This is a genomic window from Bradyrhizobium sp. UNPA324 (assembly GCF_006658635.1).
Classification (GTDB): domain Bacteria; phylum Pseudomonadota; class Alphaproteobacteria; order Rhizobiales; family Xanthobacteraceae; genus Bradyrhizobium; species Bradyrhizobium nanningense.
Genome location: NZ_LFJD01000004.1, coordinates 1,876,952 through 2,107,637, shown reverse-complemented (window position 1 = coordinate 2,107,637; position 230,686 = coordinate 1,876,952). Strand labels below are relative to the sequence as shown.

Genomic DNA, 230,686 nt, shown 5'->3' with positions numbered 1-230,686 from the left:
GATTCGGCTTTCCGGCAGGGCATGTCGACTGGAAGACCATGAAGCTGCGCGACCTCCTAGGTCAGGATAGTCTGGGCAATGATGCCGCGATCGAGCCCACTGTGGCGGCGCTCGACGTGACCGGACTTGCGCTCGACAGCCGCGTGGTCAAGCCGGGTGATCTCTTCTTTGCGCTCGCGGGCAGCAAGACCGACGGTGCGCGCTTCATCGATGCGGCCATTGCCGCGGGCGCTGTGGCCATCGTCGGCGACCATGCCCCTGATGGCAGCAAGGTGCCGTTCGTCGCGGTTGCCAATCCGCGCCGAGCGCTCGCGCTGGCTGCCGCAACCTTCTTCCCCGCCCAGCCGGCGACCATCGCCGCCGTGACCGGAACCAGCGGCAAGACCTCGGTTGCCGCGTTCACGCGTCAGATCTGGGAGCAGCTCGGCCATGCCTCCGCCAGCATCGGCACCATAGGCCTCGTCTTGCCCAAGCGCACGGTCTACGGCTCGCTGACGACGCCGGATCCGATCGCGCTGCACCGGCAGATCGATGAGATCGCGCGTGAGGGCGTCACGCATCTTGCCTTCGAGGCGTCCTCGCACGGGCTCGATCAGTACCGGCTCGACGGCGTGCGTATCTCCGCTGGCGGCTTCACCAATCTGTCGCGCGACCACATGGATTATCATCCGACCGTCGCGCATTACCTTGCCGCGAAACTCCGCCTGTTCCGGGAGTTGGTGGCGCCTGATGGAGCGGCGGTGATCTCGGCCGATCATGATTGCTCGGCGGAGGCGATCGATGCTGCGAAGGCGCGCGGCTTGCGCGTCATGGCGGTCGGCCGCAACGGCGACGGGGCAGGCGAGGGCATCCGTCTCATCGAGGCCGTGGTCGAGGGCTTCTCGCAAAGATTGACGCTCGAACACGGCGGCAAGCGTTACGCCGTCAGGCTGCCGCTGGTCGGCGAATTCCAGATCGAGAACGCGCTGGTGTCGGCGGGGCTTGCGATCGGGACTGGCAGCGATGCAGCCAATGTGTTCGCAAGCCTAGAGCATCTCGAAGGCGCCAAGGGACGATTAGAGCGCGTCGGCGAGCGCAACGGCGCGCCGATCTTCGTCGATTATGCGCACAAGCCCGATGCGCTCGCCAAGGCGCTGCAGGCGCTGCGGCCCTATGCGAAGCGCAGGCTGGTGGTCGTGTTCGGCGCCGGCGGCGACCGCGATGCCGGCAAGCGTCCGATCATGGGCGAGATCGCGGCCGAGAACGCCGACGGAATCATCATCACCGACGACAATCCGCGCAGCGAGAAGCCGGAAGCGATCCGCGCCGCGATCCTCGCTACCGCCAAGGGCGCCCGCGAGATCAGCGACCGTGCTGCTGCGATCCGTGCCGCGATCGAGGAATTGCAGGCGGGCGATGCGCTGCTCATCGCCGGCAAGGGCCACGAGACCGGGCAGATCGTCGGCGGAGAGGTTTTGCCCTTCAGTGATCACGAGGCGGTCGCCGCCGCATTAGCGTCGAGGGTTGCATGAGCGCGCCGATATGGACGGTTGCCGAAGTGGCGCGTGCGCTGGGCGCGGACGGATCGTTCCCGGACACCCCAATCGATTTCGTCACCCAGGACAGCCGCCTGGTGAAACCAGGCAGTCTGTTCGTGGCGCTGAGCGGCACGCCGAGCGGCGGCTTCGTCTCGGCCTTCGCCAGCGCGCGCGACGGCTGGGAGTTCGCGGACAAGGCCGAAGCTTCGGGCGCGGTCGCGATGATCGTGCCGCACGAGATCGCGGGCATCCGCATTCCGCAGATCGTCGTCGAGGATACGCTGATCGACGGCCTCTGGGGCCTCGCACGCGCCGCGCGCGCGCGTTTCGACGGGCCGGTGATCGGGCTGACCGGCAGCGCGGGCAAGACCAGCACCAAGGAATTTCTGGCGGCCTATCCGAACGCCTATGCGAGCCCCTCGAGCTTCAACAATTTCTGGGGCGTGCCGCTGACGCTGTGCAATGCGCGGCCCGACGCCAGCCTCTGGGTCGTCGAGATGGGCATGAACCAGAAAGGCGAGATCGCGCGGCTCAGCGAATTGACGCGGCCGACGATCGCGCTCGTCGTCAACGTCCAGCCCGTGCATCTGGAAAAGCTCGGCTCGCTCGAAGCTATCAGGCACGAGAAGGTGTCGATCGCGCTCGGCCTGCCCGAGGACGGGGTGCTGGTGCTGCCCGCCGGGCTCAAGGCCTCGGAATGGAAAGGCAAGGTCGTGCGCTTCGGCGAGCATGCCGAGGTGCATGAGGTCGCGCACGCACCGCATGGCGAGAGCTGGCAGATCGTGGCCATGATCGGCAAGAAGGAGATCGCCTTCAGCCTGACGCCGGGTGCGCCGCATCGCGTGCAGAACGCGCTGGCTGCGCTCGCCGCGATCCGTGCGGCGGGTCTCGATCCGGCGACGCTCGCGATCAAGCTCGATCGGGTCGGCATCATGACCGGCCGCGGCGTCGAGCAGGCGATCGGCGGGATCACCGTCATCGACGACAGTTTCAACGGCAATCCGGCCAGCGTTGCTGCCGCGCTGCAAAGCCTGCAGGCGCGCCACATGACCGGAGGCCGACGCATTGCGGTGCTCGGCGACATGCTGGAGCTCGGCGATGATGCGCCGGACTACCACACCGCCCTTGCCAAGCATCTCGACGGGATCGACGGGATCTACTGCGTCGGCCCTCTGATGCGCCACCTCCACGATGTGCTGCCATCAGGCAAGGGCCTCGGCTGGCATGACGATCCCGCCACGCTGAAGCCGGGCGAGGTCGCAAATCTGCTGCAGGCAGGCGATGTCGTGGTTGTCAAGGGCAGCAAGAAGATGTTCTGGGTCAACAAGTTTGTGCCGGGCCTGGTGGCCGCCTTGCAGGCAAAGGCGTAAACTGCTTGGAAGGCGCCGTTCCCGAATCCCACCCTTTGCGGCGCGAAGCCGTCCGGTTTCCCCGAGGTCGCGCGACCATGATGAAGACCAGCGAATGCGCGTGAGGCACGTTACGGCCGGTATCGAGGCCAAGATCGTGCGTGCAAAGGCGCCATAGGACCGTCTGAATGTTTTACTGGCTGATCGAGCTCTCCAACACATTTCCGGGCTTCGGTGCCGTTCGCACCTTCCTGAACGTCTTCCGCTACATCACCTTCCGCACCGGCGGCGCGGTGGTCACCGGTGCGCTGTTCGTGTTCCTGTTCGGGCCCTGGATCATCGATCACTTGCGCATCCGCCAGGGCAAGGGTCAGCCGATCCGGACCGACGGTCCGCAATCGCATCTTGCCAAGAAGGGCACGCCCACCATGGGCGGGCTGATGATCCTGTCCGGCCTCACCGTGGGCACCGTGCTTTGGGCCAATCCGCTCAACCCCTATGTCTGGATCGTGCTGGCGGTGACGCTGGGCTTCGGCTTCGTCGGCTTCTATGACGATTACCTCAAGGTGACCAAGCAGACCACGACCGGGTTCGGCAGCAAGCTGCGCCTCTTGATCGAGGCGGCGATCGCGCTGGTGGCCTGCTACGCCCTGGTGCGGCTGAACCGCGATCCGGCCTCGACCGCGCTGACGATACCCTTCCTCAAGGACACCGTGCTGCATTTCGGCTGGTTCTTCGTCATCTTCGGCGCCTTCGTCATCGTCGGCTCCGGCAACGCGGTGAACCTCACCGACGGTCTCGATGGCCTCGCCATCGTTCCCGTGATGATCGCGACCGCGAGCTTTGCGATGATCGCCTATCTCGCCGGCAACGCGGTGTTCGCCGAATATCTCCAGATCAAATATGTCGCCGGCACCGGCGAGCTCGCGGTGCTCTGCGGCGCGCTCTTGGGCGCCGGCCTCGGCTTCCTCTGGTTCAACGCGCCGCCGGCCTCGATCTTCATGGGCGACACCGGCTCGCTCGCGCTCGGCGGCATGCTGGGCGCGATCGCGGTCGCGGTGAAGCACGAGATCGTGCTTGCGGTGATCGGCGGCCTGTTCGTGCTGGAGGCGGTCTCCGTCATCGTGCAGGTGGTGTCGTTCAAGCTGACCGGCAAACGCATCTTCCGCATGGCGCCGATCCATCATCATTTCGAGCAGCTCGGCTGGACCGAGCCGCAGATCGTGATCCGCTTCTGGATCATCTCGGTGATGCTGGCGCTCGCCGGCCTCTCCACGCTGAAGCTGCGGTGATCGCTCGATGATCCCCGTCACCTCCTTTGCCGGCAAGACCGTCGCGGTGTTCGGCCTCGGCGGCTCGGGGCTCGCCTCCTGCCACGCGCTGGAGGCCGGCGGCGCCGAGGTGATCGCGGCCGACGACAATGCCGAGAACGTCGCCAAGGCCGCGCAGGCCGGCTTCGTCACCGCCGATCTACGCAACGTCTCCTGGGCAAACTTCGCAAGCCTCGTGCTCGCGCCCGGCGTCCCGCTCACCCATCCGGTCCCGCACTGGAGCGTGCTGAAGGCGCGCGAGGCAGGCGTCGAGGTGATCGGCGACATCGAGCTGTTCTGCCGCGAGCGGCGGCGTCACGCTCCGAACGCGCCGTTCGTCGCCATCACCGGCACCAACGGCAAGTCGACGACGACGGCGCTGATCGCGCATCTGACCAAGGTCGCCGGCTACGACACCCAGATGGGCGGCAATATCGGCACCGCGATCCTGTCGCTGGAGCCGCCGCGCATGGGCCGCGTCCACGTCATCGAGATGTCGTCTTATCAGATCGATCTCACGCCCTCGCTCGATCCCTCCGTCGGCATCCTGCTCAATGTCAGCGAGGACCATATCGATCGTCACGGCACCCTCGCGCACTACGCTGCGGTGAAGGAGCGCCTCGTTGCGGGCGTGCAAGACGGCGGCACCGCGATCGTCGGCGTCGACGACGGCTTTTGCCGCGACATCGCCGACCGGCTCGATCGCGCCGGCAAGAACGTTGTGCGCATCTCGGTCAGGAACCCGCTGGCCTCAGGCATCCATGTCGAGCACGGCACCATCGTGCGCACTGCGGGCGGCGCCCGCAGCGAGGTCGCCGCGCTCGGCGGTATCGGCTCGCTGCGCGGCCAGCACAACGCGCAGAACGCGGCCTGTGCCGCCGCCGCCGCGCTCGCGATGGGCATCAGCCTTGAGGTGCTGCAGAACGGCCTGCGCAGCTTTCCGGGCCTCGCCCATCGCATGGAGCAGGTCGGCCGCCGCGGCAACGTGCTGTTCGTCAACGATTCCAAGGGCACCAACGCCGACGCCACCGCGCATGCGCTGTCGTCGTTCGCCGACATCTTCTGGATCGCCGGCGGCAAGCCCAAGGCAGGCGGCATCACCAGCTTGACCTCCTTCTTCCCGCGTATCCGCAAAGCTTATCTGATCGGCGAGGCCGCGCAGGAATTTTCCGGCACGCTCGGCTCGGTCGCGCACGAGATCAGCCAGACGCTGGACGTTGCCGTCGAGCATGCGGCACGCGATGCGGATGCCGCGGGCCTCACTGATGCCGTCGTGCTGCTGTCGCCGGCCTGCGCCTCCTTCGACCAGTACCGCAACTTCGAGATCCGCGGCACCAAGTTCCGCGAACTGGTGCAGGCGCTGCCGGGCGTGAATCCGGTGGTGTGAGGATGTCGCGGCGACGCTGGATCGGACTTGTCGCTACTCTTGCAGTTCCGGTCGGTTTCCTCTGTGTTGTCCTCATTGATAGCGTCATGCACGAATTCGGCGCGTGCCGCGTCGTTCGCCAGCGTGCATTTGCCTCCCCAAGCGGCGGTCAGCTGGTTGTCGTGGTCTGGAAGTCGTGCGGAGCGACGGTGCCCGACAGCACGCAAGCCAGCATCGTGGCGCGCGGACGGACATTCTCGCCCGAGAGCACGCCGACCTTCATCAGTGTACGCGGGCATCTTGATCCCGTGGTTGCCTGGAGCAGTGAGCGGGCAATCAGGATCGGTTTCATTCCCGGGCCAGATAAGATCTACAAGCGCGATCAGCGCGCGGGGGATGTCACAATCAACTACGAGTGAGCGTATGGCCGCGCGCCGACGGTGCAAAGCGCACTTCGCTCCCCCACAATCTCCGCTGTCGTCGTTCGGCTCGACCGGGCGACCCAGTATTCCAGAGACCATGCTTGAGCCGAGGGGCCTCGGCGTACTGGATGCCCCGGTCAAGCCGGGGCATGACAGCGTGTTTTGTGGTGGCCGCGGAGATCATTCCAAACATCCACGATTCATTAACCCTGCAGTAACCAACCTCGGCGACCAATGGACGGACCTCTGTCCGAAAGCGGCCGCCCATGCTCTCCCGTGAAGAACGCACCCCCTTTTCCGAGTGGTGGTGGACCGTCGACAAGCCGCTGATGGGCGCAATCCTGGCCTTGATGCTGACCGGCGTGATCCTGTCGCTGGCGGCGAGCCCACCGGTTGCGACCCGCATCGGGCTCGACCCGTTCCATTTCTTCAGCCGTCACGTGATGTTCCTTCTCCCGTCCTGCCTGGTGCTGCTCGGGGTGTCCTTCTTGTCGCCGCGGTCGATCCGCCGCTCGGCGCTGATCATCTTCGCGGCCAGCATCATCCTGATCGTGCTGACCCTTGCGATCGGCCCCGAGGTGAAGGGCTCGCGGCGTTGGATCACGCTCGTCGGCGTCAACATCCAGGCCTCCGAGATCGCCAAGCCGTCCTTCGTCGTCATCGCCGCCTGGCTGTTCGCGGAATCGACCAAGCGGCCGGAGATGCCTGCGACCTCGATGGCGCTGGTGCTGCTATTGATGCTGGTTTCACTGCTGGTGATGGAACCGGACTTCGGCCAGACCATGCTGATCCTGATGGTGTGGGGCTCGCTGTTCTTCATCGCGGGCATGCGCATGATCTGGGTGTTTGGCCTTGCGGGCGCTGCCGCGGCCGGCCTGTTCAGCGCCTATCTGTTCGTTCCGCACGTGGCGGGACGCATCAAGCGCTTCATGAACCCGGCCTCCGGCGACACCTTCCAGGTCGATACCGCCATGGAGGCCTTCTACAATGGCGGCTGGTTTGGGCTCGGACCGGGCGAGGGCATCGCCAAGCGCAGCCTGCCGGACAGTCACACCGACTTCGTGTTCGCGGTCGCCGCCGAAGAGTTCGGCATCATCCTGTGCCTCGCCATGCTGGCGCTATTCGCCTTCGTCGTGATCCGCACGCTGTCGCGCGCCTATGCCAATGAGGACATGTTCTCGCGCTTCGCCGCGTCCGGCCTTGCGATCCTGTTCGGCGTGCAGGCCGCGATCAACATGTCGGTCAACCTCCAGCTCATCCCTGCCAAGGGCATGACGCTGCCGTTCATCTCCTATGGCGGCTCCTCCATCGTGTCGCTCGCCTATGGCGTCGGCATGATGCTGGCGCTGACGCGGCTGCGCCCGCGCACCGAGGTCGAAGCTAGCGGCCACGCCGAGGCGATGCGGAGTTACGCGTAGCCGCACGTGTCCCGGACAAGCGAAGCGCAGATCCGGGACCCAGAATGCAGCAACCAATGGGCCCCGGTTCAGCAGCGCACCACGCTGCGAAGGGCAGCGCGCTGCGCTGCGCCCGGGGCACGAACACCTTGGTTGTCGCACTCGCAATGACGAAAAACTCCCTGTAAAACTCCCCCCACCATGGACTCTTCCCCCCTGATTCTTCTCGCCGCGGGCGGCACCGGCGGCCATCTGTTTCCGGCCGAGGCGCTCGGTGTCGAATTGATCCGGCGCGGCTATCGCGTCCGCCTCGTCACGGACGAACGCGCGCTGCGTTATAGCGGGCTGTTCAGCAAGGACATGATCGACGTCGTCAGGAGCGAGACCGCGCGCGGCCGCAATCCGCTTCAGCTCGCCTATGCCGGGCTCACGCTCGCCGCCGGCACGCTCTCCGCCTACGCGCTGATCAAGCGCCTGAAGCCCGTCGCCGTCGTCGGTTTCGGCGGTTATCCGACGCTGCCGCCGCTGGTCGCGGCAAAATTCGCCGGCGTGCCCGGAATCATCCACGACGCCAATGCGGTGCTCGGCCGCGCCAACCGGTTCCTGTCCGCCCACGTCCGCGCCATCGCGACGTCCTTGCCCGGCGTGCTCGATCGCGATCCCGCGCTGTCGGGCAAGACCACGACCGTCGGCACGCCGATGCGGCCGGCGATCCTCGCGGCCGCCGCGGTGAAATATGCCGCGCCCGAGGTGAACGGCCCGCTGCGCCTGCTCGTCGTCGGCGGCAGCCAGGGCGCGCGCATCATGGCCGACATCGTGCCCGGCGCGATCGAGCGGCTCGAGCCTGCGTTATGGAGCCGGCTCGTCCTCACCCAGCAGGTGCGCGACGAGGACATGAGCCGCGTGCGCGCAGTCTACGACAAGCTCAAGATCAAGGCCGAGCTCGCGCCGTTCTTCACCGATCTGCCGGCGCGGCTCGCTTCAAATCACCTTGTGGTATCGCGCTCCGGCGCCGGCACGGTGGCCGAGCTCGCGGCGATCGGCCGGCCCTCGATCCTGGTGCCGTTGCCCGGCTCGATCGACCAGGACCAGTTCGCCAATGCCGGCGTGCTGGTCAAGGTCGATGGCGCGGTCCGCATCCCGCAGGCCGAGTTCAGCTCCGACCGATTGGCGTCCGAAATCTCCGGCTTCGCCGCCGAGCCCGCGCGCCTCGCCGCCATGGCCGAAGCGGCCCGCGGCGCGGGCCGTCTCGATGCGGCCGAGCGGATGGCCGATCTGGTGATCAAAGTCGCGGGAATCTGACGCCAAACCGACCAAATTTCCTACTTTTGCCGTCATGGCCGGGCTTGTCCCGGCCATCCACGTCTTGCAAGAAGTGGTAGGGATTCGTGGATGCCCGGGACAAGCCCGGGCATGATGACGGAACCATAGGATAAAGCATGAGACTGCCGCGCGAGATCGGACCCATCCACTTCGTCGGGATCGGCGGGATCGGCATGAGCGGCATCGCCGAGGTGCTGGTCAATCTCGGCTATGCGGTGCAGGGCTCGGACGCCTCCGACAATTACAATCTCGACCGTCTGCGCAAGAAGGGCGCGAAGGTCTCGGTTGGCCACAAGGCGGAGAACGTCGACGGTGCCGAGGTCGTCGTCGTCTCCACCGCAATCAAGCGCGACAATCCGGAACTGATGGCGGCGCGCGAACGGCGCATTCCCGTGGTGCGTCGCGCCGAGATGCTGGCCGAGCTGATGCGGTTGAAGAGCTGCGTCGCCATCGCCGGCACCCATGGCAAGACCACCACGACCACGATGGTTGCAACGCTGCTCGACGCCGGCGGCCTCGATCCCACCGTCATCAACGGCGGCATCATCAATGCCTACGGCTCCAACGCGCGGCTCGGGGCCGGCGACTGGATGGTGGTGGAGGCCGACGAGAGCGACGGCACGTTCCTGAAGCTGCCGACCGATGTCGCGATCGTCACCAATGTCGACCCCGAGCATCTCGATCACTTCAAGACCTTCGACGCCGTGCAGGACGCCTTCCGCCATTTCGTCGAGAACCTGCCGTTCTACGGTTTTGCCGTGATGTGCATCGATCATCCCGTGGTGCAGAGCCTCGTCGGCAAGATCGAGGATCGCCGCATCATCACCTATGGCGAGAATCCGCAGGCCGATGTGCGGTTCGTCGATCTGACCCCGATGGGCGGCGGCTCCAAGTTCAAGGTCGCGTTCCGCGATCGCAAGACAGGCAGCGTGCACGAGATCGCCGATCTCATGCTGCCGATGCCGGGGCGCCACAACGCCTCGAACGCGACGGCCGCGATTGCGGTCGCGCGCGAGCTCGGCGTCTCGGACGAAGCGATCCGCACCGCGATCGCCGGCTTTGGCGGCGTCAAGCGCCGCTTCACCAAGACCGGCGAGTGGAACGGCGTCACCGTGATCGACGATTACGGCCATCATCCGGTCGAAATCGCGGCGGTGCTGAAGGCGGCGCGGGAATCCACCAACGGCAAGATCGTCGCCGTGGTGCAGCCGCATCGCTACACGCGCCTGCAATCGCTGTTCGAGGAATTCTGCACCTGCTTCAACGATGCGGACGCGGTTGTTGTCGCCGACGTCTATGCCGCCGGCGAAGCGCCGATCGACGGCATCGACCGCGATCATTTCGTTGCAGGCCTCCGCGCCCACGGGCATCGCGAGGTGGTGCCGCTGCCGGCGGCTACGGAGCTCGCGGGCATCGTCAAGGGGCTCGCGAAGTCCGGCGATCTCGTCGTGTGCCTTGGCGCGGGCAACATCACGCAATGGGCGTATGCCTTGCCCAGCGAATTGAAGGCGCTGGGGTAGGGTGGTGAGCTTCCCCGACATCACGCCCACTCTCAAAGCCGCAATGCCAAACTTGCGCGGCCGGCTGCTGGCCAACCAGTCTCTCGCCGAGCTCACGTGGTTTCGCGTCGGCGGTCCGGCGCAGGTGCTGTTCACGCCGGCGGATGAGGACGACCTCGCTTACTTCCTCGCGCATCTTGCATCCGACGTTCCCGTCTATGTCGTCGGCGTCGGCTCCAACCTCATCGTGCGCGATGGCGGCATCGCGGGCGTGGTGATCCGCCTGGCGCCGCGCGCCTTCGGCGAGGCTAGCGCGAGCGGTGATGTCGTCACCGCCGGCGCTGCGGCGCTCGACAAGCGCGTGGCGGAAGTGGCGGCCGCCGCCAATATCGGCGGGCTCGAATTCTATTTCGGCATTCCCGGCACGATCGGCGGTGCGCTGCGGATGAATGCGGGCGCCAATGGCGGCGAGACCAAGGACGTGCTGATCGAGGCGCGGGGCGTCGGGCGTGACGGCACCAAGCACGTGTTCTCCAATGCCGACATGAAGTTCGTCTACCGCAATAGCGGCGCTGATCCTTCCATCATCTTCACCTCCGCGCGCTTCCGCGGTGAGATCAGGGACGCGGAGGCGATCCGCGCGCGCATGGCCGAGGTGCAAAGCCATCGCGAGACCGCGCAGCCGATCCGCGAGAAGACCGGCGGCTCGACCTTCAAGAATCCGCCCGGCCATTCTGCCTGGAAGCTGGTCGATGCCGCCGGCTGCCGGGGCCTGCGCGTCGGTGGTGCACAGGTCTCGGAGATGCACTGCAATTTCCTGATCAACACGGGCGATGCAACCGCGCACGACATCGAGGCGCTGGGCGAGACCGTGCGCGAACGGGTGAAGGCAAATTCCGGAATTGAGCTACACTGGGAAATCAAGCGGATCGGGATTCCGATTTAACAGTCATTCCGGGGCGCGCGAAGCGCGAACCCGGAATCTCGAGATTCCGGGTCTGGTGCTTGCGCACCATCCCGGAATGACGAAATGCGAGGAAACATGCGCATCACCATCCTCTTCGGCGGCTCCAACCGGGAGCGTCTTGTCTCGGTCGCCTCGGCCCAGGCGCTGCATCAGGCGCTGCCCGAGGCTGATCTCTGGTGGTGGGACATCGAGGACAAGGTGCATGTGGTCCAGTCCAAGCAATTGCTCGAGCACGCCCGCCCCTTCGAGGACGAGTTCAAGCCGGGCACGCGTGGCATTCCGCTGGAGCAGGCGCTCGACCAGGCCAAGGTTGAGAGCCGGGTGCTGGTGCTCGGCCTGCACGGCGGGCGTGCCGAGAACGGCGAATTGCAGGTGATGTGCGAGGCGCGCGGCGTGCCCTTCACCGGCTCGGGCTCGGCTTCCTCGCATCTCGCCTTCGACAAGTTCGCGGCCAAGCGCTTTGCCGCACTCGGCGGTGTGACGCCGCCGGCAAACATTGCGCTCGATGACATCGACGAAGCTTTTGCCGAATACGGAAGGCTGATCGCAAAGCCAGCGCGCGACGGATCGAGCTACGGCCTGATCTTCGTTAACGCCAAGCAGGATCTCGTCGCCGTCCGCAATGCGGCGAAGCACGAAGAGTATGTCATCGAGCCCTATATCGCCGGCATCGAGGCGACCTGCGGTGTGCTGGAGCGCACCGATGGTTCGATCATTGCGCTGCCGCCGATCGAGATCATTCCGGGCGAGGGCAGTTTCGACTACGCCGCAAAATATCTTTTGAAGTCGACCCAGGAGATCTGCCCCGGGCGCTTCGCACCCGAGATCACCGCCGCGCTGAAGGCGCAGGCGATGCTGGCGCATCGCGCTATGTCGTGCACCGGGTATTCCCGGTCGGACTTCATCGTCTCGGACAAGGGCCTCGTCTATCTCGAGACCAACACGCTGCCCGGGCTGACCAAGTCCTCGCTCTACCCCAAGGCGCTGAAAGCCGAGGGCATCGCATTCGTCGACTTCCTGCGCGGCCTGGTGGAGCTCGCCAGGCGGGGCGTGCGGAAATAATTAGGACTGGTTAACGGCCGGATGGCCGAAACGGGCCGGTTTGGGCTCCAAAACCGGTAAAATGCCGGACATCGCGGCATAAATGCCTCACATAGCGGGGCAAAATGCGCCGGACGTTAACGAACTTTACCTTTTGTTTACCAGGACGTCCGAAGGTTAACGCTGGCGGCGCATATGGCGCTTTGGCTGCCGGCGCGTGAGCTGTCGCGGGTGATGTCACCTCCAGCGAACGCTTTGAAGGGGAGAGGTTTTCTTCTGCTGAAGACCAGCACCCGGCCCGGCATGTCCAAGACGTCATGTTCGCCAGGATCCGCGCGATGTCGCGGGCAAACTGTTGACGAGCTCGTGCAATGGATGGAGCAGGAAGCCTCACCCGGTCGCTTTTCAGATCGCTGAGGCCCCAAGCTGACCTGAAGGCGGCCGCGATCGGAGCGGTCGTGCTTCTGCGCGAGTGGCTGCAGGACAAGCACGCCGAGGCGCGCGCCGCCGCCAAGGACAAGAGCAAGACGAGGGCCAGGGCCAAGGCCGTCGTCGAGCGCGAGCCGCCGCCGCGCGTGGTCGCACTGGTCGAGCGCTATTTGCCGCGCCGGGTCGGGATCAGCATGACCGTGCTGCTGCTGATCGGCAGCTGCGGCTTCGGCATCGTCAAGGGCGGCCATCTCCAGGACTTCGTCACCGCGGTCAGCGATGCCCGCAACGCGCTGGCCAATTCCGCCGGCTTCCGCATCACCGCCGTCGTGATCAACGGCCGCAAGCAGCTGACCCAGGACGAGATCCTGGCGATCGGCGGCGTCAGCGGCCGCTCTTCGCTGCTGTTCCTCGACGCCGATGCGGTGCGCGACAAGCTCAAGGCCAATCCCTGGATCGCGGATGCGACCGTGCTGAAGCTCTATCCGGGCCAGCTCATGATCGAGCTCACCGAGCGCAAGGCGTTCGCGCTGTGGCAGGAGGCCGGCCGGCTTTCGGTGATCGCCGATGACGGCGCCGTGCTCGAGCCCTACGTCTCGCGGCGCTTCCTGTCGTTGCCGCTGGTGGTCGGCAAGGGCGCCGAGACGCAGGCCCGCGACTTCCTCGCACTGCTGGCGCGCTATCCGCAGGTCAATGCGGTGACGAAAGCTGCGATCTTCGTCGGCGAGCGGCGCTGGAATCTGAGGCTCAAGGACGGCCTCGACATCCGCCTGCCCGAGCAGGACGTCGGCAACGCGCTTGCGATGCTGTCCAAGCTCGACAAGGAGGACAGGCTGTTCTCCCGCGACATCGTCGCCGTCGACATGCGCCTGCCCGATCGGCTGGTGGTGCAGCTGTCCGAGGACGCCGCCAAGGCGCGCGAGGATCTGTTCAAGGACAAGAAGAAAAAGAAGGCCGGGGATTCCGCATGACCGGTCTTGATCGCACCCAGACGCCGAAGACACGTCCGATGCCGCACAAGCGCGGTGGCCTCGTCGCCTGCCTCGACATCGGCACCAGCAAGATCGCCTGCATGATCGCACGGCTGAAGCCGTCGCCGCCGAGCGAGGCGCTGCGCGGCCGCACCCATGCGGTGGAATTGATCGGCTACAGCCAGATCCAGTCGCGCGGCATGAAGGCCGGCGCGGTGATCGATCTCGGTGAATGCGAGCAGGCGGTGCGTCAGGCCGTCGCGCTCGCGGAGAAGATGGCCAAGGTGCGGGTCGAGTCCGTGCTGCTGTCGGTGTCCGGCGGCCGGCTCTCCGGCCAGCTGGTCGAGGCCGCCGCCGACATCCGTGGTGGCGCCGTGACGCAGGCCGATGTCAGCCGCGTCACCTCCACCGGCATGCGTCACGCCACCGGCGAAGGCCGCACCGTGCTGCACGCGCTGCCGGTCGGCTACACGCTCGACGGGGTCAAGGGCATCCGCGATCCCCGCGGCATGGTTGCCCATCAATTCGGCGTCGACATGAATGTCGTCACCTGCGACGCCACCGTGGCGCGGAACCTGATGCTGGCGGTGGAGCGCTGCCACATCAATGTCGAAGCCATGGCGGCGAGCCCTTATGTCGCCGGATTGTCGGTGCTGACCGACGACGAGGCCGATCTGGGCGCAGCCGTCGTCGAGATGGGCGCCGGCACCACCACGATTGCCGTTTATTCAGGCGGCCGTTTCGTGCATGCGGCGGGTTTTGCGGTCGGCGGGCAACACATCACGATGGATCTGGCGCGCGGACTCTCCGCGACCATTGCCGATGCCGAGCGAATCAAGACGTTATACGGGACCGTCATCACCGGCGGATCGGACTCGCGTGAGCTGATGTCTGTGCCGACGGCCGGTGACGAGCAGGATCTGCCGCAGATCGTCTCCCGCGCCACCATCGCCAACATCGTCAAGCACCGTGCCGAGGAAGTCTTCGAAATGGTTCGGGACAAGCTGAAGGATTCGCCCTTCGCCTCAGAGCCCAACGGCCGCGTCGTGCTCTCGGGCGGGGCCTCGCAGCTCACCGGCCTCGTCGAACTCGGAACCCAGATTCTCGGCCGGCCCGTGCGGGTCGGACGTCCGCTCGGCTTCGGCCGGCTGCCCAACGAGGCGAAGAACGCCGCGTTTGCGGTGCCGGCCGGACTCCTCGTCTACCCGCAATATGTTCACCTCGAACATGTCGAACCGCGGCATACGCGGCAGCAGGTCAAGACAGGGACCGGCGGTTATTTCGGAAAGGTCGGACGATGGCTACGCGAGGGCTTCTGATGATTCATTTCCGCAATTCCCGACTTTCACCAACTCCCGCGGCCGCCGGCCGGGGCGAACCCACACGCGCGTGATCGAGAGGCAACCATGACCATCAGCATCAATGTTCCTGATATTCACGAACTGAAGCCCCGGATCACCGTGTTCGGCGTCGGCGGCGCCGGCGGCAACGCCGTCAACAACATGATCACGGCCGGCCTTCAGGGCGTCGACTTCGTGGTCGCCAACACCGACGCGCAGGCGCTGACGATGTCGAAGGCGCAGCGCATCGTGCAGATGGGCACTGCGGTCACCCAGGGCCTCGGCGCCGGTTCGCAGCCGAACGTCGGCGCCGCGGCGGCGGAAGAGGTGATCGACGAGCTGCGCGACCATCTCTCGGGCGCCAACATGGTGTTCGTCACCGCCGGCATGGGCGGCGGCACCGGCACCGGTGCTGCTCCCGTGATCGCCAAGACCGCGCGCGACATGGGCATCCTCACCGTCGGCGTCGTCACTAAGCCGTTCCACTTCGAGGGCGGCCGCCGCATGCGCACCGCCGAGGCCGGTATCAACGAGCTGCACAAGGTCGTGGATACGCTCCTGATCATCCCGAACCAGAACCTGTTCCGGGTCGCCAACGAGAAGACCACCTTCGCCGACGCCTTCGCGATGGCCGACCAGGTGCTCTATTCGGGCGTCGCCTGCATCACCGACCTGATGGTCAAGGAAGGCCTGATCAACCTCGACTTCGCCGACGTCCGCGCCGTCATGCGCGAGATGGGCAAGGCGATGATGGGCACCGGCGAAGCCTCCGGCGACAAGCGCGCGCTGACTGCCGCGGAAGCCGCGATCGCCAACCCGCTGATCGACGATTCTTCGATGAAGGGTGCCAAGGGCCTCCTCATCTCCATCACCGGCGGCAAGGACCTCACTTTGTTCGAGGTCGACGAAGCCGCGACCCGCATCCGCGAGGAAGTCGACCAGGACGCCAACATCATCGTCGGCGCGACCTTCGACGAAGCGCTCGACGGCCTGATCCGCGTCTCCGTCGTCGCCACCGGCATCGAGCAGGCCGCGATCGCACGCAACAGCCAGGCGACCTCCGCCCCCGTCGCGAACGCGGCGCCGCAGGCACAACAGGCGCCCGCAGCTCCGGCCGCAGCCGCCGAGAGCCGTCTCGCCGATCTGACCGCGCGGCTCCGTGAAGACAATCGGCGGATGGCCGAGCGCGCCCAGAAGCTGGAAACGCAGATCCCGGCCGCAAGCCAGGCACCGGTCGCTGCCGCGCCGATGGCGCCCCGTCCGAACGTCGAGCGCGCCGCGCTTGCCGCCATCGCGGCTGCCGTTGCGGACGTTCCGCAGGCGCCGGCGCCGATGCAGACCTACGGCGACGTCACCGTGCGCCCGATCGCGCAAAAGCCGACGCTGTTCCCGGAGCCCGACATGACCCCGGTCGCGATGCAGGAGCCGATGACGCCGGATACCTTCATCCCGCCGCAGGCCGAGCGTGCGCCGGTCCGCGCACCGCGGATGCCCCGTATCGACGAGCTGCCGATGCCGGCCCAGGCCGAGCTTCGCCAGGCTCGTGGCGAGGTCGAGGAGGAGGCGCCGCAGAAGAGCCGCCTGTCGCTGCTCCAGCGCCTCGCCAATGTCGGCCTCGGCCGTCGTGACGAGGAAAGCGAGCCGCCGGTCGCAGCCCGCACCGCAGGTCCCGCGATGCCGCCGCTGCCCGAGCGCCGGCCGCAGAAGACCGTGGCGCAGCAGATCGCATCGAGCGAGCCAGTATCCGAGTATGCCCGCCGTCCCGCCCCGCAGGGATTGGACATGCACGGCCGTCCCGCCCCTGTTGCGCCGGCGCCACAGGGCGACGACCATCTTGATATCCCGGCCTTCCTGCGGCGGCAGGCGACCTGAGGATTGTTACAATAAGGCAGACGAAAAAAGGTCCCGGCAACAAGCTTGCCGGGACCTTTCCTTTTGTCCCGTGCATACCCGGATTGCGCAGTCAAGCAACTGATTTTAAATCATTAATTGCGCGTTCGGGTGTTCGGTAGAATTGCCGGCAGCGGCCCAAAACCTCCGTGCAATTTGGTTAAGCCTTGGCGCGAATACGGCGGGTTTGGGGTAACAATCGGTAAAAAAGCGTGAGTTGGCGCTGTTTGGGGCAGTGACTATGGTTTGCCGTGACTTGGGGATACGGATTCGCAGGGGTGTCGGCACTGGCCGGCCAAGCGGGTCTCGTATAAGTCGCAGTGGGTCGTAGTGGGGCGGTTCCTGATGAAATTTAGCCGGCAAACAACGCTTCGTGCGCAAGCCTCCGTGGCAGGCGTGGGCGTTCATTCCGGTCTTCCCGTCACTCTCACACTTGGGCCTGCGCCCGTCGATGCCGGCTTTGTTTTTATCCGGACGGGCCTCGAGGGAAGTGATCGTGAAGTTCAGGCGACCGCCGAGCAGGTGATCGCGACCGACCTCGCCACCGTCCTCGGCGATCGCAGCGGTCCGCTGGTATCCACCGCCGAGCACGTGCTTGCTGCACTGCGGGGCATGGGTGTCGATAACGCCATCATCGAGATCGACGGTCCGGAAGTGCCGATTATGGACGGCAGCGCCGCGGCCTTCATCGCGGCGATCGACCAGGCCGGCATCGTGACCCAGCCGGCACAGCGCCGCTTCATTCAGGTTTTGAAGCCGGTCTCGGTCAAGATCGGCGACTCCTTCGGCGAGATCAGGCCCTACGCCAACGGGTTCTGCGTCGAGGTCGAGATCGACTTCACCAATCCCGTCATCGGCCAGCAGGCTTACGCTTTCGACCTCAGCCCGGAACGTTTCCGCCGCGAAGTTGGACGGGCCCGCACCTTCGGTCTGATGTCCGACGTCGCGCGGCTCTGGAGCGCGGGTTATGCTCTCGGCGCCTCCTTCGACAACACCGTCGTATTCGACGACGAGCGGCTGCTGAACACCGAGGGTCTGCGTTACGCCGATGAATGCGCCCGCCACAAGGTGCTGGACGTGATCGGCGACCTCTCGCTGGCCGGCCTGCCGCTGCTTGGCGCCTACCGCTCGGTGCGTGGCGGCCACAAGCTCAACCACACTGTCCTGACCGCGATGCTGGCCGACCGGACCGCCTGGCGGGTGGTCGAGGGCGAGGCAGTCCGCCGGACCACGCGTCCCGTCGGCGAAGTCGGTCGCGGTATCGTCGGCGGCCGGGTCGCTGCGGCCTACGGGCCGGACGTGTCCTGAACAGAGTTGTCGCCGCTGGCCTCTGGCAGCGGCGGACCCCCGGGAAACTCCTGGTAACCATGATCGGCTAGGATTGCGGCAAGTTCGCCTTAATCCGGGCGAAATGCCTGCCTATCCGGTTGGTTAAAGATCGCTTTTCGGATCCATCGGCGTGGTCGCATGGCAGGCACCACCACGGCACCATTTCGCGCCCATGACGAGGTTCATGGGCTGGCGGGCACCGCTCACAGGGCGTCAGGGCTTAAACTCATGTCGGCACAGCGTATGACGCGCGGATATTTCTCGGTCTCTTTGCGAGCCCGTGGGCTGCTTCAGGCCGTCACCTTCATCCTGCTCGCGATGCCGCTGGCCGGCTGCGGCACCGGCTCGCTCTGGGACAAGTTCACCGCCAAGGACGACACCTTCGTCGAAGAGCCCGCCGACAAGATCTACAATGAGGGCCTGTACCTCATGAACGAGAAGAAGGACATGAAGGCGGCGAACAAGAAGTTCGAAGAGGTCGACCGCCAGCATCCTTATTCCGACTGGGCCCGTAAATCGCTGCTGATGTCCGCTTATGCGTCCTACCAGGGCGGCGACTATGACGGCTGCATTGGCGCGGCCACCCGCTACGTCACGCTGCATCCCGGCAGCCCGGATGCGGCCTATGCGCAATATCTGATCGCGGCCTCCCATTACGACCAGATCCCGGACGTCAGCCGCGACCAGGCCCGCACCGAGAAGGCGATCGCCGCGCTGGAAGAGGTGGTGCGCAAATATCCGAACTCGGAATATGCGACCTCGGCCAAGGCCAAGATCGAGGGCGCGCGCGACCAGCTCGCCGGCAAGGAAATGAATACCGGCCGCTACTACGCGCAGAAGCGCGACTACACGGCGGCGATCAACCGCTACAAGACCGTCGTCACGCAGTACCAGACCACCCGCCATGTCGAGGAGGCGTTGTACCGGCTGACCGAAGCCTATATGGCGATCGGCATCGTCGGCGAGGCGCAGACCGCGGCGGCCGTGCTTGGCCACAATTTTCCTGACAGCCGCTGGTACAAGGACGCCTATAATCTAGTAAAATCCGGCGGTCTCGAGCCGAGCGAGAATCAGGGGTCCTGGATCAGCAAGACCTTCAAGAAGATGGGCCTCGGCTAGGAAATTTGGTTCCATGCTGGCGCGTCTATCGATCCGCGACATCGTCCTGATCGAACGGCTCGATATCGAATTCGCGACGGGCCTTGCGGTTTTGACCGGCGAGACCGGTGCGGGCAAATCCATCCTGCTCGATGCCTTTGCGCTGGCGCTCGGCGGCCGCGGCGATGCCGGCCTCGTGCGTCACGGCGCGGAGCAGGGCCAGGTCACCGCCGTGTTCGATGTCCCCAAGAATCACCCTTCGGCGAAGATCCTCGCCGAGAACGGCCTCGATGACACGAGCGTTGAAGAATCTTGCGAGATGATCTTGCGCCGCGTGCAGCTGGCCGACGGTCGCACCCGCGCCTTCATCAACGACCAGTCGATCAGCGTGCAGACGCTGAAGGCGGTCGGCGCCGCCCTGGTCGAAATCCACGGCCAGCATGACGAGCGCGCGCTGGTCGATGCCGCCACCCATCGCCGCCTGCTCGACGCCTTCGCCGGCCTGGAGAAGGACGTCGCCGCGGTCGAAACGCTCTGGGACGCACGCCGGACCGCGAGCGCCGCGCTGGAGGAGCATCGCGCCAGCATGGAGCGCGCCGCGCGCGAGGCCGACTATCTGCGCCACGCCTCCGGCGAGCTGAAGCAGCTCGCGCCCAAGGAGGGCGAGGAGACCTCACTCGCCCATCGCCGCACCACCATGATGCAGGGCGAGAAGATCGCCTCCGATCTGCGCGAGGCGCAGGAGGCGGTCGGCGGCAATCATTCGCCGGTCGGGGCCCTCTCGGCGGCGGTGCGCCGGCTGGAGCGCCGCGGCGTCAATTCGCCGGCACTGGTCGAGCCTGCCGTGAAGGCGATCGACGCCGCGATCAACGCGCTGGAGGAGGCCGACCAGCATCTCCAGGCCGCGCTGGCCGCCACCGATTTCGATCCGGCCGAGCTCGAACGCATCGAGGAACGGCTGTTCGCATTGCGCGCCGCCTCGCGCAAATATTCGACGCCGGTCGACGGGCTCGCCGCGCTGGCCGCCAAATATGCCGCCGACGTCGTGCTGATTGACGCCGGTGCCTCGCGCCTGAAGAAGCTGGAGCAGGCTGCCATCGAAGCCGACGCGCACTATGCCGCCGCCGCCAAGAAGCTGTCGCTGGCGCGGCAGAAGTCGGCGGAGAGACTCAACAAGGCCGTCAACGCCGAGCTCGCGCCGCTCAAGCTCGAACGCGCCAAGTTCATGACCCAGGTCGAGACCGACGAGGCCGCACCGGGGCCGCAGGGCTTCGACCGCGTCGAGTTCTGGGTCCAGACCAATCCGGGCACCAAGCCAGGTCCGCTGATGAAGGTCGCCTCCGGCGGCGAGCTGTCGCGCTTCCTGCTCGCGCTCAAGGTCGTGCTGTCCGACCGCGGCTCGGCGCCGACCCTGGTGTTCGACGAGATCGACACCGGCGTGGGCGGAGCGGTCGCCGACGCCATCGGCGGGCGCCTGGCGCGGCTCGCCGGCAAGGTCCAGGTGATGGCCGTGACCCACGCCCCGCAGGTCGCCGCCCGCGCCGACCTGCATTTGCTGATCTCCAAGGACGCCCTCGACAAGGGCAAGCGCGTCGCCACCCGCGTCAATGCGCTGGCCGCCGACCACCGCCGCGAGGAGATCGCCCGCATGCTGGCCGGCGCCGAGATCACGGCCGAGGCGAGGGCGGCTGCGGAACGGCTGCTCAAGGCGGCGAGTTAGACTTCGTGTCCCGGACGCGCGCAGCGCGAGCCGGGACCCAGAATGCCCAGCCACATAGGCCCCCGGCTCTGTAGCGCACCGACCGGCCGATGCTTCGCATCGCCGGGAGCGTTGCGCTGCGTCCGGGGCACGAGATTTCCACACGCCTTTACCCCGCCGCCCGCTCTGTCGTATCCAAGCACCATGGCCAGAGCAGCAAAATCCAAAGCAACACCGCTTCGCGACGTCGCCGATCTCACCAAGGCCCAGGCCAAGGTCGAGCATATGCGGCTCGCGCTCGAGATCGAGGGGCACAACGAGCGCTATTATCAGGAGGACGCACCCACCGTCACGGACGCCGAGTACGACGCGCTGCGCCAGCGCTTCAACGCCATCGAGAAACGCTTTCCGGAATTTGTCACGGCGGATTCGCCCTCGCAGAAAGTCGGCGCAGCGCCGTCAGGCCGCTTCAAGAAGGTGCGGCATTCCGTTCCCATGCTCTCGCTCGACAACGCCTTTGCCGAAGAGGACGTGCGCGACTTCGTCGGCCGCATCGTGCGCTTCCTGAAGCTCGACGATGACAAGGTCGATTTCTCCGCCGAGCCGAAGATCGACGGCCTCTCGATGTCGTTGCGCTATGAAGGCGGCGAGCTCGTCACTGCGGCGACGCGCGGCGATGGCGCGGTGGGCGAGGACGTCACCGCCAACATCCGCACGCTCGAAGACGTGCCGCAGAAGCTGAAGGGCCGCAACGTCCCCGACATCTGCGAGGTGCGGGGCGAGGTCTACATGACCAAGAAGGCGTTCCTCGCGCTCAACGAGCGGCAGAAGGCCGAAGGCGGCACCATCTTCGCTAATCCGCGCAACTCGGCCGCGGGCTCGCTCCGGCAGAAGGATCCGACCATCACGGCCTCGCGGCCCCTGGGCTTCTTCGCCTATGCCTGGGGCGAGATGAGCGCGATGCCGGAGGATACGCAGAGCGGCATGATCGGCTGGTTTGAGCGCTGCGGCTTCAAGACCAACCCGCTGACCAAGCTCTGTCACTCGGTCGAGGAACTGCTCGCCTTCCATCATGCGATCGAGGAGCAGCGTGCAAGGCTCGACTATGACATCGACGGCGTCGTCTACAAGGTCGACCGCATCGGCTGGCAGGAGCGTCTCGGCTTCGTCTCGCGCACGCCACGCTGGGGCATCGCCCACAAATTCCCGGCCGAGCGCGCCATGACGGTGCTGCGCGACATCGAGATCCAGGTCGGCCGCACCGGCTCGTTCACGCCGGTCGGCAAGCTCGAGCCGGTCGGCGTCGGCGGTGTGATCGTGCAGAACGTCACGCTGCACAACGAGGACTACATCAAAGGCATCGGCAACAAGGGCGAGGTGCTGCGCGAGGGGCGCGACATCAGGGTCGGCGACACCGTCGTGATCCAGCGCGCCGGTGACGTGATCCCGCAGGTGGTCGACGTCGTGCTCGACAAACGGCCCAGAGGCGCCAAGGAATTCCACTTCCCGAAGAAGTGCCCGTGTCCGCTGCACACCGACGTCGTGCGCGAGGAGACGGCAGCGGGCGAGGAGGGCTCGCGTGCCCGCTGCACTGGCGAGTTCGCCTGCCCCTATCAGAAGATCGAGCATCTCAAGCTGTTCGTCTCGCGCCGTGCTTTCGACATCGACGGGCTCGGCGAGAAGCAGCTCCAGTATTTCTTCGACGAAGGATGGGTCAGGGAGCCCGCCGACATCTTCACGCTGGAGAAGCGCAATGCCAAGCTCAAGCTCGAGGAGATTGAGGGCTATGGCGCGACCTCGGTGCGCAACCTGTTCGGTGCCATCGAGAGCCGGCGTAAAATCGCGCTGGAGCGCTTCGTCTATGCGCTCGGCATGCGCCATGTCGGCGAGACCACGGCGCTGGCGCTGGCGCGCGGCTACGGCTCCTGGGATGCCTTCCACGACGCCTGCCTCAAGGTCGCCAAGGGCGACGAGGAGGCGATGGCCGACATGGACGCGCTCGACCAGATCGGTGACACCGTGATCAAGAGCATCGCCGATTATTTCGGCGAGAGCCACAATCGCGGCATCGTCGAGCGGCTGACCAAGGAGGTCGAAATTGTCGACGCCGAGAAGCCGAAGAGCAATTCGCCCGTCGCCGGCAAGACCGTGGTGTTCACGGGATCGCTGGAGAAGATGACGCGCGACGAGGCCAAGGCCACGGCAGAGCGTTTGGGGGCGAAGGTGTCCGGCTCGGTGTCGAAGAAGACCGATCTCGTCGTCGCCGGCCCCGGCGCGGGCTCGAAGCTCGCGGAGGCCAACAAGCACGGCGTCAAAGTGCTGACCGAGGACGAGTGGCTGAAGCTGATCGGGGAGTGAACTCTCTCCCCGTCATTGCGAGGAGCCCTTGCGACGAGGCAATCCAGAGTGCCGCCTCGGTGGCAGCCTGGATTGCTTCGCTGCGCTCGCAATGACGGGGAGGGAGCGTCGCCTCCCTACATCATCCCGCTCTCTTCCTCCTCGGCCTGCCCGATCAGCGCCTCGCTCACGACGACTTCGCGGCGGGGGACGACGAAGATCATCATGCAGGCACAGAGCAGCGAGATGGCGACGACGGCCGAGGTCAGCGGCAGCGTCGTGGCCGAGTGGCCGCCGAGATAGGCCCCGAATTGCGACATCAGCGCGCCGATCCCCTGTTGCAGAAAGCCCATGGCGCCCGATGCGGCGCCGGCGGCTTCGGGGCGGATGCTGATGGCACCGGCCGCGGAATTCGCCATCACGAAGGCATTGCCCACCATCACGATCATCTGCGTCCCGAACAGCCAGGCGGGCGCCTCGTTCCAGCCGGTGAAGCTCCACAGCAGGTTCAACAGGCTGCCGGCGAGCTGCAGCGCGAGCCCGAACGAGATCAGCTTCTCCAGGGAATGCCGCGGCGCAAAGCGCACGCAGAGCAGGTTGCCGACCAGATAGGCGAAGCCCGTTGTGGCGAACCAGGCGCCGTACTCGGCGCTGCTCCGGCCCATCTGCGTCACCACGATGTAAGGGCCGCCGCCCGCGAAGGTGAAGATGATCTGCGAGGCCAGCACCTGGCACATCACATAGCCGACGAAGGCGCGGTTCGTGATCAGGATGCCGACGTCGCGGCGAAAACCGCTGCCGGCGGCGCGGCTGCGGCGCGTTTCGGGCAGCGCCACCGCGATGCCGACGGCGACAAAGATCGCGGCGACGGCGATGGCGTAGAAGATCGCGCGCCAGCCGAACGCGGTTTCGATCAAGCCGCCGGTGAGCGGTGAAACCATCTGGCCGATCATCAGCGCCGCGACCACGAGGCTGATCATCGAGGCGACGCGGTCGCGCTCATAGATGTCGCGGATGATGGCACGGCTCACCACCATGCCGGCGGCGCCGCCCAGGGCTTGAAAGAAGCGGGCCGCGATCAGCTGCGGCAGGGTTTCGGCAAAGATGCAAGCGATGCTGGCCGCGACCATCAGCGCCAGCCCTCCGAGCAGCACCGGGCGACGCCCGAACCGGTCGGACAGCGGTCCCATGATCAGCTGCGACAATGCGATTCCGACCATGTAAAGCGACACCGTCATCTGCGCGATCGAGATGTCGCTGCCGAAAGTCGTCGCCAGCACCGGCAGCGCCGGAACCAGGATGTAGAGCGAGATCGGCGCAATCCCGGTCATCACGACCAGCAACAGCAGCACCCCGCGCGAGGTCGCAAGGTTGGTTGCCGCTTTCGGCGGCTTGCTGATCATGCCGTGCATGCGGGCCCATCTCGTTGCAATTCGAATCCGACTGTAGCTTGCTCGCGCAAGACCGATATCGGCGTTTCGGAATGCGGCTATACGGATTCCGGGATGGTTGTTTTGGCGGCGCGCGGAGCTGCTATGCTACGAGGCGCGGAGGGCCGGGATGTTGTGCGCTCGCCCCCTCATCCTCGGTGTCATTCCCCGTGAAGGCGGGGAATCCAGTATTCCAGAGGCCGCCCTGATTGAATCGAGAAGCCGCGCCGTACTGGACGCCCCGCCTTCGCGGGGCATGACAGTGAGTTCGAGGGAAGAGCCTTGCGTTAATCGCGTAGCTGTATGCGCTACGTCAGCTCCGCCGTGGCCTGATCGAGCCAGGCCCGGGTCGCCTCGTCGAGCGCCGGCCCGACCTCGGCTCGAACGCGCGCATGATAGGCATTGAGCCAGTCGAGCTCGTCGCGGCTCAGCATCGCGACATCGACCAGCCGGCGGTCGATCGGTGCGAGCGTCAGCGTCTCGAACGCATTCATCGGCTTCTCGGCGCCCTTGATGTCGGCGGCGACGACCAGTTCGAGGTTCTCGATGCGGATGCCGAAACCGTCGGTCTTGTAGTAACCGGGCTCGTTGGAGAGGATCATGCCGCGCTTCAGCGGCGTGGTGCCGAGCTTCGAAATTCGCGCCGGCCCTTCGTGCACCGAGAGATAGCTGCCGACGCCGTGGCCGGTGCCGTGCTCGAAGTCGACGCCGGCGGCCCAGAGATATTGCCGTGCCAGCGTGTCGAGCTGCGCGCCCGTGGTGCCGTCGGGGAAGACCGCGCGCGCGATCGCGATGTGGCCGCGCAACACGCGCGTGAAGCGGTCGCGCATCTCCTCGGTCGGCTCGCCCACGGCCATGGTACGCGTGACGTCGGTGGTGCCGTCTTCGTACTGCGCGCCGGAATCGATCAGTAGGAGGTCGCCGGGCGCGATGCGCCGGTTGCTCTTGCGCGTGACGCGGTAGTGCACGATGGCGCCGTTCGGGCCGGTGCCGGAGATGGTCGGAAACGACACGTCCTTCAGCGCGCCGGTGTCGCGGCGAAACGTCTCCAGCGCCTCGACCGCGTCGATCTCGGTGAGCTTGCCGCTTGTAGCCTCGCGATCGATGAAGGCGAGGAAGCGCGCCAGCGCTAGGGCGTCGCGCCGATGCGCCGTCTGCGTCCCCTTGATCTCGGTCGCGTTCTTGACCGCTTTGAGCAGTGCAATCGGGTCGCTGCCGCGCACCGGCTTGCCGCCGGCGCCTGCGATCAGCCGGCTGAGCGCGTCGGCCGCGGTGGCACTATCCAGTGCGATCGACCCGCCGCCCTTGGCGAGCGCCATCAGCGTCGGCGCCATCGCGTCGGGCTCGCGCACGTCGGCGGACTGCTCGAGATGGTCGCGCGTGAGGTTGGAGAGCTTGCGGTTATCGATGAAGATGGTCGGCCGTCCGTCTTTCGGCACCAGCGCATAGGACAGCGGCAGCGGCGTATGGGCGACGTCGGCGCCGCGGATGTTGAAGGTCCAGGCGACCGCGTGGCTGTCGGACAGCACCAGCGCATCGACGCCGAGCTTGCCGAGCTCGCTTCTGATCTGCGTCAGCTTCTCGGCTTCCGTGACGCCGGCATGCTGGAGTCCGTGCACGGCGACGGGGGCGAGCGGCGGCTGCGGGCGGTCCTGCCAGATCGCATCGATCGGATTGCTGTCGAGCGCGACCAGCTCGGCGCCGGCCTTGGCGCAGGCGGCGGACAGGCGCTCGGCTGCCGCAAAAGTGTGCAGCCACGGGTCGAATCCGAGGCGGTCACCGGCTTTCAAATGCGCCGACATCCAGCTCTCCGGCGGCGGGTCGATCAGCGATTCCACGGTCCAGGCCTTTGCATCGACCTGCTTGGCGGCCTGAAGCGTGTAGCGGCCGTCGACGAACAATGCGGCCTCCTGCATCAGAACCACCGCGAGTCCCGCCGAGCCCGTGAAACCGGTCAGCCAGGCCAGCCTTTCTTCCGACGGCGGCACATATTCGTTCTGCTGCTGATCGGCGCGCGGAACGACGAAGCCGGCGAGCTTGCGACGGGCGAGTTCTTCGCGAAGTGCGGCCAGCCGTGCGGTCAATGCGACGCCGGCCTCCGGCTCCTCGAATGTCTGGAAGTGTGCTTCGAACATGGTGGATCACTTTAGGATCATGGGGGCGAGTCCGCAATCTGGACGCATTTGCGTCGCATCTGGCATGGACTGTGCTTGAATGGTTCCATTCGAATTGAGTGGAGTAAAGGATGCGGCAGCCGCGCTTCGTCCGGATGACAGCGAAATTCGAGCAGGTGGTTCATCTCAACGACGAGGGGACACACGATGCCAGCGTTCACGTTTGAGAAGATTTCGCCGCCGGCGCGCCGAGCGCCGACTGCGGCGGCACCGAAGAAGCCGCGCAGCGTCATCAGCCAGATGATCGACCGACTCGCGGACCGCCGCGCCAGGCGCGCCGTGCAGGACGAGCGGGCGATGCGGCGGGACGAGAAGCCGGCGGAGTAGCGGCGGTGTTTGTTCACCTCGCCCCGCTTGCGGGGAGAGGTCGCATTGCTTTGGCGCGCAATTGCGCGCCTGAGCAATCCGGGTGAGGGGGACTCTCCGCGAGTCCAGTTCTCACCGTCCCCGTGGAGACTCCCCCTCTCCCCGCAGGCGGGGCGAGGGAGCGCACCGACGCCGCGGACGCACTCACCCCACCTTCCGCAACAACAGGCTGCTCCACCCCTCGATCCGCAGATGCTTCAGCGGCACGAGGCCGCGCGCGCGATAGGCGGCGATCACGGCGGGCGCCTGGTGCGTCAGCAGGCCGGAGAGGATGACGCGTCCGCCGGGCGCGAGATGCCGTGCCATCGGGCCCGCCAATTGCCTGAGCGGGTTGGCAAGGATGTTGGCCAGCACCAGGTCGAACGGACCGGCCTGTCCAAAATCCGGCGCGGCGAAGCCGGTCGCGCGGATCGCCCGCACATAATTGCCAGCTTCGTTCAGCGAGGCGTTCTCGGCCGCCACCCGCACCGAGGGCGGATCGATGTCGGAGGCGAGCACGTGGCGATGCAGCGCCTTCGCCGCGGCGATCGCGAGCACGCCGGTTCCGGTGCCGAGGTCGAGCACGCGGCCCGGCCGCGCGCTCTTCAGGACATGGTCAAGCAGAAGTAAACAGCCACGCGTGGTGCCGTGATGTCCGGTGCCGAAGGCGAGGGCCGCTTCGATCTCGATCGCGAGCTTGTTCGGCGCCACGCGGTCGCGATCATGGCTGCCGTGCACGACGAAGCGCCCGGCCGGGACCGGGACGAGATCTTCCAGGCTGGCCTTGACCCAGTCCTTGGCCTCGATCGTGTCGAAGGCGAGCGTCGCGGCGATCTCATTTCCGGCTGAAATTGCAATGAGTTCGCGCAGCCATGCCTGATCGGGCGCCGCGGCGAAATGCAGCGTGACGTCCCATTGTCCGTCCGGCCGCTCGAAGGCGGCGACCGCGGCATCGCCCTCGAAAAACACCTCGGTGAGCACGTCGACGACGCGCCTGGCGTCGGCCTCGCTGCCGATCGAAAAGCTGGCGCGATGGGTTGGAGCAGGCTGCATTCAGGCTTCCGTTGAGTTGAATTTTTGGAACTTTTGTCGGCAATTTTCCCCGCAAGTTGCGGTTCCCGGATTAACCTGGCCGAAGGTTGTGCCCCGTACATTTTCGGATGTCGAATTAAGCCAACACAGCTTGGAATTGAAACGGAGGCGAGTCTTGAAAAGCATGATTCTGAAGTTCTGGTCGGATGAGTCCGGTGCGACGGCGATCGAATACGGTCTGATTGCCGCGGGTATCGCCCTGGCGATCATCACCGTGGTGAACAGCCTGGGCTCGACCCTGAACGACAAGTTCACGTCGATTAGCACCTCCTTGCAGTAATTTCCGCCCCCATTTCCCAACGGGGGCTGGTTTTTCTCCGAGGCTATTCCTGATCACCGCCCGCGAGGGGAATTCCCCCTTGGCGGGCGAGGTCATTTTGGCGGGCCTCTTTGATATTCACAGGTTGTCCGCTCCTTTACCGGGACGCTATCCGCCCACTTATCCCGCAATTGTCCCCGCGATTTTCCACTGACTTTCCCCGATTGTCTCGAAGTTCTGATCCTTGCGTCCTCGGCCTGTCCACAGACGGTTCAATAGTCTGTCCACAAGAGATCCACAGGCCTATCCACGGCTTCCGAACAGCGACCGGTGATCCCTCAGGATCGCCTGCGCCGCATTGTGGCCGGGCGCACCGGTGACGCCGCCGCCGGGATGGGCGCCTGAGCCGCAATGGTAGAGACCCTTCAGCGGCCCGCGATAATCGGCATGGCCCAGCATCGGCCGTGCCGAGAACAGCTGGTTCAAGGTCAGCGCGCCGTGGAAGATGTCGCCGCCGACGAGGCCGAATTGCCGTTCAAGGTCGAGCGGGGATAGGATCTGGCGGCCCAGCACGCTCGCCCAAAACCCCGGCGCGTACTTGTCCACCGTCGCGATCATGAGATCGGCCACCTCGTCGCGATGATCGTCCCACGACTTTCCTTCGGGCAGCGTTGGCGCGACGTGCTGGCAGAACAGGCTCGCGACGTGCTGTCCCGCGGGCGCCAGCGTGTCGTCGAGTGTGGAGGGGATCAGCATCTCGACGACGGGCGAACGGCTCCAGCCTTCCGCCCGCGCATCGAGATAGGCGCGGTCCATGTAGGGAAGGCTCGGCGCCAGGATGATGCCGGATGAGAGATGATCGCCCTCGCCCGGCAGCGCCGTGAAGGAGGGTAGGCGGTCCAGCGCCACGTTCATACGGAAGGTGCCGGAGCCGTTCTTCCAGTGCCGGATGCGGGCGAGGAAGTCCGCAGGGAGCGCCTCGGCTGCGATCAGGTGCGTGTAGAGCAGCTTTGGATTGACATTGGCCGCGACATATTTCGCGCGGATCGCCGAGCCGTTCTCCAGCAGGATTCCGACCGCGCGGTCGCGCTCGACGATGATCTCGCGGACGCCCGCGTCGGTGTCGATCACGGCGCCGCGGTCGCGTGCGGCGCGCGCCATCGCCTGCGTGATCGCGCCCATGCCGCCGATGGCATGGCCCCAGACACCCTTCTTGCCGTTCACCTCGCCGAAGGCGTGATGCAGCATCACATAGGCCGAGCCGGCGGCGTAGGGGCTGGCATAGTTGCCGACGATGGCATCAAAGCCGAACAGCGCCTTGACCAGATCATGCTCGAAACGCTCATCCAGCATCTCGCCGGCCGAGCGGGTGAAGAGATCGAGCAGGCTGCGGCTCTGTTCAAGGGTGAGACCGCGCAGGATGTTGGCGGTCTTCCAGGCGTTGACGCCTTCGCGGATGGCCGCCGTGCCGAAACCGTCGACGAGGTTCGGCGGCGCGCGCAGCACGAACTGCCTGAGCACGTCGGCGATGTCTTCCAGCTCGCGTGAAAACCCGTCGAGCGCACCTGCGTCATGCGCGCTCAGCCGCGCGACGGACGCCTTGGTCCGTCCCTCGCCGGTGAGGAGATAGCTGCCGTCCGGCGCGGGCAGAAAATTCTGGGCGCGCCGTTCGACGATGCGCAGGCCCTGCTCGGCGAGCTTGAGGTCGCGGATCACCTGCGGATTGAGCAGGCTTACCGTGTAGGCCGCCACCGAATTGCGGAATCCCGGGTGAAACTCCTCCGTGACCGCGGCTCCGCCGACCACCTTGCGGCGCTCGACCACGCGCACGCGCAAGCCGGCCATCGCGAGATAGGCCGCGCAGGTGAGGCCGTTATGGCCAGCGCCGATGATGACGACGTCGGTTTCGCTCATGAGGCTTTCAAGTTGTTCCACCGTCATTCCGGAATGGTCCGAAGGACCAGACCCGGAATCTCGAGGTTCCGGGTTCGATGCTTCGCATCGCCCCGGAACGACCCTCTAATATCAAGCAATCCTCGCTGCAACATCACGCGCCCCTTTATTGCCCGCTCAGGCGCCTTGTGCTCCATTGCGCGCGTCCGGCGCCCGCCGGGTTTTGAGCCGGAGCTTCCATGGATTCGATCGTGCAACCCGCCGCCACGGAGCAGCCGTCCGCCTCGCGCGACCGGCTGGTGCTGACGGTCTACACCGCTGCGATCTTCGTCAGCGCGCTGCTGTTGTTCTCGGTGCAGCCGCTGTTCACGAAGATGGTGCTGCCGCGGCTCGGTGGCTCGCCGGCAGTGTGGTCGGTGGCGATGGTGTTCTTCCAGTCGCTGCTGCTGGCGGGCTATGCCTATGCGCATCTGCTGATGCAGGTCAAAAACCGCACCGTTCCGGTGGCCGTGCATCTGGTGCTGCTGATGGCGGCCTTCGCTACGCTGCCGCTCGGCATCGCCTCGGCCTATGGCGAGCCGCCGGCGTCCGGTTATGCGTTCTGGCTGCTCGGGCTGTTCGTGGTCTCGATCGGCCTGCCGTTCTTTGCGCTCGCCGCCAACAATCCGCTGTTGCAGGCCTGGTTCGTCCGCACCGGCCATCCCGCCGGACACGATCCCTATTTCCTCTATGCCTCCTCCAACATCGGCAGCTTCCTCGCGCTGCTGTCCTATCCGTTCCTGCTGGAGCCGGTGTTCACGCTGCACACGCAGAACCGGCTCTGGACCGCAGGCTATGGCCTATTGATCCTCTTGATCGCGGTCTGCGGCGTGCTGCTGCTGCGCTCGCCGACGCTGCCGGTGGTCGATGCGCGCATCGAGGACGTCAATGCGCCGGCGCCAGCTTTCCTGACGCGGCTGCGCTGGATCTTCCTCGCCGCGGTGCCCTCGGGTCTGCTGATTGCGGTGACCGCGCATATCTCGACCGACGTCGCGGCAGCGCCGCTGCTGTGGGTGCTGCCGCTCTCGCTGTACTTGCTCACCTGGGTCGTCGTGTTCCAGTCGCGGCCGCTGCTGCCGCACAAATGGATGCTGATGCTGCAGCCGGTCGCGATCGCAGGGGTCATTGTCCTGCTCGCCTTCGGCGGCGAACAGAATCTGCTGTTGACCCTCGGCGGCCATCAATTGTGCTTCTTCGTCATCGCCATGGCCTGCCACGGCGAACTAGCGCGGACCCGGCCGGCCGCCAAATATCTCACCGGCTTCTATGTCGCGCTGTCGTTCGGCGGCATGGTCGGCGGGCTCTTTGCCGGCCTGGTCGCCCCGTTCACTTTCTCGTGGATCGCCGAATATCCGATCCTGATCGCGCTCGCGGCATTGTGCCGGCCGGCTGCGAACGAGCGGCTTGCCGGCATCGTCAAATGGTATTGGCTCGCACTCGCCGCGCTCGCGGTGGCGCTGGTTGTGCCCTCCATCACCACGGGCGGCCTCTCGACCTGGTTCGAGGATCACCGCGTCTGGGTCGCGGGCAGCGTCGGCGTGCTCGCCGCGCTGCTTGCGCTGGCGCTCAATGCCGGACGCTGGAAGATCTTTGCCACCGTCGTGCTCGCGCTGGCGTTGATCCGCATCTATCCCGCCGACGAGGGCCGCGTCACGACGGTGCGCAGCTTCTTCGGCGTGCATAAGATCGTGGTGACGCCCGGCGGCTACTTCCATGTGCTGATGCACGGCACCACCATTCACGGCGCCGAACGCTTCCGCAACAATGACGGCACACAGGTCGCCGGCCGGCCCGAGCCGATCACCTATTATCACAAGGACGGCGGCATCGGTCAGGCCGTCAGCGCGATCCGCGAACGCAAGGGCACTCCGCTCAAGGTCGCCGCGATCGGCGTCGGATCGGGCACGCTCGCCTGCGCTGCTGACCCCGGCGAGGACTGGAAATTCTTCGAGATCGACCAGTCGATGGTGGATGCCGCGCGTGATCCCAAAAATTTCCGCTACATCTCGAGCTGCATGCCGGATATGAAGCCCGTGATCGGCGATGCGCGGCTGACCTTCGCCAAGGAGGCCGGCGGCGCCTACGATCTGATCATCGTCGATGCCTATTCATCCGATGCGATCCCGATCCATCTCGCCACCGAAGAGGCGATGAAGATCTACAAGGACAAGCTCGCGCCGCACGGCGCCGTGGTGATGCACGTCTCCAACCGGCATCTCGATCTCGAGACCGTCGTGGTCGGCATTGCGGACGCCAACGATCTCAAGAGCTGGGTCTTCAACGAGGATTCCGGGCGAGATGGTGACTACATCTTCTCGACCGACGTCGTCATCTCCGCGCGGGAGGAGGCCGACATCGGCAGGCTCGCCGCCTCCAAATCGTGGGAGCAGACCGAAGCCGACGACAGGGTGCGGGTCTGGACCGACGACTATTCCAACATCCTGGGCGCGCTGTACCGGCGGCTGCGGGACGGGGAGTAGGCGCTGCGAATTGTTCTCGTGCCCCGGACGCTGCGCAGCACGAAGTGATGCGCTGCAGAGCCGGGGCCATCGCGCGGCTTGCTGGGTCCCGGCTCTGCGGAGCAGCCGTTGCACGCTGCACCGCGTCCGGGACACGAGACTGAGGCTACGGCTCGACCGGCGTCCCCGCCGGCAACGCAATCCCCTTTTCGCCGGCGACGTCACGCAACAGGTCGGGTCTGTCGGAAATGATCCCGTCGGCGCCGAGCTCGATCATGCGCGCCATGTCGTCGCGCTTGTTGACCGTCCACACCACAACGCGCAATCCGAGTCCGTGGGCCTCCGCGACGAGCGCCGCGGTCACATCGCCGAAATAGGGCGACCAGATCGCGCCGCCCGCCGCTTTGATCGTCCGCGGCAGCGAGCCGCCGTGATTGGCCGGGCTGAACCCGGCCGTCCAGTTCGTCGCCTTGTCCAGCGCCACCGTCTGGCCCGTGCCGCGTTGGAGCGTCAGGTACACCGTCGGCATCTTCGGTGCCTGCTGCTGGACCAGTTGCAAGGTCCGCCAGTCGAAGGACTGGATCATGACCCTGTCGGAAAACGCTTCGGACTCGATCAGTCCCAGCAGCTTCGTGACAAAGGCCTGCGGATCGAGCGTTTCGTCCTGATGGTTCGGGTCGATCTTGGTCTCGATGTTGAAGCGCACACGCGAGTTGCCGGACTTCCTTACCAGCGCGAACAGCTCGCTCAGGGTCGGAATCCGCGTCCCCGGCACGGCACGCTGGTCGGGGAATTGCTTCGCGTAAGCACTGTCCGGCCGGATCTGGCCGACGTCGTAGGTTCTGACCTCGTCCAGCCGCAGCTTGACGAAAGGGGTGCCGGGCGGAGTGATGTAAGCGCCGTCGGCATTGCGCGCGAGATCAGGATTGAGCCCGCGCTCATGCGAGACGACGATCTCGCCGTCCGCGGTCACGCCGACGTCGAGCTCCAGCGTGTCCACGCCCATCGACAGCGCGTTGGCGAAGGCAGGCAGGGTGTTTTCTGGCAACAGCGCCCGCCCACCGCGATGCGCCTCGAGATCGAAGGCCATATCAATAGCCATGGCTTGTCCTGCGGTGAGAACCGAGAGCACGGTCAGGATCGTTGCGGCACGTGACGGCATCAGGGTTCTCAGCCCGAGTGAAAAGCAGAGCTTATGAAATCTTTGCGCGTTTCGTCCAGTCTCGCGGTTGACGGCAGCCGTGGAAGGCGGAAACTGCCCCTCAAAAAGCAACGGTTCAGGGGGGCACGCACATGCGGCTTGTCTTCATCGGAGCGATGGCGGTTTTCATGATCGGACAGGCGGCAGCCAGGGACGCGCTCTCGGGCGCGAGTCTCTACGAAGATGTGGTGCGCTATGCCTCCTTCGGTCTGCACCGCTTCGGCTCTGCGGGCGATCGCGCGACCGCCGACTGGATCGCCGGCGAGCTGAAGCAGGCGAGTTTCGACGTCAGCTTCCAGCCTGTCGTGCTCGGCCGCCAATATGTCGTCGAGCAGGCCAGCGCCGAAGCTGGCGGCACGGTTGTCGAGGCGACGCCATTCTGGTGGCCGCCGGAGGACAGAGCTAGCTTCCATCTCAACGCGCCGCTCGCGCGGGATGGTGATGTCACCGGCAAGATTCTCTGGTTGGAGCTGCCGTTCGACCGGGGTGCCTATCTGGGGCCGATCCATCGTGCGGCCATCACGGCAGCGGCAGCGAAGAAGCCCGCGGCCATCCTGCTGATGATCGGAAATCCCGCCGACGACCGCTTCGCCTACAACGTCACGCAGGAGGATGCGCCCTGGCCGGTGCCGGTCATCGTGGTCGGAGCGAAGTCGCGGCCGGCGTTCGAGCGCGCACTCGCTGCGGGCACGTCTGTCACCTTCGACGTCAAGGGCCGTTACGAACGCGATGTCGCCGGCCGCAACGTCATCGCCGAGACGGGCACGGGCCGCGGGCCGACCATCGTCGTCTCGACGCCAATGACGGGCTGGTACACCTGCGTCTGCGAGCGCGGTCCGGGCATCGCCAACTTCCTTGCTCTTGCGCGCACCGTTGCTGCGGAAAAATGGCCGGCGCATTTCGTCTTCATCGCCACCGCCGGCCACGAGATCGGCCATGGCGGCATGGAGCTGTTCCTGAAGCACGGCGCGCCGGCGCCGAACGACACGCTGGCGTGGATTCACTTCGGCTCGTCGAACGCGTGCTACGCCTTCGCGGACGGCGCCCGCACCGATCGGCCCGAGGAAGAACGCTATCTCGTGCTCAGCAAATCCGCGGTTGCGCTGACCAACGAGGCCTTTGCCGGGGTCGCGGCGAAACGTCTGGTGACGGAGAAGCAGGCGGTCGGCGAATTGCGCGACGTGCACGCGGCGGGCTATGCCAATTTCCTTGGCATGGCGGGCCGCCATCGCACTTTCCACACGCCCTCGGACGAACTCTCAGTGACCGGACCCGAGATCCTGGAGCCGGTCGCGCGCGCCTTCGTCGATGCTGTGCGAAAGATCGTGGAGCGCGACAATGCCGCGTTCAGATAGCGCATGATCCGGAAACGATCATGCTCAGATAACAGCGTCAGTTCTGGTAATAATAGTCTCGCGGCTGATAAACCTGCCGCGGCTGCGGCTGATAATAGGTGCCCTGCTGGCCGTAGCCATGGTCGTAATAGGGCCGCGGCTGCTGCTGATAGACCTGCGCGTCATAGAGCGGGCGGGTGGCGGAACGCGGCGCCGGATAGCGCGCGCCGGTGTCGCTGCCGTCGGCGGGATAGATGTAATTGTCATCCTGCGGCATGTAGCGGCGGGCGGGCTGCGCCGGCGGCGTCAGGTTCACGGGATCACCCGTTGTGGCATATTGCTCTTCGGCGGGCTGTTGCGGAGCGCGGGCCACCGCAGCGTTGCCGCGGCCACGCGGATTGCGCGCCAGCGCCACCTGCGCTGAGCCGGTCAGCGTCACCGTGGTGTTGAGCACGCCCTGCTGCTGCACCAGCGCATAGAGTGTCGATGCGTTCTGACGCGACAGCCGCACGCAGCCATGCGACGCTGGCGAGCCCAGACGGCCGACTGAGTCGGTACCGTGGATGGCATGGCCGATCTTGGTGAAGAAGATCGCGTGCGGCATCGGCGCGTCGTCGAATTCCTTGGAGTAGTGATCCTCTTCCATCCGGAAGGCGCGGAAGGCACCGTTCGGCGTCTCGCGCGAGGGGATGCCTGTCGATACCGGCCAGTGATAGCGAGCCACGCCATCGACCGCGACGGTCATCTGCTGATTGTCCTTGTCGACGGTGATCTCGACCTTGGCCTGCGCGCTGCCCGCGCTCAAAAGCATCAGGGATGTGAAAGCAATGAAAAATGAACGCATCTGGAAACGCATTTGGATCCTGGCCTCCGGCCTCGTCACGCTAGCCGCCGCGGCTCTCCGTCCCCGGCATGCAATATGCCTTTAATCCGGCTTTCGTTCCAGCGGCCTGCCAAGCTAACCTTTCTGCCATCGTTAACGCGATGCGGGGCGTAAGCAAGGCCGCTTTGTGCCGCGCCGCGCGCGACGGCGCTGACATTTCCGCGAGCAAGGCGTGTGTTCACAACGCCGACAATTCGTCATAAAGGCGCAACCACCCGGCTGCCCCGGGCGTTGACGATGGCCTGCTTCGACAGGCGGCTTTCGCCGCCATTCACCCTTCGTAATCTCCTTGGGACCGAAGATGAACAAAGCCCGTCTCACCACCGCGCCATTGCCGGCCAGTTTGCCCGCCCGCCTGCTATTCGCAGCTGCCGCCTTCCTGCTCGCGCTGCTGTCACTGCCGCAAGCCAGCCACGCCCAGGGCATCGTGCGTGGCGCCCAGGAAGGCTCCTATGAGGGCAACCGGATCGGCGGTCCCGTGGGCGGTGCAGTCGGAGGCGTCGTCGGTGCCGGTGTCGGCGGCGCCGTTGGTGCAGTCGAGGGGGTGCTCGGCATTCCCCACCGTCATTACCGCCACCGCTGTCGCGGGTATTACGACGGGTATCACCACTTCCACTGCTACAGGTGAGTCCACCGCCGTCATTCCGGGCTCGTGCTTCGCACGGCCCGGAATGACAGTTGGAGTCAATTCTTCAGCCGATACCCGGTGCGGAAGATCCACCAGATCACGACCAGGCAGATCACCAGGAATGCAATCGTCATGCCGATGCTGACGGCGACGCTGACGTCGGCGATTTCGTAAAAGCTCCAGCGGAAGCCTGAGATCAGATAGACCACCGGGTTGAGCAGCGCCACCGTGCGCCAGGTGGGCGGCAGCATGTCGATGGAATAGAAGCTGCCGCCGAGGAAGGTCAGCGGCGTCACCACCAGCATCGGGATCATCTGCAGCTTCTCGAAGCCGTCGGCCCAGATGCCGATGATGAAGCCGAACAGGCTGAACGTCACCGCCGTCAGCACCAGGAAGGCCAGCATCCAGATGGGATGATGGATGTGCAGCGGCACGAACAGGCCGGCTGTCGCCAGGATGATCAGGCCCAGAATGATCGACTTGGTCGCGGCGGCGCCGACATAGCCGAGCACGATCTCGAAGTAGGAAATCGGCGCCGACAGGATCTCGTAGATCGTGCCGGTGAATTTCGGGAAGTAGATGCCGAACGAGGCGTTGGCGATGCTCTGCGTCAGCACCGAGAGCATGATCAGGCCCGGCACGATGAAGGTGCCGTAGCTGACGCCCTCGACCTGGCTGATGCGCGAGCCGATCGCGGCGCCGAAGACCACGAAATAGAGCGAAGTCGAGACCACCGGCGAGACGATGCTTTGCAGCAGCGTGCGCCAGGTGCGCGCCATTTCGAACAGGTAGATGGCGCGGATGGCGCGATGGTTCATGACGTCCTCACGAGGTCGACGAAGATGTCCTCGAGCGACGATTGCGTCGTGTCGAGATCGTTGAAGCGGATGCCGGCGGTGCGGAGGTCGCCGAGCAGGCTGGTGATGCCGGTGCGCTCGCCCTTTGTGTCGTAGTCGTAGACCAGTGTCGCGCCGTTATCGCAGAGCTCGAGCTCGTAATGATGAAGGTTTTCCGGCAGCGCGGCGATCTTGCCCTGCAGATGCAAGGTCAGCCGCTTCTTGCCGAGCTTCTGCATCAAGGTCGTCTTGTCCTCGACCAGCACGATCTCGCCCTTGTTGATGACGCCGATGCGGTCGGCCATCTCCTCGGCTTCCTCGATGTAATGGGTGGTGAGGATGATGGTGACGCCGGATTGCTGAAGCGTGCGCACCACCTCCCACATGCCCTTGCGCAGCTCGACGTCGACGCCGGCGGTGGGCTCGTCCAGGAACAGGATCTGCGGTTCGTGCGACAGCGCTTTGGCGATCATCACGCGGCGCTTCATGCCGCCGGAGAGCGTGATGATCTTGTTGTCCTTCTTGTCCCACAGCGAGAGGTCCTTCAGCACTTTCTCGATGTGCGCAGGATTCTTCGGCTTGCCGAACAGGCCGCGGGAGAAGCTCACGGTTGCCCACACGCTCTCGAAGGCGTCGGTGTGCAATTCCTGCGGCACCAGGCCGATCAGCGAACGCGCCTTGCGGTACGAGGTCTGGATGTCCTCGCCGCCGACGAGGACGCGGCCCTCGCTCGGGTTGGCGATGCCGCAGATGATGGAGATCAGTGTCGTCTTGCCGGCGCCGTTCGGCCCGAGCAGCGCGAAGATCTCGCCGCGCTTGATGTCGAGATTGACGTTCTTGAGCGCCTTGAAGCCGGACCCATAGGTCTTCGACAGATTGGCGACGGAGATGATGGAGGACATGATGGCCGCAAGGCTGAGGGGGCAAACGCCGGGGGGAGGGGGCCGGACCGGTCCCGAAAGGGAGGTCAGCGGAGCCCTGAAATAGGAACGCACTTGCCTGCCCGCAATTCCCCGGAGAAAAATGGTCTCAAAACAGGCCCTTCGGGGGCAGGTTTCAGGCAAGTGTTGCGCGATGGTCACGGGCTGTGGCTAAGATTGCCGTTCACGCGGCTCTTTGTTGCGTCTGCGAGCAGGCCATGGCTACGATTCCGGCCAATCGCAAAGCGTATGTCCCCAGGGAAAACATCGATGAGACCGAACGGCCGTCACACCGCCGGCGCCAGCCAGTTGTCCGCCCTCCGCGTCTGGGCGGTGGGCCTGCTCCTGCTGTCAGCTGTTGCCATCAACCCGACCCCCGTCAGGGCCGCGCCGAGCCAGGCCGCGACCGCGACCACCCACGTCTATCTACTCCGTGGCGTGCTCAATATCTTCTCGCTCGGGCTCGACACGATCGGCGCCCGGCTGCAGGCGCAGGGCATCCCGGTGACCGTCGCCAATTTCGTGTCCTGGTCCTCGCTCGCCGACGAAGCCGCGACTGCCTACAAGGCCGGCCGCCTCAAGACCATCGTCCTGGTCGGCCATTCCTCCGGCGCGACCGCGCTGCCCGACATGATCGCCAAGCTCAACCAGCTCGGCGTGCCCGTGAAGCTCGCGATCGGTCTCGATTCCGTGTTCAAGACCAAGCTCTCGACCGGCGCGGAGCGCTACATCAACATCTATATCGGCGACGGTCCCGGCGAGCCGGTACGGGCCGCGCAGGGCCTGCGCGGCAAGCTCGACAATGTCGACGTGCGCGGCACCGGCGTCGGCCACATCTCGATTGACAAGAACGAGGCGATCCAGCGCCGCGTCATCGCCGAGATCGACGCCGCGATCATGCGCTCGCGCGCTCCGGCCTTGCCGGTCGCCGAACACGGCGCGCCGCGGCAGGCGCGCTCGGCGGCAGCGGCCGCTCCGGCGAGGAACTGAAACCTGCCAAAGCAGCTCGAGACTTCGTCTGTGCCGCCGTCAACCTCGGGTTGACGGCGGCATTGCTCTATGGCCGGTCCTCGCCGCCTGGCGCTTCCGGCTTCAGGTAGACGATCAGGCAGCAGCAGCACAGTGCAAGTCCGGCAACAGGGTATCTCAGGGCCACGGCCGCTGCGAATGCGAAGATCGCGAGCGTGACGACCGAGCGGATCCGCATGATCCTGCGCTCGCGCGGCGGGACCTCGTCCGCCGGCGCCCGCCCGACGAGGTCGAAGATCAGCGCGACATAGGTCGCGTTCACCAGGAAGAACACCGCGGCGTAGAACGCGACCGGCTGCGGTGCGAGCTCGCTGACCGCCATCCAGGCCGTGGAGAGCGGCAGCAGAGATACCGAGAACAGGTGCGCGAAGTTGAACCACATCAGCCGCGGCGTCGCTTCGCTCGCATAGCGCATCAGATGGTGATGGTTGGCCCATACGATCGCGATGAAGACATAGCTGACGGCATAAGAGAGCCATGTCGGCCAGAGCGCCAGCAATGCCGCAAAAGTCGGAATTTCGGGCGGACGCAGCTCCAGCACCAGCACTGTGATCAGGACGGCGAACACGCCGTCCGAAAATGCGCTCAGTCGTTCCGGAGATCGCCTCGTATGGGCCATGGCCAGGCTCCCGTCATTTCAGGAACGCGCGAATGCTCTCCGCGATCTCCCTTGCATGCGTCTCCAGCGCGAAATGGCCGGTGTCGAAGAACTGGACAACCGCGTTGGGATTGTCGCGCTTGAACGCCTCAGCGCCGGGCGGGATGAAGAACGGATCATTCTTGCCCCACACCGCAAGAAACGGCGGCTTGTGCTTGCGGAAATAGTCCTGGAATGCGGGATAGAGCGCGACGTTGCTCTTGTAATCGCCGAACAGGTCGAGCTGCACCTCGTCGGAGCCCGGCCGCGCCAGGTAGAAATTGTCGAGGTTCTGCCCGTCCGGCGACACAATCGCCGGATTGGGGACGCCGTGCGTGTATTGCCAGCGCGTCGCTTCCGGCGTGAGGAAGGCGCGCAGCGCCTCGCGGTTCGCCGGAGAAGGATCCTGCCAATAGGCCTTGATCGGAGTCCAGCCGTCGCTGAGGCCGTCTTCATAGGCGTTGCCATTCTGCGAGATGATCGCCGTGATCCGCTCGGGATGGCGTAGCGCGAGCCGAAATCCGGTCGGCGCGCCATAATCGAAGACGTAAACGGCAAAGCGATCGAAGCCGATCACTTCAGTGAATCGCTCGATCACGCGTGCGACGTTGTCAAAGGTGTAATTGAAGGTTTCGCGCGCAGGCATGTCGGACTGGCCGAAGCCGGGCAGGTCCGGCGCCACGATGTGAAATCTGTCCGCGAGCGGCGGGATCAGGTCGCGGAACATGTGGCCGGCGCTCGGGAAGCCGTGCAGCAGCAGCAGCTTCGGCGCGTCCTTAGGGCCGGCCTCCCGATAGAACACCTTGAAGCCGTCGACGTCTGCGGTGCGGTAGGTAATCGCGGTCATGGATGGTCTCCCATTTTGTAACCTGTTAAATCCGCTTTTAGAGGTTAGTTCCGTCAATAGTAACTTGTCAACGGCGATTTTAGTGGTTACCTGGTTGTTGCCGTTTGCCGGCAGCCAGGACCCGCTCATGGACAGACCGCCCGCCATGTTTATCGCCGACTCGCTCGGCCTCGATTTCCTCAACTCGGTCGCAACACCGATCGACACGCCCGTCGACTGGATCGACGATGGCGAAGGCCTGATCGACTGGCTGTCGCAGGCGAAGCTGGTACCGGCGGAGGAGCTGGATGCGCTGAAGGCGCGGGTGAGGCGGGGTGAGCTCGACGAGGTGGCCGACCAGACCCGTGCCTTGCGCGAGTGGTTCAGGGGCTTCGTTCTGAAGCATGCGGGGCGGCCGCTGACCGCGCAGGCGTTGCAAGAGCTCGGCCCGTTGAACAGTTTGCTCGGGCGCGACGAAGCCTTCAGTCGGATCGAGCCCGCGCAGGAGGGCGGCGGCGTCCTCGCGCTACAAAGGAAGAGGCGCTGGCGATCACCGGAAGCGCTGATGCTGCCGGTTGGTGAAGCGTTAGCGAAGCTGGTGTGTGAGGAGGACTTTTCGAACGTGAAGGCGTGCGAGGGCCATAACTGCACAATGGTGTTCGCCGATCACACCCGCAGGCATGCACGGCGATGGTGCATCATGGCGGTCTGCGGCAACCGCGCCAAGCAGGCCGCACATCGGAGCCGGCTCAAGAGCAGGCAATGAGGGATCGGGCGCGTCCTCGTCCGTGCGATCACGGGGCTTTGATATGCGCGGCGGTGCGTCGTGCCCCAGTTCCCGTGCCCCAAAATCCGCTAAATCGGTCGTCACTAAGCCGGTTGGGGGAGAGGACCTTCTCCCGTGGTGGGACTGCTGGACTGATGATCGATCTGAGGCGACTCCTCGCGCTGGCAGCCGTTGCACTGCTCGCCCTGGGCCCCGGCATGGCCGCTGCCTCACCCGCCAAGTCCAAGACCACGGCGGCCGTACCTGCCGCGCCGCCGCCCCCGCCGTTCGAGCCATTGCCGCCGCCGAAGATCTACCTGTTCCGTGGTGCCATGGGACCGATCTTCTCGACCGGCATGGACCGGCTCGAGGAGAAGCTGACAAAGGCCGGCTTTTCGGCCAACGTCTATGAATTCACCATCTGCCGATGGATCGGCGATCGCGCCATCGCCAGCTACAAGGAAAGCCCGGCGCCGATCGTGCTGATCGGCCACTCCATGGGCGGGCTGTGCTCGATCGTCATCTCCGAGATGGCGGCCAAGGAGAATATCCCGATCAGCCTCGTCATCGCCATCGATCCCGCGCACGCGACTGGCGACGTGCCGCTCAATGTCGAGCGCTTCATCAACATCTTCCTGTCCGACAGCGTGCTCGGCGGCGGCGACGTCGTCGCGGTCCCCGGCTTTCGCGGCCACTATGCGAGCTACGACCTGAAGGAAAACGCGCGCGTCTCGCACATCAACATCGAGAAGTCCGACGACATCCATCGCCAGATCGTCGAGATGGTGACGCAGCTGCCGCGCATTCCGCCGCAGACCGAGGCCGATGCCGTGCCGCTGCGCTATCTCGTGCCTGCGGATACGTTGGTCGAATTGTGGGACTCCGGTGTGCGCGTTCCGGTGCGCCGCGGCGACACCATGGAGAGCATCGCCGCCGCCAATCGCGTTCCGCTGTGGACGCTCGCGCAGAGCAATTCGCTTGCAGAGAATGCACCGCTCACGCCGGGACAAACCATCATCGTCCCGCGCCACCTGGCGCCGCCCGAGCCTGCAGCCGCGATGGCAGCGCCGCCGGCTCCGGCGAGGCGGAAGTAGAGGAAGTTCTTCGCCTCTCCCCGCTTGCGGGGAGAGGCCGGAATTTGAAGGCACATTCCGGGTGAGGGGGAGCCTCCGCGAGTCCGTCTGCCACTATTTTTTGCGGAAGCAGCTCCTCACCCCAACCCTCTCCCCGTAAAAACGGGGCGAGGGAGCCGACCGTCGCTGCGGCGCCAGCTTGCCTCACACATTCGCCCCGTGGATCGCGTCGATCACGGCGTCCGTGACCTCCTTCGTCGTTGCCTTGCCGCCGACGTCGGGCGTCAGCACGCCGGTCGCGCAGACGCGCTCGACGGCCGCCATCAGCCGTGACGCGGCGTCCTTCTCGCCGAGATGCTCGAGCATCTGCGCGCCGGTCCAGAAGGTCGCGACCGGGTTGGCGATGCCCTTGCCTGTGATGTCGAAGGCCGAGCCGTGGATCGGCTCGAACATCGAGGGGAAGCGGCGCTGCGGATCGATATTGCCGGTCGGCGCGACGCCGAGGCTTCCCGCCAGCGCGCCGGCGAGATCGGAGAGGATGTCGGCGTGCAGATTGGTCGCGACGATGGTGTCGAGACTCTTCGGATGCAGCGTCATGCGCACGGTCATGGCGTCGACCAGCATCTTGTCCCAGGTCACGTCGGGGAATTCGGTCGCGACTTCTGCGGCGATCTCGTCCCACATCACCATGCCGTGGCGCTGGGCGTTCGACTTGGTCACGACGGTCAGGAATTTGCGCGGGCGCGACTGCGCGAGCTGGAACGCATAGCGCATGATGCGGGTGACGCCGACACGGGTGAACACTGCAACTTCGGTGCCGACCTCTTCCGGCAGGCCCTTGTGCGCGCGACCGCCCATGCCGGCATATTCGCCTTCCGAATTCTCGCGCACGATCACCCAATCGAGATCGCCGACGCCGACATTGCGCAGCGGCGAGGCGACGCCGGGCAGGATTTTTGTCGGCCGAACATTGGCGTATTGGTCAAAGCCCTGGCAGATCGGCAGGCGCAGGCCCCACAATGTGATGTGATCGGGCACGTCGGGCGCGCCGACCGCGCCGAAATAGATCGCGTCGAACTTCTTCAGCTCAGCGAGGCCGTCGGCCGGCATCATGACGCCGTGCTTCTTGTAATAGTCCGAGCCCCAGTCGAACGTCTTGACGTTGAAGGCAAGGTCGCCGCCGCGCTTTGCCAGAGCCTCCAGCACGCGGATTCCGGCCGAGATCACCTCGGGGCCGATGCCGTCGGCGGGGATGGCTGCGATCGAATGGGTGCGCATGGAAATGCTCCGTTTGAGAGATCAGTGGGATTGTGGGACGGGTTCGACCGGCGCAGTTTTCGCGCGCGACAATAGCAGGGTCAGGACCGCCGAGAGAACGAGCAGGCCGCTGACGAAATAGAGGCCGCCGACGAAGCTGCCGGTCTGGTCCTTGATCCAGCCGATCATTGCAGGGCCGACGAAGCCGCCGAGATTGCCGATCGAGTTGATGGTGGCGATGCCGGCCGCCGCCGCGGGGCCGGACAGGAACAGCGTCGGCATGCTCCACAGCGGCGGCTTTGCCGAGGAGATACCGATGTTGACCAATGTCAGCGCGGTCAGCACGGCAACCACGCCGGCCGCAAGCCCGGCATAGGCGAGGCCGGCGGCGGCGATCAGGCAGGCCCACACGACATGCCAGGTGCGTTCGCCGCTGCGGTCCGAGTGCCGCGCCCATAGGATCATGGCGACGACGGCGGCGGTTGCCGGCAGTGCATTGAGGAAGCCGACCTGGAGCGAGGACATGCCGAACTGCTTGATGATCTGCGGCGCCCAGACGCCGAGCGTGTAGAGGCCGGCCGAAGTGCCGAAATAGATCAGCGACAGCGCCAGCACGCGCGGATCGGCGAGCCCGCGCCAGATGCTGTGGCTCGCGCTCGCGGCCTTGCTGGTGGTCTCCACGTTCATGGTCTCGACCAGCCAGCGCCGCTCGTCCTCCGCGAGCCATTTTGCCTTCTCGGGGCGGTCGGTCAGAAAACCGAGCACGACGAAGCCGAGCAGCACGGCCGGCAGTGCTTCGAGCCCGAACAGCCATTGCCAGCCCTTGAAGCCGAAGAGGCCGTCCATCTCGAGCAGCGCGCCCGAGATCGGCGAGCCCAGCACGGTCGAGAGCGGGGCGGCGGCCATGAACAGTGCGGTGACCGCGGCGCGCTGGCGCGCCGGAAACCAATAAGAGAGATAGAGGATGATGCCGGGGAAGAAGCCGGCCTCGGCGACGCCGAGCAGGAAGCGCAGGACGTAGAAGCTGGTCGGCCCCTGCACGAACGCCATCGCCGCCGAGACGAGGCCCCAGGTGATCATCACCCGTGCGATCCAGATCCGCGCACCGATCTTGTGCAGGATGATGTTGGAGGGCACCTCGAACAGGAAATAGCCCCAGAAGAAGATGCCGGCGCCGAAGCCATAGACCGCGGGGGACAGGCCGATGTCCTTGTTCATCGTCAGCGAGGCGAAGCCGATATTGACGCGGTCGATGAAGGCCACGAAGTACAGCAGCATGATGAAGGGAACGATGCGCCAGGTGATCTTGCGCAGCACGCGCGTCTGAATCTCGCTCGCCACCTTGGCCTCCTCGGTGCTGGTTTGTCGTTGTGTCGACGGACCTGGAGGTCTACGCCGGCCATGAGCCTAGGCGGGGGGAAGAGGCATACTCAATCGGCGCTGGTTTATACAAAAAAATGATATAATCCTCGCCGGGCGAGACGAGAGGACCTTCAATGGAATTGCATCAGCTTCGATGCTTCGTGGCGGCGGCCGAACAGCTGCATTTCGGCCATGCGGCGCAGCAGCTCCAGATGCTGCCCTCGGCGCTCGGCCGGCAGATCAGGTTGCTGGAGCAGGATCTGGGCACGCGGCTGTTCGCCCGGACGACGCGCGCAGTGTCGCTCACCGAGGACGGCACGACGCTGCTGCGCGATGCCCGCGCCATCCTCGCCAAGGTCGAGGCGGTCGAGAGCAGTCTGCGCAGCCGCTCCCGCGCCGGCACTGCGCGGCGGCTGCGGATCGGCGCCGTCGACAGCGCGGCGGCAGGGTTGCTGCCGCCGCTGCTGCGTGATTTCCGCGCCAGGCATCCGGACATCGCGGTGCAGCTCCTCGAGGACAAGACGGTCCGACTGCTGCCGAAGATCCTGACCGGTGCGCTCGATCTCGCCTTTGTCCGCCCGCCCGATCGTGCGGACAAGCGGCTCGAATTCCGCGATCTGCTCCAGGAGAGTGCGATCGTGGCGTTCCCGCAGCGGCATGCGCTGGCCAGGCGCAAGTCGGTCACGCTGGCCGACATCGCCGACGAGGCGATGCTGGTGCCGGACCGCCGCTCGCGGCCGCATAGCCATGATCTCACGATCAAGCTGTTCGAGCAGGCTGGACTGACGCCACGCATCGTACAGGTCGCCGACGAGAAGCAGACCATCATCAATCTGGTGGCCACGAAGCTCGGCGTTGCGATCGTGCCCCGCTGGACCACGCGGATGGCGGTGTCGGGGGTGCGTTTCGTGCCGCTCCGGCCGAAGCAGAGCGGTCCCGTCGGCCGGCTGCCGCTCGCCGCCGCCTGGCTGCGCGGCTCGCGCGATCCAGCGCGCGATGCCATTCTGGCGGTGCTGGAGGCGCGCCTGCGCAACTATGCGCGGGAGGCGTGACGGTTTAAGACATTGGACCGGACAGAGGGGGACGCGATGACGGATCAAAGGGCAAAGAGCGATCTGCGAGTTGCCATTGCCGGGTTAGGCTCGATCGGCACCAAGATCGCGACCGCGCTCGATCAAGGCATCGAGGGGCTGACGCTGTCGGCTGTCGCGGTGCGCGATCCCGCCAAGCATCAGGCTTTCATCGGCGGCCTGCGCCGCCCGCCGCAGGTGCTGTCGATCGAGCAGCTCGGCGAGGCCGCCGACATCGTGGTCGAATGCGCGCCGAGCCATCATCTGCGTTCCATCGTCGGGCCGGCGGTGAGGCGCGGCAAGGCCGCAATCGTGGTCAGCGTCGGCGGCCTGCTCGACAATTTCGATCTCGTCGATCTCGCCCGCGCCAACGGCGGCCGCATCATCGTGCCGACCGGCGCGCTGATCGGGCTCGATGCCGTCAACGCCGCCGCAATCGGCACCATCCATTCGGTGAAGATGGTGACGCGTAAGCCGATCGACGGGTTGAAGGGCGCACCGTTCATTGTACAGAACAACATCGACATCGACAATTTGCGCGAGCCGCTGAAATTGTTCGAGGGCAGCGCGCGCGAAGCCGCAAAAGGCTTTCCGGCGAACGTCAATGTCGCCGTTGCGCTGTCGCTGGCGGGCATCGGACCCGATCGGACCCAGATCCAGGTCTGGGCCGACCCGACCGTGACGCGCAACGTTCACCGCATCGAGGTCGAGGCGGATTCGGCGCGGTTCTCGATGGGCATCGAGAACATCCCGTCCGAAAATCCCAAGACCGGGTTGATCACCGCGCTGTCCGTGATCGCGCTGCTGCGGAAGCAGCGCGCCACGCTGTGTGTGGGGACGTAATGGGGTGAGGCCCGACCTGCCTCAATGGCGGCGCGCTCTATCACCGTCATCCTTCGAGGCGCGCCATGGGACGTGGTGCGTCCCATGCCTCGCACCTCAGGATGACGGAAGGCAGATGCGATCGCCGTGGCGCCTGCCTCAAGATATTAGGTCCGGTTACGCGCCCGTCACGCGCCAGATCACGTTGCCGACGTCGTCGGCCATCAGCAGCGACTTCTTGTCGGGGCCGATTGCGACGCCGACCGGGCGACCGTAGGATTCCTTTTCGTCGGGGGACAGGAAGCCCGATAGGATGTCGCGACCGGGACCGGACGGCTTGCCGTTCGCGAACGGGATGAACACCAGCTTGTAGCCGGACAGCTTGCTGCGATTCCATGAGCCGTGCTGGCCGATCACCATGCCGTCTCCGAAGCCGGGCAGGGTCCCTGCCGGCATCCAGCACAGGCCGAGCGAAGCGGTGTGGCCGCCGAGCGCATAGTCCGGTTGAAGCGCCTTGACGACCATCGCCGGATCCTGCGGCACGCGGTCGTCCACCGTCTTGCCCCAGTAGCAATAGGGCCAGCCGTAGAAACCGCCGTCGCGCACCGCGGTCAGGTAATCCGGCGGCGTCTCGTCGCCGAGGCCGTCGCGCTCGTTGACGACGGTCCAGAGCGCATTCGTGTTCGGCTCCCAGGCAAGGCCGACGGGATTGCGAAGGCCGGCGCCGAAAATGCGATGCGTGCCGGCAGCAAGATCGAGCTCGTAGACCGCGGCACGGCCTTCCTCGACCTCCATGCCCATCTCGGCGATGTTGGTGAGCGAGCCGACGCCGGCATAGAGCTTCTTGCCGTCGGGACTTGCGAGCAGGCTGCGCGTCCAGTGGCCGCCCGGCTTGAAGGTGGTGAGCCGTTTGCCCGGCGCGGTGATGCGGTCGTCATTTGCGACGTAAGGGAAGGCCATCACCCCATCGGTGTTGCCGACGTAAAAAGTGTCGCCGACCAGCGCCATGCCGAACGGCTGGTTGAGATTTTCCATGAAGGCGCCGCGATGTTCGGCGACGCCGTCGCCGTCCTTGTCGCGCAGCAGCGTGATGCGGTTGGCGGAGACGCCGAGCGCCGCGGCGCGGCGCATCGTCGCCTGCATCGCATAGTGAAACACGCTGCGCGGGGCGCCTGCGATCTGCGTCGCCTCCGCAATCAGCACATCGCCATTCGGCAGCACCTCGATCCAGCGCGGATGGTCGAGGCCGGTGGCGAACGCATTGACCTTGAGACCCGGTGCGACGGTCGGCCTCTGGCCCTCGCTCCAGCCGCGCGCGGTCGGCATCTTCAAGGTCGGGATCGCGCCTTGCGGCTTCGCTTCGGGGATCGCGGGGGTCTGGCCCCAGGCCGGCGCGGGCTCGGTGCCCGTCATCTTGCGCCATTGCAGTGCGATGCCGCCGAGAATCGCGACGAACTGCGCGAAGATGCTGGAGAAGGTCATGAGAAGCCCCTATTTGCGCGCGCATCCAACTGGCTGACGGGGCCGGCGTCAACCGGTGTGGCCCTCCGCCGGGGTCTATTCCCGCGGAATGGCAGCCGATCGAATTTGCATGGGACGAGCGCCGACAGGTGTCCTTCGAGGCTTGCCTCGCGATGCTTGCGCATCGCGAACCTCGCACCTCAGGATGACGGGACTAATAGGGGCGTCGCACGAGAAAGCGGAAGGCTCGCCCTCACCGGGGCGACAAAAACGGGATGATCATCGGCACGCGGCGGCAATAGGCGCCGTAGGCGTCTTCGCCGAGCTCCTTGGAGAGGAACACCTCTTCCATCCGGCCCTTCTGCCACATGCCGAGCGAGATCAGGATCGCGCCGAGGATCGTCGTTACGAGGCCGATTGCGATGCCGGTGACGAGCATGCCGAAGATCAAGCCGGTGTAGATCGGGTGACGCACGATGCCGTAGGGGCCGGTGTCGATAACGCGGTGATCTTCTTTGTGGGTGATGGTGTTCGACCAGAATTTTCCGAGATGCAACCGGCCCCACCAGGCGAAGGCGATGCCGGCTGCCGAGAGGACCGCGGCGATGTAGATGCCGGTGTTGCCGAGCACCCAAAGCGGCTTCCAGCCCAGGAGCTGGGCAACCCACGGCGTGTACAGGATGCCGCCGACCAGGATCGGCAGGCGATAGCGCTGCGACTCCAGCGTCATGACCTGCTTCTTGGTCCGCCCCTGCCAGAACGAGGCGCCGACCCAACTGGCGAGAAAGGCGAGCCAGACCAGGGCCAGGAGTTCGGTCGGCCAGGCTGTGGTCCAGCCACCCCAGGCGACAGAGAGAAGCTTGCTGAAATCGAAGGACATGAAGGTTCTTTGCGTTGGGCGGCGGCTTCAGCCCGCGCGCGAGGAGAGCGCGCGATGCTCGATGGCGCCGGTGGGCTGCTGGCCGTTGCGGGCGAGCAGATGGGTGATGGTTTCGCGCAGCACCGGCTCGATCGGACGTGGCGAATAGCCGAGCTCGTTACGGGCTTTGCCGATCGAAAGATCGCTCGCGGCGAGCGCGATGCGCACGCCCTCTGCGGTGCCGTTGGGCGGCCGGCGCGTGAATTGATCGGAGATGTACTCCAGCATGATCGCGGAGAGCTCGGCGATCTTGCCGGGGACGACGACCGGAAACTGCCGGCGGCCGCTCATCGCCGACATCATCCGCAGGATGCGCCCGAGCGGGACGCAGTCCCCGCCAAGGATGTAGCGCTGGCCGAGGCGGCCGCGCTCCATGGTCAGCACCAGGCCCATGGCAACGTCGCGAACGTCGACGAGGTTGACCAGGAAGTTGAGATGCGGCTGCACCTTCTTCTGGAGGAAATACCAGAGCATCGCGGTCGGCGGCGTCAGGTTGTGGTCGGCGGCACCGATCGGCATGGTCGGCGTGCCGATCACGAGCGGAAAGCCGCTTGCCGCGGCCTTTGCGGCGCAATGCTCGGCGAGCGACTTCGAGCGCGTATAGGCGCCGGGCATTGCGTCGACCGGCTGCAGCGCTTCTTCCGCGGGGACACCGTTCAGGTCGGAATAGGGGAACAGGATGGATTCCGTCGAGCAGTGCAGGAAGCGCGACACACCGCGCTTCATCGCGGCCGCAAGCACGATCTCGGTGCCGCGGCAATTGACCTCGTGAAAATCCCGCTTGTTGGCGACCCACATGCCGGGCAGGCCGGCGAGGTGATAGACCTGATCGACCCCGGCGACCGCAGCATCGACCGCGGCGCCGTCCAGCACCGAGCCGTGCACGTGTTCGACCTCAGTGTTCGCCGCGGCCGGCGCACGGACGTCGAGAACACGCACCCGCTGCCCACGGGCGCGGAGCGCTTCGACGAGATGATGTCCGATGAAGCCACTGCCACCGGTAACCAGGACGAGAGCCATGCAGAAGTTTTGCTGTTTCGCTTCTAGAGCTATCGGGTTGAAAGGGAATTGGTCGGAAGAGGCGCCAGAATCGCGGCAAGGTCGCGACGGAAGCCCAATGCAATGAATAATTTTGCCATCACGAACATCGGTCCAAGCAAAAGATGCGAAGGAAAAGTGAACAGCGAGGCTTCGCGGCCCTCAAAAACCTTATGGCCGATGGTCTGCGCGGCGAGGCCGAGCACCACCAGCGCGGCGAAAATCGCCCACATCGTCGCGATGCTGACGTGCGCCGCAATGCTCGTCGCAATCGAAAACAGCACGATGGAGACCGCCAGAATGCCGATCCCGAGCGCCACATCGAGCAGCAGCCAATAGATCAGAACCGGCAAGGCCAGGATCACCGCCAGGCTGACATCGAAACCGAACAGCGGAAGCCTGACCAGCGTCAGCGGCAGCACCGCGCCGGTGAACAACAGAAGAATACCGACCACATGCATCGCCGTGTTGCGGGGATCGCGATGGTACTCGACGTAAACGGCAAGCTGGCGCTGAAAAAAGCCACCCATTTTGGTCTCATGCAGCACGGGATCGGGAAGGGCGAACAGTGGCTATAGCACTGGACCGGGCGGTGCACAAACCGGCGCTTTTGTCGCGCAAAGCCGTCTTGCTGCGCCCCGGACAGGCACCAAAACGATCAGAACTTCAAAGGGTTCCGTCAGGCGCGAAGCCGTGTCCGCTCAGCGCTTCTTGGCGGGCTTTTTCGCCGCAGGTGCAGGCGCCGCAGCCGGATGTGCAGGCGCCTCGTCGGGCACCCTGGCATAGGTCATGATTTGCAACTGGCCGTTGACGGCCGAACTTGGCTTGGCCCGGTCGAGAAACTGCTCCTCGCCGAGGCCGATCGGATGCAGCCGCTTGGTCGAGATCTTGAATGTGTTCACCAGCACGTCACGGATCGCGTCGGCGCGGCGCTGGCTCAGGATCGCATTGGCCTCGCGCGTCTTCGAATTGGATTCGACGTGGCCGACGATCAGGAACGTGTAGGGCAGCAGCGAAGAGTGCACCAGCGCGTCCGCGATGCGGCCGACGGTCTGGTAGGAGGCCGGCTGGATGATGGGCGTGTCGGCATCGAACTGGATCTGTGCGTTGAAGGCGGGCAGCTTGGCCAGATCGGGCGCGATCGGCGGCCGGTTCACCGGGCCCGGGTCATTCTTGATCCTGGCCTTGGCGCGCTCCATCACCTGCTGCTTCAGCGCGGGAAGATCGACCTCGGCAGCCTCTTCGAAATGGTCGAGCTTGCCGACGATGTCGTCGCGGGTCGGCGCCGCCGTCTGGGCGGCGGCTGCGCCCGCGAGCAGAGCGAGGCCGAACGCGAGGGCCGGTCCGGCAAAGAAGAGCCTGCTCGCATGCATCAGCGATACCCCGCGTCGTCGACGGCCTTCAGGCAATTGTTGCTGATGCCCTTGGGGGTCGAGACCAGGCAGGGGATCGACTTGCTGGTCTCCTTGGTCGAGCCGCCGCACACCTTGACGATCTCGCGCTGGCAGGCGTTCGCCACCGTGACGCGCGCGGCGACGCGCTTCTGGATGGCGTCGAAGGCGCCGAGATAGTCGCTCGCGCACTGCGGCGAGAGCACGTCGCGGTTGCGCGACAGGCATTCCTTCAGGCGCGTCGAGTCCGGATTGACGCCACGGCAATTGGCGACGATTTCCGCACCGCAGCTCTTGGCCAAGAGCCCGATCGAATCGCCAAAGCTCATGGTCTCCGCCGCGCTGAGCGACGGCATCCCCAATGCCAGCAAGATCAGTGTGATGGAGCCCCGGACCATGGCTTTATCTGATACGGGGAAGTTCGCGATGGTCAAGACCTGTTCGGAGGAGAACCGTCGAAGGCCCGGCGAGTGCGGCGAACAGTCCTCACTCCGCGGCGTCGAGGGGCGGCCATTCGATCAGGGCGACGGTATGGTTTCTGAGGTCGTCGGCCACATCGGGGTCGGCCTCGAGCTCGGCCAATGTCCGAGGCGGGGGAAGCTGGCGGCCGTCTGCGGCGAGGTCCTGAGCGTAGAGCGCCAGTGCCTCGGGCGCATTCTCCAGGGCCTCGTCGATATCATCGCCTCCTGAAAAGCAGCCGGGGAGGTCGGGAAACCACAGGCCCACGGCTTCCTCCGGATCGGTATCCTCGATGATGGCAACGTACTGAGCCATATCGCGGGCCTCACGCCCGCTGCACAAAACTGTCCACGACCTTCTTCTCGCCGGCCTTGTCGAAGGCGATGGTGAGCTTGTTGCCGTCGATCTTGGTGACGCGGCCATAGCCGAATTTCTGGTGGAAGACGCGGTCGGACAGCGAGAATTCGGACGTCGTGCCGGTCGATTTGGCGACCAGCTCGCCCTCGATCGTCAGGGGACCACGACGGCGCGAAGAGAAGCTGCCGAAATCGGGGCCGGCCGATGAGGAGGACGAGAACGTCGCGGCCTCGTCCTCGAAGCCGCCGTGGCCGCCGCTGCCAGAGCGACCACCGCCGCGATTGCGGTTGGCCTGCGCGCGCTGCCAGCCCGGCGTCGAATAGCTGGAGCCGAAGGCCTCCAGGTCGTCGAAGCGCGAGGCGCCATAGCCGCCGGTGCCGCCCCAGGCCGAGCCGCCCTTGGACTCCGTGATCTCGACGTTGGCCGCCGGCAATTCGTCGAGGAAGCGCGACGGGATCGTGGTCGACCAGGTGCCATGGATGCGCCGGTTGGTCGCGAAATAGATCATCGCGCGGCGGCGGGCGCGGGTCAGGCCGACATGGCCGAGCCGGCGCTCTTCTTCCAGGCCGGCGCGGCCCTGCTCGTCCAGCGTGCGCTGACTCGGGAACAGGCCTTCCTCCCAGCCGGGCAGGAACACGTTGTCGAACTCGAGCCCCTTGGCCGAATGCAGCGTCATCAGCGACACCGCATCTTCCTCGGCGCCGCCGTCGCGGTCCATCACCAGGGAGATGTGCTCGAGGAACCCTTGCAGGTTCTCGAACTCCTCCATCGAGCGCACCAGCTCCTTCAGGTTCTCCAGCCGGCCCGCGGCGTCCGCCGAACGGTCCTTCTGCCACATCTCGGTATAGCCGCTTTCGTCGAGCACGATCTGGGCGAGATCGGTGTGGGCGGTGACCTCGCGCTGGGCGCGCCAGCGGTCGAACTGGGCGACGACGTCGCGAAGCGAGCCGCGCGCCTTCGGCTTCAGCTCGTCGGTCTCGACCACCGCGCGGGCCGCTTCGAACAAAGGAATGCGGCGCTTGCGGGCGTGGTCGTGCAGCATCTGCACCGTGGCATCGCCGAGGCCCCGCTTGGGCACGTTGACGATGCGCTCGAAGGCGAGGTCGTCGGCCGGCGAGTTGATGACGCGCAAATAGGCCAGCGCGTCGCGGATTTCCGCGCGCTCGTAGAAGCGGGGGCCGCCGATGACGCGATAGGGCAGGCCGAGCGTGACGAAACGGTCTTCGAACTCGCGCATCTGGTAGGACGCGCGCACCAGGATCGCGATCTCGTTGAGCTTCTCGCCGCGGCGCTGGATCTGCTCGATCTCCTCGCCGATGCCGCGCGCTTCCTCTTCGGAATCCCACGAGCCTGTTACCGTGACCTTCTCGCCGTCCTGGTCCTCGGTGCGCAGTGTCTTGCCGAGCCGGCCTTCATTATGCGCGATCAGATGTGAGGCGGCGGCGAGGATGTGGCCGGTCGAGCGGTAGTTGCGCTCCAGGCGAATGACCTTGGCGCCCGGGAAATCGTGGTCGAAGCGCAGGATGTTGTCGACCTCGGCGCCGCGCCAGCCATAGATCGATTGGTCGTCGTCGCCAACGCAGCAGATGTTTTTGACGTGGTTCTTCTCCCTCGCCCCGTCCTTCACGGGGAGAGGGTCGGAGTGAGGGGCTGTCTCCACGAGCGCGGCGCTTGGAGCGTCCCCCTCACCCGCATCGCTTTGCGATGCGACCTCTTCCCGCAGGCGAGGAGAGGCGAAGGAAGACGGCGCCTGCGACAATAGCCGCAGCCACAGATATTGCGCGACGTTGGTGTCCTGATATTCGTCGACCAGGATGTATTTGAAGCGCTGCTGATATTGCCGGAGGATATCCGGGTGCTCGCGGAAGATGCGGATGTTCTCCAGCAGGAGATCGCCGAAATCGGCCGCGTTCAGGATCTTCAGCCGCTCCTGGTAGCTCGCATAGAGCTTGCCGCCCTTGCCGTTGCCGAATACGGCGGCTTCGCCCGAGGGCACCTGCGACGGCATCAGGCCGCGGTTCTTCCAGCCGTCGATCAGGCCGGCGAGCATGCGCGCCGGCCAGCGCTTGTCGTCGATGTTCTCGGCTTGCAGCAGCTGCTTGAGCAGCCGGACCTGGTCGTCGACATCGAGCACGGTGAAGTTCGATTTGAGCTGCGCCAACTCGGCATGGACGCGCAGGATGCGGCCGCCGATGGAGTGGAAGGTGCCGAGCCACGGCATGCCCTCGACGGCGTGGCCGAGCATCTGGCCGAGCCGGTGCTTCATCTCGCGCGCGGCCTTGTTGGTGAAGGTCACCGACAGGATCTCGGCGGGGCGGGCGCGGCCCTGGCTCAGGATATGGGCGATGCGCGTCGTCAGCACGCGGGTCTTGCCGGTGCCCGCGCCGGCCAGCACCAGGACCGGACCGTCCAGCGTCTCCACCGCCTCGCGCTGCTCGGGATTGAGCCCGGAGAGGTATTTCGGGCCTACCGAGGCGCGCGCACGCGCGGCGATGCCGCCGGCTGCGGGCTGGTGGTCGGGTACGCTGGTGATCTTGCTCGGCTCGGTCATGCGAATCATTGACCCCACGATGGCACCGCGGGGAGGCGGAAGGGAGCCTTCTAACAGGGATGGTGCCTATATGGGGCGGCGAAAAGAGGTTTTCCACGTGCGCGGCGGGCCAAATTGTTCCTGCGAATCTTGCGAATTTCCACTTGGGGCGGGCCGGAACCATCGTTCCCACCCCGAGATTGTCTGGACAGGTGGCGCGGCGAGCCTGCGCCGGACGCAGACAACATCAAGACGAGGGATTGACCATGCTAGGCTGGGTTGTGACGTTTCTGGTTATCGCACTGATCGCCGGCATCCTGGGCTTCGGCGGCGTCGCCGGCGCTTCGATCGAGATCGCCAAGATCATCTTCTTCATCGCGGTCGTTCTGTTCCTGGTCTCGGCCGTGGTCGGCTTGGCGCGCGGCCGCAACAGGGTATAGCGCTCACCGCTTCGAGGGCATCGCCACGTTCCGGCCGATGCCCTCGGGGCGCGCTACCGCGCTGTGGGCCTTTATGACTGCAGCGATACGCTCGCTTATATCGGGCGGAAACGGCGCGACGCGCCGCGCATTCATGTCCATGTGCAGTGACATGTTCTCGGACGTGGCCGACAGCCATCCTTCGCTCGCGTGCCGCATCTCCTCGAACGTGTGCAGCCGCTTGTCGTCGGCCTCCAGCAGCCAGACGTGGATCTGCACGGGATCGCCGAGGTGGATTTCGCGCAAGTATCGCACATGGCATTCGGCGGTGAAGGTCGAGCCGCCTCGCTCCTTCATGTAGGTCGGCCCGATCCCGAGCTCGAGCCAGAGCTGGTCGATGGCGCGGTCGAACATCACGTTGTAATAGGCCATGTTGAGATGGCCGTTATAGTCGATCCATTGCGGCTCGATCTGCATGATCGCGGCGCGGAACGGCTCGGCTTTGGGCGTTGAGGCGGCAGTCTCCGGCATGTTTCCTTCCAGCTATGCGTCCGGTCGCTTGACTTGACCGGTTTTATGTCCTTTGCCACGGTTCTTCTGTCGGGAGGAATTCCGTGGGTACGACCATCACCAATAATCCGCCGCGGCCGGAGCCGAAAGCCCTCGCGAGCGCGCTGGAGCAGCTCGCCGCACGCTTCGGCAACCGCCTCATCACCTCGCAGGCCGTGCGCGAGCAGCACGGCCATACCACCACCTGGATTCCCAACCAGCCGCCTGACGGCGTGGTGATGGCGCAGGAGACCGCCGACATCCAGGACGTGGTGCGGATCTGCGCCAAGAACCGCGTCCCCGTCATTCCCTTCGGGACCGGCACCTCGCTCGAGGGCCAGGTCAACGCACCCGCGGGCGGTATCTCGATCGACCTGCGCGACATGAACAAGGTGCTCGCGGTGCATGCCGAGGACCTCGACTGCGTGATCCAGCCCGGTGTGACCCGCAAGGCGCTCAACGAGCACCTGCGCGACCAGGGTCTGTTCTTCCCGATCGATCCCGGCGCGGATGCCTCGCTCGGCGGCATGGCCTCGACCCGCGCCTCCGGCACCAATGCGGTGCGCTACGGCACCATGCGCGATAGCGTGCTGGCCCTGAAGGTGGTGCGCGGCGATGGCGAGATCATCACCACGGGCACGCGCGCCAAGAAATCGTCCGCGGGCTACGACCTTACCCATCTGTTTGTCGGCGCCGAAGGCACGCTCGGCATCATCTCGGAATTGACCATTCGCCTGCGCGGCATCCCCGAGACGATCGCGGCGGGCGCGGTCTCGTTCGAGACCGTGCACGGGGCCTGTCAGGCCGTCATCCTGGCGATCCAGACCGGCATTCCCGTGGCGCGCATCGAGCTGCTCAACGCCGCGCAGGTCAAGGCCTGCAACGCCTATTCGAAGCTGACGCTGCCGGAGACGCCGCTGCTGCTGATGGAATTCCACGGCAGCGAGATCGAGGTCGCCGAGCAATCCAAGGCGTTCGGCGAGATCGCGAGGGATTGCGGCGGCGGAGAATTCTCCTGGACCACCAAGCCCGAGGATCGCACGAAACTGTGGCAGGCGCGGCACGATGCCTATTGGTCCGTGAAGGCGCTGCGGCCCGGCGACAGCATCGGTGTGGTCGCGACCGACGTCTGCGTGCCGATCTCTCGGCTCGCCGATTGCGTCAGCGAGACCGAGGAGGATTTGAAGCGGCTCAACCTGCTGTCCCCGATCGTCGGTCATGTCGGCGACGGCAATTTCCATTGCTCGCTGGTCTGCGACGTCAACGACGCGGACGAGATGGCGCGCGGCGAAGAGTTCATGCATCGCCTGGTCGAGCGCGCGCAGGCCATGGACGGCACCTGCACCGGCGAGCACGGCATCGGCCAGGGCAAGCAGAAATATCTGAAGGCAGAGCTCGGCTCCGAAGCGCTCGATGCGATGCGGGCCCTGAAAAAGGCGCTCGATCCGCTCAACATCTTCAATCCCGGCAAGATCGTGCCGGAGGCGTAGCGCCGGCCGCAGCGGGGGACCGGGAACTTTCGCCAGGCCCGCCGGTTCCAATTCCCGCCAAGTTCCGATGCCTCAATGGCAGGACGGCACGCGGGGAGGGTGAGATGGTGCGACCGGTCATTGGAATTGCCGCGATGGCGTTTGCCTGCATGTTGGCGGGCGCGGCGCTGGCGAAGGGCGGACACGGCGGCGGCCATGGAGGCGGGCACGGCGGCGGACATCACGGCGGTGGGCATTTCCGCGGTCATGGCGGTGGGCATGCGCATGGCGGCGGACATCATCGCGGCATGGGGTTCACCGCAGGTGCCAGACGCGGCGGCCCCAATTTCGGTCAGATCCGCAATGCCGCGATCCGGCCGGCGACCTTCCGCAATGCCCTGAACTCCAGCGCATTCCGCAATGGCCGGCTGATCAGCAATCCGGCGGCGCGTGCACAACTCGCCGCCGCGGCCGCGCTGGCCGGCTGGAGCGGCGTGAGCAGCGGATGGTGGCAACACGCGGGTGGCGGCTATGGCTGGGTCGGGCCGCTGTTCTGGCCGTTCGCCTATAACGATCTCTACGATTACACGATCTGGGGCGACGGGCTCGGCTTCTGGGGTTACGGCTACCCGGACATCTATGCCGGCATATTCGGCCCCTATGGTTATGATCGCCTGTCGGCCTATCTGCCGCAGCAACCAGAGCGACGACGGCGGGCGCGCAGCGCACCGCTCGATCAGCTGTGCGGCAGTGACCGCCGTGCCATCGCCGGGCTGCCGATCGATCAGATTGCATCCGCGGTGCAGCCGACCGATGCGCAGGGCGCCGCTCTTGATGCGCTCGGCAACGCCTCCGTCGACGCGGCAGCGCTGATCCGCACGTCCTGTCCGATGCAGGCCGCAGCGACTGCGCCCGGCCGGCTCGCGGCGATGCAGCAGCGCATCGAGGCGATGCAGAAGGCTGTCGATCTGGTCCAGCCCGCGCTCGACCAATTCTATGGTTCGCTTAACGACGAACAGAAGGCGCGCTTCAATGCGCTGGCCGAGGATCAGCGGCGCGCGAGCGCATCGAACAATGCGAGCGGATCGCCGGTGCAAAACTGCAGTGTGTCCGCCGCGTTCGATTGGCCCGGCGCCACGATCGAGGAGAGACTTCGTCCCAACGACACGCAGCGCGCCGCGCTTCAGGTGCTCCAGGATACCAGCGCCAAGGTGAGCGCCTCGCTCAAGGCAGCCTGCGAGCCCAATGAGGTGATGACACCGCCGGCCCGCATGGCCACAATCCGCAAACGGCTGGATGCGATGCTGGACGGGATCAAGTCGGTGCGTGCGGCGCTCGATGACTTCTACGCCACGCTCAACGACGAGCAGAAGGCGCAGTTCGAGGCGATCGGACCGCGCCGCACGTCCTGAACGGTGTAGGCAACGACCATTGGTGGGGGCAATGAAGTGGTTCGCAAGGCGGCAGCCGGCCGACATCTGGGATGAGCCGATCCAGGGACCGCTCGGCGATATCGAAGCGGCGGAGCGAATTCGCAACATCTGCGAGGCTGCGCAAGCGGGCGCGGAGGCCGTCGGAGGCTCCGCACAGACTGCCAAGCGCGAGCGCTATGAACGCGCGGCCCGCGTCGCGATGGAAATTGCGATGAAGATCGCAGACGATCTGATGCGCGACGATGCGGTCCGCCGCATCGTCGACCTCTGCATGAAGGCGGACGACGCCAAGACGGCGCAGATCCTGTTTCGCGCGATCCAGGCCGGCTGGATCCGGGAGGCCGTTCAGCGCGATTATCCGGCGCTGGCGCAGTAGACCTGGCTCGCGCGATGGGCGCGAGCCGGTGCGATGTCGATGCTGGACCGTCTCAGTATCTGCGGTAGTCGCCGCGATAATGGTCGCCGCCATGGCCGCCCATCCCGATGCCGATACCGACGCCGATGCCCTGCATCACGGCGCCGGGCGGCAGGCCGGGAGGCGGCTCACGCTCGTAGATCACTTCGTCGGGCGGCGGGCGGCGCTTCGGTGGCGTCTCGACCACCTTGCGCTTGGGCGGTGTGTCGTCGACGCGCTTCTTGATGATGGGCGCAACGCTCGGATTGACCGGCGTTGCCGGTGCCTGTGGCGCCGAGCACGGGCAGGTCGGTGCCATCGCGACGGCGACCGGGGCGGGGGATGCCGCGGCGACAATGGGCGGGCCATAATTGCGGTTCTGCACGCGGAGCAGCAGCCGGCGCGCAGTCGCAGCGAGGTCGCTGTTGTCCCAGTTGGCCAGATAAGCCTCGAACGAAGCGCGGGTGTTGATCGCTGTGGCCCGCTCCCAGGCCAGCATCTGGCGCCGCCGCTCCAGCACCGTGCGCAGGCGCGAGGTGCGGGTGTCCTGCGCGTACAGCTCGATATAGGCCTGATAGGCCGGCACGGTGTCGTCGGTGATGACGAGTTCATAGGCGACCATGGCCGGCTTGCCCTGCAATTCCTTCCGCCAGTCCTCGAGGCTGCGTGTGCCGCTGGCAAGCGCCATCGAATCTGCGCCCGGAAGGGATGGCTGCCGGCCGCTGCTCTCGCCGAAGAACTTGAAGTCGGTCGTCAGCGAGGAGCTTTCCCATGGGATCTGCCGTCCGTCGGTCGATTGCGCGACGGCGACGCGGATGCGCTTGAACACTTCCTCGATCGGCAGATTGGGCTGCTTGGCGATGGTCAGCGCGGCCGTGGTGTAAGGGCTGTCGATGCCGCTGCCGTCCTCGGCTTCGGCGCCGGGCGAGGTCGAATAGGAGATGAAGGAGCCGGGCGCGCCGGCCTTGGTATCGACGATCGCAAGCCCGTGGCCGGCGCCGCTCAGCGCCGGGAACGGATTGTTGCGGCAGGCATCGAGCATGAAGATGCGTGCCCGCATCGGCAGTGCGCCGAGCGTATTGAGCAGATCGTTCAGCCGCACGCCCTGGAGCGGAATGTCGGCCTCGCGCTTGGGATCGAGATCGACCGGCACCAGGTAATTCTCGCCGTCGATCTGCAGGCCGTGGCCGGCATAAAACACCAGCGCGATGGTGTCGGCGCCGCTGGCGCTGACCTTGCCGGCGAAATCCGAGATCGCGGCGCGCATCTCGTTCTGCGCCAGGTTCGCCGCCGTGGTGACAGTGAAGCCGGCATTGCCAAGCAGCTCCGTCATCCCCTTGGCGTCGTTGGCGGCGTTGGGCAGCTCGGGCACGGTGCGATAGGCGGATTGGCCGATCACCAGCGCGAGCCGCGCTTCGGCGGCAGCGTGCGTCGGTGTCACCAATTGCGCGAATGCAATAAGGCCGGATGCAAGCAGCAAATTCGAAAAGACTGGACGGCGCATGATGTCACCTCCAATGGCAATACGCGCGATGATGTCACTTTTCCTAGGGGGCCGCCATCTGTCCGTCTGTGCACTGGATCACGTTCGTCATTCGGCAAGATGGGGCAGGGTGTCTGCCGGAGGCGGAAGGCATCGTTCCAGGCCGATCCATGTGAATTGTGCATTGATCCATGCTCCGATTGGATCGATGTCAGCCCTGCGCGACTGCGCCCATTGCGCGGACGCGGCTGCAGGCCAATCTTCTTCGCAAATCCCAGGGGATCGTTCTCGTTCAGCCGCGCGTGCGGACAGTTGTACGCGCGTCGTGCCGCTCTGCGGCTGCCGGCCGTCACGCTTGCCTGTCCCGTCGCTTTAGCCATACAGTTCGCGCAACAGGCCGCTAGTAACGACCGCGGCGAACAAGAACAATGTGGGAGAGACCGCACCATGACCATCGTGCCCGTGAACCGTCGCGCGTTCATCAAGTCATCGGCGGCGGTCACCGCCGGTCTCGTGTTCTCTCCCGCGATCATCGGCCGCGCCGAAGCTGCGACGCTGAAGCTGAAATGCTCCTCCTCGCTGCCGAACGATCCCAAATTCGCCAACGGCCGCGTCTACTACGACAATCTGGTCAAGAGCCTGAAGGCGAACGGGCTCGGCGAGCAGATCGAGGTCGCGTTCTTCCCCGACAACCAGCTCGGCCAGGAGATCGACGTCATCAACTCGGTGAAGCTCGGCGTCATCGACCTCATGGTGTCGGGCTCGTCGATCTCGGCCAATCTGGTGCCGCTGGTCGGCACCTACGATCTCGGTTTCCTGTTCTCGAGCTTCCCGCAGCAGACCAAGGCGTTCGAGGCCGGCGCGGCCAAACCGATCGAGGACGCGCTGCTCAAGGGCGGCAACATCCGCATCATCGCCTGGGCCTATAATTTCGGCTCGCGCAGCGTGCTGGCGAAGAAGCCGGTGAAGACGCCGGAAGATCTCGCCGGGCTCAAGATCAGGACGCTGCCCAACCCTGTCATCACGGAATGCCTGCGCCTGATGGGCGCCGCCGCGACGCCGCTGGCGTTTGGCGAAATCTACACGGCCCTCCAGGCCGGCGTGCTGGACGGCCTGGAGCACGATCCGCCGACCATCCTGGCCAGCAAGTTCTTCGAGACCGCCAAATTCTACGCGCTGACGCAGCACAATTTCTCGCCGCTTGCGATCTATTTCAGCGATGTGACCTACAACCGCATGGATCCGAAGCTGCGCGAAGGCTTCCTCGATGCTGCCAAGAAGGCTGCGGCCGACACCCGCACCCATGGGCTTGCGGTCGAGAAGGAGGCGCTGGCGGCCCTGACCGAGAAGGGCGTGACGGTGGCCGAATGCGACCGTGAGGCGTTCAAGAAGCGCGTCGCGCCGCAGACCGAGAACTTCGTCAAGGCGCGGCCGGAATCCAAGGCCGTCATCGACATCATTCGCGCGACCCAAGCCTGAGATGACCAAATCTGAGCTGGCGATGACAGCCGCCGCGCCCGTCTCCGGCGGCCGTCATGGCAGCATCGCCCTGCTGCTGCGCGGCAGCGACGCGATCGCGGCCATCCTGCTCGCCGCCGATCTCGTCGTGGTCTGCGCGTCCGTGCTGCTGCGCTTCTTCTTCAACGCGCCGGTCGAATGGTCGGACGACGTTGCGCGCGGGCTGATGGTCGGCTCGGCCTTTTTCGGCGCGGCGAGTGCGCTCGCGCGCGGCGAGAATGTCGGCGTCTCCTTCTTCCGCGATCTCTTGCCGGTGCGGCTGCGCGCGCTGGTCGACGCCGCAAGCGCGCTGTTGATCGTGCTGATCTCGGGCTACGTCGCCTACAACGCGATCAAGCTGGGCTCGCTGACGGCGGGTCAGACCACCGGCTCCGGACTGCCACTGGAGCTGACCTTCTACCCCATGGGCATGGGCGCGCTGTTCATGACGGTGTTCGCGATCGACCACCTCTGCGCAAGGCCGCTGCCGGACATCGTCAGGGGGCTCGCTGCGGTTGCCGTCGTGACCGGCCTTTATCTGGCCTGGGACTATCTGTCGCCGTCCTCGGTGCCGTCGGCGGGCACGTTGATGCTGATCGGCTTCTTCGCAACCCTGTTCGGCGGATTGCCGATCGGTTTTGCGCTGGCGCTCGCCGCGCTGATCTTCATCTGGGTCGAGGGCGCGCTGCCCGGCGTGATCTTCGCCCAACAGATGGCGCGCGGCATCGACAATTTCGTGCTGCTGGCGATCCCCTTCTTCATCCTCGTCGGCTACCTCATGGAAGCCAACGGCATGTCCTTGCGGCTGATCGAGCTGCTGCAACGCGCGGTCGGACGCATGCGCGGCGGCCTCAACGTCGTCATGGTCGCCTCCATGGTGCTGTTCTCCGGCATCTCCGGCTCGAAGATGGCGGACGTTGCCGCGGTCGGCTCCGTGCTGATCCCGGCCGCGCGCCGCTCCAGGCAAAATCCGGGCGGCGCGGTGGCGCTGCTCGCGGCCTCGGCGGTAATGGCGGAGACCATTCCGCCCTGCATCAATTTGATCATTCTCGGCTTTGTGGCCAATCTGTCGATCGGCGGCCTGTTCGTCGCCGGGCTGCTGCCGTCGGCGCTGATGGCGGCCGTGCTGATTGCGGTCTCCATCGTCTTCGGCAAGCGGCCGGACAAGGTCGAGGACGTCGAGCCGCAGATGCCGGTCTCGGGGCTGTGGAGCGGCGCGATCGCCTCGTTCGGCCTGATCTTCATGATCTTCTTCGGCTTCAAGAGCGGCTTTGCCACCGCGACCGAGATCTCGGCCTTCGCGGTGGCCTATGCGCTCGCCGTCGGCAGCGTGGTGTTCCGCGAGCTCAGCTTCAGATCGGCTGCGCACAGCTTCGTGCAGGCGGCGACGCGCGCGGGCCTCGTGCTGTTCATCGTCGCCGCCGCACAATCGCTGGCCTTCACGTTGACGCTGCAGCAGGTGCCGCACGCGGTCGGCGATTTCATGCTGGGATTGTCAAAGACGTCGGGCGTCTGGCTCTTCATTCTGCTGGCGATCGCCGTGCTGATCGTGATGGGCTCGGTGCTGGAAGGTGCAGCCGCGCTGATCATCTTCGGGCCGCTGCTGTTGCCGGTCGCGGTGCAACTTGGCGTCGATCCCTTGCATTTCGGCGTCGTGCTGGTCATCGCCATGGGCATCGGCCTGTTCGCGCCGCCGCTCGGGCTCGGCCTTTACGGCGCCTGCCTGATCGGCAACGTGCCGATCGAGCAGACGGTGAAGCCGATCATGGGTTATCTCGGCCTGTTGTTCCTCTGCCTGCTCGTCATCGCCTTCGTGCCATGGCTGAGCACCGCGCTGCCGCGGGCATTCGGCTACTGAAGGAGTTTTGTCATGAAGGTTCTGCTCGCTCACACGCCGGAGATGCGGCGCAACTATTACGGCGATCGCAGCCTCAACGGGTTGCGGGCGGCCGCCGAGGTGATCCTGCACGAGAGCGACGAGACCCTGGACGCCGCCGGCCTCGTGCGTGCGGCGAAAGACGCCGACATCATCGTCGCCGATCGCATGACGGAAGGGCGCGGCGAGATCTTTGCGCAGCTGCCGCGTCTGCGCGCCTTCGTCCGCTGCGCCGTCGATATCCGCAATGTCAATGTGGAAGCGGCCTCAAAGGCCGGCGTGCTCGTCACCCGCGCCGGTCCCGGCTTCGTGCAGGCCGTCGCCGAGCTCGCCCTCGGCTTCATGGTCGACCTCTCCCGCGGCGTGTCGCGGACGACGGCGGACTACCAGGCCGGCCGCAAGGCCGAGGCGCGGATGGGCCGCCAGCTCGCCGGCAGCAAGCTCGGCATCATCGGCTATGGCAGCATCGGGCGCTATCTCGCCGAGATCGCAAAGGTGCTGCGCATGGAAGTGCTGGTCTCCGATCCCCACGCGACCGTCAGCGATGCGGCGATCCGGCAGGTCGGTCTGGACGAGCTGCTCGCCGCCTCGGACTACGTCGTCTGCCTCGCCATCGCCAACGAGCAGACCGAGAATTTGATCGGGGAGGCGGCGCTGGCTCGCATGCAAAAGCATGCGTTCTTCGTCAATCTCTCGCGCGGCAATCTCGTCGACGAGGCCGCGCTGGCACGTGCGCTATTGGAGAACCGCATCGCCGGCGCCGCGATGGATGTCGGCCGCGCGCCGGACCAGATGCCGACACCCGAGCTGGCGAAGCTTCCGAACGTGATCGCCACCCCGCATGTCGGCGGGCTGACGCCGCAGGCGATCGAATATCAGTCGCTCGAGACCGTGCGGCAGGTCGAAGCGATCGTCAAAGGCGAGGTGCCGCCGGGCGCGGTCAACGCCGACCGCTGGACGCGGCGGCCCTGAACTGCCCTACAGCCGGTCCACCGCCTTGAACGTTCCGTCCTTCTGGATCACCGTCAGGAACACCTTCGGCGGCGCGTCGATCATGCGGATGCCGACGTTGACGGTGCTGCCGCTGATGTCGAAGCCGCCGACATCGTTGATGGCGCGGAGCAGGCTCGCGCGCGTCGGTTCCGGTCCGGCCTGTTCCAGCGCTGCAGCTGCGAGGCGACCGGAGAGATAGCCTTCCAGCGACACGAAGTCCGGTGTCTGTGTCGAATCAATCGCCTTCTGTGCCGCCTGGTAGTCGGCGACCAGTTTGAGCGAGCGGTCCCACGGAAACGGCACGACCTGCGAGACGATGACGCCTTCGCCTTCGGGGCCAAGCTCTCTGGCGAGTGCATTCGCGCCGACGAAGGAGATGTTGACGAAGGTCGGATAGAAGCCGCTGCGGTGCGCGAGCTTGATGAACTCCGCGCAGGGCCCATAGGTCCCGACCATCACGATGGCCTCGGGTTCTGCGCGCTTGATCACTCGCCAGGCGGCCTTGACCGCGCGGGTGTTGCGCTCGAAGGTGCCTTCGGCGGCAAGCTCGAGGCCGCGCTTGGCGAGCGCGCGCTTCACGCCGACCAAACCATCGCGGCCGAAGGAATCGTCCTGGTAGAAGATGCCGATGCGGGTGAAGTGGCGATCCTCGGTGAGGTGCTTGATCCACGCTTCGGCCTCCGCACCATAGCTCGCGCGGATGTTGACGACGTTTGCGAGTTCGAGGTCGCGCAGGAATTCGGCGCCGCTGAACGGGCCGATGAAGGGAACGTTCCTGGCGCTGGTGATGGGAATTGTCGCCATCGCAGTCGGCGTACCCACCGCGCCGATCAGCGCGAACACCTTGTCGTCCTCGATCAGCTGCAGCGTCTGGGCGACGGAACGATCGGGGTCGTAGCCGTCGTCGCGGCTGATGAGCTGGAGCTTGCGGCCGTGGACGCCACCCTTGGCGTTGATCTCGGTGAATGCTGCGACGATGCCTTGTCGCATGCGCTGTCCGAGCGCGGAGGAGGGACCTTCCAGCGCGGCGGCCTGGCCGAACAGGATCGCATCCTCGCTGACGCCGACCTCGCTGCTCCTGGCCGCGAACGTGGTCGCTGCCATGAGCACGCAGGTCAGAACGACGGATCTCGTTGATCGAAACCGATGCATCGGAAGGTCTTGCTGGATCGTTGGAAGAAATCTTCCGCAACATATCGCTGCGAGCCTGAATAGCTCGCTAAGCGGCACTGTATCGACGCCCCGTAGTACTCCGGGCAAAGTCGGCAACTTGTTTCCACAGTGCCGGGTCATTCGCGCACTTCATTAACTAATCCATGCATTGCGGAACGATCCGGTTCCGAAATTGTGCAGTTCTTAACCGCGGTCTTGTTCCGATAGCCGAACCTGAACCTCAACCAGAGGTTCGGCTTGTCGCGGGATAGGGGACAGCGGCTTCAGGATGGGCGATCGCGATCAAATTGATCAGGATCGGAGGCGTATGACCGGATGGTGGCGTGCCGCGCCGCTGCTCGGGCTCTATCGCCCTGCGCTCGTCGCGGTCGGCGTCGGTCTTCTGTTCTCGGTCGTGGGCGCGGCCGCCGTGGCGCGGTGGGAAGATCGCGTCAACAGGATCGAGTTTGAGAACGCCGCCGAAACCGAAGCGATCGTCATGCAGAACGGCATGGGCGAATACATCTCAAGGCTCGTCGCGCTGCGTACGCTGTTCGAATCGACCAACGACGAAGTCACCCGCAGCGAGTTCGAGACCTTCAGCGCCCGCCTGTTCGAGCGCCATCCCGGCATGCTGCGCATTGCCTGGCTGCCGCGCGTTAACCGCAAGGAGCGCTCCGATTACGAGGCCGCGGCGATCACGGACGGTGTGTCCGGCTATCGCATCAAGGCGCTCCAGGGGGAGAGCTTCGCGACTGCGCCGCAGAGCGATGAATATTTTCCCGTGTTCTACTCGACCCAGCCGAAGACCTCGTCGGTCTATGGCATGGACTACACCACCGTGCCGGAGCGCCGCGCGGTTCTGGAGCGCGCGCGCGACAACGACGGCATCGCAGCCATCCGCACGCGCCTGTTCGAACCGAAGGAGGGGGGCCGGCTGCCCGACGTCCTCGTTGCCGTTCCCGTCTACGCCAAGGGAACGTCGCGCGAGACGGTCGCGGACCGGCGTCGCAATCTTGCCGGCTTCGTGGTCGGAATCTTCGACCTGCCGCTGCTGATTCAGGCCATTCGCGTGACCACCGGAGCAAGCCCCGCGGTCAGCATGAACGTCTATCCGCCCTTCACGGGGCAGATCGCCAGCCTGGAGCAGATGCTGCCGGACTATTCCTCGGCGGCCAGGGCGCCGCAGTCGATGCGGGACGTCGCGCGGGCGCTGCACTGGTCGGGCAGCCTCAAGATCGGCGATACCGATTGGCAGGTGCGGGCCGTTCCCACCGCCGGCGGTCCGCTGGAGACGACTTATGATCGCGCGGGCGCGGTGCTGATCGTCGGCCTGCTGCTGACGCTGTCGCTATCGACCTATCTCATGCTCGCGAGCCGCAATTCGCGGCGGCTGTCACTGGCCAACCGGCGGGTGCTCGAGCTCGCCCAGACCGACATCCTGACCGGACTGCCGAACCGCGCCTTCTTCCTCACCCGGCTCGACGAGATGAACAGCCAGCTCGGCGTGCGGGGCCTGCCGTTCTCGATCCTGATGCTCGACCTCGATCGTTTCAAGAACGTCAACGATTCCCTCGGTCACGGGGCCGGCGATGCGCTGCTGCGCCAGGTGGCACAGCGGCTGAAATCCACGGTGCGCGCGGGCGACGTGCTGGCACGGCTCGGCGGCGACGAGTTCGCCATCATCCAGGAAGCCGGCGCGGATCAGCGCGCCTGCTCGACCGAGCTGGCGGCGCGGATCGCCAAGCTCTTGACCGAACCGTTCCTCCTGCCCGGTCACCGCATCGAGATCGGCACCAGCATCGGCATCGCCATCGCGCCCGATCACGGCAGCGATCAGGAGCAATTGCTGAAGAAGGCGGACCTTGCGCTCTATCGCTCGAAATCGGCGGGCCGCAACTGCTTCACCATCTACGACGAGGCGATGTCGGCCGAGCTGGAGGCCCGCAATACGCTGGAGGGGGATCTGCGCGATGCCATCGCACAGTGCCAGCTGGAGGTGCATTACCAGCCGTTCATCGACGCCCTCAGCGGCGCACGGCGAGGCTTCGAGGCGTTGGTGCGCTGGCGGCATCCGACGCGCGGCCTGATCCCGCCGGATCAGTTCATCCTGCTTGCGGAGGAGACCGGGCTGATCGTCCCGCTCGGCGAATTCGTGCTGCGGCGCGCCTGCGCGGATGCGGCCGGCTGGCCCTCCGATCTCGCGGTCGCCGTCAACCTGTCGCCGATCCAGTTCAAGGAAGCCGAGCTGTTCGAGGTGATCTGCGCGGCGCTCGCGGATTCCGGCCTGCCGCCGCACCGGCTGGAGATCGAGATCACCGAATCCGTCCTGCTGGAGCGCGGCGGCGAGAACCACGCCTTCATGGAGCGGCTCAAGCATCTCGGCATCGAGCTCGCGCTCGACGATTTCGGCACCGGCTATTCCTCGCTGAGCTATCTGACCGCGTTCCCGTTCGACAAGATCAAGATCGACAAGTCGTTCATCCGTAATCTCACGCATCAGCCGCGCAGCTCCGCCATCATCTCCTCGATCGTGACGCTGGCGCGCGGGCTCGACATGTCGGTGACGGCCGAGGGCGTCGAGACCCGCGAGGAGTACGAGCGGCTGAAGGCGCTCGGCGTCAATTTCGGGCAAGGCTATCTGTTTGGCCGTCCGCAGCCGATCGAGCGGATCCTGTTCGACGCCCCCGTCAAACCGTCACGCCGCGACGCCGCCTGAGCGCGCGCTCGTCCTTCGAGACGACCGCTTCGCGGTCTCCTCAGGATGAGGCTAATCCAGAGTGAGTTCCACGCACACCGCATTACCTGCGCTTCTTTGCCGAATGTTAAGCATGTCGCGGCTTGGCAAATGCGAGGGGGATTGCAAGAACGTCTTGGACACCATCGGAGCGTTAGCCTCGGGCCGATTTGCTGCTTCTTCCCGATGCCCCCGGGTCCACCGATGTCTGCTTCCGATAGTCTTGTGACAGAAACTCCGGACGTGCTGTTGGCTGCACTGGAACGCGCCGACGATGGAATCGTCATCGTCGACAGCGCGCATCGCGTCACGCATTTCAACGCCAGTGCGGAGCGGATCTGGAAACTCGCGCGCACCGACGTGGTCGGCCGCGATGCCGAAGTTCTCACCCTCAACTGCCTTCAGGCCGATCCGGTCGCGGAGTTCCGCGACGAGATCAGCCTCGTGCGGCACGACGGCAGCCGGATCCGTGCGGCCATATCGCTGTCGTCCATTGCGCATGACGGCGCGCCCCATCGCGTCGTGTTCGCGCGCGACGTCACCGCGGATGCCGAGCGCCGCGTCAGAATCGGGCTTCTCCACGCCGTCTCCGATCAGACCAACCGGGCGGTGATCATCACCGACACCGAGCAGAACATCGTCTACGTCAACTCGGCCTTCACGACGCTGTTCGGCTACACCAGCGGTGAGGCCGAGGGCCGCCACGCAGGTGAGCTCATCGCCGGCTGCCACACCGACCGCAAGGCGGTCGCGAAGCTGGTCAAGCGTCTGATGCATGGCGGCCGCCGCGGCGAAGCCGAAGTGCTTGCCTACGACAAGGAGGGCGAGGAGATCTGGGTCTGCGCCAGGATCGACGCTTTCCGCGACAAGAAGGGCCGGGTCAAGCACATCTTCGCGCTGCTCGAGGACATCACCGAGACCAAGCAGTTGCGGTCACTGCAGCAGCTCATCATGGGCGCGCTCGCGGACGAAGTTCCGATCACCGACATCGCCGACAGGCTGTGCCGCCGCGTCGAGGAGATCGCGCCCGACGTCGTCTGTTCGCTGCTCCACGTCGATGCCGCCGGCTTGATCCACCCGCTCGGTGGTCCCAGCCTGCCCGAGGATTATTCCCGCGCATTGGACGGCATCGCGATCGGCCCCAATGTCGGCTCCTGCGGCACGGCCGCCTTCTACGGCGAGCCGGTGCTGGCGACCGACCTCGAGACCGATCCCCGCTGGCAGCCCTACAAGGCGATGCCGCTCGCGATCGGCCTGCGCGCCTGCTGGTCGACCCCGGTCAAGGCCAAGGACGGCCGGGTCATCGCGACCTTCGCCTTCTACTATCGGGAGCCCCGCGCGCCGAGCAATTGGCATCGGCGCATCGTCGAGGCTTGCGTCAGCCTTGGCGCCTTCGCGATCGAGCGCAAGGAAGCGCGCGCCGAGATCGCGCGGCTCGCCTATCACGATATCCTCACCGGCCTGCCGAACCGCGCGCAGCTGCGGCACCTGATCACCACCGCCATCGATGCCTGCCCGACAGGCAGCCATATCGCGCTGGCCTTCCTCGACGTCGATCATTTCAAGGACGTCAACGACACGCTCGGTCACGCCGCCGGCGACGAGCTCCTGATCCAGCTTGCCCAGCGCCTGCGCGAGCAGATCGGCCCAGAGGACATGCTGGGGCGGCTCGGCGGCGACGAATTCGTCATCTTGCTGCCGCAGCGCAACGCCGAGAGCGCCGCGCGCGTCGCGGCCGACATCACGGAGGCGCTGGGTGCCCCCTTGAGGCTCGGATCGAGGCTGATGCCGATGTCGGTCAGCATCGGCATCAGCCTCTATCCCGATCATGCCACCGACATCGATACGCTGATGCAGCAGGCCGACGCCGCCATGTACATGGCCAAGCAGGCCGGCCGCTCGACCCATCGCATCTTCAGTGCCGAGATGAACGGGCTCACCGAGCAGCGTTTGGCGCTGATCGCCGCATTACGCCGCGCCATCGCGGAAGGAGCACTGAGCCTCAGCTACCAGCCGCAGATCCGCAGCTGCGACGGCGCGATCCACGGCGCCGAGGCGCTGGCGCGCTGGCATGATGCCGTGCTCGGCGACGTCTCGCCGGCAAAATTCATCCCGCTCGCCGAGGAGTGCGGCCTGATCGAGCAGATCGGCCTGTGGTCGGTGCGCGAGGCGTGTCGGCAGATGGCGAGCTGGCGCCGCGCCGGACTCAACATCCCCTGCGTGTCGGTGAACCTGTCGCCGATCAATTTCCGCAACGTCACGCTGGCCGCACGGCTCAAGGACATTCTCGCCGAACACGATCTGCCGGCGGACGCCTTGATGCTCGAGATCACTGAAGGCGCTTTCATGCAGGACAGCGTCGCCGCGCTGGAGACGATGAACGCGATCCGCGAGCTCGGTGTCGGGCTTTCGGTGGACGATTTCGGCACCGGCTATTCCAGCCTCAGCCGGCTCGCGCATCTTCCGATCCGCGAACTCAAGATCGACCGCAGTTTCATGCGCGACATCGAGAGTGACGCGGGCGCGCTCGCGATCGCCACCGCCGTGGTGCGCGTCGGCCAGGGCCTCGGCATGACCGTCGTCGCCGAAGGCGTCGAGACCGAGGGCCAGCGCAAAACGCTGGCCGAACTCGGCTGCGACGTCGTGCAGGGCTTCCTCTACGCCCCCGCGCTTGCCCCCGTCGCCTTCGAACGCTGGCTGATCGAGCACTGCGCCGAGCAGGCGAGGGCGATGCTGGGGCGGCTCGGGGTGGGACCGGTCGGCGTGGCCGCGGTGAAGCGGTCGGCGTAATTGCCGTTCGGCGATATTCCGGCCCAATAGGAACGTATCGGGAAGCCGGCGGTTTGATCTATGATATCTGCCGGAGGGGGCGCCACGCCGTATCCAGTTTGGAGAATGCATGGGCCCGATGAAAAGACCGGAAAACGCCACCCCCTCGGTTCGATCGGCAGGTTTTCGACCTTCGCAATCGCTGCTCAGAGCCATCACGGCGTGGATGGCACTTCAGGAGGAAAGGCCCAGCCTGTCCCAGGCAATAACTCGTTTGGTGGAGCTGGGACTTGCGCACGCCGACCAGGATCGACAGAAGCTGCGTGCCCGCGAGATGGCCGGCGATACAATCGATCGAATGGGCGACGCAACGACGACGGAGGACGATCGGGCAATCCGCAAGCGGGATCTGCTCGATGGACCCAAGGAGTTCGATCGCGTGCGGATTGATCGAGCCAAACGCAGCAAGCCGATCCAGTAAAAAGGGCGAGCACCAGGAAGCTCCGACACCGGAGGACCTCGAGCCGCCAGAGACAGGGAGGACGTGAGATGAGACGGCATTCCCAATCGCATGCAGCGAATGAGGCGAACAGCCACTTCAAACCGGCCGCGGCGAAGCCGGCGACCGATTACGAGAAAGCGGAACAGGCTTTCCAGGCAAATCGGGAGCGACTGAAGGCCGAACGGTTGGCGAGGGAGGCCGAGCGACGAAGCCGGTCCGAGAGGACGCCTTAGGTGTCGCACTTCTACTTCGACATCTGGGATGGTGAAACGTTCGTCGTCGACGAAGAAGGCCTGGATTTGGCCAGCCAACGGGCCGCAGAGGTCGAGGCCGCGCTGTCTCTTGCCGACGTCGCCAAGCAGCTCGAGCCGTTCGCCAGCAGCGACGGCTTGGCCATCAATGTTCGGGATGCGAGCGGACCGGTATTGAGAGCGAAATTCGTCCGCGAAAGAGTTCAGCCGATCAATTGAGATCGCCAGGACGCGCCGATACCCGGCTAGAGCATCGAAAGCACGACGATCCCGTCTTCGAGTTCTCCTGACGCAAGCCGCCGTTGCCGGAGATCAAGGCAAAGGCCGAGTAGAGACGACCCCGGGGTTGGCTCCGATCAATGGGACCGCGACGATATTGGATCCTTCCGCTACACATCCGCCGTCGCGGTGCTGCCGTTCCTATGGCCTGAAATCGATACCACGTAGCACGATGCCCGGTGGCGTGCCTTCGAACTCCGTCGCGCGATATTTGCTCGCCGCGCGTGCTTCGATGCGATCCCGCAGGCGGGTGAACTGAGCCTCCCGTTGTTCGGGGCTGACCTGCGGGCCACGCTCGAGATAGTCCATCGCGGAGGTCGAGACGGCGCAAGGAATCTCCCTGGTGCCGTCATGCATCGAGAACCGAACGATCATCCGGTCGTATTCGTGGCTGATAGAGCGGCCGCTGGTTAATGTCATGGCTTGCTTCCGTTGCGTGATCGGCAGGCACGATCGCACCCCTCAAATCAGCGCGGCGACCGGCCGCCTGCTTTCCCGTCGCGCATGACACGTGTCGAGAATGCAGGCGGCGGTCGTTCGCCTCAGCTCTCCCCCGACAGCCGGGCGAAATCGTCGAACAGCGCCGCCACCAGCGCGCGGTGGCGTGTGTCCTCGGCGGGCAGGCTCGCGGCGTAGAGGTTGAGCAAATGGCGCGCTTTCACCGCGGCCTCCGACCAGGACGCGGCGGGCACTCGCTCCTGGCGCGGCAATAGCCAGCACTATCGTCACCGCGCCGCAGGCGACGGTGTCACGGATAGACGCACGCGAGGCATTTAAGCGCTCGCTATCGCCTCAGTGCGGGCGTAAGGTTGCGGCCATCACCGCACGTCTCAACGGCTTCGACCGGTGACTGAGGGGCACGTGTGCTCCTGCCGAAGGCTTCGCAGGAGCGTTCGATGTCGCGTGTTCGCATCTCGGAATCGATCGTGCCGCCGGTGATCGTTCCACTGTTTCTTCTGCTTCTCGTGTGCGGAGCCGCCATCCTCAATGGGTAGGGCGATACGCGTGCCGTACCTGGTCAGTCGGACCAACGAATACGGCAGTTCCAATCTGGGCCGCGGCACCGCGGCGGTCGCGCTACGCCTCGCGCGAAGACTGTTGCGCGAAGGCTACATGGACGTCAGGGTCTGCACCCGGCGCGGCCGGATCCTGCAACCAAATGAATTCGACCAACTCGAACCGGCAAAGGAGAGCGACATGGCGAAGGGCCAACAACGCGGCAACCGCGAAGCCAAGAAGCCGAAGAAGGAGAAGTCCAAGGTCATCGCCGCGGCTCCGAGCCGCAAGGAAGCCGCCTGGCAGCCGGATTTCGGACCTGCAAAGAAGAAGTAGGCACGATTCCCTTGCCGGCATAGCTGGTGAGAACCCGCCTTCGAAAGTCGGACCGACCGGGAAGCCGCTCCGCCCCTTCGTCTCCGGAGCCGCTTGTCGGCCGTCCGTCCGGGCGTCGTTACCCTGCCGCCAATCCCGTCCTCCGCCTGAGATCGGTGATCGCGCGCAAGAAGCTGTCGGCCGGCGTGGTCTCGGGATCGATCAGCCGGTGCAGGCGAAAGCCGTCTTCGAGCGCCAGCACGACGGAGGCCATCCAGGGCGGGTTCAGATTGCTGTTACGTCCGTTGCTCTTCAACGTCGCCTCGACGATGTCGGCGACCAGCTTGCGGCGCGCGCGCAGACGTTTGGCGAGCTCGGGCCGGCGCTTCTCGGCGCGCGCGACGAACAGGATCATCTCCATGTGCAGGAGCGGCGAGCGGCCGAGCGGATCTTGCCGCGTGCGGTCCAGCGCCTTCAGCGCTGCGATGAAATCGTCGAGATTGTCGTGCTGGGCGAGGATGTCCATGTTGCGCCGGATCGACTGCTCGACATGATCCTCGATCATGGCGATGATCAGCTCGTCCTTGCTTGTGAAGTTGGAATAGAACGCTCCGCGGGTGAAGCCTGCAGCGGCCGCGATCGCTTCGATGCTGGCGCCGCCGATGCCGTCCTCCTCGAACACGCGCGCGGCCGCCTCGAACAGCCTGCCGCGCGTATCGTCCCTGGTCGGCCTGGTTCTCACCCTTGACATCGGACCAGGGTAGGGCAGAATGCAACTCGATACAACAATGTATCGAGTTTATAAATTCAAGGGATGGTTACGCCGGGCAGTGGGGCTGCGCTCGGCGTATTCGTTTCATGCGGCAACCGATTGAGGTCACCATGAACGAGGACGTGCAAGGCGCCGGCGGCGCGCCGTTGTTCAACCCGCTCTCGCCGGACTTCATCCGCGATCCCTATCCGCATTACGACCGGCTGCGCACGATCGATCCGATCCATGTGACGCCGTTCGGCCAGTTCGTTGCCAGCCGCCATGCCGACGTCAGCCTGGTGATGCGCGACAAGCGCTTCGGCAAGGATTTCGTCGAGCGCTCCAAACGGCGCTATAGCGAAAAGATCATGGACGAGCCGGTGTTCCGCAGCATGAGCCATTGGATGCTGCAGGCCGATCCGCCCGACCACACCCGCCTGCGCGGCCTTGTCGTGAAGGCCTTCACGGCGCGCCGGGTCGAGGACATGCGGCCGCGCATCCAAGAGATCGTCGATCAGGCGATCGATGCCGTGATCGACCGCGGCCACATGGACCTGATCGAGGATTTCGCCTTCCGCCTGCCCGTCACCATCATCTGCGACATGCTCGGCATCCCCGAGGACCATCGCGAGGTCTTCTACAAGAGCTCGCGCGACGGCGGGCGGTTGCTCGACCCCGTGCCTCTCACGCCGGAGGAGATCAAGAAGGGCAACGAGGGCAACCTGATGGCGCAGATGTATTTCCAGCAGCTGTTCGAGCTGCGCCGCAAAAATCCCGCCGACGATCTCACCACCCAGCTGGTGCAGGCCGAGGAGGACGGCAACAAGCTCACCAACGAGGAGCTGACCGCCAACATCATCCTCCTGTTCGGCGCCGGCCACGAGACCACGGTCAACCTGATCGGCAATGGCCTGCTCGCGCTTCACCGCAATCCGGACCAGCTTGCGCTGCTCAAGGCGCGCCCCGAGCTGATGGAGGGCGCGATCGAGGAGTTCCTGCGCTACGATTCCTCGGTGCAGATGACCGGCCGCGTCGCGCTGGAGGAGATCGAGGATCTCGGCGGCAAGAGGATCCCCAAGGGCGAGACCGTGCTGTGCCTGCTCGGCTCGGCCAACCGCGATCCGTCGGTCTATCCTGATCGGCCGGACCGGCTCGACGTCACCCGCCAGAACGTGAAGCCGCTGTCGTTCGGCGGCGGCATCCATTTCTGCCTGGGGGCCCAATTGGCGCGCATCGAGGCCGAGATCGCCATCGCCACGCTGCTGCGGCGGCTGCCCGATCTGCGCATCGACGACGTCGAAAACCCGGAATGGCGGCCGACCTTCGTGCTGCGCGGCCTCAAGCGGCTGCCGGCGAGCTGGTGAGGCGGCCCAGCGTTAACCTCCGCGCGCAACAGTCGCTGTGACTTCGCCACACTTCCCCCTATATAAGGGGCTGTTCCGGCACGCCTGAAGTCCGCGAAGGCCAGGGTTTGGTCCGGGTGCCGATTTGGCCGAGGGGAGACCCGTGCAGACGACGCTGCTCGGATTGGCGATTGCCTTCATCATTGCGCTGCTGGCCGCGCTGATCGGGCCTTACTACGTCGACTGGAACCAGTTCAGGCCCCAGTTCGAGGCGGAGGCTGGCAAGATCATCGGCGTGCCGGTGCGGGTCGCGGGCGAGCTGGACGCGCGGCTCTTGCCGACGCCGACGCTGCGGCTGCGCCAGGTCACCTTCGGCGGCAACAACGATCTCGGCCGCCTGCGCGCCGACAAGCTCGACGTCGAGTTCAGCCTGGGCTCCCTGATGCGCGGAGAATGGCGCGCGACCGAGCTTTCGGTGGGCGGCATGGCGGTCGATCTCGGTCTCGATGCGCGTGGCCGGGTCGATCTGCCCTCCACCGCGAGCGGCACCTTCAATCTGGCCTCGCTCGCCATCGAGCGGCTCAATCTCACCGGCCGCATCGCCCTGCACGATGCCGCCAGCCGCTCGACGCTGGAGCTGAACGATATCGCCTTCTCCGGCGATGTCCGCTCGCTCGCCGGCTCGGTGCGGGGCGACGGTGGCTTCACCGCCAATGGGGTGCGCTATCCGTTCCGCGTCTCGTCCGGCCCGAGCGCCGACGGCAACGCCACCCGTCTCCACCTCAACATCGATCCCGGCGAGCGTGCCACTCTCGCCGATCTCGAAGGCGTGCTCGCCTTCGACAATCGCCTGCCGAAATTCGAGGGCGCGCTGACACTGGCCGTGCCGCCGGTCAAGAAGGCCGGCGAGGCGGGGCCGACGCCCTGGAAGCTCACGACCAAGCTTAGGGCGGATCCGGCCGGCGCGAGGTTCGAGCAGATCGACGCGAGCTTCGGCCCCGAAGACAGCGCGCTGAAGCTCGGCGGCGTCGGCGATCTCAAGTTCGGCGCCTCGCCGCTGCTGCGCGCGGTGCTGTCGGCGCGCCAGGTCGATGCCGACAGGCTTGCCGCCAAGGATGATGCCGAGCCCCTCCGCATCCTGCCGGCGTTGCGCGCGGGGTTAGCTGCCATTCCGCAGGCGCCGATCCCGGCCCAGATCGAGTTCAACTCCGACCAGATCATGCTTGGCGGTCGTCCGCTGCAGAACATCACGGCCGAGCTTCAGACCGACGGACGGTCCTGGACCTTCCAGCGGCTCGAGCTGCGCGCGCCCGGCATGACGCAGCTCTCGCTCAACGGCGCAACACCGGGCGCCGACAGTTTCAGCGGCCGTCTCAACGTCGAATCCTCCGACCCCGATACGCTGGTGGCCTGGCTCCAGGGCCGCAGCGAAATCAACCGCCGCAGCACGCGGCCGCTGCGCCTTGCCGGCGACGTCACGATCGCCGCCAACCATCTCGCCGTGGACAGGCTGAGGGCCGACATCGAAGGCGGTACCGTGGAAGGCCGCATCGCCTTCGTGCAGACAGGCGCGAGCAACGGCTCGCGGATCGACGCCGATCTCAAGGCCGACCGGCTCGATCTCGACGCCGCCGCAAGCTTCGTGCGCGCGCTCGCGGGACCGCAAGGCGAGTGGCCGGAAGAAGCAAAACTCTCGCTCGACATCGGCCGCGCCATCTCCGCCGGCCAGGAGCTGCGGCCGTTCGCGACAAAGCTCGCTTACGGCCCCGCATCGCTGTCGCTGGAGCAACTGCGTTTCGGCCAGGCCAGCGGCGTCACCACCGAGGCGAGCGGCAGCTTCGACCGCACCAAGGCCACCGGCAAGCTCGCGCTGAAATCCTCGGCCAATTCGCTGCGCGAACTCACCGCGCTGCTCGAGCCGTTCGCGCCTTCGGTCCGCGCGCGGTTCGATGCCATCCCGGCATCATCAGGCGCGACCCGCCTCAAGCTCGATCTCAGCCTCGACAAGAACGCCGAGCACGCCGATCGCAGCGACGCCCGCGCCGTGCTCGAGCTCGACGCGCCACAGCTCAAGGCGACCGCGACGCTGGCCTCGCAGACGCTGGCGGCCGCCATTGGCGGCATCGACCTCGATCGCCTGCAGAGTAGCGACTTCTCGCTGGAGTCGAAGGTGTCGACGCCGCAGGCGGGCGCGCTGCTGGCGCTGCTCGGGCTCGATCGCGTGGTGGCCGCAGGCGAGGGCGCTTCGCAGTTCGAGGGCAAGCTGACCGGTGCCTGGCGGCGGCCGCTGCAATTGAGCGCGAAGCTCAGCGGCGGCGGGCTCGATGCCGACGCGCAGGGCAGCGTCGAATTGTCGGAGCCGAAAGGCAGCGTGAATTTGCGCGTGCGCAACGTCAATCTGGCGCCGCTGCTCGGGACCAGCCGGGCCGACAAATCGGCGCAGAACGTCAGCCTGTCCTCGCGCGTCGGGTTGACAGGTCATCGCCTGACCTTCGACGATCTCGACGGCAATGCTGCCGGCTCGCATCTGCGCGGCCATCTGGCGGTGATGCTGGATCCCGAGAAGAGCCTCGACGGCGAAGTCGGTCTCGATACGCTCGATCTGGCGCCGGCGCTCGCGATGGCGATCGGCGCAGCCGGGCATGATACGAGCGAGCCCCTCAGCGCGGGGTTCATCACCACCGGCTGGCGCGGCCGGATCGCCTTCCAGGCGTTGCGTGGGACGTTGCCCGGCGGCATCGAGCTGCGCCCGTTCGGCGGCACGATCCGCAGCGACGGCCAGTCGCTCGCGCTTGATGCGCTGAAAGGCGCGGTCGGCGGCGGCGAGATGTCGGCAAGCTTTGACGCGCGCAACGGTGCCAATGGCCTCGCTCTGAATGCGCGCATCGAGCTCGGCAATGTCGATGCGGCGGCGCTGCGCTATCGCGATCTCGCGCTGCCGAAGGGACGCGTCTCGGTGCAGATGGCGCTGAGCAGCCAAGGCCGCAGCGTCGCCGCGCTCACCGGCGCGCTCGCCGGCAACGGCACGGTGACGCTGGCGTCAGCCGAAATCAGCGGCCTCAATCCGCGCGCCTTCGAGATCGCGATCCGAGCCAGCGACGGCGGCCAGGTCAGTGACGACAACCGCTTGCGGCAGCTGGTCGAGCCTGCGCTTGCCGCCGCGCCGATTGCGGTGGCATCGGCGCAGATTCCGTTCACGATCCGCGACGGACGCCTGCGCGTCGGCGCGACCCCGCTGGAAGCGAAGAACGCCCGCGCCATCGTGTCCGGCGGCTACGACATTCCCGCGGACCAGGCCGACATCCGCGCCAGCCTGACGCCGATCATGACCGGCCTCTCCGGCGCCCCGCCGGAGATCCAGTTGTTCGCGGCAGGTCCGCCCGACAGGCTCAATCGCACGATCGATCTTGCGCCGCTGTCCTCCTGGCTCGCGGTGCGCACGATCGATCGCGAGACGCGCCGGTTAGACGCCATCGAGCGCGGCGAGCCGCCGCCGGCGACCGCGGCGCTGCCGACGCTGGTGTCTCCGGATGCGGCGCCCGAGCAGGCGCCCGCCAATGTGCCGCTGCCAGGTCAGGATCCGCGCCGCGCGCCGTCAAAGCCTAAGGCCGCGCCGACGCCGAAGGCGCCGCAGGCCGCGCCCGCCGCGCCGAGCCCGCCACTCGCGAGCCAACAGCTCGCGCCGCTGCCGCCGGCCATCGACGTCAAGCCCGCCCCGGGCCCTGCGCCTGCCAAGCCCAGGCCGAAGCCGCCGCTGGTGCTGACGCCGCAGAATCCGTAGGCGGATTGGTTTGCACCGACCGAGCCGCGGACTCGCCTAACCTCTCCCGCTTGCGGGAGAGGTCGGCGCGAAGCGCCGGGTGAGGGCTTTCTCCTCTAGGGGGGCCCGCTGCGGAGACACCCTCTCCCCAGCCGCAAGCGGGAGAGGGAGCGCACCGTCTTCCTTCTCCAACGGTTAACCCATTCCCTCGCATTTGAATGAATTTTGCCCGGCAAAACTGATTTGCCGATTTTACTGAATTCTCGCGTTTCATCTCTAACGTCGGTTTCAGAGGAATTCGGCGTCGCGTCAATTGAGACGCAACGGTTCGCAAAAGAACGGCCAAGAACTGGGGTGATCGAGATGAACGGGGCGAAATCGCTTCTGCAGGATCTGGACGACGCGATCGCGCGCGGCACCGACGAAAGCCGGGTGAAGGCGTTGTGGCATGCGACTGACATTCTGATCACCGGCCGCTACAGCGACGACGAGATCAGCACGTTCGGCGAGGTGATCGGCCGGCTCGCCGAGGAGATCGAGGTCGCCGCGCGGGCGCAGCTCTCGGATGTGATGTCGGCGTGCGATCATGCGCCGCTCAACGTCATCGAAAAGCTTGCGCTCGACGACGAGATCGAGGTCGCCGGTCCGGTGCTGCGCGACTCCAATCGCATCGACGAGAAGATGCTGGTCGAGAGCGCCATGACCAAAGGCCAGTCGCATCTGCTCGCGATCGCCCAGCGCAAGTCGATCGGCGAGGCCGTGACCGACGTGCTGGTCAAGCGCGGCAACCAGGAGGTCGTGACATCGGTTGCGAAGAACGAGGGCGCGCGCTTCTCCGGCTCGGGCCTGCTGCATATGGTCCGCCGCGCCGAAGGCGATTCGATCCTCGCCGAGCAGATCGGCCTGCGCAAGGACGTGCCGCGCCACGTCTTCCAGCAGCTGATCTCGAAGGCCTCGGAAGACGTCCGCCGCCGTCTCGAGACCGAGCGGCCCGAGATGATGGCGCAGATCCAGAGCTCGGTGACCGAGGTCACCGGCGACCTTCAGTCCAAATTCGGGCCGTCCTCGCGCAGCTATTTCGTCGCCAAGCGCGTGGTCACGACGCAATACCGCCAAGGCAACCTCAATCAGGACTCCATCTCGAACTATGCGCGCCAGCACCGCTTCGACGAGGTGCAGATCGGCCTGTCGCTGCTGTCGTCGCTGCCCGTCGACGTGATCGAGCGCGCGCTGATGGACCGCAACCGCGAGATGATCCTGGTGTTGTGCAAGGCGCTCGACTTCTCCTGGGATACGACGATGTCGCTGCTGTTCCTCGGCGCCAAGGATCATCTGATCACGGCGCGCGAGCTGCAGGACAACGAGCGCGAATACGGTCGGCTCAAGATCGAGACCTCGCGCAGCATCTTGAAGTTCTACCAGTCGCGCAAGACCGGCACGGGTGCCGATGCGGGCCGTCAGCCCGAGCTCCAGGTACACTAAGGACAGGGGAGTATCTGCAATGTTGCCTCAATTCGGCACCGCCGTTCGCAAGAAGAACCTCACCAGCGCCGTCACCACCGATCTCGGCGGCGGAGCACCGGACAAGGCGTCGGTGGACGCGGCCTGGCTCGTGCTGGAAGCCGCCAATGATCTCGGCGATCATGCCGCGATCGAAGCCTGTCGCCGCGTCATCGACGCCGAGCTGACCGGCACGGTGGCCCGGAGTGCGGATGTCGATCTCGTGCTGGGATATTTCCGGTAAGAACTTGATGCAGCTTCTTCGGACGCGAACAAGGGCCATGAGCGCGGCGTAGCGGTTCTGTCGCGCAAGGCCGGACCTTTCCGAGCCTCGCGAGGTCAGCAGGAACTGGAACGCTTGGATTGTGCGTTGCGCCGAAGATTCGACTTCGCCGTGTTCAAGGCTGCGGCGAGATCGTCGATGTGATAGGGCTTGGCCAGAATCTCGATACCCGCGTTCTCCGCTTCGTGGATGGACGCTTCGGCATATCCGCTGGTCAGCAATATCGGGATGTCACTTCGTCTCTTCTTGATCTCTCGCGCAAGCTCGACCCCGTTCATGCCGCCCGGCATCATGATGTCGGAAAAGATCAGATCGATGGAGCGGCCGTCTGCCAGGGCACCAAGCGCTGCGGCGGCGCTGGAGGCGCGGGTGACGTCGTAACCGAGCTGGCCGAGCATCTCGCTGACCAGCGCGGCAACTTCGTCATCGTCTTCCACCAGCAGGACGTGGCCCTGATTGCTCCTCTTCGGCCGTACCCTGGTGAGGTCGATCAGGTGTCGCTCGCTCGAGGGAACATCGAACGATCGCGGCAAGTACAGCTCGATGCTGGTGCCTCGGCCGACCTCCGATCTAATTCGGACTGTGCCCCGCGACTGCGTCGCAAAGCCGTGGACCTGGGCGAGCCCAAGTCCCGATCCCTTGCCGACGTCCTTGGTCGTGAAGAACGGCTCGAAGACACGCGACAGGATCTTCGAAGACATGCCGACGCCTGTATCGACGACCGACAGCCGAACATAGTCGCCGGCGATCTCCCCGTCATTCAGATCATGCAGATTCTCGCCGCGGACGACGATGGTGCCGCCGTTGGGCATCGCATCGCGCGCATTGACGGCCAGATTGAGAATGACCAGCTCGAGCTCGCCGGGATCGACCTCCACCGGCCAAAGCGCATCCGGGAAGTCGAATTCGACGTGAACGTCGCCTCGCAAGCTTCGATCAAGCAGCTCGCGCATGCCGCCGATCTGCATGGCGACGTCGACGGGTTCCGGCCGAAGCGTCTGCCGGCGTGAGAATGCCAGCAGCTGCTTGGTCAGGCTGGCGCCGCGCTGCGCGGCCTGGATCATCCCGTCCATCAGACGCCGGCGACGGTTCGGATCTGTCTGGCGGTCGAGCATGTCGAGGCCGCCGGAAATCACCATCAGCAGATTGTTGAAGTCGTGCGCGACGCCGCCGGTGAGCTGGCCGATCGCCTCGATCTTCTGGGCCTGGCGGAGCGTCTCCTCGACGCGGGCACGCTCGTTCATTTCGAGACGCAGTTGCTCGTTGGCTTCCTTCAGCTCGCGTGTCCGCTCGACCACCAGCTTCTCGAGCTCCTGCGCCGTCTGCTCGCGCGCCTGGAGCAGAGCCCGGATCTCGTACTGGCGCCGCCGCGCCCTCATCGCGGATTGAACCGCGCTGGTCAGCGTGATCGGCTGAACCGGCCGTTCGAGCAGCGAAACATTGCGGAGAAGCTCGACGATGCTGCGTCGCCACGCAACGACGGCCGGCTGCTCGCGATGGCTGGTGAGGACGACAAAAGGGAGGTCCGACCATGGCGGTTGCGCCGCGATCCATTGGGCCAGCGGGGTCGTGTCCTTCCCAAACAATCCTTCCTCGGCGAGAAAGACGGTGCCCACGCCGGCTGTCATCTCGTTGACGAGCTCGGGCAGGCTCCGGCAATTGGCCGCATCCAGGTTGGAGCTGCGGAAGAGCTCGGCTGATGCCGGTCCGTCGCGTCCGATCGGGGCGAATATGAGGACGCGGCTATCCCGGTCCGCGTTCATTCGATTGGTCCTTCCGGGAGTGCCGTGCCGGTATAACGCGGATTGCCGGAAAAGATGCCGCTGAACTCCTGGAGGGGCGGGCCGAGCTTGATTCCGGTGCTGCCGAGCCGAAACTCGCGGATGGTATGCTCATGGTTGCCGCTTCGCTTCTTCACGACGGACAAGGCGCGCCGCACCGTTCCGCCGAACTCGAAATAGCGCAGCATCAGCACCGCATCGCTCAAATAGCTGAGGTCGATCGGCGTTTCCATTGGGCCGACGAGCCCATGCTGCGCGAGGATCAGGATGGTGAGCACGCCCTGCTGTGCCAGATAGCTCAGAAGTTCGTGCATCTGCAGGATGAGAAAACGCTCATCCGGCATCGCGTTCAAATAGCCGTTGAGGCTGTCGATGACGACCACGCGGGCGTTGTCGACCTCGACGCTCCGACGCAGCGTCGCCGCGAACTCACCGGGCGACAATTCGGCGGGATCGATTTGTTGAAATCGGATCTTGCCGGAATCGAGATATTTCTGCAGAGGCAGGCCGAGCGTAAGAGCGCGTGCTTCGACCGTTCCACGGCCCTCATCGAACGCGAAGAATACGGCGTGCTCGCCGCGTTCGGCCGCCGCGATGGCATAGGCCAGCGCGAGCGAGGACTTGCCGACACCGGCTGAGCCGAGGAGAAGTGCGTTGGTGCCGCGCTCGATCCCGCCGCCCAGCAGCCGATCGAGCTCGACGTTTCCGCTGGACATGGATTGGCCGGGGAACGGCTTGTGATGCTCGGCCGCGACGAGGCGGGGGAAGATGCGCAGGCCTCCTGCCGAAATTGTAAAATCGTGGTAGCCGCCCCGAAACCGGATGCCGCGCATCTTGATCACGCGAAGCCGCCGCCGCTCGGCCCCGTAGTCGATCGCGAGCTGTTCCAGCATGACGACGCCGTGTGCGATCGAGTGCAGCTGCAGATCGTCCTGAGACGATGAGAGATCGTCGAGCAGGACGACCGTGCAGTTTCGATTGGTGAAGAAGTGCTTCAAGGCCAGCACCTGGCGTCTGTAGCGCAGCGGATTTTGGGCCAGCAGGCGCAATTCGGACAGGCTGTCGAGCACCACGCGGGTGGGATTGAGCCTTTCGACTTCCTTGAAAATCAGATTGGTGGTTTCGCTCAGCTCCATCTCGGCGGGATGGAAGACCGTGAGCTCCCGATCGGGATCGAGCGTCGTCTCCGGCGGGACCAGTTCGAAGATGTCCACGCCTTGCAAGGACCAGCCGTGTCGATGCGCGACAAGCTCGAGCTCCCGCCTCGTCTCGGAGAGGGAGATATAGAGCACGCGTTCACCGTCCCGCACGCCCCTGAGCAGGAATTGCAGCGCAATCGTGGTCTTGCCGGTCCCCGGCCGTCCCTCATAAAGATACATCCGGTTGGGATCCAAGCCGCCGGCCAGGATGTCGTCCAAACCGTCGCTGCCCGTGGAAATTCTGGGTAAATCCCGGGGGGCGCTGTCCGAAGCAGCGCTCGATGGACCAGTCATTGAACCCCCTAACGCATATGCCGGGACGGCTGCCATTGCCCCAGGCACGACGAGCCGGAGCTTGGACCAGGTAGGTCCGTTGAAGGAACTCTTGAGCAGCGGCCGGGTTCCCGGCGAGGCGAGGGTAGCTGCTGACGGTTCGCGGCTTGGATTCAGAATTGAACACAGCAAGTCCGCTCGGCGCTACCGGTCCACTCACTGTGACCTTTAGCGCCGGATGCGGTAGATCACGACGTCCTCGCCGCGACTGTTCGCGCTCCGCTCGAGGAGATAGTCTGATCTCTCCAGCACGCGGCGGGATGCGCCGTTCCTGACATTCACGACGCCGATGAGAGATGGCAGCGCGAGCTGTAACAGCCCGATGTCCGTCATCGCGGCCGCAATCTCGCTTGCAAATCCCTGGCCCCAGAATTCGCGTTTGAACGCGTAGAAAATCTCGATCTCGTCGATGTCGTCGACCAGGATGTGGCGGATGCCCGCCCGTCCGGCGAACGCCCCCTCTTTCGTCCGCAGGGCCCACAGGCCGAAGCCGTGTTGATCCCAATGGGCCATGTTGGCGACGAGATAGTTCTCCGTTTTTTCCGCCGAGCGCACACCGCCGAGATAACGGGAGACCTCGGGGTCGAGATGCAGCGCGACGAGGTCGGCGAGGTGATCTTCGCGTAGACGCTCGGCGGTTAGCCTGATGGTGGTGAAGTGATCCATGGAGTCGGATGGACGCATTCCAGGTCGATCACTGTGCCGATGAGGTTGATGATGCCATTGTGCCGGTGTTTTGCCCGACGGATCAACCGGTTCGTCGTCTGGATGGAGCCTACGGTCGGATCACTTTCGTGCACGCGTAAGCCATTGATTTCACAACCCCCGTCTACTGTGCATGGGGTTGTTTCGCGAGTTTTGTTTTGGAGGGAACGCTAGCCGGCCCCGAGCGCCACCGCGACGTTGTAGGTCAGGAGGCTCGCGGCATAGGCCAGCACCAGCATGTAGGTGAAGGTCACGGCCATCCAGGCCCAGCTGCCGGTCTCGCGCCGGATCACGGCCAGCGTCGAGGCGCATTGCGGGGCGAAGATGTACCAGGCCAGCATCGACAGCGCGGTGGCGAGCGACCATTTCGTCGCCAGCACCTGGCCGATCTGCTCGGCCGCTTCCTTGCCGCCTTCGATCGCGTAGACGGTGCCGAGCGCGGCGACCGCGACCTCGCGTGCCGCCATGCCCGGGATCAGCGCGACCGCGATCTGCCAGTTGAAGCCGACCGGGGCGAGCAGCGGTGCGAGCGCCTTGCCGATCATCGCGGCGAGGCTGAAGTCGATCGCAGGCTCGGTGGCGCCTGCCGGCGGCTGCGGGAACGAGGCCAAAAACCAGATCAGCACCATCATCGAGAAGATCGTGGTGCCGGCGCGCACCAGAAACATCTTGGCGCGGGTGTAGATGCCGATCGCGATCGATTTCGGCCGCGGTATCTTGTAGTCCGGCAGCTCCAGCATGAACGGCGCCGGCGCATAGTCGCGCAGCATGAAGAACTTGATCACGAACGAGACGGCAAGCGCGCTGACGATGCCGGCGGCGTAGAGACCGAACATCACGAGGCCCTGCAGGTTGATGAAGCCCCAAACGTCATTCGCCGGAATGAAGGCGGAGATGATCAGCGTGTAGACCGGAATGCGCGCCGAGCAGGTCATCAGCGGCGCGATCAGTATCGTGGTCAGCCGGTCGCGCTTGTTGTCGATCACGCGCGTCGCCATGATGCCGGGAATGGCGCAGGCAAAGCTCGACAGCAGCGGAATGAAGGCGCGGCCATGCAGGCCGGCGCCGCCCATGATGCGGTCCATCAGGAACGCGGCGCGCGCCATGTAGCCGAAATCTTCCAACAGCAGGATGAACAGGAAGATGATGATGATCTGCGGCAGGAACACGATGACGCTGCCGACGCCCGAGATCACGCCGTTCTGCAGGAAGCTCTGCAACAGGCCATCGGGCAGGGTCGTGTGGACGAGCTCGCCGAGCGCATCGAAGCCGGATTGCAGCAGCTCCATCAGCGGCCGCGCCCAGGCGAACACCGCCTGGAACATCATGAACAGGATCAGCGCCAGCACGATGAGGCCGCCGACGGGATGCAGCACGACCCGATCGATCCGCGCGGTCCAGGTGTCGGGTCTAGCCGGCAGGCTGACGCAGTCGGCGATGATGCGGTCGGCCTCGCGCTGGGTCGCGCGCAATTCGGAGACGCTGAGCGCGCGCCAGCTGTTCGCCTCCGCCTCGGCGGCGAGCTTTGCCGAGATCTCGTCGGTCAGCCTCAAGAGGTCGGACGTGCCGCCCTTGCGCACCGCGATCGAGGTGACCACGGGCAGGCCGAGCTCCTTGGCGAGCCGCTCGACGTCGACAGTGATGCCGCGGCGGGCGGCGATGTCGAACATGTTGAGCACGAGGACCATCGGCCGTCCCGTGCGCTTGAGCTCGAGCAGCAGGCGGATGGTCAGCCGCAGATTGGTCGAATCGGCCACGCACAGCACGAGATCGGGCACGGTTTCGCCGGAGGCCTTGCCGAGCACGAAGTCGCGGGTGATCTCCTCGTCCGGGCTGCGGCCGCGCAGGGAGTAGGTGCCGGGCAGGTCGACCACCGACACCTGGCGTCCCAAGGGGGTGACGAAGAAGCCTTCCTTGCGCTCGACGGTGACACCGGGATAGTTCGCGACCTTCTGCCGGCTGCCGGTCAGGGCGTTGAACAGCGACGTCTTGCCGCTGTTTGGCGTGCCGACCAGGGCGAGATGCAGCAGGGGTAATTCCATGTGATCAAGGCCTGGCAAAAGGCTGGGATGAGGCGTCCGGTCGCTGTCTAAGCGACAATGACCGCCATGGCTTCGCGGCGGCGGACCGCGATCGTGATGCTGTCGACCCGCACGGCGATCGGGTCGCGTCCGACCAGCCCCTCGTGCAGGACCTCGACCCGGGCGCCCTCGACGAAGCCGAGCTCGATCAGGCGGCTCTCGAGCTCGATGTCCGAGAGCGCCGAGCCTGTCTCGCCAGCGGACAGGTGCTGGATGACGCCGGTATAGCCGCGCTGGGCCAAACCCAGCGGCATGTGCGGGCGCATGTCATTGGTGTCGGTCATGCCCTGTATTTTCAACGCAAGGCAGTGAGGTCAAGCGCGCGCGCTCGCTGAAACCGCACCTTAGAGCGATTTTAAAGTGCGGGCGGCGGGGCGCCCTCCAAGGCGCCCCCGAGGCTGGCTATTGGGCCGGGACCTTGTCCGGCTGGGCCGCCATAGCCCGGCTCTTGAAGTAGTCCAGGACGAACAGACGGATCGCCGACGACAGATTGCCCTGCTGGCGGTTGTTGTCGATCTCGCCGACCAGCTCGGACAACGTCATGTTGCGCAGGCCGGAGATCTCCTTCATGCCGTTCCAGAATGCCTCTTCCAGGCTGACGCTGGTCTTGTGCCCGGCGACGACGATCGACCGTTTCACGACCGGCGACTTCATTGCTGCTCCTCGCGATCGATCTGATGCTGATCCAGGTGCGCCTTCGCCTTGTCCGCGCGCGTCTCCTCCGCCGACCGTTCCGCCTTCGTGCGGCCGAACTTCGTCCGGTTGGCGTCCGCCCGTTTCGCCGAGGCTTGGCGCTCGACGCGCTTCCTGAAACGATTCAGGTTGATGACGTTCCCCATGCCGCGTCTCCATCATCCGATCCTCTTCAGGCTGGATGAAACATTCCGAAACAGGGTGCCGCGTTGCGCCCCACAAGACTTGATCGCCATTCGCTTGTCCTCGTCAATCGGCCCCTCGGGCCATCAAACGATGAATTTGGCCCCGTCAGGGGGCGGAAAGGCTGCGTAGCACGCCGTCCCGCCAGAACATTGACGGTAATCAAATCCCGCCCCCAAAGCCGCACATTTCTGGGCGTCGAGGGTCCGTATCATTACGGATGGCAATCGGAATTCGGAATTTTATCCGGGGCTGGTCATCTTCTCGGGACGCACCAGGCGATCGAACTCGTCGGCCGAGACGAAGCCGAGCCGCAGCGCCTCCTCCTTCAACGTGGTGCCGTTGGCATGGGCCGTCTTGGCCACCTTGGCGGCGTTGTCGTAGCCGATCTTCGGGGCGAGCGCCGTCACCAGCATCAGCGAGCGCTGCATCAGCTCGTTGATGCGCTTTTCGTCGGCACGGATTCCGCTGACGCAATGCTCGGTGAAGGATCGCGCGGCATCCGCCAGCAAGCGGATCGAGTGCAGCATGTTGTAGGCCAGCACCGGCTTGTAGACGTTGAGCTCGAAATGGCCCTGGCTGCCGGCCACCGTGATCGCGGTGTGATTGCCGAACACCTGGCAGCACACCATGGTCATCGCCTCGCACTGCGTCGGGTTGACCTTGCCCGGCATGATCGACGAGCCCGGCTCGTTCTCCGGCAGGATCAGCTCGCCGAGCCCTGAGCGCGGGCCGGATCCGAGCAGGCGGATGTCGTTGGCGATCTTGAACAGGCCCGTCGCCACCGAATTGATGGCGCCATGCGCCAGCACATAGGCATCGTTCGAGGCCAGCGCCTCGAATTTGTTGGCGGCGCTGGTGAAGGGGAGTTTCGTGATGCCGGCGACATGCTTTGCGAACAGCTTGGCAAAGCGCGGCTTCGAATTGAGGCCGGTGCCGACGGCTGTGCCCCCCTGCGCCAGCGGATGCAGGTCCTTCACCGCGATCTTGAGCCGGGCGATGCCGCTTTCGACCTGCGCGGCGTAGCCGGAAAACTCCTGGCCGAGCGTCAGGGGCGTCGCATCCTGGGTGTGAGTGCGGCCGATCTTGACGATCTCAGCGAACGCCTTCTCCTTCGTGCGCAGCGCGCGGAGCAGCTCATCGAGCGCGGGGACGAGGTCGGCATGGATGCGGCTTGCGGCCGCGATGTGCATCGCGGTCGGGAACGAATCGTTCGATGACTGGCTCATGTTGACGTGGTCGTTGGGATGCACCGGCTTCTTGGCGCCGAGCTCGCCGCCCAAGAGCTCGTTGGCGCGGTTGGCAATCACCTCATTGAGGTTCATGTTGGTCTGCGTGCCGGAGCCGGTCTGCCACACGACGAGCGGAAAATGATCGTCCAGCTTGCCCTCGATCACCTCGCGCGCGGCGCGGATGATGGCACCCGCGCGGCGCTGGTCGAGCAGGCCGAGCTCGAGGTTGGACTGCGCGGCGGCGAGCTTGACGATGCCGAGCGCGTGCACGAGCGCGATCGGCATGCGGTCCGTTCCGATGCGAAAATTCTGGCGCGAACGTTCGGTCTGCGCGCCCCAATAGCGATCGGCGGGGACCTCGATGGGACCGAAACTGTCGGTCTCGGTGCGGGTCGCGGGGCGGGCGGTCTTCGAGCGGGACGCTTTGGCCATGAGCACATCCATTCCGCCGCGCGAAACGCCGCGCGGCCTCTTCAGGTGCTCTTCTATATAGACAGTTTGGCCGGGCGCGACGGCTTCAAAGCCAACCTAGATCATTTCTTGCGGAAACGATCGAGCCGCACCACCTCGGCGCCGCCCTGGTTAGGCGGGGGCGGCTCTTCCGCGGTTTCCGCCTTTTCAGCGGCGGCGGGCACCGATACGGCCGAAGGGGCAGGGGCCGCCGGCAATGTCTCCGGCGTGACTTCGGCGACATCGGACGTGTCGAACTGGAGGCCGAACTTCACGGACGGATCGAGGAAGCTCTTGATGGCGCTGAACGGCACCACCAGCCGCTCCGGAATGCCGCCGAAGGACAGGCCGACCTCGAAGCGGTCCTCGAGCACAGTCAGATCCCAGAACTGGTGCTGCAGGATGATCGTCATCTCTTCCGGATATTGCGCGAGCAGCCGTGGAGACAGCTTCACGCCCTCGGCCTTCGATACGAAGGTGATGAAGAAATGGTGCTCGCCGGGCAGGCCTTGGGCCGCGGCATCGGTCAGCACCTTCCGCAGCACGCCGCGCAGCGCGTCGCGGGCCAGCACATCGTATCGGATATGATCGGTCGCCATCGTGGTCCTGTTGCATCCCCGAAGCCGGACCCTACCGGCTCGACTCGCCAAGCCGCAACAATATCGCGCCTGACGGGTCAGCAGGAGTCCCCGCCGGGGAAGAAATAAAGGCAAGTGGAGGCTTCTGTTGCCAGGTGCCTCCGAACCCCGCCTAGCGGAGCTTAACCCGCTAGGACTTTAGAGTGGTCTTTCAAACTGCGTTACGCAGCCTGAGCAACCGGAGCAAAGTTGTCGTTGGCAACTATTGCAGTAGCCCGATAACGGCGGAACAATACCGGGAAAAAGTACGCCCTTTACGCCCTCGTCGATCCTATTTCGCCCCCGCCAAAGCCCGCTTCCGGGAGAGTCCGTTGATGGGCTTTGGTGGAGGCGCCGGGTACCGCCCCCGGGTCCGAATGGTTTATTGCGACGACCGTTTATTTCCATAGCCGGCGAACCGGCATCCCTAATATAGGGCGCAAAGGTTTCGAAAAACAGGGGTTTTGAGTGTCCCTCGCCAGGTTCCCGTTGGATAGGTTCCGGGCGGACGTGAGCTTGATCTTGGCCGCCTCGCGACCGGCATTCTAAGTTTCTGACATGTCCGAGGATTCAGCACTGGCGGTCCAAGAACCAGATCCACTGCCGGACCATCCGGCGACCGGCGCCGCTCCGCCCGGCCTGCTCGCGCTGTTTCTGGCCTTCGCCAGGATGTCGCTGGCCGGTTTCGGCGGGGTTTTGGTGTTTGCCCGGCGGGCCATCGTCGGGCAGCACCGCTGGATGAATGCGGACGAGTTCAACGAGACCTTCGCGCTTTGCCATTTCCTGCCCGGCCCCAACATCGTCAATCTGTCGATGGTGTTCGGATCAAGGTTGCGCGGCATTGCGGCGGAGTTGCCGCCTTTGCCGGGCTGTTGCTGCCGCCGACGCTGATCATGATGGTGCTCGCGATCATCTACGCCCGTTTTGGCGACCTTGACGTGCTGCGCCGCAGCCTCTCCGGCATCTCCTGCGCGGCGGTCGGCCTCCTGATCGCGGTGGTCTTCCGCATGATGGCGCCGGTGCCGAGGCGGACGGATCCCCTCGCGCTGATCCTGATGCTCGGTGTGTTCCTCGCCATCGGCGTGCTCCGCCTGCCGCTTCCGGCGGTGCTGCTGGTCGCGATCCCCGTGAGCATCGGCGCCACTTATTTCCTGCGGCGGAAAGTAGCAGCATGAACGCCGAGAATCCGATCTGGGCGCTGATCGCCACCTTTGGCCTGATGTCGCTGTTCGCGGTCGGCGGCGCCGCGGCGGCGGTGCCCGAGATGCACCGCATCGCGGTCGAGGTGCATCGCTGGATGACCGACAAGCAGTTCACCGATGCCTATGCGATCGCGCAGCTGTCGCCGGGTCCGAACGTGCTTATCGTGACGTTAATCGGCTATGCCGTCGCCGGCATCCCCGGCGCGCTCGCGGCGACGCTGGCGATGTGCCTGCCGACGGCGCTGCTTGCCTATTGTGTCAGCCGGCTCTTGAATCGGCCCAGCCAATCGCGCTGGCCCGGCCTGATTCAGGCTGCACTGGTTCCACTCTCGATCGGATTGATGGCCGCGAGTGCCCTGATCCTGGCCCAGTCGACCGATCGCACACTTGCTGCACTGCTCCTGACCGCAATGGTTGCGCTGATCGCATCGGTCTCGCGCCTCAATCCACTCTGGCTCCTGCTCGCCGGCGGGGTGTTGGGTTTTGCTGGCATTGTGTGATGAAAATCGCTAGGCAGTGATCCGGGCGGGGTATCCAGTTCCAGCCGATTTAGAACAACAGTGCTCGTGACTTACGGGTCGCGGAGGAGACATGCATGGCCGACACGATGGGCCACTCAGCGACTGCCACTCGAAATACCCGGTTGGTGGTCGGCTTTTGTCTGCTGGCGATTGCGCCGCAGATCTTCGAATTGATCTGGTCGATCGGGACGATCTTGGGGTGGGGGGCCGGCCGCGGCCCGGGGACGGTGGTCGCTAGCCACGTAACGGCGCTGCTCGCAGGCGCGCCTAGTGCCATCTTCGGATCGTTCGGCGGCGGCACCCAGAAGATGTCATCCGAGGTGCTGCTCGCGCTGATCTATTCTTACCCGCTGTTCGTGGTGGCGATCCTCACGATCTTCATGACGATCCGATCGGCGCAGGACTATGTCGGCGGGATCGTTCTGATGGCGTTGGCCTTGTTCGCGCTGTGGGCAGGAAGCGACTTGCAGGGCATGCGCGGCTTCTCCTTCGGCGCCGGCACGGCGCCGCGGATGTTTGGCGGGCTGCTCGTCGCACTTGGCGCCGGCATCGCGTTGACGGGACTGCTGACCGAGGGGCCGGGGATGGCGCATTATGCCTGGCGCGGGCCCCTGTTCGTGATGGTCTCGATCGTCTTCTTCGCGCTGGCGATTCGTCCGCTTGGAGTGGTGGTTACGGCGTTCGCGAGCTTCATGATCGCAGCGATGGGCACGCATGAGACGCGCTGGGTCGAAGCGATGATCGTCGGCGCCTGCCTGACGCTCGGCTGCGCGCTGCTCTTCCCCTACGTGCTCGGCCTGCCGATGCCGATGTTCCCGCGCTTCCTGGTTCAGTGAGGGTGTGATGTTCGATCTCTTCCACAATCTGGGCCTTGGCTTCGGTGTGGTGTTTCAGATCTCCTGGTGGTCACCCTGGTGGCTCTACGGCCTGTCGCTCCCGATCTCGATCAATATTCTCATGTGCCTGATTGGCGCATTGGTCGGCACGCTGGTCGGCGTGCTGCCTGGTATCGGCACCGTCGCAACCGTGGCGATGCTCCTGCCGATCACGTTCGGATTGCCGCCGGTCGGCGCGCTGATCATGCTCGCCGGCATCTACTATGGCGCTCAGTATGGCGGCTCGACCACCTCGATCCTGGTCAACATTCCCGGCGAGGCGACATCGGTTGTCACCGCGATCGACGGTCACCAGATGGCCAAGCAGGGCCGTGCCGGCCCGGCGCTGGCGATCGCGGCGATCGGCTCGTTCTTCGCAGGCTGCGTCGCGACCGTGCTCATCGCCGTGCTCGGTGCGCCTCTGACGAAGCTCGCGCTGGCGTTCGGTCCGGCCGAATATTTCTCGCTGATGGTGCTCGGCCTGATCTTCGCGGTGGTGCTGGCCAAGGGCTCGGTGCTGAAAGCGATTGCGATGATCGTGTTCGGCCTGTTGCTGTCGATGGTCGGCTCCGACATCGAGACCGGCGCCTCGCGCATGGCGTTCAACATTCCGGAACTCGCCGACGGTCTCGGCTTTGCGACGGTGGCGATGGGTGTGTTTGGTTTCGCCGAGATCATCCGCAATCTCGACGCCGGCGCCGAGATGAATCGCGACCTCGTCCAGCAGAAGATCACCGGCCTGATGCCGACCAAAAAGGACATGATCGACTCGACGCCTGCGATCCTGCGCGGCACTGTGCTCGGCTCGATTCTGGGCATCCTGCCGGGCGGCGGCGCCGTCATCGCGTCCTTCGCGTCCTACACCCTCGAGAAGAAAATCGCCAAGAACCCGTCGCGGTTCGGCCGCGGCGCGATCGAGGGCGTGGCGGCACCGGAAAGCGCCAACAACGCTGCGGCGCAGACCTCCTTCATCCCGCTGCTGACGCTCGGCATCCCGCCGAACGCTGTGATGGCGCTGATGGTGGGCGCGATGACCATCCACGGCATTGTGCCGGGTCCGCAAGTGATGCAGAAGCAGCCCGATCTCGTCTGGGGCATGATCGCCTCGATGTGGATCGGCAATCTGATGCTGATCATCATCAACCTGCCGCTGGTCGGAATCTGGGTGCGGCTGTTGCGCGTCCCCTATCGGTTGATGTTCCCCTCGATTGTGATCTTCTGCGCGATCGGCATCTACTCGGTGAACAACGCGCCAGTCGACGTCATCCTCGCCGGCGTGTTCGGTCTCGTCGGCTATTGGCTGATCAAGCACGATTTCGAGCCGGCACCCCTGCTGCTCGGCATGGTGTTGGGACCGCTGATGGAGGAGAACTTGCGCCGTGCGCTGCTGATCTCGCGCGGCGACTGGAGCGTGTTCCTGACGCGGCCGCTGTCGGCCGTGTTGCTCGCGATTGCGGCCTTCCTCCTGGTCCTCACGGTGCTGCCCACGTTGCGTGCCAAGCGCGACGAGGTGTTCACCGAATCCGAGAATTGAGGGGGCTGGACCCCGGTGGGCAAGTCGGCGACTTAATCAGCAGGATCAAGCTGATAGGCAAGGGGCGGGACGCTGAGTTCCGCCCCTTGTCGTTTGCGCCGGGAAAGCTCACTTTTCCGGGTATAATCGGTGCGGACAGCGAATCGCCGCTGTTGCAGCGCGGGGGCGGCCGCTAAGTTCGCCGCCTCCCCAAAGGCACAGTCGCACATGCACCAGTATCAGGACCTGCTCGAGCGGATTCTTTCAGACGGCGCGGAGAAGACCGACCGCACCGGCACCGGCACGTTCTCGGTGTTCGGCCATCAGATGCGCTTCAATCTGTCGGCCGGTTTTCCGATGCTGACGACCAAGCGGCTGCCGCTGAAGGCGATCGTGCACGAGCTGTTGTGGTTCCTGAAAGGCGACACCAACATCAAATATCTGCGCGACAACGGCGTCACGATCTGGGACGAGTGGGCGGATGCCAATGGCGATCTCGGCCCGGTCTATGGCCATCAGTGGCGCTCCTGGCCGGCGCCTGACGGCCGCAGCATCGACCAGATCGCGAACGTGGTCGACATGATCAAGCGCAATCCGGACTCGCGCCGCCTGATCGTCTCGGCGTGGAATCCGGCCGACGTCGACAAGATGGCGCTGCCGCCGTGCCATTGCCTGTTCCAGTTCTACGTCGCGGGCGGCAAGCTGTCCTGCCAGCTCTATCAGCGCTCGGCCGACGTCTTCCTCGGCGTGCCCTTCAACATCGCCTCCTACGCGCTGCTGACGATGATGGTGGCGCAGGTCACCGGCCTGAAGCCCGGCGACTTCGTGCATTCGTTCGGCGATGCCCATCTCTATTCCAACCATCTGGAGCAGGCAAAGCTCCAGCTCAGCCGCGCACCGCGGGCGCTGCCGGTGATGCGGATCAATCCTGAGGTGAAGGACATCTTCTCCTTCCGTTTCGAGGATTTCGAGCTCGTCGGCTACGACCCGCATCCGCACATCAAGGCGGAAGTCGCGGTCTGACGCCGATGTCGTTGACCATCCGCCGTGCGCAGCCCGGAGAAGCCGGGCTCGTTCTCTCCTTCATCCGCGAACTCGCCGAGTACGAGAAGCTCTCGCACGAGGTGGAGGCGACCGAGGCTAACATCGCTGAGGCGCTGTTCGGCGAGAGACCGCAACTCTATTGCGCGATCGCCGCGTGGAACGGCGAGGCCGTCGGCTTCGCAGTCTGGTTTACGAATTTCTCCACCTTCAGCGGTCGCCACGGCATCTATCTCGAGGACCTCTACGTGCGGCCGTCGCATCGGGGCAGGGGCCTCGGCAAGGCGCTGCTGGTCTATCTCGCGAGGGAATGCGTCGACAACGGCTGGGCGCGCCTGCAATGGGCGGTGCTCGACTGGAACGCGCCGTCGATCGCGTTCTACAAGTCGCTCGGTGCCGTCATGATGGACGACTGGACGCTGTGCCGCGTCACCGGACCGGCCCTGAAGCGGCTTGCCGGGAGTGCGCCCTGATGGAGATCGTCTTCGTCGTCGCGATCGCGGAGAATGGCGTCATCGGCGCGGGCAATGCGATGCCGTGGCGATTGAAATCCGACATGGCGCGCTTCAAGGCGCTGACGATCGGCAAGCCCGTGATCATGGGCCGCAAGACCTTCGAATCGCTGCCTCGCCGTCCCCTGCCGCGCCGCACCAACATCGTGATCACCCGCGATGCGGCCTATCGCGCCAATGGGGCCATCGTCACGACATCCGCCGCGGATGCGGACGCGATTGCGCGCGGCGATGCCCTGCGGCGCTCGGTCGCTGAGATCGCGGTGATCGGCGGCGCCGAGATTTTTCGGCAATGGCTCGATCGCGCCGATCGTCTCGAAATCACCGAAGTCCATGCGCGGCCCGAAGGCGATACGCATTTCGACATCGACAAGGCGGAGTGGGACGAGGTTGAACGTATCCGCCATCCTGCCGGCCCGGACGACAGTGCCGACTTCTCCTATGTGACATATCGTCGGCGGCGCGGCCATTAACCGCTTTCGTCAATGTTTACATTGACTTTTTCGTGCCCGAGCATAGCTCGAAGGACGGTCAGGGCTGCGTTGTAAGGGACCTGCCCGTCCCCTATAAAGCCGGACCGGACAAAGCGGGCGGGGGCAATTCTACCCTGCCGAGGAGAGCGTCGAATGCCGTGGAAGAATCAGGGCGGTGGCCCATGGGGCTCGGGTCCAAAGGGACCATGGGGCTCAGGCCCGCAACCGGTCGGGCCGAGGCCGCCGGATCTGGAAGACCTTCTGCGCCGCGGCCAGGACCGCCTCCAGCAGATCATGCCGGGCGGCTATTTCTCCGGCGTTGGCATCACGCTGATCATCCTGCTCATCATCGCGTTCTGGCTGCTGTCGGGCTTCTTCCGCGTGCAGTCCGAGGAACAGGGCGTCGTGCTGCGCTTCGGCAAGCATGTCCGCACTGTGGATCCGGGCCTGAACTATCATCTGCCCTATCCGATCGAGACCGTGCTGCTGCCGAAGGCGCTGCGCGTCAACACCATCTCGATTGGCATGACGCTGATCGACGATCCCGCACGGCGCGGCCGCTCCATCCGTGACGTGCCGGAAGAGAGCCTGATGCTGACGGGCGACGAGAACATCGTCGACGTCGACTTCACCGTGCTGTGGCGCATCAAGCCCAACGGTGTCGGCAATTTCCTGTTCAACATTCAGAACCCTGAGGGCACCGTGAAGGCGGTCGCCGAAAGCGCGATGCGCGAGGTGATCGGCCGATCGCAGATCCAGCCGATCCTGACCGGTGCGCGCAACGTCACCGAGCAGGGCGTGCAGGAGCTGATCCAGAAGACGCTGGATAGCTACGGCGCCGGCATCCAGATCAGCCAGGTGCAGATGCAGAAGGTCGACCCGCCCGCGCAGGTGATCGACGCATTCCGCGACGTCCAGGCGGCGCGAGCCAATCTCGAGCAGCTGCAGAACGAGGCGCAGACCTACGCCAACCAGGTCGTGCCGCAGGCGCGCGGACGGGCGGCGCAGATTCAGCAGGCCGCCGAAGGCTACAAGGAGCAGGCGGTCGCCGAGGCCAAGGGCCAGAGCGCGCGCTTCCTGAAGGTGTACGACGAATACAAGAAGGCGCCCGACGTGACGCGTGAACGGATCTATCTGGAGACGATGGAGCGGGTGCTCGGCGGCGCGGACAAGCTCGTCTATGACGGCGGCTCCTCGGGCCAGGGCATCGTGCCCTATCTGCCGCTGGGCGAATTGACCACCAAGCGGCCGCCTACCACCGGTCCGCAGTCGGGCGGAGGCAACCGATGAGGTCTCCGGTCACAGGTTTCGTCACGCTGCTCGCGCTCCTGCTCGTCGTGATCGTCGGCTACATGTCGCTTTTCACAGTGCAGCAGACCGAGCAGACCATCGTGCTCCAGTTCGGCCGCCCCGTCGACGTCGTCACTGCGCCCGGTCTGCACTTCAAGGCGCCATGGAATTCGGTGATCAACATCGACAAGCGGATTCTCGACCTGGAGAACCCGTCGCAGGAAGCGATCGCGTCCGATCAGAAGCGGCTCGTGGTCGATGCCTTCGCACGCTACCGCATCAAGGATGCGCTGCGCTTCTATCAGAGCGTCGGCTCGATCCAGGCTGCCAACATCCAGCTCACCACGCTCCTGAACGCGGCACTGCGCCGCGTGCTCGGCGAGGTCACCTTCATCAACGTGGTGCGGGACGACCGCGAGAAGCTGATGCAGCGCATCCGCGACCAGCTCGATCGCGAGGCCGACGGCTACGGTATCGAGGTCGTCGACGTCCGGATCCGCCGTGCCGACCTGCCGGAGCAGAACAGCCAGGCGGTCTATCAGCGCATGAAGACCGAGCGCGAGCGCGAAGCGGCCGAGTTCCGCGCGCAGGGCGGCCAGAAGGCCCAGGAGATCCGCTCCAAGGCCGACCGCGAGGCGACGGTGATCATCGCGGAAGCCAACTCGCAGGCCGAGCAGACCCGCGGTGCGGGCGATGCCGAGCGCAACCGCCTGTTTGCGGAGGCCTACAGCAAGGACGCCGACTTCTTCGCCTTCTACCGGTCGATGACGGCCTATGAAAACGGGTTGAAGTCGAACGATACCCGCTTCCTGCTGCGGCCGGACTCGGATTTCTTCCGGTACTTCAGCAACCCGTCCGGCAGGATGGCCACCGAGACGCCGGCGAAGCCGTAAGCTAGACAAGGGCGGCGGATCTCGCCGCCCATTGTCCAGACAAGAACAGCATAACGGGAGGTTCCAATCCGATGAGGTCCATTGCGTTCGCCGACTTCCTCATCGGCTTGGGCATCCTGTTCGTGCTGGAAGGCTTGATGTTTGCGGCGAGTCCGAACTGGATGCGCAAGGCCATGAAGAGCGCCATCGCCACGCCGGATAACATCCTGCGGGCGGTCGGGATCGGCTCGGCCGTGGTCGGCCTGGTCCTGATCTGGGTTATGCGGCGTCCGGTCTAGAGCTCGCGCCAACGCCAAAGTGAAGCCGAAAGACCGGTTTTCGCCGTATTATCGGGGTCTTGAGGCCGTTAAGCTCCGTGCTTGCGCCGTGCCCCCGTTCGAGCGCAGTCTGGACCCGAATCCTTTTCTCTGGAGATACCAATGCCCGCTGCCACCATTGCCCCGACCCGCTTGCGTTTAGGGCTGGCTGCGCTCGCCGTCACTGCTTTCAGTGCGTTCGGCACGCCGGTCCAGGCACGCGGACCGGAGGGCATCGCCGACGTCGCCGAGAAGGTGATCGACGCGGTCGTCAACATCTCGACCTCGCAGACCGTGGAGGCCAAGGGCGGCGGCAGCAACACCATGCCGCAATTGCCGCCCGGCTCGCCCTTCGAAGAGTTCTTCGACGACTTCTTCAAGAACCGCAGGGGCCCTGGCGGCGGCGGCAAGGGCGGCGATAACGGCGGCGCCCCGAAGAAGACCAACTCGCTCGGCTCCGGCTTCATCATCGACACCTCGGGTGTCGTCGTCACCAACAATCACGTCATTGCGGATGCCGACGAGATCCACGTCATCCTCAACGACGGCACCAAGATCAAGGCCGAGCTGGTCGGCGTCGACAAGAAGACCGATCTCGCCGTGCTCAAGATCAAGCCGCCGAAGCCGCTGGTCGCGGTGAAGTTCGGCGACAGCGACAAGCTGCGCCTCGGCGACTGGGTGGTCGCGATCGGCAATCCCTTCAGCCTGGGAGGCACGGTGACCGCCGGCATCGTCTCGGCCAAGAATCGCGACATCTCCTCGGGGCCCTACGACAGCTACATCCAGACCGACGCCTCCATCAACCGCGGCAATTCCGGCGGTCCGCTGTTCAACCTCGACGGCGACGTCATTGGCGTCAACACGCTGATCATCTCGCCCTCGGGCGGCTCGATCGGCATCGGCTTCGCCGTGCCGTCGAAGACGGTCACGGGCGTCGTCGATCAGCTGCGCCAGTTCGGCGAGCTGCGCCGCGGCTGGTTAGGGGTGCGCATCCAGAGCGTCACCGACGAGATTGCCGAGAGCCTCAACATCAAGCCCGCGCGCGGTGCGCTGGTTGCCGGCGTCGACGACAAGGGCCCGGCCAAGCCCGCGGGCATCGAGCCAGGCGACGTCGTCGTCAAGTTCGACGGCAAGGACGTCAAGGATCCGAAGGATCTCTCCCGCGTCGTCGCCGACACGGCGGTCGGCAAGGAGGTCGACGTCGTCGTCATCCGCAAGGGCCAGGAGCAGACCAAGAAAGTCACCCTCGGCCGCCTCCAGGATCCCGAAAAGGTGCAGGCCGCGGTGAAGACCGACGAGCCGGCGCCCGAAAAGCCGGTGACCCAGAAGGCGCTCGGCCTCGATCTCGCCGCGCTGAACAAGGATCTGCGCACGCGCTACAAGATCAAGGACAGCGTCAAGGGCGTGGTCGTCACCAATGTCGACGCCAATTCCGACGCCGCCGAGAAGCGCCTGTCGGCCGGCGACGTCATCGTCGAGGTCGCGCAGGAAGCGGTGTCGAGCGGTGCCGATATCCAGAAGCGGGTCGACCAGCTCAAGAAGGACGGCAAGAAGTCGGTGCTGCTGCTGGTCTCCAATGCCGACGGCGAGCTGCGGTTCGTGGCGCTGAGCGTGCAGTAGCCGCAAGGTACGGTCCTGTAGGGTGGGCAAAGCGAAGCGTGCCCACGTCTTTCTACCGCTGCAACGAGAATGGTGGGCACGGCGCAAAGGCGCCTTTGTGCCGTGCATGCGGAGAGAGTCTACCCCTCCACGAACTCGTCCCGCCGATACCCCTGCGCATAGAGCAGCGCGGTGAGATCGCCGTGATCGATCCGCGCAGCTGCCGCAGCCGCCACGGCCGGCTTGGCGTGATAGGCGACGCCGAGCCCCGCCGCCTGGATCATCGCGAGATCATTGGCGCCGTCGCCGACCACGACCGAGTCGATGTCGTCGAGATCGAACGATTCCATCAGATCCACCAGCGTCGCGAGCTTTGCCGCGCGGCCCAGAATCGGCTCCTTCACCTCGCCGGTGAACTTGCCGTCGCGCACGACGAGCTCGTTGGCGCGGTTCTCCTGGAAGCCGATCTTGGCGGCGACCGCGCTGGTGAACAGCGTGAAGCCGCCGGAGACGAGGCAGGTATAGGCGCCGTGCGCGCGCATGGTCGCGACCAGTGTGCTGCCGCCCGGGGTCAGCGTGATGCGCTTGGCCAGCACCTCGTCGACCACGGCGGCCGGGAGGTCCTTCAGCAGCGCGACGCGCTCGCGCAGTGCCGGCTCGAACTCGATCTCGCCGCGCATCGCGCGTTCGGTGATGCCTGCGACATGGGCCTTCATCCCGACCAGATCAGCGAGTTCGTCGATGCATTCCTGGCCGATCATGGTGGAATCCATGTCGGCGAGAAAAAGCTTCTTGCGCCGGGCGCCGACTGGTTGCACGACGATGTCGATGGGCAGGTCGCCGCGCAGCTCGCGGAGCCGCTGTTCGATGGCGTGGCGGTCACCTTCGAGGTTACTGTCGGCGCCGAAGGGGATGTCGACCGCAACCCCGTCGAACAGCCAGTGCGCCGGAGTTGCCTGGGGCAGCACGGCGCGGGCGCCATCGACGATGGTCGAGTCGAGCGCGGGATTGTCGGGGTTGCAGATCAGCGTGGCGACGAGGGACATTTGAGGTTTTCGTGAGCGAGGAGCAAGTCGGCAGAAGGCCTGTTGGCGAGGCCGTGCTTATCGCAGGCCCGACCGCCAGCGGCAAGTCGGCGCTGGCGCTGGAACTTGCGCTCGCCACCGGCGGTATCGTCATCAATGCCGATTCCATGCAAGTCTACCGCGACCTGCGCATCATCACGGCACGGCCGACACGGGATGAGGAAGCGCGCGCTCCGCACCGTCTCTACGGGCATGTCGATGCAGCCGTGAATTTCTCGGCCGGGGCCTGGGTGGCCGACGCGGCAAAGGCGCTCGACGAGGCCCGTGCCGAAGGTCGCCTGCCGATCTTCATCGGCGGCACCGGGCTCTATTTCAAGGCGCTGACGGCGGGGCTCTCCGTGGTGCCGCCAATCCCTGCCGAGGTGCGCGAGGAGGTGCGCGCGCGGCTGGAACGGAACGGTGCGGAGGCGCTGCATGCGGAACTGGCGCGTCGCGATTCCCGTGCGGCCGAGCGATTGAACTTGCGCGACCGCACCCGGATCGCGCGCGCACTCGAAGTGGTCGAAGCGACCGGCCGTTCGCTGCTTGACTGGCACCGCGAAGGCCAGCCGCCGCTGCTGCCAAAGGACAGTTTTCGCGCGGTCTTCCTCGCGCCCGAGCGCGACGCGCTCTATGCCCGGATCGATGCCCGTTTCGAGGCCATGCTGGGGGCCGGCGCACTGGACGAAGTCGAGCGGCTCGCCACGAGACACCTCGATCCGCTGCTGCCGGCGATGAAAGCGCATGGTGTGCCAGCCCTGATCCGGTACTTACGCGGTGAGCTTAGCCTGGAGCAGGCCGCCGGAATCGGCCGCGCCGACACCCGCCATTATGCCAAGCGGCAATTCACCTGGTTCCGGCACCAATCGCCCGAGTTCGAATGGGTCAAGCCGGAGCAGGCGAGGGGATGGCTCGCCGCTGTTGTGAACGCGGCCCGCGCCCCCCGCTGACGCGCTTTTCCGTCCGGGTTCCACAATTTACCTCTCGCCGAACCCGGGGAACACCGCTACACTGCCAAAATCGCGCGGGAACGGCCGCATCGCCTTGACATCCGGGCTTTGGCCGCTATGTTTCGCGCAACCTTTGGGAAGCCGAGCGCCTGCCATGCGTAACTTTATTTCCAAACTCCTTATCGCCGTCGTACCCAGGCACACCGCCGGGGATGGCTAGCTGCCATCCACAAGACAGGCGGTGTGCATGGGCCCTCTTCGGGGCCTTTTTTATTTCCCGAACCCGACACGAACGAAGCCGCTGACAACAGCGCATCCGGAGCAAGCCAAATGAGCGACAAGAGCCACGATCCGAACCAGATGACCGGTGCCGCGATGATCGTTCGCGCGCTCATCGATCACGGCGTGACCGACATTTTTGGCTATCCCGGTGGCGCCGTGCTTCCGATCTATGACGAGATCTTCCAGCAGAGCGAGGTCCAGCACATCCTGGTCCGCCACGAGCAGGGCGCGGGCCACGCCGCCGAGGGCTACGCGCGCTCGACCGGCAAACCGGGCGTCGCGCTGGTGACCTCCGGCCCCGGCGCCACCAACATGGTGACGCCGCTGACCGACGCGCTGATGGACTCGATCCCGCTGGTCTGCATCTCCGGCCAGGTGCCGACGCACCTGATCGGCAACGACGCGTTCCAGGAATGCGACACCGTCGGCATCACGCGCCCCTGCACCAAGCACAATTGGCTGGTGCGCGACGTCAATGATCTCGCCAAGGTGCTGCACGAAGCCTTCTACGTCGCCACCTCCGGCCGTCCCGGCCCGGTGCTGGTCGACGTTCCCAAGGACGTGCAGTTCGCGACCGGCACCTATCATCCGCCGCGCAAGTCCGACGTGCACCGTTCCTATGCGCCGCGCGTGAAGGGCGATGCGGCGCAGATCCGCAAGGCGGTGGCGCTGCTGGCGGGTGCCAAGCGCCCCGTGATCTACAGCGGCGGCGGCGTCATCAATTCCGGCCCCGAGGCGACCAAGCTCTTGCGCGAGCTGGTCGAGGTCACCGGTTTCCCGATCACGTCCACGCTGATGGGCCTCGGTGCCTACCCTGCGTCGGGCAAGAACTGGCTCGGCATGCTGGGCATGCACGGCACTTACGAGGCCAACATGGCGATGCATGATTGCGACGTCATGCTGTGCGTCGGCGCGCGCTTCGACGACCGCATCACAGGCCGCGTCGATGCGTTCTCGCCAGGCTCTAAGAAGATCCACATCGACATCGACCCGTCCTCGATCAACAAGAACATCCGCGTCGACGTGCCGATCATCGGCGATTGCGGCAACATCCTCGGCGATATCCTGCAGGTGTTCAAGGCTGAGGCGAAGAAGCCCGAGATCAAGAATTGGTGGCAGCAGATCGCGCAGTGGCGCGCCCGGAACTCGCTCTATTACAAGAAGAGCAACGACGTCATCCTGCCGCAGCATGCGATTCAGAGCCTGTTCGAGGCCACGCGCGGCAAGGATACCTACATCACGACCGAAGTCGGCCAGCACCAGATGTGGGCGGCGCAGTTCTACGGCTTCGAGGAGCCGCATCGCTGGATGACCTCGGGCGGTCTCGGCACCATGGGCTACGGCCTGCCGGCCGCGGTCGGTGTGCAGGTGGCCCATCCCGACAGCCTCGTCATCGATATCGCAGGCGATGCTTCGGTGCAGATGACGATGCAGGAGATGTCGACGGCGGTGCAGTACGAGCTGCCGATCAAGATCTTCATCCTGAACAACCAGTACATGGGCATGGTGCGGCAATGGCAGCAGCTGCTGCACGGCAACCGCCTGTCGCATTCCTATTCGGAGGCGCTGCCGGATTTCGTCAAGCTCGCCGAAGCCTATGGCGCCGTCGGCCTTCAGGTGCACAAGCCCGGCGATCTCGACGGCGCCATCCAGGAGATGATCTCGGTCAAGCGCCCCGTGCTGTTCGACTGCCGCGTCGCGGCGCTCGAAAATTGCTTCCCGATGATTCCGTCCGGCAAGGCGCACAACGAGATGCTGTTGCCGGAGCAGGCCAATGACGAGGCGACCGCGAAGGCGTTCGCCGGCGGCAAGGCGCTGGTGTGACGAGAAAGACTTGAGGGGACGACAATGAACCAGCCCGCATCCGCTTACTTCATCGAAGAGCGCCACGATCCGAACGAGACGCACACGCTTGCAGTGCTCGTGCAGAACGAGCCGGGCGTGCTCGCGCGCGTCATCGGCCTGTTCTCAGGCCGTGGCTACAACATCGAAAGCCTCACGGTCTCGGAGACCGAGGCCCAGAAGCATCTGTCGCGTATCACCATCGTCACCACGGGAACGCCGATGGTGATCGCGCAGATCAAGAATCAGCTCGATCGCATGATCCCGGTCTATCAGGTCGTCGACATGACCCAGACGCGGCGCTCGATCGAACGCGAGCTCGCCATGGTGAAGGTGCGCGGGCAGGGCGAGCATCGGGTCGAGACGCTCAGGCTTGCGGATGCGTTCCGCGCCCGGGTGATCGACGCCACCACCGAGAGCTTTGTGTTCGAGATCACAGGCAATACCGACAAGATCAACCAGTTTATCGACCTGATGCGCCCGCTCGGGCTCGTCGAGGTGTCGCGCACCGGCGTTGCCGCGATCGGCCGCGGGCCCGAAGGGATGTGAACCATGCTGGCGCGCGACTGGTACTACAACGAGCGGAACCGGATGGGGATCGAGCCCGCTGTGGCCTCGATCTACGACGCCCACGACGATGCCGATCTGCGGGCGCGCGCCGCGCTGAAAATGCTTGGCGTCCAGCGCGGCTGGCGCATCGCCGATATCGGCTGCGGCAACGGCGTGCTGGCGACCGAAGCGGCGCTGATGGGTGCCGAGGTCGACGCCATCGACATCTCGCCGGCGATGCTGGCGCTCGCCGAGATCTACGCCCGCGACCGCAAGGCGCCCGTGCGCACCCAGTCTGCCGGCCTGCTCAGCTTCGCCTATCGGCCGGAATCCTACGACCTGATCGTCAGCGAATTCACGCTGCATCACCTGCCGGATTTCTGGAAGGCGGTGGCGATGTCGCGGATTTTTCGCGCGCTCAAGCCCGGAGCAACGTTCTATCTGCGTGACATCGTCTACTCATCGATGCCCGACGCAATCGAGCGCGACGTCGAGCAATGGGCCGACTTCCAGATCAAGAACCACGACTTTTCGCGCGAAGGCGTCGTCACGCATATGCGCGACGAATATTCCACCTTCGGCTGGGTGATGGAGCGGATGCTGACCGACGTCGGCTTCACGCTGGTCTCGGCCGATTACCACGCACCGATGCACGGCACGTATCTGCTGCGCAAATCAAGAGCCGGCGAGCAAGGCTAGACGAATAACAACAGGGCTGCACGACAGGGCAGAACCGAGAACAACAATGAAGCCGGCCGATATCCTCATCGCCATCCTGGTGGCGATCATCTGGGGGCTTGCCTTCGTGGCGAGCCGGATCGCGCTTGACGAGCTTTCGCCGGAGCTGATGACGGCGCTGCGCTTCAGCGTGGCTGCGGTCCCATGCCTGTTCATCCGCAAGCCCAAAATCGCCTGGTCGCTGCTGATCGCGATCAGCTCCACGTTGTTCCTCGGCCAGTTCCTGAGCCAGGCCTATGGCATCGCTCACGGCGTGCCGGTCGGGCTGACCAGCGTCATCGTGCAGAGCCAGGCGCTGTTCACGATCGGTTTTGCCGCGATGGCCTTTGGCGAGCGTCCGACACCGATGCAGGCACTCGGCATCGGTATCGCTGCAATCGGCCTCCTGATGATCTGCGGCACGGTCGGCTATGATTTCAGCGTCGCTGCGTTTGCAGTGCTGATGATCTCGCCGCTCAGCTTTGCCGTCGGCAATCTGCTGCTGCGCAACGCCCGCGGCGTGCCGATGTTCGACCTGTTCGCGTGGTTGTGCCTCGCCTCGGCGGTGCCGCTTTTCGTGCTGGCGCTGATCGCCAATGGCCCGGCGCCGACCTGGACATCGCTGAGCCACATGTCGCTGACATCGGCTCTCTGCATGTTGGCGCTTGGCGGCATCTCGACGAGTATCGCCTATTGGCTGTGGGGCCGATTGCTGCGCGACTATCCCGCCGCGCAAGTGGTGCCATTCGCGCTGCTGGTCCCGTTCGTCGGCTCGGCCGCCTCCAGCATCGTGTTCGGCGAGCGGTTCGGACCCTTGCGCCTTGCCGGCATGCTGACCGTGATCGGTGGTATCGCCGTGATGGTGCTGGCGAAGCGGCCCAACGCGTTACCCGAAGAACCGTTGCCGAAGACGGCGTGAGGTGAGCATGTCCCAGTCGCTGTTCTATGCCTTCCTCATCTTCATGGTCGTGATGTATTTCACGCCGGGGCCGAACAACATCATGCTGCTGTCCTCGGGCCTGACCTACGGCTTCCGGCGCACCATCCCTCACATCGTCGGCATCGTCCTCGGCTTCGCTTTCATGGTCGCCGCTGTCGGCCTCGGGCTCGGCTCCGTGTTCCTGGCCTATCCGGTCCTCCAGACCATCCTGAAATATGCCGGTGCCGCCTACCTGATCTATCTTGCCGCCGCGATCGCCATGTCCGGCCCGACCAAACCGCGGGAGGGGAATGGCCGCGGCCCGATGACCTTCTGGGGCGCGGCGATGTTCCAATGGATCAATGCCAAGGGCTGGGTGATCGTGATCGGCACCATCACCGCCTATGCGGCCATCGCCCAATTCCCGCTCAATATCGCGATCCAGACCGTGATCAGCCTGATGGTCGGCACCGTCTCGACCGTGGTCTGGGCCCTGTTCGGCTCCGCATTGCGGCCGGTCCTGACCTCGGAGCGGCTGGTCCGCGCCTTCAATATCCTGATGGCGCTCCTGCTGCTGGCCTCCCTCTACCCCGTTTTCATGGATGCATGATGTCGCGGATTTCCATGCAGAAACGGGTTTCCCTCAGGGCTGAAAATGCTCTAGACAGCCCCCGAAATCCGCAAATTTCACCCTTCGGACACTGACCATTGGCCGATTTCGGCCCTGAACGAGGAAACGACCTATGCGTGTTTATTACGATCGCGACGCCGACCTGAACCTGATCAAGGGCAAGAAGGTCGCCATCGTCGGCTATGGCAGCCAGGGCCATGCCCATGCGCTCAATCTGAAGGATTCCGGCGTCAAGGAAGTCGCCATCGCGCTGCGCAAGGGTTCGGCCTCGGCCAAGAAGGCGGAAGCCGCCGGCTTCAAGGTGCTGGAAGTTGCCGAAGCCGCCAAATGGGCCGACCTCGTCATGATGCTGACCCCGGACGAGCTCCAGGGCGACATCTATCGTGAGCACCTGCACGACAACATGAAGAAGGGCGCCGCCCTGGTGTTCGCGCACGGCCTCAACGTCCATTTCAACTTGCTCGATCCCCGCGCCGATCTCGACGTGCTGATGATCGCGCCGAAGGGCCCCGGCCACACCGTGCGCTCGGAATATCAGCGCGGCGGCGGCGTGCCCTGCCTGATCGCGATCGCCAAGGACGTTTCCGGCAACGCCCATGACCTCGGCCTGTCCTATGCCTCCGCCATCGGCGGCGGCCGCGCCGGCATCATCGAGACCACCTTCAAGGAAGAGTGCGAGACCGACCTGTTCGGCGAGCAGGTCGTGCTTTGCGGCGGCCTGGTCGAGCTGATCAAGGGTGGCTACGAGACGCTGGTCGAAGCCGGCTACGCCCCGGAGATGGCCTATTTCGAGTGCCTGCACGAAGTGAAGCTGATCGTCGACCTGATCTATGAAGGCGGCATCGCCAACATGAACTACTCGATCTCCAACACCGCCGAATACGGCGAGTATGTCACCGGTCCGCGCATCATCACGGACGAGACCAAGAAGGAGATGCGCAAGGTTCTGGCCGACATCCAGGGCGGCAAGTTCGCCCGCGACTGGATGCTCGAGAACAAGGTCAACCAGACCTCGTTCAAGGCGACCCGCGCCAAGCTCGCTCAGCACCCGATCGAGGAAGTCGGCGCGAAGCTGCGCGACATGATGCCCTGGATCAAGAAGGGCGCGCTGGTCGACAAGTCGAAGAACTAAGCATTTGTGCCCCGGACGCAGCGCAGCACGTTGGTGCTGCGCTGCTGATCCGGGTCCAATGCGGCTGCTGGGTCCCGGCTTTGCGCTTCGCTTCGCTGCGCTTGTCCGGGACACCAGGAGAAATCCAAGGCATGATCGCGGGAACCTGAGGGAGGAGGGACCATGCGATCTGTCGTCGTCACCGGTGCGTCCACCGGCATCGGCTGGGCCACTGCAAGATTCCTGATCGGGCGCGGCTATCGCGTCTTCGGCAGCGTTCGCAAGCAGGCCGACGCCGACCGGCTCAAGGTTGAGTTCGGCGCCAATTTCACGCCGCTGCTGTTCGACGTCACCGACGAGGCTGCCGTGCTGGCGGCTGCGCGAGAAGTCCGCGAGGCGCTGAACGGCGAGACGCTGGCGGGCCTCGTCAACAATGCCGGTGTCGCGGTGGCCGGCCCCGTGCTCGAATTGTCGGCAGACGATTTCCGCCGCCAGATGGACATCAACGTCATCGGCCCCGTGATCGCGACGCAGGCTTTCGGGCCGCTGCTCGGCGCCGACGCCTCGCTGAAGGGCCCGAAGGGGCGGATCGTGATGATCAGCTCGGTCGCGGGCAAGAACGGCAATCCGCTGTCGGCGCCCTACTGCACCTCCAAGCATGCCATCGAAGGCCTTTCCGAAAGTCTGCGCCGCGAATTGATGCTGTTCGGCATCGACGTCATCATCGTCGCTCCCGGCGCCGTGAAGACGCCGATCTGGAGCAAGGCCGAGCAGATCGATCTCTCCGTCTACCAGAACTCGCCCTACCTGCCGGCGCTGAACAAGGTCATGGCCTTCATGATGGACCTCGGCGCCAAGGGCCTGCCGGCCGAGCGGGTCGCCGAGATCGTGTTCGAGGCGCTCACGGCGGCGAGTCCCAAGGTGCGCTACCAGATCACCCCTGACCCGATGCGCCATCTGATCGCGGCCGTGCTGCCGAAGCGGACGGTCGACCGCATCATCGCCAAGCGGCTCGGGTTCCTGCCACAGTAAGGCAGGGGCTTCAGCCCGCCGCTACGGTCTGCCCACGGGGATGGCGAGCCATCGCGCGCATGGCGGAAGGGGTGATCGACCTGTTTATCGCCGGGATCGCAAAGCCCTAGCACCGCAAGCGGCTTTTGCCCGCCGCCGTGCAGGACGTCCCGGCTCGCGAACGTTAAGCGAAGGTGGGACCACGACGCGCGTTGCCTGTCCTTGACCGTTCCGTTACAGTTTTATGACACGGTGCAGGCTTCCGGCTGCGCCGGAGGGCCCTGGCCGTTTTCGGCTGGCCAGAGGGCTTGGCATCACCGCGCCGGACCAGAGTTGCGTGTCGTCGATGGCGTCCGCGCCCAATCCAGGTCCTTCTGCCACGACCGCCGTGCTGGCGAGCGTCGCCGCGCTCGGCATCTGGCGGCTGCTCGCCGTTGCCGCGCCGCATCTGGCCGCGCTCGCGCTGATGTACCAGACCGAGACCGATTTCGGCTCTCGCCTCTCCTTCGTGCTGGCCTGGGGCATCCTCAACTTCTTCTGGATCACGCTGCTGCGCCGGCCGGCGCTCTCCGGCGCGCTGTCGCTGACCATGGTGGTTGTGCTGGTGCTGTTGTCGCGGCTGAAGCACGACGTCGTGCAGATGACGGTCAACTTCATCGACCTGATGATGATCGACCGCGACACCGTCGCCTTCCTGTTCACGATCTTCCCGAATTTGCGCTGGTCGGTGATCCTGGCCGGCTTCGTCACGCTGCCGCTGATGTACGCGCTGTGGTGGCTCGATCCGTTCCGCATTCGCCGCCTGCCCGCGCTCGCCTGCAAGCTGGCCTGTCTGGCCGCGCTGGTCGGTTATTCGCTCTATCATCCCGATGAGGCCTGGCGCGGCTATTACGACGACGGCTATCTGTCGAAATTCTTCCGCTCCGGCGTCAGTTCGGTCGCCGATTTCGTGCAATACGGCTTCATGGAATCGGCCGCTGCGACCAATGAGCGGCTCAATCTGCCGCTGGTCGATTCCTGCCACCCCGCCGGGCGCCGGCCGAACATCATCATGATCCATGATGAATCGAGCTTCGACATCCGCGCCGCCGGGGGCATCAAGGTCCCGCAGGGCTATGGCAGCCACTTCAAATCCTGGGACGGCAAGCAGCGTACGTTCCTGGCCGAGAGCAACGGCGGGCCGAGCTGGTTCACCGAATACAACGTGCTCGCGGGACTGTCCTCGCGTTCGTTCGGCCGCTTCGCCTATTTCGTGACACGCATCGCCTCAAACCGCGTCGAGCGCGGGCTGCCGCTGGCGCTGCGCCGCTGCGGCTACGACACGATGTCGCTGTATCCCGCCTATGGCGGCTTCATGGGCGCACGCAGTTTTCAGATGACGACCGGCGTCGAACGCTTTTTCGACTCCAAGGATCTCGGCGCCAAGGACGTCGAGCCCGACAGCTTCTTCTACAATAGGGCGCTGCAGCTGATGGGCCAGCAGCCGCCCAACAAGCCGCTGTTCACCTTCATCTATCTCGGCGCCAATCATTTCCCCTGGGAGACGCGCTTCCGCCCCGAGCTGCTGCCGAACTGGCGCGCGCCGGGCAATGTGGCGTCGATCGACGAATATCTGCGCCGGCAGGCGATGAGCGCCGAGCAGTACAAGGCGTTTATCGCGGGTCTGAAGAAGACGTTCCCGGGCGAGCCCTTCCTGATCGTGCGTTACGGCGATCATCAGCCGGAATTCGCGCCGCAGATCCTCGAGCCCGGGCTCGATGAGGGCGCTCTCGGCAAGAAGCTCGACGCCTACGATCCGCGCCTCTATGCGACCTATTACGCGATCGATTCCGTCAATTTCGAGCCGGTGAAGAGCGATGCCGTGATGGACACGATCGACGGGCCCTATCTGCCGCTGGTCATCCAGGAGGCCGCGGGCATCCCGCTCGACCCGTCCTTTGCCGAGCAGAAGGAGATCATGCTCCGCTGCAAGGGCGTCTTCTACGGTTGCAAGGACGGCGCCGAAGCGCGGCGACTGAACCGCCTGCTGATCGACGCGGGGATGATCCGGGGGCTGTAGTCTCTCGCTTTACCCCAACCACTACTCATTGACCGTCACCCTGAGGTGCTCACCGAGCGGCGTCAGCCGCTTGGTGAGCCTCGAAGGGCGACAGCCGGGCTGCATCCACAACCGTGGCCGTGCATCCTTCGAGGCTCCCCATGGGACGCGTTGCGTCCCATGCCTCGCGCCTCAGGATGACGGAGCTTGAGCGGAGCTAGGCCTACCGCCCTCCCACCTTCTCCCACAACCACCTCGCCACCGCGTCCGGCGATGAGTTGGCGTCATTGCCGCTGGCGCGCAGGTTTGCCTCGCGCATCGTGGCGATGTCGATCTTGCCGAGCAGCGGCCTGAGCGCCGCCTGCAATCTCTCGTCGCCGGCGCGCTTCGGTGCGAGCAGAAGGATCGCATCGTAAGGCGGAATCGCGTGCCTGGGGTCGTCGAGCGCGACCAGGTCGTATTTCGCGATCAGGCCGTCGCTGGTGTAGCCGGCGATGACGTCGACCTCGCCGCTGGCCACCGCCGCATACATGAAGTCCGGCTGCATCTGGCGCTGGGCGCGGAACGAAAGCCCATAGGCCTTTTGCAGCGCCGCCCATTCCGGCCGTGAGAAGAATTCGTAGTCGCCGGCAATCGACAGCGTCGATGCGTGCGCGGCGAGGTCGGTGATGGTGTGGATGCCAAGCGCCTCGGCACGCTTCTTCGGCATCACCAGCGCATAGGCGTTCTCGAAGCCGAGCTCGCCGAGCAAAACGATGTTGTCCTTCGCCAGCGCCGTCTTCAGCTCCGCTATCAACTCGGCGCGCGGCTTGATGTCGGTGCGGTGCAACTGGTTGGCCCAGAGCGTACCGGAATAATCGACATAGAGATCGATGTCGCCGGCCTTCAGCGCCCCGAAGACCACGCTGGAGCCGAGGCCGGAACGCGTCGTGGCCGGGAGGCCCGCCGCCCGGAGGCGATCCCGCATCAGCGCCGACAGCACATATTGCTCGGCGAAGGTTTTGGCACCGACCACGTAGCCCGACGACGAGCGTCCCATGGTCGGCACCAGCGTTGCCGCGACCAGCGCCGCGATGCCGGCCGCGCCGAGCCCGCTGCGCAGACGGCTGCGCTGGCGCAGGCCGCCCTCGATCAGGCCAAGCAGCTGATCGACGGCGAGTGCCAGCACGGCGGAGGCAACGCAGCCGAACAGCACGAACACCCAGTTCTGGGTCTGAAGCCCGGCAAAGATGTAATTACCGAGGCTGGACTGCCCGATCGGCGTCGACAGCGTCGCGGTGCCGATCACCCACACCGCGGCGGTGCGGATGCCCGCCATCATCACCGGCAACGCCAGCGGCAGCTCGACCATGATCAGCGACTGCCGTGTGGTCATGCCGACGCCCTTGGCGGCCTCGACCAGCGCGGGATCGATGCCGTTGAGCCCGGTGATGCCGTTACGCAGCACCGGCAGCATCGAATAGAGCGCCAGCGCCAGCATCGCCGGCAGGAAGCCGAACGCCGAGAAGGACACGCCGAACCAGGCCAGCGTCACGGACGCCGCCAGCAGCAGCAGCGGATAGAACAGCGCCAGCAGCGCCAGTCCCGGCACCGTCTGCACGATGCTGGCGAGTGCGAGCAGGACGGTGCGCGGCGCCGGGCGGTTGCGCGTCAGGATCGCCAGCGGCAGGCTGACGGCGAGACCGAGCACGAGCGCGGCAAGACTCACCCGTACATGGTTGCCGAGATAATCGGGCAGATGCGACAGCGCCTCGCCCCAGCGCGGATCGGTGAAGAGGCTCATGCCGCACCGCCCTGCGGCAGCAGCGCGTTCAGCCGTTCGACCTGGCGGCGCGGTGTGCGCAACAGCTCCAGCACGTAAGCGTCGCTGCTGTTCGACAGCTCGGCGGGTGTGCCCTGGGCGAGCAGCTTCCCGCCGCGCATCACCGCGATGCGGTCGGCGAGCAGGATCGCCTCCGTCATGTCATGCGTGATCATCACCGTGGTCAGACCGAGCTTGCGGTGCAGCGAGCGATAATCGTCACCGAGCGCGTCGCGGGTGAGGGGATCGAGCGCGCCGAAGGGCTCGTCCATCAGTACGATGCGGGGCTTTGCGGCCAGCGCCCGTGCCACCCCGACGCGCTGGCGCTGGCCACCGGAGAGTGCCTCCGGCAGGCGGTCGCGATGCGCATCGCGGTCGAGCTGTACGAGCGCAAGCAGTTCGTCGACCCGCGCGGCGATGCTCGCCACAGGCGCGCCCAGCAATTTGGGCGTGATCCCGATATTGTCGGCGACGCTCAAATGCGGAAACAGTCCACCAGCCTGGAAGACGTAGCCGATCCGCCGCCGCAGCGCGACCGGATCGACATTCCTCACGTCCTCGCCCTCGACCGTGATGGTGCCGCCGTCGACCTCAATCAGCCGGTTGGCGAGCCGGAGCAGGGTCGTCTTGCCCGAGCCGGAGCCGCCAACGATGGCCAGGAACTCGCCCTCGGCAATGTCGAGCGATACGTCGTCCACGGCTGTGAGAGAGCCGAACCGCTTGGTGATGTGGGCGTAGCTAATGGCCGGCTTGGAAGGCATTCGACGCAGCTCATTCTTACCCTCCCTTGGAGGGGCAGGGCATGCGTAGCACGCTTGGCCGATTGATTGAACTTGGCCGCGCGAGCGGCTAAGGCATCAAGCGAAATTTGGAGGAAGCATATGTCGACGCCCACGGCAGTGGCGCTGGAAGATGCCAAGGTCGCGTTCCGGCTCGGAGACGGGCGGATCTATACGGCGGTGGAGAAAGCCCATCTTGCGGTGGCGCAGGGCGAGTTCGTGGCCATTGTCGGCCCCACGGGCTGCGGGAAATCCACGCTGCTCAACGTCGCGGCCGGGCTGCTGAAGCCGGCCGCCGGCAGCGTCAGGATTTTCGACCGGCCGCTGGCGGGACTGAACCGGGATGCCGGCTACCTGTTCCAGGCCGACGCGCTGTTCCCCTGGAAGACCGCGCTCGACAATGTCGCGATCGGTATCGAGATCAAGGGCACGCCGCGAGCTGAAGCGCTGCCGCGGGCGCAGCAATGGCTGACCTCCGTCGGCCTTGGCGCCTTCGCGGGTCGCTATCCGCACATGCTCTCCGGCGGCCAGCGCAAGCGCGTGGCGCTGGCGCAGGTGCTGATCCGCGATCCGAAGATTCTCTTGATGGACGAGCCGTTCGGGCCGCTCGATGCGCAGACCCGCCAGGTGATGGGCAATCTGCTGCTCGACTTGTGGAATGCCGATCGCAAGGCGGTGCTGTTTGTCACGCACGACCTTGAAGAGGCGATCGCGCTCGCCGACCGCGTCGTGATCATGTCGGCAGGGCCGTCCTCGCGCATCATCGGCGACTGGCGCGTCAGCTTGCCGCGCCCGCGCGACATCTTCGAGGTGCGGCTGGACAAGGAGTTCCACGAGCTCCATCGCGAGATCTGGAGCGTGCTCAAGGACGAGGTGATGAAGGGTTACGCGCAATCGACGCACGCGGCGGAGGCGGTCTGATGTCGCGCCCGACGCTGTTCGCGCTGCAAGTGCTGGTCGCGGTCGTCTGCATCGTGCTGTGGCAGGTACTGTCGACCGTGCCGGTGTTCGGCAAGATCCTGCTGCCGCCGTTCTTCTTCTCCAACCCGTTCGACGTGTTCAGCCAGATCGTGAAATGGTTCGCCTCCGGCGTGATCTGGAAGCATCTTGGCATCACCTTGGCGGAATCGATCCTGGCTTTCGTGATCGGATCGCTCGGCGGTGTGCTGGTCGGCTTCTGGTTCGCGCGCCAGCCGCTGGTCGCCGCGGTGTTCGACCCTTACGTGAAGATGGTCAACGCATTGCCCCGCGTGGTGCTGGCGCCGATCTTCGCGTTGTGGCTCGGCCTCGGCATCTGGTCCAAGGTCGCGCTCGGCGTGACGCTGGTGTTCTTCATCGTCTTCTTCAACGTCTATCAGGGCGTCAAGGAGGTCAGCCGCACCGTGCTCGACAATGGCCGCATGCTCGGCATGAGCGAGCGGCAGCTGATGCAGCACGTCTATTGGCCCTCCGCGCTGTCCTGGATGTTCTCCTCGCTGCACACCTCGGTCGGCTTCGCCGTGGTCGGCGCGGTGGTCGGCGAATATCTGGGATCTGCGGCGGGCCTTGGTTATCTTATCCAGCAGGCCGAGGGCGTGTTCGACGTCGCCGGCGTGTTCGCCGGCATGTTCGTGCTGTCGGCGTTCGTGATCCTGATCGATTTCGGCGTGACGCTGGTGGAGCGGCGCCTCCTGGTGTGGCGGCCGACCGCGTCGGATGGGCGGGGCTAGGAATCAAGCCTCATCGCAGGTGCGCTCCCTCCGCCGCTTGCGGGGGAGGGCGGGGGAGAGGGTCTCTCCCCAATGGGATAATCTCCAAGAGAACAGAACCCTCACCCGGCGCTTCGCGCCGACCTCTCCCGCAAGCGGGAGAGGTCGAAGCAACAGTTTAATCCAGCAGCTTGACGTCGTCAGGCGCCTGCGGCGGCGTCTTGATCGCGATCGCCTTGACTTGGCCGGTGATCGGCTTGGTGCCGCCATGCGGCGTGCCCTTCGGGATGATGACGAGGTCGCCCGGCTTGACCGTCACTTCCTTGTCGCCGAGCCAGATCGTCCCGGTCCCGTCAAGGATGTACTGGATCTCGTTGGTGTTGGGATGCAGGTGCTTCGGCACGTTGCCGACCTGGATCGACACGGTGGCGCCGTCGGCGGTCATGAACGTCTTGGAGCGGTAACCGACCTTGTTGGCGGGGCCCAGAGCGTCGCCTTCCATCTCGCCGGTATGGATGATCTGCGCGTTGATGTTCTCGGCGGCAAGCGCCGGCCCGAGCAGGTAGGTTGCGCCGCATCCGGCGACGAAGGCGGCCGTAATCGACAGTCCGGCTGTAATGCGATTCATGGATGATCCTGCCCATCGAGAATTATTCTTGTTTGGACATGCTATTGCGCCGAATGGCCGATGGCCAGTGCCTCCGGCCACGCTTCTCAAGCCAGCCGGGCTGCTCTATGGTGCCGCCCGGCCGAACGGAGGAAACCAATGAAGAACACGATTGCCAGGCTTGCCGGCGCGCTGCTCGCGCTGACGCTCACCACTGGATTTGCCGCGGCGCAAAGCAAGGTCACCATCGCGGTCGGCGGCGGCTCCTGCCTGTGCTATCTGCCGACGGTGCTGGCCAAGCAGCTCGGCGAATACGACAAGGCCGGCCTCAATGTCGAGCTCGTGGACCTCAAGGGCGGCTCCGACGCGCTCAAGGCCGTGCTCGGCGGCAGCGCCGACGTGGTCTCCGGCTATTTCGACCATTGCGTCAACCTGGCCGCCAAGAAGCAGGAGCTTCAAGCCTTCGTGGTCTATGACCGCTATCCCGGCCTCGTGCTCGTGGTCGCGCCCTCGCGGACCAACGACATCAAATCGGTCAAGGATCTTGCCGGCAAGAAGGTCGGCGTCAGCGCGCCCGGCTCCTCCACCGACTTCTTCCTGAAGTACATGCTCAAGAAGAACGGCGTCGATCCCACCAGCGCCGCCGTGATCGGCGTCGGTCTCGGTGCCACCGCCGTCGCCGCGATGGAGCAGGGCCAGATCGATGCCGCCGTGATGCTCGATCCCTCGGTCACCGTGCTGCAGGGCAACCACGGGGATCTGCGCATCCTCTCCGACACCCGCACGCAGAAGGATACGCTCGAGACCTTCGGCGGCGAATATCCCGGCGGCGCGCTGTATTCGACGGCGGCCTGGGTCAACGGCCACGAAAAGGAGACGCAGGCGCTCACCAACGCGATCCTCGCCACGCTGGCCTGGATCCATTCGCACAGCCCCGAGGAGATCATGGCGAAGATGCCGGAGGAGACGGTCGGCAAGAACAAGGACCTCTATCTCGCCGCGCTGAAGAACACGATCCCGATGTACTCGGAGACCGGCAAGATGGACCCGAAGGGCGCGGACGCCGTGCTCGCGGTGTTCAGCGTCGGCTCGCCCGAGGTGGCCAATGCCAAGATCGACGTCAGCAAGACCTTCACCAACAAGTTCGTCGAGCAAGCCAAGAAGACCACGGGGAACGTCAAATAGTTGACGCGAAGGCGCGATAATCGTCCCTCATGACGTCACCAATCATTCATCGCGTCACGACGCTCGATCTTGCCGTGCGGCCGATCGTCTGGCCGTTCGCCGAGGAGCGTCGCGCCGAGATCGCGGCGCATTTCGCCGAGAAGCAGCGCGAGCGACCGAAGATCTGGAACGGCCGCGTCCTGCTCGGGCGGGACGCGGTGTTTGCGGACGGCCATCTCTCCGCGACCTATTTCGAGACCGATTTTGCCAGCTTTCTCGCCTGGCGAGACTGGAGCTTTCCCGACAAGGCGGTGTTCAACGGGTTTGGCATGGGCGCGCTGCGCACTTCCGACGGCGCCTTTATCATGGGCGAGATGGCGCAGCACACCGCCAATGCCGGCCGCATCTATTTCCCCTCGGGCACGCCCGACCTCGACGACGTTGCGGAGGGTGCGCTCGACATTCCCGGCAGTGTTATCCGAGAGCTTGGGGAAGAGACCGGGCTGACCACAGCCGACTATTGGGCTGAGCCGGAGTGGCACTGCGTCGTCAGCGGCCCTGCGATTGCGATGATGCAGGTGCTCAACCTGAATATGTCCGGCGAAGAGGCTCGCGCCCGGATCGAAGCCAACCTCGCCCGCGAGGACGAGCCCGAATTGTCAGCCATCCATCTTGTGCGCGGGGTGAGCGATCTCAGGCCGACCATGCCGCGATTTGTCACGGCCTTTGTCGAGCAGCAGTTCGCTTCGCGCTGATGCGCAAGGCTTGACATCCCTGCGCTCAGCCCATGTGATGGGGGCAAGCAAGATCAAGACGAATGCAATGCACAATCGTCCAGGGAGGGTTTGATGCGCCTGCGCATGGCTGCCCGTTTGCTACGTGGGCTGTTGGTCGCGATATCTGCGACGGGCTTGGCAATGTCCGCCCAGGCTCAGGACAAGAAGATCAAGATCGGCGTCGTCTTCGATTTGACCGGGCCTCTGGCCGGCGGCGGCTCCGAACTCAACTATGTCGGCACAAAGATCATCCTCGACCATTTCGCCAAGACCGGCGTCGAGGGCTACAAGATCGAGGCGGTCTATGCCGACGCGCAGAGCAAGCCCGACGTCGCCATCAACGAATCCGTTCGCCTGCTCGAGCAGGAGAAGGTCGACATGGTGCTCGGCTTCTTCTCCTCGGCGCAATGCGTGCCGGTGGCCGCCCGCGTCGAGCAGCTCAAGAAGTTCATGTGGATGACGACCTGCATCTCGTCGGCCGTGTTCAACGAGAAGGGCTACAAATACGTGTTCCGCCCGCAGGCGAGCGGCGACCAGTTCGGCATGATGACGATGGATTTCATCGCGCAGAACGCCAAGGAGAAGTTCGGCAAGGAGGCGAAGGACCTCCGCGTCGCCATCATCCACGAGGACGGCGCTTACGGCGTCGACGTCTCCAAGGGCAACGAGCTCGGTGCGAAGAAGGCCGGCTTCAACGTCGTGCTCAAGGAGGGCTATTCGGCGACCGCCCCCGATCTGTCCGCGCTGGTGACCAAGCTCAAGCGCGCCAAGCCCGACGTGATCTTCCACACCGGCTACAATCCGGACATCACGTTGCTGCTGCGCCAGGCTCGCGAGCAGGGCCTGAAGTTCGGCGCGCTGATGGGGCATGGCGCGGGCTATGGCGTCTATGAGAAGCTGAAGGAAGGTATGGGAGCCGACGCCACCTATATCTTCAACACCGACCCGATCTCGATCTGGCTGGCCAATCAGAAGACCATGGATCCGAAGCTACCGCCCGTCATCAAGATGGTCGGCGAGGAGTTCGACAAGATCCGGCCCGGCGTTGCGATCCGCTCCGCCCATGTCGGCATCGGCGCGTCCAACACTTACGTCTTCATGGCGGATGTGCTGCCGCGGGCGATCAAGAAGTACGGCGGCGTCGATCCCGACGCGCTGCGCAAGGCGGCACTCGATACCGACATCCCCGAGGGCGGCACCATGCTCGGCTTCGGCGTGAAGTTCTACGGCGAGGGCACGCCCATGGCCGGGCAGAACGAACGCTCGTTCCCCGTCGTGATCCAGTATCTCGAAGACAAGTCCCACGTGGTGTGGCCGAAGAGCCAGGCGCAGCGCGAGGCCGTGCTGCCGCTGCCGAAGGGCACCACCTACAGCAACCAGTAGCAGCGGAGGGCCTTGGTGCTGGAAGTCAGCGGGCTGGTGAAGCGGTTCGGCGGCTTCACCGCGGTGAACAACGTGTCGTTCAAAGTCGATCAGGGCGAGATTCTCGGCCTGATCGGCCCCAACGGCTCGGGCAAGAGCACGATCTTCAACATGCTCTCCGGCACTCTGGCGCCGACATCCGGCTCCATCCTGTTCGGAGGCACCGAGATCGCGGGCCTTGCGCCGCACCGGATCATCAACAGCGGCATCGGACGTACCTTCCAGATTCCGCGCCCCTTTCGCCGTTTGACCATCTTCGAGAACGTCGCACTCGCCGGTTTCTACGGCCAGGGACGCCACAGCCGCGCCAAAGCCGAGGAGGCGGCCGAGCGCTCGCTGGCGATGGTCGGCCTGCCGACCGATCGCCATGCCAGCGTCGATGGTCTCGGCGCGGCCGGTCTGAAGAAGCTCGAGCTCGCCAAGGCGCTCGCGACTGGGCCAAAGCTGCTGCTCGCCGACGAGAGCCTCGGCGGTCTCGACGAGGCCGAGATGGACCAGGCCGCCGACATGCTGCGCAACATCCGCGACGAGCTCGGTATCACCATCATCTGGGTCGAGCACATCATGGGCGTGTTGATGCGCGTCGTCGATCGCGTCATGGTGCTCGATCACGGCGAGAAGATCTCGGAAGGCTTGCCAAGCACCGTGGCGGGCGACCCGCGGGTGATCGAGGTCTATCTCGGCACCGATGCCGAGACCACGCAGGCCGCGGCCGCCGAAGCGCGCCGCCGCGCGGGAGGCGCCTGATGCTCGAGCTCCGCGCCGTCAATGCCGGCTATGGCACCTTCCAGGCGCTGTTCGACGTTGACCTCGACGTCAAGGCTGGCGAAGCCGTCGGCGTGATCGGCCCCAATGGTGCCGGCAAGACCACCTTGATGCGCGTCATCTCCGGCCTGATCCGGCCCTCGCGCGGCTCGATCAAGATGGAAGGCGTCGACGTCGTCGCAACGCCGCCGCACAAGATCGTCAGCCTCGGCATTGCGCATGTGCCGGAAAACCGGCGGCTGTTCCCACAGCTCTCGGTCGACGACAATCTCAAGATGGGTGCCTTCATGAAGGAGGCGCGCGGCCATTATGCCGAGCGGCTCGAGGTCGTGTTCGACCTGTTTCCACGCCTGAAGGAACGGCGGCACCAGATGGCCGGCACCATGTCCGGCGGCGAGCAGCAGATGTGTGCGATCGGCCGCGCGCTGATGTCCAATCCGAAGCTGCTGCTGCTCGACGAGCCATCGGCGGGCCTTGCCCCGGTCGTGGTGCAGCAGGTGTTCGAGCTGGTGAAGCGGATCCGCGCCAGCGGGCTGACCGTGCTGATCGTCGAGCAGAACGTGCAGCAGGTGCTGAAAGTGGTCGACCGCGCCTATCTGATCGAGGCGGGCACGATCAGGGCGTCCGGCACCTCGGCCGAGATGCTGGCGAGCGACACCGTCAAGGAAGCGTATCTCGGGGTGTGATGGGCATGCAGGCGTTCCTGGACATTTTCGACATCTACCTGCTGGAGGCCGTGATCAACGGCATCCTGCTCGGCGGCGTGCTGGCGCTGCTCGCGCTCGGGCTCAATCTGATCTTTGGCGTCATCGACGTGACCTGGATCTGCTACGCCGAGCTCGTCATGATCGGCATGTATGCCATGTACTTCATCGTGCAGGTTTACGGCATTAGCTATTTCATTGCCGCGCCTCTCACGGTTCTGCTGGTCGCGATGCTCGGCGCGGCGCTGCACTATCTTGTGATCGCGCCGCTCTTGACCGCGCCGCCGATCAACCAGCTGCTCGCGACCGGCGGGGTTCTGTTCGTGCTGCAGAGCTTCGCCACCGTCGCCTTCGGCATCGACTTCCGCAATCTCGGCATCCGCCTGCCGGTGCTCAGCTTCGGCGACATGAATTTCAGCTACGCGCGGCTGCTGTCATTCCTGGCGGCGCTGGTCGGCATGGTCGCGGTCTATCTGTTCATGACGCGCACCTTCACCGGCACCGCGATCCGCGCCATCTCGCAGGACCGCCAGATCATGGCGCTGATGGGCGTCGACACCAAGCGGATCTATCTCATCACCTCTGCAATCGGCGGCGGGTTGGCCGGGCTCGCCGCCTGCTTGCTGGTGCTGCAATATGACGTGCACCCCTTCGTCGGTCTGTCGTTTGGGCCGATCACCTTCCTGATCTGCGTGCTCGGCGGGCTCGGGAATTTCATCGGCGGCTTCATCGCAGCCTTCGTGTTTGCCGAGATCATTTCGCTCGGCGGCCTGTTCTCTGATCTCGAATGGGGCTACGTGCTCGCCTTCGCCTTCTTCATCGTCATGATGTTCATCCGGCCCGCGGGCCTCTTGGCGAGGCGCCGATGACGGGGCAGGGGCGGCTGGCAGCGTGGGGGGTGGGGCTGGCGGCGCTGGTCGCGCTGCCCTTCGTCTATCGCGATCCCTATCATCTGCACATCCTGGTGCTGATCCTGATCTGGTCGTTCGCCTACACCTCGTGGTCGATGATGGGGCGTTTCGGCCTGGTCTCGCTCGGCCATGGCGGCTTCATGGGGATCGGCGCCTACGTCACCGCGCTCTTGTGGAATCATCTGGGCCTGACGCCGTGGATCGGCATTCCCGTCAGCATGGTCGCGGCCGGCGCGCTGGCGCTGATCGTCGGCTATCCCTGCTTCCGCTTCCGCATCACCGGCCACTATTTCGTGCTGGTGACGCTGGCGCTGTCAGGCATCGTGCTTCAGGTCATCACGGCGACGCGCGACTATACCGGCGGCTCGCTGGGCTACACGCCGAACCGGGCATCTAGCAACAAGCTGCTTGCGCTGCAATTCGACGACAAGACCACCTGGTACCTGATCGCGCTCGGGGTCTGGCTGTTCGGCATCGTGGTCTGGCACTGGGTCGACCGCAGCATGGCCCGCTATGCCCTGGAGGCGATCTCGGAGGACGAAGACGCGGCGGCGGCCGCCGGCGTCGACGTCACCGCGGAGAAGCTGAAGATCACGCTGCTCAGTGCCCTGATGACGGCGCTCGCGGGCGCGATCTACTGCCAGTACCAGATGTTCATCACCCCCGACACCGTCAGCGGCATCGCGGTGTCGCTGCAGATGGTATTCGCGGCCATCGTGGGCGGCCTGTTCGTCTCGCTCGGCCCGACCTTCGGCGCCATCATCACCATTCTGCTGGCCGAGACCCTGCGCATCGGCTTCGGCACCAAGGCGGTCGGCTGGGACAATCTCGTCTACGGCGTGCTGCTCGTGCTCTTCATCATATTCCTTCCCAAGGGCATCCTTGGTAGCCTGCTCGATCGATTGAAGCCGCAACGCAAGGTGCCCCGCGCTCATGAGCAAGAAGCCGTCCAAATCGCTCGCCCAGGAGCTTGACCGCTACATCACGCCGTTCCGCTACGATGGCTCCGGCAAGTTTCACCTCAAGGACCACAAGACCAACGAGAAGGGCGATCTCGACAAGGAGAAGGCGCAGGAGCTTCTCGACGTCAACAAGAAGCGGCTGATCGAGTTTCAGGAGAAGCTCTACGCCCAGGACCGCTGGTCGCTTCTGATCGTATTCCAGGCCATGGATGCCGGCGGCAAGGATAGTGCGATCAAGGCGATCTTCGAGGGCATCAATCCGCAGGGCTGCGAGGTCCATGCCTTCAAGGCGCCGAGCAGCAAGGAGCTCGACCACGATTTCCTCTGGCGCCATGTGATCGCGCTGCCGGAACGCGGTCATATCGGCATCTTCAACCGCTCCCATTACGAGGAATGCCTGGTGACGCGCGTGCACCCGGAGCTCCTCGCCAAGGAGAAGCTGCCGCAAAAGCTCCTCACCAAGAGCATCTGGAAGGAGCGGTTCGAGGACATCTCGGCCTTCGAGCGCTATCTCTGCCGCAACGGCACCGTGGTGCTGAAGTTCTTCCTCAACGTGTCCAAGGACGAGCAGCGCGAGCGCTTCCTCGACCGGCTGGAGGACCCGGCCAAGCAGTGGAAGTTCTCCATGGACGACATCAAGGAGCGCGCGCTGTGGCCGCGTTACCAGGCGGTCTACCAGGACATCGTCCGCCACACGGCGACGTCTCACGCGCCGTGGTACGTCGTGCCCGCCGACCACAAATGGTTCGCCCGCGTCGTGATCGGATCGGTGATCAATGCGGCGCTCGAAAAACTCGACCTGCGCTTTCCCCGTGCCGACAAGGCCTCGCTGCGGGAGTTCGACGAGGTGCGCAAGGCGCTGGAGCAGGAAGAAAAGAGGGGCCATACGAAGAAATCGCGAAAACAACCCCATGCACAGTAGGCGGCCACAGCGAAATCAATGGCTTGATGGTTGTCGGCAAGTGGTGCGGAATTCACGAAATCGATTTGCTGCGTCGGGCAAAACAGCGCGATGATGGAACTGGCAAATCCAATTGTGATAGCCGACTTGATTGATCCCGCTTGACAGTCTGATGACACAGGAGGACCATCTCGAAGGTCGCAAACAAGCGACACGCAACGTCCACCTCATGAGCAAGGGGAGGTCTATGACACCACCTCCGCAAATCCAGCCGCGTTAAGTGCGATGGAGCTCGTTCGGACTATCGCATAGCGGCAGAAACCGCGAACGGCACGCCGGGTCAAGGTTTAGCGGGCTACATCAGTAAGGCAGAGCCCCTACCTTCCCGGCGCTGTATTTTGCATCACATTGATCGTGTGGACGGCCGTGATGAGGCCGACCGCGACAGCTGTTTTCGACATCCTGTTTCTCCTCCTTCCTCCTCGCCGTCATTCCGGGCCGGTGCCCGGAATGACGGGAAGCAATTGCGGATGACCTGTGCACGCGGGCACGCTGGTCTCCACGCCGTCATGGCCGGGCCTGTCCCGGCCATCCACGGCCTTGGCCCGAGGCACGAAGAACGTGGATGCCCGGGACAAGCCCGGGCATGACGACCTTGTAAAGCCGAGCTGCGGAATCCCGCAGAAAGACGGATCGCGTTCCGTTGGCGTTTGGTCTCTGCTGAGACGCAGTTCCCCCATCTTTGCATTGCGGCAAATGCCAAGAGAATGTCGCCTCGAAGGCCAACTTCCGACACAGGCTAGGGGCGAATAACAGGCATCCGACATGACGCATGTGTTTCGGCGGTCCCGACGCCGCCGGCGCATGCATTTTTTTCAGGGAATCCTCGTGTCGCATAAGCTGGTCCCGGCGGTCCTCGCCGTCGTCTTCCTCGCGATCTCCTCTCTCTCCGGCGTCCGCGCCGAGCCGCCTCGGCCGGCGACGAACAATGCTGCCGCGTTGTCGCCCGAGGAAGCCAGGCGCGCGCTTGAGACGCTCCAGGACGACAAGAAGCGCGGGCAGATGATCGATACGCTGCGCGTGATCGCCAATGCGTCCGGTCCGCAGCAGCCGGCGACGCCCGCACCCGAGCAGAAGTCGCCGATCCCGCTCTCGGCCGACGGTCTCGGTGCGCAGCTCCTGCTCACGGTGTCCGAGGAGATCGGCGAGATCTCGAGCGAGATCGCCAGCGTGGCGCGGACGATCACGCATTTCCCGGCGTTCTATTACTGGATCATGCGGACGGCCAACGATCCCGCGGCCTATAACCTTCTGATCGAGATCGCCTGGAAGCTCGCATTGGTGATCGGTTGCGCGCTCGCGGCCGAATGGGTGCTGTTCCGCCTGATCCGTCGCCCGGTTGCCTTCCTGGAGGGACGGGTGCCGCAAACCGCGCATCTGCCGGCGCAGGTGCTGCCGGTTGCCGATCCGCCGTCGTCGCTCGTCGATGTCACCCCCTCGCCCGAGCTGCACAAGCGGCGTCACAGCCTTGCACGCGTCTGGCAGATCATGCTGCGGCTGCCCCCCGTGTTCGGCCGCCTTGTCCTGGAATTGCTTCCCGTTCTCGTCTTCGTGGGTGTCGCGACGGCGCTGCTCGGCACCGAGATCGGCCAGCCTACCATTGTTCGCCTCGTGATCCTCGCGGTCGTCAACGCCTATGCGTTCTCGCGCGGGCTGATTTGCATCGTCCGGGCGCTGGCCGGGCCGTTCGGCCTGTTCCCGGTACGGGCCGAGACCGCGGCCTATATCGAGATCTGGGCGCGCCGCATCGTCGGCGTCGGCGTCTCCGGCATCGCCTTTGCCAATGTGGCGCTGCTGCTCGGTCTGCACCGCGCCGGCTATGCCGCGCTGCTGCGCATGGTGATGCTGATCGTGCACCTCTTCGTCGTCGTCATCATCCTGCAATGCCGTCGCCAGGTCGCCGAGGCCATCCGTGCACCGGCCGACCGGCAGGGCATCGCAGCCCGCCTGCGTAACCGCATCGCCGGCGGGTGGCATTATCTCGCCATCGCCCTCGATCTCGCGCTGTGGGCGGTATGGGCTCTCAACATTCGCAACGGCTATTCGCTGCTGCTGCAATATTTCGTCGGCACCATCGTGGTCGCTGTGATCACGCGCGTCGCAATCATGCTGACGCTCAGTCTGATCGACCGCGGCTTCCGCATCCAACCGGAGATTCTCCAGCGCTTTCCGGGTCTCGAGATCCGCGCCAACCGCTATCTGCCGCTGCTGCGCAAGATCGTATCCGGCGTGATCGTCTTCATCGGCTTCGTGGCCGTGCTGGAGGTCTGGGGCGTCGATGCCATCGTCTGGTTCTATGGCGGCCAGATCGGCAGCCGTCTGATCTCGGCCGTGGTGACGATCGGTCTCGCCGTCGCCATCGCAGCGGCGATCTGGGAAGCCAGCAACGCGCTGCTGGACCGCCAGATCAACACGCTGTCGCGCGATGGGCATTACGCCCGCGCCGCGCGCTTGCGCACTTTCCAGCCGATGCTGCGCACCGCGCTGCTCTGCCTGATCGCCACCGTCGTCGGCCTCACCGCGCTGAGCGAGATCGGCGTCAACGTCGCGCCGCTGCTGGCGGGCGCCGGCATCGTCGGCATCGCTATCGGCTTCGGCTCGCAGAAGCTGGTGCAGGACCTCATCACCGGCCTCTTCTTGCTGCTGGAGAACACGGTGCAGGTCGGCGACAATGTCAGCGTGTCAGGGCTGTCCGGGGTGGTCGAGAACGTTTCGATCCGCACCATCCGCCTGCGCGCGGGCGACGGCGCCGTGCACATCGTGCCGTTCAGCGCGGTCACGACCATCACCAATGCCAGCCGCGGCGCCGGTAACGCCTCGGTCAGCGTCAACGTCGCCTACAAGGAAGACACCGACCGCGCCGGCCAGATCCTCAAGGACATCGTCGAGGAGATGCGCCGCGAGAGCGAATTCCGCGCGCTGATCCGCGGCGACCTCGAGCTGTGGGGCGTCGACAAGGTGGACGGCGCGATGGTGTCGATCGTCGGCCAAATCCGCTGCACCGAAGCCGGGCGCTGGCCGGTCCAGCGCGAATTCAACCGCCGCATGAAGCTGCGCTTCCAGCAGAACGGCATCGACGTCGCATCCGCCACCCAGACCATCCTGATGCATGTCGCGCCGCCGGCCGATGGCTCGGCCAACCTGACGCCGCGGCGGGCGGCCGGATAGCGGTTCGATAATCCGGCTTGCCTCCGCGCGTCCGGCAGCGTTCACTCTGCCTCCAGCCCGCTGCCAACATGCGGGCGACGAAAATGGATGGGCGGAATGATACGAGGGCTGTGGGCTGGCTTGCGCGGCCATGTGATCGTCTTGTGCGCCTTGGCCGGATCTGGCCCGTGGATGGCACCGGGTCACACGCAGCCGTTTCCCTCGCGCCCGATCACTCTCATCGTACCATTCGCGGCGGGAGGTCCGACCGATACGCTGGCGCGGATCCTGTCGGAACGGATCGCCGCCGAGCTGCACACGACAATCGTGGTCGAGAATGTGGCCGGTGCCTCCGGCAGCATCGCCGGTAGCCGCGTCGCGCGTGCGGCCCCCGACGGCACGACGATCACGATCGGCCATTGGGGCACCCATGTGCTGAACGGCGCGATCTTCAAGCTGCCCTATGACGTCGTCGCCGATTTCGAGCCGGTCGCGATGATCGCGATGGGAACGCAGCTCATCGTCGGCAGGAAGTCGCTTGAGGCGGCCAATCTGAAAGAGATGATCGCGTGGCTGAAGGCCAACCCCGGCAAGGCTACGGCCGGGACGGCCGGGGCTGGCACGGGCGCCCATGTCGCCGGCGTCTTCTTCAAGGACAAGACCGGCACCGACTTCCAGTTCGTGCCCTATCGCGGCGCGGGCCCCGCCATGATCGATCTCGTCGCCGGCCAGATCGACATCATGTTCGATCAGGCGTCGAACTCGCTGCCGCACGTCAAGAACGGTGCGATCAAGGCGTTCGCGGTGACCTCGCCGACCAGGCTTCCGTCTGCACCCGATGTGCCGACCGTCGACGAAGCAGGTTTGCCTGGCCTTTATATTTCCTACTGGCACGGCATCTGGGCACCGAAGAGCACGCCGAAGGACATCATCACCAAGCTCAACGCGGCCATCGTCGCCGTGCTTGCCGACGCTTCCGTCAAGCAGCGCTTTGCCGAGCTGGGCCAGGAGATTCCACCACCGGAGCAGCAGACGCCCGCAGCGCTCGCGACGTTCCAGAGGGCCGAGACCGAGAAATGGTGGCCGATCGTGAAGGCGGCCAACATCAAGCCTGAATAGCGCTGCCTCACATGTGCCCTCTCATTCTGAGGAGGCCGCGCTGCAGCCGCTTGCTCCGCCTCTCCCGCTTGCGGGAGAGGCCGACGCGCCCCGGGCGATGCGAAGCATCGTCCCGAGCGCGGCGGGCGAGGGTTCTCGCCGCGCAGGCACATTCTCGACAATCCCGACGCGGAGACACCCCCACCCCAGTCCTCCCCCGCAAGCGGGAGGGGGGAGTCCAGTCCCGATGCCGAAGCATCGTGCATATCCAATGCGAGAGTGGGGCCTTCATGGTTCGCCCGGCGATGCGAAGCATTGTCCGGAGACGGCGCTGACGCGCCTCCTCACCATGAGGTGCACGAGTCTTGCCGCGTTAACCTTTGCATCTCGCGCAACTGCCAGTCGTTCGCGAGAGTCTCGCTGCATTGCGAGATCACAATCGACGCTTCAGTCTCTACGTCCTTGATCTCAATGGAGCGCTGGCCGACAATGTCCGTAGTTCAATGTGAAGCTTGGGGGAATTCGTGAATAGACCTGCCCGGGTCGTTGCCCAATCGACGTCGTCCAATCCGCCGCAAGGCATGGCGCTGCTGCGCGATCCCTTGCTCAACAAGGGCACCGCTTTCACGGAATCCGAGCGCGCCGCACTCGGCCTGCGTGGCCTGTTGCCGCCTTGCGTGCTGACGATGGAGACGCAGGCGCAGCGCGTTCTCACCAATCTGCGCACGCTGCCGACCGATCTGGAAAAATATGTCGCGCTGAACGCGCTGCATGACCGCAACGAAGCGCTGTTCTTCCGCATCGTCGTCGACAATATCGACGAGATCCAGCCGATCATCTACACGCCGACGGTCGGGCTCGCCTGCCAGAAATACGGCCTGATCTTCCAGCGGCCGCGCGGCATGTTCATCTCCTCGCGCGATCGCGGCCAGATCGCCGAGCTTCTGAAGAACTGGCCCTATCAGGCCAAGCTGATCGTCGTCACCGACGGCGAGCGCATTTTGGGCCTCGGCGATCTCGGTGCCAACGGCATGGGCATCCCGGTCGGCAAGCTCTCGCTCTATTCGGCCTGCGCCGGCGTGCATCCGGAAACGTGCCTGCCTATCGTGCTCGACGTCGGCACCAACAACGAAGAGCTTCTCAACGATCCCTATTATCTCGGCCTTCGCGAGCGCCGGCTGACCGGCGCGGCCTATGACAGCTTCGTCGACGAGTTCATGCAAGCCGCGCGGAAGATCTTTCCGGGCGTGCTGATCCAGTTCGAGGATTTCGCCAATCATTCGGCGTTCAAGCTGCTGCACAAATATCGGGATGAAGCCTGCGTCTTCAACGACGACATCCAGGGCACCGCCGCGGTGGCGCTGGCCGGTCTGTTCTCGGCGCTGCGTGTGAGTGGCGGCAAGCTGAAGGACCAGAAGATCCTGTTCCTCGGCGCTGGCGAGGCGGCGACCGGCATCGCTGATCTCGTGGTGTCCGCGATGATGGCGGAAGGCACTTCCGAAAAAGACGCGCTCCGGCGCACTTGGCTGGTCGATTCCCGCGGCCTCGTCGTCGGCGGCCGCGAGGGTCTCTCCGGCCACAAGCTGCGCTATGCGCATGCCGATCAACCGCCGATCTCCGATTTCCTCACCGCGATCAAGACGCTGAAGCCGACGGCGATCATCGGCGTCGCCGCGGTCGGTGGCGCCTTCACGCCGGAGGTGCTCAAGACAATGGCTGAGCTCAACGAACAGCCGATCGTGTTCGCGCTCTCCAACCCGACCTCGAAGGCCGAATGCTCGGCGGAGGATGCCTATCGCTACACCGAGGGCCGTGCCCTGTTCGCCTGCGGCAGCCCATATGATCCGGTGCAGCTGGGCGGCCGCAGCTTCGTGCCGCGCCAGGGCAACAACTCCTACATCTTTCCGGGCGTCGGCCTCGGCGTCATCGCCAGCGGCTCGAAGCTGGTGACCGACGAGATGTTCATGGCGGCGGCCCATACGCTCGCCGATTGCGTCGGCAAGGAGGACCTCGCGCAGGGCAGTCTCTATCCGGCGTTGCCGCGCATTCGCGAGGTCTCGGTCCGCATCGCCGCGGCCGTCGCGGACGTCGCCTATCAGCGCGGGCTCGCGGACGGACCGGCGCCCAACGACGTCAAGGCGCTGGTCCAGTCCCAGATGTACGAGCCGCATTACTGAGACACCGGCTCGGCCGGCCACCTTGCGTGGCCTGTCCCGATTCAGGACGCGTCACTGTGGTGGAATCGTCACAGCTGGCGCGAAACGGCGGTGGCCCCACGCCTGCTTTTGTTCCGACAAGGTTCTGCCCTCATTGCCCACCGAAAATCGCCCCCGTTCGGAGGGGCGTACCATGTCTCGCATTGCACGTGCCGAAACTGCCCGGATTTCCTTCGCAACCTCGTGCCGGCTGCTGCTTGCCGTCGCCGGCGCCGCCTCGCTTGCGGCTTGCGCGCAATCGCCGGTCGGCCGCCAGAAGGCCGATCTCGCCGGCGTCAGCCGGCAGGCCGTGGTCGAGCGCCCGCACCGTGTGGCGGCGCTGCATCCACGACCGATCAGCCGGGCGCGCGTGCCCGACGCGACGGGCGAGGCAAAGCAGGCTGCCTCGCACGGCGTTGCCAGCTTCTATTCGGATACGGAGACCGCGAGTGGCGAGAGGTTCGACAAGAACGAGTTGACCGCGGCGCATCCCACCCTGCCGTTCGGCACCAAGCTGCGCGTCACCGATACCAATTCCGGCCGCTTCGTCACGGTCAGGGTCAACGATCGCGGTCCCTATGTTCGCGGGCGTGTGGTCGACATCTCGCCGTCCGCGGCCGAGGCGCTCGGCATGGTCGACAAGGGCATCACCAACGTCCGGCTCGAGGTCGTGCAATAGCGCGCTCGTCAAGACAAGGCGGCGCGCTTAACCGGCTGTTAGCGGCTTCTCAAGCACCATGCGTGTCCGAACAATTTGGGGCTGTTGGGGAGGCGGACGCTTGAACACGATCCAGTATCTCGAAGATCAGGCCGCACGCGCCGAGCGGCTCGCCAAACGGATCACGGATACGCTGACGATCGAAAAGCTCCTGGCCTTTGCCGACGAACGCCGCCGCGAGATCGAAGTCATCGCCGGCAAATATCGGCGCGCATAACTCCCGCAAACCATGCTCTGATCGCATTCGTGCTTCCTGCGAAGCGAGGAACTTCTTCGTCTCTCCTGCGTCATCTGGGCAGGAGAGAGGAGGACATCATGGGTTTTGGACGAGGTGCTTTGCTTTGGTTGCTTGGTGTGCCGCTGCCGATCATTCTGCTGCTGGCATTGTTCTGGCACCATTGAGGTGACCACACCACACGAAAAGCGCCGCGGAAGCGGCGCTTTTTGTTGCCCGCGTAAATCGGCGCAAAGCGCTTTCAGGAATGGCTTTCGACGAAGTCGCTGAGATAATCAGGCAGCTCTATTCCGTAGAGGTCGCAGCGCGCACGGATCTCGCCGGCGACGTCGGTCGAGATGTCCTTCATCCAATGTTCGAGCGTGTTGAAGGAAATCACCTTGATGGGGTCGTTGAAGCAGCCGGCGACGAGCTCGCCGATCGTGGCGTCGAGGTCGTTGCGTTCGATGCGGATTTCGGTCTTTTCATCGCGGCGATCGACCACCACGAACAAGGTCTGGTCCGCCCCGTAAGGTACGATCGGTGATGACACGCCAGCTTCAAGCATCCTCAGGCACTCGCGACTTGGCTTACGACTTGGCTTCCGATCCCCGTTAACGGGAAAAACCGGAAGAATGTTCCTGCGCGATTCCGTGAAGTGTCGTCAGAGAAATTCTCTCAAGCGCGAGAGCTCGATGACGTGCTCGGACGAGAGGATTTCGGTGACGAGTGGCGGTTGCGCCACGGTGCGGATCTCATAGAGGTGCCGAGTTGCCGCCGGCTTGCTCATGAACGCCGAGATGCAATCGTCGAGGGTGCCTTCGATGATCTGGTAGGGCTCCCGGTCCAGCCGGCGCTGGTTTGCGAGCGATGGCCATTTATGCAGGGCGGCAAGCGCACCGAAATCGACCTTTGATTCGCCAACAACGTCCCCCATCGTCCCGCCTCACGCAAAGAACGCCCCAGCACACGAGTTCGCGTGCCGGGGCTTACACCTGTCGCTGCATCTCAATGCCACGCCAACGCAACGCAGCAGCCGCGAAAAGGTTCCCGGCCGCGCTGTCGCGATCAGCTCGCCGCCGCCGCGATTCTGTGCCCTGGGCTGGCCTGGCCGTGGCCGGACTCGTCGCGCCTGACCTCCGGCGGCAGCCCGGCGAAGCGCCGCAAGGCTTCCGCCATCTGCACCCGGCCCGGCACGGCGGTGATCACCACGTCGACCATGGTGAAGGACGAGTGGAAATGGCCGTGCGCCCGGAGCTGCTGGACCGGGACGCCCGCGGCCGACATCGCCTCGGCGTAAGCGACGCCTTCGTCGCGCAGGGGATCGAACTCGCAGGTCACGACGAAGGCCGGTGGTAAGCCGGCGACCTTGCCGCGCAGCGGCGAGACGCGTGGATCGGTGCGGTCGGCGGGCGAGCAGTAGAGGTCCCAGAACCAGTACATCAGCGAGCGCGTCAGGAAGTAGCCCGTCGCATTGTCGTTGTAGGAGGGACGATCGAAGGTGCAGTCGGTGACCGGGCAGATCAGGAGCTGACCGGCGATCTCGGGCCCGCCCCGGTCGCGCGCGAGCTGGCAGGTGACGGCAGCGACGTTGCCGCCGGCGCTCCAGCCGGCGACCAACACCGGGCCCGGGCTGCCGCCGAGCTCTTCGGCATGCTCGGCGATCCAGCGCGTTGCCGCATAGCCGTCTTCGGCGGCGGTCGGGAAGCGATGCTCCGGCGCGTGACGATAGCCGACGCTGACGAACATCATGCCGGTCCGCCGCACCATGTCGCGGCAGAACGGCTCGTCCGACTGCTCGTCGCCGAGCACCCAGCCGCCGCCGTGGAAATAGACCACGACCGGATGCGGTCCCGGCGCCGCCGGCTTGTAGACGCGGTAGGGCAACGCGCCGCCCGTGACGGGCAGGGTGCCGTCGACGATGTCGCCGATCGGCCGCCCCGCGGGGCGCCCTTTGTTGAACTCGTTCACGAACTCGCGAGCGCCGAGCGCGCCCATCGATTCGATCGGCGGCAGATTGAGTGAGGTGAGCAAGTTGAGCACCAGCCGCACATCCGGCTGCAGGCGCACCACCTCGCCGTCATTGCATTGCGCGGCGCCGTCCGGGCCGCTGAGCTTGAAGCCGAGCATGCCGCGGCTGACCACCTCGTCGCAGATGCTGCGATAGGGGCCGACGCCGCCGGTATAGGGCATCAGGCCCTGCACCTTGCCGGGCACGTTGGCGCCCGTGTACCAGGTGTTGGCGAGCCGGTGCAGCGTCAGCATCGAGCAATCGGCCATGTGCCTGTTCCAGCCGGCCTGGGCCGTCTCGGTCGGCTCCATCGTGGTGAAGCCGGCATCGCGTAGCGCAGCCAGGCGGTCGACCACCCAGTCGACATGCTGCTCGATCGACACCGCCATGTTCGACAGCACCGACGGGCTGCCGGGGCCGGTGATCATGAAGAAGTTCGGGAAGCCCGCGACGGTGAGCCCGAGATAGGTCTGTGGCCCCTGCGCCCAGACGTCGGTGAGCGACTTGCCGCCGCGTCCGGTGATCGGATGCACGGCGCGGATCGCGCCGGTCATGGCGTCGAACCCGGTCGCGAACACGATGACGTCGATGTCGAAGCTGCGGCCGTTCGTGGAGATGCCGCTTGCGGTGATCGCCTTGATCGGCTCCTGGCGCAGATTGACCAGTGTGACGTTCGGCCGGTTATAGGTTGCGTAATAGTTGGTATCGAGGCAGGGACGCTTGGCGCCGAAGGGATGGTCGTGCGGCATCAGCGCCGCGGCGGTTTCGGGATCCTTCACGGCTGCCGAGATCTTCTCGCGGATGAGATCGCAGATCAGCTTGTTGCCCTCGACGTCGACCGCCTGGTCGGCCCAGAGCTGGGTGAGGATGTAGACGAGATCGCCCTTGCCCCAGGCTTCCTCGAACCGCGCGCGGCGCTCGGCATCGCTGAGCTGCCAGCTCACCGCCATCTGCTGCGGATAGGGCACGCCGGCCATCGACTGGCGCGCCTGCTCGCGATAGGCCGCGCGGTCGGACTGCAGCAGGCTCATGCGCTCCGACGGCGCGGGACCATTGTGTGCGGGCAGCGCGAAGTTCGGCGTGCGCTGGAAGACGGTCAGATGCGCCGCCTGCTCGGCGATCAGCGGGATCGACTGGATGGCCGACGAGCCCGTGCCGATCACGGCGACGCGCTTTCCCGCAAGATTGACGCCGCCGTGCGGCCAGCGTCCGGTGAAATAGACCTCGCCCTTGAAATCCTTGACGCCGTCGATCTCAGGCGGCTTTGGCGCCGAGAGGCAGCCAGTGGCCATGATGTAATGGCGGCAGGAGACCGCTTCGCCATTGTCGGTGGTGATGAGCCAGCGCTCGGCCGTCTCGTCCCATCTGGCTTCGGTGACTTTGGTCTTGAAGCGGATGTCCCGCCTGAGATCGTAGCGGTCGGCGACGAAGCCGAGATAGCGCAGGATTTCGGGCTGAGTCGCGTACTTCTCCGACCAGGTCCAGGCCGTCTCGAGCCCGGGATCGAAAGTGTAGCTGTAGTCGATGGTCTGGATGTCGCAGCGGGCGCCAGGATAGCGGTTCCAATACCACGTGCCGCCGACGTCGCCGGCCTCTTCGAGGGCGACGGTCGAGAAGCCGGCCTTGCGCAGGCGATGCAGGAGATAGAGGCCGGCAAACCCGGCGCCGACCACGGCGACGTCAACCTGTTGAGCGGTTCCGCGCTCCTCGACGGCACGTGTGGCAACCATGGCATCAGACATCGCATTTCCTCCCGTATGTTTGTTTTGCCGGCAGGCTATCGCTGCAGGTTCAGCTTGTCATCAGAGCAAGTGCAATCTTCGGTAGTCGTTTGCGGCAGCATCGTGGCCACGCGAGTGTCGCGGCGCTACACGCATCGCGATGCACAATGGCCGTGATTACCCGGGCTAATCATGCCCGATCCGCCTGTGTATGCTTGCGGTTACAAGCCACGCGTAGCGACCGAGTGTCATGCCCGAGTTGAGTGAGCGGACCAAAGCGAACATGGACGTCGTCCTGGAGGAGACGTGCCGCCAACTGCCGCATGGCGGCGACCACGACAGCCGCAAGTTCATTGCCGAACGCCTGATCGAGGCGGCGCAGGCAGGACACTCCACGCTGGGTGAACTCGGCATCGTCGCGCGCCGTGCGCTGGCGGAGATTCTCGCAAAGCGCGGTGAGTGAGCCGCGAGGCTTGCCTCCCGGCGCCTCGGGGACATAACCTCAGGGGAACCCGTCCGCGCATCGAAATGCCCAGAAGATGCGATCCGTGCTTGCGCTCATTGCGGCTTCCGCATTCCTTTTGCTCGCCGGCCCGGCCGTGGCTCAGCCGGTCGGACAGTTTCCATTCGCGCTGACGCGCGAAGGACAGATGCTCGGCGCCGTCGAAGGCGAGGTGGCGTCGTTCAAGGGACTGGCCTACGCGGCGCCGCCGCTCGGCGCGCTGCGCTGGCGCCCGCCGCAGCCGACGCCCGAAAGCTCGGAGATGCACACCGCCTACGATTACGGCGCGCCGTGCCTTCAGCCGGCGCTGCCTGAGGCGAGCGAGGATTGTCTCACGCTGAACGTGTTCCGTCCCTTCGGGGTCGATGGCCCGCTGCCGGTGATGGTGTTCATCCATGGCGGTGGCTTCGCCCGCGGCACCGCGAGCGATCCGCTGTTCGACGGTGCCAGGCTGGCGCAGGCCGGCCTCATCGTCGTGACCGCCAATTATCGCCTTGGCGCGCTCGGCTGGCTCGCGGATCCCGCGCTGTCGGAAGGCGGCTCCGGCAATTACGGTCTGATGGACCAGATCGCCGCGCTGCATTGGGTTCACGACAACATCGCGGCGTTCGGCGGCGATCCTCGTAACGTCACCCTGTTTGGCCGCGACGCCGGCGCGACGTCGATCGGGCTTCTGATGTTGTCCGCGCAAGCGCGCGGTCTATTCCATAAGGCCATTCTGCAGTCGATCCCCGCGCGCGCGCGGCTGCGCTCGGCGCAGGAGGCGGAGACCGTCGGCCGGCAGTTCGTGGCGGCGCTGGGACCGCAGGCGAATGTGCGCGCCGCAGAGCCGCGACGCCTGCTGGCCGCCGAGAGCCGTCTCTTGCAGACATCGCGGCGCAGCTTCGCGCCGATGATGGATGGAGGTCTGGTGACCGAGGATATTGCCGCCGGCTTTGCGGCCGGACACCAAAGCCGCATTCCCCTGATCATCGGCTCGAACGATGACGAGACGGGTTTCGACAGCGAGCTCGATATCAAGGAGGAGGTCGCATCGTCGGGACTCACGAGCGATGAGCTGCGCGAGCTCTATCCCGGTCTCGTCAGGCCTTCAGACCTTGCGGCGAGGTTCTATACCGACAAGGTCTTTACCGAGCCCGCAAGATTGTTGGCGCGCCTACACGCCGCAAGCGGCGCGGCAACCTTTCGCTATCACTTCGCCTATGTGCCGGAGGCCCGGCGCGCCAATCCCGAAGGCGGGTCCGGGCGGGAGTTGCAGTTCATTTTCGGTGCGGAAGGCGTGCCCGGGGCGGGCATCTTCTCGCGAGATGATCGCAAGGTCGCAAGCCGCATGCGGCCCTATTGGATCAACTTCGCCAGGAGCGGCGATCCCAACGGTCCCGATCTGCCGCATTGGGACGCTGCGGCGGCGGACCGCGATCGCCTGCTGCTGATCGCGAACGACCGCATCGCGAGCGGCGACGATCCCTTCGCGGAGCGTCTGGACCGGCTCGCGCGCTAGCGCGATAAAATAGCGTGAATTTAAGCCGCGAGCTCGACGCGGGGAGCCGGTGTCAGCCGGTCTTCCTCGAGATAGTCCATCGCGCCGTCCTTCTCGACGGCGTAAAACTGCTGGCCTTCGCGGGACTTGAAGGCGGCGCGCACGATGCCGCGGCGGCCCTTGTCACTGTTGACGACGTCCCCCAGCGCAAACTTCCTCATCTCACGTCTCACTTGTCTTCAGGCCGACTGCTTCGGCCACAGCCCGGATTTTGGGCGGCAAATCGTTAACGACTTGCTAACCATGCCGGTTTGCCTATGCTCGCCGCCGGTCGCGCGGGCACTGGCGCGCGCATATTGCCGATGAGACGAGCCCATGACGCGATTTTCGACGCTCTTCCTGTCGCACGGCGGCGGCCCCTGGCCATTCATGGAAGACAGGCGGGTGCAATATGCGAGGACCGCCCAGGAGTTCGGCCGGCTGCCGCAGCTGCTGCCAGCGAGGCCGAAGGCCGTGCTCGTCATCACTGGCCATTGGGAGGCCGACGCCTTCACCGTGTCGACCTCGGCGCATCCGCCGATGGTGTACGATTATTACGGTTTCCCCGAGCATACCTACCACCTCAAATATCCGGCGCCGGGCAGGCCCGAGCTCGCCGCGCGCGTGAAGGCGCTGTTGAAGCACGCGGGCCTCGATTGCCGGGAAGATCCCAATCAGGGCTTCGATCACGGCACCTTCGTGCCGCTCGGCCTGATGTATCCGAACGCCGACGTGCCGATCGTGCTGCTCTCGCTGAAGTCCTCTTACGATGCGGCCGAGCACATCAAGGTCGGCGAGGCGATTGCCCCGCTCCGCGATGAAGACATTCTGATCGTCGGCAGCGGGCTGACCTATCACAACATGCGTGGCTTCAACCGGCCCGAGTCCAAGCCGGTCTCCTACGATTTCGAGGCCTATCTGAACGAGGCGATCAGCAACCCGGATCCGGCCCGCCGCAACGCGATGCTGGTTGATTGGGAGAATGCACCCAGCGCGCGCCTGGCGCATCCGCGCGAAGACCATCTGCTGCCGCTGATGGTGGCCGCCGGCGCCGCCGGCAGCGATGTCGGCAGGCGAGTCTTCGTCGACGAGGTCGCCAATGTGGCCATGGCCTCGTATGTGTTTGGATGATTTCGTAGGGGGGATTGGCGAAGCGTAATCCACCTTACGCGGCAACTACCTTCACCCGTATCTCAGCTTCATCACCAGAATGCCGCCGGCGAGCACCATGGTGATGGCGTTAGCGGCGACCAGCGGAGCATCGCCAGAGAGCAGGCCGTAGATCAGCCAGAGCGCCAGGCCCAGCACCATGACCAGGAACATGCCGAGCGAGATGTCGCCGGTGGAGCGGGTCTTCCATACCTTGATGGCTTGCGGCGCATAGGCCACGGTGGTGCAGGTCGCGGCGGCAAAGCCGATCAGCTTGATCACGAAGGGTTCCATGCCGGCTCTATAACATGGATTCGATCACGGTCATGCCTCACGCCCGGGCCGCCACCAGTCCGCGATACAGCGCGGCATAATCGCCAGCGCGCTTGCGCCAGGAGACGTCGGTCGCAAGGCCGTTTCGTTGCAGCCGGCGCCAGGCCGGCTTGTCGTGGAAGGCGGCGTTGGCCTTGCGCAGGCTGCCGGCGAGGGCCTCCGCTGTCACGGGTGCAAACTTGAAACCGGTGGCATCACGGCCGGAGGCGTCGGCCTCGCCGATGTCGACGATGGTGTCCTCGAGCCCGCCGACGCGTGAGACGATCGGGACCGCGCCATAGCGCAGCGCGCAGAGCTGGGTCAGGCCGCATGGCTCGAAGCGCGAGGGCACGATCAGCGCGTCCGAGCCGGCCTGGAGCAGGTGCGCCAGGATTTCGTCATAGCCGATCACGACGCCGATCCGGCCGGGATTGGCGCGGGCCGCGGCCTGATAGCGCTCCTGGAGATCGCGGTCACCGCTGCCCAGCAGCGCGAGCTGCATGCCTTCGCGCAAAATGGTCGGAATCGCCTCGAGCAGGAGATCGAGACCCTTCTGCCACGACAGCCGGCTGATCACGCCGAGCAGCGGCGCCTCGTCCGAGGAATCGAGGTTGAATTGCTGCTGCAGCACCGCCTTGTTCGCGGCCCGGAACGTGAGATCTTCGGCGCCGTAGCGGTAGGCGATGTGCGGATCTTCTTCCGGATTCCACACCGCGATGTCGATGCCGTTGAGGATGCCGCTCAGCACACTTGCGCGTGCGCGCAAGAGGCCGCCGAGCCCCATGCCGCCTTCGTCGCTCTGGATTTCCCGCGCGTAGGTCGGCGACACCGTGGTGATGCGGTCGGCGAATTGCAGGCCGGCCTTCAGGAAGCTGATGCCGCCGAAATATTCGAGTTCATTGACGTTGAAGGAATGCCAGGGCAGGCCGATCGATCCAATCAGTTCGGGAGCGAACTTGCCCTGATAGGCCATGTTGTGGATGGTCATCACGGTGGCGGGCCGCGGGCGATTGTCATAGTGCAGATAGGCGGGGGCGAGCCCTGCCTGCCAGTCGTGGGCGTGCACGACGTCGGGGACGAACGCGGGCACGAGGCCGTGGCCGATATCGGCGGCGACGCGCGACAGCGCCGCGAAGCGCACGCCATTGTCGGGCCAGTCGACGCCCTCGGTGGTGACGTAAGGGTTGCCCGGCCGCGCATAGAGATGCGGCACGTCGAGCACGAACAGATCGAGCCCCTCGTGGAAGCCGGCGAGCAGCCGTCCGGGACCGCCGAAGTAATCCGGCCAGGTCCGGATCTCCGCCGCGCCTGAGACCAGTCGCATCACGTCGGGATAGCCCGGCATCAAGGTGCGCATCTCGACGCCGTGCGTCTTCAGCGCGATCGGCAGCGCGCCGGCGACATCCGCGAGGCCGCCGGTCTTGACGATGGGATAGACTTCAGAAGCGACCGCGAGGACGCGAACAGGCGTCATTTATTGAGCCCGTCGATCATCGGTTGGGTGATCAGCGAGATGCCCTGCTCGGTGGTGCGGAATCGCTTCGCGTCGAATTCGGGATCCTCCCCAACGACGAGCCCTTCCGGAATTTCGACGCCGCGGTCGATCACGACGTTCTTGAGGCGCGCGCCGCGGCCGACATTGACATAGGGCATGATGACGGCGTTCTCGACATTGGCGTAGGAGTTGATGCGCACGCCGGTGAACAGCAGCGAGCGCCGCAGCGAGGCGCCCGAGATGATGCAGCCGCCGGAGACCAGCGAGCTCACGGCCTGACCGCGCCGGCTTTCCTCGTCATGGACGAATTTCGCCGGCGGCGTGATCTCCGCATAAGACCAGATCGGCCAGGCACGGTCGAACAAATCCAGTTCCGGCACCACGTCGGTGAGGTCGATATTGGCGGACCAGTAGGCGTCGACCGTCCCGACGTCACGCCAGTAAGCGACGTTGTTGCTGCCGGAGCGAACGCACGAGGTCGAGAACTGGTGCGCGATCGCGCGGCCGTTCTTGACGAGGTATGGAATGATGTCCTTGCCGAAATCGTGGTTCGAGTCCGGGTCTTCGGCGTCGCGCTTGAGCTGGTCGAACAGGAATCTTGCGTTGAAGACGTAGATGCCCATGCTGGCGAGCGAGACGTCCGGCTTGCCCGGCATCGGCGGTGGATCTTTCGGCTTCTCCAGAAACTCCTGGATCCAGCCGTTCTCGTCGATATGCATGATGCCGAAGCCGCTAGATTCCGCGCGCGGCATCTCCAGGCAGCCGACCGTGACGTCGGCGCCGCTCTCGACGTGCTGGCGCAGCATCACCTCGTAATCCATCTTATAGATATGGTCGCCGGCCAGCACCACGATGAAGCGGCAGGCGTGGGATTCGATGATGTCAATGTTCTGGTAGACCGCATCCGCCGTGCCGACATACCACATGTTCTCGGAGACGCGCTGGCTGGCGGGGAGGATGTCGAAGCTCTCGTTGCGTTCTGGGCGGAAGAAGTTCCAGCCCATCTGAAGGTGCCGGATCAGGCTGTGGGCCTTGTACTGGGTCGCCACCGCGATACGGCGGATGCCCGAATTGACGGCATTCGACAGCGCGAAATCGATGATGCGGGACTTGCCGCCGAAATAGACGGCGGGCTTGGCGCGCCGGTCAGTCAGCTCCAGGAGCCGGCTGCCGCGTCCGCCAGCCAGGACGAACGCCAGCGCCTGACGGGCGAGCGGCTCATTACCGACGGCACTCATGTCATCCTCCCACTCACCCCCCGGCGCAGGCCGAGGCCATTTGTCGCGAGAAGCCCCCGCGCCCTTGGAACCGATAGTAACGGTACGCATAGTAAATCGTGAAGTAGGTTGTTGGTTGCGAACGCGGGAAGCTTAATGCTTTGCCTTGGCCGCGGGCTCCGGAATCGCACCACGGTTACGTGGGGCGGAGCAGGGCGGCGGCCCGCCTCGCAAGCCGACGGTCGTCTTGCAACGAGGCATGAATGAGACTTGTGCGCCGCACGCAAATCCGGGCTTTGAAGATCCGGTCTTTGACTTGGCGCAAGGATGCCCGATCATGTCGCTGCGATCCTTTTCCAAGCGAAACGTCAGACAGGAGTTGAGACGATGAGGATCTGGAAAACGGCAATTGCCTGTTCGCTGGCCGGCGTTGTCATCGCCGGCCAAATCCAAGAGGCGACGGCAGCCCCGCTGCCGACCAACGTCGCGACCATGAAGGCCGCGGCCGGCGACGACGTCACACAGGTGCATTGGCGCGGCGGCGGGTGGGGATTTGCGCTTGGTGGCCTCGCGGCCGGCGCGATCATCGGCGGCGCCATCGCCGGCGGCGCGCCGTACGGCTATTATGGTGGACCGTATTACGGCGGCTACGGATATCCCTACGGCTACGGTTATGGTTACGCCCCGGCCTATTACGGCGGCTACGGCTACGCGCCGGTGTATCCGCGATATTATCGGCCTTATCGTCCGTATTATAGCTATGGCTATTACCGGCCGTACCGGGTCTATCACCGTCACTATTATCGCCGATATTGGTGAACCCTCGCGGGTTACAGCGAGAGTCACACGATCAGGCTCATGCAGGCAAAATGCATGAGCACGATCGCGGCGAGACGCAGCAGGCCGGCTTCACGGCAAAGCCTGCGCGTCCCGCCGTCGTACGAAACGTCTTCAGCTGAACGCGGACGGATCGTCACAGGCAAAAAGGCAGGGCCTTCACAAACAGAAATAATCTGTGATGGCACTACGGCGCATTGCGCGGCAGTCTCCCTGGAACTCGAGGGAACAAATCGACGTTTGCAGCGCCGGGCGGGGCCAACCGGGAGCGGTGCCGTGCGAGCGCAAACCACGCTATTCTTCTCTTTAGCCAGTTTTTCGCTTTCTGCCATTTCTGTTGCCCATGCCGAAACTGGGCTTGCTTCATACTATGGATACGGAAAAGCCGGCAAAGGCGGCGAACTGACCTGTGCACACCGCACGCGTCCAATCGGCAGCATGCTTAGAGTGTCCTGGAGCGGGCGCACAATCCAGTGCCGCGTCAACGATCGCGGCCCCTTCATTCGGGGGCGCATCGTCGATCTCTCGGTGCCGGCCGCCCGTGCACTCGGCATGATGAGCGCCGGCGTGGTGCGAGTCGCCGTGGAATAGGCCGGCTCGCGCGCTATAGTGCCGCCCAAGCAAGGGAGGGGCTATGGCCAGGATCAGGGTGGGACTCGTCGGCTGCGGCTTCGTGTCGGAGCTGCACATGTATGCGTTCCGGCGCGTCTATGGCGTGGATGTCGAGGTTGCTGCGGTGGCCGCGCGTGGCGATCGCGTCGTCCAATTCGCCGGCCATCACGGCATTCCGCGCGTCTACCGCAACTTCGCCGACCTGATCGCCGACCGCGAGATCGACGTCGTCGACATCTGCACCCCGCCCAATCTTCATGCGGAAATGATCATTGCGGCGATGCAGGCCGGCAAGCACGTGATCTGCGAGAAACCGTTCGCCGGCTATTTCGGCCGCGACGGCGACGCGCAGCCGATCGGCAGTCATGTGCCGAAGGCGGTGATGTATCAGCGCGTGCTGGAGGAGATGGACAGGACGCGCGCCGCGATCGAGCGTACCGGAAAACTGTTCATGTATGCCGAGGACTGGGTCTACGCGCCCGCGGTGGCCAAGACCGCTGAGATCATCATGGCGACGAAGGACAAGATCCTGTTCATGAAGGGCGAGGAGAGTCATTCCGGCTCGCACGCGGCCCACGCCGCGCAATGGGCGATGACCGGCGGCGGCTCGCTGATCCGCATGGGCTGTCACCCGCTCTCGGCCGTGCTTTATCTCAAACAGGTCGAGGCCAAGGCACGCGGCGAGACCATTCGCGTCGCCAGCGTCACCGGCGATGTCGGCAACGTCACCGCCGGCCTCAAGGCCGAAGAGCGCACTTACATCAAGGCCAATCCCGTCGACGTCGAAGATTGGGGCACGCTCACCGCCACCTTTTCCGACGGCACCAAGGCGACCGTGTTCTCCGGCGACATGATCATGGGCGGCGTGCGCAACCTGATCGAGACCTACACGTCCGGCGGCTCGCTGTTCGCCAACATCACGCCGAACAATCATCTGATGAGCTACCAGACCAGCGAAGAGAAGCTCGCCTCGGTCTACATCACAGAAAAGGTCGACCGCAAAACCGGCTGGCAATATGTCTGCCTCGAAGAAGAATGGACGCGCGGCTATCTGCAGGAGATCCAGGATTTCATGGAGTGCGTGGCGAGCGGGCGGCAGCCGCTCTCCGACCTCGCGCTGGCCTACGAGACGATCAAGGTGAATTACGCAGGGTACTGGGCCGCGGAGGAGGGGAGAAGGGTGGTGTTGTAGGGGGAAGAAGTCGCCGCAAGTACACTGCAAACCCTTCTCCCCTTGCGGGAGAAGGTGGCGCGAAGCGCCGGATGAGGGGTTCTATCCGCGCGCTTGCTAAGAGTTGGACTCGGGAGGGAACCCCTCACCCGGCTTCTCTTCGCGAAGCCACCCTCTCCCACAAAGGGAGAGGGTGCACCGTCTTCGCGGCGAGCAAAGCTACGCCCCGTAGGTCGAGCCCTTCGGCAGCGGAAACACCGGGTCCTGCGTGCGGATGTTGGTCGGCCACACCACTGAGATGTGCTCGCCGGCGTTCTGCATCACCACCGGGGTCGAGCGTTCGTTCTGGCCGGACAGCGGCGTGCCCGGCGGGAAGAATTTCACGCCATAGCCCTGGATGGTGCCGCCGGCGGGAATGTCGACGTCGAGCGCGGCCTTGCGGATCGCCTCTGGCTCGAAGCTGCCGTACTTCTCCTTGGCGACCGGCAGCACGTTGTTGAGCAGCACCCAGGTCTGGTTGAAGCCCATCGAGCAGTGCGGCGGCACGTCGGTGGCGCCGGTCTTGGCCTGATAGCGCGAGACCATGGTCTTGATCAGTTCGCCCATGCCCGGCGCGAGTTTTGCGGGATCGAGCAGCTGTGCCGGCACCGGATCGATGTTGCAGAAATTGTCGATGTCGGCGCCGAACGTGGCGCGCAGCTTGTCGAGCTGGCTGTAGCCCGCGCCGGCCCCGAACAGCATCTTGAAGCGCAACCCGCTCTCGCGGGCCTGGCGCAGGAACAGGGTGATGTCGGGGTTGTAGCCTGCATGCGAGATCACGTCGGCCTTGGCACGCTTGATCTTGGTGACGAGCACCGACAGGTCGGGCGCGGAGGCCGAATAGCCTTCACGCAGCACCACCTGGATGCCGGCCTGCTTGGCATAGGCCTCGTCGGCGGCGGCGACGCCGACGCCGTAGGGCCCGTCCTCGTGGATCAGCGCGACCTTGACGTCCTTGGGATCCATGCCGAGCTTGGCTTTCGCGTGCTCTGTGATGAAGCTGGCAAAGGCCTGGCCGTATTGGTCGGAATGGATCTGGGCGCGAAACACGTATTGCAGGTTCTTGTCCTTGAACACCGCGGTCGAGACCGCGGTCGTGATCCAGAGGATCTTCTTCTGCTGCTCGACCTTCGCGGCCAGCGGCACCGCATGCGAGCTCGCATAGACGCCGTTGAGGATGTCGATCTTCTCCTGGCTGATCAGGCGTTCGGCCTCGTTGATCGCAACGTCGGGCTTGCTCTGGGAATCCGCGGCGACCGGTACGATCTTGGTCTTGCCGCCGATACCGCCTTTCTCGTTGACGAGATCGATGGCGATCTGCGCGCCGATCGACGAGGCGACCGAGCCGCCGGCGGCAAAGGGGCCGGTGAGATCGTAGATCAGGCCGATGCGCAAATTCTCGGCCTGCGCCTGAGCCCTGGTCCAATCGAGGCTGAGTGTGGCGGCGGCAGCCGCCGTACCCTTCAGCAGCTGCCTGCGTGAAGTCGGCATCCTATCCTCCCTCAAAACCGTCTTATGATTGGTTGTTATCTTTTTGCGAAGTATGGGGAGGGGGATAGTGGAAAGTCAACATGGCGAAAGTCGAGGTCCGTCGTCCGGCATAGAACGCAAATGCGAAATGACGGCGACGGGCCAGGCGATGTGTCGTCACTGCGCCAGGCGGCGGGCCAGATAGCGCGCCGTCTTTCCGCTGGCCTTGGCGACCTGTTCGGGCGTTCCCGATGCGACGATGCGGCCGCCCTCGTCACCGGCGCCGGGGCCGAGATCGATGATCCAGTCGCTGTGCGCGACGACGTCCATGTCGTGCTCGACTACGATCACGCTGCTGCCGCCGTCCACGATCCGCTCGAGCTGGGCGATCAGCCGTTCGACATCGCGCGGGTGAAGGCCGGTGGTGGGCTCGTCCAGGACATAGAGCGTGTGACCGCGCTGCGGACGCATCAACTCGGTCGCGAGCTTGATGCGCTGGGCTTCGCCGCCGGACAATTCGGTGGCGGACTGGCCGAGGCGGATATAGCCGAGACCGACCTCGCGCACGACCGACAGCGACCGGTTCAGCGTCGCATCGCCCTCGAAGAACGCGAAGGCCTCGTCGACGCGCATCGCCAGCACGTCCGCGATGGACTTTCCGCGGATCTTCACCTCGAGCGTCTTGTCGTTGTAGCGCGCGCCCTTGCAGGTCGGGCAGGGCGCGTAGACGCTAGGCAGGAACAAGAGCTCGACGCAGACGAAGCCCTCGCCCTCGCAGGTCGCGCATCGTCCCTTGGCGACGTTGAAAGAGAAGCGTCCGGCGTCGTAGCGGCGGGACTTTGCCTGCGGCGTTGCCGCGAACAGCCGGCGCACATGGTCGAACAGGCCGGTATAGGTTGCAAGGTTGGACCGCGGGGTGCGGCCGATCGGCTTCTGGTCCACCACGACGAGACGGTTCACCTGGTCGAGGCCGGCAACGATCCTGCCGCCCAGTGTCGCGACCGTCGGGGCCAGGCTGTCGTCGTCGGAATCGGTAGCAAGCGTGTGGCCGAGATGCGCGGCCACGGTGTCGACGAGGAATTGGCTGATCAGGCTCGATTTGCCGGAGCCCGACACGCCGGTGATGCTGGCGATGATGCCGAGCGGAATGTCGACGTCGAGGCCGCGGAGATTATTGCGGACGACACCGCTGATTTTCAGATGCCCCTTCGGCTCGCGACGAACAGCCGGCAGTGGCTTTCTCGGTCGCGAGAGATAGTGGGCCGTTCGCGATTGCTCGATTTCGCCGAGTCCGGCCGGCGGCCCGCTGTAGAGGATCAGCCCGCCGCCTTCGCCGGCGTCGGGCCCGACGTCCACCAGCCAGTCGGCGTGCCTGATCACCTCGATCTCGTGCTCGACCACGAAGATCGAGTTGCCCGCGCGCTTCAGCCGGTCCAGCGCCCGCAGCAGCGCCTCGGTGTCGGCAGGATGCAGGCCCGCGGACGGCTCGTCGAGCACATAGACGACGCCGAACAGGTTGGAGCGGACCTGCGTCGCCAAACGCAGCCGCTGCAACTCACCGGGCGACAGCGTCGGCGTGCTCCGTTCGCAGGCGAGATAGCCGAGGCCGAGGTCGAGCAGCACCGCCAGCCGGGCCGAGAGATCCTCGCAGATTCGCCTGACGACGACGGCCTTCGACTTGTCCGTTGATGCTCTTGCAAACGGCTTGATGAGCTGGTGCAGCTGCGTGAGCGGCAGGTGCGACATCTCGGCAATGTTGAGCCCGGCGAACTTGACCTTGAGGGCCTCGGGCTTCAGCCTTGTGCCATGGCAGGTCGGGCAGTCCCTGGTGATCATGAATTGCGCAACGCGGCGCTTCATCATGGCGCTCTCGGACTTGGCGTAGGTCTGCATCACGTAGCGTTTGGCGCCGGTGAAGGTGCCCTGATAGCTCGGCTCTTCCTTGCGGCGCAGGGCGCGTCTGACCTCGGCGGCATCGTAACCGGCATAGACCGGAACGGTCGGCTGCTCCTCGGTGAACAGGATCCAGTCGCGGTCCTTCTTCGGAAGCTCGCGCCAGGGCTTGTCGACGTCGTAGCCGAGCGTCGTCAGGATGTCGCGGAGGTTCTGTCCCTGCCAGGCACTCGGCCAGGCCGCGACGGCGCGCTCGCGGATGGTCTTGGTGTCGTCGGGCACCATCGACTTCTCGGTCACGTCGAGCATTCGGCCGATGCCGTGGCAGGTCGGGCAGGCGCCCTCCGGCGTGTTCGGCGAGAACGCTTCCGCATAGAGCATCGCTTGTCCGCGCGGGTAGTCGCCGGCACGGGAATAGAGCATTCGCAGCAGATTCGAGATGGTGGTGACGCTGCCGACGGATGACCGCGTCGTCGGCGCCCCGCGCTGCTGCTGCAGTGCGACCGCGGGCGGCAGGCCTTCGATGTCGTCGACCTCGGGGATCTGCATCTGGTGGAAGAGACGTCGCGCGTAGGGCGACACCGATTCCAGATACCGCCGCTGCGCCTCGGCGTAGATCGTTCCAAAGGCGAGCGAGGATTTCCCCGAGCCCGACACGCCCGTAAACACGACGAGGGCGTTGCGGGGAATGCGGAGGTCGACGTTCCTGAGATTGTGCTCGCGCGCGCCTCGCACCCGGACGAAGCCATCGTCCTGCATCAGGCTGTCGGTTCTTTTGGGTCTATCGTCCATCTGACTGCTCCGGGCCGCGTCGGGATTAACGGCAGGATCGCAGGATGGGTCCCTCGGTGCCAGTGCGCCTGGTTGCGTTCTGCACGACGCGAGGCCGCTCGGGGTCACAGCGAGGGCCTTGTCATAAGCGTTCGGCGGATAGCAAGCCGCGCCTCAGACGATGAAGTCCCTGGCGGTGAGATCGGCGGCGTGGATGCCTTCCAGCGTGATCGTGTCGTTGGCCGTCAGCTGGATCACCGCATTGCCGACGCTGTCGTCGCTGATCAGGCTCTTCAGCGCGGCCCAGTCCGCAAAGCCGTAAGCGTGGACGTCGATGACGTCGTACTCGGGTGCCGTGCTGCCTCCGGCCTTGTTGCCCTGATCGAAATCATTGATCAGGTCCTGGCCCGAGCCGGCCTCGAACACGAACAGGTCGTTGTTCGGTCCGCCCCAGAGCTGATCATTGCCGCCCCCGCCGTTCAGCAGGTCACGGCCACCGGTGATCGAGCCGTCCACGGCTGGGGCGTAGATGTGTGCGTCGCCATATAGCCAGTCGCCGCGCGCGCTGCCCACGAGGATGTCGTTGCCGCCATGCGCGCTGCCCGACATGTTCGAGGCATCGCCGAACATGGCGATCGACGTTGAGTCGGGGTTGCCATCGACGGCTGCGACCAGCACGTCGTCGCCGCCGCTGGCGTTGTCACTCAGGTAGTCCGCGTCGCCAACCATGAACGCACCTCCGGATCGCGCTTCGGTACCTATCGTGTAGATGAGAATATCGTTGCCGCCACGTGCCTCGCCGCTCATGTCGATCAGTGCATCGCCGGAGATCGATGCCGCGCCATAGACTCCGGCCTGGGTGACGTTGATGATGTCGTTGCCGCCCCGAGTATCGTCGTTCATGGTCGTGCCCGCATCGCCGACGAACGTCCCGTACGCCCTGTCTCCCATCGTGCCCGTGATGACGTCATTGCCGCCGCGCGTTTCTCCCGTCATCGCCATCTCGGCGTCGCCGAAGAGGGAGGTGCTCGTATAGATCGAATCCGTGGCGTCGACGTTCAGAACATCATTGCCGCCATGGGCATGGCCGGACATCGTCCGCGCGTCGCCGTCGATGGTGACATAAACCCCGAAGCCCACGACATCGGCGACGAAATGGTCGTTGCCGCCGTGCGACCGTCCCTGCAAGTCCTCATCGTCGCCGACGAGCAGCAGGGTGCTGGGCCCGCCATCGACCGTCGCGATCATGCTGTCGTTCCCGCCGCGGCCGTCGACCGGCAGGCCGGGGTCCCCGAATACGATCACGAGCTCCTGGCTTCCGACGCTGACGAAGATCGTGTCGTTTGGCATATGGCGCATCTTGCAACTCCCCGGTCCATGTCGGGCGCGGATCGAGCCGAGCATCATGCTCGCGCCCCGCGCTGCGGCCCTGCCGCGTCACGCATCATCTTCGATTTGATGGCGGGGATAGGCCAGCGGTGCAGCTTGATTGCGGCCGCGGAACCGGGCCGGAGCAAGCGCGTCGTCAAGCTGTCATGAAACGCACAAGCGCGGTGCCGTAGGGTGGGCAAAGGCGCAAAGCGCCGTGCCCACCATCTCGTTCCGTATCCAAGGGATCGTGGGCACGCTTCCGCCTTCGCTCTTCGAGCGACGGCGGACAAGTCGCTTTGCCCACCCTACCGATAGCGGGGCAAGCCTGCAGAATGCAGCGGGCTCGGCTCAGCCCGGTCCCGCGCCTTGCGTCGCCGTGAACACCGCGTAGAGCGACTGGCTCGCGGCCATGAACAGGCGGTTGCGCTTGGGGCCGCCGAAGGTGATGTTGCCGCACACCTCCGGCAGGCGGATGCGGCCGAGCAGCTTGCCCTCCGGTGACCACGCCGTCGCGCCGCTATAGCCGACGGCGCGGCCGGCATTGCTGGAGGCCCAGACATTGCCGTTGACGTCGCAGCGCACGCCATCCGGCCCGCACTTCACGCCGTCGATCACGCAGTCGGAAAAGCGCTTCTGGTTGGACAGCTTGTTGTCCGCGCCGACGTCGAACACGAAGATCTCGCCCTTGCCGCCGGGGCCGGTGTCGCCCGGTCCCTTGCCGGTCGAGACCACGTAGAGCTTCTTGAAGTCCGGCGAGAAGCACAGGCCGTTCGGATCGGGCACCTGGTCTTCGGTGACGACGAGGTCGACGCGGCCGGAAGGGTCGATGCGATAGCAATTGGTCGGCAGCTCGCGCTTGCCCGGTGTGAAACCGGCCGGTTGTCCGATCCGCGGATTGAGCTTGCCGCCGGCATTGCTCGCCCCGCCCGCGGCATCCGGCTCGCCTTCGTAGAGCTGACCGCCATAGGGCGGATCGGTGAACCAGTAACTGCCGTCGGGATGCGCGACGACGTCGTTCGGCGAGTTCAGCTTCTTGCCGTTGTAATTGTCGCAGAGAACGGTGGCGGTGCCGTCATGCTCGTAGCGCGTCACCCGGCGGGTCAGGTGCTCGCAGGAGAGCTGGCGGCCCTGGAAGTCGAAGGAGTTGCCGTTGGAATTGTTGGACGGCGTGCGAAACACGCTGACGCGGCCGTCGTCCTCGCTCCAGCGCATCTGCCGGTTATTGGGAATGTCGCTCCACAAGAGATATCGTCCTTGCGCGCTCCACGCCGGGCCCTCCGCCCACAGCACGCCGGTGTAGAGACGCTTGATCGCGGTGTTGGGCTGCGCGAGATCGTTGAAGGACGGATCGACCGCGATGATGTCGGGGTCCCAGAAATAAGTGGTCGGCGCGCCATGGGGACTGAAATCGCGCGGCGGGGTGGTGATGGTGGTCGGCGGTGCGGCGGGTCCCGTCTGGGCCAGCGCAGGGCCGGCGACGGTGGCCGCGGCGCCAAGCGCAAGCCCCCGGACAAGTGTTCGTCGTGAAAGCGCAAGCTCCTGCTCACGCTGTTCTTGGCGTGTCATCGCGTCCTCCCAGTCATGTTCGGCTGGCCGGTTGATCCGGCCGAGCAACCGGAGGTTAATGCGGTCCAGCGCCGGTTGCGAGGGGTGGAATTATTCTCGCGCGATGCCGGGGCCGCAATCCCGTCATATTCGAATGCGTTTGGAGCGGACGCGCTTCGCGTCCGTCTTGCGCCGTTTGCAAGTCTCGGAAATGTTCCGCAGGCTTGCACAAAAATTTGCTTGGCGCAGATGCCGGCATGCAACGCATTCGGCCCGGTTCAAGCCATGATTTCGCGCGGATTGCCACGCAGAAGCCGTCCGGGGGCGATGAACGGAGTTGAGCGTGGCTGGCGTCATCGTATTGATCGTATTGCTGGGGATCGCATTCGCGGCCGGCTATTACACGCGTGAATACATCTCCAACAAACGACGCGCGGAAGCCCGTCGCTGGCGCGAATATACCGAGCCGGATTGGCTCCCCGCCAACGCGCCCGCCAACACCAACGAGATCGCAAGCGCCATCACGGCGATCCCCGTGGTCAACGGCGAGCTCGGCAAGATGCTGGACCGCTGGGAGACGAGGGCCCGCGCCCGCCGCGCGGGGTAGCAATTTTGCGCTGATGCGACGAAGCCATCCGAAGCCATCCAGAGTCTCTCCGCGGAAGGATTCTGGATTGCTTCCGCCTTGCCGAGGCTTCGGCGGACAAGTCGCTACGCTCGCAATGACGGGCGAGAGAGTACGTGCATCGCACTCCACTCTCGTACCCGGACGCAAGTGTAGCGGCCCGGCGATGCGAAGCATCGTCGGGGGTGGTGCGCTGCAGAGCCGGGGGCCGATCTCGCCACGTGCCGTGCTGCCTCCTGGGGTCCCGGACAGCGCTGCAACGCCAGGGCGTTGCAGCGCCGTCCGGGACACGAGGTCCCCAACCAGGTCAGCCCCCTTGACCATCTTTTGGCGTTGCAGTTGCTGCCATTTCTCGTCTAGAAACAGGCGACTGAGCCTCCCGGCAACCAACCGTCAACGGTTTTGACCGAGGATTCCTGGGCTCAAAAGGGTCTGGCAATGCTGATTCGCGGCCAAATCGAGGGGATTTCGCGGGAGGTGGCTCTGGCCGCCGCCACGATCCCGGCCGCGCTGCTGCCCACCCTCCTGATTGGCGGGCTTCTTCTTAGCTGCCCCTGAGGGCCGGCTGGGCGCCATGCGCCTGGGCGCTCAGGGGTTGGTCGAGATCACCGGACACCTCAAGCGCCAGGAACAGACGGTCTGAACGGCGCAAAAGCTCAAAAGGAAATTTGAAATGGCCACCGTGAACAAGTCCGAGAAGGACCGCGTCATCATTTTCGACACCACGCTGCGCGACGGCGAGCAGTGCCCCGGCGCCACCATGACCTTCGAGGAAAAGCTCGAGGTCGCCGAGCTCCTGGACGATATGGGCGTCGACGTCATCGAGGCCGGCTTCCCGATCACCTCGCAGGGTGACTTCGAAGCGGTGAGCGAGATCGCCCGCCGCTCCAAGAATTCAGTTATTGCCGGCCTGTCCCGCGCCCATCCGGCCGACATCGACCGCTGCGCCGAAGCGGTGAAGTTTGCCAAGCGCGGCCGCGTCCACACCGTGATCGCGACCTCGCCGCTGCACATGCGGGTCAAGTTGAACAAGACGCCGGAGCAAGTGCTCGAGACCTCGGTCGCCATGGTCGCCCGCGCCCGCAACCAGATCGACGACGTCGAATGGTCGGCCGAGGACGGCACCCGCAGCGAGATGGACTTCCTGTGCCGCATCGTCGAAGCCGTGATCAAGGCCGGCGCCACCACGGTGAACATCCCCGACACCGTCGGCTACACGGTGCCGGAGGAATACACCCACTTCATGAAGACGCTGATCGAGCGCGTGCCGAACTCGGACAAGGCGGTGTTCTCCGTGCACTGCCATAACGATCTCGGCATGGCGGTCGCGAACTCGCTGGCCGGCATCATCGGCGGCGCGCGCCAGGTCGAGTGCACCATCAACGGCATCGGCGAACGCGCCGGCAACGCTGCGCTCGAAGAGATCGTGATGGCGATCAACGTGCGCAACGACAAATTCCCGTACTGGAACAAGATCGACACCACGCAGCTGACCCGCGCCTCGAAGCTGGTCTCGGCGGCGACCTCGTTCCCGGTCCAGTACAACAAGGCGATCGTCGGCCGGAACGCGTTCGCGCATGAGAGCGGCATCCATCAGGACGGCGTGCTGAAGGACGCCTCGACCTACGAGATCATGCGCCCGGAGATGGTCGGCCTGAAGCAGTCCTCGCTGGTGCTCGGCAAGCATTCCGGCCGCCATGCCTTCGTGCACAAGCTGGAGGAGATGGGCTATAAGCTCGGCCCCAACCAGCTGGAGGATGCGTTCACGCGGATGAAGGCTCTGGCCGACCGCAAGAAGGACATCTACGACGAGGACATCGAGGCGCTGGTCGACGAGGAGATGGCGGCGTCCCACGACCGCATCAAGCTGACCTCGCTGACCGTGATCGCCGGCACCCATGGCCCGCAGCGCGCGACCATGAAGCTCGACGTCGACGGCCAGACCAGGATCGAGGAGGCCGAGGGCAACGGTCCGGTGGACGCGGTGTTCAACTGCATCAAGCGCCTGGTGCCGCACGAGGCCAAGCTGGAGCTGTACCAGGTCCACGCCGTCACCGAAGGCACCGACGCGCAGGCGGAAGTGTCGGTGCGGTTGTCGCAGGATGGCCGCTCGATGACCGCACGCGCGGCGGATCCGGATACGCTGGTGGCCTCCGCCAAGGCCTATCTCGGCGCGCTCAACAAGATCGTCATGAAGCGCCAGCGCGACAATGTGACGACGGCCGCGGCGAGCTGAAGAAACGAAGTTGCGAGTTGTTGCACCTCTTCCGCTCCTGTCCGCCGAAGCCTTGGCGAAGGGGGATGCGGGAGAGGTCGGCGCATAGCGCCGGGTGAGGGCTCTCTCCTCCGAGGGATTGTCCCGTTGTGGAGACACCCTCTCCCCAACCCTCTCCCGCAAGCGGGAGAGGGAGCGCAGCCGTGCGTGCGGCATCCACCATGAATACCTGCCCTGCTAACGGCCAATAGCAGCGAAGGCCGGCGGCCTGTATTGATGCTGCCGGCATGAGGATTGGCTGCCCGCACGCCGGGCGGCCCAAATAGCAACAGGGAGAGAATATGCGCACCTTCGCGATCGCCGCGTCCATCGCGGCATTGGCACTTGGCTTGACCGGGCCGGCGTCGGCGCAATCACCGATCATCATCAAGTTCAGCCACGTCGTCGCCACCGACACGCCGAAGGGCAAGGGAGCGGAGAAGTTCAAAGAGCTGGCCGAGAAATACACCGGCGGCAAAGTCAAGGTCGAGGTCTACCCGAACTCGACGCTGTACAAGGACAAGGAAGAGCTCGAAGCGCTTCAGCTCGGCAGCGTGCAGATGCTGGCGCCGTCCAACTCCAAGTTCGGACCGCTCGGCATCCGCGAGTTCGAGGTGTTTGATCTGCCCTACATCCTGCCCGACCTGAAGACGCTGCGGAAGGTGACGGAAGGGCCGCTCGGCGCAAGGCTGCTCAAGCTGCTGGATGCCAAGGGCATCACCGGCCTTGCCTATTGGGACAACGGCTTCAAGCAGATGAGCGCCAACAAGAAGCTGGTCACGCCCGCCGACTATCAGGGCGTCAAGTTCCGCATCCAGTCCTCGCGCGTGCTGCAGGCCCAGTTCAAGGCGCTCGGCTCGCTGCCCCAGGTGATGGCGTTCTCGGAAGTCTACCAGGCGCTGCAGACCGGCGTGGTCGACGGCCAGGAGAACACCTGGTCGAACATCTATACCCAGAAGATGCACGAGGTGCAGAAGTACATCACCGAGACCAATCACGGCTACATCGGCTACGTCGTGATCGTGAACAAGAAGTTCTGGGACGATCTGCCGGCCGACATCCGCGACCAGCTCACCAAGGCGATGAAGGAAGCGACCGAATTCGGCAACGCGCAGTCGCAGAAGGAGAACGACGACGCGCTGGCCGAGATCAAGAAGAGCGGCAAGAGCGAGATCATCAAGCTCACGCCGGAGCAGAACGAGGCGATGCGCAAGGCGATGGAGCCGGTCTACAAGGATGCCGCGAGCCGCGTCGGCCAACCGCTGATCGACGAATTCCTCAAGGAATCCAAGAGCACGACGAACTGATCCATCCGAACGACGAACCAAGGGCTTCCGTGCGATCTGCACGGAAGCCTTTTTGTTGCGAATGATTTCCGGACTGCGGCTGGAGGTAAAATCGGTCGTTACATCTTGGTAAGGACGCGCTCCCTGTCCAAGTTGTAAGTTGCGCCTCAGCCGCACCGCGCCCATCTTCATGGACGTCCTTCCAGAGGAGGTTCGGATGAGGAAATTCACCATCGCCGCCATCGCCGTGCTCAGCATCGCCGGCTCGGGCGCGGTCTACGCCCAATATCATCACCCGTGGATGGAGCACATCCGCCACATGCGCATGAACCCGGAGGACCGCGCCGCCCTCGTCGACGCGCGGATCGCCGCCGTCCATGCCGGGCTGAAGCTCAATGCCGAGCAGGAGAAGCTGTGGCCGCCGGTCGAGGCCGCCGTGCGGGACTTCGCCAAGCTGCGCATCGACCGCGCCAATGCACGGATGAATGCCGGTCCCAGTGACGCCGACAAGCCGGACGACCCGGTTGCCCGCCTGCGCCAGCGCGCCGACGACATGGGCGCGACCTCGGCGGCTCTAAAGAAGATCGCCGATGCCGCCGATCCGCTCTACAAGACCCTGGACGAGGGCCAGAAGCGGCGCCTCGCGGTGCTGACCCGCCACCGCGGCCCGTTCGGCGGCGGCGAGGACGGCCCGCCCCACCACTTCATGGAGGGCGGCATGGGCCGCATGATGGAGCACTTCCACCACGACCGTTTCGACCGTGATGGCGGCGAGGGACGAGACCGCGAGGGCCGGCTCTGAACAAAGCGGGTTTTTGCGGGGATCAACCCCTGGATTGACCTTGGCGAAGCCGCTGGAATCCAGCGGCTTTTCGCTTTTGGGGGACTGTGGAAAAACCTTCACCGCATCGCTTGCCAGACCCGGATCGCTTTGCTAAACGACCGGCCTCGCAAGGCATTGACCGCCTTTCGGGCGCATAGCTCAGTTGGTAGAGCAGCTGACTCTTAATCAGCGGGTCCCAGGTTCGAGCCCTGGTGCGCCCACCAAATCAATCAAGACTTCAATAGTTTACGAAGCAGGCCTCCAACGTTTGAGCCCACGATCTTGCCCGGGTCACGCGTGGGTCACGCAGATGCGCAACCGATATTCCTTGCGCAATAAGCCGGCCGCTCTTTCTGTGAAGCCAAGGATTCGATTACCTTCCGATCGGAGCTGGAAAAGATGGGAGCACTGGTCTGAGCCCGGGAATCATAATCCTGGGGTCGGGGGTTCGAGTCCCTCCCCCGCTACCAAGAAACCACACGATATCAATATGTTAAACTGGCCGCGTCGACGCAATTCCGGTCTGTAGCGCATTCGTAGCGCCGTGTCGCATGCGAACGGCAATCTAGTCCTTGAGAGCTTCGTAGCTGCACCCTTCGTAGGAAATCTGTTGAGGGCCCTCGTCTTTGCTGCTTGCTCATTCGCTTGAACCAGACTCCTCCATTCCCCGCCCTTGCGCGCCGCAGGTGGAACTTGCCACGCATCCTGACAAAACCCGAGCAATCTAATCCTTGATGATTGGATCGAGGCCGGGTCGCGTACTCCGCGCCGTCCAAGGACTCGGCGCTTGAAGCCAGCGACCATGTCGGCCGCGAACTCGCTTCGGCTGCTCAGCCCTCTCAAGGCTGAAACAGGGGTTCGATTCCCCTAGGGAGCGCCAGCGATATCAAGCGCTTAGTTGGATTTTTGAGCTGCTGGCATAGCGCTTCTCCAACTTTTCTCCAACACGCAAAGCGCACGTTCAGGAGCATGCCGCATTTGCTCGAGCGGCGCGTTTGCAATGCTCTGAGCACTTCATTCATTGCGGATAGTGACCAGCCGCTGCGACCATCGCCGAAACGGCCTGCCTAATCTCGGCGAAGCATGGCAGCTTCTCGCCCGTTTCCTCATTCATATAGAGCCGTCGATTGACCTCGATCATCACAGCTCGGACCCTCGGCTCGCGCCGATAATGCGTTGCAGGAATCAGGGCTCCGGCGAAGGGACGATCGACCAGCACGGAAAAGCCGGCGGCTGACGCCACGGCAACCAGCTCGTCGCGGAGGCGCGCGGGCGTATGCCAATCGTCCGTCCCGATGCAAATACCCGGTCGGGCCGGGTCCTGGTCGGGTTCATGCGGCAGAGGTCGCGACGAGAAGCTGTGGCAATCGACGATGATGCAGCCCCTCCCATCGACAATCAGCTGCGCCACCGAGTCTGTGACCTTCTGATGATGGGGGCGGTACCAGGTCTCGATCAACCGAGCCCGCTCGGCCGCCGTCAGGTGCTCGCGCAGGGGCCGTCCATCCGTCGTCTTCACATAGACGGCGCCCATGCCTCGCGTAGCCATCGGTTCGTCGGCGTCCTCGGGAAATCGTTCGACATCGCAGACCAGACGGCTGACGGGAAAGACCACCCGCGCAGCTTCGAACGGGGTGGGTGCGAACAGCTCGTCGGTGAATGCATCGGTCATGCGAAGCAACTCCGAGGCCAGCGTTCGGTCGTCCGGAGCAAGCTGCGCCCTTTCCTCGGGCGGAATGAGCCGCGAGCTATGGGGGATATGAAGGAGGAGATTTGGCGGTGGCATCTCCGCAGTCCTCAAGTCCGCGAGTTGGGAACGGCTAACGACCGTTCAGCATCCTCGACGGCGCGATCGAACTGCGCCTCTAACCGCGGAGAGGTGCCACGCAAGCCCTGAACGACTTTCTTGGCCCAGTCGATATATTCGAGGCGACGCTTGACGGACCAGTCGGGCGAGGGCGCAAAAGCTATTGCGCGCACGTTGCTCGTCTTATCGGCGAGCTTGATGAGTTTCGCGGCGTCAGATTTTTTCGGGGCGTGCTCGACCTGAAGCCGCTTGCGCTCTGCCTTGTCCAACGACTTATCATCGGTCACCTCGGCGACGATTGCGGCAACCCTGTCGCCGAACTCTCGTGCGATGAGTTCGGAGGGAACCTCCTGGTCTTCGATGGCATCGTGCAATAGAGCTGCAATGACCAACTCGGGATCCGCACCACCGGTCGCATCAGCGACGAGGCTAGCGACTTCGAGCAAATGGTTTATGTAGGGCTCTTGAGCTGAGCCTTTGCGCCGTTGGTGAATGTGCCATCGCGCCACAGCGTCGGCGGCTCTCAGGACCGCAATCCATTCCTTCATGAAAATCCCTCGAACTTCAATTGGAAGTGTAGGTCGATGTAATCGACTTCGACTTTTGGCGCGTTGACCTGCATATCGCACCATGTAAGCCAGCATGTGCCGTATCAACAACGCGAATCACAACAAACATGGCCAACGATAACAAACCATTTTCTGGAGCTCTCATCGAAATCGACTGGGACTTTGAGGAGTCCGTGCCCCCGCTGCGCTGCCCCATTACGGGAGAGATTGTCGCGGTTGGCTACGACCCCGAAACTGGGGAATTTGCCGAAGGGTGTGAGCAGCCTGTGTGGCAGAAGATTCCGACTGTGCTGTTCCACTACATTCCTGAGGTCGGCGAGTTCGATTATATCAAACCAGAACTTCAGAATGAGATTGATCGCACACGCACTGCTATGGGGGAAGGTGCGGAAGACCTCGACGATTTCGAGTTGTTGCAGGATCATGTTGGATCGATTGGTCGAGCGCCGCTGGTCTTTTGTCTTACGACCCACGGCATGGCATGCGGTCCAATTAGTACTTCCATCTACGTTGGATTAGATTTGGCGGCCGCCCGCTAACCCCCTCTATCAGCTTAGTTCGGTGTCAAGGGCGGCCGTTCTACGGATCAAAATGCTGCGCTGCGAAGGTCGACTGGTGCCGTCGTAAGCCTGTCCAACTTTATTCTAACGGCATCCACTCGCAATTTCGTTGGATTCAATCCTAAGTCGTGAGAAGATGCTGTCGGTATGACAGAGTTAATGAATGAGTTCATTCCCATCTGGTCAGGTTGAAGAGGCGATTGATTTTTCGATTCCGGGAATTTCAGTTCGATCGATTTTTGATCCTGCGAAGACAGGCCGCACGACCGGCGAGGTAATTGGCTTTGCAGGCCGACGCTACGCGCGGTTGCGCTTGAAAAGCGGAGAGATAAGTCAGGTCCTCTGCGAACAGCTGGAGCGTGTTCCGGAAGTCGAAACCAGGCTGGACGCGATCGGCGCCCTTCGGCTTGCCGGGCCCGAGCACCTGCACAGGGCGATCCTCACTGAAAAAGTGAAGGGCCGGCTCACAGACGTGTTCTACTCGATGGGCACGGGACACGCGGAATTCTATCCGCATCAGTTCAAGCCTGTACTCAAGCTGGTCTCCTCTACAAGCGGGCGTATTCTCATCGCCGACGAGGTAGGTCTCGGAAAGACTATCGAGGCGATCTACGTTTGGAAAGAACTGCAAGCCCGGCTCGGCTCTCGGAGACTGCTTGTCGTCTGCCCGTCGATGCTGCAGCAGAAGTGGCAGAACGAGTTGCGCAATCGATTCTCGATCGACGCGAATATCGTCGATTCGAAAGGGCTGCTTCAGCAGTTGGAAAGAGCCGCGGAAGACACCACCACTTCTTTCGTTTCGATCGGTAGCCTCGAGGCACTCCGCGCGCGGAGACCCAGGTCGGAAGATACAGAACGCCCGGTCGGCCCTCGGCAACGTCTTGCGGCGTTTATGGCCGAACGTGAATCATCAGATGAAAGCGAACTCATCGATCTCGTGATCATCGATGAAGCGCACTATCTGCGCAATCCCGCGACCGCAGCCAATTATCTCGCGACGCTGTTGGCGAGCGCTTCGTCTCACCTGGTTCTCCTGACTGCGACTCCAATTCAAATCGGGGGCGAGAACCTCTTTCAGTTATTGACCCTGCTTGACGCCGATCGTTACGCCAATCTCGATGTCTTTAATGCGATGAGGCGAGCAAATGCGCCCATTACTGAAGCTCTCAACGCCGTGACGAGAATACCCGCTGACCCGGCTCGCTTCCGGAGTGCGGTTCATGAAGCCCTAAAGAGCCCATTCTTCAATCAGGACCAAGTGCTAAGGCAGCTGGCAATCGAACCAATCGATCTGCGAGCACCGAGCGATCGCACGCGAGTCGCAAGGGTTCTCGAGGGGCGCTCGTTGTTAAGTGATGTGCTCACACGAACGCGGAAACGAGACGTTATTCAGAACCGCGTCATTCGCAACGCCTCGGTCGTCCGGATAGCATTGTCGCCTACCGAGCGTCAGGTCTATGAAACCATAAAGGAGTCACTCCGTGCCCAGGCTTTGTACTCTGCCAGTGCACAGACGTTGATGATCATTGGCCGTCTCAGGCAGCTAGCCAGCTCGATACCTGCGGCCATTAACGGTTGGAAAGATAAAGATACACTTTCAGAGTTGCTCTGGGAGGATCTGGGGATAATCGCAGACGAGGACGAGCAAACCAATTTGGCGCTCGTGAGTGGTGTATCCGAAGTCAACCCTTCATTTGAGCGCGAAGACACCAAATACAAAGAGCTGCTCAAGCTCGTCAAACAGCGTACCACTCAAGACGCGCGTGAAAAGATTATCATCTTTAGTTTTTACCGAGGCACAATTAAGTATCTCGAACGGCGGCTGCGGGCGGATCAGCTCAGCTGCGCAGTCATTCTGGGTGGGATGGGTCCTGAGAAGAATACTGAATTGGAGAGATTCGCTGATCCCAATGGCCCGTCCATTTTGATTTCTTCTGAGGTCGGCAGCGAAGGCATCGATCTTCAGTTCGCGCGGGTGCTGATCAACTACGACCTCCCGTGGAATCCAATGAAGGTTGAGCAGCGCATCGGCCGCATCGATCGACTCGGACAGGCATCAGATCGCATCCATATCATCAGCTTTGTTGTCAAAGACACGATCGAGGAAATCATCCTGGATCGCCTCTTTCAACGGCTGGACATTTTCCGGGAGTCGATCGGCGACCTCGAGGAGATATTCGGCGAGACATTCGATGAGCTCCTCCTCGAATACCTCCGAGACGGATTGAGTGACGAGGATCTCGCGAATCGTCTCGAACAGAATGCAATAGCTGCCGAAGCTCATCGTTTAGATCTCGCGCGGCTGGAAGAAGATGCCCCGGAGCTTGTCGGACACACCGACTTCATCCTTTCTAATATACAGAAAAGTCGAGACGATGGCCGCTGGATCACCGCGAACGACATCGTTGAGTTCATTACGGATGTGCTCGATGAGTTTTTCGTCGGCTCTAGGGTGGAACGACACCCTACGAAAGACAATCTATTCGAACTCTCGTTGAGCACCGACGCCCGTGCTTCGCTCGCCGCATTTATCGACAATGCCAGACCTGCACGTGCCACCCGACTTCATGCGCCGGGGCAGAATGTGGCTGTTGTTTTCGACATTGCGCATCATGTCGACCGGCGGCCAAAGCCGGAACTGATCGATCTCACGCACCCGTTGGTTTTGTGGCTGAGGTCCGAGATCGATCGTCGCGACGCCAAGTCGGCTCCGGCAGTAGCTATCGAGCTGTCGGAACAAAGCACCGATGCGTCTGCCGGGTTGTATGTCTTTGCGAGTGACTTCTGGAGATTGGAAGGTCTGCATCGTCAAGTGGTCGTTCGAAATGCTGTGATGGCCACGCACGATCTAAGCTTGCTTGAACAGGATGCAGCCGAACGTTTGATCCTGAGCGCGGCTCGGTTCGGGAAAAAGGTCGACATGTTTCCGTACGCGGAGATGGCAGATGCGCTGCGGGAAAGCCTTGCGCGTTGCGAGCAGTCACTGCTGGAGCAGTTTAGTGCTGATGCCCATTTCTTCCAGCTTGAAAACGAGCAGCGCGTGCGGCAGGCCGAATTGATCGCAGAGGAGCGCGCAAAGAAGAAGCTCAAGATGCTACAAGAGCGCCTACACAGCCAGCGAACGTCAACCGATGAACGCCGCCGCCGGGCAGCTCAGCTGACTGAAGGTCAGATCAAGCGTTTGATCGCAGATCGCGACCAGCGGCTGGCCCGGATTGCGTTGGCCCGGAATGCCGAGACGGCCAGTCGGCCTGTATCCGGCGGCATCATTCTGGTTCGATAGTCATGTCAGACGATTGGCAAGAAAAGCTGCGCAAGCTGCATGAGCAGCTGTTGAAAGACAAGGGCAGCAATAGTGCGGCTCCTCGCGTGAAGGATAAGGCTAGGGCGGCGGCTCCGGGCGTAGTGGTGCGACCAGCCGCTACGATGCGGATGCCCGCTGTGGAAGCGGTGCTCGGGATTGATTTTGGGACAAGGTTTACGAAAGTCGCGTTATTCTTGCCGCATATTGATCGGCGTATTTTGTTAACGGTTCATGGCGCTGATCGCGTCGTGCCGTCTCGATTGATTTTGGGCGACGATGATCGCCTTTACTCAATAACCTGCGGATCTCAAACAAAGCCGAAGGTGCCTATTGAATATCTAAAGAACAGGTTGGCGGATCCACACGCGGGCGCCTTCGGAGGGTACGTCGAGGTGGGCAAGTATCAGCTCAACCAAATCATCAGGCCAGCGTGTGCATTTTACTTAGCTGATATCCTTCGCCGAGCGGAGGCTGCGGCGCGCACTGCATTCCCGGCAGAGCTATCAAGCAACAGATCGGTGAACTGGTCCGCCAACGTCGGCGTACCAACCAAGCACTATGATAGCGAGATGCTCGGGATCTTCCGAGAAGTAGCTGCTGTCGCCTGGGTGTGGCGGACTAAGCCAGCGGACTCTATATCTGCGGCGAACCTCGCCGCTGAATATGAAAAGACCGCATCCTCGATCAACCTGAAAGACATGCCCATCCAAGTGGCGCCTGAATTGACGGCGGCGCTTGTCCACTTTGCCGAACATCGCAATACACCCTCTGGTGCATATTCCTTCTTTGATATCGGTGGCGGCACCCTGGATGGTTCTGTTTTTCGGCTGAGGCGAGACAACGAGGGGTCGTCCTTCGACATTCTAGCAGCCAATGTCGAAGAGCTCGGGACCATGGCGATCACTCGCAATCTCGTCGCCCATGCCTACAAGTCGATGGCAACTCTTGTTGAACATCCGATCATTCTGGGAGGTGTGTCGCCACAGATCAACATTGCGATCCCCAGACAGATCGAGGAGCGGATCCAAACGTTTTTCTCGACAGTGATTGTTGGCGCCGTGCAGAGGGGACTGTTTCCACCAAGCGCGCAACCCAGTCGCCGGGGACTTAATGAGCCTCCTAAACCTACTCTGCCCGTCCTTGTCGGTGGCGGAGGATGCCGATCTGAATGGTATCAGCGGTTGTTTGTCCGGACCTGTGAAGAGTACAGCCACTCCGCACAGTGGGGTATTGCTGGTTACGATGTGAAGATCGTGCCGCCACCAGCAGGCATCGTTAATGATGACTATCCGCGCTTCGTGATTGCGCTTGGATTGACCAGCCCGAATCTTCATTTCAATCAGTATCGACTGCCGAGCAGATACTCGCCCGTTCCAAATCTACCGGATCGAAAACTGTCAGTTCCCGCTTATGGGGACACTAAGGATTTGACCTAACGGCTGAACTGAATAGGGGGCTCCATGCCGACGCACATTACAGCGCGACTAGCGTGGCACGATGACGGTTGGAACGGCTCGATTTGTCGCCAACCAGAGAAAAACACCTATTGTGTTGGGTGCAAATCATTCCCTGGCGATGTTATCGCGCGCGGTAGAAATCTGGATCGCGAGCTAAAACTTGCAGGGCGTAGTCCAGAAGCTTTCGAAGGCTATGTTCCCCCGTGCTGCTACAGTTACAACGCCTTTGGCCTGAAGGCGGCGCCCGCTGCATCCGATCCCCCGGACTTTTTCTACGGTGGGGCTTCCAGGCATGAATGGGAACTCCCGCCAGCGACGGTGAGCGTATGGCCATACGAGGCAATGTACGCGGAAGAGGTGAAAGCTAAGGGGTTCCTCGACAATGACCACCGTCGTGCCCTCACGCTCGAATTCTTCAAGCCCATACAGGAAGATTGCCGGAAGAACCTGATCTTCTATTACGCCAACTACTCCAATCCATTGTCGGACGAGGAGACGCCTCGCTATGCGCTGATCGGTGTTTCTCGAATTTCCAAAATTGGCGGTGAGCTGAACTACGAGAACGTTTCGGAGAAGACAGCCCAGAAATATGCTGGGGGCATGATTTGGGCGCGGGACATTTCTTCGGCCTATCCCGACGAAGGGCTGCGTCTTCCCTATCATCGTTATCGCGATGATCCTGAGAGATTGGCGCAGATTGCGCTGTTTCCGGAGAATCCCTTCCTTTGCAAGTTCGGCTCGAAGCACGTCAGTGATGACGAAGCCATCGGTCTCCTCGAACAATTCCTCGACAAAGTTCGGTTCTTGAAGGAGCTCGGAGACGATAGCGAGGATTGGTCGGTTCGTGAGACCTGGCTTCTCAAGGTAATTGCAGAACTATGGACGCATCGTGGTCTCTACCCTGGGCTTCTCACAGCGCTCGATGTGGCCGGGGCGCATTCCCTTATCGAGGGCGTTAAATCCATTTGCGCGCGTGGGGAACATCAAAATGCACATAAGGCAGCGTTTGAGGTTCTCGACACGGGTCGAGACAACGTGTTGACAAAAGCGCTTGGTCCAGAAGCGATAAAGAAAATTGCGCGGAACTGGAAGCTGCGGGATGAAGGGTCCCGTGTGCTTCTGCGCGATGTATTGCCTCGCCTGGCCCTCGATGCTGAAACGATGGAAGCAATTGCTTCAAATGATCGGTCAGCTTGTGGCCTTCCGGTCTCTGCACTGGAAATATCCGCTAATCCTTATGTGATTTCGGAAATGTATTGTGGCATCGATGCAAGCGATAGAATTCCTTGGAGCGCCATCGATCGCGGTGTGTTGCCGTCCCCTGATCTCGGCGGCAAACCGCTAGCAGACATCGATTGCAACGATGAGCGGCGGTTTAGGGCGCTATGCGTCGAGCACTTGCGCCGCGAGCCAAAACACACGTTTCGCTTTGCCCGCGAGCTTATTATCGAAATCGCTGAGCGAATGGATCGCCTTCCCGCATGGAAACAGGCCGAATTCACCGAACGCTATTTCGAAGTCGACGCCGACTTCCTCTCGGCCGCATTGACGCTCCGGCCTCTTGAACCGGGATTGGCGATTTACCTGAAATCAGTGTTCGAGGATGAGAGGTTGGTCGAAGCCACCCTCCGCGACTTGGTGTCGAGGCCGGACATCGATTTACGTCGCCCTATCACTGACTCTGATTGGTCATCATGGGTGTATAAGCCTGACAGTCTGCTAGCTCTTAAAGCTTCGTCTGAATACCGCGAAGCCACAGCTGAGCAGGCCGAGGTCTGTGGTCGCCTGTTTCGTCGCCCGGTTTCCGTCGTTACAGGGCCAGCCGGAACGGGCAAGACAACCGTCATCGAAGCGCTGGTCCGTGCGGTCCGACGATCGGAGGGTGACGGTGCGTCGGTCCTGGTCTTGGCGCCCACTGGAAAGGCCGCTGATCGCGCTCGTGAGGTATTTGAACAGTCCTCGTTGCAGCGCGTTGAGACGGTCACTGTTCATTCATTCCTCGCCTCGAATGGTTGGCTGGAGAACAATCTTACGTTCAAGCGCCGGGGAGGAAAACGAGCCGAAGTCGGCACACTCGTGCTTGACGAAGCCTCGATGTTAGATCTTGAGCTCGCCGCTGCGCTGTTTCGGGCTATCGATTGGCAGCATATCCGTCGGCTCATTCTCGTTGGCGACGCCAGTCAGCTGCCGCCCATCGGGCGCGGTCGGGTGTTCGCCGACGTAATCGCATGGCTGCGTGTCGAGTACCAGGACAGCTTGGGCCGACTTGAGCGTAACCTCCGGCAGCTGCGCAACAAAGCGGAGGGTCAAGGAACAGCCATCGTTGCTCTGTCCGAATTGTTCATTATCGACGATGAGAATAAGGCGAGTGGCGGCAACGATGCATCAACCCGGTCTGACCAGGAGGAATTGATCTCACGTATCCATGCCGGCGGCCAGGTCGACCGAGATCTTGATGTGATTTACTGGGATGCTCCAGAAAAGCTAGCCGAGACCTTGATCGATGCGCTCGAAGTCAAAATGAAGAGCGAAGTTTCAGTGGATGGTGAACCTTTCCGGCTATGGCGGGCGTCTCTGAAAGACGATCCCACAGCATTTCAGATTTTGACGCCGCATCGAGGCGAAATGCATGGTGTCGAGGCTCTCAACGAAGCATGCCAAAATCGTATCGCCCGGAATTTAATCGAACGGGTTGGAGCTGTCGATGGCATCACGCTTTTTGACAAGGTGATCCAGACGCGAAATCGACCGAAGTCGAATATGATATGGGCCTACGACGCAGCGAAGCGCGCGCAGCTGAAAGTGGAGGTATTCAACGGCGAAATCGGAACCGTGGGTACCATGGGCCTCGACGCTAAGGTCTGGAAGACATTGAGTTCGGGGTTCGGTCCGCGGCTCAAGCGATTTGCCGTGCAGTTCACCCGCAAGCCAGGCATCACGGTTGGATATGGTCGCGAGGTGCCGACGGGTGATAAATATCCTCGAAACGAAAGTGTCGAACAAAACCTCGAGCTCGCCTATGCTGTATCAATTCACAAAGCACAGGGGAGCGAGTTCGCTCATACCTTCGTGGTCATTCCGTCAAGTTTGGCGCGACCAGTGTCCGCCGAATTGGTCTACACTGCGCTGACGCGTGCGAGTCGGCACTGCACTCTACTGATCCAACGCGACATCAATAGCCTGCTTGATGCTCGCCGTCGCGAAAATGCGCAAACGCCGCAGATCAATTCGTATTTGTTCGCCATGCATGTTGCGAAAGAGGTTCTAACGAACCGGCGGAGCTGGTACGAATCGGGCAAGATTCATGAAGCCTTGAGCGGGGACATGCTCCGTTCGAAATCGGAAGTTATTATCGCGAATCTACTACACGAACGAGACATCCCCTTCCGCTACGAACAGCCTCTTTTTGCAGGAGACGGGACTCTTCGGTTGCCCGACTTCACGATCACCTGGCGAGGCGAGACTTACTATTGGGAGCACCTCGGCTTGCTGGAACAAACCAAATACTCTGAGGAATGGGAACGCAAGCGCGCTTGGTACGACAGGTGGTTTCCGGGGAAGCTTCTGACCACCGAGGAAGGTGCACACCTCAGCAAAGCCGCGGCAGTTACGATTCAACAGATCGTCGCGGGGCGGCCAAGTTAGTTTTTTAGAAGTGGGAGCGAAAAAGCTTGGGGGCGTTTGAAAGTGCCCGGCCTGCTCCGATCCTGGAGGCATCATCGTGATTTCCGAGGAGACGCTTGGCCGGCTCGAACGACTAGTGGACGAGATCGAAAGCCTCAACTGCAAGCTCGTGCTTGTGATCGGCCGCTCCGACGCGGGCAAGACAGAGCTCCTTGCGGAACTAGCCAAGCGCCGTCAGACATCGTCCCTAAGCGTCGGCGCAGCCCTTGGAAAGGCGCTCCTGTCTGTCCCTGCTTCCCGCCGACACCTACAGGCGCCAGATCTTCTTCGAGAGATGACTGGCAACAGCGCGGCCAACGGGTTGATCCTCCTCGATGACATCGAAGTACTTTTCGATCGGACTTTGCGGCTCAATCCACTTGATTTGCTAAGGCGAAATGCTCAAACACGACGTGTCGTTGCGTCGTGGCCCGGAGAGCTTCAGAATAACCGGCTTTCATACGCTGCGATGGGGCATCCAGAACATCAAGACTACGATGCCGAAGGTATCGTTGCGTTCAGAATGTAATGTAGCTGACTGGGGAAAGAATTCTCGATGCGCTATAATGATCTCATTCAGTTTGAGCCGATCGAATCGGTCATTCAGCTCCTTGATGCGAACCGCCCGGACGAGGCGAGAAAGTTGGTCGCGACCTACGTCATCTCCGATGACATGGCTGAGCGGATCACCAAGCAGATCATCCCTCAACTTTCCTTCGACGAGTCGGTGGACCACAAAGGTGTTCTGATAGTCGGCAACTACGGCACTGGTAAGTCCCACCTGATGTCCGTGCTGTCGCTGGTGGCAGAGGACGCAAAATACGTTCCGGCAATCCGCCACCCAAAGGTTGTCGATGCGGCAAGCGCCATTGCCGGAAAGTTCAAAGTCCACCGCATCGAAATCTCGAGCCAGATGTCTCTGCGGGACATCATTACGCAGCAGCTGGAGCTATTCCTCGAAAAGCATGGCGTCGCTTTCAGCTTCCCACCCGCCGGCAAAGTGATCAACAACAAGGCGGCCTTCGAGGAGATGATGGCGGCCTTCGCCGAGGTTCACCCGAACCATGGCGTCCTTCTCGTCGTCGATGAATTTCTGGAATACCTGCGGTCTCGCCGGGACCACGATCTGGTGCTCGATCTCTCCTTCCTGCGAGAAGTTGGCGAAGTCACAAAGCATTTGCGCTTTCGGTTCGTCGCGGGCGTGCAGGAAGCGATCTTCGATAGCAGCAGGTTCCAACACGTCGCGGACAGCCTCCGCCGCGTGAAGGACCGCTTCACGCAGGTCCTTCTAGCCCGCCAGGACGTAAGCTTCGTTGTCGCCGAGCGGCTCCTGAAGAAATCGGCCGATCAGCAGAACAAGATCCGCACCTATCTGACACCGTTTGCGAAGTTTTATGGCTCGATGAACGAGCGCATGGACGAGTATGTTCGGCTCTTTCCCGTTCATCCGGACTACATTGGCACGTTCGAGCGACTCGTCTTTACAGAGAAGCGCGGCGCGCTGGTGACCCTTAGAGATCAAATCCAAGCGATCCTGGACAACGATGTCCCAAAGGACCGTCCTGGGCTGATCGGCTTCGACCAGTTCTGGGAGACGGTGACGTCCAACTCAGTGTTGCGGGCCGATCCGAACATCGGCCCTGTTCTCAAGGTGTCAGAGGTTCTGGCCGAGCGTGTGCGCAAGGCATTCACAAGGCCCGCCTACCGGCCGATGGCGCTGCGCATCATCGACGGCCTGTCTGTGCATCGCTTGACGACCGGCGGCGACATCTACGTCCCGATTGGTCCAACGGCTGAAGAGCTTCGCGACACGCTGTGCCTCTTCCAGCCAGGAATCGAGGATATGGGCGGCGACCCTGCCGCGGATCTTCTCTCGCTTGTGCAAACCGTACTGCGCGAGACGCTCAAGACCGTCAACGGCCAGTTCATTTCGAAGGCGCCTGACACGGAGCAATACTACCTCGATCTGAAGAAGGACGTGGACTACGATGCCCAAATCGAGAAGCGCACAGAAGCGCTATCGGATGATGTGCTCGACCGCGCGTACTACGGCGCGATTCGTCAGTTGATGGAGCGGACGGATGAGACCACTTACGTCACCGGCCACCTGATCTGGCAGTATCAGGTCGAATGGCAGGATCGTCGTGTTGATCGCAACGGCTACCTATTCTTCGGGGCTCCGAACGATCGGCCTACCGCTCAGCCCGAGCGCGATTTTTACATTTACTTCATCCAGCCATTCGAGCCGCCGCGCTTTCGTGATGAGAATAAGCCCGACGAGGTGTTCTTTCGTTTGAAGGGTCTCGATGACGCCATCCGGCGGCACCTGTCCTTCTATGCCGCTGCACAGGATTTGGCTTCAACCGCCAGCGGCGGAGCAAAGGCCATCTACCTCGAAAAGGCTAAGGATGCCCTGCGGGATATGAGCAAGTGGCTGCAGGAAAAGCAGATGACCGCCTACGAGGTCACCTATCAGGGCAAGACGAAGACCCTGCAAGAATGGACCAAGGGAGTGTCCCTTCGCGACAAAGCCCGACTGGGGCCGGAAGAGCGGATCAACTTCCGAGACGTTGTGAACGTCATCTCTGGCCTCGCGCTCAACAACCAGTTCCGCGAAGTGTCGCCGGAGTATCCAACCTTTTCAGTCCTGGTCACCGAATCCAATCGACGGCAATTGGTGAGTAATGCGCTCAAGGCGCTCGCTGGCGGCACGCGGACGAAAGACGCCGTTGGAGTGCTCGACGCCTTAGAAATGCTGGACGGCGATCGCATCGACCCGACCCATTCCCGCTATGCGCAAGAAGTTCTCTCCCGGCTGAAGGCCAAAGGACACGGCCAGGTGCTCAATCGCGGCGAACTGTTAAGCGGCCCCACTGATGTAGAATACTTTGCGCCCCTAAAATTCCGCCTCGAACCGGACCTTCTCGTCGCGGTCCTCGGCGGGCTCGTCTATTCCGGCGACATCGTGTTGGCGATTACCGGCGACAAGGTCGACTCGGGCAAGATTACGCTGCTCGCAGAGCGACCGCTCGACGAGCTGAAGCAGTTCAAGCACGTCGAGGCCCCGAAGGAGATCAATGTCGCGGTCCTTCGGTCTCTGTTCGAGCTGCTGGCGCTATCTCCGGGGCTCGCGCAGCTTGCTACCCAGGGGTCCGAGGAGCCCGTGAAGCAACTGATGGAAGCTGTCGGCGGATTGGTAAAACGCGTCCTCAACGTCACGACTGACATGCAGAACCGGCTTACTTTCTGGGGGCAGCCGCTGCTGCGCGAAGAGGAGATCCTCGACTGGCGCGGTAGGTTGGATGCGCTAAAGGGGTTCACGGAAAGCCTGTCGCCCTACAACACCGCCGGCAAGCTCAAGAACCTGCGCGTCGGATCGGACGACATCGAAGCGCAGAAGAAAAATCTCGATGTTCTCTCCGCAGTCGAGCGGATGTTGGAGATGATCGCTGAACTAGGGGCAACGGCGAGCTATCTGTCGCAAGGTGAGATGGTGCTTTTGCCCGACGATGCGTGGGCGAAGAAGGCTCAGGAAACCCGCAAGCAGGTGCTCGAAAAACTGGCACAGGATCGGACCGCGCAGCATGTGACCGAATACCGCCAGACGCTCGCACAGCTCAAGAAAAATTACGTCACCGCGTACATTGGCCAGCACAGCAAAGCACGCTTGGGCGTCGCAGAGGAAAAGAGCAAGTCAGCGCTGCGTAAGGATCCACGGCTTGTCGCCATGCGCGCCCTGGCCGGGATCTCCCTTATGCCAACCAGCCAACTTACCGGCTTCGACGACAAACTCGACAAGTTGAAGAGCTGCGCCGCCCTTGTGGAGTCAGAGCTTTCCGCGAGCCCTGTCTGCCCGCATTGCCAGTTCAGGCCTTCCAGCGAACAGGGTGATCTGTTACCCGCCGCCAATGTGCTCAAGCAGCTCGACGAGGAACTCGAAAAGCTTCTCGAAAACTGGGTCCAGACGCTGGTCGAAAACCTCGAAGACCCGATCATCCAGTCAAATTTCGAGCTCCTGAAGACGTCATCGCGCAAAATTGTGAGCGGCTTTTCGGAAAACAAGACGCTCCCGGATATCGTGACGCCCGAGTTCGTGGCGGCAATCCAGGAAGCGCTGTCGGGATTGGAGAAGATTAGCGTCTCCGGCGACGACATCAAGAAGGCACTCCTTCAGGGCGGTTCACCGGCGACGCCCGAAGATCTGCGTAAGCGCTTCGAAGCGTTCCTGACCGACCGCTGCAAGGGCAAAGACACCAGCAAGCTTCGCTTCATCGTGGAGTGAGCCGCGATGAACGCCAGAACAACACGAACGATGAGAGCTTGTCGATGAACGAACTTCTGCGAACCAGCGCCGGCATGAGCAGCGGCCCGGTGGAGTGTCTCGGTATAAACTTCGCCGACGATAATGCGCGCAGGACTCATTTCCTGAAGCTTCTGGCTGACAAGCTGAAAGACCCATCTTTTCGCAAGAAGGAAGGATTTCCGAAGGGGACGGACGAAGCCATCCTCGCGATGTCGGATCCGCCCTACTACACCGCATGCCCAAATCCGTGGCTGGCGGATTTCGTGAAGCACTACGGAAAGCCATACGACCCGGCCGTGAGCTACGTACGCGAGCCGATGGCGATCGACGTCTCGGAGGGAAAGACAGATCCAATCTACAAGGCCCATTCTTACCATACAAAGGTGCCGCATCTCGCGATTGTGCCCTCAATCCTGCACTTCACCCAACCCGGTGACATCGTCCTCGACGGCTTCGCCGGATCTGGGATGACCGGCGTTGCGGCGCAGTGGTGCGGGACAGCGCCCGCCGCCTATCGCCATAAGCTGGAGAGCGATTGGAAGAAAGCTGGAATGGCAGCACCGAAATGGGGTGCGCGTCGGGCAGTTCTGAATGACTTATCTCCGGCGGCAACTTTCATCGCAGAAAACTACAATTTGCCGTTCGATGTAGATGACTTCGCAAAGTCGGGAAAGCAGTTGCTCCGCGACGTCGAGCGCGAAATCGGATGGATGTACGAAACGCTGCATTCCGACGGGAAGACCAAGGGCCGAATTGAATTTACCGTCTGGAGCGAGATCTTCACCTGCCCAGAGTGTGCCGGCGAGGTGAACTTTATCAACGAAGCACTGGATGACGACAATCGGACTCGAGATTCATTCCCCTGTCCACACTGCGGAGCAGAGCTCGACAAGGACAAGTTAGAGCGCCTGATGGAGACTCGGTCCGATCCCGCGACAAACGCTCCGTGGCAGAAGGTGAAATTCAAACCTTCTTTCATCGTTTACTCGATTGGAAAAGGACGATTCAGTAAGCAGCCTGATACGCAAGATCTAGCCACGCTCAAGAAAATTGAGTCATTAGCTTTGCCGAGTGATGTACCAACTGCTCGGTTCCCAATTGAAAAAATGTACCACGGCTCGCGAATAGCGCCCAAGGGATTTACTCACGCCCATCATTTCTTTTTGCCGCGCACTGTACAGGCGATGGGGAAGCTGTGGGAGAAAGCTAATGCGCAGACCGATCCACGTAGGCGCGCTATGCTACTGTTCATGGTCGAGCAGGCGATATGGACTGCCTCCATTTTGAATCGGTATCGCCCAACTGGATTTTCGCAAGTGAACCAGTTCTTGACCGGCGTCTACTATGTTGCGTCTCAACATGCTGAGTGCAGCCCATGGTACATCTTGGAGGGGAAGCTAAAGCGTCTCGCCTCGACTTTTCGGACATTCGCCGCCCGAACCGGCTTCTCTGTTGTGAGCACCGCGACTGCTGCGAATATTCCAATGCCTGATTCGTGCGTCGACTACGTCTTTACAGACCCTCCGTTTGGAGAGAACATTTACTATGCAGACATGAATTTCCTGGTCGAAGCATGGCATGGCGTCACGACAGACGCACAGCCGGAAGCGATCATCGACAAATTCAAAGACAAGGCCTTGCCTGAGTATCAACACCTCATGCAGCGCTGCTTTGCAGAGTATTACCGCGTTCTGAAGCCGGGTCGATGGATGACGGTGGTCTTCTCCAACAGCAAGGCGTCGGTCTGGAATGCGATTCAGGTCGCGCTTCAGCAAGCGGGTTTTGTAGTGGCCGAAGTTACGGCACTGGACAAATTGCAGGGCAGCTACCGCCAAGTGACGTCAACCACGGCCGTGAAGCAGGATCTCGTGATCTCTGCCTACAAGCCCAATGGCGGACTAGAACAGCGCTTCGCAGAACGCGGCGCCGCTCCTGAATCTGCCTGGGATTTCGTGCGGACCCATTTGCGCCAACTTTCCGTCTCGAAGTCGAAAAACGGGGCGCTTGAGTTCGTCGTCGAACGTGATCCGCGTCGCATTTACGACCGAATGGTTGCATGGTTCGTGCGCCACGACGCTCCCGTGCCACTGTCGACCGAGGAATTCCTCGACGGTCTAAGGAGCCGTTTCCCTGGGCGGGATGGCATGGCCTTCCTACCGGAACAGGTCGCCGAGTACGACCGCAAGCGTGCTCAGGCAACTCAAGCTCCACAAATGGAATTGTTCGTCTCGGACGAGAGGAGTGCGATCGATTGGTTGACCGACCACCTTAAGAAGCGACCTTCGACCCGTCAGGAACTCCATACAGATTTTACTACTCAGCTTGGGGCGGGCTGGAAAAAGCACGAACCAAAACCAGAGCTATCGGCACTGCTAGAAGGCAATTTCCTTCGCTACGATGGCATCGGTGACGTGCCGAGCCAGATCCACAGCTACCTATCCACCAATCACAAGGATCTCCGAGGGTTGGAGAAGAGCGATCCAAACCTCAAGGCGAAGGCCAAGGATCGTTGGTATGTTCCGGATCCAGGCAAGGCACAAGATCTCGAGCAAAAGCGTGAGAAGGCCCTGCTCAAGGAGTTTGAGGCCTACCAAACGGTCACCGGCCGTCGCCTGAAGGAGTTCCGACTGGAGGTTTTGCGGGCCGGGTTTAAAAACGCCTGGGCAGCAAAGAACTATAAGACCATCATCAGCATCGCCCAGAAGATCCCCGAAGAGGTCCTTCAGGAAGATGAGAAACTGTTGCTCTGGTACGATCAGGCACTGACCCGCATGGAGGCTGGTGCGTGACGCATGCGGGCAGCGGGCACGTCGTTGGGGCATGGTGCTGGCATGACCGGCATGCCGCGCCTTGCCGCGTCGTCGATCGCCAGGACGTGTGGGGCAAAACCGCCTACCGCGTCTGGCTTCCAGCCAAGGATGCCATTGTACGCGCCCACGCCCAAGATCTGCTTCCACTCGACGCCGTTCAACCATCGATACAGCACATCCTGTACACCGCCGCTGCCGCGAAGCTTCTTGACGCCTTAGAAGACAATCTGCTGCTGGCGCCGATCCAGTCAAGCGTCGTGCCGCTGCCGCACCAGTTCTACGCCTTGAACAGGGCAATGAGCCGCGACCGGATACGCTACTTGCTTGCGGATGAGGTTGGGCTCGGCAAAACAATCGAGGCTGGGCTCATCCTGCGCGAACTGAAGTTACGGGGCATGGTTCGCCGTATTTTGGTCGTAGCTCCGAAGGGACTGGTCCGCCAATGGCAGGCCGAGATGCGACTGCACTTCGGAGAATCACTCCAATTTATCGAGCCTGCTGAGCTGACCGCGTTCCGTCAGTGGCGCAGCGACGAGGAGAACCTCTGGCGCCTGCACGATCAGGTGATTTGCTCGCTCGACTCGGTGAAGCCTCTGGAGGGGCGACGAGGCTGGAGCACTGAGCAGCTCAGCAGTTACAACCGCGAACGCTTCGAAGATCTGATCTCAGCATCCTGGGATCTCGTGATCATCGACGAAGCGCACCGCATGGGCGGCAGCACGGACCAGGTCGCTCGGTACAAGTTGGGCGCGGCACTGGCGGAAGCTGCGCCTTATTTCCTCCTTCTCTCCGCGACGCCGCACCAGGGAAAGACCGACCAGTTCCTCCGGCTAATGCAACTCATTGATCGGGACTCGTTCCCCGACGAGAGCAGCGTCGACCGGGACCGCGTTCGCCCTTTCGTCATTCGCACTGAGAAACGGGCCGCCATCGATGCGGAAGGCAAGCCACTCTTCAAACCCAGGATGACGCGGCTGCATGCGGTGGAATGGCAGGATCGGCATGCTGCCCAGCAGCAGCTCTACGAGGCCGTCACTGATTACGTGCGCCACGGCTACAACCAGGCCATGGCGGCGAAGCAGCGCCACATCGGGTTCCTCATGATCCTGATGCAGCGGCTAGTGACATCGAGTACTGCCGCCATCCGGACGACCCTCGAAAAGCGGCACGCACTGCTCGATCAACCCCAGCTCCAGGCGTTGCTATTCGACGAGGCCGAGGTCGAGGAGTGGGCCGAACTTGACGGCCAGACCCAAGTGGAAATCGCAGTTCAGACCAAGGGCTGGGAGATGGAGAAGGCCGAGGTCGACACGCTGCTCGACCTTGCGCGTAGGACCGAAAGCCAGGGGACGGACGCTAAGGCTGAGGCGCTGCTAGAGCTGATTTACAAACTTCAGCAGGAAGAGAACGACCCTGCGCTCAAGGTTCTCGTATTCACGGAGTTCGTGCCGACGCAGGCGATGCTGGCCGACTTCCTGCAGAGTCGCGGATTCTCAATCGCCACCCTGAACGGGGGCATGGATCTGGACGCCCGTACTAAGGCGCAAAGGGCGTTCGCTCAAGATGTGCGCATCTTGATCTCGACCGACGCCGGCGGCGAGGGTCTGAATCTTCAATTCTGCCACGTCATCGTCAACTTCGACATGCCGTGGAACCCGATGCGTGTGGAGCAACGGATCGGCCGCGTCGATCGCATTGGACAGCCCCACATCGTGCGAGCCATCAATTTCGTGCTCAATGACACCGTCGAACATCGCGTTCGCGAAGTCCTAGAGACCAAGCTTGCGATCATCGCCGAGGAGTTCGGCGTCGACAAAGCAGCCGACGTGATGGACTCGGTCGCGGCAGAGCCGCTGTTCGATGAGCTGTTCGTCGGCGGGCTGCAAAATCCTGAGGCGATCGAAGCGAAATGCGACGCGGTCGTCTCGCAGCTCCGCGCGACGTTGGCAGACAGCCGGGAGCAGAGCGAACTGCTTTCCGACAGCCACGAGTTGGAGGCTGATGACGCAAGAAAGTGGAGAAATCATCCGGCGCAGTACTGGCTCGAACGAGCAATCATCAACGGGCTGCCGGCGCGCGGCGGAGTGGCTGTCAAAGATGACAATGCATGGCGCGTGCGCTGGGCCGACGGTAGCGAGTCTGCGAAAGTTTGCTTTGCTGCCCGCACCGCCGAGGAGCACCCCGAGCTCGAATGGGTAACCCTTGAAGACCCACGCGCCAGGGCCGTAATCAGCGAGTTGCCGCGATGTGTGGCTGGACAGCCTCTCCCAATCGTTAGGATTGCTGGGCTGCCCGAGACCGTGCGGGGCGTCTGGTCGCTGTGGGAAATCAGTCTGTCAGCCGATGACCTTAGCCGTCGCCGATTCCTGACAGTCTTTGTCAATGATGACGGTCGAACGTTCATGCCGACGGCAAAAAGGATTTGGGACCTTCTCCTCACCGAAGAGCTGTCGTTGGCGGTGCCAGCTACGATGGCCGATACCACTCGGTGCTTCGATGTTTCGCACAGTGCCGCGATCGCTCAAGGAGAGCGGCTCTTCTCAGATCTAGTGGAGAACCATCGGAGCCGGCTCCGCGAGGAGCGAGAGAGGGCGCAGTACGCCTATGAAGCCCGCTATCAGGCAATCGGCCGGATCGGGCTTCCAAACGTGCGCGAATATCGGCGTAAGCGGCTCCTGGCTGAGCATGAAGCACGGATGGCGCAGCTTGATGCCCTAGAAGGGTACACGCCCGATCTAAACGCTGTGCTGATGCTCCGCATCGGTCAAGAAATGGCGCAGCAACCATGAGTCGCTGGACTGACCGCATACTGCTGGAATTCCCGCAAGATCTGTCGCGGTTCTGGATCGCTGCCGATCCAGACGACCTGCTGCTCGACGAGCACATCCTATCTAGCCTGCGCGAGCGCGGCTTTGAGCTCCTGCCTTTCGAGGATCCAATCGCTTTCCGCACAGAATACGAGGAGCGATACCGCGCGGCGTGGGCCCGTGGCGTGCCTGCGCCGTCTCGCGCCCTTATCCTGCATTTGCGCGGAACCGAAGTTGACACTCTGCCATGGGACTACCTGCGCACTGGTCGTCGAACTAGTCTCGGCCTAGCTAAACTCTTCCCGAACCTGAGTTATAGTGTCGTCCGACAGATCGGCTCTGAGTACTACGAGGATCTGTTCGAGGCTCAAGCTCAGCACAATCCTCAGTCGATGGGGGACGGCGCCACTAAGGACTTCATCCTCACCCATATCTTTAAGATCAGTCCCTACCTGATCTCCCGACCCGAGGATCTGTGGCGCGAGCTACTGCGCCTGCACTATCGGGATGATGGCCTCCCAGCGGTTCTTGCGATTCATGTGGCCAATGTCCTCGGAGCGAAGGCTGCATTCAGCACACTTCCGATTGGAGATCTCTTCTCCTCGAAGAGCTTCTTGCTACGTGCGGTACAGAGCGCTTGGGATCGATTCCTCGCCACAAAAGGTGTTATCGGCTCGCGCGCAGCCGACGGAAAACCACCAGAAGAGCTTCCTGATGCGGCGATCCCGTTCGAGCATCCCGATGTTCGCGTTATCGTCGATTCTATGTTCCTCGATGGAATGCTTCAGCCACTAGAAGCGCAGGAACGGCCGGAACACGTACCCGACTGGGCTCGGATAGGCATTGTCGACAATCCAAATGCCGTCGAAAGGCTCGTTATCGATGCTACGCAGCGCCTTGCCACCGAGCTTCCATCGATAGAGGCTTCCTTCCGTGATTGGTTGCTGCTCTCTCGGCGGCTGGGGGAGATCATCTATCGGCTTCACGGCGTCAAACTGGACCACGCGGGGACGATCGAAACCCACGTCGCCGCGATCCAGAAAGCCGCCGACGAACACTTGCGTGCCTGGGTCACAAGGCACTACGCTGATTTGCCATCTCTCCCAGCGGCGAAGAGTCCCGTGATGGTGCATCACGTGCCGCGTTATATCTCCCTGCGGCACGATCCTCGTCAAACTCGCGTGGCGCTCCTAGTTTTCGACGGCATGGCCATGGATCAATGGATCCAGATCCGCGAATTCGTAGCGCAGCGCGAGCCTGGCCTCTCTTTCGAAGAAAGCGCTTGCTTCGCTTGGCTGCCGACATTGACCTCCGTTTCTCGTCAGGCGCTGTTCTCAGGCCTGCGTCCGCGCGAATTCGCAAACTCCATCGACACCACATCTCAAGAATCGGCGCTTTGGTCTCGGTACTGGCAAGATCATGGCCTACGCGCCAACGAAATATTTTTTCGCAAAGCGATTCAGCGAGCCGCCCAGCTACCTGAGCTGGCGAGCGCGATCTCCAACCCGTCGATACGTGTCACCGGCCTGGTCGTTGACACCATCGACGAGATCGTCCACGGAGCTGTTTTGGGCAAACGGGGAATTGCAAGTCAGATCGCGAGCTGGTGTGAGACTGGATTCATCGAGCGCTTATTTGGGATGTTGCTCGACCAAGGCTTCCACGTGTACGTTACGGCGGATCATGGAAATGTCGACGCCGTTGGAGTCGGGCGCCCTAACCAGGGCGCAGCCCCAGAAATGCGTGGAGAGCGCGTCCGGACTTACAGGAGCGAGATCCTAGCCGAGTTTCTGCCTGCGGGCGTCGATGCATTTCGTCTCGATGTTGCGGGACTGCCCGCCGATTTTTTGCCATTGTACGCAGGCACGCGTGGGGCGTTTGTCCGGCAGGGAGAAGCGACCGTCGCCCATGGGGGCGTCTCGGTGGAAGAGCTGATCGTTCCATTCATCAAGGTAAGTCGCGCTGCGTAAGACATGATGGCCACGGCCCCACAGATCGGTTTCGACCGCTTCATTGAGCTTGACTGGGCGGCGACTGCCCTCCGGGTGCGCACAGGTGCGTCGGAACTGCAGGAGCTCGTCGACCTAATCGATGCGACTCACGGTGGTCCGGCAGCCAAGAAGAAAACGCGGACCGTGCTCAACCGGCTCTGGCTCGAACCTCGTCCTGATTTGGTCGAATTCGCCGAGCGAGGAATCCAGCTCTATCGGGAGGCACCCGACACGCCCATCCTGGCGCTGAGCTGGGCTATGGCAATTACGACTTATCCGTTCTTTGGGCGGGTTGCAGAGATCGTCGGCCGGCTCACGGCGCTACAGGGAGATTGCGCGGCGGCGGAAGTGCACCGACGGATGGCCGAGGCCTACGGTGAGCGCGAAGGCACACGTCGGATGACGAACATGGTGCTTCAGACGCAGGATAACTGGGGCGCCATCGAGCGAACGGAGAAGGGCAAACGCTTGGTCAGACGGCCGAAGCTATTGATACAAGAAGCCAAAGTGGCCACTTGGCTCGTCGAAGCGTGCGTTCGCTACGCGCGGAAGCCGCTCGCGGTCGCGACTATGGATTCCAATCCAGTCGCCTATCCTTTCGATTTCGGTAGGTCGCTGTCTTATACCCTGTCGAACTCCGCCGTATTGGAGCTCAGGTCGGACAGCATGAATAATCAGGTTGTCGGCCTAAGAGCGGGTTAGTAACCTGATTATTCCATGCTACGCGCGGAAAGCGTCATGAAATCCGACACGACCGGTGAGCGTAAGGAGTCAGCCGTGCAGGTTTTGTGAGGCTGGCATTTGCCACTTATTTCATGGGGCCTCCTCCTCTTCCTCCAATGTCATTTCCAGGCGAAACCCACTCAGCCTAGTGCTGCGTCGATACATTTCGGTGCCGCTCATCGCCAAGAACTTGAAGCGATTGCAGATGAGCATCAGAAGCACGGGCGATAGCGCGTCCATCGGCATCGGGATCAGCCCAACCATCTTATCGTCGCGGAGTTCAAGCGTACCGATTGAGATCGGCTCATGGTGCTTGCGACGTTCCTCGTCCAGATTGCGGTTTGGTAGGAGGGTCACCTCAACTTGGTCAATCCGCAGTGTTGGCTGCAGCAGAATGCCCTTGATCACAAGATGCCGGAATTCATGATAAGGCTCGCTGCGTTGCCGCGATTTATCCAAGCTGAGGGAATAGCTCCAGTCCCAGCCGCTGATCCCGACGACGTATTCCTGGAATTCGAGATGAAACGCCCGTCGCTGCCGATTCGGATTTCGTGGTGAAAGTTTTCGGTTCTCGACCATGCGGATTCTCCGGATGGAGGTATACCGAAAACCCCTACCCACCGTCGCATGAAAGGTCCTGACTTTTCATCGCTCCTAAAGTGCAGAACAATCATACGGAAAATACTTGATTTCAGTATGGCCCCCCGTATCCTGATGAATATCGCAGGCGAGGGCGTCATGAAGCGAGTCGGCATATACTTAAGAGTCAGCACCAATGGACAAACGACAGAGAACCAGCGCCGCGAGCTTGTGGCGATTGCGGCTCGCTCCGGCTGGCAAGTAGTCGGGATCTATGAAGATGCAGGCATCTCCGGCGCAAAGGGGCGCGACAAGCGACCCGGATTTGATCGACTGCTGAAGGATGCCACGGGCCGTAAGGTCAACATGATTGCAGCCTGGTCAGTAGATAGGCTTGGCCGCAGCCTGCAAGACCTGGTCGGGTTCTTGACCGATTTGCAGGCGCTCGGCTGCGATCTCTATCTGCACCAGCAGGCGCTTGACACCAGTACGCCGTCGGGTCGGGCAATGTTTCAAATGTGTGGGGTCTTCGCGGAGTTTGAGCGCGGCATGATCCGGGAGAGGGTGAACGCTGGTCTTGCGCGAGCTAAGGAGCGCGGTGTTAAACTTGGTCGGCGCCCAGTCAAGGTTTCCGTTGAAGCGCGCATACGCGACCTCCGGGCCGAAGGGATGGGAATCCTCAAGATCGGCCGGACGCTCGGGATCGGCACCTCGGTTGTGCAACGGGTGTTGGCCCAGGCTGAGCTGTGAGCGCGAGGAGGGGCAACATCGGGGCCCCTTTACCAAGGGTTGCGACGCAGGGGCGCAAGCGACAAGCAACGTATTGCTGCCGACCATGCGATTCTTACCCACTGACATCAACGCACGACACGTGTTTCGCTACCAAGCTCCCGCAGCGCGCAGAGACTGTTGACCAGCCGCATGTCCTCGACGGTATTGCAGGCCACCTCAAGCAATCGTGGGCTCGCAAATATCAACGAGAGAGCCTGCGCCCGTGAGATAGCGACGTTAATGCGGTTGAGGCTGAAGAGAAAGTCTACGCCTCGCGGGATTTCGTCGCCTGACGATGTGGTCATCGAGATCAAGCAGACCGGAGCCTCCTGGCCCTGAAATTTATCAATCGTTCCGACCCGCGCACCCAATGGCAGAGCCGCCTTGAGCGCGTTAACCTGAAGATTATAGGGAGCGACGATCAGAACATCGTCGAGGCTTAATCTCCTCTCGTGTCCAGCACGGTCGCGGAACTTACATGCCAGCAGGCGCTGCAGTTCAATTCGAATCGCCGCTATTTCCTCGTGCGAGCTCTGCGTGTTTCCCACGTGCGCCACCTCGATCAGACGGGCTCCCGTACGCAGCGGATAAGTCTCGCCGATGATGCACTGCTGGGCAGCTCCCTCATCGCTATTCAACCGTCCTTCGTAGACGAAATTCGAAATGAAGCGGCAAATGTCGGGGTGCATCCGGCGTGACGTCGGCAGAAAAATCCCGCGATCCACCGGAACCGTGTTGTGACCGGCGAGGAGATATTCAAGCGCCGACTGGCCACTCTCCCCGGGATGCGCACCTTGGATCGGCTGCGACAGCTGCATCGGATCACCGACCAGCACGATGTTCTTCGCACAAGTCGCCATCGCCACGGTGTTTGCGATCGAGACCTGTCCGGCCTCGTCTACAAACAGGTAGTCGAAGCTTGCCTCAAAGTCGATCCGAGAAAAGAGCCAAGCCGTGCCGCCCACGACCGACGCTGACAATAGCCGCGCATCCTCATTTCTTTCTGTTTGGTGGATCAGGTCACCGTACCTTGCGTCGAAATCGCCGCCGCCCTTTTTGGCCATGCTGACCGTCGTGCCGGTCTCGGCTGCGCGATCGAGAACTGCGTAGAGGAGATTGTCGATCGCATTGTGGCTGTGCGATGCGACGGCGATGCGCTTGCCGCGGCGCACGAGTTCGAGGATCGCGCATGAACTGACATAGGTCTTGCCTGTTCCTGGGGGGCCCTGGATTGGCAGCACGCTGCAATCCAGCTCCGCGACAGCCGAAACGACCTCCGTCACAAACATCTTGCCGGCATCTACGACAGCTTTTAGACGGCGCGCGTTCGTAAACCGGGGCGAGGATCGGGTGATGAAGTCGCGGATGGCCGGGTAGCGCCCATCGCCGCGAATGAAAGAGTCAACCCCGCGTTCGATTGCGCCCTCGATCGCATCCGTGTCGAGGGGACGTCCCGGCAGCAGTGAGATGAATTTCGGCGCCTCGCGGAAGCGCGATTGAGAGAACCGAACCGTAGCCGTGCGGCGGGCGTGATCGAGGTTGATCAGATTGACTAAGGCAGGCAGCCCATCCACCTCGATGTGGCAGTCGCCCGGCTTGAGCTTGCTCTCCTGATCGGGAAAGTCATAGGTGCGCTCCCAGGAGCGGCCCGCGTCGATGGTCCGTGTTTTGGCAACCAGTCCGCCCAGGCATTCCGCGTCCTCGATCAGATGGTCAACATCTTTGCTCATCTTGTCGAAGATGGCCCACCAAGCTGGCTTCTTTTCACGGGGGTGGAAGCGGCTGAGATCGAACAGCAGATCGGCGATAGCTTCCCCATATCGATCGCGAATGGGGACGAGCTTCTTCCGCAGGGCCGCGACCGCTGCTTCATCGTCATGGACGGAGTTGCGTCTGCCGTCGCCTTTGCCGTTTGGCCCGCCCAGGGGGCCCCATTGCATGTTTGCGGGCCTCACGCTGGACACGAGCCAGTCGCGCAGCTTCTGCGTCGAGATGCAATCGTCCCTATTGTAGTCGCGAATCTCGCGCAGGATCTTCGGATCCTGGCTGTCGCGCCAGTTCTCATAGGCGACAACGCTTGCGCCGGCCGTCTTCACCTCGCCGGCCCGCGCCTCCATGTAGAACACTTCGAGGTTTTTCAGTGAATAGGCGGGCTCCGAGGCAGTGAGACTGCCCGAGACGACGGTGTAGAGATCGACGAAACGATGGTCCCTCAGCATCTGATCAAGCAGAGCCTCACCGACGCCGTGACTGCAAGTCAAGCGGCGAAGCGCCGAAATCTCATACGCGGCATAGTGGTAGATGTGGGCGCCGGGGTACTCCTCGAGCCTGTCGGCGAAGAACGTCATCAGTTTCCTTAGAGATTCGCCTTCGGCCGCCCGATCATGGGCCCAAAAATCTCTAAAGACGCCGTTGCCACCATCCTGAAACCACAGGCCATGGAGATATTCGAGGCCGCCTTCGAAATAAGGATCGCCCTCGATGTCATAGAAGACATCGCCCGGATCAGGTTTCGGCAACAGCGCGAGGCCGCGATTGGGGTCGAACGGTTTCAGCTCGAAAGACGGGGGCCCGCCTGCCCGCCGCAGGGTCTGCAGCCGCGCCTGGGCGGCGAGCTTCTGCAGGGTCGCTTCGGCAAGCTTGGGAATGCGCTGCCTGAGTTGCCCGAGCTGGGTCATCGTGGTGACGCCAGAGGCGAGCAGCTTGCCGCGCTGGCTGCGGCTAATCCCGGCCACCAATGAGAGGCTGTCGGTCTCATCCCAAAATTTCTCGCAAGTATCGCGCCAGCGGCAGAGCCCGCACATTTTGACGGGATCCGGCGTCGTCGTCGGAGGCGCGACCACGAATTGCTCGAGCCGCTGCCGCGCATAACGTGAATATGCGGCATACTCGTTCAGACGGAATGAAAAGCGCTTCCCGTTGCCGAGTTCGACATGCGCATGTTCGGGCTCGAGGTGCTGAATTTCGGACAGAAGATCGGAATAGAGCACGAGCTGCAGGATGTGCTTGGGATCCGGCTTGCGCTTAAGCTTAGTATCAACCACTTCGTACGAGAACGAGCCAAGGGCAGAAGGCCGCTCAACACGGATCAGAAAATCCGACCAGCCGCCCCACGGAAGGCTGAGCAGAGCACCCTGGAAGACAACGTCTGGGCCAGTCGCCAGAGCCTCGCGCGTTTTATTCGCCGCGGTCGCAAGGTCGCTGTCGCGGTTGAGCTCAAGAACCTTCTGGCCATCGGCCTTCAGGGCCGAGAGGTAGCGGAGCTCGTGATCGTCCCCGTATTTTTGAAGAAGCTGGGCGTCTTCACTGTCCTCGGTGGGGACCAGATCCTCGCCCCGGGCAAACCGCAAATCCAGCGCTGTCGCATGTTTGCAAGACATGAAACGCATCAGATCGGACGCCGATAGAAGGACCTGCTGCCCCTGAACTCGCATAACTCCCCCGTGTGTAAGACTACCGTAACGGGTATGGATGACAATAGCTGTCACCCCTGCGGTTGGCAGTCATGTCTTTCGAAAAAGCTCAACAATTTCTCGATCTTACGACCTACGTCATGGCGCATCGTGCGGGCGTGACGCTCGCGGATGTCGAGGAGCGTTTCGAGATCTCGCGGCGTACCGCCCAGCGCATGATGCAGGCGCTGGAAGCGCAGTTTCCGGACACCACGTCAGGCTACGACGAGCAGGGACTCAAGCGCTGGCGGCTTCAGACCAGCGCGGTACGGGACCTGCTGACTTTGTCGCCCGAAGAACTTGCGGCACTGGATCTGGCGATCGAGACCCTTCAGCGCACGGCGTCCGGCCTCGAGGCTACCGAGCTGCGGCGTCTGAAGGAAAAAATCCTCGCGCTTGTGCCGCGCAGCAAAATGGCGAGGGTTGAGACCGATCATGAGGTGCTGCTGGAGGCTCAGGGCCTTGCCTCCCGGCCGGGTCCGGCTGCCAGGATCAGACCGGAAATCGCCGCTGTCATCTCGAATGCCATCAAATCCTCGCGGCGGCTCAGGATCACGTATCATTCCCGAGGGGCCGCGGAGCCGAGCATGCGTGTGGTTGAGCCCTATGGTGTTCTGATCGGAATCCGGCGCTATCTGGTTGCAAGGGCGAAAGACGATGCCGGTGGTCCGCTCCGACACTTTGTGGCGGAGCGCATCCAGTCGGGTGAGCTGACGGGCGAGAGCTTCGTTCGCGATCCAGGCTTCGACCTGCACGAACACGCGCGAAAGGCTTTTGGTGCATTCCACAATGATACGGAATTTGGCGAGGTAGTCTGGCGTTTCACGCCCTCCGCAGCCGATCATGCGCGTGCCTTCGCTTTCCACCCCAGCCAGGTGTTCGAAAACCAACCCGATGGCTCGCTCATTGTGCGCTTCTGGGCCTCCGGTCATCTCGAAATGTGCTGGCACCTATATATGTGGGGTGACCAAGTCGAGGTGCTGGCACCGGAAGCGCTGAGGAAGATGGTGCTTCTCTACAGGCGCTCCGACTTCCCGGCTCTTCCATAAGACATGCCAGAATCTGTCACCGGGCGAGTGCATGCTGGAGATAGCGAAACAGCCGCTGGATCATTTCATGCAACGCTTTGCCAGACGTACCGTTCTTGCGGCAGCATGCCTCCTTGGCGCAGGGCCGGGCATTGCCAGCCCGGTTGTTGCGCGGCACCGCAAACTGCGCGTCACGCAATCGGGTCTCGCCGAAGCAATCGACCTGCATTTCCGGTGGCTCACGAACGAGACAGAAGGCGCCCGAGCCGTCTTCGCGAACTGCGACCTCTCGGGACTCGATTTTCTCTCGGACCAGCCGGGCACTGTGGATCTGCGAGGCGCCGATTTCACGGGCGCGGATCTTTCCGGCATCAGGGGCAATGAATTGAGTTTCCACCACGCCTCGCTCCAGGGTGCACGGATGACATCGTCCTTTCTTTCTGCCCCGGTCTTTAGCGGTGCAACCTTGCGTCGGGCTCTGTGCAATCACGTGGTCTGGGGCTGGCCAGCAAGGCAGACCGGAGACGTTTCTGCCGACGACTTTTCGCCCGCCGCCACTTTCATCAACACGGATCTCGATCTCGCTGATTTCAAGCAGGCGCGGGTGAGAGGGTATTTCTGTGGCGCCCAGTTCACGCATGCGTCGCTGGTAGATGCGGACCTTTCCTGCTCGCGCTTCGATGGCGACGCCGTCTACTGTCCGAACTCTTTCGCGGGATCACGGCTGATACGAACGAAGTTCGGGAACACAACCGTCAACGCGACGCGATTCCGTTTTGCATTTGATCGCGCCGACTTCTCCGGGGCCACTATTGGCCCCGACTGCACGTGGCCTGTTACGCCGGCAGGTACGATAGGTCTGCAGAAGCCGCGGGATGATGTTTAAGACCAACATACATGGTGCGGCGAAACGATTCGGCGTGTGAGCCCTCTGTGGGCTGAGTCGCTCTAAGAAACTGGACGATCTGATCGTGTTAGAGGAGGATAGTGAATGCTTGAATTGATTATTGCCAAAAACGAGAAAGCGCGTCTTCAGAAGACGTTGTCAAGCATCGTGCGGAGCGCATCGCCTTCGGTAGGCGTCCAAACCGTGGGATTCCCAGGCGGCAATGACGATCTAGAACTCTTTACGAAGGGGGATGGCCATCTTTGGTACGGTGAAAGAACACTGACGTTAAAGGACGCAAAAATTCCAAGATATTGGAACGCGCTTGGGATCTACGACGAATCTCGTTCCGCTCAAACTCCCACTGTCGAGCTAAACATCGCTGTCGACGACAACAGTGGGAGAGTGTCCGGCTTTTTCGCGCGTGATCCGGCTACCAAGAAGATCTACCTAATGCACACCGGCAAGGTTGGTGGCGGGGCCAAGGGAGTGGGCAAAACCGCCTTCCTGGCCTGGAGCCGCAGTCCGGTTGTTCCTGTCTTGGATGTATCCGGCGGTACCCAGCGATCAGGAATTGTGATTGGTTCTCTCGATCGCGAAACATTCGTCGGGAGAGTTGAACGATTCGTAAAAAGAGTCGCCTTGTTCAAAGAATTCGTGAAACAGGGGCATCATGAAGATCCGAAGTTTCGCGAACTTGTCGAGGAGCTTCAAAACTTCAGCCCCGAGTTCGCCGGCTTGAAAACGGGTTACCTCGACGGCACCGTTGAATACCTGAGCTATCATGGCGATGTGATCGACGAACTGTACCGCAAGCGCAGCAAATTGAAAACGCCGAGCGAGGTCATCTACAATACCAATCTAATCGATCTCGCTGTTCGGGACCGCGGAGTGCTGACCGAAGTTTACGAAGCTAAGACGTCAGTTGACCGACAGGTTCTCTATACCGCCATCGGACAGCTCATTGTTCACTCCGCAGAACAACCGAAGCCGCGCAAATTCTTGGTAATTCCGAAAGACCGAGTGCTTCCAAATGACATTCACGCTGCAATGAAAGAGCATGACATCGAATTGTTAAGATTCGCCGTGATGACCGATGGTTCTGGAGTCAAAGTCGACGTTTAAACTGGACATCAGCGCGCTTACGGCAGCTAAGGCCTGCGGCATCGTTGAAGGAGCTGCAGATACGACAATCTGTCTGGCAGTTAGAGCTATTTGACAACAATTTCGCATCATTCATTATGCATTCACCCAAGGATTGTGGAGATCATCTTGAAAAGCCTTTCTCGACGCAGCCTTATCGGAGGAGTGGGCATCTGCTCGGTCTTGCCGCTGATCTGTGGACGAGACGCTGGGACGAGCGACGCAATCCAGCACTCGCCGATCATTCTCGATGATGAGCTTCGGCATGGCTGTCTTTTTGCAACGACGAGCGGACAATGCTTTCCGGACGACCAGGCCGTATCCGTCGATCTTTGGAGTTTTAGGGTCAGCGAGATCGACAGCAGCAGCCTCCCTGCGTCAGTCGGACGGACAGTGATCTGGGACGATGTATTCTCTCTCCGAACTTTGACACGAAGCGTCGGAGCCGCGCTTAGTGCCGTAACGGAGTGGTATGAATTCGACCCCTGCGTCGGACAGTTTTCGTTTCACCTTGATGGTCACGGTCACATAGGTCTTCACGTACGGGCAATCAATTCTCAGAGGGAGGCATCCGCATCTCTGGCGCTCATTGATATCAGCTCCTGTGGGCTTAGCCGGATTGATTGGCCTGATATCTTGCCGCACGTCCGGGAGTCCTACGACGGTGTTGTCGGATTCGCGCATTGGTCTAGTTACGGGCCGGTGTCGTGCGAAACGGTTGCTGGAAATCCGAGAATTAGAAAGGCGCTGGCTTACTGTGATCAATTCTTTTGGACCGACGACAAAATGCTCGGGCTAGATGAGGAGGCGTGTTGCAATGCCAGATCGCTGCCTTTGAATTCGGTGGTACAGGACCTGGTTCGAGCGCTTTCCGCAAAAGGTTTTTCCTTGGGGCTCGAAAAGATCGCTCGTGACGGAAGCTTGTTCGAAGGAAGGCTGCGAATTGCTCCCCAGGCAATCGCTCTCGGGATGTCATAGAGCCAGCTGTCATGTCCGCGATCAGGATACCCGCCGAATGGGAGCCGCATGATTTTTGCTTCATGTCCTGGGCGGTTCATCGGGAATGGGGCTCGTATACCGAAAAGGTGAAGCGCGAGCTTCGCGAAATCATCTCCGCGGTCGCGGATCACGAGCCGGTCCGGCTACTGGTACCGCCGGATTTGCTGGCTGACGCAAAGCAGCAGGCCTTCAGTGAAACTGTCGAAATTATTCCGGCTCCCGTCGATGACATTTGGATGCGCGATATTCTCCCGACATATGCTCTTCAGAATGGTCGGCTTTGCGCCATCGACTGGAATTTTAACGGGTGGGGATCGGGACGAGTTCGTCCCGCACGTCCTGGTGACAGACTGGCAGGCTTATTAGCGGCATCCTTGTCAATTCCGTCCGTCCCCGCATCCTTCATTGCCGAGGGAGGGGCGCTTGCTACCGACGGGCAGGGCATGGTCATAACCACGAAAAGTTGCCTGCTCAATCCCAACCGCAACCAGGCTTTCGGGCGGACACAGGAGGACCAGATGCATGCAATCGAACAGAGCCTCGCCGCCTTTGGAATTAGCAAGGTTGTATGGCTGGAAGGAGATTCGGACGAACCGATCACGAGCGGGCATGTCGATGGCTATGTTCTGTTCGCCGCCGATAGCAGGCTTCTTGTCGAAGGAGTCGATCGAGAGGAAACGCCTGAGGGACGTCGCAGGCAGATTGAAATCGACACGTTGCGCGGTCAGCTCGATGCGAAGGGGCGCAGACTAGCCCTGAATGTTGTACTGCCACCACGCGACCGTTATTTGCGGTTCTCAAATGAAACGTTCGCACCTTGCTATCTGAACGCGTATATTGCGAATGGTGCTGTTATAACGGGGCGGTTCGGAGATCCGGAACGCGACGAGGCCGCCTGTCGGGCCTTGCAGCAGGCGTTCCCGACGAGGAAAGTCAGAATGCTTCGTATTGATCACATCGCCGGGGGCGGTGGTGGCGTGCATTGCTTAACGAAGGATGTGCCAAAAACTCTCCGACTGTAGAACTTGATATGCGTAGCGAATGGCTGGAAGGGAAGGATTATGGACCGGTCTGAAATCATCAACCTGGGCAAAAGTCTCGGCGCGACGACGACGAGCTGGCTGGCAGAGAGAGCGAGATCTGGGTTCGATGAAAGTCTGCTTAGCGAAGCTTTGCTTGTTATTCCCCTTTTCGAATTCCTTAGGCGAGACCCGCGCTGGCGGATAAGTGGCGAATGGTGCGAGTGGAAGCTCGCAGGTTTGAATAGGGGTGATGTCAATATAGATCTCTACGCCGAGGGCAAAGCCGAGAAGCTCTTTCTGGAATTTAAGCTCTTGAAAGAGAAGAATCTCAATGATCAGCGATTGATCAAGGACATGGTGAAGTTAGCATTGCCCAAGCGACCCGAAGATATCCGGCTGCTCGTAGTTGCGCATCCACCGAGCGGTCAAACCAAGCAGCTATCAAAATCGACTTTGCTGCGAGAAATTGATGCTGCCGGAAAACCCATCAAGTTTCATTTGACGAGGCGAGATGGCGTTGCGCCTCTAGTGAACAGCGATCGAAGAACACACGCACTCTCGGACAAGGAGGGCAGACATGTCGACCGTATCATTCGATGTGATCCGGATGCCGCCAAGTTTGTTGTCGAGCACATAGCGAGCGAGCGCGACTCTGAATTCTTGGCTTCGGTTTACTCTATCTCACGTACCATCGTAAGGGGATCTGCTACCCTCGTCTCGCCAAGCCATATCGAAAACTTCACCTGATTTCCCTTTAAAAGCACTGGCCCGGAAAGGATGCGAAAGTCGTTTGTCTTTACGGCGCTCCCGCGTATCTGGCTAAGACCTCAACCTGAACCGACTGGGTTCCTCTAAGCAGGGCAATTCGCGAATATGAACAAGATCGTTAGTTTTGAGCTGAGGCAGCGTTTGCAACAAGTCGCCCACTTCGATGAGACTCATCCCGATCGCTCTCGCTACAAGAACTCTGACTACCGGTTCGCCGCCGATGCCAAGTTTCTAAACCTAGCGCCTTCAATTCGCGATATTGCGCCGAGGTACTTCGAAGACAAGAAAATCACTTGGCATACGCATGCGAATCACGCGCTCTCATCCCAGGTGTGTTGCCTCAACTTCTTAATGCCTCTCGCGGAGCGACCCGAGGTTCTCGCCCGGCTCGTCAGGACGGCGTTGAAGTCAAGCGAGGTCAGAATGCTTCCAGTTGAAGATGGACCCGACGGGCGTCCATGGTACGTCGCATTTGAGTGGAATGGGGGCGGGCGCGATTTCCTCAATGAAGCAGGCCTAGATGGAAGCCTCAGGCGAGGATCGAATTCGACTAGCGCGGATGCCGTCGTCAAGTTCGAGTGTGCAGGCGAACTTGAAACTCTTCTCATCGAATGGAAATACACAGAGCAGTATGGGGCGCCCATATCCGCAAGCGGAAATCCGACTCGGATTCAACGCTACAGAGACTTGGCATTTGCTCCGAACGGCCCCGTTCGCGCTGACCTCGGTCTTATTTTGGAAGACTTCTTTTGGGAGCCGTTCTATCAGCTATTGCGGCAGCAGATGCTTGCTTTTCAGATGCAGAAGGCGAGGCTGGATGGTGCAACAAAGGTGCGGATTCTTCACATTTCTCCAAAGGAGAACCGTTCTTTGCATCGAGTGACCGCGCCCGCGCTTCGCCGGTTCGGCGATGACGCTTTCGAGGTGTTCCGTACGTTTCTGAGCGAGCCGGGGGACTTCATCAATTGTTCTACGGAAGAACTGTTCGTGCCCCTCATCAGTTCTGTACCTTCAAGCGATGCTTGGGCGGTCTACCTCACGCAGCGCTATCGGTATCTCGATGGAGCGGACTAATGCCGCGCGTTGGAAGAGAACAGCGATGTTGAAAAATAGCGTTGGGTTGCGCGGCCGAGCAGTTGGACCCTTACTTCGCCGTGCTCGTGCGAATGGAGAGCTATCTGAGCCGCGCCAAGAACGAGGTCAGTGGTAAAAGTTGAATAGCCGGGTCTACGACACTGCCTTGTTTACGCATCGGGGACGGGTGCGCGAGGAGAACCAGGACGCAATATTTGCCGATGGTTCTGTATTCCAAGAAAATCTGCGGGATGTGATCACGATGCGACTGAGCGGCACGCCCCAAGCGCTTGCCGTCGCGGATGGTATAGGCGGTCGCCCGCAAGGGGCTCTTGCCAGTCGATCGGCGCTTCAATTCCTGGGGTCTGACGCTCGCTTGGTTCGAAGTGAAGCTGCCTGCGAAGAGGCGCTACACGCTGCGAACGAGCACCTTTACGGTCTGATGCGCGAGCCTACCTGCCTTGGGATGGGGACGACGATCGCGGGATTCGTTGTGCAGGAACGGGCCGTGCTGAGCTTCAACGTCGGGGACAGCCGAAGCTATAGATTTAGCCGCGGATGCCTGGTCAGAGTCAGTCAGGACGACGTGCCCATGGTGGTGGACCGCAGAGCCGATAGACCCCGGGGAATTACGCAATGTTTGGGCGGGTCTGAGTTTCCGTTGGGGATCATGCCGCATGTCTTTGCTGGGCCACCCTTCGAGGTCGGCGAGTGTCTCATGTTGTGCACTGATGGGCTAACAGAGGCTCTCGATGATGGCGAGCTAGCAATGCTGTTTCGGGAGTTGGCACATCCCGCCGCCATGGTTGAGAGGCTCGTCCGGCAAGGCATCTCGCGCGGAAGCCGAGATAACATTTCGGTTCTAGTAAGCGTTGCGGTCGCATAATCGGCCAAACCGGGGTGGCTGGCTGTAAACCAACCCGCTATAACAGCGATAACTGGTCCCTCCAAGAGCCGCGACGCGCGGTACGTCCTGTCCATTAGTGGACTATGTGGACGAGAAGCACTGAGGGACCTGAGAGAAGGCCGGTTTCGGTAGCGCTGCTGATGCTCTGCCTCGAGGTCGAGGAACCCGAAGGTGTGGACGACGATCGGACGTCGGCGCAACGCTTTAGAGACCAACAGGCGCGCAATGGCTCTATGTTTTCGCGAGTGGGCATCATTAGCCTTGAGAAGCAGGGGATTTCCCCGAGCAGATGCGCAAAATGGCCGCTTCCGGCTTGACCCTCCAAATTTTCTTGTTCTAATTTTGTTCTCGTGCGGCGCGATTCTGCCGGCCCATGCCATTTTGAAATCACAACAGCAGCGACCACAATCCAGTCAGGAACCATGCACGAGATCATCTGTCCCCACTGTGACAAGGCCTTCAAGGTCGATGAGTCCGGTTACGCGGATATTCTGAAGCAGGTCCGTGACGCCGATTTTGCAGAACAGCTCCACGAACGGCTCGAACTGGCCGAGCGTGACAAGCAGGGCGCTGTTGAGTTGGCCAAAGCCCAGGTGAGCAATGATCTGCAGCAGGCCGCGGCCGCCAAGGACGCAGAAATCCTGGAGTTGAAGTCCAAGCTCGAGGGGAGCGGCGTTGCCCAGAAGCTAGCGGTTAGCGAAGCGCTTAGCGCCGTCGAAAAGGAGCGGGACAGGCTCGCGAACGCGCTGGCCGAGTCCGAGCGCGAAAAGAAGGCGGCCTCGGAGCTTGCCGAAGCGCTTCTGGCCAGCGAGCAGCATAAAATCACTGCTGCCAAGGAAAAAGAAATCCAGGAGCTAAAGGCCAAGCTTCTGGCCCTTGAGCTTGAAAAGAAGCTCGCCGTCACTGAAGCGGTCGGCGCGATCGAGAAAGAACGCGATGAGCTGAAAAACGGCATCAAGCAGGTCCAGCTTGAAAAGCAGCTCTCCGAACAGTCGCTGAAGGACAAGTACGAAACGCAGATCAAGGATCGCGATGATGCGATTGAGCGCCTTAAGGATATGAAGGCCCGCCTCTCGACCAAGATGATCGGCGAGACCCTCGAACAGCACTGCGAGACCGAGTTCAACCGCGTGCGCTCGATGGCGTTTCCGCGGGCTTATTTCGAGAAGGACAATGACGCGCGGACGGGAAGCAAGGGCGATTACATCTTCCGGGACTTGGACGAGGCCGGCACCGAGATCATCTCGATAATGTTCGAGATGAAGAACGAAAGCGATAGAACCGCGACGAAGAGCAAGAACGAGGACTTCCTCAAGGAGCTTGACCGTGACCGGACCGAGAAAGGTTGCGAATACGCTATCCTGGTCTCATTGCTTGAACTGGACAACGAGCTCTACAATACCGGCATCGTTGATGTCTTCCACCGCTACCCGAAAATGTACGTCATCCGGCCGCAGTTCTTCCTGCCAATGATTACGCTCTTGCGGAATGCGGCCATCAATTCACTCAAGTACAAGACCGAGCTGGCGCTTGTGAAGGCGCAGAATATCGACATCACCCAGTTTGAAAGTCAGCTTGAGACGTTCAAGACCGCATTCTCGAAGAACTACGATCTTGCTTCCAGGCACTTCCAAACGGCGATCGCTGAGATCGACAAGTCCATCGATCACCTGCAGAAAACCAAGGATGCGTTGATCGGCGCGGACCGCAACCTACGCCTCGCGAATGATAAGGCGCAGGATGTGACGATCAAGAAGCTGACTCGGGGCAATCCGACGATGGCGGCGAAATTTGCGGAGCTTAAGAATCAACCCGCTGAGGCCGCCGAGTGAATAGGAGCTGTGCCGAGAGGCGCGCGGTTGCCTACTTAGTTCAAGCGCTACAAGCTTGAGCGGCGGCGATAGTTCCGCAGTTCCCAGCGGGCAATGCTTTCCGGCTCGGCCTTGCGCCGGACCGCTTCGATAACCGCGCGATATTGGTCCTCGTCAACGATCTCGGTCCAGTTGACGCGTCCGCGCAGGTGGGTCTTTTCGATGATGATCCTGTCGATCGGACAATGCGGCGGCTCGGAGATCTGGCCGAGGCACCAGTGGTACTTGAGCACGAGATTGAGGAGCTTTTGAGCGACGCCGTATCTGTAACGTCCGTCTCGCAAGGAGTCTGGGAGAGCCCCTGTTCCGAATTCCACCAGCTGCGCAAGGTTGAGATAATGCTGCCGCTCGGTGCAGGATCCAACGTAATGCGGAAGTATCCGAGTTGTAATGAACTCCTGGAGTATGTCGCGCAGTTGCCCGGTCTGTCTTGAACCTGGTGCATACAGGTTGGCGCGTTGCACCGATGCCGCCCAAGCGAGTGTCCATAGCTCTCTCAGCAAAAACTGTTGTTCGGGTTCTAGTGACAGCATGCGCGATCCATCGAAAGACTTTGCTACGGGTCGATTTTAGCGTTCTCATTAGATCTCTGCACCACCCCCGGTGGAAAATAGACGGCACCGCTTGCCGGGAATGGCATCCACTTGCATCGCAAAGGGAGCCCTAGCGCGGGGCCTTTTTTGTGTATGGCTGCTGATGCTGCGGGCCTTGAATTCCCCCCCCAACCAGCCGCGACGGCGCAGCGTAAAATCAAAGGGAGCCCTTGCATCCGCTACCATGCGTCAAAGAAAGGGCGTCGCAGAAGCGTCCTAGCAGTCTTGGAGTTCAGACGGTGTGAGGCGTTGCGAGACCTTCGGTCGACTATAAGATCTAGTCGCAATTGGAGGCAGTTCTTGGACTGATAAGGTTTCTAACAAAGGCTTATCAGTACTGCGAATGTCGCACTCGGCAAACTTGGTCCCCGTGACGATCGCACGCGGGCGCGGCTACTGCGGTCGCGCGGCACCTGCCTCGAGGCGCTCGCCGATCTCAAGGAGGCACTCGCCTGCTACGACAAAGCGCTGTCACTCGATCCCAAGGTCGGCGTGAAACGCAGGGCCGACTCTTTGCGCAAGGCCGTTTAGCGAACAGCCCGCCTTAGATCCCGTTCATTGTGGGCAATCGCAGTCGGGCCCGGCCACACGGCGTGACTACGTTGGCGGCCGGATCGGGTCTTCCTTGACGCCGCGAGCGACGATTTTTAGCGATCTGTCCGGAAGTGGCCGCTGCATCTTCAAGGCCTCGTCCGGAACTGCCGTCATCCAGGCTTCGACTTCGGCGAAGCAGGCGAGGGGACGGGTCTCATCGAGCGCGAACCAGATGTCACCGCCCTCGCAAAACGGCTGCCGCTCAATCTTTTCGACGGTTTAAGGGATATCTGAAGGATTCGAATTCAGCGATGGATTGGTGCCCGCGATAGGAACGTTTTTTCGCCATGCAATCGAATCCTCGAGCAGGAACCTACGGTTTTTCCTTATCACCTTGAGAACCCAAAGATTTCTGCAACAGCAAGATTAGCAGGGGGCGTATACTGGGGACGGTGCGCATTGACCATTTGTGGTTATCATGCTGTCTCACGGACAAGCTTCCAGTTCTGCTTTTTGATCATGTGTAGTCATGAGCGCAAGAGCTGCCTAGCATTTTCCAATTGCGCAGCAAGGTACGCTCGATGCTGTTTGAGCCGCACAGAGGCGTCGCCGATCGCCTGTGCAAGAAGATCGTCTGCCTCCAGTAGTGCCTGGCCCCACGTTTTCCATGGCGGCCTATCTTCATCACTCGAAAGGCGACGTGCAATTGCTATATTCATTGCTGCGCGCTCTGCTTCGCTGAACAGATCCGGCCGTTCTATGAAGATGAGCCGCTTTCCCAGCTTGCGAAGGCGGTCATCTGCAATCGACTGCAACAAAGGGAGCCGCTCTTCCCAAGTGATGGTATGGAACCGATCCATGGCGTCCTCGTCCGCACGCGAGCAGAACTTTTCGTAAATTTGCTCCTCCACATGAGCGGAGGGTTCGCGCGGCGGGCGCGTCTGTACGAACAGTGTACGCAGTCGCGCTCGAAGTTGTTCGTTCTCTTGGAGATAACGAACGCGTTCCTCCAGCACGTCCGACGGTAGTCCCGCAGTGCTCACGAATGACGGCGCGTCCTCGAGACGTCGGATAATCGGTGCAGCATTAGATCGGACGCGCCGAACGGGTTTCGGCAGCTGGTTCAATCGAGCGAGAAGATCCTCGTCCGGTAGGGAGGCGAACTCTACCGGATCGTGGCAGAGGTCGAACACTAGCAAGTCGCTTGCGATTTCGGGTGACTGACCAATGAATGTAACTCCCCATGAGTACGCACGGTTGGCAAAAAAATCGGTGACCGAAAACAGAGGTTCGTTTGAAACGAAGTCGACGACTGCTGCCTTCTGCGTGAATTGGACGAGCGATGACCACAATTCGGGCGCTCGTTCGAACACGAGGCGACACAAGTGCAATGTTGCCTCAGCATCTCCAAGTGCATCATGGGCGCTTGCGTGATTGAAGCCGTTCGCCGGTGCTAGTTTGTCGAGCTTGAATACCGAGTTTCCATTTTCATCGAGCGGTATAGACAACGTGCCTGGTGCGAAGATCGCTGCTGCTTGCATGAAGCGCAAAGCGTCAGCTCGACAGTTGCCATTTGTGTTTGTGAGGTAGGCGCCGTGGAGAGTTTGATAAAGAGTCTGGCGCAGGAGGTGCTCGTCGAATGAGAGCGAGTTGTATCCAATGAAGATTGCGGGCCTCCACGACCGAAACTTTTCGTAGATGGCGCGAGCCATTGCGTAGTGAGAAGGCAGTTGTGGGTTCGTGAGAATATCGACCGTGAGCCCAGTTACTTGCATCGCGTCGGGGGACGGAACAATGTACGAAAGGAGGCGGGATCGAATCTCAAACCGGTCCAGCTCGAGAAGGTCACTGTCGGTCTTGATCGCCGCCAGTTGCAGAATTTGATCGAACGCAACGTTCGTGCCCGTAGTCTCCGTGTCGTAGAACACAAAACTCATCGGGTTGATCCGGTCGTACTACTATCCAGAAAACGAAGAAAACAGAGCGCTTAATCTATTTCCCATTGCTTCTTTACTCACCCTGAATTGCTTGGCGAGCTTCTCGATGCGAGTGCTGTCGTCTACGTCGAAGGTTTTGCGTAATTCGGTCTCAAGAAAGGCGCGGGGCATAAGCAATTCGGCAGCGAATCTATTTGCTTGAATTTCAACGTCATCGGTTCCGAGGGCCGATCGTGAATCTCGATTAAGTTGTCGAATGACAACGGACGGGAATTCCTTGTCGACATGCACCTGCGTCGTAATCATGGGACGATGTAATACGAGGTGCCCGCACTCATGGGCTATGGTAAAGCGCTGACGATTTGGGTGATGGAGAGCATTTACGCCAATAATAGGAATATTGTCCTTAATATAAATCATTCCCGAAATATCATTGTGCAGTGGCGAGAATCGAACAAGCGCGCCGAGCGTTCGAGCTATTTTGTCGACGGGAACAGGTGCCGTTCTTATGTTGTTACGCTGAAGAATGTCGAGCGCAGCTTGCGAGGGATTAGTTGAAGCTCGAGCGCTCACTTCTTTTGCTCCTTGGTTGGGGAAGTCCGCATTGGTGCTTGTCCTGTGATGACGCGTGCCAATTGCGCTTCTTGTTCGGCCGTGAGTCCTTCTGGCATCGGAAGCCCAGTCGGCGAAGCCTGATCTTTTGTGTTTGGCGGTAGCAACTCGTGCACTTCAAGCTCAAGTGCCTCGGCTATTCGATAGAGCTGATGAAGGAGCATGTTCTGCCGACCGGCCTCGATGTTGGCGACAGCACCTCGAGAGATCCCCAGACGAGCCGCGAGATCGGCCTGCGTGTACTCGAGCGTGCGGCGCCGTCGACGAATTAAAGCACCGAGTTCTTGATAGAGCCTAGGCGTGTCCATGGAGGTGTGTAACGCCTTACACACAAAGTGTCAATTTTATGAGTCGTAATGCGTGTATTAATAGCATTTTGAACGCGTCTATTGAAATCCAAGGCAGGGTCGATTATCTGATTTAGAGGCTCGGCGGCAGCGAGCGCAAAGATGAGGTCGAACATGCAGACTGTGACGGAGGCGGACAAACCCGCCAAAGACGGCAAGGGTCCGAAGTACATCCTCAACATCGAGGGGAACGAGGTGCCTTGGGACAGGGACACGATCACGACCAAGGAGATCGCAAACCTGGGTGGCTGGGATATCAGCCAAGGCGTGATCGAAGTCGATCAGGACAACAACGAGCGGACGCTCACGGCGGATGAGACCGTTACCATCAAGCCCGGCCAGGGCTTCGGCAAAAAGCACAAGTGGAAGCGGGGTAGCTGATGCGCCCGCGAATCCAGGAAGAAATGACGCTTCTGCGCCAGTTCTATCCCGACGTGCAGCACGCCGCGTCGGCCGGCGACGACTGGTTCTTTCTTCCGCAATATGCGCTGCCGGTAGGGTGGTGTCTTAGGGAACAGGAGGTCTCCGCCTCCGCACTCTGCTTCTCGGTCAGCGGCGGCTACCCGACAGCACTGCCATACGCGTTCCTGTTGCCAGATGGCATCAATTTCCGCGGAGCCGGGCCGGTTAATACCACAGCGTCGACGAACTCACCGTTTGCCGGCGCCTGGCTGCAGTTCTCATGGTCGCCCGAGACTTGGTTCCCACAATCGGACGCCCGAAAGGGCTCGAACTTGCTGGTGTGGGTGCGGAGCTTCCAGTACCGGCTAAGGGAGGGAGCATGAAAACAACACTTAAGTTGCCGCCGGGCGCCTTCGAGGATATCAGGGCTCATCTGCTGCAGCGCGGCAGCATTCAGGAGCAGGCCGCATTTCTCTTTGTGGACCCGCAGGTGGGGCGCGACGCGAGGTTCGAACTCCTTGAGTACGAGAAGCTTGGCCCAGCCGACTTCGACGTGCAGGAGAACGACTACCTCGAGCTCCGTGACGAAACTCGCGGCCGGCTGATCAAGCGGGCACACGACCTCAAGGCGTCGCTGGTGGAGCTCCATTCGCACCCCGGTCCTTGGCCTGCCGGCTTCTCGATGTCAGATCGGCGTGGGCTCCGGGAAACCGTTCCACACATGTGGTGGCGCCTGCCTAAACGCCCGTACTTGGCAATTGTTGTCGCTCCTGGTGGTTTCGATGCCCTCGTGTGGCTCGACAACCCGAAGGTGCCGCGTGCGCTTGACGAACTCGTCGCCGGCACCACCACGATGAAGCCGACGAATAACTCGCTCCAGGGCTGGCAATGAGGGAATTGCCGGAAAGGTATGACCGCAACATCCGACTCTTTGGCGAAGAGGGTCAGCGGAAACTCCTAACGACTAAAGTGTTGGTCGCTGGCGTCGGTGGCCTTGGTAGTCCGCTGGTGCAACACCTCGCGCTCCTTGGAGCCGGGGAGATAAGTCTCGTCGATGATGAAGAGCTGGATGAGACCAACCGCAACCGCTTCGTCGGCGCTCGCCACGACGACTCGGCGCCTGGGAGCCTAAAGGTAGGCCTGAGCAAGCGGCTGGCCAACGAAATCGATCCAACGATCAAAATCACGGAAATCCCCCAAAGTCTTGTATCCGAGGAGGCATTCGCCGCCATAAAGGCTGCAAATGTCGTGCTCGGGTGTTTCGACGAAGACGGCCCTCGCGCGATTCTTAATGAGTTGTGCGCCGCGTATCGCAAGAACTATATCGATCTCGCGTCTGACGTACCCGAGCCCGGAGTATATGGGGGTCGCGTCTGTACCTCGTGGGAGGGTGACGGTTGCCTATTATGTATGGGTGAGCTCGATGGCCGCGCTGTGCAAGAGTACCTGCAAAGCGACGCCGAGCGGCAGATACGAAATCGCATTTATGGCGTTGATCAGAGTGTGCTCGCAGGGAAAGGACCTTCGGTGTCTCCGATCAACGGCGTCGTGGCCTCCCTGGCAGCGGTTGAGTTCATGGTTGCGGTAACGGGACTTCGAAAGCCCAAGAAATTGCTGAATTATCGCGGACACCTAGGGACCGTAACCGTCAAGAGCGATCAGACGCCTGATTGCTACATCTGCAAGAATCTTCGCGGTCAAGGTGAGGCTGCAGACGTCGAGCGCTATTTGCGAATGCCGCAGCTACGGAGACGGCGTTGATGCGACCCATAGATGTATGTTCATCCGCGGGTGCCCGGAGGGGCCAAAATCCCACTGAATCGCTGCGCCGTAACGACTTTCATTCGAAGCCGCCGTTTTGGCTCGATTGAAAGCGTGCTTTTGTAGTTGCTGTCCTCTATCCTCGCCTAGGACAGACGACAGTAACCAGTGCCCTTCTCAGGGCAGCGAACGCTATCACCGCTCACTATTTGGCGTCCCTAGAACAGGTGCTTTTTCCCAAAGTTGTTGAAATCTTGCTCAGGCATAGATCCAGTCAGTAATTCGAATTTCTTATTGGCTTTTTCGCGATCTCGCTCGGCCTTCTCGCGATCCTCACAGCGCCAACTGATGCTATATCTTGGCGCTTGTACAACGAGCACCAAAGATCCTACGGATCTAATTTCCCATTGCTACTCTGTAGCGCAATCTGCGGCTGCGCTCATAGTCAATAGCCGCGATCTTCTTGAAACAAAGGGGACAGAATAGTCCGGCCCTTCTCTGAGGGCTTTTTTGCTTGGTACGGCCGACCGTCACTAACCAAGCCGTCCAGCGCGAATGAGCAGCAGCTCTGGCGATGTAGAGCCCGGGCCAAAACTCGGTCGATTGCAAATTGAGCGAACGAACGAATGCGATAGTAAGTCTCGGAAGTGTACGGTCTCGAAAATCCGTGAGCCCTCGAAGGGGGTGGCCGGAAGATTTCTTTATCTTCTAGCGAACGTTCCCTTTTTGAGAGTGGCTCAAGGGCTTTTCAAGAAAAGACGTACGAAGGAGGCGGCTCTTGCCCTGCGGATCGGCCGCGCTGATGCTATTCTACGTGCAGGGAAATAGCATACACACGATAGTTCCCTTGTCTTCCGCGCTCTGGATATTGATCGTTCCATTGCAGCGTTCGACGAGGCGTTTGACTTGCGTGAGACCCGACCCTGGGCCTATCGGCGCGGTACGCGGCCATGGGTGCAGCGCACCATCTGCAAGCTTAACATGTTTGAATCCCCAAGCTGGCGAAACCGCGCTACGATTAGATTTCCCTTATGGGGGCAAGCGTATGTTCGACACGGCAACCACCGCGCTTTTGCGCGCGGTTCTCGATGAAGTCTGTGAAAGCGTCTCGCACCGCGAGATCGGGGCACGGACCCACGTCGCGTCGAAAATCCCAGAGGCTGCGACGAGAGGTGAGATCTCTCCCGAAGGTCTAAAACAAGTTGGTCGCGACGCCCTCTCGCATGCGCCGACGATGTGGCGCTGATCGCGGGGGCCGGCGTGAACTTCCAAGTCACCGTCCTGAAGATTTTGGTAGCTTATCCGGACGGCTTTGCCGTGATGGAGGACCTCAAGAGGGATATGGCCATCCTGGCGACGAGTGGTCGCGACTGGGCGGACCGGACCAGGCGCCTCGCGGCCAGAGTGCCCGACCTCGACATCTTCTCACAAGGATTGGTCGAACGGATAAGCGGAGGATGGAAGATCACGTCCAAAGGACGGGCGTTGCTCCAATTGATGGAAGCGCGGCCAACGGCTTTGGAAAGGGCCGAGGCGCCTCCAGTTGTGGAGGCGAGTGCGACCTCGCCGGCGCCTGTTCCTCCGCTGCGGCAGCCTGCCGATCGTGCCAAGCGGCGGCGCGAAAGACGTGAACGCCGGCGCGAGGCGCGAACGGGCCAGAGCAAACGCGTCTTGAGGTAGCAACTGAGCGAAGAAAAAGCCGCCCTCGCCGGATTGCAGTTCATTAATCGGGCCGAGGCCGTCCATCTCATCGGGCCACCAGGAACCGGCAAGACCCATTTGAGCCTCGCTCTCGGCGTGGAGGCCGTCAAGGTAGGGCGCAGCGTTTACTTCAGCTCGCTCGCCGATATCGTCGCTTCGCTTGCCAAGGCCGAACGTGACGGCGCTCTGCGCGAACGGATCCACTACTACTGCCGCTTCGCGCTGCTTATCGTCGATGAAATCGGCTACCTCCCGGTCACTCCCGGTGGCGGCAACTTGTTCTTCCAGCTCGTCAAAGCCCGATATGAAAAAGGCGCTATGATCCTAATCTCGAACCGCGCCTTCGCCGAGTGGGGAGAGATCTTCGGCGATTCCGTCGTCGCTACCGCATTGCTCGATCGCCTGCTTCACCACGCCGTCGTCATCCAAATCGAGGGCTCGAGCTATCGCCTACGCTAACATGCTGATCTCGTCCCCGAGACAATCCGACACAAAACGCAGGCAACCGCGAACCCCATTCGCCCAACCCTGAAACGCCGGGCCGGCCACCAAAAGACGGAGGTGCTGATCACGTCGACGGCTGATCGCCATCCCGCCAACTGGGGAATTTTGCGGCGCCACTTCTGAGGAGATTCCGTGCGCCGTTGACAAGCGGTGGCGGCGGGGCGGTCGACGTAGTGGTGGGCTCCGCGAAGGAGGCTCTCGAGAAGGCCCGCGAACTCGAAGAATCCGGTGGCGAGGTCCTGATCAACGACCTTTCCGGAAAGACGATCAATCCAGGGGCGGTCGCAGAGATCGCTGCACGGGAAGAGAGGCACGGGACCGAACGGATGCGTCGGGGGCGCCGCGGCGGATAGCTCCACACTGCCCTAGCTTTTGTAAGCTGCGCTGAACTCATGGTACTCGCCTTCACTGAAAGACGATCTGCCAGCCTGCGTAGCGCTGCGACACTCCCGAACCACACTCGGCTTTGACGGCCTCAAGGCAGGGCATTGTTTTTTGGAGCGAGGACAATCATTTTGATGCCAATCTCGCTGAATGGCTGCGCCCAAGCAGTTTCTTATCGCGCCTCGGCAATAACCCGCGCTCATAAGCAAGCTTGTAGGCGTATGCAGCCGATAGTCCGTTGCTCATCGCAAGTTCGGTTCCTTTGATGGGGTCGCCTAGATAAGCATACAGGATTTGCTCACGAGTCTCTTTGGTGATCCTGTTACGGCTATTCCATCTTCCAGTTGTCATTTGGTGCCTCCTTCGAAGCAATACACGGCATCGGACGAACTGGAGCTACTGGGTGCGAGCTGCTGATCGCCTGCGCTCGCGGTCAGCCCATGTCCCCCGGCATGAAGCAGCGCGCGTTCGGGTGGCCATTTAGGTAGTAGGGCCAGACCATCGTACGGCCAGCGCGGTTCGGTCCGTCCACGACAGCGTCGTCCGGAACATCAACCCACTCGCCATCAATGCGGACGCGATAGTGATCATCCTTAGTTTCCCAATCGGCGTCATCAACGCGCTTCGCATCGCTGCCGTCGCAGCACAGCCCTTTGCCGCTGTGCAAGCTTTCATACCAATCCTTCAACTCAGGGTGCTGATAATCGTGGGCGCGGGCGAGACCGATTGTAGAAATCGGCAGCATGACAGTGAATACAACAAGCGCTGCATGCCAAAAGTGATCGTTCATCTCGCGCGCAATCCCGGATCTTGGTGTAGTCAAGCTTCATTTAGCCGCATCACACTGCGAAGGTTCCTCCGCTCGCCGCTGGTAGTCGTCAGCAAGGGCCTTAAGGTGGCCCGCGATCGCTGAGTCGGTCATGGTTTTGGCAGCGTGGAGCAAAGTCTGTGCCGTCGTTAAATATTCTTTGCCTCGTTGCGAGATCTGGACCGTCATGAAGCCCTCGCGCGGTTCTCGGGCAGCTGGTCGAAGGCGGTCTGGAGCCAGCTCACCCAATTGCGGTCACTTTCCCTGCGAGTTCTGAAGCGATCGACGCACTTCTTGGAACAAAGCGGGGTTCGCCACGAGTAGTGCCGGACGAGACCAAATTTGCCATCACAAATTGCGCATCGCGTGGTACTGCCAGATCTAAGATTATCGGAGCAATGGGGCATCGTACGCTCCTCTTGGCGCTATCGTCGCTGTTCGTCGATCATCCTTTTCCACCGTCGCACTGCATAGGCCCGTGCGCTTTTCCTACGTATGCAGCTTAGTCTAGGACGATCGTGGTCAGCCGCTCAATTGAGCGTGGGTAGTGCGCCGGCCATCCAAAGGGGCCAGGGAATGATACGAAGGTTTAGGGAACGCGCCCCTCCGCCAACCACTTACGCAACGGTCAACACGCGACTTGTACTCTACGTCGGCTCCTGGGCGGGACCGGACGTTAGGGACCGGGAACGCCACGACGATCTCGCGGACTCGCAATTGGCTTAAATCAACTCGTTTCTGCTGTTAGAGCACACCAAGTTCCCTCAATGGGAATTGTCGAAGTCGCCTTGAAGGAGCGCTTTCGGATTCCTCCGGGCTCTGTTGTCTCGCATGCAATGAAGTTCTTCTTACGCTGAATACAGGGATTATCGATCCAAGTTGGAACGGTCGTGTTTCCAGCTTCATTCTGAATTTCGGCAAGGACGATCGCCTTTCTTCTTTCAAGGACGCGTTTTCTTGCGCGTGACTTTCCATCGTATCTCTTCTTTGGATGCCGAACAGACCTTCGACTTGTCAGGACAGGACCCCTCCTCGCAAGGCTGTGATGACGAAGTGGCCCAGACCAGCTTCGCCACCGTTTAGTTCGATACTTATGACGCAGCCCCGACTCCGGGCCCATCCCGAGTGGGCGGCCGACCCTCCATGCCATTTTGTTGCGTGGACCAACTAGTGGGTCGCATCCCGCTGCAAGCCGTCAGGCCTCAGGTATTTCCGTTCGCCGGCATCATGCTTGATCGAAATCGAGACCGCCGATGTAACCTCGCCATAGGCCGATAGCTGCCTGACCGCATCCGATTTGAGCCAGCCTTGCAACGCAACATCGGTGGCCCAGTGGGTGATCAGCAGATAGCGGACCGGCGCGAGCGCCGGAAATTCCTGAAGCGGTCCGACGAATTGATAGGGTTGCTTTTCGAATTCACCAGTCAAGGTTTCGAAATTCCGTGCCCCGTGCGCGTGCAACGAGGGACCAATGATCTCGTCCAGGATCTTATCGATCGTACCCTGTTCGAGAGCGTCCTGCCTCGCAATGGCAATCTCGCACAGGAGGGGGCCGCTGCAAGCCTCGTTCTCTCCCGGAAGACGCCACTTCCGAAGATAGACCGACGCGAACCAGCGCGAATGGGCAGCATCCTGCATGGGTTTGTGCTTCGGTTCGGACTGCCATTTGTCCATGAGTTGTGGCGTCTCCCACTTCCCGGAAAAGTAAAGCCAATGAGAGCGCTGGATCGGACCGCCGATCACCGCAACGAATCCGGGCGACGCGGCCGCGATCGGTCCCATACGTTCTTGGTGACGCCAGAACTCCTCCTGAAGCTCCTTGCCTTCGTGCAGTGTGAATGCCGCTTCCATAGTCGTGAGTGTTTGAGGAATTCGATCCTGAGACGACATGCTCATTTCCTTCCTGCTGAAATGCCCCTTTTGGAGGATCGCAGCACTTTGCGCCCGCAAACCCGACGCGCTATCCGGAAATCGCAGCAATATCCATTTTGCGAAATGATTTCGCGACAGTTCACCCGTGTGAGGTCAGGCCTCTCCGCCACGACATCGGCGCAACGTCTGGTTCGGCGTTTCACCGAACGTCTGCTGGTAGTAACCGCTGAACCGCGCCAGATGAGGAAAGCCACACGCCATCGCGACCGAAGTTACGGAGGTTGACCGAGTCGAGTTAAGAAGAGCCTCCCGCGCGGCGCTCAAACGTATCCGGCGGTGAGCTTGGATGGGGGTCATGTTTCGTGCTTCGCGGAATCCGAGTTCGAGGCTGCGCAGACTTACTCGCAGGGCCTTCGCCACCTCGCCGACCGTAATTGCCGGTCCGCCGGTCCGCATCAGGTGCTCAGCTTCCCGAACCAATCGCGGCTCTGCCGCGGACGACACATGTCTCAGAACATCAGAGTAGTTGTGCGGGTGCGCTTCGACGACCAGCATTCCGAGGAATTCCTCGAACTGTTTCCAGGCGCACGGTGCAAGAGAGAGCTCTGTATCTTCGAGATTGCGAATCAACTGGAGCGCTTGTCGCCAAGCGGCTTCCAGAGCCGCGCTAAAGGGGGCGAGACGAAACCGAAGCGGTACGTCGAGAGCCCTGCCGATCAGTCGCGAGCAAACCTCTTCGACGAAATTCTTGTCCAGCCTTATGGACTTCTGGCAGAATTGCCGGTCGAAGGTGAGCTCACTGGAAATGTTGGGTGACAACGGAAGCGTTTTTCCTTTTCCCCACTGGACCGAAATTCCTCCCTGCCTCGCTTCTGCCGATCCGTCGACGCAGGTCATGAACAGCAGTAGGTTGTCGAACGAGCCAGCGTCGATTTTGACTGGTGCGGCGTAGCGCAGCGTAACAATCTGCTGACGTGACGGCCCTGAAGACTCCAATACAGCGTCAATGCCTCGAATGCCCTCAAGCACCTTAACGTTGTGAGGGCAGTAAACGTCAGTGACGGCCGCAATCGCTTCCTGCAAATCCCTAGTCACCAGGCGCATCGTGTTCTCCGACAAACCCTTTCGTTCCGCAGTGCTGACGCAAGTGAAAGCCTAGCGCTTGGAGCGGTAATCGAAAAGGCCTTTTGTCACGCCGGAGCTAATGCGGCAGGGTCCGACCCTGGCTGCGAGAGGCCCAGAGAATTGTCCTGAGGACAAACCTAGCCGAATGCTGCAGGTGCCGATTTCTCGTGCTGCGAACGTCCTTGTAGAAGCGTTCATCGGAGCTCGATGCCTTTGGTGAACCTCCTCGTCTTGATCGCGGAGAGAATGGTCTGCATCATATCCTTCTCCGCGGTCGCGTTGTAGCTGAGGTGCCACCCCATGAAATCGTGCGCAGGCGCATTCACAGGGAAGCCGTGGTTCGCACCCCGATACTCGATCATCTGCACCGGAACAGACCGCGTCTTCTTCGCCAGTTCAAGACACCACTTGGGATCATTTGCATCGTCTTGGTCGCCCATAAATATGACGATCGGTCTCGTATACACTGCGGAATTCTGCAACGACGGACTGCAACCTGGAGCAATCGCGAATCCCGCCGCAAAGTGGTGCATGTGATCGATCTCTTGACTAGTCATCGACACCAGCGCTGTCGTAGCTCCGTTGCTGTAGCCCATGATGTAGATCTCATCCGCCCTCGTGAGCTTCTTTTCGATCAGGTAGTCGAGAGCTGAGTAGGCGTCATCAGAACGGCGGCGAGCCCAATGTAAGTCAGCCAAGCCGCAGGTATTGTCCACGTAGCGTGTGGTGAAGCTGTCGAGCACAAGCGCCCCGATGCCGTGTTCGTTGAGCACATCGGCGACATGCTGCGTCCACTCTTTGGTCAGTGTGGATAAGCCGTCACATCCATGCAATACGACGACGAATGGTACCGGACCTTTTGTCTCCCTCGGTGAGTAGATGAAAGCGTTCAATTCGCCGTCCTTCTGTATTTCGCCAAACTCCTCCGGCGCCCCGTTCTTGAAGTTTTTCGAGAAGCCGGAGTCGTAGAGGTTATTCTTGGACCAGGGCTTGTTCGAATTGTGCGGGTAGTCACCCTTCCACGGAATTCTCACTTGTTCGGCCGAAGCTGCCGTGGAAAACAGCACAAAGATCAAAAGGCACATACGTTTCATTTCTTGGCTCAATTTGTTTGAGGCTCCGATGAACGATGACAAGGGTGCGCTCGTCGTCCTAGCGAAGGGGTACGGATGCTCGGAATGACAGGGCCGGGCTCACATGGAGCCCCGCATTAGTGGTGGGGCCTATTCCGCTAAGATCGGTTACCTCCTCCGGCAAGGCATGTCAGGGCTCGAGATCTCCAGCATCGGGTTGCCCGAAATCGCCTGTAGATCGCCTACCACGTCGATAGTGGGGTTAATCACGGACAGAATCCATGTTTCCCACTTGGCCCACGATTCACCGGCCCAGTGCCGGCCGGATGATCTCCTCCGCCCGGCGCGCTGGGCATGGTCATGAGAACACTGATTTCCCCGCTTTCTTCGCAAATAGCAAAGCCTTGATCAGTGGCGTTTCGCAGTGGATGACGCCGTTGCGAGCGTCCGGCTTGTCCTGGGCGACTGGGACGCTGACTTGTTTCCCTGGTGAGGGTGCCGCCGAGCGATACGCTCATGTCGCGCGCCGCGGCTGTAAGTCAAGGCTCATCGCAGAACGAGCGGATGCCGGAAGCTGGCTGACGTTCGGCGAGCAAAGCATCGCCACAACTGAAATTTGCCTTCGGCAATCTGTTGATATTGGTTCCTCCAAGCCTGAAACGAGTCCTCTTTCCTACTATATCTCAAGATCTCTCTTCAGGTTGCCTTTCGATTTCCCGGCTCATCGGTTCGCAGATGTTATCGTGAGTTTGTCACAGCACGCTAAGAGGGCGTAGGCATACTGATATCCGGCCTGCCGTACCCATTCGTCGTTGACAATGACAAGCCACGCGAACGCGGCCAGGATATCCACCGCCAGTGCGCCCCACCTCTGCGCCGGCTGTTCCGCGATGATAGTTGAAATTGTTTCGCCGAGGTGCGCGTAGTAGGATGACCAATCCACTTTAGCGACAAACACCACGCTTGCTAAAGACAACAACAGGGCAAACATGCACAGGCTGATTCCCAAAGACTTCATCCCTCGCAAGTTTCGGCGAAAGCCGTATTGAGCGTTCTCCTTTTCTACCAACGCAAATTCCTTGGACCGCGTACGCTCTTTCAGCCATTTCACGGCAGAAGCATAAACCGCGTCGGCCGCGGCCGGATCGCGGGCCTCTGTGTCGGCATCCGGAAACGCAAGTTTCGCGCTTTTGGCCAAAAACGCGTGGTAGCGCTTCCGCGTATGGCTTTCCAACTCACCGTTGGAATGGCGCAGCAATAGGGTGGTCGGCCAGCCACCCCAATTCTTCAGCAGCCGCTTCTCCACCTGCTTGCCCTTCGTCCTGGCGAGAGAACTGAGCGCGTAGAGCAGCCCACAGGATGAGCAGATGGTCAAAAGGGTTGAGCCCAGACCGGACAAGAGCTGCGGAAACCATGCCAGCGCGCAGAGCAGCGCAGGAAAGATTGTAAGCAGCCCTGGGAATAAGCGAGCTTGCCGCCCGTACGGGTCAAACAAACTGGTGATTCCGGCCAACATCAGTCTTCCTGTTCGTCAGGGTAGTCAACCGGAGTTGCCTTGCCCCAGCCATGTCCATTGGTCTCTCCGCCATAAGACACGATTGAATGGCCTTCGGTGGTAACGACCTTGGCCCCTCTGTGTATCATCGCACGAACAACGGATTTACGCGGATGGTCCTCGTCCTCCTTCGCAGAGCTGATTACTGCTGTGAAATTGCCCGATGAAGGTTGTTGATCAAGCCGAGCCCCAAGCAGCTTATCGAGTAGTTCGGTGTTCACGTTGTGACGGCCGCCATGGTGCGGTACTTGAAACCTGTCTATGCCTGGCAACGTCAGCCCCACAGCCGGCGCGTAAGAAATGATCTCATTGAGACCACCCCGGCCCGTATCGCCAGTAAGTAAGAGTTTTCTCCCGCAGAGATGCGCGTATTGCACAACGCTCATCTCGTTTTCAGAGCTGGTATCTTCCGGAGGGAAGTACTCGGCTCCCCAAACAGCCTTCACGAGGTTCGCGACCTTGACGAACGTACGCTTGGCTGCCGCCGTCAACGCCTCGGACAAACCGGCTTCCTCAGGCGTCTTCTCGGAGGACGCCACCAAATCCAAGAAGCGCTGCTTTGTTGGAGCCATCACTCTAAAGGCACCAATCTGAGCGCCCTGAAACGGTTCGCCGATAGTGATACCGCGCTTTTTGGCAATATCTTCCAGCGTCGCAAGATTGCTATAGACGCTTCTCAGCTTCTTCCTCAGGTTATCCGCGCTGGTGTAGTTCTTAAACCTTGGCAGCAGCTCGTCTGCGTAATTCCAGGGACCGAGCATCCAAAAGCAACCGACGTCATAGTTCCCCAGAACTTCCTGCAGGCCGCCCGTATGGTCGCCGTCGTTGTGCGTCGCCACCACGTGATTGATGAATGAGGGGGCACCGTAGTGGTTCTTCAGATGTCCGGCGATCTTGTCGTAGGTGGACTGGTATCCGCCATCGACCACATGAATATAGGTCTCGCCGTTCAGTTCGTATCGGATGCAGATTGCGTCGCCACTACTTTTTGTTTCCACGTCCAAAAAATCTAGCTCAAAAAAATCCGCCATTACTCCCCCCCGCTGTAAAAAGTATACAAAGACGAGTGTCTGATACAAATCGCTCGGAAAATTTATCTGAAAATGCATTTCATCGTTTTTTTTGGTACGAAAACGTACACTTGCATGCCTCAGTTGTTCAGAAACTATTAGGACCTTCATTCTGAAGTCTGAGGTTCGCAACAGACTGCTAAGTCGGCTCCCACCTGATGAACGCAACCGTATTCTGTTGCTCTCAGAAAACGTGCCGCTTACGAAAGGGCGACTTAATTCATCGGTGCGGCGTTCGCAGGCAGCACGCCTATTTCATAGAGGCTGGTCTGATGTCGGTTAGTGCCAAGCTGGGCCCGAAAAGTTCGTTGAGGTGTGGCTGACCGGTTCGGCAGGGCTCGCCGGAATATACATCTCGCGGTGACGGCAAAAGCGCGGCCGAAGCATCGTCGACTTGTGCAGGTGGCGGGCGCGGCTAGAGCGTGAGCGAGCATCTTGCGTGTCTATCGGATCCGGCCTGCGCCAGGCCCCGTAATCGGCTTCGGTACGTGTTGCAGCCAGTTCCTGCCCTACCGCCTGGAAGCCGATCCGCCCCTCTCGAAGCTGTCAGCCATGCCGGCTGCGGTGCCAGAGTCCATTTTCTTACGTTAAAAATAGAACATGTTGTCTAGACGCCAACTTGGGGCTCTTCTCCCTTCGGCTACTTGGAAAGCGGACGCGGTCCTAGGGAAGTTGAGTAAAGTGATAGCTACATAAGTCGTGGTCAATCAGACGTTTTTATTCTTATCTACCGATCGGAGGTTGCTATAATCGATCGTGAGGCTGGGGGTTTTCGACCTTGATCCGTTTTGTAAAACTTATTCTGCTCATTTTGATAGCCGGCGTTCCGCAGGGGGCTCTTGCACAGCAACGGGAGATCTTCGAGCTATTCGGAGGCATGATCAGATCGGGAATCGCCGCGGCAAGTCAGGCCGACTGGGAGCGGTTGCCGGAATCTGAAGTCGCATGTCTCGATGGCGTTCTTCGCCAAGGCGGCTCTTCCGTTAACGAGATGATCCGCAAAGGCGTGTCACCGGCGGACCCCCGCGTGTCGAGACTTCGAAGCCAATGCCGCGACCAGGCGAACGCCTCCGGACCGAGCTTCGACTGCCGTAGGGCTAGATGGGCGGACGAAATCGCTATCTGCGGAGATCCGGAACTTGCAAGGCTCGATCGGCTCATCGGGCAAGGTTACCAAGAATTGGTTCTTCACATGGGAGAGGGGCCCGCCCGCTCCGTAGCCGCCCCCTTGCTGGCAGCCCGCCGAGGTTGCGGGGCTGACCCGGGCTGCATCAAGAACGCCCAGCATTCCGCAATCAAACAGCTTCAGCAGCGCGGCGCCTCCATCGCTGATGTAGATTCCACGCCCGTAGCAGCCGCCCCCATCGCGCGGCCGGCCATGGCAGAAGCCGTATACGTCGTCGATGGCCTGCACCTTGGCGCCCACGTTGCCCTCGGCAGCCCTTCGTACCTGGAGTACCGGTGCAATCCGAGCGACCAATTCACAGGTCTGACCTGGTGTCAGAAGCGGCGGCAGGAGACCTCTCCCCGAGGGGCGTATAACTCGACGACGACGATCGTCCACTCGGAAGATGGGACCGCCCTCTACGTTAATCGCTTCCTGGAGCCGGCCTTCTTTTCCGGCACGGAGGCAATGGACGACGTACGCCGACTTTCGGCCAAGTACGGAGAGCCCCGCTTCATTGCGCTCCCCGCGGTGGCAGTCGGTCCACGTACGCTGATGGCCACCTGGGGCGACGTTTCGCTCCAGCCGCTCGAGCGATCACGTTTAGTGGATCTCGCAGCGGGCAGAGATGTCAGAGCCGGCATACTGGTCGACCACATTGGCAACTTGCAGCGCTCCGCTTCGATTGGCCTGCCGGTCTATCGAGTGACCGGAGGCGCCGGATACGTTTGGGCGGCAAGCTGGGACCAAGCCGGCCGGGGAACGCTTCGTTTCTTGACCGTCGACGCCTCGAAGCTCGCGCCGAGCGCGTCCATTACCAACCGGGAGGTCGCGTCGCACCAGCCGAGCACACCTTCGAGCCTGCTGCCCGCCAGTGAATCCTTAAAAACGACGCCGGCCCCGTCGACAGCGCAGTCCACATTGGAACCGTTGCCAACCCCGACAATAGCAGCGACCCCGCCCGTGGTTGCGGCACAATCGGTTCAGCCTGAGAGCTCAAAATCCGAATCCCTGGCTAAGCCGCTTCCGTCCCCGGCCGCGCCGGAAAGCGTGGCTCCTGCTTTATCCACCAAGAAAACCGTAGTCGCCCAGCTTGAGACGCCGGCGGCCCCGTTGCCGGCGGAGGTCAACGGACAGGCTACAAAGGCGCTATCCGCCGAGGAGCCCGTCCAGCCGCGCGTTGTCGGTCCGCCGATCGCCATCAAACTTGCTGCGAACCCACCCGATACAAACTACCTCCAACGGGCTCTCATAGCAGCTGTCGTTATGCTCATCGGGGCAGTCGGTTTTCTGCTCTTCGACAGGCGCAAACAGCCTGATGCGGTGCCGAGCCCCGTCGTGGCGCCGGCGGCCGCGCCCATGAACTTGAAGGCCCTAGAGCCGTCTGGCATGTCATCACCCCACGATAAGGCGTTGCGTCCAGAAGAGCAGGAGTGCGGAGCGCCTATAATCAACGAGCCACCAGCCTTGCCGATCGCGCCGCTCCAGATTGGGGCTGCGGGCGACACAGCTCAGGCGAGCGCGAGCGCTCCCGCCCCAGCGCTGCGAGGGAGCGATGTCAGGCGCTCTTCGAATATCGCTGAGCACAGGCATTTCGGAATCGGACTTCTGACGGTCGTGGTCACGCTTTCTGCGCTGATGAGCATGGCCATCGGTCCGGTTGGATTGATCCCGCTGGGTCTCGCGGTTTACCTTCTGCCAACCATCATCGCCTTCAAGGTTCGGCATCACTATGCCCTGGTGTTGGCCATCCTGAATGTCGTTTTTGGCTTCACTGTGCTCGGCTGGCTGGGCTTCTTCGTGTGGGCGCTGATCGGTCCTCGCAAGTCCGCGCTCGACGCCATGCCACAGCATTCGGCACTGGGCTTGGCGAAGGCTCCAACCGGCGATCCCGCTCTAGTGATGTCGGACTCCGACCTGCGCTCCGGATGGAAGATGCGCGTGTTGCAGGCGGAGATCTTCTCGTTTGAGGGGGACGGAGCTCCGGTTGAATCCGCCGAATCGATTAAGGTGTTCTTTAAGAACCCGGTCATCGGCATCTGGCGGACGGGGCCCATATCGTCCGGCTCCAACTCGGTTCGCTACAACGGCGTCACCCAAGTAAGATGCGTCGCGAAAATCGCCGCTGAAACCAAGCTGCGCGTCGGACGCACGCTCGGAAGAACGGCCCTCACCGGCATAGGGGCCGCGATCCTTACGGGACGCCAGAACGCTCTCGGTGCTGCCTTTCTCGATTACCGGTTCGGGGGAGACGAAACCGAAGAAGTGATCGCTGCGCTGATCGTGTTTTCCGACTACTCCTCGATTGTGCTCCAGAGCGAAAGCGACGAGTTCGAGAAATTCTGCGCTCTGCTGCCCCCTCATGTCCTTTCCGATGAGGTGCAGGCTCAAACGACCGAAGAAATCGAGCGTATCAGGCGCATGGCGGCAGATGGTCCGCGCGTCATCGAAGAAATGAAGGCCCAAATCGCCGAAACCGAAAGGAGCATCCTAACCTTTGCCGATCAAGCGGAGTCCGGAGAGACATTCGCCGAACGCGATGAGGGAAGGATTGGTCTGTCAAACGCCGAAGAGCGTTTGGTCAACGAGCGAGCGATGCTGAACGCGGTCGTTCGTCTGATCAGATTGGCGGCGAACCGCGAGCTTACAGGCCGACGCATCGCGTAGCGGTAACGAAGAACCTGAGCCGCAATGACTTGCGCAGCCAGTTTCGAAGAAGCCAGTCGACCAAATCGATCCCGGCGACGGAGCAGGCTGCAAGCGTTCGTACTGATCCAGCGAGGCGAGCGCGCAGCTTATCGGCTGTCGCGCAATGAAGGGCTTCTAGATCAATTGCCGCCTTGCTGTCGCAGCGATATTGCGTGCCGTCATCCCCAAATCGTACCATCGCAATCGAGCGCTACTAAACAGGACGTCGACCGGCCAGTCGCGTTAATTGGGACCAAGGCACGCAAGCAAGCGCCTGGCCGTGACTCACAACGGATTCGAGGCGATTGCGTCGATGCATTGACGAAGATGTTCGCAGGGACTGATTGAAGTCGTTGCATGCGACCGACAGCTAGCAATGTAAGAGTCGCCGGATCGGTCAATCATGTTTCGCGCAGACCCTATCATTGTCGATTTGGTCAGGAAGCTGGCGGTATCCCGGCGCGGAGCGATCTCACGACCGCGACAAGTGGGATTTGGCCGGGCAAGATCGCTGCTATGATCCGAGAAGCAACAATCTGATCACGATGAGGTTCGCGCCGGTCGTTGCGCATCGTTCGATGGGGTGTGGCCGTGGAGATCAGTCCCAGCAGAAAGCACCGATCGTGGAGTCGGGGAAGGCGTCCATTCGCCGGAACAACTCCGTCACATCGGCGGTGCTGCTAAGTATACCCGAGAGCACCAGCGCAGACGCAAGGCCGGCCCGACGGCCACCGACAATGTCATGCTCCAGACTGTCGCCGACACAGACGACACGTGCACGGTCTGGCCTGCCAGCTAGCTCGAGCGAGGCCTCGAAAATTCTAAGTTGGGCTTCCCGATCCGCGTGACCGCGCCGCCCAGTTTCTCATAAAGATCGGCCAGCTCGCCGGCTCCGAAGCGCGGACCGACAGCTGTCAGTATAACCTTGTCGGGATTTGTACAGAAACACGGTGTGCCTCGCGCGGCCACCGGAGCGAGCAGCACACGATAATGGTCGAGATCATAACGGTCACCCCTCACTGGCCGAAATGACTACCAAGTCCGCATCTTCGCCACTCCTAGTCAAGGCGAGGGGAAGGCGTTCAATTGCCGAGCGAGCGGCATCACGGTTGATCAGCAAAGATTTTGGTACCGGGCCGCAAAGTTCCTGCCGCCACCATGTCAGAGAAGGAGCGCCAAGCCACCTCACCGGAAGAGACGAAGAAGTCCCAACTTCCCGCTTCAAAACCAAGCTTCAGCAAGCGGGCTTCGTTCGGCGCAGGGCGCTTTCCCGAATTCGAAACCAATATGATGGTCTTGCCTGCGCGCTTCAGTGCAGAGAGAGCGTGCACGGCACCTGCGTAAGCGTGCCGACCATCATGCAGCACGCCGAACTGGTCGAGCAGAAAGACGTCGTATCGTTCGGCGAGCGGGCGGATCCCATGAGGTGTTGGATGTGCATCGCGTCACAGCAGTCCTGCCTCTCGCGCACCCATCAGCGCGAGCCTTGCGGCGCCGGCAGCTCCCTCGTCGTTCTCCTCCGAGAGCGTCGATGAGAACTTGTCCAGGAAAGCCGCCATCTGGCGCAATCTGTGGACCGACAACAAGGACTTACGTCATGCTCGCCGGTTCATTGCGCTCGGTTTGGAGACCGCGCGGCGGAAGGCAGAGCTCGTTTGCACGGCGCAGAGGCCATGAGGCGGTGATGCCGAGCCTACGGCGACAAGCTCACTGTCGATGACGGCGTCGCCCTTAACGCGTTCGAGCGTACGAATGGCTGACGATTTTGCCATTACGGCTGTTTAGCGCGACATTGCCTTCGGATTCCGGAGAAAATTCGGAAGCCGTCGAATTTGTGTGAAACCCGATCCGGATCGTCGAGCGGAGCGTCGGTCAACGTGGCCGGCATCGGCTGCAACCGCTTGGGGAGGGGCTTTCTTGATTTTCGGCGTCTGCGTCAATGGCATCGATTCAATAGCCATACGTCATTGGACGATCGAACTTCGGTCCGTATTATCAGTGGCCTGCGAAAGGAATTCGGGAAACGACGACGTCGCGCGCGTCGGAAGTGACGGGGCGCTTGTAGTGAAGGACCAGGTGGCGGGAACGGTCCCGATAAAGCCGCCGGGCCGCCCTTGTGTTGGCTGGCGCTGAATTGCGGTCGATCGTTGCGGTACCCGGATGGCTGTCCTCATCCTATCAGCCCTAGCCACCGAGAGGCACCCATGGCTTTCACGTTAAAGATCAACGGCACACCCCATGAAATCGATGTCGACGGCGACATCCCGCTGCTGTGGGTGCTGCGCGACGTGCTCGGCATGACCGGCACCAAGTTCGGTTGCGGACAGGCGCTATGCGGCGCCTGCACGGTGCATGTCGACGGCCAGCCGGTCCGCTCCTGCCAGACGCCGGTCGATAGCGTCGGCGACAGCGCGGTCACCACGATCGAGGCGATCAGCAAGACGCCGCAGGGCGCGGCCTTGCAGAAGGCGTGGCTGGACCTGGAGGTGGTGCAGTGCGGCTACTGCCAGTCCGGACAGATCATGTCGGCGGCGGCATTGCTGAAAGATACTCCGAAGCCGAGCGACGCGGATATCGACTCGGCGATGTCAGGCAACGTGTGCCGGTGCGGCACCTATCAGCGGATCCGCGCGGCGATCAAGCAGGCAGCAGGAGTTTGAGATCATGGATGGGCGCATTCTGAAGGACCAGGTCGAACACGAAACGGCGATGTCACGGCGCGTCTTTCTTCAGGGCGCAGGTTTGCTGCTTGGTTTTGCTCTGACCGGTGCGAGCACCGAGTCCATCCTCGCGGCGCCTGCTTCGCAGGTGGTCGATAACGAGGTCACGGGTACTTTCGCGCCAAATGGATTCATCCGGATCAATCCAACCGGCGCCGTGACCCTCATCATGCCGATGGCCGAGATGGGGCAGGGGGTTTACACGTCGCTCTCGATGCTTCTCGCTGAAGAACTGGACGTGAAGCTAGACCAGATTCAGGTTCAGCATGCGCCGGCAAATGATGCGCTCTACGCCAATCAGTTCCTCCAGATTCAAACGACAGGTGCTTCCTCCTCTGTCCGTGCCTTTTGGACACCGCTGCGTCAGGCAGGGGCCGTCGGTCGCAATCTGCTGATTGCGGCGGCCGCAAAGCACTGGAATGTCGATCCAACGACTTGCCGCACCAAGGACGGCGTCGTGTTCGATGCGTCAGGCTCGACGCATCTGAGCTATGGCGAACTTGCGAACGCTGCGGCTAAACTGCCTGTGCCGCCTGCTGCAAGCGTCAAATTGAAGGATCCGAAGGATTTCACCCTGATCGGCACGCGTGCCAAGCGTGTGGATTCGTCGATCAAGGTCGATGGCCGTGCGGTCTACGGCATTGATGCTCGAGCGCCGGGTATGAAGATTGCTGCCGTCGCGATTTCGCCTGTGCTTGGTGGCAAGGCGAAAACGGTCGACGAGAAAGCCGCATTGGCAGTGAAGGGCGTCCGCCAAGTGGTCAATATTGAAGAGGCGGTTGCCGTGGTCGCCGATCACATGGGGGCGGCGAAGAAGGGGCTCGCGGCCGCCGCTATCACGTGGGATGACGGGCCGAACGGCAAGATCAGCAACGTTGATATCGTTAGGCAATTAGAAGAAGAATCCAAAAAGCCGGGCGTGGTTGGCCGTAAAGAAGGCGATGTAGGGAAGGCACTTGCGGAAGCAGCGCAACGGGTTGACGCTATCTATCAGGTTCCCTTCCTGGCCCATGCGGCGATGGAGCCGATGAACTGCACGGTTCATCTGCAGAAGGATCGTTGCGACATCTGGGTCGGGACGCAGGCACCTACACTCACGCAGTCTCAAGTGGTCGAACTCACCGGGCTCCCAACGAATGCGACCAAAATCCACAATCATCTGATTGGCGGTGGCTTCGGCCGAAGACTGGAACCCGACGGTACGGTGCTGGCCGTCAAGATCGCCAAGCACGTCGATGGCCCGGTGAAGGTGATCTGGAGCCGCGAGGAAGACATCCAGCACGATATGTATCGGCCGTACTACTTCCAGCGGCTGTCGGCTGGACTTGATGCCGCCGGCAAGCCGGTTGCCTGGACGCATCGGATCGCCGGCGCCTCTATCACTGCACGCTATATTCCTTATTGGTTCAAAGATGGATTGGATCCGGATGCGGTAGAAGCAGCTGCCGGGCGTTATGCGCTGCCTAATATCCACATCGACTTTGTCCGGGTGGAGCCCCCTGGTGTCCGGACCGCTTTCTGGCGCGGTGTCGGACCGACGCACAACGTTTTTGTGGTCGAAAGCTTCATGGATGAGCTCGCGCATGCCGCGAAGCAGGATCCTGTTGCTTATCGCAAGGGATTGCTTGGTCACGATCCACGAGCGCTTGCCGTTCTGTCGCTCGCCGCGGAAAAAGCTGGGTGGGGATCACCACTTCCCGCACGTCATGGCCGCGGCATTTCGGTACAACTCGCATTTGCAAGTTACTTGTCGGCGGTCGCCGAGGTCGAAGTTGCGGCCGATGGCTCTGTCAAGGTCAAGCGGATCGTGTGTGCGGTCGATTGCGGCATGTACGTCAATCCCGATACGATCGAAGCACAGGTTCAGGGTGGAATTATTTTCGGGCTGACCGCCGCGCTCCATGGTTCGATCACCTTCAAGGATGGTCGGGTCGAGCAGAGCAATTTCGACAACTATCCGCCGATGCGTATCGACGAGGTGCCGGTGGTAGAGACGCACTTGATTAAGAACGCGGAAGCTCCGGGTGGCATTGGCGAAGCTCCGACAGCCATTGTCAGTGCTGCAGTGACCAATGCGATCTTCGCCGCCACCGGCAAGCGCCTGCGTAGCCTGCCGATCGACACGGAGTCGCTGAAGTCGTCGTCATAGTCAATCTCAGCTTTACCGAAGTCCGCGCTGTTTCTCGTAGCTGAGCGCGAAAAAGCCGTGACGGGTGGGAGCAGGCGGCGGAAACAATGGCCATCGTCGCAGAGGCTACGGCTGCCTGGCGCAGACCAAAAGGACATTCACCGTCCAAAAACTGGCGCCTGGAATGGCCATAATGGCCTCGACAAGCTCATCGTCGGACGTCAAGGTATGTTCTTCGCCATCTTGGAATTGGGGTTGAACATCGGACATATTGGCGAGGTAGGTCGCGCCTTGGATAGGGCCAAGCCGGCCTTTCTGAATGTTTGCGACTGTCCAGAGGCGGCATGCGGGGCGGTGTCATGCCGCCCGCGATCTTTTCCAGCAGCGATTAAATGGTCGCACCGACCGATTCGGATATGCCTGGTAGATGACGGCCCCAACGAGTGCCTGGAAAGGAATATCCCTGGAGGGGGTAGCCGGAAGGGCCCTTGGCGGTGCGCACGATCCTGATGGCGCGTCTCAGGCCAGGGGTCTCTTCTTGAGAGGTAACTTTCGATATTGATCTTGTTACACATGTGACGGTCCTCCACTTGCCCTGCGGATCGGCCGCGCTGATGTTATTCTACGTGCAGGGAAATAGCATACACACGATAGTTCCCTTGTTTTCCGCGCTCTGGATATTAATCGTTCCATGGCACCGTTCGACGAGGCGTTTGACTTGTGTGAGACCCAACCCTGTGCCTGTGCCGATTTCCTTCGTTGTGAAGTAGGGCTCGAAGGCACGTTCGAGCACGTCCGGGCTCATTCCGGTCCCATCATCGGAAACCGATATCTCGACCCAGGGAACGTCTATCTGCACCCAGACATTCCGCGCGCTAATACTGATCGTCCCACCTTCGGGCATCGCGTCGCATGCATTCTTGCAGAGATTGAGGAGTGCAAGATGGAACTCCTCCGGGTCAGCTTGAAACTGCCCGAGGCCCGGGTCGATGTGCGTGTCGACAACAACGTCAGCGCGTAGCGTCTGGTCGACCAGATCACCGATGTCCACGATATGGTCATGGGAGACGGGCCGAGCTGTTTTGCAATACGGACGATTGCTGTCCAACAGTTTGCGGCTGAGCGACGCGCCGCGCTGGATTGCGCGGTGGAGCCTTTCAACGATCACGGCGCGATCTTGCGCGTCAGTCTTCACTTCAAGCAGCCGCAGGCCTCCATCGATAACTGACAAGAGATTTGCGATGTCATGGACGAAGATCTTCGTGGTGTCTCGATCGATGTCTGCGGGCCCGCAGATCGGAATATCGATGGAAATGAGTTTGCACAGGACGCCCGTGTTCTCTCCATCGGCTCCTTGCAAAGGGATCTCCGCCCGACCATTAGGGACATTTGCAGATGTGGCCTCTGTTGCGGCGGAGAGATCTATCGCGAACGCTGCGTCTCCGATAGAAACAGGGGCCGCATCTGGTAGCGAAAGAATATCTCCCAATGCTGACTTCAACGTTTCTCGCAAGCTCACGACCGACATTCGCGTCTCCCTCAAGTTCTCGTCACAGCGCCGACATTCGACACCCGACGAGAACGACTTTGGACCGATTTTGAGACATAGGTCGCCATAAGTTCTATATCCCTACGTTATCGCGGTCCCTCGCGAGGCGCGGGTCCGACTTCGCTACACTAAAAGGGATCCCTACAGTCAATCACTGCGCCCGATTAGCGCGGTATCCTCAAAGCACAATAGTGACAGGTTAGGGCGCACCCGAGCGCGACGATAACGGCGGTGACGATGCTCGCCTCGCTGAAATCAGATGCGTATGAGGTAAGTCCGGTGATCTTCAGCGTTGGTCTCAGTTGCTTGTGATGGTCATCGACAGGCTCTTCGGACGTGACTCTCTTGGGCATCTATGGTTGTCGGAGAAGACCTAGGAACGCTGTTCTCTAACCGGACGTCCTGTGGCGGCGCCCGCCGTGATATTGGGATGGGGGTGATGAAAATTCGCGTTCCCTCCGCGTTACAGTCGCGGCAGTACATCCATTCCCATTGGGAATTGACTCTATGCCTACCAATGTCTCCCAATGAAATGATAGAGGGAACGAGCGCGTCGGATCGACCGGAAGCCGAAGCTTGGGGACCATAAGCGGTGAACGTGACCGAAGGGCAACCGCTTGCTCTGAAGACGAAATAGCTATGTTGGGCGACGCTATCGTCCATGTCGTCGACGACGACGACCTCATGAGGCATTCGATCGACGATCTTCTGCGATCTGTCGGTTACACCGTGAAGCTCTACGGTCGTGCGGAGGAGTTTCTTGCTGCCGATCTAGCTGATGTGCCTGGCTGCGTGATCATCGACGTCAGGATGCCGGGGCCCAGCGGGCTCGCACTGCAGGCGTCGCTAGCTCAGCGTAATAACCGTTTGCCAATAATCCTGATGAGCGGCTACGGCGATATCCGCATGTCAGTTCAGGCGATGAAGGCGGGCGCTGTTGACTTTATCGAAAAGCCTTTTCGGGACCAGGAGATGTTGGAGGCAGTTGCCAACGCGATCCGAACGTGGAAGCCGCCATCGGCGGCGCCGGACCGGCTGTCGGAATTGCGCAAACGATACGAAAGCCTGACCGCACGTGAACGCGAGGTCATGGCGCTAGTGTGTGCAGGCCAAATGAACAAGCAAATCGCGGGCGCATTAGAGATCCAGGAGACCACCGTGAAATTTCATCGGAGCGCGGTCATGACGAAGATGATGGCCAGCAGCCTCGCGGAATTGACCCGGATGGCTGCACTTCTGGAAGGCGAGGAGTAGGTGCTCATCGAAGCCTGTCCAAAAGGACAGGACTAACCTCAGCCGTGGGAGAGTAGGCGAACGCGTCGAATAGGCGCATTTTCGCTTCATGAACAAGAAAGCTCTCATCTGCGTCGTCGATGATGATGCCCTCCTCCGTGAGTCGCTGAATTACCTACTGCGTGCTGCCGGCCACGAAGTAGCCTGCTTCGGGAGCGCGGAGTCCTTCCTCGATTCCGAGGAGAGCGAGCGCTGTGACTGCGTGGTCGCGGACATCGATATGCCGGGGCTGTCCGGTATCGATCTGGTCCAGCGCGTCGTCGAGATGTCGGATCCACCTAAGGTCATTCTCATTACCGGGTGCCCTGAAGAGTCGTGGCGCGAACTCGCGATGTACTCTGGAGCGGTCGGGTTTTTCAGAAAGCCGATCGAGGCGCATTCGCTGCTCGACATCGTTCAACGGAGTGTTGCGACATAACGGACGTCCAGCCGGATCTCGTCGGCGAACAAAGTCCCCCGACGAGAGCCCGGTTGACGGGCTAGCTGACGAAATAAGGAGCTACCATGGAATTCCACCAAATTCGGTATTTCGTAACTCTTGCCAAGTGCATGAATTTTACTCGAGCGGCCGAACAATGCAACGTCTCCCAACCTGCGCTGACCAAGTCAATTCAGAAGCTGGAGTACGAACTTGGTGGCGCACTGGTTTTCCGTGAAAGGCACCTCAGCCAGCTAACAGACCTCGGAAAGCTAATGCTGCCCACACTGGAACGGACGCTGCTCGCCGTCGAGGAGGCTTGCGCCGATGCTAAGAAATTCAAGCGGAAGAAGGTCGCCACACTCCGGATGGCCCTGACACCGATGATCTCGGCGTCGATCCTGGCGAAACCGATCGCCGCGCTCACGACCCAACTACCTGGCCTCCAAGTCGATCTGGTCGATGCTGAATCCTCTAACGTCTTCGAAGGCTTACTGAGCGGCGACGTCGGCGCCGCCCTGGGTAGCAGCTGCATTGGGCCAGCCCCCGAACGCATTGAGCGTTTCAGCTTGTTTCGCGAAAGAGTCTTTGTCGCATGCGCCGAGGGGAGCCGGATGGCAGAAGAATCCACCGTTAGCCTGAAAGATCTGCGATCCGCGAAATGGCTTGAAGCGATTGACTGCGAGATCTACCGCGCGTTCCGCGAGCACCTGTGCGAGGGGCAGGTCGCACAGCCGGGGCACCGTGCGCAAGGGCTGCAGCACCTGCAGCACCTAGTTAGCGCAAACCTTGGCGTCATGCTAACCCCAGAGCACGCGCCAGCATTGCCGGATGCTGTCGTCCGTCCTATCGCGGACTTCGACTTCGAACACACTGTTGAGCTCTTTGTTGTCGGTGGACGTCAATATTCGCCCGCGCTCGAGGCTTTTATAAGGATTTGCAGGCGATTCGATTGGCAGGCGCTGCTGACAAAGGCGCAGGCGCGGATCGCGCCAAAGACAGGTCCGGTCACCGCCATGCCCCGACGTCAAGGTGACCCGGAGGTCGTCCGTATCACAGTTTAGGATAGAGCGACGCTCGGTCTCTCGCGCTATAGCTCGTCGTTCTCCTTTCGATACGACCGCCCGTCATGCGGCCGTTTCCCGAATTCCGTCCAATTGGCGGACTACGAACGCCCGCTCGCATGTTCGGATTGAGACAAAGGCGCGCAACGAGCCCCTTAATTGTCCCAGCGACTAGCTCGGCGAGTCCCGGCTTTCAAAAGCCCGAGAAAGCCGCTGCTTGCGTAGCTTGTCATGGCGACGGCTGTGGATGGCGCGGAAACGGCCTCAAAATTTGACGGAAAGTGTGGGGGCGCCCACTACCAGATCGACCCAGATGATATCAGGCGAAAGCCTGGATGAGTTCGGGCCAATCATCGACTTTGTTGCGATGGAGTTTCAGCACGAGAACGCCGACTTCTTGCAACAGGATCGGTTTAGAGAACAACGCAGGAGGTCCGAGTGGTCAGCCAACAACCGGCTGGTTATGCGAAACATACTGTCATCGATTCCATAACCAATGGGAAGTTGCAGTCCCGGGATGTCGATGGGAAATCGTTTCGGCTTAGCTTGACGGATTTGTTGGCTAACTCACGGGATCCGAAGACTGGGTGGACGCGCAGTGAACACTGGTCGTTGTTTGAGTGATTGATTGTTCGGGTTTAGGCGCACCAGCTGGTCCCTTCGGCGGTGCGCGTTGCTTGTCAACCGATGTGCTGAGCAACGATTTGATCAAGCTATATATAGAGAAACGACTCCATCAGCTTAGAGCCCGCGCATGCCCGCCCATCCCTTCATTGATCTCAGGCGGTTCCTGACCGGAAACACCAACGACCATATGCATCAGGGGGGTGGCGCTACGTGATCCTCACGCTGTTCTGGGTGCTCACAATGCCGCCATCGGGATGGCCTTGCGAAATTGGCAGAGGGATCCGAAGCAACGAACGGTGTTTGCGGGATCGAGGATCCTCGGACCTGCGGTGCGCTTTGGCGGCGTCCTGTGGCCGTCTCCTACACGGTGCAGCTCTGGCTCGGCCTCTACGGCAACGCCCTCGAATGGCTGTGGACCTACAATGAGTTAATCTCTTGAACGAACGAGATCGACAGTGAGAAACAGCGGAATAGATGTCCTATGGAGAGACGGCGAACGCATATTCTGTCGAGAATGGCGAACAAACAGTAATGGCGAGCAAACGAGGGTTTTCACGGTTAGCAACTTGGCTGCGATCCCCTCCGCTGACAGCCTGGCCCGTCTCTCCCATGAATATGAATTAAAGGATCGGCTTCACGGCACGTGGGCGCTTTGCCCTCTCACGATCGTCAATCGAAATGGGCGTGTTGCATTGCTCCTCGAGGACAATGGCGATGAACCTCTCGAGGCTCTGCTCGGGACACCGTTTGAGCTTGGCCGCTTCTTGCGGCTCGCCATCAAGCTGACTGAGGCGCTCGCTTGTGTTCATCAACAGGGGCTCGTCCATAGGGACCTGAAGCCCGTGCATATTTTCATTGCGCTCGGCGAGGAGCATGTCCGGCTGACCGGATTCGGAATCGCGACACAACTACCGCGCATGCGCCGTATGTCCGAACTGCCCGAATACGTCGCAGGCACTCTTGCCTATATGGCGCCGGAACAAACTGGCCGCATGAATCGTTCCGTTGATGCACGTAGCGACTTGTACTCGCTCGGTGTGATCCTCTATCGCATGCTAACGGGCACGCTCCCATTTACCGCGTCTGAACCTGGCGAGTGGATTCATTGCCATATAGCACGAACGCCAGTACCTCCAGGACAGCGACTAGCTGACATTCCGGCCCAAGTTTCGAATGTTATAATGAAGCTGCTCGCGAAATCCGCCGAGCATCGATACCAGACGGCAGTCGGTCTCGAACATGACCTGCGGCGCTGTCTTGTGGAATTTGAAACGAATTGCCAGGTTGCTCCGTTTCCGCTAGCAGAGCTAGATCTTTCTGACCGCCTGCTCATCCCTGAGAAGTTATATGGCAGAGAGGAGCAAATCAGGACGCTTACGACGGCTTTTGATCGCGTCGCCCGGAGCGGCACTCCCGAGCTGGTACTGGTATCCGGGGGCTCGGGTATCGGCAAGTCTGCGATTGTTGGAGAACTACGTAGGGTCCTGATGTCAACGCATGCGCTATTTGCATCAGGAAAGTTCGACGAGCGGAGGGGAGACAATCCGTACTCGACATTGGCACAGGCCTTCCAAGGGCTTGTACGCCAATTGCTCGGGAAAACCGAGAACGAGTTACGAGGGTGGCGCAACGCGTTTCTGGAATCAATCGGTCCAAACGGCCGGCTCATTACCGATCTCGTGCCTGAACTCGAGCACATTATCGGTGAGCAACCGGTGGTACCAGAACTCACTCCTCAACAGGAAAAAGGTCGCTTTCAGCTGGTATTTCGTCGGTTCGTCGCGGTTTTTGCGAGACCGGAACATCCACTAGTGCTTTTTCTCGACGATCTGCAATGGCTCGATGCTGCAACGCTGGACCTCATTGAGGATATGACAACGCGGCTAGATCCGCGTCATATCCTTTTAATCGGTGCCTTCCGCGAAAATGAGGTCGACGCGCCTCATCGGCTTTCACGGATGCTGAAATCAATGAGCAATGCAGGAGCCGCAATCACGGAGATTCGTGTCGATGCCCTTGAGCAACATCATTTAGCGCAGTTAATAGCGGATGCGCTGCACTGCGATCTCGAACGCGCCGCATCGCTTGCGAGGCTAGTGCATACGAAGACCGATGGAAATCCGTTCTTCGTCGGTCAGTTCTTGAATGCTCTGGTGGAACGCAACGCGATTGTTCCCGATCGCTCTTCGGGATGTTGGCATTGGGACGCTGAAAACATTCAGGCGTCGCGGCACACGGAGAACGTCATTGAACTGCTGGTCGAAAAGATCAAGCGTCTTCCGGAGGCGTGCAAGGAGGCGCTACAGGAGCTTGCATGTCTGGGCAACACGGGAGATGTTCTGGTCATCTCCAGAATTCGACAATCAACTGAAAAAGATGTGGATGCGGATCTATGGGAAGCATGCCAGTTGGAACTTATAGAACGCTTGCCGGACAAGTACCAGTTCGTCCACGATCGGATACAGGAGGCCGCGTACTCGCTCATACCCGAGCAAACACGCGCACAGAAGCACCTGCAAATAGGAAGACTTCTCGTTGCACATACTCCCGCGGGGCATCTCGAGAAAGCGATCTTCGACATAGTCGGGCAACTGAATCGAGCCGTCAGTCATATCGTGACGGGCGAGGAACGCGAGCGACTGGCCAACCTTAATCTGATCGCCGCCCGGCGTGCCAAAGCATCGTCAGCTCACACTTCTGCACTTAAATACCTCATCGCGGGGGCCGCTCTATTAGAGGAGAATAGTCAGCTTCGTCTACGCGATTTGACATACGCCCTCGAATTCGAGCGTGCAGAATGCGAATTTCTGACCGGTGAACTACTGGCCGCGGACGCGCGCCTCGCGAGGTTGTACATCCTTGCCGTCGGTACAAAGGAACGCGCCGCCGTTACTTGCCTGAGGATGGATATTTGCACCGCAAATGGCCAGAGCGATTGTGCGGTCACTATCGCGCTGGACTTCCTGGCGCACGAAGGCATTCACTGGTCTGCCCATCCTGCGGACGAAGAGGTACGCCGGGAGTACGACCACATCCTGCATATTCTGAACAGCCGGCCTATTGATGAGATCCTCATGGCCCCATCAATGGTGGATCCAGTATCGTTGGCTGTCATGGAAGTATTAATCAAGGCGCAGACGCCTGCCATGTTCACGGACCTGAACCTCGCGTCGCTAGCAGTCTGTAGGGCAGTAAGCATCAGTCTCGCGCATGGCAATAGCGATACGTCGTGTTTTGCCTACGTAATGTTCGCGCGCGTTGCCGGCCCACGTTACGGCCAGTACGACGCGGGCTTCCGGCTTGGTCAAGTGGGATTCGACCTCATCGAACGCCAAGAAAACAGGCGATTCCGTGCGTCGACGATTTTGGTGTTTGTGTTCACCGGCCTCCGCTGGATCAAGCACGTTCGGTCGAGTAATGCCTTGATCCAGCGCGGTTTCACGGATGCAAACAATATTGGAGACATGCTGTATGCCTCCTACGCTCGGAACAACCTGAATTCGCATCTTCTCTTTGCCGGCGACCCATTGGACCATGCCGAGCGCGAAGCCGAGTGGGGACTCCATTTCGTACGAAATGCACGCTTTGGGCTCGTCGAACACATCATCGCGACTCAACTTGCATTGATCAAGGCGCTACGTACGTCGGGTAAACAACCTGCTCGCCTCGGCTATGAGGACATGGACGAGCACCAGGTCGAGCAATACCTGTCGAACACCCCTGCCTTGGCTATCGCTCAGTGCTGGTATTGGATTCGCAAATTGCAGCTGCGTTATCTGCTCGGGGACTATACGGTCGCGGTCGATGCGCTATCCAAAGCACGCACGCTGCTCTGGACATCCCCGCTTTTTCTCGAGGAAGCCGATTTTCATTTTTATGCGGCGCTTGCGCTCTGCGCATCGCTGACCGGTAAGCCGATCGAAGAACGGCAGCAGTTGTACGAAACGATTGCTGCTCATCATCAACAGCTCGAGATCTGGGCGCGGAATGGCCCGGAAAATTTCGAGGATCGGGCTGCGCTCGTCGGCGCGGAGGTAGCGCGCCTCGATGGCCGAGACCTCGACGCGGAACGTCTTTTCGAAAAGGCGATTCGCGCCGCGCAGTTGAACGGCTTTCCGCACAACGAAGGCCTTGCCAGCGAACTCGCCGCGCGCTTTTACACTGACCGCGGCGCGGAGATTGTCTCGCACGCCTATCTGCGCAACGCCCGCGGCTGCTACCTTCGTTGGGGTGCCACCATCAAGGTCCGGCAGCTCGAGGAGTCGCATCCGCATCTAGTTGCACACGAAACCATCACCTCACCCGACACTACTTTCGGCGCGACTGTCGAAAGTCTGGATCTCAGCACCGTGCTTAAGATGTCGGCAGCGCTATCAGTCGAAATGGACTTCGAGAAGTTGATCGACACGATCATGCGAATGGCGATGGAGCATACGGGTGCTGCACGTGGTCTGCTGATGCTTTGGCGAAAGACGGGTTTAAATGTCCAGGCCGAAGCAGTCACCTCGAGCGACTCGGTCACGGTGAGGCTCTGTGATGAGCCCATAAAGGATACGATCTTGCCCGAATCGGTTCTCAATTACGTTGCGCGCACAAGGC

186 protein-coding genes, 2 tRNA genes, 1 other RNA gene and 6 pseudogenes (1 of these 195 only partly in view) are annotated in these 230,686 nt (G+C 62.7%); 125 read left to right on the top strand and 70 right to left on the bottom strand.

Going from position 1 to position 230,686, the window contains the following annotated elements; genetic code table 11:
* The first annotated feature begins 38 nt into the window (after window positions 1-38).
* The 17 genes from UNPA324_RS10225 (at window position 39) to ligA (ending at window position 23,305) form a co-directional block, all read left to right on the top strand.
* Window positions 39-1,511: a UDP-N-acetylmuramoyl-L-alanyl-D-glutamate--2,6-diaminopimelate ligase gene (locus tag UNPA324_RS10225; protein WP_141934603.1), complete on the top strand. Its 1,473-nt coding sequence runs from the start codon at window positions 39-41 to the stop codon at window positions 1,509-1,511.
* Window positions 1,508-2,887 carry a UDP-N-acetylmuramoyl-tripeptide--D-alanyl-D-alanine ligase gene (locus tag UNPA324_RS10220; RefSeq protein ID WP_141934602.1) on the top strand — a complete coding sequence of 460 codons (1,380 nt, stop codon included), beginning with the start codon at window positions 1,508-1,510 and terminating at the stop codon, window positions 2,885-2,887. Before UNPA324_RS10225 ends, UNPA324_RS10220 begins: the two co-directional genes overlap by 4 nt.
* A 167-nt stretch (window positions 2,888-3,054) precedes the next feature.
* Entirely contained in the window at window positions 3,055-4,158 is a 1,104-nt protein-coding gene (mraY, locus tag UNPA324_RS10215) for a phospho-N-acetylmuramoyl-pentapeptide-transferase (protein WP_018318673.1), read from the top strand.
* A gap of 7 nt (window positions 4,159-4,165) precedes the next feature.
* Window positions 4,166-5,563, top strand: coding sequence for a UDP-N-acetylmuramoyl-L-alanine--D-glutamate ligase (gene murD / locus UNPA324_RS10210; RefSeq protein WP_128918509.1), 1,398 nt, complete (start codon window positions 4,166-4,168; stop codon window positions 5,561-5,563).
* 86 nt (window positions 5,564-5,649) lie between these two features.
* On the top strand, window positions 5,650-5,961 hold the full coding sequence (locus tag UNPA324_RS10205; RefSeq protein ID WP_128918508.1) for a hypothetical protein: 312 nt from the start codon (window positions 5,650-5,652) through the stop codon (window positions 5,959-5,961).
* Window positions 5,962-6,230: 269 nt separating this feature from the next.
* Window positions 6,231-7,382, top strand: a complete 1,152-nt coding sequence (ftsW, locus tag UNPA324_RS10200; RefSeq protein ID WP_128918507.1) for a putative lipid II flippase FtsW — start codon at window positions 6,231-6,233, stop codon at window positions 7,380-7,382.
* 180 nt (window positions 7,383-7,562) lie between these two features.
* On the top strand, window positions 7,563-8,663 hold the full coding sequence (murG, locus tag UNPA324_RS10195; protein ID WP_128918506.1) for an undecaprenyldiphospho-muramoylpentapeptide beta-N-acetylglucosaminyltransferase: 1,101 nt from the start codon (window positions 7,563-7,565) through the stop codon (window positions 8,661-8,663).
* 137 nt (window positions 8,664-8,800) lie between these two features.
* Complete coding sequence (gene murC / locus UNPA324_RS10190) at window positions 8,801-10,204, top strand: UDP-N-acetylmuramate--L-alanine ligase (protein WP_141934601.1); 1,404 nt, start codon at window positions 8,801-8,803, stop codon at window positions 10,202-10,204.
* A gap of 4 nt (window positions 10,205-10,208) precedes the next feature.
* Window positions 10,209-11,129: a UDP-N-acetylmuramate dehydrogenase gene (gene murB, locus UNPA324_RS10185; RefSeq protein ID WP_141934600.1), complete on the top strand. Its 921-nt coding sequence runs from the start codon at window positions 10,209-10,211 to the stop codon at window positions 11,127-11,129.
* Window positions 11,130-11,225: 96 nt separating this feature from the next.
* On the top strand, window positions 11,226-12,212 hold the full coding sequence (locus UNPA324_RS10180) for a D-alanine--D-alanine ligase family protein (protein WP_128918503.1): 987 nt from the start codon (window positions 11,226-11,228) through the stop codon (window positions 12,210-12,212).
* Window positions 12,213-12,562: 350 nt separating this feature from the next.
* Window positions 12,563-13,591, top strand: coding sequence for a cell division protein FtsQ/DivIB (locus UNPA324_RS10175; protein ID WP_141934599.1), 1,029 nt, complete (start codon window positions 12,563-12,565; stop codon window positions 13,589-13,591).
* Entirely contained in the window at window positions 13,588-14,910 is a 1,323-nt protein-coding gene (ftsA, locus tag UNPA324_RS10170) for a cell division protein FtsA (RefSeq protein ID WP_141934598.1), read from the top strand. The genes UNPA324_RS10175 and ftsA overlap by 4 nt, the downstream gene beginning before the upstream one ends.
* Window positions 14,911-14,997: 87 nt before the next feature.
* Window positions 14,998-16,803, top strand: coding sequence for a cell division protein FtsZ (ftsZ, locus tag UNPA324_RS10165; protein WP_141934597.1), 1,806 nt, complete (start codon window positions 14,998-15,000; stop codon window positions 16,801-16,803).
* A gap of 363 nt (window positions 16,804-17,166) precedes the next feature.
* On the top strand, window positions 17,167-18,129 hold the full coding sequence (lpxC, locus tag UNPA324_RS10160) for a UDP-3-O-acyl-N-acetylglucosamine deacetylase (protein WP_141934596.1): 963 nt from the start codon (window positions 17,167-17,169) through the stop codon (window positions 18,127-18,129).
* A gap of 249 nt (window positions 18,130-18,378) precedes the next feature.
* On the top strand, window positions 18,379-19,269 hold the full coding sequence (locus UNPA324_RS10155) for an outer membrane protein assembly factor BamD (protein WP_128918498.1): 891 nt from the start codon (window positions 18,379-18,381) through the stop codon (window positions 19,267-19,269).
* 13 nt (window positions 19,270-19,282) lie between these two features.
* Complete coding sequence (gene recN, locus UNPA324_RS10150; protein ID WP_141934595.1) at window positions 19,283-20,968, top strand: DNA repair protein RecN; 1,686 nt, start codon at window positions 19,283-19,285, stop codon at window positions 20,966-20,968.
* Window positions 20,969-21,151: 183 nt separating this feature from the next.
* On the top strand, window positions 21,152-23,305 hold the full coding sequence (ligA, locus tag UNPA324_RS10145) for an NAD-dependent DNA ligase LigA (RefSeq protein ID WP_128918496.1): 2,154 nt from the start codon (window positions 21,152-21,154) through the stop codon (window positions 23,303-23,305).
* Window positions 23,306-23,421: 116 nt separating this feature from the next.
* Here ligA and UNPA324_RS10140 read toward each other — a convergent pair whose 3' ends face one another.
* The gene (locus UNPA324_RS10140) at window positions 23,422-24,696 is read right to left on the bottom strand and encodes a multidrug effflux MFS transporter (RefSeq protein WP_128918495.1); all 1,275 of its coding nucleotides are present in this window, start codon (window positions 24,694-24,696) and stop codon (window positions 23,422-23,424) included.
* 326 nt (window positions 24,697-25,022) lie between these two features.
* Window positions 25,023-26,849: an aminopeptidase P family protein gene (locus UNPA324_RS10135; protein WP_141934594.1), complete on the bottom strand. Its 1,827-nt coding sequence runs from the start codon at window positions 26,847-26,849 to the stop codon at window positions 25,023-25,025.
* A 186-nt stretch (window positions 26,850-27,035) separates the two neighbouring features.
* Between UNPA324_RS10135 and UNPA324_RS10130 the strand changes: the two genes are divergently transcribed.
* Complete coding sequence (locus UNPA324_RS10130; protein WP_141934593.1) at window positions 27,036-27,215, top strand: hypothetical protein; 180 nt, start codon at window positions 27,036-27,038, stop codon at window positions 27,213-27,215.
* Between the two features lie 183 nt (window positions 27,216-27,398).
* Here UNPA324_RS10130 and UNPA324_RS10125 read toward each other — a convergent pair whose 3' ends face one another.
* Window positions 27,399-28,286: a 50S ribosomal protein L11 methyltransferase gene (locus UNPA324_RS10125; protein ID WP_128918491.1), complete on the bottom strand. Its 888-nt coding sequence runs from the start codon at window positions 28,284-28,286 to the stop codon at window positions 27,399-27,401.
* A 163-nt stretch (window positions 28,287-28,449) separates the two neighbouring features.
* Here UNPA324_RS10125 and UNPA324_RS10120 point away from each other — a divergent pair, with 163 nt between their 5' ends.
* Entirely contained in the window at window positions 28,450-28,605 is a 156-nt protein-coding gene (locus UNPA324_RS10120) for a Flp family type IVb pilin (protein ID WP_128918533.1), read from the top strand.
* 282 nt (window positions 28,606-28,887) lie between these two features.
* Here the strand turns inward: UNPA324_RS10120 and UNPA324_RS10115 are convergent, their stop codons facing one another.
* Window positions 28,888-30,498 carry a phytoene desaturase family protein gene (locus UNPA324_RS10115; RefSeq protein WP_181769346.1) on the bottom strand — a complete coding sequence of 537 codons (1,611 nt, stop codon included), beginning with the start codon at window positions 30,496-30,498 and terminating at the stop codon, window positions 28,888-28,890.
* Window positions 30,499-30,716: 218 nt separating this feature from the next.
* On the opposite strand from UNPA324_RS10115, the gene UNPA324_RS10110 reads away from it, so the two are divergent.
* Entirely contained in the window at window positions 30,717-32,996 is a 2,280-nt protein-coding gene (locus UNPA324_RS10110; protein ID WP_141934591.1) for a fused MFS/spermidine synthase, read from the top strand.
* A 145-nt stretch (window positions 32,997-33,141) separates the two neighbouring features.
* Here the strand turns inward: UNPA324_RS10110 and UNPA324_RS10105 are convergent, their stop codons facing one another.
* Window positions 33,142-34,137 (bottom strand): glycerophosphodiester phosphodiesterase, encoded by a 996-nt coding sequence (locus UNPA324_RS10105; protein WP_141934590.1) that lies wholly within the window; start codon window positions 34,135-34,137, stop codon window positions 33,142-33,144.
* A gap of 131 nt (window positions 34,138-34,268) precedes the next feature.
* On the opposite strand from UNPA324_RS10105, the gene UNPA324_RS10100 reads away from it, so the two are divergent.
* Window positions 34,269-35,531, top strand: a complete 1,263-nt coding sequence (locus tag UNPA324_RS10100) for a hypothetical protein (RefSeq protein ID WP_141934589.1) — start codon at window positions 34,269-34,271, stop codon at window positions 35,529-35,531.
* Between the two features lie 37 nt (window positions 35,532-35,568).
* Here the strand turns inward: UNPA324_RS10100 and UNPA324_RS10095 are convergent, their stop codons facing one another.
* Window positions 35,569-36,366: a L,D-transpeptidase gene (locus UNPA324_RS10095; protein ID WP_181769345.1), complete on the bottom strand. Its 798-nt coding sequence runs from the start codon at window positions 36,364-36,366 to the stop codon at window positions 35,569-35,571.
* A gap of 328 nt (window positions 36,367-36,694) precedes the next feature.
* On the opposite strand from UNPA324_RS10095, the gene UNPA324_RS10085 reads away from it, so the two are divergent.
* A complete protein-coding gene (locus tag UNPA324_RS10085; protein ID WP_141938804.1) occupies window positions 36,695-37,021 on the top strand; it encodes a hypothetical protein in 327 nt (108 codons plus the stop codon).
* A 56-nt stretch (window positions 37,022-37,077) separates the two neighbouring features.
* Here UNPA324_RS10085 and UNPA324_RS10080 read toward each other — a convergent pair whose 3' ends face one another.
* Both UNPA324_RS10080 and UNPA324_RS10075 read right to left on the bottom strand, forming a co-directional pair.
* Window positions 37,078-37,839: an ABC transporter permease gene (locus tag UNPA324_RS10080; protein ID WP_141934587.1), complete on the bottom strand. Its 762-nt coding sequence runs from the start codon at window positions 37,837-37,839 to the stop codon at window positions 37,078-37,080.
* On the bottom strand, window positions 37,836-38,759 hold the full coding sequence (locus tag UNPA324_RS10075) for an ABC transporter ATP-binding protein (RefSeq protein ID WP_141934586.1): 924 nt from the start codon (window positions 38,757-38,759) through the stop codon (window positions 37,836-37,838). Before UNPA324_RS10075 ends, UNPA324_RS10080 begins: the two co-directional genes overlap by 4 nt.
* A 288-nt stretch (window positions 38,760-39,047) precedes the next feature.
* Here UNPA324_RS10075 and UNPA324_RS10070 point away from each other — a divergent pair, with 288 nt between their 5' ends.
* Entirely contained in the window at window positions 39,048-39,767 is a 720-nt protein-coding gene (locus tag UNPA324_RS10070) for a hypothetical protein (RefSeq protein WP_141934585.1), read from the top strand.
* Between the two features lie 67 nt (window positions 39,768-39,834).
* Here the strand turns inward: UNPA324_RS10070 and UNPA324_RS10065 are convergent, their stop codons facing one another.
* Both UNPA324_RS10065 and UNPA324_RS10060 read right to left on the bottom strand, forming a co-directional pair.
* Complete coding sequence (locus UNPA324_RS10065) at window positions 39,835-40,425, bottom strand: TMEM175 family protein (protein WP_128918482.1); 591 nt, start codon at window positions 40,423-40,425, stop codon at window positions 39,835-39,837.
* A gap of 13 nt (window positions 40,426-40,438) precedes the next feature.
* Window positions 40,439-41,290 (bottom strand): alpha/beta fold hydrolase, encoded by an 852-nt coding sequence (locus tag UNPA324_RS10060; RefSeq protein WP_128918481.1) that lies wholly within the window; start codon window positions 41,288-41,290, stop codon window positions 40,439-40,441.
* 127 nt (window positions 41,291-41,417) lie between these two features.
* Between UNPA324_RS10060 and UNPA324_RS10055 the strand changes: the two genes are divergently transcribed.
* Together UNPA324_RS10055 and UNPA324_RS10050 are read left to right on the top strand one after the other, a co-directional pair.
* On the top strand, window positions 41,418-42,035 hold the full coding sequence (locus tag UNPA324_RS10055) for a CGNR zinc finger domain-containing protein (protein WP_181769344.1): 618 nt from the start codon (window positions 41,418-41,420) through the stop codon (window positions 42,033-42,035).
* 155 nt (window positions 42,036-42,190) lie between these two features.
* Complete coding sequence (locus UNPA324_RS10050) at window positions 42,191-43,129, top strand: LysM peptidoglycan-binding domain-containing protein (RefSeq protein ID WP_164936121.1); 939 nt, start codon at window positions 42,191-42,193, stop codon at window positions 43,127-43,129.
* 183 nt (window positions 43,130-43,312) lie between these two features.
* On the opposite strand, the gene UNPA324_RS10045 is transcribed toward UNPA324_RS10050, so the two are convergent.
* Together UNPA324_RS10045 and UNPA324_RS10040 are read right to left on the bottom strand one after the other, a co-directional pair.
* The gene (locus UNPA324_RS10045) at window positions 43,313-44,386 is read right to left on the bottom strand and encodes a tartrate dehydrogenase (protein ID WP_141934583.1); all 1,074 of its coding nucleotides are present in this window, start codon (window positions 44,384-44,386) and stop codon (window positions 43,313-43,315) included.
* 21 nt (window positions 44,387-44,407) lie between these two features.
* Window positions 44,408-45,706 carry an MFS transporter gene (locus UNPA324_RS10040; protein ID WP_141934582.1) on the bottom strand — a complete coding sequence of 433 codons (1,299 nt, stop codon included), beginning with the start codon at window positions 45,704-45,706 and terminating at the stop codon, window positions 44,408-44,410.
* Between the two features lie 155 nt (window positions 45,707-45,861).
* Here UNPA324_RS10040 and UNPA324_RS10035 point away from each other — a divergent pair, with 155 nt between their 5' ends.
* Both UNPA324_RS10035 and UNPA324_RS10030 read left to right on the top strand, forming a co-directional pair.
* Window positions 45,862-46,779, top strand: coding sequence for a LysR family transcriptional regulator (locus UNPA324_RS10035; protein ID WP_128918476.1), 918 nt, complete (start codon window positions 45,862-45,864; stop codon window positions 46,777-46,779).
* A 36-nt stretch (window positions 46,780-46,815) separates the two neighbouring features.
* Window positions 46,816-47,640 (top strand): aspartate dehydrogenase, encoded by an 825-nt coding sequence (locus UNPA324_RS10030; RefSeq protein WP_141934581.1) that lies wholly within the window; start codon window positions 46,816-46,818, stop codon window positions 47,638-47,640.
* Between the two features lie 156 nt (window positions 47,641-47,796).
* Here UNPA324_RS10030 and UNPA324_RS10025 read toward each other — a convergent pair whose 3' ends face one another.
* The 8 genes from UNPA324_RS10025 to UNPA324_RS09990 all read right to left on the bottom strand — a co-directional run bounded on the left by UNPA324_RS10025 (window position 47,797) and on the right by UNPA324_RS09990 (window position 55,804).
* Window positions 47,797-49,101 carry a PQQ-dependent sugar dehydrogenase gene (locus UNPA324_RS10025; RefSeq protein WP_128918474.1) on the bottom strand — a complete coding sequence of 435 codons (1,305 nt, stop codon included), beginning with the start codon at window positions 49,099-49,101 and terminating at the stop codon, window positions 47,797-47,799.
* A gap of 232 nt (window positions 49,102-49,333) precedes the next feature.
* Entirely contained in the window at window positions 49,334-49,960 is a 627-nt protein-coding gene (locus tag UNPA324_RS10020) for a methyltransferase family protein (RefSeq protein WP_018319663.1), read from the bottom strand.
* 27 nt (window positions 49,961-49,987) lie between these two features.
* Complete coding sequence (locus UNPA324_RS10015; protein WP_128918473.1) at window positions 49,988-51,019, bottom strand: NAD-dependent epimerase/dehydratase family protein; 1,032 nt, start codon at window positions 51,017-51,019, stop codon at window positions 49,988-49,990.
* 29 nt (window positions 51,020-51,048) lie between these two features.
* Entirely contained in the window at window positions 51,049-51,567 is a 519-nt protein-coding gene (locus UNPA324_RS10010) for an Mpo1 family 2-hydroxy fatty acid dioxygenase (protein WP_164936131.1), read from the bottom strand.
* A 171-nt stretch (window positions 51,568-51,738) separates the two neighbouring features.
* Entirely contained in the window at window positions 51,739-52,410 is a 672-nt protein-coding gene (locus tag UNPA324_RS10005; RefSeq protein WP_128918471.1) for an OmpA family protein, read from the bottom strand.
* The gene (locus tag UNPA324_RS10000; protein ID WP_128918470.1) at window positions 52,410-52,826 is read right to left on the bottom strand and encodes a hypothetical protein; all 417 of its coding nucleotides are present in this window, start codon (window positions 52,824-52,826) and stop codon (window positions 52,410-52,412) included. The genes UNPA324_RS10005 and UNPA324_RS10000 overlap by 1 nt, the downstream gene beginning before the upstream one ends.
* Before the next feature lie 88 nt (window positions 52,827-52,914).
* The gene (locus UNPA324_RS09995) at window positions 52,915-53,202 is read right to left on the bottom strand and encodes a type II toxin-antitoxin system HicB family antitoxin (protein ID WP_128918469.1); all 288 of its coding nucleotides are present in this window, start codon (window positions 53,200-53,202) and stop codon (window positions 52,915-52,917) included.
* A 10-nt stretch (window positions 53,203-53,212) separates the two neighbouring features.
* Entirely contained in the window at window positions 53,213-55,804 is a 2,592-nt protein-coding gene (locus UNPA324_RS09990; protein WP_128918468.1) for an ATP-dependent helicase, read from the bottom strand.
* 236 nt (window positions 55,805-56,040) lie between these two features.
* Between UNPA324_RS09990 and UNPA324_RS09985 the strand changes: the two genes are divergently transcribed.
* Window positions 56,041-56,214: a DUF1328 domain-containing protein gene (locus UNPA324_RS09985; RefSeq protein ID WP_028138034.1), complete on the top strand. Its 174-nt coding sequence runs from the start codon at window positions 56,041-56,043 to the stop codon at window positions 56,212-56,214.
* Window positions 56,215-56,217: 3 nt separating this feature from the next.
* On the opposite strand, the gene UNPA324_RS09980 is transcribed toward UNPA324_RS09985, so the two are convergent.
* Entirely contained in the window at window positions 56,218-56,724 is a 507-nt protein-coding gene (locus tag UNPA324_RS09980) for a thioesterase family protein (protein WP_141934580.1), read from the bottom strand.
* A gap of 83 nt (window positions 56,725-56,807) precedes the next feature.
* On the opposite strand from UNPA324_RS09980, the gene UNPA324_RS09975 reads away from it, so the two are divergent.
* From UNPA324_RS09975 to UNPA324_RS09965, 3 genes are all read left to right on the top strand, one after another.
* Window positions 56,808-58,232, top strand: a complete 1,425-nt coding sequence (locus UNPA324_RS09975) for an FAD-binding oxidoreductase (protein ID WP_141934579.1) — start codon at window positions 56,808-56,810, stop codon at window positions 58,230-58,232.
* Window positions 58,233-58,336: 104 nt separating this feature from the next.
* Window positions 58,337-59,623: a Spy/CpxP family protein refolding chaperone gene (locus tag UNPA324_RS09970; RefSeq protein WP_141934578.1), complete on the top strand. Its 1,287-nt coding sequence runs from the start codon at window positions 58,337-58,339 to the stop codon at window positions 59,621-59,623.
* Window positions 59,624-59,654: 31 nt separating this feature from the next.
* The gene (locus UNPA324_RS09965; RefSeq protein ID WP_141934577.1) at window positions 59,655-60,020 is read left to right on the top strand and encodes a hypothetical protein; all 366 of its coding nucleotides are present in this window, start codon (window positions 59,655-59,657) and stop codon (window positions 60,018-60,020) included.
* Window positions 60,021-60,072: 52 nt separating this feature from the next.
* Here the strand turns inward: UNPA324_RS09965 and UNPA324_RS09960 are convergent, their stop codons facing one another.
* The gene (locus UNPA324_RS09960) at window positions 60,073-61,542 is read right to left on the bottom strand and encodes a caspase family protein (protein WP_141934576.1); all 1,470 of its coding nucleotides are present in this window, start codon (window positions 61,540-61,542) and stop codon (window positions 60,073-60,075) included.
* Window positions 61,543-61,968: 426 nt separating this feature from the next.
* Here UNPA324_RS09960 and UNPA324_RS09955 point away from each other — a divergent pair, with 426 nt between their 5' ends.
* Genes UNPA324_RS09955 through UNPA324_RS09945 form a run of 3 tightly spaced genes read left to right on the top strand, consistent with a single transcriptional unit; the run spans window position 61,969 to window position 65,866 of the window.
* Window positions 61,969-63,000: a TRAP transporter substrate-binding protein gene (locus tag UNPA324_RS09955; RefSeq protein ID WP_141934575.1), complete on the top strand. Its 1,032-nt coding sequence runs from the start codon at window positions 61,969-61,971 to the stop codon at window positions 62,998-63,000.
* A gap of 22 nt (window positions 63,001-63,022) precedes the next feature.
* Window positions 63,023-64,876, top strand: coding sequence for a TRAP transporter large permease (locus tag UNPA324_RS09950; RefSeq protein WP_181769653.1), 1,854 nt, complete (start codon window positions 63,023-63,025; stop codon window positions 64,874-64,876).
* Between the two features lie 12 nt (window positions 64,877-64,888).
* Window positions 64,889-65,866: a hydroxyacid dehydrogenase gene (locus UNPA324_RS09945; RefSeq protein ID WP_128918461.1), complete on the top strand. Its 978-nt coding sequence runs from the start codon at window positions 64,889-64,891 to the stop codon at window positions 65,864-65,866.
* Between the two features lie 6 nt (window positions 65,867-65,872).
* Here UNPA324_RS09945 and UNPA324_RS09940 read toward each other — a convergent pair whose 3' ends face one another.
* On the bottom strand, window positions 65,873-67,039 hold the full coding sequence (locus tag UNPA324_RS09940; protein ID WP_128918460.1) for an ABC transporter substrate-binding protein: 1,167 nt from the start codon (window positions 67,037-67,039) through the stop codon (window positions 65,873-65,875).
* 328 nt (window positions 67,040-67,367) lie between these two features.
* On the opposite strand from UNPA324_RS09940, the gene UNPA324_RS09935 reads away from it, so the two are divergent.
* From UNPA324_RS09935 to UNPA324_RS09915, 4 genes are all read left to right on the top strand, one after another.
* On the top strand, window positions 67,368-69,758 hold the full coding sequence (locus tag UNPA324_RS09935; protein WP_164936120.1) for a bifunctional diguanylate cyclase/phosphodiesterase: 2,391 nt from the start codon (window positions 67,368-67,370) through the stop codon (window positions 69,756-69,758).
* Window positions 69,759-69,980: 222 nt separating this feature from the next.
* On the top strand, window positions 69,981-72,566 hold the full coding sequence (locus UNPA324_RS09930) for an EAL domain-containing protein (protein WP_141934574.1): 2,586 nt from the start codon (window positions 69,981-69,983) through the stop codon (window positions 72,564-72,566).
* Window positions 72,567-72,675: 109 nt separating this feature from the next.
* Complete coding sequence (locus UNPA324_RS09925) at window positions 72,676-73,026, top strand: hypothetical protein (protein ID WP_141934573.1); 351 nt, start codon at window positions 72,676-72,678, stop codon at window positions 73,024-73,026.
* 254 nt (window positions 73,027-73,280) lie between these two features.
* A complete protein-coding gene (locus UNPA324_RS09915) occupies window positions 73,281-73,517 on the top strand; it encodes a DUF6894 family protein (RefSeq protein WP_141934572.1) in 237 nt (78 codons plus the stop codon).
* 201 nt (window positions 73,518-73,718) lie between these two features.
* Here the strand turns inward: UNPA324_RS09915 and UNPA324_RS09910 are convergent, their stop codons facing one another.
* A complete protein-coding gene (locus UNPA324_RS09910; RefSeq protein ID WP_141934571.1) occupies window positions 73,719-73,997 on the bottom strand; it encodes a DUF1488 family protein in 279 nt (92 codons plus the stop codon).
* A 585-nt stretch (window positions 73,998-74,582) separates the two neighbouring features.
* On the opposite strand from UNPA324_RS09910, the gene UNPA324_RS35675 reads away from it, so the two are divergent.
* Window positions 74,583-74,909: a hypothetical protein gene (locus UNPA324_RS35675; RefSeq protein ID WP_245471716.1), complete on the top strand. Its 327-nt coding sequence runs from the start codon at window positions 74,583-74,585 to the stop codon at window positions 74,907-74,909.
* 118 nt (window positions 74,910-75,027) lie between these two features.
* Here the strand turns inward: UNPA324_RS35675 and UNPA324_RS09900 are convergent, their stop codons facing one another.
* Complete coding sequence (locus tag UNPA324_RS09900; protein WP_128918453.1) at window positions 75,028-75,639, bottom strand: TetR/AcrR family transcriptional regulator; 612 nt, start codon at window positions 75,637-75,639, stop codon at window positions 75,028-75,030.
* Window positions 75,640-75,770: 131 nt separating this feature from the next.
* Between UNPA324_RS09900 and UNPA324_RS09895 the strand changes: the two genes are divergently transcribed.
* The 4 genes from UNPA324_RS09895 to UNPA324_RS09875 all read left to right on the top strand — a co-directional run bounded on the left by UNPA324_RS09895 (window position 75,771) and on the right by UNPA324_RS09875 (window position 82,486).
* The gene (locus tag UNPA324_RS09895) at window positions 75,771-77,003 is read left to right on the top strand and encodes a cytochrome P450 (protein ID WP_128918530.1); all 1,233 of its coding nucleotides are present in this window, start codon (window positions 75,771-75,773) and stop codon (window positions 77,001-77,003) included.
* 142 nt (window positions 77,004-77,145) lie between these two features.
* A complete protein-coding gene (locus UNPA324_RS09890) occupies window positions 77,146-80,763 on the top strand; it encodes an AsmA family protein (protein WP_141934570.1) in 3,618 nt (1,205 codons plus the stop codon).
* Between the two features lie 342 nt (window positions 80,764-81,105).
* A complete protein-coding gene (locus tag UNPA324_RS09880; protein ID WP_164936169.1) occupies window positions 81,106-82,224 on the top strand; it encodes a DUF2336 domain-containing protein in 1,119 nt (372 codons plus the stop codon).
* A 19-nt stretch (window positions 82,225-82,243) separates the two neighbouring features.
* Window positions 82,244-82,486 (top strand): hypothetical protein, encoded by a 243-nt coding sequence (locus UNPA324_RS09875; RefSeq protein WP_128918803.1) that lies wholly within the window; start codon window positions 82,244-82,246, stop codon window positions 82,484-82,486.
* 95 nt (window positions 82,487-82,581) lie between these two features.
* Here UNPA324_RS09875 and UNPA324_RS09870 read toward each other — a convergent pair whose 3' ends face one another.
* From UNPA324_RS09870 to ssrA, 10 genes are all read right to left on the bottom strand, one after another.
* Window positions 82,582-84,288 carry a response regulator gene (locus tag UNPA324_RS09870; protein WP_128918802.1) on the bottom strand — a complete coding sequence of 569 codons (1,707 nt, stop codon included), beginning with the start codon at window positions 84,286-84,288 and terminating at the stop codon, window positions 82,582-82,584.
* On the bottom strand, window positions 84,285-85,799 hold the full coding sequence (locus UNPA324_RS09865) for an ATPase domain-containing protein (RefSeq protein ID WP_128918801.1): 1,515 nt from the start codon (window positions 85,797-85,799) through the stop codon (window positions 84,285-84,287). The genes UNPA324_RS09870 and UNPA324_RS09865 overlap by 4 nt, the downstream gene beginning before the upstream one ends.
* Before the next feature lie 207 nt (window positions 85,800-86,006).
* A complete protein-coding gene (locus UNPA324_RS09860) occupies window positions 86,007-86,504 on the bottom strand; it encodes a GNAT family N-acetyltransferase (RefSeq protein ID WP_128918813.1) in 498 nt (165 codons plus the stop codon).
* A 209-nt stretch (window positions 86,505-86,713) separates the two neighbouring features.
* Window positions 86,714-88,585, bottom strand: coding sequence for a ferrous iron transporter B (feoB, locus tag UNPA324_RS09855; RefSeq protein ID WP_141934568.1), 1,872 nt, complete (start codon window positions 88,583-88,585; stop codon window positions 86,714-86,716).
* Window positions 88,586-88,632: 47 nt separating this feature from the next.
* Window positions 88,633-88,908: a FeoA family protein gene (locus UNPA324_RS09850; protein WP_128918799.1), complete on the bottom strand. Its 276-nt coding sequence runs from the start codon at window positions 88,906-88,908 to the stop codon at window positions 88,633-88,635.
* A gap of 118 nt (window positions 88,909-89,026) precedes the next feature.
* Window positions 89,027-89,278 (bottom strand): ribbon-helix-helix domain-containing protein, encoded by a 252-nt coding sequence (locus UNPA324_RS09845; RefSeq protein WP_025038043.1) that lies wholly within the window; start codon window positions 89,276-89,278, stop codon window positions 89,027-89,029.
* Window positions 89,275-89,463, bottom strand: a complete 189-nt coding sequence (locus tag UNPA324_RS09840; protein ID WP_128918798.1) for a DUF4169 family protein — start codon at window positions 89,461-89,463, stop codon at window positions 89,275-89,277. Before UNPA324_RS09840 ends, UNPA324_RS09845 begins: the two co-directional genes overlap by 4 nt.
* Window positions 89,464-89,742: 279 nt before the next feature.
* Window positions 89,743-91,176 (bottom strand): class II fumarate hydratase, encoded by a 1,434-nt coding sequence (gene fumC, locus UNPA324_RS09835; protein WP_141934567.1) that lies wholly within the window; start codon window positions 91,174-91,176, stop codon window positions 89,743-89,745.
* Between the two features lie 89 nt (window positions 91,177-91,265).
* Complete coding sequence (locus tag UNPA324_RS09830; protein WP_128918796.1) at window positions 91,266-91,781, bottom strand: SspB family protein; 516 nt, start codon at window positions 91,779-91,781, stop codon at window positions 91,266-91,268.
* Between the two features lie 113 nt (window positions 91,782-91,894).
* Window positions 91,895-92,261: a transfer-messenger RNA gene (ssrA, locus tag UNPA324_RS09825) on the bottom strand.
* A 96-nt stretch (window positions 92,262-92,357) separates the two neighbouring features.
* Here ssrA and UNPA324_RS09820 point away from each other — a divergent pair.
* The 11 genes and pseudogenes from UNPA324_RS09820 (at window position 92,358) to UNPA324_RS09770 (ending at window position 102,035) form a co-directional block, all read left to right on the top strand.
* A pseudogene (locus tag UNPA324_RS09820) lies at window positions 92,358-92,974 on the top strand (chromate transporter).
* On the top strand, window positions 92,971-93,501 hold the full coding sequence (locus UNPA324_RS09815; RefSeq protein WP_141934566.1) for a chromate transporter: 531 nt from the start codon (window positions 92,971-92,973) through the stop codon (window positions 93,499-93,501). Before UNPA324_RS09820 ends, UNPA324_RS09815 begins: the two are co-directional and overlap by 4 nt.
* A gap of 95 nt (window positions 93,502-93,596) precedes the next feature.
* Window positions 93,597-94,358, top strand: a complete 762-nt coding sequence (locus tag UNPA324_RS09810; RefSeq protein WP_141934565.1) for a tripartite tricarboxylate transporter TctB family protein — start codon at window positions 93,597-93,599, stop codon at window positions 94,356-94,358.
* A 7-nt stretch (window positions 94,359-94,365) separates the two neighbouring features.
* Entirely contained in the window at window positions 94,366-95,931 is a 1,566-nt protein-coding gene (locus UNPA324_RS09805) for a tripartite tricarboxylate transporter permease (protein ID WP_128918793.1), read from the top strand.
* A 207-nt stretch (window positions 95,932-96,138) separates the two neighbouring features.
* Window positions 96,139-96,933 carry a thymidylate synthase gene (locus UNPA324_RS09800; RefSeq protein WP_141934564.1) on the top strand — a complete coding sequence of 265 codons (795 nt, stop codon included), beginning with the start codon at window positions 96,139-96,141 and terminating at the stop codon, window positions 96,931-96,933.
* A 5-nt stretch (window positions 96,934-96,938) separates the two neighbouring features.
* Window positions 96,939-97,424: a GNAT family N-acetyltransferase gene (locus tag UNPA324_RS09795; RefSeq protein ID WP_141934563.1), complete on the top strand. Its 486-nt coding sequence runs from the start codon at window positions 96,939-96,941 to the stop codon at window positions 97,422-97,424.
* Entirely contained in the window at window positions 97,424-97,936 is a 513-nt protein-coding gene (locus tag UNPA324_RS09790) for a dihydrofolate reductase (protein ID WP_128918790.1), read from the top strand. Before UNPA324_RS09795 ends, UNPA324_RS09790 begins: the two co-directional genes overlap by 1 nt.
* 153 nt (window positions 97,937-98,089) lie before the next feature.
* Window positions 98,090-99,226, top strand: a complete 1,137-nt coding sequence (gene hflK, locus UNPA324_RS09785) for an FtsH protease activity modulator HflK (protein WP_128918789.1) — start codon at window positions 98,090-98,092, stop codon at window positions 99,224-99,226.
* The gene (gene hflC, locus UNPA324_RS09780; RefSeq protein ID WP_128918788.1) at window positions 99,223-100,119 is read left to right on the top strand and encodes a protease modulator HflC; all 897 of its coding nucleotides are present in this window, start codon (window positions 99,223-99,225) and stop codon (window positions 100,117-100,119) included. The genes hflK and hflC overlap by 4 nt, the downstream gene beginning before the upstream one ends.
* Before the next feature lie 71 nt (window positions 100,120-100,190).
* The gene (locus tag UNPA324_RS09775) at window positions 100,191-100,397 is read left to right on the top strand and encodes a DUF2065 domain-containing protein (RefSeq protein WP_028137993.1); all 207 of its coding nucleotides are present in this window, start codon (window positions 100,191-100,193) and stop codon (window positions 100,395-100,397) included.
* A gap of 141 nt (window positions 100,398-100,538) precedes the next feature.
* Complete coding sequence (locus tag UNPA324_RS09770; RefSeq protein ID WP_128918787.1) at window positions 100,539-102,035, top strand: Do family serine endopeptidase; 1,497 nt, start codon at window positions 100,539-100,541, stop codon at window positions 102,033-102,035.
* Between the two features lie 119 nt (window positions 102,036-102,154).
* Here UNPA324_RS09770 and serB read toward each other — a convergent pair whose 3' ends face one another.
* Window positions 102,155-103,060, bottom strand: a complete 906-nt coding sequence (gene serB, locus UNPA324_RS09765) for a phosphoserine phosphatase SerB (RefSeq protein WP_141934562.1) — start codon at window positions 103,058-103,060, stop codon at window positions 102,155-102,157.
* Between the two features lie 11 nt (window positions 103,061-103,071).
* On the opposite strand from serB, the gene miaA reads away from it, so the two are divergent.
* From miaA to UNPA324_RS09720, 9 genes are all read left to right on the top strand, one after another.
* Window positions 103,072-104,028: a tRNA (adenosine(37)-N6)-dimethylallyltransferase MiaA gene (miaA, locus tag UNPA324_RS09760; RefSeq protein WP_141934561.1), complete on the top strand. Its 957-nt coding sequence runs from the start codon at window positions 103,072-103,074 to the stop codon at window positions 104,026-104,028.
* 330 nt (window positions 104,029-104,358) lie between these two features.
* A complete protein-coding gene (locus UNPA324_RS09755) occupies window positions 104,359-106,134 on the top strand; it encodes an acetolactate synthase 3 large subunit (RefSeq protein ID WP_128918784.1) in 1,776 nt (591 codons plus the stop codon).
* Window positions 106,135-106,158: 24 nt separating this feature from the next.
* On the top strand, window positions 106,159-106,701 hold the full coding sequence (gene ilvN, locus UNPA324_RS09750) for an acetolactate synthase small subunit (RefSeq protein WP_128918783.1): 543 nt from the start codon (window positions 106,159-106,161) through the stop codon (window positions 106,699-106,701).
* A 3-nt stretch (window positions 106,702-106,704) separates the two neighbouring features.
* Entirely contained in the window at window positions 106,705-107,400 is a 696-nt protein-coding gene (locus UNPA324_RS09745) for a class I SAM-dependent methyltransferase (RefSeq protein WP_141934560.1), read from the top strand.
* Between the two features lie 46 nt (window positions 107,401-107,446).
* Window positions 107,447-108,337, top strand: coding sequence for an EamA family transporter (locus tag UNPA324_RS09740; protein WP_128918781.1), 891 nt, complete (start codon window positions 107,447-107,449; stop codon window positions 108,335-108,337).
* 7 nt (window positions 108,338-108,344) lie between these two features.
* Window positions 108,345-108,947, top strand: a complete 603-nt coding sequence (locus UNPA324_RS09735) for a LysE family translocator (RefSeq protein ID WP_164936168.1) — start codon at window positions 108,345-108,347, stop codon at window positions 108,945-108,947.
* Between the two features lie 133 nt (window positions 108,948-109,080).
* On the top strand, window positions 109,081-110,100 hold the full coding sequence (ilvC, locus tag UNPA324_RS09730; protein WP_126255348.1) for a ketol-acid reductoisomerase: 1,020 nt from the start codon (window positions 109,081-109,083) through the stop codon (window positions 110,098-110,100).
* 162 nt (window positions 110,101-110,262) lie between these two features.
* Window positions 110,263-111,111: an SDR family oxidoreductase gene (locus tag UNPA324_RS09725; RefSeq protein WP_141934559.1), complete on the top strand. Its 849-nt coding sequence runs from the start codon at window positions 110,263-110,265 to the stop codon at window positions 111,109-111,111.
* Between the two features lie 325 nt (window positions 111,112-111,436).
* The gene (locus UNPA324_RS09720; RefSeq protein ID WP_164936167.1) at window positions 111,437-113,149 is read left to right on the top strand and encodes an LTA synthase family protein; all 1,713 of its coding nucleotides are present in this window, start codon (window positions 111,437-111,439) and stop codon (window positions 113,147-113,149) included.
* A gap of 202 nt (window positions 113,150-113,351) precedes the next feature.
* Here the strand turns inward: UNPA324_RS09720 and UNPA324_RS09715 are convergent, their stop codons facing one another.
* Together UNPA324_RS09715 and UNPA324_RS09710 are read right to left on the bottom strand one after the other, a co-directional pair.
* Window positions 113,352-114,911 carry a glycine betaine ABC transporter substrate-binding protein gene (locus tag UNPA324_RS09715; RefSeq protein ID WP_141934558.1) on the bottom strand — a complete coding sequence of 520 codons (1,560 nt, stop codon included), beginning with the start codon at window positions 114,909-114,911 and terminating at the stop codon, window positions 113,352-113,354.
* Window positions 114,908-115,690, bottom strand: coding sequence for an ATP-binding cassette domain-containing protein (locus UNPA324_RS09710; RefSeq protein ID WP_128918776.1), 783 nt, complete (start codon window positions 115,688-115,690; stop codon window positions 114,908-114,910). Before UNPA324_RS09710 ends, UNPA324_RS09715 begins: the two co-directional genes overlap by 4 nt.
* 120 nt (window positions 115,691-115,810) lie before the next feature.
* On the opposite strand from UNPA324_RS09710, the gene UNPA324_RS09705 reads away from it, so the two are divergent.
* On the top strand, window positions 115,811-116,629 hold the full coding sequence (locus UNPA324_RS09705; protein ID WP_141934557.1) for an ABC transporter ATP-binding protein: 819 nt from the start codon (window positions 115,811-115,813) through the stop codon (window positions 116,627-116,629).
* Complete coding sequence (locus tag UNPA324_RS09700; protein ID WP_128918774.1) at window positions 116,629-117,417, top strand: ABC transporter permease; 789 nt, start codon at window positions 116,629-116,631, stop codon at window positions 117,415-117,417. The genes UNPA324_RS09705 and UNPA324_RS09700 overlap by 1 nt, the downstream gene beginning before the upstream one ends.
* Window positions 117,418-117,574: 157 nt before the next feature.
* Here the strand turns inward: UNPA324_RS09700 and UNPA324_RS09695 are convergent, their stop codons facing one another.
* Window positions 117,575-118,024, bottom strand: a complete 450-nt coding sequence (locus UNPA324_RS09695) for a cupin domain-containing protein (RefSeq protein WP_128918773.1) — start codon at window positions 118,022-118,024, stop codon at window positions 117,575-117,577.
* 138 nt (window positions 118,025-118,162) lie between these two features.
* Between UNPA324_RS09695 and UNPA324_RS09690 the strand changes: the two genes are divergently transcribed.
* The 13 genes from UNPA324_RS09690 (at window position 118,163) to UNPA324_RS35085 (ending at window position 133,043) form a co-directional block, all read left to right on the top strand.
* Entirely contained in the window at window positions 118,163-119,188 is a 1,026-nt protein-coding gene (locus UNPA324_RS09690; RefSeq protein WP_128918772.1) for an ABC transporter substrate-binding protein, read from the top strand.
* Window positions 119,189-119,217: 29 nt separating this feature from the next.
* The gene (locus UNPA324_RS09685; protein WP_128918771.1) at window positions 119,218-119,922 is read left to right on the top strand and encodes an NUDIX hydrolase; all 705 of its coding nucleotides are present in this window, start codon (window positions 119,218-119,220) and stop codon (window positions 119,920-119,922) included.
* A 93-nt stretch (window positions 119,923-120,015) separates the two neighbouring features.
* Window positions 120,016-121,326 (top strand): ABC transporter substrate-binding protein, encoded by a 1,311-nt coding sequence (locus tag UNPA324_RS09680; RefSeq protein WP_128918770.1) that lies wholly within the window; start codon window positions 120,016-120,018, stop codon window positions 121,324-121,326.
* 15 nt (window positions 121,327-121,341) lie between these two features.
* Window positions 121,342-122,112 carry an ABC transporter ATP-binding protein gene (locus tag UNPA324_RS09675; protein WP_141934556.1) on the top strand — a complete coding sequence of 257 codons (771 nt, stop codon included), beginning with the start codon at window positions 121,342-121,344 and terminating at the stop codon, window positions 122,110-122,112.
* Window positions 122,112-122,816 (top strand): ABC transporter ATP-binding protein, encoded by a 705-nt coding sequence (locus UNPA324_RS09670; RefSeq protein WP_141934555.1) that lies wholly within the window; start codon window positions 122,112-122,114, stop codon window positions 122,814-122,816. The genes UNPA324_RS09675 and UNPA324_RS09670 overlap by 1 nt, the downstream gene beginning before the upstream one ends.
* Before the next feature lie 5 nt (window positions 122,817-122,821).
* Window positions 122,822-123,703 carry a branched-chain amino acid ABC transporter permease gene (locus UNPA324_RS09665; RefSeq protein ID WP_141934554.1) on the top strand — a complete coding sequence of 294 codons (882 nt, stop codon included), beginning with the start codon at window positions 122,822-122,824 and terminating at the stop codon, window positions 123,701-123,703.
* Window positions 123,700-124,719, top strand: coding sequence for a branched-chain amino acid ABC transporter permease (locus UNPA324_RS09660; RefSeq protein ID WP_141934553.1), 1,020 nt, complete (start codon window positions 123,700-123,702; stop codon window positions 124,717-124,719). Before UNPA324_RS09665 ends, UNPA324_RS09660 begins: the two co-directional genes overlap by 4 nt.
* On the top strand, window positions 124,679-125,629 hold the full coding sequence (locus UNPA324_RS09655; RefSeq protein WP_128918765.1) for a polyphosphate kinase 2 family protein: 951 nt from the start codon (window positions 124,679-124,681) through the stop codon (window positions 125,627-125,629). The genes UNPA324_RS09660 and UNPA324_RS09655 overlap by 41 nt, the downstream gene beginning before the upstream one ends.
* 867 nt (window positions 125,630-126,496) lie before the next feature.
* Window positions 126,497-128,836: a mechanosensitive ion channel domain-containing protein gene (locus UNPA324_RS09650; RefSeq protein WP_141934552.1), complete on the top strand. Its 2,340-nt coding sequence runs from the start codon at window positions 126,497-126,499 to the stop codon at window positions 128,834-128,836.
* Between the two features lie 99 nt (window positions 128,837-128,935).
* Window positions 128,936-129,934 (top strand): tripartite tricarboxylate transporter substrate-binding protein, encoded by a 999-nt coding sequence (locus UNPA324_RS09645; RefSeq protein ID WP_141938799.1) that lies wholly within the window; start codon window positions 128,936-128,938, stop codon window positions 129,932-129,934.
* A gap of 503 nt (window positions 129,935-130,437) precedes the next feature.
* The gene (locus UNPA324_RS09640) at window positions 130,438-132,090 is read left to right on the top strand and encodes an NAD-dependent malic enzyme (protein WP_141934551.1); all 1,653 of its coding nucleotides are present in this window, start codon (window positions 130,438-130,440) and stop codon (window positions 132,088-132,090) included.
* Between the two features lie 172 nt (window positions 132,091-132,262).
* The gene (locus UNPA324_RS09635) at window positions 132,263-132,787 is read left to right on the top strand and encodes a septal ring lytic transglycosylase RlpA family protein (RefSeq protein ID WP_141934550.1); all 525 of its coding nucleotides are present in this window, start codon (window positions 132,263-132,265) and stop codon (window positions 132,785-132,787) included.
* A 100-nt stretch (window positions 132,788-132,887) separates the two neighbouring features.
* A complete protein-coding gene (locus UNPA324_RS35085; protein WP_164936166.1) occupies window positions 132,888-133,043 on the top strand; it encodes a hypothetical protein in 156 nt (51 codons plus the stop codon).
* 259 nt (window positions 133,044-133,302) lie between these two features.
* Here UNPA324_RS35085 and UNPA324_RS09630 read toward each other — a convergent pair whose 3' ends face one another.
* The 3 genes from UNPA324_RS09630 to UNPA324_RS09620 form a co-directional block, all read right to left on the bottom strand.
* Window positions 133,303-133,608, bottom strand: coding sequence for a hypothetical protein (locus tag UNPA324_RS09630; protein WP_128918760.1), 306 nt, complete (start codon window positions 133,606-133,608; stop codon window positions 133,303-133,305).
* 96 nt (window positions 133,609-133,704) lie between these two features.
* On the bottom strand, window positions 133,705-133,977 hold the full coding sequence (locus tag UNPA324_RS09625) for a hypothetical protein (protein WP_128918759.1): 273 nt from the start codon (window positions 133,975-133,977) through the stop codon (window positions 133,705-133,707).
* A gap of 131 nt (window positions 133,978-134,108) precedes the next feature.
* A complete protein-coding gene (locus tag UNPA324_RS09620) occupies window positions 134,109-136,793 on the bottom strand; it encodes a flavin-containing monooxygenase (protein ID WP_141934549.1) in 2,685 nt (894 codons plus the stop codon).
* Window positions 136,794-137,022: 229 nt separating this feature from the next.
* On the opposite strand from UNPA324_RS09620, the gene UNPA324_RS09615 reads away from it, so the two are divergent.
* Window positions 137,023-137,235: a hypothetical protein gene (locus UNPA324_RS09615; protein WP_128918757.1), complete on the top strand. Its 213-nt coding sequence runs from the start codon at window positions 137,023-137,025 to the stop codon at window positions 137,233-137,235.
* 76 nt (window positions 137,236-137,311) lie between these two features.
* On the top strand, window positions 137,312-138,775 hold the full coding sequence (locus UNPA324_RS09610) for a carboxylesterase/lipase family protein (RefSeq protein WP_141934548.1): 1,464 nt from the start codon (window positions 137,312-137,314) through the stop codon (window positions 138,773-138,775).
* A gap of 20 nt (window positions 138,776-138,795) precedes the next feature.
* Here the strand turns inward: UNPA324_RS09610 and UNPA324_RS09605 are convergent, their stop codons facing one another.
* On the bottom strand, window positions 138,796-138,975 hold the full coding sequence (locus UNPA324_RS09605; RefSeq protein WP_126255372.1) for a hypothetical protein: 180 nt from the start codon (window positions 138,973-138,975) through the stop codon (window positions 138,796-138,798).
* Between the two features lie 154 nt (window positions 138,976-139,129).
* Between UNPA324_RS09605 and UNPA324_RS09600 the strand changes: the two genes are divergently transcribed.
* Window positions 139,130-139,924: a DODA-type extradiol aromatic ring-opening family dioxygenase gene (locus tag UNPA324_RS09600; RefSeq protein WP_141934547.1), complete on the top strand. Its 795-nt coding sequence runs from the start codon at window positions 139,130-139,132 to the stop codon at window positions 139,922-139,924.
* A 51-nt stretch (window positions 139,925-139,975) separates the two neighbouring features.
* Here UNPA324_RS09600 and UNPA324_RS09595 read toward each other — a convergent pair whose 3' ends face one another.
* Genes UNPA324_RS09595 through glgC form a run of 3 tightly spaced genes read right to left on the bottom strand, consistent with a single transcriptional unit; the run spans window position 139,976 to window position 142,987 of the window.
* Entirely contained in the window at window positions 139,976-140,236 is a 261-nt protein-coding gene (locus UNPA324_RS09595) for a SemiSWEET transporter (RefSeq protein WP_128918754.1), read from the bottom strand.
* A gap of 37 nt (window positions 140,237-140,273) precedes the next feature.
* Complete coding sequence (glgA, locus tag UNPA324_RS09590) at window positions 140,274-141,728, bottom strand: glycogen synthase GlgA (RefSeq protein ID WP_128918753.1); 1,455 nt, start codon at window positions 141,726-141,728, stop codon at window positions 140,274-140,276.
* On the bottom strand, window positions 141,725-142,987 hold the full coding sequence (gene glgC / locus UNPA324_RS09585) for a glucose-1-phosphate adenylyltransferase (protein ID WP_128918752.1): 1,263 nt from the start codon (window positions 142,985-142,987) through the stop codon (window positions 141,725-141,727). Before glgC ends, glgA begins: the two co-directional genes overlap by 4 nt.
* Before the next feature lie 366 nt (window positions 142,988-143,353).
* Between glgC and UNPA324_RS09580 the strand changes: the two genes are divergently transcribed.
* Window positions 143,354-143,785, top strand: coding sequence for a hypothetical protein (locus tag UNPA324_RS09580; protein WP_128918751.1), 432 nt, complete (start codon window positions 143,354-143,356; stop codon window positions 143,783-143,785).
* A gap of 23 nt (window positions 143,786-143,808) precedes the next feature.
* Here UNPA324_RS09580 and UNPA324_RS35080 read toward each other — a convergent pair whose 3' ends face one another.
* Window positions 143,809-144,135, bottom strand: coding sequence for a hypothetical protein (locus UNPA324_RS35080; RefSeq protein ID WP_164936163.1), 327 nt, complete (start codon window positions 144,133-144,135; stop codon window positions 143,809-143,811).
* On the opposite strand from UNPA324_RS35080, the gene UNPA324_RS09570 reads away from it, so the two are divergent.
* Window positions 144,080-144,394 carry a septal ring lytic transglycosylase RlpA family protein gene (locus UNPA324_RS09570; RefSeq protein ID WP_128918749.1) on the top strand — a complete coding sequence of 105 codons (315 nt, stop codon included), beginning with the start codon at window positions 144,080-144,082 and terminating at the stop codon, window positions 144,392-144,394. The two genes, UNPA324_RS35080 and UNPA324_RS09570, sit on opposite strands and share 56 nt — an antisense overlap.
* A gap of 43 nt (window positions 144,395-144,437) precedes the next feature.
* Window positions 144,438-145,607, top strand: a complete 1,170-nt coding sequence (locus tag UNPA324_RS09565) for a Gfo/Idh/MocA family protein (RefSeq protein ID WP_141934546.1) — start codon at window positions 144,438-144,440, stop codon at window positions 145,605-145,607.
* A gap of 198 nt (window positions 145,608-145,805) precedes the next feature.
* Here UNPA324_RS09565 and UNPA324_RS09560 read toward each other — a convergent pair whose 3' ends face one another.
* The 4 genes from UNPA324_RS09560 to UNPA324_RS09545 form a co-directional block, all read right to left on the bottom strand.
* The gene (locus tag UNPA324_RS09560) at window positions 145,806-147,116 is read right to left on the bottom strand and encodes an ABC transporter substrate-binding protein (RefSeq protein ID WP_141934545.1); all 1,311 of its coding nucleotides are present in this window, start codon (window positions 147,114-147,116) and stop codon (window positions 145,806-145,808) included.
* 156 nt (window positions 147,117-147,272) lie between these two features.
* Window positions 147,273-149,780: an excinuclease ABC subunit UvrA gene (gene uvrA / locus UNPA324_RS09555; RefSeq protein ID WP_141934544.1), complete on the bottom strand. Its 2,508-nt coding sequence runs from the start codon at window positions 149,778-149,780 to the stop codon at window positions 147,273-147,275.
* 153 nt (window positions 149,781-149,933) lie between these two features.
* A complete protein-coding gene (locus UNPA324_RS09550; protein WP_246667156.1) occupies window positions 149,934-151,166 on the bottom strand; it encodes a calcium-binding protein in 1,233 nt (410 codons plus the stop codon).
* Between the two features lie 312 nt (window positions 151,167-151,478).
* Window positions 151,479-152,696 carry an SMP-30/gluconolactonase/LRE family protein gene (locus UNPA324_RS09545; RefSeq protein ID WP_128918745.1) on the bottom strand — a complete coding sequence of 406 codons (1,218 nt, stop codon included), beginning with the start codon at window positions 152,694-152,696 and terminating at the stop codon, window positions 151,479-151,481.
* 322 nt (window positions 152,697-153,018) lie between these two features.
* Between UNPA324_RS09545 and UNPA324_RS09540 the strand changes: the two genes are divergently transcribed.
* The 6 genes from UNPA324_RS09540 to UNPA324_RS35075 all read left to right on the top strand — a co-directional run bounded on the left by UNPA324_RS09540 (window position 153,019) and on the right by UNPA324_RS35075 (window position 158,543).
* Entirely contained in the window at window positions 153,019-153,282 is a 264-nt protein-coding gene (locus UNPA324_RS09540) for a hypothetical protein (protein WP_128918744.1), read from the top strand.
* A 691-nt stretch (window positions 153,283-153,973) separates the two neighbouring features.
* The gene (locus UNPA324_RS09535; RefSeq protein ID WP_128918743.1) at window positions 153,974-155,536 is read left to right on the top strand and encodes a 2-isopropylmalate synthase; all 1,563 of its coding nucleotides are present in this window, start codon (window positions 153,974-153,976) and stop codon (window positions 155,534-155,536) included.
* 320 nt (window positions 155,537-155,856) lie between these two features.
* Window positions 155,857-156,861, top strand: a complete 1,005-nt coding sequence (locus tag UNPA324_RS09525) for a TRAP transporter substrate-binding protein (RefSeq protein ID WP_128918741.1) — start codon at window positions 155,857-155,859, stop codon at window positions 156,859-156,861.
* Between the two features lie 196 nt (window positions 156,862-157,057).
* A complete protein-coding gene (locus tag UNPA324_RS09520; protein WP_181769343.1) occupies window positions 157,058-157,642 on the top strand; it encodes a Spy/CpxP family protein refolding chaperone in 585 nt (194 codons plus the stop codon).
* A 169-nt stretch (window positions 157,643-157,811) separates the two neighbouring features.
* A tRNA-Lys gene (locus UNPA324_RS09515) sits at window positions 157,812-157,887 on the top strand.
* Between the two features lie 561 nt (window positions 157,888-158,448).
* Window positions 158,449-158,543: transfer RNA gene (locus UNPA324_RS35075), tRNA-Glu, on the top strand.
* A gap of 138 nt (window positions 158,544-158,681) precedes the next feature.
* Here the strand turns inward: UNPA324_RS35075 and UNPA324_RS09505 are convergent.
* Window positions 158,682-159,449, bottom strand: coding sequence for an N-formylglutamate amidohydrolase (locus UNPA324_RS09505; RefSeq protein WP_141934541.1), 768 nt, complete (start codon window positions 159,447-159,449; stop codon window positions 158,682-158,684).
* An 11-nt stretch (window positions 159,450-159,460) separates the two neighbouring features.
* Window positions 159,461-160,018, bottom strand: a complete 558-nt coding sequence (locus UNPA324_RS09500) for an HD domain-containing protein (protein ID WP_141934540.1) — start codon at window positions 160,016-160,018, stop codon at window positions 159,461-159,463.
* 128 nt (window positions 160,019-160,146) lie between these two features.
* Between UNPA324_RS09500 and UNPA324_RS09495 the strand changes: the two genes are divergently transcribed.
* The 10 genes from UNPA324_RS09495 (at window position 160,147) to UNPA324_RS09450 (ending at window position 181,636) form a co-directional block, all read left to right on the top strand.
* Window positions 160,147-160,578, top strand: a complete 432-nt coding sequence (locus tag UNPA324_RS09495; RefSeq protein WP_141934539.1) for a hypothetical protein — start codon at window positions 160,147-160,149, stop codon at window positions 160,576-160,578.
* Window positions 160,579-160,762: 184 nt separating this feature from the next.
* Window positions 160,763-163,882, top strand: coding sequence for an SNF2-related protein (locus tag UNPA324_RS09490; RefSeq protein ID WP_141934538.1), 3,120 nt, complete (start codon window positions 160,763-160,765; stop codon window positions 163,880-163,882).
* A 2-nt stretch (window positions 163,883-163,884) separates the two neighbouring features.
* A complete protein-coding gene (locus UNPA324_RS09485) occupies window positions 163,885-165,339 on the top strand; it encodes an acetate and sugar kinases/Hsc70/actin family protein (RefSeq protein ID WP_141934537.1) in 1,455 nt (484 codons plus the stop codon).
* A 24-nt stretch (window positions 165,340-165,363) separates the two neighbouring features.
* On the top strand, window positions 165,364-169,005 hold the full coding sequence (locus UNPA324_RS09480; RefSeq protein ID WP_141934536.1) for an ATP-dependent DNA helicase: 3,642 nt from the start codon (window positions 165,364-165,366) through the stop codon (window positions 169,003-169,005).
* Between the two features lie 76 nt (window positions 169,006-169,081).
* Entirely contained in the window at window positions 169,082-169,552 is a 471-nt protein-coding gene (gene brxF, locus UNPA324_RS09475; RefSeq protein ID WP_210246760.1) for a BREX-3 system P-loop-containing protein BrxF, read from the top strand.
* Between the two features lie 27 nt (window positions 169,553-169,579).
* Entirely contained in the window at window positions 169,580-173,305 is a 3,726-nt protein-coding gene (locus UNPA324_RS09470; RefSeq protein WP_141934535.1) for a DUF6079 family protein, read from the top strand.
* Window positions 173,306-173,349: 44 nt separating this feature from the next.
* Window positions 173,350-176,115, top strand: a complete 2,766-nt coding sequence (locus tag UNPA324_RS09465; protein ID WP_141934534.1) for a DNA methyltransferase — start codon at window positions 173,350-173,352, stop codon at window positions 176,113-176,115.
* Window positions 176,112-178,925 (top strand): DEAD/DEAH box helicase, encoded by a 2,814-nt coding sequence (locus tag UNPA324_RS09460; RefSeq protein WP_210246759.1) that lies wholly within the window; start codon window positions 176,112-176,114, stop codon window positions 178,923-178,925. The genes UNPA324_RS09465 and UNPA324_RS09460 overlap by 4 nt, the downstream gene beginning before the upstream one ends.
* Window positions 178,922-180,913: a BREX-3 system phosphatase PglZ gene (gene pglZ, locus UNPA324_RS09455; protein ID WP_141934533.1), complete on the top strand. Its 1,992-nt coding sequence runs from the start codon at window positions 178,922-178,924 to the stop codon at window positions 180,911-180,913. The genes UNPA324_RS09460 and pglZ overlap by 4 nt, the downstream gene beginning before the upstream one ends.
* Window positions 180,914-180,916: 3 nt before the next feature.
* A complete protein-coding gene (locus UNPA324_RS09450; protein ID WP_141934532.1) occupies window positions 180,917-181,636 on the top strand; it encodes a hypothetical protein in 720 nt (239 codons plus the stop codon).
* A 111-nt stretch (window positions 181,637-181,747) separates the two neighbouring features.
* On the opposite strand, the gene UNPA324_RS09445 is transcribed toward UNPA324_RS09450, so the two are convergent.
* Window positions 181,748-182,236: a hypothetical protein gene (locus UNPA324_RS09445; RefSeq protein ID WP_141934531.1), complete on the bottom strand. Its 489-nt coding sequence runs from the start codon at window positions 182,234-182,236 to the stop codon at window positions 181,748-181,750.
* 117 nt (window positions 182,237-182,353) lie between these two features.
* On the opposite strand from UNPA324_RS09445, the gene UNPA324_RS09440 reads away from it, so the two are divergent.
* Entirely contained in the window at window positions 182,354-182,986 is a 633-nt protein-coding gene (locus UNPA324_RS09440; protein WP_246667155.1) for a recombinase family protein, read from the top strand.
* A 107-nt stretch (window positions 182,987-183,093) separates the two neighbouring features.
* Here UNPA324_RS09440 and UNPA324_RS09435 read toward each other — a convergent pair whose 3' ends face one another.
* Complete coding sequence (locus UNPA324_RS09435) at window positions 183,094-186,441, bottom strand: TM0106 family RecB-like putative nuclease (RefSeq protein WP_141934530.1); 3,348 nt, start codon at window positions 186,439-186,441, stop codon at window positions 183,094-183,096.
* A 71-nt stretch (window positions 186,442-186,512) separates the two neighbouring features.
* Here UNPA324_RS09435 and UNPA324_RS09430 point away from each other — a divergent pair, with 71 nt between their 5' ends.
* The 8 genes from UNPA324_RS09430 to UNPA324_RS09390 all read left to right on the top strand — a co-directional run bounded on the left by UNPA324_RS09430 (window position 186,513) and on the right by UNPA324_RS09390 (window position 196,118).
* Window positions 186,513-187,508: a helix-turn-helix transcriptional regulator gene (locus UNPA324_RS09430; protein ID WP_141934529.1), complete on the top strand. Its 996-nt coding sequence runs from the start codon at window positions 186,513-186,515 to the stop codon at window positions 187,506-187,508.
* Window positions 187,509-187,539: 31 nt separating this feature from the next.
* Window positions 187,540-188,373, top strand: a complete 834-nt coding sequence (locus UNPA324_RS09425) for a pentapeptide repeat-containing protein (protein WP_141934528.1) — start codon at window positions 187,540-187,542, stop codon at window positions 188,371-188,373.
* A 105-nt stretch (window positions 188,374-188,478) separates the two neighbouring features.
* The gene (locus UNPA324_RS09420; RefSeq protein ID WP_141934527.1) at window positions 188,479-189,498 is read left to right on the top strand and encodes a hypothetical protein; all 1,020 of its coding nucleotides are present in this window, start codon (window positions 188,479-188,481) and stop codon (window positions 189,496-189,498) included.
* 1,007 nt (window positions 189,499-190,505) lie between these two features.
* Window positions 190,506-191,537, top strand: a complete 1,032-nt coding sequence (locus tag UNPA324_RS09415) for an agmatine deiminase family protein (RefSeq protein ID WP_141934526.1) — start codon at window positions 190,506-190,508, stop codon at window positions 191,535-191,537.
* A gap of 39 nt (window positions 191,538-191,576) precedes the next feature.
* A complete protein-coding gene (locus UNPA324_RS09410; RefSeq protein ID WP_141934525.1) occupies window positions 191,577-192,284 on the top strand; it encodes a hypothetical protein in 708 nt (235 codons plus the stop codon).
* Between the two features lie 126 nt (window positions 192,285-192,410).
* Window positions 192,411-193,379, top strand: coding sequence for a PGN_0703 family putative restriction endonuclease (locus UNPA324_RS09405; protein ID WP_141934524.1), 969 nt, complete (start codon window positions 192,411-192,413; stop codon window positions 193,377-193,379).
* 262 nt (window positions 193,380-193,641) lie between these two features.
* Complete coding sequence (locus UNPA324_RS36160) at window positions 193,642-194,265, top strand: PP2C family protein-serine/threonine phosphatase (protein WP_502705464.1); 624 nt, start codon at window positions 193,642-193,644, stop codon at window positions 194,263-194,265.
* Between the two features lie 443 nt (window positions 194,266-194,708).
* A complete protein-coding gene (locus tag UNPA324_RS09390; protein ID WP_141934521.1) occupies window positions 194,709-196,118 on the top strand; it encodes a DUF2130 domain-containing protein in 1,410 nt (469 codons plus the stop codon).
* Between the two features lie 47 nt (window positions 196,119-196,165).
* Here UNPA324_RS09390 and UNPA324_RS09385 read toward each other — a convergent pair whose 3' ends face one another.
* Window positions 196,166-196,690, bottom strand: a complete 525-nt coding sequence (locus UNPA324_RS09385; RefSeq protein WP_141934520.1) for a hypothetical protein — start codon at window positions 196,688-196,690, stop codon at window positions 196,166-196,168.
* Window positions 196,691-197,080: 390 nt separating this feature from the next.
* Here UNPA324_RS09385 and UNPA324_RS35940 point away from each other — a divergent pair, with 390 nt between their 5' ends.
* A complete protein-coding gene (locus UNPA324_RS35940; RefSeq protein ID WP_349630223.1) occupies window positions 197,081-197,281 on the top strand; it encodes a tetratricopeptide repeat protein in 201 nt (66 codons plus the stop codon).
* Between the two features lie 66 nt (window positions 197,282-197,347).
* Here the strand turns inward: UNPA324_RS35940 and UNPA324_RS35670 are convergent.
* The 4 genes and pseudogenes from UNPA324_RS35670 to UNPA324_RS09360 all read right to left on the bottom strand — a co-directional run.
* Window positions 197,348-197,530, bottom strand: a pseudogene (locus UNPA324_RS35670) (SOS response-associated peptidase); the annotation flags it as partial.
* A gap of 281 nt (window positions 197,531-197,811) precedes the next feature.
* Complete coding sequence (locus UNPA324_RS09370; RefSeq protein WP_141934519.1) at window positions 197,812-199,221, bottom strand: exonuclease domain-containing protein; 1,410 nt, start codon at window positions 199,219-199,221, stop codon at window positions 197,812-197,814.
* Window positions 199,222-199,242: 21 nt separating this feature from the next.
* Entirely contained in the window at window positions 199,243-199,794 is a 552-nt protein-coding gene (locus UNPA324_RS09365) for an ImmA/IrrE family metallo-endopeptidase (protein WP_141934518.1), read from the bottom strand.
* A complete protein-coding gene (locus UNPA324_RS09360) occupies window positions 199,791-200,141 on the bottom strand; it encodes a helix-turn-helix transcriptional regulator (RefSeq protein ID WP_141934517.1) in 351 nt (116 codons plus the stop codon). The genes UNPA324_RS09365 and UNPA324_RS09360 overlap by 4 nt, the downstream gene beginning before the upstream one ends.
* A gap of 153 nt (window positions 200,142-200,294) precedes the next feature.
* Here UNPA324_RS09360 and UNPA324_RS09355 point away from each other — a divergent pair, with 153 nt between their 5' ends.
* The 7 genes and pseudogenes from UNPA324_RS09355 (at window position 200,295) to UNPA324_RS09325 (ending at window position 204,503) form a co-directional block, all read left to right on the top strand.
* Window positions 200,295-200,561: a multiubiquitin domain-containing protein gene (locus tag UNPA324_RS09355; protein WP_181769342.1), complete on the top strand. Its 267-nt coding sequence runs from the start codon at window positions 200,295-200,297 to the stop codon at window positions 200,559-200,561.
* A complete protein-coding gene (locus UNPA324_RS09350) occupies window positions 200,561-200,965 on the top strand; it encodes a hypothetical protein (protein ID WP_141934515.1) in 405 nt (134 codons plus the stop codon). The genes UNPA324_RS09355 and UNPA324_RS09350 overlap by 1 nt, the downstream gene beginning before the upstream one ends.
* Window positions 200,962-201,474, top strand: a complete 513-nt coding sequence (locus UNPA324_RS09345) for an MPN domain-containing protein (RefSeq protein WP_141934514.1) — start codon at window positions 200,962-200,964, stop codon at window positions 201,472-201,474. The genes UNPA324_RS09350 and UNPA324_RS09345 overlap by 4 nt, the downstream gene beginning before the upstream one ends.
* Window positions 201,471-202,343 (top strand): HesA/MoeB/ThiF family protein, encoded by an 873-nt coding sequence (locus tag UNPA324_RS09340; protein ID WP_141934513.1) that lies wholly within the window; start codon window positions 201,471-201,473, stop codon window positions 202,341-202,343. Before UNPA324_RS09345 ends, UNPA324_RS09340 begins: the two co-directional genes overlap by 4 nt.
* A gap of 1,045 nt (window positions 202,344-203,388) precedes the next feature.
* Complete coding sequence (locus UNPA324_RS09335; protein ID WP_141934512.1) at window positions 203,389-203,589, top strand: hypothetical protein; 201 nt, start codon at window positions 203,389-203,391, stop codon at window positions 203,587-203,589.
* 14 nt (window positions 203,590-203,603) lie between these two features.
* Window positions 203,604-204,018 (top strand): annotated as a pseudogene (locus UNPA324_RS09330) (hypothetical protein).
* A gap of 38 nt (window positions 204,019-204,056) precedes the next feature.
* Window positions 204,057-204,503, top strand: coding sequence for an ATP-binding protein (locus UNPA324_RS09325; protein WP_283810230.1), 447 nt, complete (start codon window positions 204,057-204,059; stop codon window positions 204,501-204,503).
* 555 nt (window positions 204,504-205,058) lie between these two features.
* Here the strand turns inward: UNPA324_RS09325 and UNPA324_RS09315 are convergent.
* The 7 genes from UNPA324_RS09315 to UNPA324_RS09280 form a co-directional block, all read right to left on the bottom strand.
* Complete coding sequence (locus tag UNPA324_RS09315) at window positions 205,059-205,283, bottom strand: hypothetical protein (RefSeq protein WP_141934510.1); 225 nt, start codon at window positions 205,281-205,283, stop codon at window positions 205,059-205,061.
* 82 nt (window positions 205,284-205,365) lie between these two features.
* Entirely contained in the window at window positions 205,366-205,722 is a 357-nt protein-coding gene (locus tag UNPA324_RS09310) for a hypothetical protein (RefSeq protein ID WP_181769341.1), read from the bottom strand.
* 1,185 nt (window positions 205,723-206,907) lie between these two features.
* A complete protein-coding gene (locus UNPA324_RS09300) occupies window positions 206,908-207,630 on the bottom strand; it encodes a hypothetical protein (protein WP_141934508.1) in 723 nt (240 codons plus the stop codon).
* A gap of 135 nt (window positions 207,631-207,765) precedes the next feature.
* Window positions 207,766-208,716 (bottom strand): AraC family transcriptional regulator, encoded by a 951-nt coding sequence (locus tag UNPA324_RS09295; protein ID WP_141934507.1) that lies wholly within the window; start codon window positions 208,714-208,716, stop codon window positions 207,766-207,768.
* 215 nt (window positions 208,717-208,931) lie between these two features.
* Window positions 208,932-209,873 (bottom strand): dienelactone hydrolase family protein, encoded by a 942-nt coding sequence (locus UNPA324_RS09290; protein WP_141934506.1) that lies wholly within the window; start codon window positions 209,871-209,873, stop codon window positions 208,932-208,934.
* 658 nt (window positions 209,874-210,531) lie between these two features.
* A complete protein-coding gene (locus UNPA324_RS09285) occupies window positions 210,532-211,326 on the bottom strand; it encodes a hypothetical protein (RefSeq protein WP_141934505.1) in 795 nt (264 codons plus the stop codon).
* Window positions 211,326-212,396 (bottom strand): ComEC/Rec2 family competence protein, encoded by a 1,071-nt coding sequence (locus UNPA324_RS09280; protein ID WP_141934504.1) that lies wholly within the window; start codon window positions 212,394-212,396, stop codon window positions 211,326-211,328. Before UNPA324_RS09280 ends, UNPA324_RS09285 begins: the two co-directional genes overlap by 1 nt.
* Window positions 212,397-213,213: 817 nt before the next feature.
* Between UNPA324_RS09280 and UNPA324_RS09275 the strand changes: the two genes are divergently transcribed.
* Window positions 213,214-216,267 (top strand): superinfection immunity protein, encoded by a 3,054-nt coding sequence (locus UNPA324_RS09275; RefSeq protein WP_141934503.1) that lies wholly within the window; start codon window positions 213,214-213,216, stop codon window positions 216,265-216,267.
* Between the two features lie 619 nt (window positions 216,268-216,886).
* Here UNPA324_RS09275 and UNPA324_RS09270 read toward each other — a convergent pair.
* A pseudogene (locus UNPA324_RS09270) lies at window positions 216,887-217,706 on the bottom strand (TIGR01459 family HAD-type hydrolase).
* Between the two features lie 91 nt (window positions 217,707-217,797).
* On the opposite strand from UNPA324_RS09270, the pseudogene UNPA324_RS35665 reads away from it, so the two are divergent.
* A pseudogene (locus UNPA324_RS35665) lies at window positions 217,798-217,965 on the top strand (sugar phosphate isomerase/epimerase); the annotation flags it as partial.
* On the opposite strand, the pseudogene UNPA324_RS35660 reads toward UNPA324_RS35665, so the two are convergent.
* Window positions 217,962-218,176 (bottom strand): annotated as a pseudogene (locus UNPA324_RS35660) (DNA ligase-like domain-containing protein); the annotation flags it as partial. The pseudogenes UNPA324_RS35665 and UNPA324_RS35660 sit on opposite strands and share 4 nt — an antisense overlap.
* Before the next feature lie 316 nt (window positions 218,177-218,492).
* Here UNPA324_RS35660 and UNPA324_RS09255 point away from each other — a divergent pair.
* Both UNPA324_RS09255 and UNPA324_RS09250 read left to right on the top strand, forming a co-directional pair.
* Window positions 218,493-218,948, top strand: a complete 456-nt coding sequence (locus UNPA324_RS09255; protein WP_141934502.1) for a (2Fe-2S)-binding protein — start codon at window positions 218,493-218,495, stop codon at window positions 218,946-218,948.
* Window positions 218,949-218,952: 4 nt separating this feature from the next.
* On the top strand, window positions 218,953-221,157 hold the full coding sequence (locus UNPA324_RS09250) for a xanthine dehydrogenase family protein molybdopterin-binding subunit (RefSeq protein ID WP_141934501.1): 2,205 nt from the start codon (window positions 218,953-218,955) through the stop codon (window positions 221,155-221,157).
* A 601-nt stretch (window positions 221,158-221,758) separates the two neighbouring features.
* Here UNPA324_RS09250 and UNPA324_RS09245 read toward each other — a convergent pair.
* Complete coding sequence (locus tag UNPA324_RS09245; protein WP_141934500.1) at window positions 221,759-222,664, bottom strand: sensor histidine kinase; 906 nt, start codon at window positions 222,662-222,664, stop codon at window positions 221,759-221,761.
* Window positions 222,665-223,324: 660 nt separating this feature from the next.
* Between UNPA324_RS09245 and UNPA324_RS09240 the strand changes: the two genes are divergently transcribed.
* The 4 genes from UNPA324_RS09240 to UNPA324_RS09225 all read left to right on the top strand — a co-directional run.
* The gene (locus tag UNPA324_RS09240) at window positions 223,325-223,939 is read left to right on the top strand and encodes a response regulator transcription factor (protein ID WP_141934499.1); all 615 of its coding nucleotides are present in this window, start codon (window positions 223,325-223,327) and stop codon (window positions 223,937-223,939) included.
* Window positions 223,940-224,027: 88 nt separating this feature from the next.
* On the top strand, window positions 224,028-224,396 hold the full coding sequence (locus UNPA324_RS09235) for a response regulator transcription factor (RefSeq protein WP_141934498.1): 369 nt from the start codon (window positions 224,028-224,030) through the stop codon (window positions 224,394-224,396).
* 86 nt (window positions 224,397-224,482) lie between these two features.
* Window positions 224,483-225,460: a LysR family transcriptional regulator gene (locus UNPA324_RS09230; protein WP_141934497.1), complete on the top strand. Its 978-nt coding sequence runs from the start codon at window positions 224,483-224,485 to the stop codon at window positions 225,458-225,460.
* A gap of 1,193 nt (window positions 225,461-226,653) precedes the next feature.
* Window positions 226,654-230,686 carry the 5' portion of a trifunctional serine/threonine-protein kinase/ATP-binding protein/sensor histidine kinase gene (locus tag UNPA324_RS09225; RefSeq protein WP_246667153.1) on the top strand. The gene runs 1,379 nt beyond the window's last position, so only the first 4,033 of its 5,412 coding nucleotides appear in the window; its start codon is at window positions 226,654-226,656; its stop codon lies beyond the right edge, outside the window.

Coding starts and splice junctions, on each gene's coding strand:
- UNPA324_RS10225 (WP_141934603.1), top strand. CDS start 39: ATGAAGCTGCGCGACCTCCTAGGTCAGGATAGTCTGGGCAATGATGCC.
- UNPA324_RS10220 (WP_141934602.1), top strand. CDS start 1,508: ATGAGCGCGCCGATATGGACGGTTGCCGAAGTGGCGCGTGCGCTGGGC.
- mraY (WP_018318673.1), top strand. CDS start 3,055: ATGTTTTACTGGCTGATCGAGCTCTCCAACACATTTCCGGGCTTCGGT.
- murD (WP_128918509.1), top strand. CDS start 4,166: ATGATCCCCGTCACCTCCTTTGCCGGCAAGACCGTCGCGGTGTTCGGC.
- UNPA324_RS10205 (WP_128918508.1), top strand. CDS start 5,650: ATGCACGAATTCGGCGCGTGCCGCGTCGTTCGCCAGCGTGCATTTGCC.
- ftsW (WP_128918507.1), top strand. CDS start 6,231: ATGCTCTCCCGTGAAGAACGCACCCCCTTTTCCGAGTGGTGGTGGACC.
- murG (WP_128918506.1), top strand. CDS start 7,563: ATGGACTCTTCCCCCCTGATTCTTCTCGCCGCGGGCGGCACCGGCGGC.
- murC (WP_141934601.1), top strand. CDS start 8,801: ATGAGACTGCCGCGCGAGATCGGACCCATCCACTTCGTCGGGATCGGC.
- UNPA324_RS10180 (WP_128918503.1), top strand. CDS start 11,226: ATGCGCATCACCATCCTCTTCGGCGGCTCCAACCGGGAGCGTCTTGTC.
- UNPA324_RS10175 (WP_141934599.1), top strand. CDS start 12,563: ATGGATGGAGCAGGAAGCCTCACCCGGTCGCTTTTCAGATCGCTGAGG.
- ftsA (WP_141934598.1), top strand. CDS start 13,588: ATGACCGGTCTTGATCGCACCCAGACGCCGAAGACACGTCCGATGCCG.
- ftsZ (WP_141934597.1), top strand. CDS start 14,998: ATGACCATCAGCATCAATGTTCCTGATATTCACGAACTGAAGCCCCGG.
- lpxC (WP_141934596.1), top strand. CDS start 17,167: ATGAAATTTAGCCGGCAAACAACGCTTCGTGCGCAAGCCTCCGTGGCA.
- UNPA324_RS10155 (WP_128918498.1), top strand. CDS start 18,379: ATGTCGGCACAGCGTATGACGCGCGGATATTTCTCGGTCTCTTTGCGA.
- recN (WP_141934595.1), top strand. CDS start 19,283: ATGCTGGCGCGTCTATCGATCCGCGACATCGTCCTGATCGAACGGCTC.
- ligA (WP_128918496.1), top strand. CDS start 21,152: ATGGCCAGAGCAGCAAAATCCAAAGCAACACCGCTTCGCGACGTCGCC.
- UNPA324_RS10140 (WP_128918495.1), bottom strand. CDS start 24,696: ATGCACGGCATGATCAGCAAGCCGCCGAAAGCGGCAACCAACCTTGCG.
- UNPA324_RS10135 (WP_141934594.1), bottom strand. CDS start 26,849: ATGTTCGAAGCACACTTCCAGACATTCGAGGAGCCGGAGGCCGGCGTC.
- UNPA324_RS10130 (WP_141934593.1), top strand. CDS start 27,036: ATGCCAGCGTTCACGTTTGAGAAGATTTCGCCGCCGGCGCGCCGAGCG.
- UNPA324_RS10125 (WP_128918491.1), bottom strand. CDS start 28,286: ATGCAGCCTGCTCCAACCCATCGCGCCAGCTTTTCGATCGGCAGCGAG.
- UNPA324_RS10120 (WP_128918533.1), top strand. CDS start 28,450: ATGATTCTGAAGTTCTGGTCGGATGAGTCCGGTGCGACGGCGATCGAA.
- UNPA324_RS10115 (WP_181769346.1), bottom strand. CDS start 30,498: ATGAGCGAAACCGACGTCGTCATCATCGGCGCTGGCCATAACGGCCTC.
- UNPA324_RS10110 (WP_141934591.1), top strand. CDS start 30,717: ATGGATTCGATCGTGCAACCCGCCGCCACGGAGCAGCCGTCCGCCTCG.
- UNPA324_RS10105 (WP_141934590.1), bottom strand. CDS start 34,137: ATGCCGTCACGTGCCGCAACGATCCTGACCGTGCTCTCGGTTCTCACC.
- UNPA324_RS10100 (WP_141934589.1), top strand. CDS start 34,269: ATGCGGCTTGTCTTCATCGGAGCGATGGCGGTTTTCATGATCGGACAG.
- UNPA324_RS10095 (WP_181769345.1), bottom strand. CDS start 36,366: ATGCGTTTCCAGATGCGTTCATTTTTCATTGCTTTCACATCCCTGATG.
- UNPA324_RS10085 (WP_141938804.1), top strand. CDS start 36,695: ATGAACAAAGCCCGTCTCACCACCGCGCCATTGCCGGCCAGTTTGCCC.
- UNPA324_RS10080 (WP_141934587.1), bottom strand. CDS start 37,839: ATGAACCATCGCGCCATCCGCGCCATCTACCTGTTCGAAATGGCGCGC.
- UNPA324_RS10075 (WP_141934586.1), bottom strand. CDS start 38,759: ATGTCCTCCATCATCTCCGTCGCCAATCTGTCGAAGACCTATGGGTCC.
- UNPA324_RS10070 (WP_141934585.1), top strand. CDS start 39,048: ATGAGACCGAACGGCCGTCACACCGCCGGCGCCAGCCAGTTGTCCGCC.
- UNPA324_RS10065 (WP_128918482.1), bottom strand. CDS start 40,425: ATGGCCCATACGAGGCGATCTCCGGAACGACTGAGCGCATTTTCGGAC.
- UNPA324_RS10060 (WP_128918481.1), bottom strand. CDS start 41,290: ATGACCGCGATTACCTACCGCACCGCAGACGTCGACGGCTTCAAGGTG.
- UNPA324_RS10055 (WP_181769344.1), top strand. CDS start 41,418: ATGGACAGACCGCCCGCCATGTTTATCGCCGACTCGCTCGGCCTCGAT.
- UNPA324_RS10050 (WP_164936121.1), top strand. CDS start 42,191: ATGATCGATCTGAGGCGACTCCTCGCGCTGGCAGCCGTTGCACTGCTC.
- UNPA324_RS10045 (WP_141934583.1), bottom strand. CDS start 44,386: ATGCGCACCCATTCGATCGCAGCCATCCCCGCCGACGGCATCGGCCCC.
- UNPA324_RS10035 (WP_128918476.1), top strand. CDS start 45,862: ATGGAATTGCATCAGCTTCGATGCTTCGTGGCGGCGGCCGAACAGCTG.
- UNPA324_RS10030 (WP_141934581.1), top strand. CDS start 46,816: ATGACGGATCAAAGGGCAAAGAGCGATCTGCGAGTTGCCATTGCCGGG.
- UNPA324_RS10025 (WP_128918474.1), bottom strand. CDS start 49,101: ATGACCTTCTCCAGCATCTTCGCGCAGTTCGTCGCGATTCTCGGCGGC.
- UNPA324_RS10020 (WP_018319663.1), bottom strand. CDS start 49,960: ATGTCCTTCGATTTCAGCAAGCTTCTCTCTGTCGCCTGGGGTGGCTGG.
- UNPA324_RS10015 (WP_128918473.1), bottom strand. CDS start 51,019: ATGGCTCTCGTCCTGGTTACCGGTGGCAGTGGCTTCATCGGACATCAT.
- UNPA324_RS10010 (WP_164936131.1), bottom strand. CDS start 51,567: ATGGGTGGCTTTTTTCAGCGCCAGCTTGCCGTTTACGTCGAGTACCAT.
- UNPA324_RS10005 (WP_128918471.1), bottom strand. CDS start 52,410: ATGCATGCGAGCAGGCTCTTCTTTGCCGGACCGGCCCTCGCGTTCGGC.
- UNPA324_RS10000 (WP_128918470.1), bottom strand. CDS start 52,826: ATGGTCCGGGGCTCCATCACACTGATCTTGCTGGCATTGGGGATGCCG.
- UNPA324_RS09995 (WP_128918469.1), bottom strand. CDS start 53,202: ATGGCTCAGTACGTTGCCATCATCGAGGATACCGATCCGGAGGAAGCC.
- UNPA324_RS09990 (WP_128918468.1), bottom strand. CDS start 55,804: ATGATTCGCATGACCGAGCCGAGCAAGATCACCAGCGTACCCGACCAC.
- UNPA324_RS09985 (WP_028138034.1), top strand. CDS start 56,041: ATGCTAGGCTGGGTTGTGACGTTTCTGGTTATCGCACTGATCGCCGGC.
- UNPA324_RS09980 (WP_141934580.1), bottom strand. CDS start 56,724: ATGCCGGAGACTGCCGCCTCAACGCCCAAAGCCGAGCCGTTCCGCGCC.
- UNPA324_RS09970 (WP_141934578.1), top strand. CDS start 58,337: ATGGTGCGACCGGTCATTGGAATTGCCGCGATGGCGTTTGCCTGCATG.
- UNPA324_RS09965 (WP_141934577.1), top strand. CDS start 59,655: ATGAAGTGGTTCGCAAGGCGGCAGCCGGCCGACATCTGGGATGAGCCG.
- UNPA324_RS09960 (WP_141934576.1), bottom strand. CDS start 61,542: ATGCGCCGTCCAGTCTTTTCGAATTTGCTGCTTGCATCCGGCCTTATT.
- UNPA324_RS09955 (WP_141934575.1), top strand. CDS start 61,969: ATGACCATCGTGCCCGTGAACCGTCGCGCGTTCATCAAGTCATCGGCG.
- UNPA324_RS09950 (WP_181769653.1), top strand. CDS start 63,023: ATGACAGCCGCCGCGCCCGTCTCCGGCGGCCGTCATGGCAGCATCGCC.
- UNPA324_RS09945 (WP_128918461.1), top strand. CDS start 64,889: ATGAAGGTTCTGCTCGCTCACACGCCGGAGATGCGGCGCAACTATTAC.
- UNPA324_RS09940 (WP_128918460.1), bottom strand. CDS start 67,039: ATGCATCGGTTTCGATCAACGAGATCCGTCGTTCTGACCTGCGTGCTC.
- UNPA324_RS09935 (WP_164936120.1), top strand. CDS start 67,368: ATGACCGGATGGTGGCGTGCCGCGCCGCTGCTCGGGCTCTATCGCCCT.
- UNPA324_RS09930 (WP_141934574.1), top strand. CDS start 69,981: ATGTCTGCTTCCGATAGTCTTGTGACAGAAACTCCGGACGTGCTGTTG.
- UNPA324_RS09925 (WP_141934573.1), top strand. CDS start 72,676: ATGGGCCCGATGAAAAGACCGGAAAACGCCACCCCCTCGGTTCGATCG.
- UNPA324_RS09910 (WP_141934571.1), bottom strand. CDS start 73,997: ATGACATTAACCAGCGGCCGCTCTATCAGCCACGAATACGACCGGATG.
- UNPA324_RS09900 (WP_128918453.1), bottom strand. CDS start 75,639: ATGTCAAGGGTGAGAACCAGGCCGACCAGGGACGATACGCGCGGCAGG.
- UNPA324_RS09895 (WP_128918530.1), top strand. CDS start 75,771: ATGAACGAGGACGTGCAAGGCGCCGGCGGCGCGCCGTTGTTCAACCCG.
- UNPA324_RS09880 (WP_164936169.1), top strand. CDS start 81,106: ATGAACGGGGCGAAATCGCTTCTGCAGGATCTGGACGACGCGATCGCG.
- UNPA324_RS09875 (WP_128918803.1), top strand. CDS start 82,244: ATGTTGCCTCAATTCGGCACCGCCGTTCGCAAGAAGAACCTCACCAGC.
- UNPA324_RS09870 (WP_128918802.1), bottom strand. CDS start 84,288: ATGAACGCGGACCGGGATAGCCGCGTCCTCATATTCGCCCCGATCGGA.
- UNPA324_RS09865 (WP_128918801.1), bottom strand. CDS start 85,799: ATGACTGGTCCATCGAGCGCTGCTTCGGACAGCGCCCCCCGGGATTTA.
- UNPA324_RS09860 (WP_128918813.1), bottom strand. CDS start 86,504: ATGGATCACTTCACCACCATCAGGCTAACCGCCGAGCGTCTACGCGAA.
- feoB (WP_141934568.1), bottom strand. CDS start 88,585: ATGGAATTACCCCTGCTGCATCTCGCCCTGGTCGGCACGCCAAACAGC.
- UNPA324_RS09850 (WP_128918799.1), bottom strand. CDS start 88,908: ATGACCGACACCAATGACATGCGCCCGCACATGCCGCTGGGTTTGGCC.
- UNPA324_RS09845 (WP_025038043.1), bottom strand. CDS start 89,278: ATGAAGTCGCCGGTCGTGAAACGGTCGATCGTCGTCGCCGGGCACAAG.
- UNPA324_RS09840 (WP_128918798.1), bottom strand. CDS start 89,463: ATGGGGAACGTCATCAACCTGAATCGTTTCAGGAAGCGCGTCGAGCGC.
- fumC (WP_141934567.1), bottom strand. CDS start 91,176: ATGGATGTGCTCATGGCCAAAGCGTCCCGCTCGAAGACCGCCCGCCCC.
- UNPA324_RS09830 (WP_128918796.1), bottom strand. CDS start 91,781: ATGGCGACCGATCATATCCGATACGATGTGCTGGCCCGCGACGCGCTG.
- UNPA324_RS09815 (WP_141934566.1), top strand. CDS start 92,971: ATGAACGCCGAGAATCCGATCTGGGCGCTGATCGCCACCTTTGGCCTG.
- UNPA324_RS09810 (WP_141934565.1), top strand. CDS start 93,597: ATGGCCGACACGATGGGCCACTCAGCGACTGCCACTCGAAATACCCGG.
- UNPA324_RS09805 (WP_128918793.1), top strand. CDS start 94,366: ATGTTCGATCTCTTCCACAATCTGGGCCTTGGCTTCGGTGTGGTGTTT.
- UNPA324_RS09800 (WP_141934564.1), top strand. CDS start 96,139: ATGCACCAGTATCAGGACCTGCTCGAGCGGATTCTTTCAGACGGCGCG.
- UNPA324_RS09795 (WP_141934563.1), top strand. CDS start 96,939: ATGTCGTTGACCATCCGCCGTGCGCAGCCCGGAGAAGCCGGGCTCGTT.
- UNPA324_RS09790 (WP_128918790.1), top strand. CDS start 97,424: ATGGAGATCGTCTTCGTCGTCGCGATCGCGGAGAATGGCGTCATCGGC.
- hflK (WP_128918789.1), top strand. CDS start 98,090: ATGCCGTGGAAGAATCAGGGCGGTGGCCCATGGGGCTCGGGTCCAAAG.
- hflC (WP_128918788.1), top strand. CDS start 99,223: ATGAGGTCTCCGGTCACAGGTTTCGTCACGCTGCTCGCGCTCCTGCTC.
- UNPA324_RS09775 (WP_028137993.1), top strand. CDS start 100,191: ATGAGGTCCATTGCGTTCGCCGACTTCCTCATCGGCTTGGGCATCCTG.
- UNPA324_RS09770 (WP_128918787.1), top strand. CDS start 100,539: ATGCCCGCTGCCACCATTGCCCCGACCCGCTTGCGTTTAGGGCTGGCT.
- serB (WP_141934562.1), bottom strand. CDS start 103,060: ATGTCCCTCGTCGCCACGCTGATCTGCAACCCCGACAATCCCGCGCTC.
- UNPA324_RS09755 (WP_128918784.1), top strand. CDS start 104,359: ATGAGCGACAAGAGCCACGATCCGAACCAGATGACCGGTGCCGCGATG.
- ilvN (WP_128918783.1), top strand. CDS start 106,159: ATGAACCAGCCCGCATCCGCTTACTTCATCGAAGAGCGCCACGATCCG.
- UNPA324_RS09745 (WP_141934560.1), top strand. CDS start 106,705: ATGCTGGCGCGCGACTGGTACTACAACGAGCGGAACCGGATGGGGATC.
- UNPA324_RS09740 (WP_128918781.1), top strand. CDS start 107,447: ATGAAGCCGGCCGATATCCTCATCGCCATCCTGGTGGCGATCATCTGG.
- UNPA324_RS09735 (WP_164936168.1), top strand. CDS start 108,345: ATGTCCCAGTCGCTGTTCTATGCCTTCCTCATCTTCATGGTCGTGATG.
- ilvC (WP_126255348.1), top strand. CDS start 109,081: ATGCGTGTTTATTACGATCGCGACGCCGACCTGAACCTGATCAAGGGC.
- UNPA324_RS09725 (WP_141934559.1), top strand. CDS start 110,263: ATGCGATCTGTCGTCGTCACCGGTGCGTCCACCGGCATCGGCTGGGCC.
- UNPA324_RS09720 (WP_164936167.1), top strand. CDS start 111,437: ATGGCGTCCGCGCCCAATCCAGGTCCTTCTGCCACGACCGCCGTGCTG.
- UNPA324_RS09715 (WP_141934558.1), bottom strand. CDS start 114,911: ATGAGCCTCTTCACCGATCCGCGCTGGGGCGAGGCGCTGTCGCATCTG.
- UNPA324_RS09710 (WP_128918776.1), bottom strand. CDS start 115,690: ATGCCTTCCAAGCCGGCCATTAGCTACGCCCACATCACCAAGCGGTTC.
- UNPA324_RS09705 (WP_141934557.1), top strand. CDS start 115,811: ATGTCGACGCCCACGGCAGTGGCGCTGGAAGATGCCAAGGTCGCGTTC.
- UNPA324_RS09700 (WP_128918774.1), top strand. CDS start 116,629: ATGTCGCGCCCGACGCTGTTCGCGCTGCAAGTGCTGGTCGCGGTCGTC.
- UNPA324_RS09695 (WP_128918773.1), bottom strand. CDS start 118,024: ATGAATCGCATTACAGCCGGACTGTCGATTACGGCCGCCTTCGTCGCC.
- UNPA324_RS09690 (WP_128918772.1), top strand. CDS start 118,163: ATGAAGAACACGATTGCCAGGCTTGCCGGCGCGCTGCTCGCGCTGACG.
- UNPA324_RS09685 (WP_128918771.1), top strand. CDS start 119,218: ATGACGTCACCAATCATTCATCGCGTCACGACGCTCGATCTTGCCGTG.
- UNPA324_RS09680 (WP_128918770.1), top strand. CDS start 120,016: ATGCGCCTGCGCATGGCTGCCCGTTTGCTACGTGGGCTGTTGGTCGCG.
- UNPA324_RS09670 (WP_141934555.1), top strand. CDS start 122,112: ATGCTCGAGCTCCGCGCCGTCAATGCCGGCTATGGCACCTTCCAGGCG.
- UNPA324_RS09665 (WP_141934554.1), top strand. CDS start 122,822: ATGCAGGCGTTCCTGGACATTTTCGACATCTACCTGCTGGAGGCCGTG.
- UNPA324_RS09660 (WP_141934553.1), top strand. CDS start 123,700: ATGACGGGGCAGGGGCGGCTGGCAGCGTGGGGGGTGGGGCTGGCGGCG.
- UNPA324_RS09655 (WP_128918765.1), top strand. CDS start 124,679: ATGAGCAAGAAGCCGTCCAAATCGCTCGCCCAGGAGCTTGACCGCTAC.
- UNPA324_RS09635 (WP_141934550.1), top strand. CDS start 132,263: ATGTCTCGCATTGCACGTGCCGAAACTGCCCGGATTTCCTTCGCAACC.
- UNPA324_RS09630 (WP_128918760.1), bottom strand. CDS start 133,608: ATGCTTGAAGCTGGCGTGTCATCACCGATCGTACCTTACGGGGCGGAC.
- UNPA324_RS09625 (WP_128918759.1), bottom strand. CDS start 133,977: ATGGGGGACGTTGTTGGCGAATCAAAGGTCGATTTCGGTGCGCTTGCC.
- UNPA324_RS09620 (WP_141934549.1), bottom strand. CDS start 136,793: ATGTCTGATGCCATGGTTGCCACACGTGCCGTCGAGGAGCGCGGAACC.
- UNPA324_RS09615 (WP_128918757.1), top strand. CDS start 137,023: ATGCCCGAGTTGAGTGAGCGGACCAAAGCGAACATGGACGTCGTCCTG.
- UNPA324_RS09610 (WP_141934548.1), top strand. CDS start 137,312: ATGCGATCCGTGCTTGCGCTCATTGCGGCTTCCGCATTCCTTTTGCTC.
- UNPA324_RS09605 (WP_126255372.1), bottom strand. CDS start 138,975: ATGAGGAAGTTTGCGCTGGGGGACGTCGTCAACAGTGACAAGGGCCGC.
- UNPA324_RS09600 (WP_141934547.1), top strand. CDS start 139,130: ATGACGCGATTTTCGACGCTCTTCCTGTCGCACGGCGGCGGCCCCTGG.
- UNPA324_RS09595 (WP_128918754.1), bottom strand. CDS start 140,236: ATGGAACCCTTCGTGATCAAGCTGATCGGCTTTGCCGCCGCGACCTGC.
- glgA (WP_128918753.1), bottom strand. CDS start 141,728: ATGACGCCTGTTCGCGTCCTCGCGGTCGCTTCTGAAGTCTATCCCATC.
- glgC (WP_128918752.1), bottom strand. CDS start 142,987: ATGAGTGCCGTCGGTAATGAGCCGCTCGCCCGTCAGGCGCTGGCGTTC.
- UNPA324_RS09580 (WP_128918751.1), top strand. CDS start 143,354: ATGAGGATCTGGAAAACGGCAATTGCCTGTTCGCTGGCCGGCGTTGTC.
- UNPA324_RS35080 (WP_164936163.1), bottom strand. CDS start 144,135: ATGGCAGAAAGCGAAAAACTGGCTAAAGAGAAGAATAGCGTGGTTTGC.
- UNPA324_RS09565 (WP_141934546.1), top strand. CDS start 144,438: ATGGCCAGGATCAGGGTGGGACTCGTCGGCTGCGGCTTCGTGTCGGAG.
- UNPA324_RS09560 (WP_141934545.1), bottom strand. CDS start 147,116: ATGCCGACTTCACGCAGGCAGCTGCTGAAGGGTACGGCGGCTGCCGCC.
- uvrA (WP_141934544.1), bottom strand. CDS start 149,780: ATGGACGATAGACCCAAAAGAACCGACAGCCTGATGCAGGACGATGGC.
- UNPA324_RS09550 (WP_246667156.1), bottom strand. CDS start 151,166: ATGATGCTCGGCTCGATCCGCGCCCGACATGGACCGGGGAGTTGCAAG.
- UNPA324_RS09545 (WP_128918745.1), bottom strand. CDS start 152,696: ATGACACGCCAAGAACAGCGTGAGCAGGAGCTTGCGCTTTCACGACGA.
- UNPA324_RS09535 (WP_128918743.1), top strand. CDS start 153,974: ATGGCCACCGTGAACAAGTCCGAGAAGGACCGCGTCATCATTTTCGAC.
- UNPA324_RS09525 (WP_128918741.1), top strand. CDS start 155,857: ATGCGCACCTTCGCGATCGCCGCGTCCATCGCGGCATTGGCACTTGGC.
- UNPA324_RS09520 (WP_181769343.1), top strand. CDS start 157,058: ATGAGGAAATTCACCATCGCCGCCATCGCCGTGCTCAGCATCGCCGGC.
- UNPA324_RS09505 (WP_141934541.1), bottom strand. CDS start 159,449: ATGCCACCGCCAAATCTCCTCCTTCATATCCCCCATAGCTCGCGGCTC.
- UNPA324_RS09500 (WP_141934540.1), bottom strand. CDS start 160,018: ATGAAGGAATGGATTGCGGTCCTGAGAGCCGCCGACGCTGTGGCGCGA.
- UNPA324_RS09495 (WP_141934539.1), top strand. CDS start 160,147: ATGGCCAACGATAACAAACCATTTTCTGGAGCTCTCATCGAAATCGAC.
- UNPA324_RS09490 (WP_141934538.1), top strand. CDS start 160,763: ATGAGTTCATTCCCATCTGGTCAGGTTGAAGAGGCGATTGATTTTTCG.
- UNPA324_RS09485 (WP_141934537.1), top strand. CDS start 163,885: ATGTCAGACGATTGGCAAGAAAAGCTGCGCAAGCTGCATGAGCAGCTG.
- UNPA324_RS09480 (WP_141934536.1), top strand. CDS start 165,364: ATGCCGACGCACATTACAGCGCGACTAGCGTGGCACGATGACGGTTGG.
- UNPA324_RS09470 (WP_141934535.1), top strand. CDS start 169,580: ATGCGCTATAATGATCTCATTCAGTTTGAGCCGATCGAATCGGTCATT.
- UNPA324_RS09465 (WP_141934534.1), top strand. CDS start 173,350: ATGAACGAACTTCTGCGAACCAGCGCCGGCATGAGCAGCGGCCCGGTG.
- pglZ (WP_141934533.1), top strand. CDS start 178,922: ATGAGTCGCTGGACTGACCGCATACTGCTGGAATTCCCGCAAGATCTG.
- UNPA324_RS09450 (WP_141934532.1), top strand. CDS start 180,917: ATGATGGCCACGGCCCCACAGATCGGTTTCGACCGCTTCATTGAGCTT.
- UNPA324_RS09445 (WP_141934531.1), bottom strand. CDS start 182,236: ATGGTCGAGAACCGAAAACTTTCACCACGAAATCCGAATCGGCAGCGA.
- UNPA324_RS09440 (WP_246667155.1), top strand. CDS start 182,354: ATGGCCCCCCGTATCCTGATGAATATCGCAGGCGAGGGCGTCATGAAG.
- UNPA324_RS09435 (WP_141934530.1), bottom strand. CDS start 186,441: ATGCGAGTTCAGGGGCAGCAGGTCCTTCTATCGGCGTCCGATCTGATG.
- UNPA324_RS09430 (WP_141934529.1), top strand. CDS start 186,513: ATGTCTTTCGAAAAAGCTCAACAATTTCTCGATCTTACGACCTACGTC.
- UNPA324_RS09425 (WP_141934528.1), top strand. CDS start 187,540: ATGCTGGAGATAGCGAAACAGCCGCTGGATCATTTCATGCAACGCTTT.
- UNPA324_RS09420 (WP_141934527.1), top strand. CDS start 188,479: ATGCTTGAATTGATTATTGCCAAAAACGAGAAAGCGCGTCTTCAGAAG.
- UNPA324_RS09415 (WP_141934526.1), top strand. CDS start 190,506: ATGTCCGCGATCAGGATACCCGCCGAATGGGAGCCGCATGATTTTTGC.
- UNPA324_RS09410 (WP_141934525.1), top strand. CDS start 191,577: ATGGACCGGTCTGAAATCATCAACCTGGGCAAAAGTCTCGGCGCGACG.
- UNPA324_RS09405 (WP_141934524.1), top strand. CDS start 192,411: ATGAACAAGATCGTTAGTTTTGAGCTGAGGCAGCGTTTGCAACAAGTC.
- UNPA324_RS36160 (WP_502705464.1), top strand. CDS start 193,642: ATGCGACTGAGCGGCACGCCCCAAGCGCTTGCCGTCGCGGATGGTATA.
- UNPA324_RS09390 (WP_141934521.1), top strand. CDS start 194,709: ATGCACGAGATCATCTGTCCCCACTGTGACAAGGCCTTCAAGGTCGAT.
- UNPA324_RS09385 (WP_141934520.1), bottom strand. CDS start 196,690: ATGCTGTCACTAGAACCCGAACAACAGTTTTTGCTGAGAGAGCTATGG.
- UNPA324_RS09370 (WP_141934519.1), bottom strand. CDS start 199,221: ATGAGTTTTGTGTTCTACGACACGGAGACTACGGGCACGAACGTTGCG.
- UNPA324_RS09360 (WP_141934517.1), bottom strand. CDS start 200,141: ATGGACACGCCTAGGCTCTATCAAGAACTCGGTGCTTTAATTCGTCGA.
- UNPA324_RS09355 (WP_181769342.1), top strand. CDS start 200,295: ATGCAGACTGTGACGGAGGCGGACAAACCCGCCAAAGACGGCAAGGGT.
- UNPA324_RS09350 (WP_141934515.1), top strand. CDS start 200,561: ATGCGCCCGCGAATCCAGGAAGAAATGACGCTTCTGCGCCAGTTCTAT.
- UNPA324_RS09345 (WP_141934514.1), top strand. CDS start 200,962: ATGAAAACAACACTTAAGTTGCCGCCGGGCGCCTTCGAGGATATCAGG.
- UNPA324_RS09340 (WP_141934513.1), top strand. CDS start 201,471: ATGAGGGAATTGCCGGAAAGGTATGACCGCAACATCCGACTCTTTGGC.
- UNPA324_RS09335 (WP_141934512.1), top strand. CDS start 203,389: ATGTTCGACACGGCAACCACCGCGCTTTTGCGCGCGGTTCTCGATGAA.
- UNPA324_RS09315 (WP_141934510.1), bottom strand. CDS start 205,283: ATGACAACTGGAAGATGGAATAGCCGTAACAGGATCACCAAAGAGACT.
- UNPA324_RS09310 (WP_181769341.1), bottom strand. CDS start 205,722: ATGAACGATCACTTTTGGCATGCAGCGCTTGTTGTATTCACTGTCATG.
- UNPA324_RS09300 (WP_141934508.1), bottom strand. CDS start 207,630: ATGTCGTCTCAGGATCGAATTCCTCAAACACTCACGACTATGGAAGCG.
- UNPA324_RS09295 (WP_141934507.1), bottom strand. CDS start 208,716: ATGCGCCTGGTGACTAGGGATTTGCAGGAAGCGATTGCGGCCGTCACT.
- UNPA324_RS09285 (WP_141934505.1), bottom strand. CDS start 211,326: ATGTTGGCCGGAATCACCAGTTTGTTTGACCCGTACGGGCGGCAAGCT.
- UNPA324_RS09280 (WP_141934504.1), bottom strand. CDS start 212,396: ATGGCGGATTTTTTTGAGCTAGATTTTTTGGACGTGGAAACAAAAAGT.
- UNPA324_RS09255 (WP_141934502.1), top strand. CDS start 218,493: ATGGCTTTCACGTTAAAGATCAACGGCACACCCCATGAAATCGATGTC.
- UNPA324_RS09250 (WP_141934501.1), top strand. CDS start 218,953: ATGGATGGGCGCATTCTGAAGGACCAGGTCGAACACGAAACGGCGATG.
- UNPA324_RS09245 (WP_141934500.1), bottom strand. CDS start 222,664: ATGTCGGTCGTGAGCTTGCGAGAAACGTTGAAGTCAGCATTGGGAGAT.
- UNPA324_RS09240 (WP_141934499.1), top strand. CDS start 223,325: ATGTTGGGCGACGCTATCGTCCATGTCGTCGACGACGACGACCTCATG.
- UNPA324_RS09235 (WP_141934498.1), top strand. CDS start 224,028: ATGAACAAGAAAGCTCTCATCTGCGTCGTCGATGATGATGCCCTCCTC.
- UNPA324_RS09230 (WP_141934497.1), top strand. CDS start 224,483: ATGGAATTCCACCAAATTCGGTATTTCGTAACTCTTGCCAAGTGCATG.